This window comes from Croceifilum oryzae, from assembly GCF_030814315.1.
Taxonomy (GTDB): domain Bacteria; phylum Bacillota; class Bacilli; order Thermoactinomycetales; family Thermoactinomycetaceae; genus Baia; species Baia oryzae.
This window is the reverse complement of the sequence record NZ_JAUSUV010000002.1, coordinates 1-230,686: the sequence shown is the minus strand read 5'-3', so window position 1 is coordinate 230,686 and position 230,686 is coordinate 1. Positions and strand designations below refer to the sequence as shown.

The window sequence follows — 230,686 nt, the reverse complement described above, 5'->3', positions numbered from 1 at the left end:
CGTAACAACGCCTGGAAATCTTCTGGTGGTTCAGCTTCAAATCTCATAAACTCACCTGTTCTCGGATGTTCAAATCCAAGCACTTGCGCATGCAGGACTTGACCCCCTTCAAAGCGTATTGGGCTTTTGGAAGGTCCGTATACAGGATCACCTACAAGAGGAAAGTTGATATATTTCATGTGAACCCGAATTTGATGAGTACGCCCTGTTTCTAATCTACACTCAATAAGAGAAGTATCTTTCAAATGTTCTTTGACTCGAAAATGGGTAACAGCATTTTTCCCATTGTTGTGATTGATCGCCATGCGTTGGCGATGGATTGGATCACGACCGATTGGGGCATCCACTGTTCCGTGCTCATGAGGAATTAATCCATGAACAATCGCTGCATAAACCCGTTCTACCGTTTTCGCTTTTAATTGATCCACCAACGAATGATGAGCATGATCATTTTTGGCTAGCATCAATAATCCAGAGGTATCTTTATCAATACGGTGTACAACGCCCGGTCTAGCGACTCCGCCAATTCCAGATAAGCTGTCTTTGCAATGGTATAACAATGCATTTACTAGCGTTCCTGTATTATTACCAGCTCCAGGATGCACAACCATGCCTCGCGGTTTATTCACGACAATAACATCCTCATCCTCATACACGATATCAAGTGGGATGTTTTCCGCTTCTACTTGTAACTCTTCCACTGGTGGAACGGAAATTTCCACCGTTTCACCTGTACGAACTTTATAGTTGGACTTTTTCGGCTTACCATCTACCGTGATAAGACCCCCACTAATCCACTCTTGCACCCGCACACGAGACCAATCTGGATCATAGGTACTCACCCATTTATCCAATCGTTCTCCAGAACGGTCTTCCTCCACTTGCAACGTAACTACTTCCATTTGTTCGCTCATTTTTTATGCTTCCTTCGTATGATTGGACTCTAATTTTTCTGGAACAGGTTTTCCTGGTTCTAATAATATACCAAGAAATAAGATTGCTACTCCTACACAAACTGCACTATCTGCTACATTGAAAATCGCAAAGTCATAGGAACCAAATTGAAAATGTAGAAAATCTACAACTTCACCCATTCGAACACGATCAATATAGTTCCCGAGTGCTCCACCTAATACACTCGCATATCCCCACTTCATGAGTGGGTGCTCTTTCCGGCTTGCCCATAGAAAATAAATTAAAGCACAAATTACAATAGACGTAACCGTAATAAAAAACCATTTTTGATTTTGTAAAATGCCAAAAGCCGCTCCACGATTTCGGTGGGAAGTAAGATGAAAGAATCCATCGATTACCGTAATCGAATCCCCCAGTGCCATCTTAGAGGCAACTAGCCATTTTGTCCACTGATCTATCACAATGATAGTCAATGCTGTGAGCCAATATCTCAAGTGGGTACCTCCCTATATTAGCACTATAAGCGAGCATACATCGCTGTATACTCGCTCTCTTACCAAATTGATCGTAATGCTCACTATTCTGCTTCTACTTCAAAGTCAGGATACTCTTTTTCAACAATACTTGCACAACGCTCACATAGCTCTTGATGCTTACTATATGAATGCGTTCCGACAGTAGGAGAGATGGTCCAACAACGGTTACATTTATCACCTTCCGCTACATGGACGATTACTTCCACCATTTGCTCTGCTGGAACTTCAGAGGAAGCCGGAAGAACCTCTACTCCTGAGACGATAAAGAGCTGGTGCAGGTTATCTAAATTTGCTAGCAACTGTGCACTCTCTAGGTTAGGTACGATTTCAATTGTAGCTCCCAACGAGTTTCCAATCAACTTCTCTGCACGTGCTTGTTCGAGTGCCTTTAACACAACGCTTCGAATATCGAGGAATCGATCCCATTTATCCTCTAGTGCTTGATCACACAAAGTACCATCCATCACGGGGAAATCAGCCAGTTGAACGCTTTGCTCACTCACACCCGGGATATACTTCCATACTTCCTCTGCTGTATGAGGGATAATCGGGCTAATCATCACATCTAAGGCCCTCAAGATCTCATACATAACCGTTTGAGCAGACCGACGTTGTAGAGAGTCTGTCTCTTCTACATAAAGAATATCTTTTAAGACATCTAGGTAGAATTGGCTTAAGAACACCGTACAAAACGTATGGATACTGCCGTATACCTGGTGGAAATCATACGTATCATACCCCTGGGTAACTGTTTTAATTAGGCCTTGTAGCTTAGATAGTACATAACGATCTAGCTCAGTTAACTGATCATAGCGTACATGGTTTTCTGCTGGATCAAAGTCCGCCAAGTTTCCTAAAAGGAAACGGAATGTGTTACGCAGCTTCCGATATACCTCAGCTACTTGCTTGATCAGAGGATCCGAGATTCGTACATCCGATTGATAATCAACAGAGGAAACCCATAGACGTAGGATATCAGCACCATATTGATTGGCAACTTTATTCGGATCTACTACGTTCCCAATCGACTTCGACATCTTACGACCTTCACCATCTAGAACATAGCCATGGGAAACGACTTGTTTGTAAGGCGCTTTTCCAGTCGTGGCAACAGAAGTGGAAAGAGAAGAGTTAAACCAACCACGATACTGGTCAGATCCCTCGATGTATAAGTCTGCTGGGAAGCTTAGATCATCTCGTTGTGCAAGTACAGCAAAGTGACTGCTTCCGGAATCAAACCATACGTCCATAATATCAGTCTCTTTACGGAAGCTGGTACATCCGCATTTGCTACATTTCTGATCAGCTGGCATTAAATCACTTACATCTTTTGCATACCAAGAGGTAGATCCTTCTTTTGCAAACAGATTCGCGATAAAATCAATCGTCTCATCATTGATGTGAGGCTCTGTGCAATCTTGACAGTAGAAAATAGGAATCGGTACGCCCCATGTACGTTGACGGGAGATACACCAGTCTCCGCGATCGGCAATCATATTGCCTAAGCGAACTTCTCCCCATGTTGGCACCCACTCTACATCTTTGATCTCTTCCAACATCTGCCCACGGAATCCATCAATCGAAGCAAACCATTGTTCTGTCGCACGATAGATGATCGGTTTCTTGGTTCTCCAGTCATGTGGGTACTGATGTTTGATAAAGCTCAGCTTGAGCAACAAGCCCCGTTCTTGTAGCAACTCGGAAACTCTTTTATTCCCATCTTCATAGAACATACCCTCAAAGCCAGGAGCTTGTGCTGTAAATACTCCACGTCCATCAACAGGACAAAGTACCTCTAAACCATATCTTTGTCCAACCGCAAAGTCTTCCTCACCATGTCCAGGAGCGGTATGAACACAACCCGTACCAGCTTCGAGCGTCACGTGCTCTCCAAATACCAATGGAGATGGACGATCATAAAATGGATGTCGGCATACAACTCCATTTAACTCACGACCTGCCCAAGTAGAAACGACTTCATACTCCTCCACTTCAGCTGTCGTCATAACCGCCTCTACCAATTCAGTGGCCATGATATATTTCTCATTCCCTACTTGAACAGCACTGTATTCAAACTCAGGGTTTAACGAAATAGCCAAGTTAGCAGGGATGGTCCATGGAGTGGTGGTCCAGATAACGACAAAGGTATTTTCCTCATCCAAGATCCCATTTCCATTTTGCACTGGAAACTTCACATATACCGATGCTGAACGTTTCTCTTGATACTCGATCTCTGCCTCTGCCAGCGCAGATTCCGAAGTTGGAGACCAATAAACCGTACGCATTCCACGGTAGATATGTCCCTTGCGAGCCATATCACCAAACAGACGAATCTGGGCTGACTCATACTCTGGTTGTAAGGTGATATATGGATTTTCAAAATCACCACGAATCGCCATGCGTTTAAATTGATCAGCTTGTTTCTCTACAAAAGATAGAGCATATTCGGTACATAGATTACGGAAATCGACCACACTCACTGATCTGCGATCCACTTTCTTTTTCGTCACAACAGCGTGTTCAATCGGCAAACCATGTGTATCCCATCCGGGCACATAAGGCGCGTCAAACCCATTTAAACTTTTATAGCGAACGACAAAATCTTTCAGCGATTTATTTAATACATGACCAACATGGATATCTCCATTCGCATAAGGAGGTCCATCATGCAAAATGAACTGCGGCGATCCTTTGCGTTTCTCTTGAACCAAACGATAAATATCGATCTCATCCCACCATTTTTGCATCTCTGGCTCTCGATTAGGGAGATTTCCCTTCATCGGGAAATCCGTCACAGGCAAATGAATCGTACTACGATAATCAGCCATCTACTACACATCCTTCATCTTTAGAATCATCATATACAAATACAACACAAAAAACCTTCATCATCCTCTAGGGACGAGAAGGTTTCCCGCGGTACCACCCTAATGGCTCTGATCATCTGAACACAGAAACGATCAAATCCGCTCTAACATTCGTAACGTGAATGACACGGTCCATCCTACTCTCTGACGATTTCGGACGACAGTTCACGGGTGATCTTCGAACGATGACTTGACTGAGCTCGCACCAACCCTCAGTTCGCTTAACAAAATCGTATCGCCCTACTTGTCCCGATCAAAACCATTGTGGTTATGAGAATATGTTATTCATCATTATACACAGATGTTAGGTATTTGTTAACATCTGCAAGACTATTTCTTCTAAAACATTGCTTTTTTACGCATCTTACGAGTTCTACGAAGGTTTGGCTCTTGGTCGTCTTCCATGTATGTAGAAGCTACCTCTCCGAGCATATGGTTTTCACCCATTTGTTGGAATTCGTTTGCTAATTCGTTAGGGAACTCATTTGGAAACTCATCGTATTCATTTCCAAAACTGTTTGCTCCCTCAATCAAGTACTCTTGTTGATTCTGTGGTTGTTCTAGAGAAGGTACCACAGGTTGCTCAGCAAATGCATCCAACTGCTTACCTGTCTCTTCTAGATTTTCCTCTAATTCTTCCAAAGATTCCCAAGAAGAGTTATCCAAAACATCTAAGTGAGATTGTACCAAGGTACGGAAACGTGCACGGTAGATCGTTGATTTTTGTTTCAAATCGAGTAGTTCGCTGTGAACTGCACGGGCTTTTTGTAGAGCTTCATTGATAATTCGATCGGCATTCTTCTCTGCCTCTTGAACGATCAATTCTGCTTCTTTCTTCGCATTCAAACGAACTTCTTCTGCCACTTCTTGTGCGACACGAATAGATTTATGAATGCTCTGTTCCATAGAAGCAAGTGCATTGGTATTCGGTTGCATAGCTTGCAACTGATTCTGCATCTGTTGTTGCATTTGTTGCATTTGTTGTTGCATCTGCATTTGGTTCTGTGGTGTTGGATATTGATTTTGTGGTTGTTGCTGTTGCTGTTGCTGTTGCGTCATCATCGGTTGAACCGGATCTACTTGATATTGTGGTTGGGGCCTTGTCTGACTAAATGCTTCTCCGTCCATAATACGCTCTAGTTCAGCTTGTAAATCTTCAACCTGTTGTTCCATCTCTAATTTTTCACGGGTCAACAACTCAAAATCTTTGATAATCTGATCTAAAAAGTCATTTACCTCGTCAACATCATATCCACGGAATGATCGTTTGAACTCCTTATTATGAATATCATAAGGTGTTAATTTCATTACCGCACCTCCTGAGTCTATTTGCTTGCCTTTTCTATTCGACAATATTATCAGATATCCTTCTGTTTGACCACCCAATAACCAAAATTAGGTGGATTCCTTCAAGAAAAGGATAAAATCCGCACGACATTTCTTCCTTTTTTTGTCATTCTTTCGACACTAATCACGCGAATCCTCCCTGATCCTCGCACAGAGATCGTGTCACCCGGTTCTACCAATTTATCACTTTGATCGACAAGCTGCCAATTTATTTTACATTTCTTCCCTTTAATCATCAACTGTGATTTGGAACGAGATATACGAAATGCCTCTGAGACAATTGCATCTAGTCGAAGCGATGCTACAATGATATTTCTCGGGACCTGATCTGGTTCGGAATAAAAAAATTGGTTTCGCGCGATCGTCTGTACGGTGACCTTTTTACGGCCTACGGAAGACAGATGGAGGAGGAGAAAATCACTCATCTCACGCGCGACAACCAAATCACAACCATGATTATGAGGCTGTATATCACCGAGCATCTCTCGCTTGATTCCAAGACCTAGCACCGCCCCTAGTACATCAGGATGTTCAAGTGGCCTGTGATCAGATGTCTCAATCCGTAAAAAAGCAACATCAGACCAAGTTTCGTCTATGGAAAAATAGTCAGGTGCCATGATCACCCTTTTTCGCTCGGCAACAGGATAGCCACCGTCTAACAGACAAGCTACATCTGTTTCCCGATTAGAAATTGTCTGGTAGATAAACTGTTCTCTGGGGTCCAGAAAGGGAGTTGTAACGACCATACTTCGTTCACTGGATGATTGGATCCAATCAAAGCAGCGCTCCACAAAAGGGCGTTCTTCAGGACGAAAATGCATAAAGACCTTAGAATTGTTCATTGTTTATGCCTCAACTAATTAAACTAAAAATGAAACTTATTACTACATATAATCCACGGTGTACGAACTGTAGCACAAAAAGTGCAACAATCGGCGATATATCAATCATTCCGATCGGTGGAATTAGCCGACGAAAAACTGCCAGATATGGTTCACAAATACGCGCCATAAAAACACCGAGCGGAGATTGACGCACCTGCGGAAGCCAAGACATCACAATGTAGATCATAAGGGCAATTGAATACCCATAAAACACATAATATAAGATTTCACCGATAGACACGTGACAAAGGTCACCTCACTTGCAACTTAGAGTGCATCATCTTGTAGAATTTCAGTAATCGTTCCCTGCACATCTACATTAGAGGGTGTGCAGATAAAAATATGAGCGCCTACTCGTTGGATACTCCCCCCTAGAGCATAGACGGTTCCACTTAAAAAATCAATCACGCGAGTCGCCTGATCTCGGCGAACCCGATGAAGATTTACGACAACAGGGCGGTGGCTTTTTAAGTTATCAGCAATTTCTTGGGTTTCTTCAAAAACCCTTGGTTCAATCAACATGAGACGGACATTTTTTTGGGAATGTAACGACACGATGTTACTCTTTCCTTTAGTAGGGGATGGATGAGCTTCGCCGGATTCATTTTCCTCAACCAACTGTTCCTCATCCTCATTAACACCAAAAAAATTCATGACCCGATTCATAATGGTCAAGTTCATTCTCCTCCTTCTAACATTCCCCTTATTCCCCTACCAGAATCGAACCTAGACGAATCCATGTTGCTCCTTCTTCAATGGCTATTTCAAAGTCTTGCGACATACCCATTGACAACTCTGTCATGGAAACATGAGGAATTTGCTTCTTTTGTAATCGGTGTTGGCATTCTTTTAGCTCTCGAAAAACTGAGCGGATTTCCTCCCGATTTTCGATATGGGGCGCCATCGTCATTAAGCCAACAACTTCGATACTAGAGAAATTCGCCATCTCTATCGTAAAATCTTCTAATTCTTTCCGAGAAATTCCAAATTTCGTCTCTTCACCCGAAATATTCACTTGAATAAAGCATTTCATTTTCACTTGAATAGACTGCGCACGCCGGTCGATTTCTTTCGCTAGCGTCAAACTTTCTAGGGAATGAAGATAGGAAAATCGACCAACTACTTCTTTCGCCTTATTTCGTTGAAGATGGCCAATCATATGCCAAGTACCACGTTGATGTAACTCGTTCCATTTAGGAATCGCATCTTGTACCCGACTCTCACCTATATGAAGACAACCCGCATCTAGAGCTTGCCTCGTCTTATTAAGATCTACATATTTCGTTACAGCTACTACATTCACTCCAGCTGGATCTCGACCTACTCGCTGACAAGCTTGTCCAATCCTTTGCTGAACTTCACTTAAACGTCTTTGTAACTCTTGCACGGAGAAGTTAACTCCTTCCTCGCTTACCGATAAAAGACATCATACGACCTGTATCGCCTTTATCTCTTCGATAAGAATGGAAATAATCATTTGAACAGCTTGTACAGTATTTAGATTTCACAATTTGATCATCTCGCAAACCAATCTGCTTGAATAACTGTGCGTTTGCTTCTTTCAAGTCTAGCATTGCTTTGTGATCCGAAGTTGGAAGAGCAACAGTTGTAGATAACTCCTGGCATTCTAGTGCATCCATCATCGGATGTAATACGTGTTCGTCCACTTCATAACAACACGCACCAATCGAAGGACCGATGGCAACCCGAATTTTCGAGATATCTGCTCCTTTGGAAACCATCTCGGTCACCATTTTCGGACCGATTTTCTGGACTGTTCCTTTCCAGCCAGCATGGGCCACTCCAATCGCATCGATATCAGGAGCATAAAAAAAGAGTGGCACACAATCAGCATAAAAGGAAGCGAGGAGAATATCTTCTTCACTCGAAAAAAGTCCATCCGTATTGGAAAATGCAGACTCTCGATCTCGATTGCCTCGCCCTCGATCCTCACCGGTTACATAGGCGATATCTATTCCATGAACTTGTTCACCACAGGTAAAAGAATCAAGGGAGAAAGAGAGATCTCGCACCAAACTCTTCCTGTTTTCAATTACGCGTGATGGTTGATCTTCCACATGTAAGGCATAATTATGACACATAGAGGAAGAATCCTCTTCTCTAGCAGAAAACCCCACTGTCAGATGGGGGTACTCTTCCTGCCAAAGCACGAGAGCAAAATAGGGAACACTTGATTTCTTTTGCATTTGAAATGGTTCCATGTAGTCCCCTCCCTGTATTATCTTACCATAGTTTGAGGGATTGACATAGAATTAGTGAGGGGATTCATTTTGATTCGACCATGGAAGTTGACCATATGGTGACACAATTTCTTGAAAGCGATGATCAAGACGAACCAAGATCACATCCGAACCAATCTTCACAATTTGTTTCCAAGGTATAATCCACTCTTGCCCCCCTGCAAACCACCCAAAAAACTTTGTCTCACCTGGCACAATGATAGCTCTAACCACACCTGCGCGTAAATCCAGATCCAAGTCGTGAATTTGCCCTAATTTTCGTCCATCCGCTATGTTTACTACTTCTTTACTTTGAAGATCAGAGATTTTGATCATCAAGGTGATCCCCCTGTCATCCATCTATCGTCGTAAATGTAATTTATGTATATGTGTGGAGTATATAAATCTGTACCATCGATTGAAAAAGATTAGCAAAATAAAAAGAATCTCAAATATGATCTGCTCCCCATAAAGTAACCCTATGGGGAGCAGATCATATTTGAGATCCAGCCCTATTCTACACTATTTTAGTCACTTTTTTCACTACCTCTTGACTCGACTTGCATTCCAATTTACGCATGATACTAGAAACATGTTTTTTTACCGTCCCAACCGATATAAAAAGTTCCTCTGCTATTTCTTTTTGTGAACATTCCTTTATCATTAGCTTTAAAATATTGATCTCAGTTGGGGTTAGCAGGGATTGTATTTTATCCATTTCAAGCTGGCTTTTCTCAAATCGAACGAGTCTGCGAAACTCCTTCAGAATCTTATTAGCAAATCGAGGCTGTGGATTATGATAATGGGTAGAGCGAATCATATTTGGGATCTCCTCGAAGTTGGATTTCACCATATAATTCACAGCCCCTGCCCCATAAGAATCCAAAATAAAGTGATCATCCTCTAGCGAGGTAAGCATAATTACTTTTGCTTGATGAAACTGACAAATCTCTAAAGTTGCCTCAATCCCGCTGGCTGATCCCGCTAAACAAATATCCATCAAGATAATATCTACTTTTTCCATTCCGCTAGCAAATTGAATGGCTTCTTCTTTCGTCGCACAGTTCCCCACTACACATAAATCCGTATGTCTCATCAAGTATTCGGTAAGTCCTCGTTGCCACCGCGGATCGTCTTCGACCAACAGGATGCGAATTGGTTCCAAATTGATCCCTCCTTTGTCAGTGGAAAGGTCATCAGCACAGTTGTTCCCTCTCCTAATTGACTATGAAATTCCAATGAACCACCATGCTTATCGAGGACACTGTAGCAGTATGTAAGACCGAGACCCATATTGTGTTCTGTATTTTGTTTTGTTGAAAAAAACGGCTCTACAATACGGTGTAAATGTTTGTTAGGGATTCCTTTTCCTGTATCTTTTATTACGACTCTTGCTTGCTTAGAAGTATAGTAGACTCGAATAAACAGTTCCCCACCACTCGGCATCGCATCGATTCCATTCATTATGATATTATTAATCGCTTCTTCAATTTGAAGTTGGTCACACATCCATCTAAATTCTGCCTCAGGAAGTGAACGATGAACCTCCACCCCACTCTTCTCCAATAAAGGTCTCAACCTCTGTAGGCTATTTTCTACCATCTCAGTTAAACTGTTTGAAGTAAGCTGTAATTCTCTTTCATTTGTTTGATATTGAATTTTATCTAGAAGAAACTGAATTCGTTCATAGGAATCAATAATGATGTTCACATCTGTCTGTAACTCTTTATCTCCACTCTGACTAGCCATATGCTCTACTTTGTAACCCAATAATTTAATAATACCTAAATCATTTTTTAAAGAATGATGAAGAAAAGCGGTACCGATATGAACTGCCTTGAGTGATTGGTTCATTTGATGTCTTTGAATCAATAATCGAACTCCCGCAAATCCATCTCTAAAAACTGCATATAGAAAAACGACTGTTGCATACAGCACAATCCACAAATTTAATCTCCATATATTTTCGAACCCCAATCCTCGAACCAAATTATTCGTAATGACCACAAATAGGATAGTTGGGATATAAGCAACATTGGTCCAGAACCTCTCCCGCTTCGCAAACGGGTTTTCTTCCTTCATGTACGAATAAATTAACAAAAATGACGCTACTAGCACGTAAGGTCCAATCCAAACAAGCCCCACTAAGTAAGGCACCATAAAACGAGGATAAAATGGGTTTAATACAAACGTGAGAATAATCGGAATAAAAAGCAAGGCAGTGCATGCCCACAGATTCTTTTTCGCAGGAGAAAATGATTTTACAATCGCAAACATAAGAAAAGAGTAAGGTACGCCATATTGAGTGAGAAACGAAGTCAAATTGTTACCAAACATAGCAAGTCCGGATAAAAAGGAGTCACCTAAAATAGGGATGATATCATCTTCTATGACTGCCGACAAACCACCCGATGCTCCACAAAAAATGGTCGCACTCGCCCAACGTACACTGATACTTTTCGGTTCCGTCACAATTAATACAATTCCCATTGCCGTCAAAAACATAAAAACCAGTAGCATCGGAGATATCCACCCTCAAATAGAATCATAATGTTTTATCTTAATCGATGTTGAATAAACTGGGCGACATCTTGAGCAATTCTTTTTCGATATAGAGCAATTCCAGCATGTCCACACTTATAAAGAATGTGTTTCGGTTCCCCCCACGCATCCCAGAGTTGTTTCGAATCTGCTAGTTCAACATATTGATCATACACCCCACTCAAAAGTAAGATGTTTTCTTTTGAAACTCTAGGCACGAAACGGCTGGGTTCTAAAATCCTCCAATACTCTACTAATGTATGATAATTCACACCATGGTTTTCTAAATCTTGTTTGATATCATTTCCTACTGGTGTATTCCATACCGTATGGGATATGTTATTGGCATACATGACTGAAACGAGGAGATCCACATCCTCTTCTACTACACTTAGCAAATTGGCAATCAGTCCACCTAAGCTTATCCCGATTACTACAATCTTACCGCCACGATGTTTCTTTAGCCAATAAATGAGCATGCGAATTTCCGTTATTGCTTGTTGAAAAGCTTGAATCGTCCGTTCTATATGAGCGCTGATCATATATTCACCGCTATAATCGGATCTTGGATCCTTTCGATCCATATGATGTGGGAGCATAACAAAAAAGAGATTATAGCCCGAAGTAGAAAAAGAATCGAGGAACAACCTTTTCCCACGATCCAAACCATCACTCTTCCAACCATGTATCACGATCACATGAACTTGTTGGTCCTTATTTTTTTGAAGATAATACTCTCCTTGTGCGAGTTGCTGGCATAAGTCTAACTCGATCCCACTTGCATAGGAATATGTGCCCATCTCATACTCTGTAAAAATTCCAGTTGGATTGAGTTGAATATCGTCTAAAGCCGGCTTAGGAAATGCTAGACCAAGCCCTTTTTCAGTAGGTTCATAGCTACTCCTACCAACTGGTTGAAACTGAGTTTGTCTACTTTTCTTTCGACAGAAGTTAGTCAACACAACCGAATCTACTAACACAGAAAGATATTTATTCATAGTCATTCCTTTCGGAACTACGCTTTGTTCACGCATGATATCATATCCAAACTTATGAACACTATATTATAAAAATATAATATCGTCAATTATAAATATAATAATTTGCTTATATTAAAAAATGAGATGATTATGTACAAAAGCATAGCTTTAATAAACAAAAAAACGCCCAATTTCAGCGTTTGCAACCTTTTCATTTTCTTTTATCTTATCGTATGGTAACAGGACCTTTTGATCCGTATTTTCGAGAAAAACACCTAAACTCAGCACGATCATAAGCTTTATAAGGAAATGAACTTGCTTCATATTTCTACCTCATTTCTTTGCTGATTGATCTGAATCTACTAAACACTCTCCTTCATCGTTTTACCTGTTAATTCGATAAATACATCTTCTAGTGTCCCGCTTTCAATCCGTATCTTCTCCCACTCTACCGGTCCGAATAAATTGCTACTAATGAGGGAGTCCAATAGACGATGTGTAACAGGCGTAGCAGTGATACAAACCTCTTTTTTGCCTCCTGTGGTCTCCGAAATCCGTAGCTCATTCACTCCTAGCTCGTAAAACTGTTCTTCTGTCGGAGCAGATTCTACTTCGAAGATTAATTGTTGCTTTGGGAAATACCGATAAATAAGTTCCTGCGGTGTCCCTTGGGCAATGATCTTACCGTGATCTAATATGGCAATTTGGTCACATAAAGACTCTGCTTCCTCCATCGAATGTGTAGTGAGAAGAACACTACGTCCTCTTCTCTTCATGTCCTTGATGACTTCCCAGATGTATCGGCGTGCATGCGGGTCTAGAGAGCTAGTCGGTTCATCTAAAAACAAGACTTCTGGATCGGAAACGAGTGACACAGCGATTAACAACCGCCGCTTCTGCCCATCCGTCAGTTTTTTCACCATCACATTATGTTTATCAGCCAATCCCACTACTTCGAGAACCTCGAAAACAGGTCTTGATTTTTCATATAACGAAGCAAATAACTCTAGCATTTCTCGAACTCTTAAGTTTGGATATAAGTTTGCTTCTTGTGGCTGAAGCGCAATTTTTCCTAATAGTTTCGATCGACTTGTTGCCGAGTTCTTATTTACCATATGGATCTCTCCGGATGTTGGGGAGCGTAGACCTATAATCGATTCCAAAATCGTCGTTTTTCCTGCCCCATTAGGTCCGAGCAGCCCGAACACTTCATTTTGGGCAACTGAGAAGGAGACGTGATCGACCACAACTTTATCATCATACTTCTTAACAAATTCTTCGACGACAATCGAATTTTTCATAACAAGATATCCTTTCATAAACCTGATTCTCAGGCGTACATGTATCCGTATCATTTTTCTATTTTTGATTTTATATCGATAAATAAAAGTTAGAAAGTACCATGTTTTTTACTCTGTTCAATTCAATATAAATGTTATATAATTAAATATTTTCATTTCATCTGAGACAAAACAAAGGAAGTCATCCCTTTTTCAATAAAAGCATTCTGATCGGAACGACTTCCTCTATTGTTTTTTATACATCACTCGCATTACACGTTAACCAAGGTTCCGTTCACGAAATCCATTACAATCTCATCAAAGTATTCAACACTTGGGATACAGGATGAACCAATGTCATAAAGATCAGGACGATACGCACGATTGCAGTAGTACTTTGCTACCTTGATCATGCGCGTCTCACCTTGCTTCCATCCATATTCTGCTTGTTGCATGAGCAAAATAGTACACGTCAGCTGCGTTACGGATGTTAGAAAGTGAAGTGCGTGTGCTTGTTGTGTAAGTAGATCAGCCTGGGCTAAATAATCAAACTGATTGCTCACCTTTTGTAGCTCCTGCCAAGCGATCTCTCGTTCCTCTGTATGTGCAGGTAGTGAAATCTCATTTAGTATGCTAGACAAGAAGTGCAAGAGGATATTCTGGTTAGAATCAGGCTGATTCCGATTCATATTCTTCCAAAATTCCAATGCCATAATATTGGTTGCGCCTTCCCACACTGTGTTCACTTGAGCATCACGAAGAAGTCTAGGTGTCACGTATTCTTCAATGTACCCATTTCCACCATGCATCTCCAATACTTCCTTTGCATGGAGAACTGATTGCTCGCTACACTTCACTTTTGCCATTGCTAGCAAGCACCGTAATAAGGTAATCGCAGCAGGAGAGTCTTCTTCTGTAGTATGAACGCGGTCAAAATGTAAGAGCATCTGCGCCACTAAGGTCCAACTAGCTTCTATATCCACCATCATATTAAGTAATGACTCTCGAATCATCGGATAGGAGATCAGGGAATTCCCAAAAGTCTGGCGTTCTGTTACATAGGTAAGCACTTCTGAAAATGCTCGCTGCGAGATGGCTAGGGAACCCGTTGATGTACACATCCGCGAAACATTTAGCGCTTCTGCCATCAACTTAAATCCTTCCTGTTCCTCGCCGATCAGATAGCCAACCGCATCTTGTAGTACAAGTTCTCCACTCGCCACCGCTCGAACGCCTAACTTATCTTTTAATCGCCTGATCGAAATACGATTCTTAGAACCATCCTGCAACTTATTGGGCAAATAAAACAGACTTAATCCCTTTGTTCCTGGGGTTTCTCCTATACGTGCTAAAATGAGCGCTCCATCAGCGTCACAATTACTTGCAAACCACTTCTCTCCTGTTAAAAGATAATGCTCTCCATGTTTAACCGCTTTCGTCGTAACACTACCTACATCCGATCCACCTTGAATTTCAGTTAAGAAAGTAGCTCCTTGGTGTAAAGTCTCTCGGTTCATACTTGCTAAGTGTGGTAAAAGTTCTTTTCTCTGTTCCTCTGTTGCATATTTTTCAATCACAAATGCGACTGACATCGTTAAGGTAACGGGACATGTAAAGCCAACCTCAGCCTTAGACATCAACATAAAAATCAACTGTGTATAAAAAAAAGGAATCTTACAAGGCACGTCTTCCCGATATCTCCAGCCCACCACACCCCATTCATAACAATCACCTACGGTTTGCAGGTAGCCTTCGTTATACCAAATTTCATTAATCTCCTCACCTTGACGGTTATAACGGATTAGCTTAGGGGCTCCATCACGGTCTGTATATCTAGCTCGCTCTTCCATAGGACCTGCACAGTACTCACCTATTTGATATAACCTTTCTTCTCCCCAATCTGTTAGATGAGATACATGTTGCCGAAAATACCTTTGCATGATTGGGTCGTTTTGATACCAATTGGGCTTCTTGTTATCCATATCAGTAGCTCCTCCGTAAAATAGCATTTCTATTCTTATTTCGACAATATTCAAATAAAAACCTATTTACATATCCAAATTAGAGCGATCCATTTCATATAAATAATTGGAAGTTAGGTGTTCACAAATTCGGGAAGTAAGAAGGAGTGGAAGTTCGATAAGAGGAAATGAGGATTATTACATATGAAACAGAAAATCATGGACCAACTGAAACATTTTGAGCTGGAGCATGAGGTTACCATTTGTTATGCTGCCGAATCGGGGAGTAGAGCTTGGGGGTTTGCCTCTGTTAACAGCGACTACGATGTACGATTTATCTATAAGAGAAATGTATCGGCATATCTCACATTAGATCCTCCAAGGGATGTAATTGAAATCCCCATTCACCAAGATTTAGATTTCCATGGATGGGATCTCTTTAAAGCACTTCGTTTGTTTCAAAGCTCCAATGCTACTTTGTTAGAATGGCTTTCTTCTCCAACTATATATAGAGAGGAAGGAGATATTGCCGAACAATTAAGAAAGTTAGCGAGCGACCATTTCTCCATTAGACGTACGAGCTTTCATTATTTACATCTAGCAAAAGGGCATGATCTGAGACAGGTAAATCAAAAAGAGCAGGTGAAGATCAAAGCCTATTTGTATTTATTGCGATCCCTATTTTGTCTCAATTGGATTGAGCAAAATCAATCTCCACCTCCTACGCTAGTTTGGAGCCTGTTAGATGGAATGGATGTAGACCCTTGGATCAAAGATCGGTTTCATCAACTAGTAGACTTGAAAAAAGAGTCAGATGAGTTAGGGCTGATTGGGGCAGATAGAGAGCTAAATACTCTCATTCACCGAGAGTTATCTCGTTATGAAGAGAAAATCCCGTCTTTACCAGATCGTAAGTTAGAAAGTACTTTGCTAAATCGGTTGATTTGGGAAGAGCTAGCTTAATGTTGGAGCAAGCCCGGGGCATGTATCAGCCCACAGCTCAAATAGTGAGCCTACGAGATGTGGAAAAGCAAGTTGGCTTCGGGCAAGTGGCAAAACTCGCAAAAAACGCGGGGACATTGCCACAAAACGCCCTAGCTACAAAAGACTACGCTAAGTAGGCTCCCTAACCTTGCAGTAGGTAGATACATTGCCCCTAGTCTGTTCTTACTATGGGTAAATACGCATTCTAGGGTGGATCTAATGCCTAAGTTCTGCTCTCTCGTAGAATCTTCATAAATTCTCCCAAACCCCGATTCGGCTCTACGAGAAAAGTCATACAACCTGCCCGCTCCCCTGCTTGAATATCTGTATCTCTGTCACCCACCATCCACGATTTAGCTAAGTTGATATGATGCTTCTTAGCTAAATCTAAAATCATCTTCGGACTTGGTTTTCGGCAATCACACATCGTCTTTCTCGGATGGTGAGGGCACATCACAATCTCATCCACTTCGATTAGCGTCTGTAAGTGATCATGAATGGCATTCACTTGTTGCAGTGAATGAACACCCCAGTCAATGCCTCCTTGGTTAGTCACGACAAAAATTTTGAATCCCATTTGCCTAAGCTCTTGAATATCCTCTACTATACCCTGACAAAGGAATAGGTTCTTTGGAGATGTAACGAAGGTAACTCGATCACTCTGGCATTCGTTTATGACACCGTCCCTATCTAAGAAGATCGCTTTATTCATCGCACTACCTCCCTGTGTGATCTAATATCCCATATCCCGTAATATTTTTGCCAATGTTCTCAGTCGTTCACTGATCATCTCATCGTCTTCACTCAACGTTTGACTAAACAGCTTAATATCCTCGTTAATCTTCTCATTATCCGTGCAAATCGCTACTGTCATGGCATCTCCTTGCAAACCAATTCGATCAATGACCGGCTTTTGTGGGTCATACAAGTTCTCGTATCTGTATGCTTCACGAAAATGAGCCAACGAGCGGCAAATCAAGATAGATAGATCCAAAACACGATGGAGCGGTAGTTCCTCAGATTGTCTTGACCATTTTTCTCCCGTATATCTCCATACTTTAGCCGAGATATCCACTTTTCCTCGATCATTCCATTGCGCCAATCCCAAAGAAAGTCCTTTTGCATCTGTATGTTGGGAAAGCCTTCCGTCCACCTGTTCGTAATTCTCTGAGACCACAACAGGCTTATGTTTTAACGTAGTTGGCAGTTTCATTTTTATTCCTCATTTCATATTTACTAAATTAGTAAATTAGTAAATTACTAAAATCATCATATTCTACATTTCCACTTTCGTCAATCGAAAACCATATTTTTTTGCTTTGGACAAGCAGAAGACCCTACTCAGTCAGAAGACGAATAGGGTCTTGGGATAAGCTTAGCCTATGTTACATACTTATACATCTGATGGATCGCTGCTTTCTCTAAACGGGATACTTGTGCTTGTGAAATCCCAATTTCTTCAGCAACTTCCATCTGGGTCTTTCCTTCGAAGAAACGCATAGATAAGATCATTTTTTCCCGATCATTTAATCGATTTAATGCTTCTTTTAACGCAATCTCTTCTACCCACTGCAAATCCTTCGTTCGTTCATCACTTAATTGATCCATTACATAGATCGGATCACCGCCATCTTGATAGACGGGTTCAAAAAGCGATACAGGATCCTGAATCGCATCCAGAGCAAAAACGACATCTTCTTTGGGAACATTAAGTATCTGAGAGATCTCATGAATGGTAGGTTCTCGAGAATGTTTATTTGTTAACGCATCGCGTACTTGCAATGCTTTATATGCAATATCGCGCAACGAACGCGACACACGTATCGGGTTATTATCACGAAGGTATCTCCTGATCTCTCCGATAATCATTGGCACTGCATAAGTAGAAAATTTGACATTCTGACCTAAGTCAAAGTTGTCGATTGCTTTCATAAGTCCGATACAACCTACTTGAAAGAGGTCGTCTACATTTTCCCCACGGTTGTTAAAACGCTGGATAACGCTTAGAACAAGACGTAAATTGCCATTTACCAGCTTTTCTCTAGCTGAGCGATCACCATCTTGATATTCGCGAAACAGCACCCGCATTTCCTGGTTCTTTAATACAGGTAGCTTTGATGTATCAACTCCGCATATTTCTACTTTGTTCCGCGCCATAAAAGTACCTCCTCAGATGCAACTATTGGTAAGTATCTCCTGAGGAGGGAAATTTATAATCAAACCCAAAGAAATTAAATTTATACCATTTTAAACAAAAAATTCCCTCTTTACCGAACAGATGTTCTTGTTTATAATGAACTAAGACACGATCAAACCATCTTGTTAAATTCTTTTCGTAATCTCTTAATAATCCTTTTTTCCAAACGAGAAATATAAGATTGAGAGATTCCAAGTAAGTCCGCTACATCTTTTTGAGTCTTTTCTTCGCCACCATCTAATCCAAAACGAAGAACCATAATCTTTCTTTCACGATCTGATAGATTTGATAGAGCAGAACGCAAAATTTTTCGATCTACTTGATCTTCTAAATCACGGTAGATAATATCATTTTCCGTTCCCATCACATCGGATAACAGTAATTCATTTCCGTCCCAATCTATGTTTAAGGGTTCATCGAAAGATACTTCGGACCGAATCTTATTATTACGACGTAGGAACATCAAAATTTCATTTTCAATACAACGAGAAGCATAAGTAGCCAGCTTAATTTTCTTAGAAGGATCAAATGTATTCACTGCTTTAATCAAGCCAATTGTGCCTATGGAGACTAGGTCCTCGATATTAATCCCTGTATTTTCAAACTTACGGGCAATATAGACAACCAGACGAAGATTTCTTTCGATCAACATCGCTCGAACAGCAGTATCTCCACTTGGAAGGCGTAGAAGAAGATGTTCTTCTTCCTCTCTTGTCAGCGGTGGCGGCAGTGCTTCACTCCCACCAATATAATAGAGTTCTTCGCCTTTTAGCCCCATGTAGATGAGCATGCGATACCAAAAAAGTTGGCATAAGAGCTTCCACTTTATAACCATGGATCTACCCCTTTCATCGGTCTACATAGTGACTTAACTTACTACAGAGTAACAAGAAGGATGAATAATAGCTTGATAGGTTCCATCAGATGAGATTCGTCCGACATCTATTCCTATGAGAACTTTTCCCACATTATTCCACTCATCTTCTTTCCAAATTTCTACAGAATCTGGCTTAAAGGCAATCATCATTTCATGATCGCTACCTGCAACACGATACGGAATAATGCGAATTTTAATCATCCACTCTGGTGGAATTTCCGTCCAACCCTTCTCCCAATCCTTCGCTCGGACCATGGTGAATACTTCTTGCGGGAGGAAGTCTTGTAACTGTTCCATCTCAACCATCATGACCGGCGAGCGTGTAATGGGATCTCTTAGCTGATTCCCTGTGTCAACTAGCCCTGTACAATCCACTTTTATGCCATCTAACGTAATTCGTACAGGTACCAGAAACTGATGAACTTCAGATCGCTCTTGAATCGAGCCAAATGAAATCTTGGTGTAGCCCCAGACAAGCGGAAATCCAATCATGAGGAATACCCATGAGACAGGAGAACCCCATCCGTTTGGAGACTCTGTAAACAAGATCCCTCCACCGATATCAGATGTCCCTGTAATGAAGTAATGCAGGGCCATCATGGCTCCACCTGTGACAAAACAAACCAGATAGAATACTCCGAGATTTCGTAGATAAGCGTACGGATGATGGTAGCCAAATGCACACCAAATCATCAGCACCGACACTAATAACTTAGCAGGTAACGAGTATGCTGGAATAAAGTCAGGCCACAATTGGAGAGTTGCATAGATACCACCCATAATCGCAGCACACCATAGTCTCCACCAAGTGAATCGCTGCTTCCGAATTCCCGAAGTAAGCCATAGGAGTAATAAATCTATACAGCCATTGAGAAGGAATACGACATCTGCATAAACCGTCACAGAATCTATCCCTCCTCTGTCTTTTGAATGAATTTAGTATATCGTAATCTATATTTCAAAGTCTGTTGAAACTTGCCCAAAAAATCTTATTTCTTTCGTCGAAAAAAAGAAAAAAAAAGCGAAAATCGATATCGATATCGATTCACGCTTCAAAATAGAGGAGACTTTCTTTATTTTTTTAATTGGTTACGTAAAAAAGTTGGGATATCATATGTTTCATCTAATACTCTGCCATCCCTACTATTTTTAGGTTGCTTTTGATCTTGTATAGGAGCATAGCGATATGAAGCTGTTTCATAGGATGTTTGGTTTGACTGTGCGTCTTCCATACGGAAGCCATCGTTTGGAAACAGCGGTTTATAAGGATCTGATGAATTACGCATCCCATTGGACGAGTTCATCTGTGGCTTTCTTCCTACACGTGGATCATTTTTAGCAGAATCAAATCCTGTAGCGATCACGGTAACACGAATCTCGTCTTTTAAATCTTCGTTAATAACAGCACCAAAGATCATATTGACATCCGCATGGGAGGCACGCATCACGATATCTGCCGCCTCATTCACCTCATAAAGACTTAGATTATTTCCACCCGTAATATTCATTAGAACTCCACGAGCTCCATCAATGGAAGTTTCTAACAATGGACTACAGATTGCCTTACGAGCTGCTTCTGCGGCACGATTTTCACCAGAAGCAGAACCGATACCCATCAGAGCAGATCCTCTCTCTGTCATAATGGTTTTCACGTCTGCGAAGTCTAAGTTAATCAAACCAGGAACCGCAATCAAATCAGAGATCCCTTGTACACCTTGGCGTAAGACATTATCGGCTTCTCGGAATGCTTCTAGCATAGGAGTATTTTTATCTACAATCTCTAACAGGCGATCATTTGGAATAACAATTAAGGTATCTACATTTTCTTTCAGTGCCGTGACACCTGACTCCGCCTGAAGGGATCGCTTCTTTCCTTCAAAGGCAAATGGTTTCGTCACCACTCCTACAGTTAGTGCACCGATCTCTCTGGCAATCAATGCAATTTCTGGAGCGGCTCCTGTTCCAGTACCGCCACCCATACCTGCTGTCACAAACACCATATCCGCACCACGAAGAGCGTTTTCGATCTGCTCTCGACTCTCTTCTGCTGCCTTTTTTCCTACTTCTGGCTTCGCGCCTGCACCAAGTCCACGCGTTAGCTTTTCGCCAATTTGTAGTTTAATAGGCGCTTTCGAGCGATGGAGTGCTTGCGCATCTGTATTGACTGCGATAAATTCTACACCTTGCACTCCCGCATCAATCATACGATTGACCGCGTTACTGCCACCACCACCCACTCCGATGACCTTAATCTGTGCAATCATCTCGTGTTCTAGATCCATACCAAATTCAAAACCCATGACCAGGTTCCCTCCCATGCGAAAATATAATGACATAACTTCGTTTTTTAGTGAATTATATAAAATCACTAAACCAATTTTTCATCTTCGAAAAAGCAGATTCTCCATGTTGTTTCTTGGAACGAGCTACATCGTTAGGAATGGTTTCAGGTACTTGGATCATCCCACGTTGACCCAAATAGTGAACCATACTCACCCCACCCATATAACTAGGCTCATTTACTCCTATGTTTTCTGGCTGGGCCACGCGGACAGGTTGTCCTAAATATTTTTGTGCTGTGGCAAGAATATTCCGCGTAGACATAACGCCACCCGTTAATACGAAGCCACCTGATGGGCGATCGTTCACTCCCATATACTGCAATTGTTGTCGCACTAGGTAGAACATCTCAGAAAGTCTTGACTCGATAATCTCTGCTAGGTTGTCTTGATGATAAACAACTTCCTTCTGATCATTGAGGGTCTGAACCGAAAAACTTTCATTTTTATTTGCTAGATCCGCTAACGCACAACCATATTTACATTTGATTTCCTCTGCAACATCACTATGAGTTCGAAGCACGATGGCAATATCACTCGTTAGATACTCACCACCCATGGGGATGACTGCAGTTCCAGTTAAATTGCCTTGATGATAAGCCGAAATCGTGATAGTACCACCACCGAAATCTAATAGTACGACACCGATCTGCTTCTCATCCAAAGTGAGACAAGCTTCTCCCAATGCATGGGGAAGATAAATCACACCCGCAATTTCTAACTGTGCTTTTTCTAAGCAACGCTCCATATTTTGTATGACAGTCTTAGTAGCAGTGAGCACCATTGCCTCTACCTCTAGTCGAACGCCAAACATACCGCGAGGATCTCGAATCTCGCTAACCCCATCCACGATATATTGAGTAGGTACCACATCAAAAATGGTACGTTCTTGAGGTAGATTAATCACACGACACGCCTGCAAGACTCGATCCAAATCCTGGTTCTCGATGACCCGAGACTCACTCGAAACAGCAACGAGACCATGACTATGCTGAACGGCAACATGGTTCCCCGAAATTCCTACATAGACTTTGGAAATCTCTATCCCAACCATTCGCTCCGCTTGTTGAATTGCTTGGCGAACGGAGAATACTGCTTGGTCCAGATCAACGATGGCACCTTTTTTCATCCCCAGTGATTTGGCCGTGCCTACACCGACGATTTGTAAATTACCATCAGCATGCATTTCTGCAATAAACGCTTTTATTTGCGTAGTCCCAATATCCAACGTCACAATGAACTGATCGTTCAAACTGGGCACCTCCTCGCCCGATTTGGCAACTCTTTTTTGGGAGGAAAAAGCATTACCCTCTGACTAATTCAACAGATCAAGAAAGATCACCTTTTTTTACAAAACGAAAAACAGTAAATAAATTACATCAATACCCATTACTGGGTTTCATGTGCTGTGTCGGGTGTAAACCATACACTTTCCAATAAATACAAAGTGCCCGCAGGTTGATTGTGAAAAGAAGAATAAAGTTTCATCTTCTCAGGTAAATCTTCGATACGAACATAAATTTTATGTCCCATCTTACTTTGTAGGAGCATTTGATCCGGATACCCTTCTACTGGGTGAATATACGTTATCTCTTTCAAATCCGACAAGGAACAACGGGAGAACATCTCTACTGCTTGATGAAACACCTCACTAGTAAGATCCCATTTTTCAAATATAGGTACTTGTTGCAACATGGAAACCGTATTCCTCTGAGTCATGATCTTCCCATTTTCCAAAAGAGGAAGAACTGCCCCATCCGCTGTTCTTACAAACGCAACCATTCGTTGTTCTTGTAATGTAACCGTGATCTTACTTGGAAACGATCTATGTACTTCTACCCGCTTTACTTCTGGAATGGAAGCAATTGCTTTTTGAGCATCTTGCGGGCGAAATGCAAAAAAAGAGCCACCTACTTTGGTTCCTAGTTTGCTGGAAATTTCGTTTTGTGGAACCAATTGATTTCCTTCGATTACAATTTGTTCGATTTTTCCGAGTGGAGAACGTAAGAGAAGAACAAACATAAAGCCCATAAAAAACAAAAAGATCAGAAGCAGAGCCCAGACCGAGGGAGACTTTTTGCGAACAGCCTTTACTCGTAATGGGGGAACGCGATCATTCAACCCAATCGTCCTCTCCTTAAATCTGCCTGTCGAATCTATGGAGTACCCTCACAATAATCTTCCATATATATTACCACAAATAGTGAGAGGGGAAAGATAATAATAATCCTTTTTGATAATATAGACAAAAATTAAAACAGCCAACTTACTCAAAAGTCAGCTGTTCATTTACTCCATTTAGGCCTCTCCGATCACCTGTACCTCAGGCTCTAGTTCAACATGATACTTTTCACGAATCGTTTTTTGAACATGTGCGATCAAATCCAGTACATTTTGCGCTGTTGCTTGATCTATATTTACAATGAAGTTACAGTGCATGGTTGAAACTTCTGCACCACCGATCCGATACCCTCGAAGACCTGCTTCCTCGATCAGGCGTCCCGAAAAATCGCCAACTGGATTACGGAATACACTGCCTGCACACGGGAGTTGCAGAGGCTGTGTCTGTCGACGACGATCTTTGAACCGGGTTAATGCATCCGTTATAACTTCAGCATCCCCTTCCTCAAGCTGAAACGTCGCTTCTGTTACAATTCCACGCATGTCCTTCTGTAACACCGATGTACGATAGGAAAATGCCAACTGTTCATTAGACAATGTAATCCACTCACCTGATTCTAGCAACACTTCTGCTGAAACAAGGACCTCTGAAACATCCGAACCATGGGCTCCACCGTTCATATAGACAGCCCCACCGATGTTACCCGGTATCCCTCCAGCAAATTCGAAACCCGTAAGCCCTTGACGTGCTGTCTTCGTAGCAAGCATAACAGTAGAAGTTCCGCCTCCTGCTATCACCTTAGTCCCTTGAAATTCGAAGTACTCAAACCCTTTATCTAGTTTAATGACAACCCCACGAATCCCACCATCTCGCACCAAGAGGTTTGAACCCCGACCGATGACTCTCCATGGAAGCTTGTGTTTGTTAATTACTTTCATTACATTTTCTAGCTCATTTTTTGTCTTTACGTTAATCAAAAAGTCAGCTGGTCCGCCCACTTTCCACGTGGTGTGACGGGACAATGGTTCGTTCTCTTTTATGTCTTGAACCCCTACACGTATCAAGTCTTCTACAAATGGTTTTCTCATTTTGTCCCCTCCTACTAGATGCTAGACCATGTGAGTGGGTCCTGAGATTCATTCACATCTATGTTTATATGTGTTCCTTATCTATTTGTATTGCGTGATAAATTCAAGAGAATTCCTACTGCTACCAGTGTTAAAGTAAGAGATGATCCACCATAACTTAGAAAAGGTAAGGTGATCCCCGTAACAGGAAAGGTTCCTGAAACAACTCCAATATTAATGACAACTTGGATCATTAGCATGGAGGTGATCCCTGTGGCGACCAAGCAACTAAATAAATCTTGCGCACGAATCGCCGTACGGAAGCCTCTCCAAATTAACACTCCAAATAACGTTATCACAATGGTAATTCCCAGAAAACCTAGTTCTTCCGACAGAATCGAAAAAATAAAGTCAGTATGCGGCTCTGGTAAGTATAAATGTTTTTGTCTACTCATGCCAAATCCTAAACCAAGGAGCCGACCTGGACCGATCGCATAGAGAGACTGGATCAATTGGTATCCCGTTCCCTGCGGATCCGACCACGGGTCAAAAAAAGAGGTAATTCGCTTAATCCGATACGTAGCTTCTAAAACCAAGCCCGTAAAGCCTGCGGCACCGAGCAAAGCAAAGCCGCCTAGATGCTTCATCTTGGCACCTGCTACAAAGATTAACAAGATCCCCGTCCCAACTAACACCGTGCCCGTTCCCAAATCAGGTTGGCACATAATGAGCCCAAATGCTCCGCCCAAAATCCCCATAGCGGGTAAGAATCCTTTGCGGAATCGCTGAATTTGAAAAGTGGGCTGGGAAAACAGCTTCGCTAAGAAAAAGATCATCGCCAGTTTCGTAAATTCAGATGGTTGAATACTAAAGGCTCCGATTCCGAGCCAACTACGAGCACCGTTCCGCCAGATCCCTATACCGGGTATCAGAACAATTACTAATAAGATAAAGCATATGATCACAGCAGGCTTTGCCATATCATATAGCTTCTTCCGATCCACATTGGTTACGAGAAACATAAAAAACACGCCCAATGCCGCAAACAAGAGCTGACGCTTTGCGAAATAAAAGCTATCACCATATTTGTGAAACGCCATCGAAGCACTAGCGCTATATACCATCATGACCCCAATGGTAAGTAATAATAAAATAGCGACTACGATCACAAAATCAGGACTCTTTTTCGTTTTTTGCATAGACGTGCTCACCTCATTTAAGCTTCCGAAGCATTCTCTTTATACAAGCCTATGCACAGCTTGTTTAAAAATGCTTCCTCTTTGCTCAAATGAGGTATATAAATCCCAACTTGCACATGCTGGGGAGAGAACGACTACATCTCCCGAACGAGAAATCTCGTGAGCGGAATAAACGGCTTCTTCGATATCCTCTACTTGAATAATCGATTCTATACCCGCCTCTCTCGCTCGCAACGCTAAAATCGGAGACGACTCTCCATAAGCAATCACGGCTTGTACATGCTCAGACAAAACCGGAGTTAGCTCCTGAAAGTCGACTCCTCGATCCAGTCCACCCGCTATCCAAACGATAGGCTCCTCAAAAGAAGTAAGCGCCGTTAAAGCTGCCTGCGCATTGGTTGCTTTTGAATCGTTATAATAACGAACTCCTTTGATCGTCTCTACATACTCCAACCGATGTTCCACACCATGAAACGTTCGAATCGTTTCTGCGATTCTCTCGACATTCGCTCCAGCGACGATCGAGATAGCAGTAGCAGCTAGTATATTCTCTAAATTAAAGGATCCAGGTAGGGCAACCTCTTCCACAGGGAGGATCGCTATCTCCTTCCCATCCAGAGTAGAGATGATCCAACCATCTTTTATACATATACCCTGGTTAGTCATTTCGTCTTTTGAAAACCAGATTATACGACTCTTTAGACTCCCGCTCTCTGCTAACTCTCTACAGATAGCAGAATCAGCGTTTAGAATGGCAACATCATCTGGAGTTTGATTTTGAAATAGGCTCCATTTTGATGTTACATAGTCCTCCATCGTCTGATGATAATCCATGTGTGCAGGAGTCACATTTAATAGGGCACCTATTTTAGGCCGGAACGTTACGGTTCCCTTTAGCTGAAAGCTACTTAATTCTGCTACGAGCCAATCGCTTTCCGAGAGGTGAGGGGTTACTTCCGATAGTGCTTGACCAATATTACCTGCTACCACTGATGGAACCTCACTATTTTGTAGCATCTTACCAACTAAAGTGGTGGTGGTGGTTTTACCATTGGAACCTGTGATACCAATAATAGGAGCCTTGCTAAATTGGCTTGCAATCTCTACTTCCGTTACCACCGGAATCCCTAGTGTAAGCGCCTGCTCAATCGGTTTAATATGATAAGGAATTCCAGGATTCTTTACCACTAGGTCAACCCGATGACTGATTAAATCATCAGGATGCCCACCACAAATTACAGAGACACCCATTTGCTCTAACGGATCCGCCTCATTAGCACAATCGATCCGTTCTCTCGCATCATTCACGATCACCTTAGCACCTTGCTCAACAAGCAACCTTGCTACTGCAAAACCGCTTCTCGCTAATCCTAGAACGACTACATGCTTATCTTGAAACAAGCCCGTCATCTTATTTGCCTCCTCCTGGATGGAGCAAGGCAATCTCGAAGAATACTCCAAGAGCTCCACAAATCAAACCAACCAAACTAAATACGGCTACGATCTTCCACTCAGACCAACCAATCAATTCAAAGTGATGATGCAACGGACTCATCTTGAAGATCCTCTTTTTACGGAACTTGAAGGAGAGAACCTGAAGAATAACGGACAGCGTCTCTACCACAAATACAATTCCGATGAGAGGGAGTAAAAACTCTGTCTTCGTAATAATGGCAAGTGCAGCCAACCCGCCACCGAGCGCCAGCGAGCCCGTATCCCCCATAAACACTTTAGCTGGATGTGCATTAAAGACGAGGAATCCAAGCAAAGCGCCAATTACCGAAAAAGCAAAGAGATAGACCGTCTGATTACCTTGCCAAATTCCGATTACGGCGTAAGCACCGTATGCCATCACCGCTGTACTTGATAACAGACCATCCAGACCATCTGTCAAGTTTAATGCATTTGAAAAGCCTACCAAAAGTAAAACCAAGAAAGGAAGGTAGAGCCAGTTAATAAAATAAGTTCCAATTCCAGGGACATTCACACTAAAAATCGCCTTTGAGGCACCTGCTAAATCTTGCGTATTTAGATATCGAACATTCAGCAGGACAGCAAATACAACAACTGCAATAAACAATTGACCCAACAACTTTTGACTCGCGGTCAAACCTAAGCTTCGTTTCATAACCACTTTGATATAATCATCCAAAAACCCAATAATACCGTATCCTGCTGTGGCAAACAAAAGGATGAATAAGTCTGCGTTGACGAACTTTTCTGAACCACTATCCCTATACAAGAAGTAACTACTAAAAGGAAGTGCTGTCAACACGAGAGCGATTAAGATGATCACCCCACCCATCGTAGGCGTCCCCGCTTTTTTCAAATGGGCTTGCGGTCCCTCTTCACGGATACTCTGTCCAAATTTAAGGCGTCGTAACGTCGGGATCACCATAGGGCCTAGTATCACAGCTAGGCCAAATGCAACCATGATCGGGATTAAATACTCTCGAATATCTATGTTTGTCATGATAGCTTCATTACGCTCCTTCTACTAAAGATCGAATGGCTTGATCTAGTTTCATCGCTCGCGAAGCCTTCACTAAAATCAACGCTTGTGGATGACCGATCTTATCGATGTATTTGCTTGCTTCCTCTACACTAGAGAAATGAATGATTTCGCAAGACGGATCATTCCCTACTTCCTGTGCTCCTTCAGCTATCCACTTTCCTCGGTCGCCTACTGTAAAAAGTTTGTGAATTCCTTTTTCTATCACATATGCACCGAGTTCCCGATGATAGGACTCTTCCCATTCTTCACCTAACTCACGGATATCGCCAAGTAGTGCCCATTTCTCTTTCATAGGCTCTATTTCCTGTAATAAGCGAATCGCCGCTTTCATCGAAGTAGGACTTGCGTTATAGCAATCATTTATGATGGGCGCTCCATTTTTAGCAGTGAGCATCTCCAAACGCATGCCTGTTAAACTAACATGCAAGAGTCCCTGCGCGATCTGTTCCTCGCTCATTTGAAAAAAGCGCCCTACAGCTATCGCAAAGCAAGCATTCACCATATTATGACGTCCAAGTAACGGTAGACGATAGCGATGACGAGTTTTTCTGGACTGGAACGTAAAACCTTCCGTACCCAACACTTCTACGTCCACAGGCATCTCATCATTCATCTCTCCCCAGCCAACTCGAACCTGTGTCTGCGGAATCTGTCTCACTTTTTCAGTAAGAAGTGGCTCATCTCCGTCATAGATAAGGGTTCCGTCTTGTTGTAAGCCATCTAAAATCTCCAATTTTGCCTCTGCAATTCCTTCTCTACTTCCCAAATGGGCAATATGAGACTCTCCTATATTGGTCACAATCGCAACTTTAGGAGTTGCAAGCTGGGATAGCAAGGAGATCTCTCCTACATGATTCATCCCCATCTCCACAATTGCAATCTCTGTCTCCTCTGGGATGCTAAGTAACGTGAGAGGAACGCCAATATGATTATTTAAATTTCCTGCCGTTTTATGAACCCGAAAAGCTTGACCTAAAACAGCTGCCACAAGATCCTTCGTTGTCGTCTTACCATTTGAACCCGTGATTCCGACAATGGGAATCGCCAGTTCTTCTCGATATTTTTTGGCCATCTGTTGCAACGCTGTCAATGTATCTGGTACCACGACCAAAGGAATGGAACAACCTTTGGGGATGGGTTCCAACTCACTCCACAGAGCAACAACTGCACCCGCTTCCATCGCTTGAGATAAAAATTGATGACCATTAAAACGTTCTCCTACGAGCGGCACAAATAATGCCCCTTGCTGGAGACTGCGAGTATCCGTGCTGACAGAGGAAATCATCCTATCTTTATCTTCCACAAAGACTGCCTGTCCACCTGTCGCTTCTTGAATCCAACTTATACTCCGCTTCATTTCAACTCCTCCAACATGAACTGCCTTGCGATCACTCGATCGTCAAAATCATTTTTTACACCGTTGATCTCTTGATAGGTCTCGTGACCTTTTCCTGCAATCAGAATCACATCTCCTGGTTGGACATGCTGAATCGCATATTGAATCGCTTCTGCTCGATCTACGATAGTATGTATTTTTTCCGCCCTCACACTTTGCACACCTGATAGCATATCTTCTAGAATCGCTTCTGGCTGTTCTGTTCTCGGATTATCTGATGTATAGATAGCCAGATCACTATAATCTGCTGCAATTTTCGCCATCAACGGACGCTTGGTACGATCTCGGTCTCCACCACACCCTACTAGTGTAATCACTCGTTTCTGAGCAAATTCTCGTACGGTTTTTAATGCATTTTCCAAGCTGTCTGGCGTATGCGCATAATCAACCACAACCGTAAAATCTTGACCTGCATGAACCGGCTCAAAACGTCCGTCTACACCAGGGATCTGTTCGAGAGAGTTTATCATTTGTTCTAAAGATAAACCTTCAATGAGACCAACACTAATCGCAGCCAGCATGTTTAAGACATTAAATTTCCCCATCAGCTTTATATTCACTGAACTATTTCCGCGAAATGTATGCAAATCAAAACTTGTTCCTTGGGGTGTAATCCGAATATTGCTTGCCCTTACATCTGCGGGATGGTCGATTCCATATGTAACAACTTGAGCGGGTGTGATGCGAGCATAATAAGAAGAAGCAGGATCATCTGCATTTAACACTGCATAACACTGCTCATCCAAAGAATCCAGATACTGGTTTCCCAGTTGGTTAAATAATAAGCCTTTTGCTTCACGATACTGTTCCATCGTCACATGATAATCCAAATGATCCTGTGTTAGATTGGTAAATACACCGATATGAAACTTGCAACCCCGAGTTCTTCCTTGATCAAGCGCATGCGAGGATACTTCAATGAAGGAATACTCACATCCCTCATTACGCATCACGCGAAAGCTCTTTTGTAACTCGAGAATTTCAGGCGTCGTATTTGAAGTAGGAAGTTCTCGATCTCCAATTTTCATGCCAATCGTTCCAATTAATCCTGATTTTTTTTCATGATCAAGGAAAAGACGCTGAAGTAGGGTAGAGGTGGTTGTCTTCCCATTCGTTCCTGTGATCCCAATCAATTTCAGCTCATTTGTAGGGTGTCCGTAGTAAATATCTGCCACAATAGCCATGGCTCGGCGAGTATCAGGCACTTGTACAACCGTCACATGAGGCGGAACTTCCACCATCTCTTCTACGAGTATGGCAACAGCACCTCTTTGTATCGCTTGTGAAATATAGTGATGTCCATCAACCGTAAAACCACGAATCGCTATAAAGAGACTACCTGGCTTTACTTGACGTGAGTCCATCTCTACGCCACTAATTTCTACTGCCACATCACCAGACACCCGCTTTAATAAAAGCGACTGGATCACATTTTGAAGAATCATATCTTTCCTCCTCAATCCGAAAAAAGCAAGGTATGTATAAATAATAAATAAATGCCAGGTTTTACCCTGGCGTTTATTATACCATTTCTATTTTAATCTCCTGCCTCGGTTTTGTCACCCAAATACAATTGGATTGATGAACCCTTTTTGACTCTTTCCCCAGGAGCAGGAATCTGGTCAATCACCACATTTCCTTTTCCAACTGGTTTTAGAGGAAAATCAAACAAACTGTTACGAATTTTATCTAACTCTTGACCCATTAAATCGGGTGTCTCCACGATCGGAGTAGTAAGTGGTGTATCTTCAGGTGGAATCTGGTTCTTCCGCTTAGGGACTTCCATATGACGCAAGCTATCGCCAATGATATTGCCTACGATAGGCGCTGCTACCACACCACCGAACTGAATTCCTTGTGGATTATCCACCGCAACATACACGACAATTTTAGGATCATCCGCTGGAGCAAAGCCAATAAACGAAACAATGTGGTTATTCGGCAGATAGCCCCCATTTGGACCTACTTTTTGAGCTGTGCCCGTCTTTCCACCTACCCGATAGCCGTCTACAAAAGCTTTTCGTCCCGTACCTTTCGCAACCACACTCTCCAACGATTCCCGTACGATTTTAGAAGTGGCTTCCGAGATGACCGTACTCTCTACTTTCGGCTGGTACGACTCTAGTACCTTCCCACTCTCGGGATCCGTCCATTCCTTCATCACATGAGGAACAACCATCTTCCCACCGTTTACAGCAGCTGATACCGCTCGTACCTGCTGAATAGGCGTCACCGAAACCCCTTGGCCAAATGCAGTCGTTGCTTGCTCTACAGGTCCCATTCGCTCTGGTTTAAACAGAATTCCTTTTGCCTCTCCGTTTAAATCAATGCCCGTTTTTTTACCAAAACCAAATCGATTCACATAATCTAACAACTTCGTTTTACCTAATCGATTTCCTAGTTCCACAAACCCAGGGTTACAGGAGTTTTCCACGACTTCCAAGAATGACTCATGACCGTGACCCCCTTTTTTCCAACAACGGAGACGAGCACCGCTTACCATTACATATCCAGGATCATGAAAAGACTCGGTCAAATTCACCTTTTTTTCCTCAAGCGCCGCAGCCAAAGTAATAATTTTAAAAGTAGAACCCGGTTCATACGTTTTCCAAATCGGTAAATTCCGATTATAAATTAAGGGATCTGTAGTCTGGTACTCATCTGGACGAAAAGAAGGCTTACTACTCATGCCCAGGATTTCACCGTTGTTTGGATCCATTGCAATCGCAAGAACACTTTCTGGCTTATACTGAGCCATCGCTTGATCTAACTCCCGCTCGATAATCGATTGCACATCTAAATCGAGCGTCAGCCTCAGATCTTTTCCAGGCTTCGGCGAGATAAACTCTTCCTTGGAATCGGGCATTCTTTCTCCTTTTGCATTAGAAGCAAAGGAAATATAACCCTTTTGTCCACTTAATTGCTTATCATATATTAACTCTAATCCAGCTAAACCTTGGTTATCTCCCCCTGTAAAGCCAAGCATATGTGCCGCCATCGTCCCATAAGGATAATACCGCTTACTATCTTCCGTTATGAGAACACCCGGTAATTGCATCTCTTGAAGAATTTTAGCCTTACTTTCAGGGATCTTCTGACCTATATCCTTTAGCCATACTTTTGATTCTTTTTTTGAAACGAATTCAAGTATCTTTTTCTCATCCCCTGCAAGCACTTCAGCTAATTTCTTCGCCGTTCCAGCCTTGTCCTTAATCATGGCAGGAAAGAGTAATACGGATGGAGTGCTTATATTATAAGCAATTTTCTTTCCATCCCGATCCAGAATCATACCCCGTTTAGCTAAAAAGTCGGCATCTCTACTCCCTAGCTCCTCTGCTTTTTGCGCCCACCATTCGCCTTGTGCCAATTGTACATACGATAGTCTACCGATCAATGTAATCATTACTAGGACTGCTATGATCAGTACGACAAACAATCTTTTTTTTACGACGGCTTGTATCGCACGCATAAGAGTCCCCTCCTTGTCCCACTTGTTCTCATATACCTATTCACCCAGATTCTGATACATGACAAAAACCCTTCTGACATATTTGCCAGAAGGGTTTAGAAAGATTAATGCGATTGAGGTGATTGATACATAGGACTCGAAGGAGAAGGAGTCTGATTAATCGGTATCACCTTACTAGTCTGTGGCGGGGCTTGTGGCTGCCTAGGAACTTGCGGCTGATTTGTGGCTTGACCAAACGAATTTTGCATCTGTACCATATCTTGTTCAGCCAATTGTGGTACTTGATAAAAATGATTCTTATTTTGATACAAGAAAATTTCATACGCCATCTCAATACAGTTTGGAATGCTATCAGCCAACACCCGTCTCACAACTGGATTTGTTGCTTCTGTGGCAGCCACGGTCCGAATTCCTGCCAATGTTTTAAGCATAATCAACATATGGCCAGAAATGCCTTCATCCTTCACTTCCAGCATAGAATGAATCGGTTTCTTAGGCTGAGAAGGTTTCATTCCATAGACGATGGTATCATTATGTTGCGTCATTTGATAACGTTGCGTTCCGTGTGCAGGATCCTCTCCTGTGGAAAACGCCTGTACCAACATATTGTACTCATCTGTCAAGAACTGGTATTGACGATCCAGAATGGTTAATAGCTCTGGACTCTTGACATATTGGCGGGACATCGTATATTGATCTAACGTGCTCATCGTCACAGATAAAACCTCGTGTATATCAAACATTTCGTGACCACTGTGGTTTCGTTTTACCGTACCGACATGCATGTTTGGAGCGTTATTCATCAGAATCCCTCCCCTAGATCATATGATGTGCCCGATCTTATACTGTCCCAAAAAGCAAGCACGCATGTAGGTAAGAATTGGTGCCACCATAGAAAAAAGGAAACGCATATGTACGTTTCCCACCATTACTTAATTTCCGGTTCCGTTTCCATCGAAGGTACACGTAAAACTTGCATCGTCTGTTGGATGATATCTTTTGCAACAGGGGCAGCCGTTGAACCACCTGAGGCTTCAGCACCTTTTGGCTCATCAAGTGCCACATACACAACCACTTTAGGATTATCTGCTGGAGCAAAGCCAATAAAGGAAGTGATGTATGTATTAGGTAAATATTTTCCAGTCTTTGAGTCTGGTTTTTGAGCGGTACCTGTTTTTCCTGCTACTCGATAACCAGGAACATCCGCTTTTTGTCCAGTTCCTTTTTTAATTACATCACGCAGGATCTGTTTCACCTGAGTTGCTGTTTCGGGACGAATAATCTGTTTCTTGTCTATCTCTGGCTGTTCGACCATCTTTTTCGTTTTTGGATCAATCACTTCTTTTAGCAAATGAGGCTTGATCAAGTTTCCACCATTGGCAATACTACTAACTGCTTGGACTTGTTGAATCGGGGTTACCGCAATCCCTTGACCAAAAGCAGTTGTTGCTAACTCAGATGGAACGAGCTCTCGACCAAAAAAATAACCACTTTCCTCGCCCGGAAGATCGATACCTGTTTTACGACCTTTTCGATCTGTTACCAGACCAAATCCAAATCGATCAATGTACTCATATAATTTCTCAGATCCAAGACGCTCGCCTAGTTTTACAAAGCCAACATTGCTGGATTGGATAACTCCTTCACGAAAAGAGATATCACCCCAACCGCCTCTCTTCCAGTCACAAATCGGATTGTTTAGTCCCGATACTTGAATACATCCGGAAGTATATGTACTCTCTGCTTCAAATTTACCTTCCTCGATAGCCGCCGCAAGTGTCACAATCTTAAATGTAGATCCTGGCTCAAACTGACTTTGTACCGCCATGTTACGACCATTACTTTCTCCATCATAAGTAGTAGATGCTTTTCTGAGATCAAAAGTAGGTCGGCTTACCATCGCCAGAATCTCCCCACTCGCTGGGTCAGCCACAATAGCTGTTGCACCTTTGGCTTCATACTGTTTCATAGCCTGGTCCAATACTTTTTCTACATGGTCTTGGATACTCGCATCGATAGTCAAAACTAAATCTTTTCCATCGATCGGAGGTTTATACGACTCAGGTCCATCGGTTATCATCATTCCATTGGCTGCTTTTTTGTATTTGACATAGCCATCTTGACCACGAAGCAAGTTTTGATAAGTGCTTTCAATTCCACCGACAGGCTTTTCTTCACTGTTTAGGAAGCCCAGTAAGTGAGCTGATCCTGCTTCGGTATATTGACGCTGGGTTGTTTTATACGCGTAAATCCCTTTTAACTCTTTCTTTTGCTTTAATCGAAGATAATTCGCATACACTTCTTTTGAAAAATAAATTTTGCCTGCTTCTCGATCTCTTAATTCTGCATATTTTCCTTTTTTACGCAACAAGCCCACTAGATTTTCTTTCGAAATCTCTAGAAGGGTAGATAGTTGCGTTGCCGTTTTGTCTATATCTTTCTCTTTCAATTGGCTTGGATCAGCAGTAAAAAAATAGGCTGGTTCTTCCCAAGCCATCACATAGTTTTTACTGCGATCATAAATAGTACCACGTTTCGCTTTTAACACCGGATTGTTGTTATTCCAAATTTTCTCTGCTTCCTTCGTATATTCAGACGAGTTAACCGTTTGAATCCACAGCAAGCGAAATGTAACACCCATTAGTAATGACATCAGACCCAATCCGATGATAAGAGAGCGAAATTTACTTCGTTTTCCAGTCTGCTTTTCTGTCGTTTGCATAAAATAGTTCCCTTCGGCAAAGAAATTATCTAAGATTCTTAATTATTCTATTACCATCTATGGTGTGTTCTTTTCTTTTCCTGCCGAAGGAATTTTCTTGCTCTCAATGATTTGCAAACCATTTTGTTCTGCATATTGACGAATTCGTGCATCGCTCTTAAGCTTGTTTTTCTCCGCCTCTAATTGAAGGTTGGCTTCTTTGACTTGTTGGATCTCTTTGTCCGCCTTTTGAATGGAAAGGTTTAATTCTGCGGTTTTAGCATATCGAGATACAACTAAAACGGTCAGGGCTACGCAGATAATGACGCTTCCGATATAGAGTAGTTTTTCTGGTACAGTAAGTCCTTTGATTAGGGGTTGTTTTTTTGCTTTGACCTGCGTGCTTGTATTTGTAGGGGTAAGCGGTCTTGCCACCGCAACATTACCACGTTCTTGTCTCATCCAAATAGCCTCCTTACGCTACCTATACATTTCTTTTTTCGTAACTCTCTTTTCTTGACCTATACCCTGTTTGTAAGACCTTGTCACATAAAACAAGGTCTTACTATCTATATTTTTTCAGCAACACGTAATTTTGCAGAACGCGCACGAGCGTTTTGTTCCAATTCTTCCGCGCTTGGCGCAGTCGGCTTACGCGTGATGATCTTTAGCTTTGGTTTTTGGTGACAAGTACATATTGGGAAATTTGGAGGGCAGACACATCCTTTTGCCTGTTCCAAATAAAATTGTTTACAGATGCGATCTTCTAGTGAATGGAACGTGATAACACTGACTCTACCTCCGGGAGCTAGAATCTCCATCACTTGCTCCAATGCTTCTTCAAATACAGTTAATTCTTCATTCACTGCGATTCGAATGGCCTGAAACGAACGTCGTGCTGGATGAGGTCCACTACGTCTTGTGGCAGCTGGAATCGACTCTTTGATGATCTCAGCTAACTCCGTTGTCGTTTCAATCGGTTTATTTGCACGATATTCTACGATCCGCCGAGCAATGCGACGACTAAACTTCTCTTCTCCGTATATGTACAGAATCCGAGCAATCTCTGCCTCGTCGTATTGGTTCACTACCTCAAATGCTGTGCGCTCCTGTTCACGATCCATCCGCATATCCAGCGGTGCTTCATAGTGATAGCTAAACCCTCGTTCACTCTCATCTAACTGCGGAGAGGAAACGCCTAAATCAAACAAAATTCCATCCACTTTGGTAAATCCTAAATCCCTTACAACTTGCGCGATATGACGAAAATTTGTTTTTACCAAATGAACCTGACATATCACGCCTTCTAGCCGTTCTTTCGCGGCTGATAAAGCCTTGGTATCTTGATCCAAACCAATTAACACACCGTCTTGACTCAATTGACTCGCTATCAACCCACTATGACCTGCTCCACCTAACGTGCAATCTACATAGATTCCATCTGGTTTGATCTTTAGTCCGTCTACAGCTTCATCTCTTAGTACCGTTACATGATTAAACAATGGTGCTCATCCTTATCCTTAGAAATCCAGATCCACTAAGCTTTCAGCGATCTCGTTAAATGACTCTTCTGAAGCAGAATAATAAGAATCCCATTGTTCCTTGCACCAAATCTCAACACGAGTGGAGACGCCGATCACAACACATTCTTTCTGCAACTTAGCAAATTCTCGCAAATGTGGGGGAATATGAATACGCCCTTGTTTGTCTAACTCAGCTTCACTCGCTCCCGAAAAGAGGAATCGTGTGAACTTCCGGGCATCTGCTTTGGTAAATGGGAGTGTTTTACATTTCTGCTCTAATTGTGTCCATTCTGACCGAGGGTATGCAAATAAGCACTGATCCAAGCCACGGGTTACAACAAAAGACTGACCAAGTCCTTCGCGGAATTTAGCCGGCATGATCAGTCGACCTTTATCGTCAACCGAATGCCTGTATTCCCCCATAAACATCTTGGATCCCTCCCCTCGTCACCACTTCCCTCCACTTTCCTCCACATTGGTAAGTATACCACACGCAAAATAAAAAATCCTGCACGCATATGCAGGATTAGTAACATTTATACAATTTTTGGGATTATCAATCCAATTGCCAGCTAGCAAGATATTTTTCTTGTTCTTCTGAAAGCGAATCAATTTTGATCCCAAGAGATTCAAGGAAATAACGAGAAACTTGTTCGTCAATCTCATACGGAACTTCCATCACACGCTTGCCAATACGTTGATAATTTTCATGAACAAAGAGTAATGATAGAGTTTGCAAAGCAAATGTCATATCCATAATTTCAGCTGGATGACCATCTCCGGCTGCCAAGTTCACCAAACGACCTTCTGCAAGTAGATAGATCTTACGACCGTCTTCTAACACATACTCTTCGATGTCCTTACGAACCGTTTGTTTGCTTACTGCCATAGTAGCCAAGCCTTCTGTATCAATCTCAACATTGAAATGGCCCGCATTGGACAAAATGGCACCATTCTTCATTGATTTCATGTGCTCAGCCGTAATAACTCCTTTATTACCTGTCACCGTAACGAAATAGTCTCCGTGCTTCGCCGCTTCTGCAATCGGCAACACAGTGTAACCATCCATATGCGCTTCTGTCGCTTTAACAGCATCGATCTCTGTTACAATTACTTTCGCTCCGAGGCCTTTCGCACGCATAGCAACCCCACGACCACACCAGCCATAACCAACTACGACCACGGTTTTGCCAGCAACTACTAGGTTCGTAGTACGATTAATCCCATCCCAAACGGATTGACCGGTTCCATAACGATTGTCAAACAAATATTTAGAAAGTGCATCATTTACAGCAATCATCGGGAATTTTAACTCGCCTGTTTTTTCTAACGCTTGGAGGCGCAAGATTCCAGTCGTCGTCTCTTCACATCCGCCTCGAACTTGCTCAGCCAAATCAGGACGCTCTGAGTGAAGAACGGTCACCAGATCTCCACCATCATCAATGATTAAATCTGGTTTGGTTTCAAGTGTTTTAATAAGATGGTCTTTATACTCTTCTGGTGATGGATTGTATTTAGCAAATACCGTTACACCATCTGCCGCTAGTGCCGCACACACGTCATCTTGGGTCGAAAGCGGATTACTACCTGTAATGACAACCTCTGCACCCGCATCACGAATCACTTCTGCTAGGTTCGCTGTTTTTGCTTCTAAGTGTAGAGAGATCGCTACACGCAACCCTGCTAATGGACGATCTACCTTTAGTTGTTCACGCAAACGATTCATGACTGGCATATGATCCGCTGCCCAATTAATCTTTAATCTTCCGTCATGTGCTAATGCTGGATTTGCAATAATACTACGTTCTAATGAGTTCATAAAAGCACTCTCCTCTAAGTTTAATCAACCTTTAACTTGCTTCGATTGTGAACGAAAACATAGGTCTCGCTCTTATGGATAGTATGTAATGAAAAGGACATGTATGCATTATAACATACTTAACCACTCGGAATAGCATGAATTACAAACTAGATACATTTTTATTATATCGGAACCGCTTACCAGAAAGACACGAATCTTTAAAAATGAACCATAAAATGATGGGTTGGTTGCTTGTCACGTAGCAACTGCAAAGTTCGGTCAATCCAATCGAGCCCACAGGCATTCCAATAATAGATGAGGTTATAAACTCTCTCTTGAGGTTGCTCATTCGGAGCGATTCCCCGCAACAATTCATCCCACTGACGTAAGGTAGTCTGATGGATTTCACTCATCGTACGCTCAACAAACCGTTGATAAAATTGGATTTGCTCCGTAATTTTATCGATGTTTTTTTGTCCCATCTCTCCCGTTTGTCTTCCAATCTGAGAATGGATCTGTTGAATCATAGGTTGATATAAGTCTGCGACCTGCTTCTTCATCGCATCAAACAAAGGATCGATTTCGAGGGTAAACTGGGCTTTTAACCACTCTTCTCGGATCGAAGTCCCCTTTGTAAGATATGTCTCCCATGAATGTCCAAATTCCCTTTTCCGAATATCTAAATGGCGTTCTACTAAGGTCATTTGGAAGCGCGGATACACGATCGGCATAGACAAATCCGCGCTAGTAAAGGCTTCTTTTAGAACTCCCCAGTAAGCCACTTCACCCGGACCTGCTACAAAGGCTAAAACAGGGAAGAGATATTCTTGCATCAACGGACGTGTGGCGACGTTATTGCTAAGCCGTTCCGGTGTCTCTTGTGCAATCTGGCACAGTTCAGAAGTTGTAAAGGCTTGTTTCCCTTCTCTCGTTCTCCACTGATCACCCTCACGATCTAAGAGAACACGCCCATTATCCGTAATCAAAAACAAATTCGCTTGATTGGGTTGAGTATGGATTGGATCCGCGTAACCAGCTTCTTGGAATTGTTGAACACTCTTTTCGATGGATGTCTGTATTTGTTCGCTTTGGTGAATCAAACGAAGAAAGAAATCTTGTTCTATTTGCCGAACCTGAGGATCAGCAGAGTCAATCAACACCAAGCCATGCTTACCAAATAAGGAATGAAGAAGACGCGCGAAAAAGCGCCCCCAAGACGGTCTGTCATGGGACAACTGTTGACAAGCCTCTAGCCATTCCGTTTTGTATGGAGTATCTACATAATGCTCGCTTATTTCTTGTAACCATTTTTGTAGATCTTCTGGATCGATTAGAAGATGGGAGACAGCTTGTCTATTCTCTTTTTCTACTTCCACTCGATAACGTTTTTTTAATACGCTTTCTTTCCTTTGTACAAATATATGATTTACTTCGTCTAGGTCATGATCTTCTCCAGCAATCCAAAAGACGGGGATAACAGGCTTACCTAATTCTTGTTCTTGCTTTCGAGCTAATTCAATAATGGTAAACACTTTATGTATGGTATACAGAGGACCCGTTAATAGACCCGCTTGTTGACCTCCGATCACGACCAATGAATCTTCTTGTCGCAAACGCTCTAAGTTAGCTTCTATTTCGGGGTGAATTAATTCAGGTTGATGATAACGGTATAAAACCTCTACCAATTTTTGGCGATCCACTCGCTGAGAATGACTAGAATAGACTTCCTGCGCACGCAACGAATAAGAGGAACTCTGTAATGGATGATATGAGAAAAAAGAATGAACTGGATGATCTGGTCTCAGATAATCGTTCATTAGTTGGTTTTGCCAAGGATTCTTTATACACTCAATCTTCATATGTGATTCCTTCTTTTCTTATTTCAATTTAAAAAGGTAAGTTACTAAATAAATAATATCATAAAATGGGATGTGCATACAAAGAAGTTCGATCGGTGAATCGCCGGTAAACTCTACAAAACACTAGTATTTCTCTTATTCTGCGCTTCCTTTGCTTTTACTAGTGTGTATAGCATCTCATGATAATAAACAGGGATATTGTGCTCCTTAGCATATCGAAGGATCGCACCGTTAATCGCCTCAATCTCTGTCTGTTTTCTGCCTTGAACATCTTGAAGCATCGAAGAAAGATTTTGTGATGTTAAGCGGCATACTTCTTTTATCTTCTTGATTGTCCGAGAGTGATCTAGTTCGACTCCCACCCGCCTAGCCACCTGACATGTTTCCGCAGTGATCTTTTCAATCATGTTCTCGAATTCTCCATGTAACAACTCGCCATTGGGTACTTCCAATATAGTCGTCAGCGGGTTAATAACTGCATTTACGGCTAGCTTTTCCCACATACGCTTCAAAATCATATTCTCTTCTCTAATAGGAGAAACGATGATCGGTTGTAATGTTTGGATAAAGTCGTGGAGGAGCGGCTTCCACTGCTCTTGATGAGGGAAGGTACCGATCCATGTTTCTCCTTGGCCCGTATGAACAACGTGGGTACCGCTTTTTCGATAAGCACCTTCTGTAGTTAGAGCAACATATGTATCGGGACGATGATGTAGTTCTCCGATGGCTTCTTCGTGCCCTAAACCATTTTGCCAAAAAAGAATTTGGGTAAACGGATGGGAATAGCGTTGAACCAATTCCATGACATTCGGAAGCTGATATTGTTTTACCGTAATAAAAATAATATCAAACGAGGAGAGCTCACTCGTATCTCCAATCGGACAGCTTTTGACGCTTGTATGGTTCATTTGTCCGTCTAGTTCCACACAGGAAATGCCTGCTTGTACAATCTGCTGATGTTGCTCGATCGTGTGTGTTAGGACCGTGATCTCATAGGGTAATCGGGACAATCGAGACGACCATAGTAGTCCGATTGAACCCGCTCCGATTACAGCAATCCTCATGGTATTCCCCCTCAGCATACAGAAAAAAGGAGCCGGTTTGAAAGACTCCTCTTTGTTTCTCATATCACTTTATTATACCGGGTACACGGGATGTTTGCGTTCACTAAATATCATTTCTTTGCTTTCGTATAACTCCAAGCGCTCTTTGAGCTCGTCTCGCAAGCGTTCGGGAGCAATGATGCCGTCAATAATAAGTTCACTGGCTAAACGATATAAGTTGATATCTTCTTGATATTCTTCTCGTTTTTGCTGAATAAATTCGTTGCGTTCCGATTCTTCCAGCTGAGCGATTTTATTGCTATAAACAGCATTTACGGCGGCTTCAGGTCCCATAACGGCTATCTTGGCTGTTGGAAGGGCTAGACAACAATCGGGTTCAAAAGCGGGACCTGCCATAGCATAAAGCCCAGCACCATATGCTTTACGGACGATAATCGAGATCTTCGGTACGGTTGCTTCTGACATCGCTGCGATCATCTTGGCTCCATGCCTGATAATCCCCGAACGTTCTACCTGTGTGCCAATCATGAAACCAGGGATATCGGATAGGAAAATCAACGGGATATTAAAAGCATCGCATAATGTAATAAATCGAGCCGATTTATCAGCCGAGTCGACGAATAGGCTACCTGTCTTCATTTTCGACTGATTCGCGATGATCCCAACCGCTCGCCCGTCTATCCGCGCAAACCCAGTAATAATTTCTTTCGCAAATAATTCTTTCATCTCAAAGAATGAATTATCGTCAATAATAGCACGAATCATTTCTTTCATATCAAAAGCTACGTTTTGATTATCAGGAACAATCTCTTCTATACTCCTGATACCCTCTTGAATCGACTTCGCTTCTATTTTGGATGTCTTATGCTTGTAATTAGCAGGGAAATAGCTGAGATAGCGACGAGCAATCTCAATCGCTTCTTCTTCATTTTTCGCTAATACATCTCCACAACCACTTACCGAACAATGCATCCTAGCTCCGCCCATCTCCTCCAATGTTACTTTTTGGCCAATCACCATCTCAGCCATCCGCGGAGATGCGAGATACATGCTCGCGTTTTTGTCCACCATGATCACAATATCGCAAAATGCAGGAATGTAAGCGCCACCTGCCGCAGAGGGACCAAACAAAATACATACTTGTGGCACCATTCCAGACATTTTCACCTGATTATAAAAGATTCTCCCTGCACCACGGCGATTCGGGAACATCTCCAATTGGTCCGTTATTCGTGCTCCTGCTGAATCAACCAAATAAAGCATCGGAACCTTTAACTTTTGTGCGGTTTCCTGAATGCGAATGATTTTTTCCACTGTACGAGAACCCCAAGATCCTGCTTTCACGGTAGAATCATTTGCCATGACACATACTGTCTGGCCATTCATCTTCCCCGTTACCGTTACCACACCATCCGCTGGAAGCCCTTCTTCCATACAGTTTGCAAACAGTCCGTCTTCTACTCGAATCGTTCCTGGATCTAATAATAATTCCAAGCGATCTCGAACAAATAACTTGTTCTGCTCTGCATTTTTTTCATGATATTTGGTTGCTCCACCAGCTTGAATCTTTTGAACTCTATCTTGTAATTCTTTTGCCCACTGATCATTCATCTAGATAACCTCCTATTTTCCTTGATAGTTCGGTTTTCGCTTCTCAGCAAATGCACGCAAACCTTCTAAGCGGTCTTCACTCGGCAATAGCGTTTCATACGCCTTGGCTTCCACCCATATTCCGGTTCGCACATCCGTTTCAAGCCCCCGATCAATCGCAAACTTAGCTTGCGCAAGAGCAAGCGGTGCGTTGGCACACATCTGCGTAGCGAGCTCCATTGCTTTTTTCATTCCTGCACCACTTGGCTCCACATAGTTGACGATTCCCCAATCAAGCGCTTCTGTGGATGTCAAACGCCTCGCTGTAAAAATCAATTCTTTTGCTTTACTACTCCCGATTAAACGGGCTAAACGCTGGGTTCCCCCTGCTCCAGGAATAATGCCTAAAGAGGTTTCCGTCAATCCAAGTTGAACATGGCTCTCTACAATCCGCATATCACATGATAAAGCTAGCTCCAAGCCACCGCCAAATGCATACCCATTCATCACACCGATGACAGGTTGGGGTAATTCTGCTATTTCCGTAAACGTATCGCGAATCATCATTAAAAACTGCCGGACCTGCTGTTCAGACATCGTTTTCCGCTCTTTTAAGTCGGCTCCCGCACAAAAAAATTTCTCACCTGCTCCTGCTAACACAACCACTCGAATATCCCTGCGACAAGATATCTCTCTTACCACTTCACGAAGCTTACAGAGCGTCGGAAAGTTAAGTGCATTTCCGACATCAGCCCGATTTAATGTGAGAGTAGCAATCCCTTTCTCTAGCTCAAATAGTACCTCTGACATATCACCTAACCCCCATTATGCAAAATGAGCACGCAATACTTTCGAAGGTAATTTCGTTCCCAATTGCCCTTCCAGCCATTGACTCGTACGGCATAGTTGATCAAGATCTACTCCTGTGTCCACTCCCGATCCTTGAAGCAGATAAACCAAGTCTTCCGTGGCTAAGTTTCCAGAAGCGCCTGGTGCATACGGACAGCCTCCAAGCCCCCCAATCGAGCTATCAAATGTTTGGATTCCCATTTCGAAGGCTTGATAGGCATTTGCAGCTCCCATTCCTTTCGTATCATGGAAATGCACCGCTAACTTCTCTGCTGGAAATTGGCTCAAAAGCGATCCTAAAATCCGTTTTACGCTTGCTGGAGTCGCCACTCCAATGGTATCCCCTAGCGATATTTCGTAAACACCCAAGTCGAACAAGCGCTCACTCATCTCATGGACCTGATCAAGTAAGATTTCTCCTTCATATGGGCAACCAAATACAGTAGAAAGATACGCCCGCACTCGTAGTCCTTGCTCCAGCGCCACAGGGACGAATGTTGCAAAATCAGCCATACTTTCTTCTCTTTTTCGGTTCACATTTTTTTGATTATGTGTTTCGCTGGCTGAACAAAAAATCGCAATCTCTTTTAAAATAGAGTGGTTGACTCGTTCCAATCCCTTGGCATTCGGGACAAGTACACGGTAGTTCACATCTGAATACGTAGGCAACCTTGCTACTAATTCATCAGCATCTGCGAGTTGTGGAATCCATTTAGGATGAACAAAAGAAGTAGCCTCGATCTCCTTTAATCCAGAGGCGATTAACTTCTGGATGAGTGCTTTTTTCGCATGAGTAGATAGGAATTGTTTCTCGTTTTGCAATCCATCACGCGGTCCCACTTCAACAATTCGAACGTTCACCTTATATCCCTTCTAACTCAAGTAAGACATCACCTTCAGCAACAAAATCCCCTTCATTTGTCATGATTTTGGATACTTTTCCATCCATTTCTGCGGAAAGGGGAATCTCCATCTTCATTGACTCTAAAATAATGACATCTTGACCACTCTCAACCACGTCACCTTCACTCACCAACACTTTCCATACCGTACCCGCCATACTCGCTTCTACTTTATTCATCTCTTCATCACTTTCCCTTCCGATTTGCCAGAATCGTTGTATCATATTTGCCGGATACGAAATCTGGGTGATCCAGCAGTTCTACTAGTAGTGGGAGATTACATTTAATCCCCTCTATCTTCATTTGAGTGAAAGCCTCTCTGCTTTTGGTGAGCACTTCTTCCCGACTCGAACCCGAGATAATGCATTTCGCAATCATCGGATCATAAAAAGGAGTAATCGTATTTCCTGCTTCTACACCTGCATCGAAGCGGATTCCATCCCCTTCTGGTAATGAAAATACTTCGATTTTCCCAGGCGAAGGAAAGAAGGTAACCGGATCCTCTGCATATAGGCGATATTCAATCGCATGACCTTGTGGTTGTAAGTCTGTTTGCTTCCATGGAAGCGCTTTCTCTTCTGCGATTGCCAACTGCCATAATACAAGATCAAGACCCGTAATCGCTTCGGTAACCGGATGCTCCACTTGTAAGCGAGTGTTCATCTCAATAAAATAACAATTCTCTAGTTGGTCCACGAGAAATTCAACCGTTCCTGCCCCGTAGTAACCAACCGCATGGACCGCTTGGAGTGCCGCTTCATATAATTTCTCCCGTGCTTCCTGACTAATAGAAGGAGATAAACTCTCTTCAATAATTTTCTGGTTACGACGTTGAACCGAACACTCTCTTTCAAATAGATGGAGTGCATTTCCATGCTGATCGGCCAATACTTGTACTTCAATATGCCGAGAACGCTCTAAAAATTTCTCCAAGAAGACAGCGGAACTTCCGAAGTACATCTCCGCTCGTTTCTGTGTAGTAGCAAAATGTTGCTCTAGGTCGTAATCAGAATGACAAAGCGCCATTCCAACACCGCCGCCCCCTGCGCTGGCTTTCAAAAGAACTGGATAGCCAATTTGATTTGCAATCTGCACGGCTTCTTCCCATGTTGTTATCTCGTCCGATCCAGGCACCACTGGAACATTAGCCTTGATCATCACCTGTCTAGCCATTACCTTGTCTCCCATCTGGGCGATTACACTGGGTTTCGGTCCAACCCAGACCAAGCCAGCATCTAACACCTTTTGGGCAAAGGTAGCATTCTCAGAGAGGAGTCCATAACCAGGATGAACAGCATCTACACAAGCTTTCTTAGCAACTTCTATAATCGTATCCATTTGTAGATAGCTTTTGGACACAGGCGGATCCCCGATTAGATAGGCCTCATCCGCCATTTTGACAAAAGGCATCTCCAGGTCTGCTTGTGAGTAAACAGCCACTGTTTGAATTCCCTGTTGCCTACAAGTTCGAATAATTCGAGAGGCAATCTCACCACGGTTCGCAATCAACAATTTTTGAATCAAAACACAATCACCTCTTCCTCGCAATAAATTTATTTAAGTTAGTAAGATTCCAATTTAAAATTCTCGGTATAGACATTCAATTCCTGCTAGCAAATAAAATTCGTGTATAATAAAAGGAGTGAAAGACGATTCATGATGAGGAGGGACTCCTTTTGGCGTACAAAGTAGAACGTCTGCAAATTAATTACAAAACCTTGGAAGAATTCCAGAAATTTCGCGAGTTTGGTCTCCCAGAACTTTCTATGTTAGAAGACTTACAAGATAATCTGGTGGAGAATGACAACTACTCTTCTCCTTTCTATGGTATCTACCTACAAGAGCAATTAGTTGCCCGTATGAGTTTATACGAAGTCGATGCAAAGTATGACCGCTACTTCTCACCCCCTCAAACCTTTTATGAACTATGGAAACTGGAAGTATTGCCCGAATATCGAGGCCAAGGACTAGGGAAAGCACTCGTACTGTTCGCTCTCAGTCTAGGTCATCCCATCAAAACCAATGCTAGACGTCGCTCCGATCCGTTCTGGGATCAAATCGGTTTTGTTCCCTGCAAATATAATCCTGTTCGAGATCGCGGAGAAAGCCCGTATGTCTGGCTACCCGAAGGAACGACTCTACAAGAATGAAAATAGGAAGCCCACTTTTCAGTAGGGCTTCCATTATTATTTGTCGACTCTCTCTAAATTTCCATTTGCCTCCATGCGAAAGCGAGACTTAGCCTCTTCCTCTTCTTCCGACAAAATGGATAACTTACGAGCGCGATCCATAATTTGAACTAACATACGATAGTCGTCATTTACCATGCGATAATCTTTTTCTACATGATTCAACTGGCTCTTCATCTCTTGATTTTCATGTTGAAGACGAGCTAAGTATTCCTCTCGATCCATCAACTCTTTTTCCAACTGCTTTTGCTGGCGTTTTAGCTCTGTCATCTCATTTTTATGTTGACGCAGATAGCGAATAATATGATCCAAAGAGTATACAGGATCAGATCCATCTTGATACTCTTCAAAATCTATTTTCGGCATAGGCTGACTCATATTTACACTGGTATGGGATAGAGATGGGCTACTCGAAATTCGGACACGCTCTTGACTTCTTTTTTGTCGTTGGCTTTTCGCAATTTGAATCGCAGCATCATACTGCTTACGCACTGCACTATTCCACCGAAAGCCACACGCTGCGGGAGTACGCCCCAATCTCTCTGCCACTTCTTCAAATGCAGATAGCTGAGTTCCACCCTCTCGAATATGACGCAAGGTTATCTCTGCTAGAATTAGGTCATCTTCTGTAGTCCAAGCATCTTGACGTTTGACAGCCATAGACTTCCTCCTACCTTTTTAGATCCATAGACATACTAGTCTTCGCTCTATCTGTATGCAAAACATAAGAATTGTAGTATCTACTCTACTCTTTTTTTTATTGCCGAAAGATAGTGCTTGTATACATCTAGCAGATCCGAATCGGAGAAGAATGGTTCATTTTCCACGACGAATCAAAAAAGAATCAACTGCCAGGCGATGCTCTTCCGTCTCCCAAAGTACCCCACACTTCTTCGCTTCTAGTTCAAATAAATCAGTACTAGACGCTCCCTCTTCTACTTGTGTTGCTAACTGTTTGTAATGCCGGATTAGATCACGAGAAAGCTTCCTATATGGATGTAGCCAATGTTGAAATGGCTCCTCAAACGATTCATCCTCTTCACCTAGTAGAAAATCTACCATCCCCAGCTCCATTCCTTCTCTGGCAGAATACCTTTTTCCACTTAATAAAATTTTCATCGCAGAGGAGGAGCCTACTTTTTTCATCAATCGTGTTGCCCCGCCCCAGCCTGTTGTAATGCCTAAACGCACTTGAATCATACCGAGCGTCGCCTGAGTACTTGCCACGACCCAATCACAGCTCATTGCGATTTCACATCCTCCTCCAACAGCAGGACCCTCAATCCGAGCAATCGTGAGAGCTGGTAATTGATAAATACGTTCTAAGATCACTCCCATTCGCTTCATAATCGGTTCTATCTCTGCACAAGTATGTAGCTGATGAAACTCTTCTAAATCTCCACCTGAGACAAAAGCATTTGCATCTCCTTGAAATACAACGATTTTTATCTGAGAATCCTGTTCCAATTCGGACAGCAACTGCTCTAGCTCGCTCATCATTTGTTGATTCACAGCATTTCGAACTTTTGGGCGGTGGAATTGGACTGTGATCACATCATTCTGTCTATGAGTTATGATTGTTTCCATTTCTAAGCATCCTTTCTGTTTTGCTTGCGACTCATGGTCGCAGTTAGTATAATGAATTTGGTTATACTAGCTAAATCAAGATCATTACCAACAGCAAACCCATACATAGGAAGGAGTGGGGCTTGTGGATCGCATGTTTAAAGTATTAGGATTCTGGGCGCTTATCATTGCTATCATGTTCTTAGCAGGTGGCCATCATTTTCAAATTCCCGCAATCCTATTCTTCGTGCAAGCACTGCTATTTTATATCTTCGGTGCTATGAAACTTACCGAAAAAACCTACATGTACTTATTCGGCGGTTATATGTTTATCTCTTTCATCGGCATGGTTTGGTATGCAAACTTTATGATGAAAATGCCAGCTTAACAAGTACAAAGTGGCCAACTGGGAAATCCTTAGTTGGCTTTTTTATGTGCTCTCAGTGTACTTCGTTTGTACGAGCACTTGAAACGCTGCCCCCATCCATTGCGGATGAACTAACTGCTTAATCGCTCGTCTCTTTTTTTCAGCTGAGGAAAATGGGTCGTGAGTTGCAGGTGGCATCAACTCTAGAATCCCCTGTTCGATTAGAAATTCTGACTGTGACTGATGCAATGCCGTTTCCAAACGATACTTCTCTCCCCATTGTTTGAGTAAATCAAAATTTACATGTGCGGTTAGATCTACTTCCCCTACATTGTCTGGGAGATGAGAAACAATCTGGTGCTGACAATAGCCCCGAATCGTCCCTTGATAGCGAAAATCGGCGTAAAGCTCGTCCATTGAAACTCCATAATCAATCGTAAAAATCGCTCCTGCATTCATCCACGTGGAGAGCGTTTGTAGCCACTTCTTAGCAAAAAGATTCATTTCGACTCGTTGCCCTACTTTAGAGGGAACCGGAAGCTCCTGCATAGCATATAGCAACTCTTCCGATGAACAACTCCCTAACTCCTCTGTCCATCGCCCAGCATCCTCCCTAACGTAGACTTCTAGCCACTGAGTTCCATCCCACTCCAGCACATGAACAGGAAATGCATCCACTAACTCATTGCTATACAGAATCGTGTATGCTCTCGGTTCAATCTCTTCTATTTTTTCACACCACTTGATTGAATACGGACTGATTGGTTGCAAACGCTCTCGTTGAATCCGTCTATGCTCGCTACTTGTCTCAACTAGGTAAATCTCCACCTCACTAGAAGAGACCCCAAACTCAACCAATGCTCGAATCACCTGTTCCATGAGACGACCGTCTCCTGATCCCATCTCAACTAATTGCCAGACAGAACCTTTTGACACTTCACTCGATCGCCATTTGCTCACTTCGTTTAGAAATGCCTTTGCCAGTACAGTACCATACACATCACCCACATGTGCATTGGTATAAAAATCACCTTTCTTCCCTAGCTTTACACGATTTTGAGAATAATAACCCGACTTAGGATGATAAAGGGCTGTATTCATAAATTGTTGATAGGAAATATGTTGATTCGGATGTTCTCGGATCAATGCTACCATCTCTTCTTGTAAACACTCCACTATGTTCACTTGCTCTCCCCTCTCCAACCAAGTAGAAAAGAGTGAACTATTTGCCCACTCTTTATCACACTGAATCCTACTTAATCGATAATTCCACTACTCAACAGGACCCGCCCACTCTAGCATACCGCCTTTTAGATTATACAGATGGGTATATCCGTGATCTGCTAATACTTCTGCGGCGTAGACACTACGTACACCACTCCGACAAACCAGAAGGATATTTTGATCCTTAAAGCCCGCTAATTCCTCTTGACGTTGCTCTAATTGATCTAGTGGGATATGGAGAGAATCAGGGATATGTCCTTCTTCATATTCTTCGATCGTCCGAACATCCACCCAGACATAGCGATCTTTCTCTTCTTGATACCGATTACTTACTTCACTTGCTTCTATATGCTGATAACTCATAAGTCCCTCCTACTACTTTTTGGGCAAAATTTCATTTATATACGCTTCTAATTGTGCCAAATTTAATTCACCCATGTTTTGTCTAGCAACGATTCCTTTTTCATCGATAAAAAAGGTACTTGGAATCGGTCCAACACGGTACAGACGAGTAACATCTTTATCTGGATCTAACCAGATGGGGAAACCAAGATCATACGACTTCATAAAGGAGTGAACCGCTACATCGCTTTCTCCCACATTTACGGCTACAATTTCAAAGCCCTTTTCCTGATACTTTTTATACACTTGCTCCATTGCCGGCATCTCTGCTTTACACGGTTCACACCACGTACCCCAGAAATTTAACATAACTCCTTTTCCTTTTAGGTCACTCAGCGACATTTTTTTACCATCCAGTGTCGTCAAAGTAAAGTTTGGAGCTACATCCCCTCTATCTGGCTGCTTCCCGCCGCTACTCATCTGATAAATTGTATAACCTACCATCACAATTAAGACTACAAATATAAGCCGGCGTACCCAGTATCTTGTTTGCTTGTTCATCTCACTCACCTGTTAGTTAGAATCCTTGGAAGCCCGTCCACTTAATAAGATATTGAGTAATCCAAGTCAATTTATCAAAGTAAAGCAACAATCCGAAGACCATCATCACATATCCGCCGATTTTCATGATTCGCTCTGAATACTTGAGAATCCAGCGAGTTTTCCCTACGAAGAAGGCCATAATAAAAAATGGAATCGCAAAGCCGATCGTATATAAAGTCGTGTAAAACAGCGCTCGCTCTGGTTCACTCGAAGCAAGACCCAAAACCCCACCTAATATAGGTCCTAGACAAGGGGTCCAACCTGCCGAATATCCAAATCCAATCAAAAACGAACTGAGATAGCTGACTCGTTTTGTGGAGATAGTCAACTTCTTCTCTTTCATCAAAAATTTGGGTTGAAAAATTCCCGCCATAAAAAGTCCCATAACCACCATTAAGATCGCACTTAGCATCCGAATCGTCTCTTTATAAGATACAAATACTTCGCCGATCCAACTCACCGTAAACCCTAATGCATAAAAGATCAACGAAAACCCCAACAAAAAGAAGAAAGTGTGGGTCATCGTCAAGCGAATCATCTCTTTACTGCGCTCTTCTCCACGAATCTGCGTTACCGAGATTCCTGTTATATACGACAGATAGGATGGATAAAGGGGTAGACAACACGGTGAGATAAATGATAAAAAACCTGCTGCAAAAGCCAGCCAAGCTGTTACATTTACGGCTACATCCACTTCTCTCTCCCCCATCTCATAAATTCTTAATTAAGATACTGCTTCTTCAAACGTGCGAATTTTTTTTCGTCAATGGGGCCTGGTTGATAATAAAGAATTTTCCCTTTCTCATCGACCAACACTTGCGTTGGGATCCCGCTAACCTGATATTGTTCAGCAATCCCTTTCGTTTTCGGCTTCGGTTGATCTAAATAGATAGGCATCGTAAGCTTGTAATCCAGCACAAAGCCCTGTATATCCTCTATATCATCACCCGAAGTTACATTTAATAGGACAAAATTAACATCATCTTTATGCTTTAGATACATTTTTTGAATTTCTGGTGCCTCATTTTTACAAGGACCGCACCAAGAAGCCCAAAAATTGATGTAAGTAGGCTTTCCATTGGTTTCATACAACTCTTTTTTCTCGCCTGTCAGCGATTGAGTGATGAAATTAGGAGCACAGTCCCCAGGTTTAATCCCAACAGTGCCTTCACATAATGCTTTTTTGTGTGTAGTGGGTGAGCTTGGTTCCTTAGACACGGCAAAGTTATACACCAACGTCCCGACAATCGCTAGAGCAATCAGAACCAAAATAAAGCGATTTCGTTTTTCCATCTTTACCACCTTTTTCTACCATTATTCCATGATAAAAGGGTTACTGCTTCGTTCCCTACCAATCGTCGTCTTAGGTCCATGCCCACTATATACAACCGTTTTATCAGGCAGTACCATCAACTTCTTTTTGATCGAATCCATCAACGTCCGATGACTTCCTCTATAGAGGTCGGTTCGACCAATCGAATCACGAAATAGAGCATCTCCACTAAATACATGGACTCCATCGTAAAAGCTGATACTACCTGGCGAATGACCCGGTGTATATAACACCTCAAACTGAAAGCCAGCAATCTGTAAGGTTTCATCGCCAAATAATATATGTTCTGCTGGACGAGCTGTTAGTTTGGGCATCATGGGCCATTTTCCTGATCCATTCTTCATTGGATCTTCTAGCCAGTCCTCTTCTTCCTGATGTATGTATACAGGCGCACCTGTATGAGTACGAACTTCTTCCACACCGCCCATATGATCAAAATGTGCATGGGTGAGCAAGATAGCCTCAATGGTTAACTGTAATTTCTCAATCCGTTTTAGTAAACGACCTGGATTCATCCCTGGATCAAAAACAATCCCTTTTTTCGTTTGGAAATCGTATACGAGATACGCGTTTGTCATGACAGGACCAAGTTCAAACATTTCTACATTCATAATAGGATCCAACTCCCTCCTCTGACATTGTACTAAAACCATTCTATTCAGCAAAGAGGACAAGACATACTTCTTTTTAATTTGGGCAATCTAATGAACAAAGTTTGTTCGAAAGGATGATCATTTGTGAAAAGAAAAACGTTTCAACTTATTAGCAGTTTCACCATTACAGCTTTATTTATAACGGTTGCAACTGGATGTAATCAAGATAATAAGCCGCCTTCCAATAATGCCAGTCCGAAAGCCCAGAATATAAGCTATCAGCAAACAGCACCTGACACATCCCTACCTGCTAAGCGCAGCAAAGTGAAAAATGATTCTGATCACCTCGTCCAATTGGCAAAACAAGTGCCTCAAGTAAAAGAGGCCAGCGCCATTTTACTGGGAAAATATGCAGTTGTCGCCATTGATGTAAATCCAGATTTAGACAGCGCTCGGGTTGGCACGGTCAAATACGCAGTTGCACAGGCACTTCGAGACGATCCGAAAGGAAAATCAGCACTGGTAACAGCTGATGTTGATTTATTGCATCGTATTAAGAAGATGAATGAAGAAATCAGCCAAGGTCGCCCCATTGCTGGTATCATGAGTGAATTAGGTTCTATTGTTGCCCGAATCGCTCCCCAACCTTCAAACGAGGTTAAGAAACGTGAACGTGATGAAACAAAGCAAGATCGGAAAGATACCCATTGATCTCCTACATGGTGAGAAGACTGTAAAAGAGTATCTATTTGTTTGATAGCTCATTTGCGGTATAATAGAGGTATCTTGATATGTAAGGAAGTACTCACTATGAAAATCATTTGTATCCTATGTGAACAACGATTCGAGCCAGATCGGCGTCAAAAACATAAATTGCGTAAGCATCCTCATATGATTCAAATTTGCCCTGACTGTCACAGTCGCATTTCCGAACAGGTAGAGGAACGTGAAAAATTACTACCTTCTCCTGAGCGAGCGAATACCCGTGTTTTTTCGGGTAAGCGAAATCGTTCGAGATGGAAGAGTGCAAGTAAAGTTCTAGACAGCGATTTGTCAGCCAAACGGGCAGATAGTATGTAGCAAACAAAGAAGCCTTCTCTAGGAGATTTGATCCAACAGAGAAGGCTTCTTTGTTTGTGTTTATTCACTTGTATTGTATCGTGGCTCTGCTTGGATCTGTTGAATAAGTAGCTCTGCTTGGTCGAAACGGTATGACTTCGTTTGGGTGGTACCATCTTGCTCATATGTAACTTGATAGTAGTCCTTCGTTTTTTCAAATGAAAGGTTTTCTACTCCGTGGTCTTCTTTTAGCATGTCTGTAAAAAATTGGACGGTATCTTTGGCGGAGCGGTCACTGGAACGGTTCTTGGCTACGATGCTGATTTGGAGCCAGTTGTCTAGGGCATCTTCTAGGTGCACAGTAGATTCCTCCTTGCTGTATTTTTCTAAAGAATGTAGATTTTGTTGAGGGATTTTTTTGGCTGTTGATAATCGAATGTATCGGGACATGTATCTGACCACAGCTCAAATAGTGAGCCTGCGAGGATGTGAAAAACAAGTCCGCTCCGTCCTTCTACACTTCGGGCAAGTGGCAAAACTCCAAAGAACGCTCAAACATTGCCACAAAACGCCCTTGCTTCGAAGAACTACGCTAAGCAGGCTCACTAACATCACTGTGGTCAGATACATTGCCCCTTATACATTTTCGGTTACCGATTTATTAACAGGCCTGTTTTATGTAGATTTTGAAGAGAAGTAGGACTGTTTATTCTAAATTTCTCTATTATAGAGCTTTATATCAAACTTGAGGAGATAAGAAAGCTATCCACTCCACCGCTCTCTACAAAGCAGGCTTGTTGATGTGGATAAGAGGAAAGGGGAGTCTGTTCGATTACGACGATGTTAGCGATCCTACTTAGCGTAGTCCTCCGTAGTGTATGGCGCTTTTGGTGCAACATGTTTGAGCGTACTTTGCGAGTTTTGCACCTGCCTGAACGGAGGAGGACGAAGCGGACGCACCTACTTCTCTGCTGGATCGGTATTTGAGCAGTAAGCGAACAGACTCTCCGGACCTCGATCACCCAATAGCTTGTTTTTTCCCTAACTCTTTGTTTACCTAACTCTTTACTGCCTAACTCTTCGACTCATTCTTCTTACTAATCGTCAAACGAACCTTCGTCACCACAATCAACACAACTGTAATCAATAACGCTTGTACCATCGGAAATCGTAATACTTGCATCACGGTAATTACATAACAGCCGATAGCCAGAAAAAGATATACCAATAGATTTTTGCCAAGTGACAGTCTAGTCGCAAACGTAGACTGATAAATAATAGCAGTCAAGATGAAGATAATCACATAGAGGGCCGGAAAATGTAGCGTATTAATCCATTCAAACACAGGTCTTCCTCCTAACCAAGTAATTCATTTCGAACATAAATCATCTCATCAGCATATTCATTTTCATCGTCAGCAGGAGTTTCGAGCACAATCGGTAGATGATCAAAAGCACCTGTACGTAGAAAAGCTCCCAACGCCTCTGCCCCGATTTCGCCTTTTCCAATTTTTTCATGACGATCTTTTCTGCTGTTGTAAGGCGCTTTACTATCATTAAAATGGATGGCAACGAGAGCGTCAAGATAACCAGTCTCTTTCATCTCTTCTACTAACGCATCCACAGTCTCTTTTTCCCATGTACCTGCCGCAAATGCATGACAAGTATCAAAGCAAAAACCAATTTTTTCAGGTGCATCTGTGGCATTGCGAATCGCTACTAAATCACGAATCTCAAGACCTAGCTCACTGCCTTGGCCAGCTGTATTTTCTAACAATAGTTTAACAGGACCATGATACTCTTTAAGGATTTCGTTTAAAGTCTCAACCATTCGCTGAGTCCCGTACTCAATTCCTTCACCGACATGCTTCCCGCAGTGAACGACTGCTCCAAGTGCTCCGAACGCCTCAGCAATCTTGAGATCTTCTCGAATCGAACGAATCGTAACTTCGTGTAGGTCTTCCTTGGGTGTAGACAAATTCGTTATATAAGGGGTGTGAGCGATTACGGCAATTCCTTGCTCCGCACAGTATTCACGACCCTTTTGCGCATCCACTTCATCTAATTTCTTCGGGCGTAATCCACGTGGATTCTTCGTAAAAACTTGAAAAGATTGTGCCCCGAGCACATGTGCTTTTTGAGCCGCTTTTTCAAATCCCTTTGCAACACTTATATGGCAACCAATTTTCATGACTTGTCCTCCTCGTTACAAAAAAAAGCGCCAATAATGAGGCGCTTTAACCTTTGAACATCATACCATTTTCACTACTTTTCTCGCAAGGCGGCTTGAACTTGCTCTCTTACACCTTGAGCCGCAGACGGATCATTGGTAATAAGGGCATCAATTCCCCATTCAAAAAGGATCTTCTGGTAAATGGGGTCATCGACCGTAAAAGGGCGAATCGCAATTCCTGCTTCATGACTGCGTCTGACAATCTCCTCATCTAAAGTAGGGAAAAATGGGTGAATGGAAGAAGCACCTAATTGAATCGCATAATCCCAAGGATCTATTAGGTTACATTCATACAAGACTCCCAAAGGGAAGTGGGGACGTACGGAATGCAAATGATGTAAGCTAAAGTGATTAAAGGAGGAAAGAATGACTCGTTTTTGGAAACCAAAGCGATCTACTTCCTTCAACACCTTCTCTTCTAATCTCGGATATCGAATAATATTGTTTTTTAGCTCAATATTTAGCCACAACGATGTGGATTCTAATAATTCTAGTACTTCTGCTAAAGTAGGCACACGCTCTTGAACAAATTTGGAACCAAACCAAGAGCCGGCACTATGCTCGCAGATCTCCCCTAGTGTAAGATCCTTAATCCAACCTGTACCATCTGTCGTACGGTCGATAGTCTCATCGTGCATGACCACGATCTCACCATCTCTTGTTAGATGAACGTCCAACTCAATCCCATCAGCACCAGCCTGAATCGCTTCTTGGAAAGCGGCCATTGTATTTTCGGGAGCAATCTTCGAAAAACCCCGATGAGCATATATCTCAGTCTTCTTCACAACGTCCCCTCCAATCGATTCTCTACAATCCCATTTGCAATGCTAGATGGATCAGTGTTCTCGTCCCTGCCCCTGTAGCTCCCTTTCGATAGATTCCAGAGTCTTTTTGGGAGAAGGCAGGGCCAGCAATATCAAGATGAACCCAAGGAGTATCCTCTACAAAATGCTGTAAAAATACCCCTCCCTGAATGGCACCGGCAGCACGACCTCCCTCATTTTTGACATCTGCAATATCACTATGCAAGTAGTAGTCGTATTCTTCCTCTAAAGGAAATTTCCAGACCGGTTCGCCAGCAAGTCCCGCTGCTACGGACACATCTTGTAGCAATGTATCATCATTTCCCAACATGAGTGTTTTTTCACGACCCAAACAAACCACTGCCGCTCCTGTCAATGTGGCAATATCTACCAACTTAGTCGCGCCAAGTTTCCTTGCATAAGCTAGTCCATCTGCTAGGATTACTCTGCCTTCCGCATCTGTATGAATCACTTCGATTGTCTTTCCACTCATCGTTTGGAGCACATCGCCTGGGCGGTACGCATGTGAACCTGTCATATTTTCACACGATACAATGACTGCGACCACATTGCAATGAGGCTTTAACGTACCAATTGCATCCATAGCGGCTAATACCGCAGCCGCTCCACTCATATCTGACTTCATCTTCTCCATACCCTCATGCGGCTTGATTTGAAGACCACCGCTGTCAAACGTAACACCTTTTCCGACAAGTCCCAGTACCTCCTCGTCATCTGGTGCTCCTTGATAACGTAACATAATCAGCTTAGGAGGCTCAGCACTTCCTTTGGCCACCGCAAGAAAGGCATGTGCGTTCAACGCTTCCAAACGATCTTTATCCACTATATCAATCTCTAAGCCACAACGCTTGGCTACTTCGTCCGCATAGTTAGCCAATACCGTTGGTGTCAGATGGTTCGAAGGCTCATGACACCAAGTACTTGCCTTCTTACTGGCTTCTGCAAATACTCTCCCTCGTTCCATCCCTACTTCAATCGATGTCTTGCTAAGCGTTTGCTCTGAGAATACTACTTTCTGAATCCGTGTATTACGGCTTATTTGTTTGTAGTTAGGCAATTCATAGCAACCTAACTCTACACCTTCTACTACCGCTTGCACTAAATCTGCGGAACCGAAACGTTTCTCTAAAAACTCTGGCACGCTAACAGCAAGCTCCTTTACCCCGCTTTGCTGTGCCTTTCGCGCACCAATTGCTACACATTGCCGAAATCTTTGAGGACTCCACTTCTTCTCATTTCCCATCCCCACTAAAACGACCTTCTGTGCTGCAATCTCGCCCCGTGTATGTAGCAACATACATTCTTCGAAACGACCTGTAATCTCCTCAGAATCCATCAGTTGAGAAAGGTAGTGATTTAATCGTAAATCAATCAACTTCCCTTCCTTTGATAAATGAAGAGTGTCGGTGACGAATAAGATAACCGCATCTACTGCTACTTGACTTAGGGCCTTCGAAGTACGATTCCATTCCATACACATCCCTACTCTCTCCATAAAAATAACGTGCACCTATACAGGCTACACGTTATTTTTCGACATCGACTTCCTGAAACCTTTTATTGAAATATTCAATAAGATGACTCATCTATAAGGCTTCTAACATAATCATCTCGCGGCGTAATTCTACTAAGCGTTTTTTACTCTCTTGCATCTTCTGCCAGCAGTTTTCCATCATGGCTTCATGGAGAAGAGCCAATTCATAGTCGAGTTCTAGGCGTAAAACAGGTATGCGCTCCTCTGGCCCTTGGCACTTAAACGCTTTTAATACCTCTTCCATCATTACCTGCACCCCTTTTTATAGGTGATTTATTATTCGTTTCACCAGTTGTTGGAAAAGTTGAGCTTGATTTCAGGATGCCCGCATATCCACGAGAATAAACATTTTCACAGTGCGATTCAATTTTAGGTGATTCTCTACATTAGTAGCATAGTTTACGTATTTTATGTGAAAAGGACACGGTAAATGCAATAGAAAACTCATTACATACCGCTAATTTTTTCACAATTACAAGTAATAGAACTTTCATGCTTCTAGACATGCTCCTGTAAAATCATTGGTATGATCTCCGATTCAGGTTACAATAAAAGAAAATCAAGTAGATTAAGGTGATTTCATGAAAACCAAAATGCAAATACCCGTATTTACCGAAACAGACTTCTCTGTATTTCATATCCCTGGATTAGAAAATCGCATGGAAGCATTACAAAAAACAATTCGCCCCAAGTTTGAGGCGTTTGGCCAAATCATTGCACAGAATCTCACAGCTCAGCTAGGAGATGAGGTATTTGTCCACATAGCAAAACACGCTCGTAGAACGGTGAATCCTCCTGATGAAACGTGGGTTGCGTGGGCTACTAATAAGCGTGGTTATAAAGCCCATCCTCATTTCCAATTAGGCTTGTGTGGATCGCATCTATTTGCATGGTTCGCGTTAATTTATGAATGTGATAAAAAACAACCTTTTGCTCGTAAGTTACAGGACCGGTTACAACTCTGGAAGCAGATTCCTAAGAGTTTCTATGTTAGTGAGGATCATACGAAGCAAGATGTCATTCCAGTGCAAGAGATTTCGGAAACTCGGATTGTGGAGATCTTGGATCGTCTGTCCAAGGTGAAAAAGGCAGAGTTTTTATGTGGGTTAGTGATTCCTGCGGAGGAAGTAGCTACCTTATCGGGTGAGCAACTTTTAGGGAGATTAGAGGAAACGTTTGAGAAGTTAGTTCCGTTGTATCGATTTGCTTGTCAGGCGTAGAGAGAAATTAGTGGCTTGGGTCTGTCGGTGTGCGATGGCTCGGGGCATGTATCTGACCACAGCTCAAATAGTGAGCTTGCGAGGATGTGGAAAAGCAAGTCCGCTCCGGCATTCTTCGCTTCGGGCAAGTGGCAAAACTCGCAAAGAACGCGGGGACATTGCCACAAAACGCCCTTGCTACGAAGGACTACGCTAAGCAAGCTCACAAACATCGCAGTGATCAGACACATTGTCCCTACTCCATTGTCATTTGCTATTGTTAGTTTGTGGTTTTACTATGATAAAAGCTTTATCTACCTCTGTTGTTTGGATAGCAAAAGTAGATAAAGCTCTCTTCATGTGTATATTTCTGTAGAAATCAGTATCTTATAAGCCCGTACAAAATCGGAAATAGAATAATCAGAGGATACTCTATATATGTGCCATATTTGGTTGTAAGTAGTCTATCTTCCATTTTCCACTTTTTTGCATCGATAATGTGGTATGTAACGAAAATACTTGCGATGATGTACATCGCGATCATCCAATCTAGATAGGCACATATCAGTATTGAGCTAATTGATAAGAAAGTTAAGGAAATATGTGCAATCAATCGTATGTATTCCTCTTGAAATGTTTCTCGAAGCTCAGCGATCATGGTGATACACCCCTCTAGTAGTAATCATCAATCTCTTGTATACTGATTCCTTAAGCAAATTGCATTTAAACATAAATATGAATTTTCATAAAAAGGAAATAAAAATCAGTAAGTTCCTCTCATGTAAACTGCCCTATCCCTCTCATCATCAAAATACTTCCCTTCTATTACGAAACCGTTTTTGTTATACTAAATCGTCACACAAATTATGATAGGAAAGTAGGTGGCGTATACGATGAATCAGCAGCGTACTCCTTTGTTTACACATTTGAAAGCGCATGCAGAGCGGAATCCGGTCCAATTTCATATTCCTGGTCATAAAAAAGGACAGGGCATGGATCCGGAGTTTCGGGAGTTTATAGGCGATAATGCTCTGTCGATTGACCTTATTAACATTGCTCCCCTTGATGATCTGCATCATCCCAAAGGTGTGATTAAGGAAGCTCAGGCTTTGGCTGCAGAAGCATTTGGCGCGGATTATACATTTTTCTCTGTGCAAGGGACCAGTGGAGCGATTATGACGATGGTCATGTCAGCTTGTCATCCTGGTGATAAGATAATCGTCCCGAGAAATGTACATAAATCTGTTCTCTCCGCTATTATTTTTGCTGGAGCGCATCCTATTTTTGTTTATCCCGAGATGGACAAAAATATCGGGATCGCCCATGGCATTACCATCGAACAGGTTGAAAAAACGATCGAAAAGCATCCAGATGCCAAAGCGGTATTAGTAATCAATCCAACTTATTTTGGATTTGCCAGCAATCTAAAAGAATTAGTTAAGCGTGTACATGCCCATGGAATTCCAGTATTGGTGGATGAGGCGCATGGCGTTTTAACCAATTTCCATGAACGTCTACCGATTTCCGCTATGGAAGCAGGAGCCGATCTAGCCGCTACCTCTGTCCATAAATTAGGTGGTTCCTTAACCCAAAGCTCCATTTTAAACCTAAAGAGTAATCTCATTTCTCCGGAGCGTGTTCAATCTATTATCAGTATGCTAACCACCACTTCCACTTCTTATATCTTGCTAGCATCACTTGACACAGCACGTCGTTATCTGGCTACAAATGGACATACAATCGTGGAAAACACACTTCGACTCGCTGACACAGCACGAAAGCGAATTAACGAAATTCCAGGCCTCACTTGCTTGACTCGTGATAGTTTAGTTTCTGGAAATGATGCCTTGTTCGACATGGACGAAACAAAGTTGGTTATTCATCTAGAAAATGTAACCATTAATGGTCATGATGCAGAAGTTTGGCTACGAGAACATTATAATATCGAAGTAGAACTGAGCGATCTCTATAATCTACTATGTCTCGTTACTCCTGGAGATAGCGACGATACGATTCACATCTTAATCCAAGCACTTGCGGACTTATCCAAACATTTCTATTCCGACGGTATGTGCACGAAAAAAGAGATCCATCTTCCCGAAATTCCTGATCTCGTTCTCTCGCCACGGAACGCTTTTTATTGTGAAACCATCACCGTTCCCTTTACTGAATCGGCTGGTCAGATCATGGCAGAATTTCTCATGGTATACCCACCCGGCATCCCGATCTTAATGCCCGGAGAGCGAATCACTGAACAAAACATCGCCTATATTCGCGAACATATCGAAGCTGGTCTCCCTGTTCAAGGAACCGAAGACTCCACCATTGAGCTGGTAAGAGTGATAAAAAAACTAGAAGAAGATTAGCGTTAATAAAGACATACGAAAGAAGAGGTTGACCCATTATCGGTCAACCTCTTTTCGTTATCATCCTATTACCATATTTCTACTAAATCTAGCACTCTCTATTACGCGACCATTTATGATTGATCAACCCTACTATATCACCTTCGCTTGAATCGCAATCATCGGGACATGCCCCGTATAAAACACCTGATTTCTCACCCTCCACAAACGCAATAACCCGATCACAACGCTGACAAACAATCATCTCCATCTCGCTGTCCCCCCACCTATTTATCATTCTAAACGTATTTAATGTGTACTTATACTATATTATGACATACTAATTACGTCAATAAAGGAAATATAATTCCGCTATTCCAACATGAATGTAAGAAAAAGACCATAAAAAATGCCCCATACGGGACAAATGAGAGCTATTTAAATAGGTTATACTAAATCATCATCATCAAAAAAATCGGGTTCCTCTATATCAGGCTGATAATACGCGACCATTCTATTTTCAAATGAGGAACAAATCTCCGTAAATAAAGTGATGTCCTCATCATGAATTTGACTTAATGGGTTTGATTCGACGACAAAGATACCATATACGTTCTGACCCAGATAGAGAGGGATACAGATTAGGATGCGATTCAAATTTCGCTCTCTATATAACCCTCCTCGAACCGCGGTAATACTTAGCGGACCCTCTCCGAACTTTTGAACGCGAGGTAAACCAATAGACCCCGATTCATGACGACGGATGAACTCTGGATATTCGGTTAGATAAACAGCAACTCCCTGATAATCCTCGACTCTTCTTTGAATGTGACTACATACTTTTTGAAACATAAGAGGAAGATCCTTACGATGCTTATCAATCAAATCTCCTACTTCTAATCGTATCTCATCTAATAAATCTGCCTTATCCACGTATGATCCCCCTTCATTTCTCTTCTTATATTCTATACGAATCATTTGGAAAATTCGAATTCAACATGCTACTATGAAGTAGATACACCCTGGCAAAACGTGAGAGGAGCAGAATTCGTGAAAAAAAGTACTTATATACGTTTAGTAAATGGATCTACTCAACCTGATATTTCTCTCGACGAGGTGCAATCCCTGCTTGACCTGTATGTGGCTCGAATGAAAAAGACAGGCGAACAGCTGGATTGGGATTATGCTTCTGCTGCTTTTCCCTATGAGCCTATCGTTCGAGAAGAAAATGGAATCTCTTATCTAACCCTTACTCCCACTGATCCAGAGTTATACCACGGATTTTGGCTAGGAGTGGGAAAAGAGGATGATAGCACTCCTTTTATTCAAATCGTCCTTCCTAAGTCAGCTACCCATGGGGATGTAGGGAAGGCCAATGAATATGCTAAGTTTCTAGCAAAAGAATTAAAGGGTCAACTATCTTTATTCAATCAGAGTGTACTTCATAACGAATTTAAAAAATAATCCCGTAAACGAAGGAATCTCCTAGCCGTCAGAGGCAGGAGATTCCTTCGTTCAAAAAGGTAGTGTCTCGACAAATGCATACGCCGTCAAGCTACCGATCACAGAGCCTATTAAGACATCCGTGGGATAGTGAAGAGCTAGATAAATCCTTGAATATCCTACCATGATTGCAATGGGAATAAATAAATAGGTCAGCGTAGCATCATATAAGCAAAATGTCATTGCAACAGAAAAAGCAGCGGTAGTGTGCCCAGATGGAAACGAATAGTCGGTAAGTGAATTCGGAAACGAATGCAAGTGCTCATGCTTCAGATGCGGACGTATGCGGGGAAGTAGCCATTTTAGGATTTGAACGATTAGGTGACTTACGCCGAGTGCTAGCAAACCCGTAAGTGCCCACATTTCCGTATCTTCCTCTGAACAAATATACCATGCTACTAAAAATCCAATTGTAGCGGTCGCACCTCCGAGATGCGTAAAACGTGGTAATAATAAGTCCAGCACTCTGCATTTCCAATGACGATTTACATAAGCAATCAGTGCTTCATCTGATCTTGCTACCCATGTTGCAAGACGGCTCATATTCCCCACTTCCATATAGATCCCCCCTACTCCTATCATAGAAAGCCATTTTTAACCAAAGATAAACGGGGTGTTAATGTTTTATCATTAACACCCCGTTTATCTCATTTAACGATATTGTCCAAACATCCGAAATAAGATTTTATACTTTTCTTCTAGGGTTGGGTACTGTTTCCAAAACCATTCTCCATATAAGAAAAGATCCAAATGAAGGTGAATTCCTTCGTTATTTCCTTTAGCACCATCGCTGGTCCCCGAATTCCCTACATTCCCGATATAGTCTCCTGCCTTGATCTTATCCCCCACACGGAGCTTAGGTTCGGTTTGAGACAGATGGATATAGCGAGCCAGTAAGCCATTCGAGTGCTGAATCCATACTGTTCTACCACGTACACGATCCAATAGATCCTGAGGAGTTTGTCCATTATTTGTCGTGGCCTCTGCTAATATTTTTTCACGCTCTGGGGTACTCATCTCTTTGTAATCGTGATCAACACGAACAATGACACCTTCTGCAAGTGAATGTACTGGTGTATTCTTCGTAACCGGTACCCCAATTGTAGGCGTATAGAAGTCGACTCCTTCATGAATCCCATTGCGATATGTTCGAGGTGCTCCTGGGAGTGATGAATCACTTTTTTTCATCTTAGATCCTTTGATCGGAGTCTGAACAAATGAAAGATACTCAGCCATCTGATCCGCATTCATCTTTAAGATCTTCTCTTTATTTTGAGCATACGAGTTTGCATCACTTGAATCAGATGAAGGTTGGAATACTCCCTCTAAAAAAGATTCTGAGAGCCAGAAATCTTTTGCCTCCCACCGCATATCCCCACCAGTAAGCGGATGATAGATTCCGTTACGCATATAGACAGGGACATTCCGAACCAATTGATAAAAATCTTGGTTCACTGTCAATTCAACTACTCCGTCTACTTCTTTACTTTTTGCTTGAACCAACTTCGATTGAACAAGGTTGGTTAATGGATAATACATGATTCCACTGATCTTTTTTGATGGTAGACTTTTCATCTGTTGTACGGCAGGAATCGATGTTCCCTCGTTTTTCTTTGACGAATCCCCTGACTCCGTAGACTTGGTAGTAGATGAGTTAGACCCTAAATCAAACTTACCTAACCAAGCATAGTTGCTCGTAGGGAGTAGTACGAGGATAATCGTCAATAAAACCGCTGCTACATAAATAGATGGCCTTTTCATCAATATCTCCTTTATTACTTGACACAAGATTTAATCACTATCATAGCATAGAGCATTTGCCTACTCTAGTGTCGAACGTGTAACATATTTGCGATCAAAAAACGTCATTCCACTGTTGGACAAACCCTTCTAAGGCCGCTTCTGCTTGTTGATAATGATCTAGGTCTACATTTTCCAAAAGCATCGATTGGAGTTCTTCGTAGTATTCAACACTTTGCTTACTCGCGATCGATTGTAGACGGTGAAACTCTCCTTGCCAAACTCGCTGAAAATGAGACCCACACTTCTCTTCCATCACTGTCATCTCTGGAGTGACGATTTCCTCTAATCGCTGTTTCATCGATTCCCTCATTTGAACTCGCTCTTTCTTCTCAAAGAAGGACTTGGCATTTCGATAAAGAGCCATCTGCTTCCGAAAATCCGATACACCCACCTTCTCCATAACCCCTGCCATTTCAGGCATTGTAAAAGAGGATGTAACCTCTGCACTCCACTGGAATCCGGCAGGATAAGCCAAAATTTTCTCGCCTATATCACGAATATGTTGCTCCAGACGAATACTCATCCATTTCTCAATGCGTAGCGTGGTAGCACGATATTCTTGTAGCAAGTCATGTTGCAAGAATTGAATTAATTCCAACAGACATGCTTGCAGTTGCCCCTTGATATCTCCTAAGTCTTCACGCAAAGAGCCTGGGTGAAAAATCGCCGGGAATTCGTCCTGAAAACGCAAGAACCAACGTTGCTGCACATAGTAAAAGAGTTCATGAATCTCTTGCTGTAATGCTTGTTGATCGGTTCCTGTCTCGTAGTCAGCGATCAACTGCTGAACCTGTATCAATTCTTTCGCCAATTCGATCTGGTGATTTTGCTTTTCTTCGATCCCTATTTGAGTCGTTTGGATGATTTGTTTGGTCATTTGGAGCGCTCTTCTTACATCCTGATGAATGCTGTATAAAGACAGATTCATCAAATCATGATGAACAAACTGTGCAAATGCTTGTTCAAACGGGGCAAATCCAGAGTCCCTTAGAAACGCATGTGCTGGTAACTCACCTTGCCTACTCGACTTCTCCATCAATCCCCATAAACTAGAAACGGCAAACATTCGCGGCTCACGAATCCCAAATTTTAATAGCTGATGTTGCAAATACGTTTGGACTTCTGTCAGTTCATCCTCCGACCTTGCCAAATCAGCGGCATTGGTGATAAAAAACATCTTATCCATAGCAAAGGAGTCTTTTACCCGTCCTAGTTGAATCAAAAACTCCTGATCCGCTTTGGAAAAGGCATGATTATAGTACGTAACAAATAAAATCACATCGGCATTCCGGATATAATCAAACGCAACTCCTGTATGACGTGAATGAACCGAATCTGCCCCAGGTGTATCGACCAATGTAATCCCTTGTCTCGTAAGTGGACAGTCATAATAGAGGTTCGCATACTCGATAAAACAAGATTTCTTTTCATTTGCCACATACTCTTCCATCTGCTCTAACGAGATTTGAATCTCACTCCCTTGATGGAGTGTAAACCATTCGATTCCCTCTTGCAGCGCTTGTAAAAATGGAAGCACCGTCTTTTGTCCAGGAGTCATATTCTTCATCTCTAGTAGCGAAGGAATCTTTTGGATCGCTTGCTCGAGATGCGATGCCTCTTTGTGAAACAAACGATAGATTGCCGTCAGTTCCTCTAGTAGAGTTTCAGCCGACTTTACTTTAAGTAGAACCTGACCATGCGCATTTCGATCATCAGGAGGACAGATTTGATTAATTGTTGCCGTCATGGGCCTGGGGGAGACAGGAAGAATTTCAGCTCCAATCAAAGCATTAGCAAAAGAAGATTTGCCCGCACTAAAAGCACCAAATAAAGCAACAGTAAACTGTTTCTTTGTAGCACGTTTCCGCTTATTCTGGATTTCAGCTACAACTGTTTGTACTCCACGAATCTCTTGCAAAGACGCTTCTATTTCGTTTACATGTTGCAAAAACAACCGATTTCGTTCACTGCTATTTGGAAACGAAATCGGATTGGGAGTGATGAGTACTTCTTCGCACACCTCATTTTGTACAGGCTTTGCTTCTTTAACAATGGAAGGTACGTCTTCTTTCATTAGCTTTTGCCATAACGGGTCAGTAGAAGAAGGTACATGTGACGTTCCTTGTTTTCGATCCTCTTCTATCCATGAAAGATCAAGGGACTCCTCCAAGTTAGGCTCTAGCCATCGTTTTGTAAGTAGCTCTCTCTCTCCAGTAAGTTCTAGGTCGATTTGCTCGAGAGTCTCATTCGCCTTCACTACTCGTTGCAAGAAGCTCGCTTCTTCGTTTATTTGATCCTGCTCTGCACGAATCTGTTGCTTCAATCTGGGGCTAATCAATTCATTCTGCCAACGAAGAGCCTGATTTCGAATCAAACGTTTTATGTAATTGGCTACATCTTCTGTATAAACCAAAACCGCATTACCTGTTAGCCCAGTTCCAGCCTTATAAGCATCTTCTAACAGCGACTGCTTTAACTCAAGCTTCTCTGACATCACTTGCTGGCCCATCTGCTCATCAAACAAACCATGTTGCTTACAAAACTGAATGATGTAGTTACGTATATGTAATTCTAACTGTGTATGCACAGTCTCCTGCAATTTCGTCAAAAATATCTCCATGCGGCGTTGTTTCTCTAGATGAGTCTTCCCAGCTGAAAATAAGAAACCGACCTTAAAATTAGGTTGTAGCGACTCGAGATAGTCTCTACCTAATTCTCGCACTTCGGAAGGCATAAGATATGCATTTTTACAGATCTCATCTACACCTTTGATAAAAGATAATTCTACTTCTTCCAACCGGTAGGACAACTCGGATTGCCTATCACAATTCAGTTGAACCTGCACTTCTACTTCGTCATCCGAAATTCCACTATCTTCGATGATCTGTCTCCACGAGCTACGTTCTTCCTGCTTCTCATCCGCTAGATGGCCTAGATACTGCTCTATCAAGTAGTTTGCTTCTGCCTCTACTACCTGTATGCCCAGCTCTGCACGATGCTCAATCCATTTATGTAAATCCATTTTTAATGAATCTAACTCATTATGTTCATGCCCGAGATCACGTAAGGAGGTATAATAGATGCCCTCTACTTGCAGGTCCCAGTTGTCAAACGTTTGTTTTACATTCTGTTGATAGTTTGTAAAAGATAGCTCTTGATCACGATGTTTATCAATCTGATTAATCACGATATAGATCTTCTTATTTCGTTCCGCCAACCCTTTTAAAAACTGCAAGTTTCCTTCAGATTGCACGTGATTATAATCCATCATAAACAAAATCAAATCTGCCATATGTAAAGTTGATTCCGTCGCGATTCGGTGGGCATCATCCGTAGAATCCACTCCCGGTGTATCCAGAAGAGAGACTCCTTTTGGCAACGAGATTGATTCCTTCGAAACCTCTACCGCCACGATATCTTCCCCGTTTTTACATAGCTCTCGTAAGTCTTCATCCATATACGAACCAGCAAACGTGTACCTTTCACCACTCGTTAATACGAGAGTGACTTGATTCTCCCCGTGCCGAATCTCCACCACATTGGCACTCGTCGGAATCGGGCTTGTGGGTAAAATCTGCTCTCCAAATAATTCATTCATCATGGAAGACTTTCCCGCAGAAAAATGACCGCAAAAAGCGATGCTAAATTCTTGATGAAACACTTTACGCATCAAATCTTGTAGCTTATTTGCATAATCCATTTGATTCTTTTCTTTCATCCGTCGAGATACATATTCTAATTGGTGTAATAAGATCTCATGTTGTTTTTTTATCATCAATCCCCAGGCTCCTAGCAAGCAATTCTTTTTTTCTCTATCTTAAAACAACTCACGTTTTAGTCCAATAAAAAAAGAGGGACAGTCCCCTCATTCAAGTATGTATAATTCCAAGAGATTGCATACGTACCATAACCTATGACGTTTTTTCTCGTTGTATCAGAAATAAAATCATATCTAATTTCTCTTCCATTTCACGTAACCGTGTATAAATTGATTTTTGAGACTGTGTTTCTAACTGGATATCGTGGTTGGCAATTGCTAGAGGAATATCTTCTATTAATATGCTTCGAATCTCGACATAGCGTATCTCTTCTACTACTTCTACCAATGCATCTGTAATTAGATGAAAATATCGATTTTTTAACCATTCTGCCGCAAAGGCACTCGATGTTTCTAACACAAAGGTGTTCCCTTCGACAGTGGGATGAATGCTACAAAACCATGCTTGATAGCTGGGTTGACTCACTTTTTCTTTAATGATCGTGAGAGCTTCCGCCCATATTACTCGAGCATCTAGCGAGGTTTGTAAATCTGTCATAGATACAACTGTCTGCTTCATCATCATCCACCTTTCACATTCCCCAATAGCAGTTTACCACTTTTGGTAAATAATTGAACAGCAGTAATTTGGTATAATGTGAAAAAATTTGCCGAAAGGAAAAAATACATAGGAGAAACCCTTGTAATTACTGGATTTACTTTGACAAATTTCTTTAAATAAAATGTTACACTTCAGTATCACCCCTATTTTTTCAGAATACACAGACCACCTATAAATATTATATTTTTCCTAAAATTTTCCTTCATCTATCTTCCACAAGTTTCCGGTTTCATCGCCATCTCCTCAGGGAAAAGCCGAGATAACTACTTTCCTATACATAGATGAGTAGGTTCAAGCTCTATCAATTGTCCTTAGGGGGAACCAATCATGCATGAACGACATGTAGATCAAGAAGCGATCCATTATGTACAAAATCTCGTAACAAACAATAAATTGGACCATGAATTGCCGATCATTGGAGAAGGTCTAAGCGGAAAAGTATACGGACTTGAAGATTATGCAATCAAGGTATACAAAGACGACTACAGCGAAAAAGATGACGCATACATGTTGCATCACCTTCAAGATCACTCTTCATTCCCAACACTCCACTATCACGAAAACAAATTTATGATCGTGGATCGTGTGGAAGGGAGCACCCTTGCGGAAAGTATGAAAGCTGGTGAGAAGTTATCACGTCACCAATTTGCGCAAATGGAAGAAATCGTAACGGATCTATATGATCACGGGATCGTTGCCCAAGACCTACATCTTAACAACATGATGATTGACAAAGACGGCAAGATTAAAGTAATCGATGTGGGTCGATTCTTCCACACTGATTATCCTGAGCTATATCAAGATATTTTGGAAGATCACTTGAACCTTACTCAATACCATATGGGCTTTTTCTCTTCCATTAAAGACAAATTAAAAAAGAAGAAGTACTACGGCTCTTCTTCCCATCGTCGCTATCGGAAACATTCTTCCTCTGACTACCGACATCATCGTCACTATAGTTCATCCTCTTCACATCGTAAACGTCACTATTATGGGTCCTCTTCTTCCCATCGTCGCAGACATCATAAACGGAAAAGCTTCTTTAGCTCGTAACATGAATTAGCCTCCCAGAATCGAAAACGAATCTGGGAGGCTTTCTTATAAATGATATTTTTTTATCTTATTGAGTAAGGCTGTATGGCTCATCCGCAATTGTCTAGCAGCTTGACGAATGCTCTTATGCTGTTCCAATGTACTTTTAATGATTCTTCTCTCCGTCTGCTCTAAATGAGGCTTTAATCCGACCATCTCGATCATCTCACTTCTCCCCAACCCATTTCGGCTAGGCGAGATCAAAACTTGGTGAATTTCGGTCTCGTGATCCGGGCACAAGTAGACACTACGTTCCATTACATTTTGTAGCTCTCTCACATTCCCTGGCCAGTCGTGAAGATACAGCTGTTGGCGAGCATACTCTGACAGATGCAATACAGGTCGTCGCACCAATTCGCATGTTTTTTGCAAAAAATGATTCGCAAGTAGGGAAATTTCATATTCTCTCTCCCGCAACGGAGGGATCTCAATCGGAATCACATGCAACCGGTAATACAAATCCTCACGAAACTTCCCCTGCTTCACCCATTCGCCTAATTTTCGATTAGTTGCCGTGATCAAGCGAAATTGTAATGGGATGACTTTATTACTCCCAATTCTTCGAATCGATTTTTCTTCTAAAACGCGCAGTAGTTTCGATTGCAAGTGAAGAGGAATCTCGCCCACCTCATCTAAAAACAAAGTACCGTTACAAGCCGTTTCAAACAGCCCTGCTTTTCCTTCTTTAGATGCACCTGTAAAAGAGCCTGCTTCATATCCAAATAACTCACTTTCGAGCAATTGCTCCGGAATAGCGGCACAGTTAATCGGGACAAAGGGACCATTTGCCCGTAGACTTTCATAATGAATGGCCCGGGCAAACAGCTCTTTTCCCGTTCCACTCTCTCCAGATAAAAAGATCGTCACATCGCTTTTCGCTATACATCTTGCCGTCTGAATACAGTTCTTCATTCCTTCACTCTCATGGATAATCTCTTCGAAATGCGTCATTCCCGAACGCTGTACAGATTGGATCCATTCATTTACTTGTTGCAGATCCCGAAATACCACTACCCATCCTTGTGAATCATCATATTTTTCCGACATACAAATCGGGTAAAAGTCCGAAACGACGCGAATCACTTCTGTTTCGTTGATATATAGGGTCAGAGGAGATGTTTCTTTTTGCATCAATCGCTCGCAGTCTTCCTTCTTCATCCCCCATAAAGTCGGTAATTCCATTCCTTTGTACCTTTTTTCATCTGTTTGTAATAGAGTCTCCGCTGCTCGATTCATCGTGTTCACTCGCAGATTCGAATCGACGAGGATAACCCCATTACTAATCGTCGCCAATGTTGTTTTCAATTCATTGGCATGTAATTCGGAAGGGAGAAAAGGGATCAGATTTACCCTTCTCACTCCTGAAGTTTGCGCAATATGGTAACACAATTGATCTTGCACCTCAGATGGAAGCAAATGAGTCTTCAGATAGATAAAATGAGGCCTCACTTCCATCTTGACGATATCCAGTTGAAACGATAAAAATGACTCCATGACATCATGGGTAATCCCCACACGATCTTCGGTCTCAATCTGAAAAGTCAGCATCATCTGCATAGGAGATCATCCTTTGAGTCGAATTTATCACCATTGTAACAAAATTTGACTCTATTTCGCATGACCATCTATCTTTCCATCGCTTGACGAAGATCTTCCATAATATCTTCTACCTCTTCTATTCCTACCGAGAGCCGAACCAGTCCATCGCTAATCCCCATCTTCCATCTTTCTTCTTGAGGTACACCCGAGTGAGTCATCGATGCCGGATGTTGAATCAACGTATCTACATCACCCAAGCTAACCGCAAGCCTGCACAGATTCAATTGGTTTAGCATCTGAACAGCCGCCTCATATCCACCTGTTAATTCAAAAGCGATTACGCCGCCAAAGCCTTTCATCTGCTTCTTAGCCAGTTCATGCTGCGGAAAGCTTCGTAGACCAGGATAATAGACTCGATTGACTGAAGGGTGAGATTCTAAAAACTGTGCGACCAACTGAGCACTACGATTATGTTGCTCCATTCGAAGCGCTAGCGTTTTTAGTCCTCGGAGCAATAAGAAAGCATCCATAGGAGCGAGAATTCCTCCTAGATCTTTTTGAGTTGTCATCTGGATTTGTTGCATAATGCCATATGATCCTGCGATCACACCTGCCACCACATCCCCATGACCGCCAATATATTTCGTTGCACTATGGATAACAATATCGCATCCATATTCAATGGGACGCTGTAGATACGGAGACAAAAATGTATTATCCACTGCTGTATAGATCCCATTTTCCTTGGCAACTTTTGATACCATTGCTAAATCGATTAATTCCATAGTCGGGTTGGCTGGAGTCTCTAGGTAGATCAACGTTGTATTCGGACGGATTGCGAGGCGAACCGCTTCCTCATCCCTCATCTCGATCAGTGAGACCTCAACTTGATAGCGTTCTTCCATCAGCTTTAATAAGCCAAATGTACAGCCATACAGACTACGAGAGCAGAGAATGTGGTCTCCAGATTTCACCATCCCCAGCAAAACAGCCGAAATCGCCGCCATTCCAGAACCAAATGCTAATGCCGCATCCGCCCCTTCTAATAAAGCAATCTTCTGTTCTAGTAACTGTACAGTTGGATTTCCTAAACGAGTATAAACAAATCCTTCTTCCAAGCCAGCAAAGCGCTTTGCCCCCTGCTCCACATCTTCAAAAACAAACGTTGAAGTTTGATAAATCGGAGGTACTAAGGAGCCCATCCCACCTGCTACTTTCATCCCGTCACCATGAATCGCTTGTGTAGCAAATCCCCATTCTTTTGGCATTTCTTTCGTTACCATTTCACCCATTGTTATTCCCCTTCCATCGTTGAACTTTTTCTACATAGAATGATGCAAGATTCGTGCCAAAGGGAAAAACGTAGATAACCACGAATAATGTAAGTACAAGTGGTTTTATTCATTTCCAATGGTAAGAAAAGATGCCAGTTTCACATTCTCTCATGTTAATGAACAAAATCAACACATCAAAAAATTGAACATAAGATGGTGAATAGACATGACACAGCTTTTGTTAAGTTTAGGCTCTTTTATTGCCGTGATATATCTCATTGCGATTTGGTTTCAACACGAGAAAATCCACCAAATGTTAAAAGCGGTACCTATTCTTTGTTGGAGCCTTGTAGTCGGAATGACGTTAGCTGACGGAGGGCCTTTTGGGTACTACCTATTAGCAGGACTCCTACTTTCTGCTTTGGGCGATCTATTTTTACTTAACCATGACAAGCATTTTCTAAAAGGATTAGCTAGCTTTTTTATTGCTCATATCGTATATGTAGTTGGATTTCTCTCCATTTCAACGGATCAAACATCCCTTCTTTGTCTTGGGATCTTACTATTAGTCGCACTTCTTTATATGGCTTTTCTTCGTCGTATTATGATGGTGGAGCATTCATCGGTTGCATTTGTGCTGGCTGTTTGTGCTTATATCCTCATGATTACGGCGATGGTTTATACGGCTTGGCTTACATCTCAGTATTGGCTCATAGCAGGTTCTCTGCTCTTCTATTTATCTGATTTTACATTGAGTTGGAATAAGTTTGTCCGTCCGTTTAAGAGGGCAGATGTCGTGATTATGGTTACTTATTATGGCGCGCAGGTTTGTTTAGTTATTGGATATCTCTGTTATATTCAAAGGTAATGGTTCTTAGCAAAAATTACCATCGATTAATACTCAAAAAGATTCTCCTTCTACTCTTTTAATCTCATTTCTAGTAGCCAACAGCTCTGCTTCTAATAGATTAGGAGGTAAATGTATGATCCAACCACATGGTGGTACATTGGTATCGCGAGAATTATCTAATGCTGATATAGAACATTGGCTCAAAAAGAGAGAACGATACCCTGTCGTCACAATCTCAGATCGTACTTTCTCAGACCTCTATTGCATTGCCACAGGTGTCTTTTCCCCACTAACTGGATTTCTTACGGAAGCTGACTATCATAGCGTTCTTACAGATATGCGTTTATGTAATGGGCTTGTATGGTCGATTCCGATTACGTTATCTATCGAGCCTGAGCAAAGGGATGCCATCGCCTCATCGGATTACGTTTTTCTACAACGGAAAGATCAGTCAATCTTAGGGGTTGTGGAGGTAGAAAGTATCTATCAAGCGGATCAACAGAAGGAAGCACAGTCGATCTATCGCACAACTGATCCGAACCATCCTGGGGTTCGTAGTTTATTGCAACAAAGCTCTCTTTACTTAGGCGGCTCGATATGGCTATGGAGGCGCCCTCAACTAGATCCTTTTACAAACTATCATCTCACTCCTTCCTATACACGAAACTATTTTCAAGAGCAACAGTGGAACACAATCGTGGGATTTCAAACTCGTAATCCTGTTCATCGTGCCCATGAATATATTCAAAAAGTGGCCCTTGAAACAGTTGATGCTCTATTCCTTCATCCACTCGTTGGGGAAACAAAAGCAGACGACATCCCAGCAGAGGTACGAATGAAAAGTTACGAGACCATTCTCGAACACTACTATCCTACAGAACGTGTGCTTCTCGGTGTCTTCCCAGCCGCTATGCGCTATGCGGGTCCACGAGAAGCGATCTTCCATGCGATAGCGAGGAAAAACTATGGCTGTACTCATTTTATCGTTGGGCGGGACCACGCTGGGGTGGGAAACTATTATGGAACCTATGATTCACAACATATCTTTAAAGAGATATCATCTGACGATCTAGGAATAAAGCCCCTATTTTTTGAACATAGTTTCTACTGTCGACGTTGTATGGGGATGGCTTCTTATAAGACATGTCCCCACTCAGATGAAGATCATGTGATCTTATCAGGTACCAAAGTACGGCAGATGTTAACTGCAGGAGAAGTCCCTCCTCCAGAGTTTTCCCGACCTGAAGTCATTCGTGTTTTAATCGATGGGTTAGCAAAAGGATAACCATGAAAAATAGTTAAATTTGTCTGTCTCGGAGCATGTATCTGACCCTACTCCACGACAAAAAAGAACAACCCTGACTACTCCTCTGGGCTGTTCTTTTATCGTATTTTCTTGTAGATTGCAAATAGACTCACTGCTTCATCCTTGGATCAAATATATCACGTAAACCGTCACCTAATAAGTTAAAGCCAAGTACCGTCAATGCTACCGCTACTCCCGGGAAGATCATGGTCCATGGTGCCAGCTGTATATATTGCCGAGCATCTGCTAGCATCGTCCCCCACTCAGGTTCTGGAGGTTGAGCTCCTAATCCGAGGAAACCAAGAGCCGCTGCTTCGATCACGGCCGTAGCAAAGCCAAGTGTTCCTTGAACCATAATCGGTGTCCAACAGTTCGGAAGAATATGGTGAAATAAAATACGATGATTCTTCATTCCCATTGCCCTCGCGGCTAGAATATAATCCTCTGATTTTACACTTAACACTCTCGAGCGCATCAGACGACCAAATGTCGGAATATTGATAATCGCAATCGCTAAGAGGGCGTTACTTAAGCTCCGTCCTAACATCGCGACAATGGCAATTGCTAATAGAATACTCGGAAAGGCAAGGAGAATATCAAAAAAACGGGAGATAATCGTATCTCTCCACCCTCCATAAAATCCAGCAATCAAGCCGAGGAAACTTCCCACAACAATCGATCCCGAGATAGCAAAAAGTCCCACCCATAGCGAGATTCGGGTTCCATAAATCACACGAGTAAATAAATCTCGACCCATTTCATCCGTTCCAAACCAATGATCCACAGACGGAGCTTGCAGGAGTGCTTGGCTCCGGGCTGTATATTCGTAAGAAGTAATCAACGGAGCGAAAAGGGCAATCAGCAAAAACGATAGCACAATGACACTTCCAATCACCGCAGAGCGATGTTTTAGAAAAGCTCGTAAAAAGTCTCGAAAGGGTGATTCTACTACTTCTTTTTCTGGAGCAATCGGTGGCTCCGGCTTCGTAAATGGTACTGGCTGAGTATGTGCGCTCATCTTCTAATCCCCCTTCCCGTATTGGATCCGTGGGTCGACCCATGCATATAACAGATCTACAATTAAATTAATTACGACGAAAATAGTAGCCAAAATTAAAATTCCAGACTGAATAACGGGATAGTTCCGTGCATTAATCGCATCAAAAATATAACGACCTACTCCGGGCCAACTAAAAATAGTCTCTGTAAGTACTGCCCCACCTAGCAAAAGCCCTAATTGCAAACCGACAACGGTTAACACCGGAATAAAAGCATTCTTCAATGTATGCTTATACACGACCCAAAACTCTCCCAGCCCTTTTGCACGAGCGGTTCGGATATAATCAGAGCGCATTACTTCGAGCATGCTAGAACGGGTCATCCGTGCAATAATCGCCATTGGAATCGTCCCTAATGCTACAGCAGGCAAAATCAAATGTAGGATAGCGTCCTGAAAAGCGTACCAATTTCCCTGAATAATGGCATCAATACTATAAAAGTTAGTAATCGCATCAAATTCCATCCGTGGATCAAGTCGCCCATTAGAGGGTAATAAGTCAAGCTCTTGGGCAAAAAACCACTGCTCCATTAAGCCCAGCCAAAAAATCGGCATCGATACACCTATCAAAGCAATTAACATAGCCGTATAATCAAACCACGAATTTTGTTTCCAAGCAGAGAGGATCCCGAGGTTCACTCCGAAGAAAACAGCAATCAGCATCGCAACCACTGCTAACTCCGTTGTCGCAGCTAAAAATGGTTTTATCTCTTTAGCAATCTCTTGCTTCGTTATGAGGGATGTTCCCAAATCCCCCCGTAAGATATCTTTTACATAAGTAAAATATTGAATATATGCCGGCTTATCAAGCCCTAAGTTTTCACGAATCTCTTGTATCTGAGCTGGTGTCGCTTTATCACCTACGATCGTTCGTGCAGGATCACCCGGAATTGCATGAACCACTGAAAATGTGATAATCGACATGCCAATCAACACGGGGATAAGCATAATAAGTCGTCGGATTATGTATGAAATCATGAGCGGTTCCCCTCTCTTTTCTGTATAAAAAGTGACATTGCATATCATCGCAATGCCACTTTGTTATACTCACTATTTTCCCATGGATACGTTTAACAGTTTGTCAGATCCAGTTGGATGCGGAATCCATCCCGAAATTTCTGCACGGGCAGCTTCTGGAACAGTGGCATGAACCAATGGTACCCAAGGAGCATCTTTCTTAATGATTTCTTGTGCTTTTTGATATAAATCGGTCCGAGCTTTTTGATCTGTTGATTGTTGAGCCTTAATGAGGGTGTCATGCAAGGTATCATTTTTATAGAAAGCAACATTTCCTGCATCAGGAGTACGTGTATTATCTTTGTCTAGCAAGACATAAAGGAAGTTATCTGGATCTCCATTATCTCCCGTCCAACCATAGAGAGCCATTTGATGCTCCCCTTTTCCAACACGGTCTTTATAAGTTTGCCAGTCATACGTAACGATCTTAGCGGTAATACCGATTTTCTTTAAATCTTCTTGCATAAACTCCGCCACTTTTTTCCCGTTTGGCATATACGGGCGTGGTTCCGTCATTGCATAGAATTCCACTTCAAAGCCGTTTGGATAGCCTGCTTTCTCAAGGAGTGCCTTCGCTTTTTCTAAGTTGTACTCATAATCCTGAACCTCTTTGTTAAAGCCCCACACTACATCTGGCATTGGGTTCACAGCTGGCTTCGCATATCCTGCAAAGAAGCTCTCAATAATGCCCTTTTTATTTGTAGCAAGGTTGATCGCTTGACGTACCTCTGGTTTATCAAATGGCTTCTTCGTCGTATTAAGTGCCAAGTAGCCTACGTTCATCCCCGGACGCAACTTCAACTGCAATTTCTTATCCGCCTCTACTAGCTTCGCATCGTCTGGGTTCAAACCATCCATCATATCGATATCGCCCGATTTCAAAGCAGTAAAACGTGCAGCATTATCAGGAATTGATTTAAAGATGACTTTATCCATCTTAGGTAGGCCTTTTTCGTAATAGTCGGGATTTCGTGTAAGCGTAATGCTATCATTTTTCTTCCACTCAACAAACTTAAACGGCCCTGTCCCTACTGGTGACTGATTAAATTTGACACCCTCTGGGTCTTTTTTGATGGCTTCTGGGGAACCGATTCCAAAACTACTCATCGCTAAGTTATTGAGAAATGGACCCTGTGGCACAGCCAGTTCAAACTTGACTGTTTTCTCATCTACTGCCGTAACCGCTTTCATAACATGACCTTTATCTCCTTTGAAGCCACCAAACATATAACCGTAGTAAGGGAAATCTCCCTTATGGTATGGATTCTTTTTATCCATCCAACGCTCAAAGTTGAACACAACCGCTTCTGCATTAAACGGAGTTCCATCGTGGAACTTAACTCCCTGCTTCAAGGTAAATGTCCATGTCAATCCATCCGGTGTTTTTTCCCACTTCTCAGCAAGTCCTGGGACTACTTCCGTACTATCATCTTTGTAATCAACCAAGGTATCCAAAACCTGCTTCGTAACCTTTAACGATTCTCCATCCGTTTGTTGGCTCGGATCTAGACCAACCGAATCAGCGCCACGCCCATAAATCAGCGTTTTGGACTTACCACTTCCCGCATTCGGATCTTTCCCACCGCATGCTACCAAGAAAGAAGTAGCAAGCATTGTTACCGCAATAGAAAGAATGAGACCACGTTTTTTCATTCATAAACCTCCTTAGGATAGTGAAGATAGAGCATCATTCCAAATCTAGGACCGTCACCTCCTTGATGAAATGCAAACTCCTATGTATCTATAAATGGCATGCTGAAAAATGCCCTCCACCCTGATCAGTGAACTCCGGGCGAACTTCCCGACAAATATCCATCACATGTGGACAACGTGGATGAAAAGCACACCCTTTAGGTGGATTCGCCGGGCTTGGTACATCTCCAGATAAAATAATTCTTTGTTTCTGGGCATCCGGATCTGGTACAGGAACTGCAGAAAGCAGTGCTTGCGTATACGGATGAAGCGGCTTCTCATATAGTTCGTCCCGATCTGCCAACTCCACCAAGCGACCTAGATACATAACGCCTACCCGATCACTAATATGCTTTACCACACTCAAATCGTGGGCGATAAATAAGTATGTCAGTTCAAATTTTTCTTGCAAATCAGCCATTAAATTTAGCACTTGCGATTGAATCGACACATCTAGAGCAGATACAGGCTCATCCGCAACAATCAGCTTCGGCTTTGTGGACAATGCTCGCGCAATCCCGATTCTCTGCCGTTGTCCTCCGCTAAATTGGTGCGGATAGCGCATCGCATGAGATTGATTCAATCCCACTAGATGTAGAAGCTCATGAACTTGCTCCTTCCGCTCCTTGCTATTTCCCATCCCATGAACAATGAGTGGCTCTTCTAGGATATCGATTACCTTTTGTCGTGGATTTAAAGAAGCAAATGGATCTTGGAACACCATCTGCAAATCACGGCGTGCCTTCCGCATTTCTTCCTCATTCAAAGCGAGCAATGATTTTCCCTCAAACTCAATCTGTCCCGAGGTTGGCTCATGAAGGCGTAAAATCGCTCGTCCTGTTGTCGACTTTCCGCAACCACTCTCTCCAACCAAACCTAGCGTCTCACCTTTTTTGACATAAAAACTAACATCATCAACTGCCGTAATCTCACCCGTTTGTTTACCCAATAATCCTCCCCGAATGGGAAACGTCTTTCGCAGATTATGTACTTGTAGTAGCAACTTCCTTCACCTCCTGATGCAAAAAGCAACGACTTAGATGACCTTCTTCCACAGCAAGTAGCTCAGGAGAGCTCACACGGCAAATATCCATCACATACTCACAACGCGGAGCAAATCGACATCCACTCGGCATCTGATGTGGATTGGGTACCTGACCTGGAATGGAGTAGAGACGCTCCCTCTTATCCTCTAACTTCGGAATCGAATTCATCAAACCCTGTGTATATGGATGTTTGGGATTACGAAACAATCGAAAACGATCTGTCTGTTCCACGATTTGCCCCGCATACATCACTACAATTCGATCGCACATCTCTGCGACCACTCCTAAATCATGTGTGATGAACAGAATAGACGTACCAAACTCTTTGTTTAAGTTCTTCATCAAATCAAGGATTTGCGCTTGAATGGTAACATCTAAAGCAGTCGTCGGCTCATCCGCAATCAGTAGCTTCGGATTTAACATCATCGCCATCGCAATCATCACCCGCTGGCGCATTCCTCCAGATAGTTGATGGGGATAGTCATCCAAAATTCCTTCCCGACTAATCCCTACTTGTCGCAACATCTCTAGAGCCTGCTTGCGCGCTTCTGACTTATTCACTTTTCGATGGATGCGTACTACTTCTATTAACTGATTTCCAATTGTAAAGAGTGGATTTAAAGAAGTCATTGGTTCCTGAAAAATCATCGCTACCTGATCTCCACGGATCTTACGAAGCTCTTTCTGAGAAATCTTGGTGAGATCCACTCCCTCAAACTGGATCGATCCGGCCACAACTTTCCCTGGTGGCTGAGGAATCAAGCCCATGATTGCCAAGGATGTAACACTTTTCCCACATCCAGACTCTCCAACCAATCCGACTACTTCTCCTCTCCCTACTTCAAGGCTTACACCGTCAACCGCTTTTACGACCCCTTTGTCGGTAAAAAAATGTAATTGTAGTTCGGCAATCTCTAATACTGTCTGGGTCACTGGATCACCTCGTTTTATTCATAAAAACACCAAGCCAAAAAAAGTAAATATAGAGATAATAGATAAAAATATGTATATGACCAATATTAAAACCATATCTATTGTTCTATATATTATCACAATAACATTCTTATTTTCGACAATTTTTTTTTGAATTTCGGTTGATTTTGTATATAGGTAACCATAATAAACACAAGAGCTGTCTACATATTCCAGTTCTGACACTCTAGAGAGGCGATAGCCATTTGAAGTTACGTGTGATGACTTTTAATATCCATCATGGGAAAGGAACCGATCGCAGAGTTGATTTACAACGAATCGTCGAAATCATCGCGGCTCATCAGTGCGATGTAGTTGGTTTAAATGAGGTAGATTGCTATTTTTCAAAAAGAAGTCATTATGTGGATCAAATAGGATGGCTGGCAGAGGCACTCGGCATGAACCATGCTTTTGGACATGCTATTTCCTCACCAGCCAAAAAAAGAGTAGAGCGTAAACGATATGGAAATGCGATCTTATCACGTTATCCCATCACTTTCGAGCGAAATCATGTATTCCAATTTCCCTCTATCCTGATGGAAGATCGGTCCCTACTAGAATCTCATATCCAGCTTCCCACCCAAACGTTACATGTGTACAACTCTCATCTTAGCCTAAATCCATGGATTCATCGCAAGCAAGTTAACTACATTCTCCATCATTGTTCGGACCACTCATCGCCCACTATCATGATGGGAGATTGGAACATGAGACCGAAGTCAAAACCATGGAAAAAGATTGCATATCACTTTACAGATGTCTGTCAAGCAAACGATCCGACTATGCGATATGCAACCTTTCCTTCATCACGCCCTAGAACCCAATTAGATTACATCTTTGTCAGTCGTGATCTCTCTGTTCAAAGTGCAGAAGTGGTCCAAAGCAATACCTTTGCTTCAGACCATCTTCCTTTACTCACAACACTATTCCTACAGAGTCACTAGTTACATGTAGGAGCAACTGCGCTCGTAGATCCTGTCCATACATAGGCATCGCTAACCCACTGTCCGTTGCCTATTCGATCCCATATATTCGTGGTCTTCGATCTCCCTGTATAAGTTGTACCTGTGGCTGTGCATGCGATGGTGACAATCTCTCCATCATTCTTCGTTCCCACTATCGGATAGTTACTACCCGGTCCAGATCTCACATTCAACGTACCACTCCCCATGACATCCACAATCCCTTGATTGGGGGCAAGTGCTCCGTAGTTATACAATCCTTGACCTGGGTAACGAACTGTACTTCCATGCATCGCATACCCTTCATAGGCATTGCTACCCGCCCAGAATACCCAGCCACCCATCTCTCTACCATTGATCGATACATACGCATTATTGTAGCGGAGTGCAAAGTGTACATGTCTTCCTGAAGCATATCCCCCACACGATACATCAGTGCCCGTATACCCGAGGAATGTACCCGCATCCACCCAAGCCCCATTCGGCTGGATATTGCTCCACAAATGATAGTAATCAGTAGCAAAACCGTTCGCATGAATAATTCGAATCCAACCAAGTCCATTCCCACACATGGCATAGGCATTACCTGAACCAGCTGCTAAAACTTGTTGATTCCCCCCAGCTAAATCAAGGGAGCTATAAGGTGTATTTTGTCCACTATACCCATGCGGTCCACCCGTTAACGTCCAAGTAGCTCCAACAGCAAAAGGCAACCTCAATTGATCTTGATCTGCCATAACCTTTACATCGCTACTACGATTCGCAAACACCTTCTTCTCATTGCTGTTCACGATCGTACTAGGGGCATCCTGCATCCAATTTTGGAATGATTCACTCCCCTCTAGAGCTACCTGCCATTCCTCCCCTTCCATCTTCGCAACATAGAGCCAGCCTTCTGGATACGCATCTTTTTCCTTTGGTGCCTGAATCACTGCTGTACCAAAAACCCACTTCTTATCTGGATCCTTTCTCTGCACATTTACCTGCATACGACTCTTCACATCCGCGACCGAGACAGAAGCCTTTTTTTGCTGAGTCATCTCTTTCGTAACCGCCTCTGTCAATTTCGAGAGATCGTCCTCACTTATTTTAGACGTCGTGACATTCTCCCAAACAGGAACGCCCACAGTCGGCATTAAAACTAACAATAACGCAAGCCCTATGAACCAACACATCCACTTCTTCCTCATAATACCTTCCCCCTAACTAATTAATCTTATTAATTTTAAAATTCATTATATTGCTTATATTAGTAAATGTTGTTGTTTTTGACTCGTCCATTTTTATTTACTTTAAACCCGCATGTAAATAAATGGATAAGAACATACTACAAATACCATTTAAAGGGAGGCAACATATATTGGATATACAAAGAGCAAAGGAAATTATCGCATCTTCTGAGACCATACATGTGAACTACAATGGCAATTCGATCTGGATTGATCAGGTAAATGAGGATGGCGTTACCGCTACCGTTCATTTACAAGGAGAACATCAACACAAACAACAAGTTAAACTTTCTGATCTAAACGAACGTAATCATTAGATTGATTCTATTAGAAAGGGAGCTGTCCATAACAGGGCGTTCCCTCCTCTGTTCTAAAAACCTAAATAAAAAACTGATTTTATAATTATAATTAATTTCTATATATTTAATGAAGTTAGATAAGTAAACCCCAGATGAAAAAATCGATCCATAAACTAATATTTATTCACAATATAGTATATCAATCATCGATAATATAAATATAAAATGTTTTCTCGCATGTTCTCAAATAAAAACATTGAATATACATGTAAAGTTTAATATGATTATTTAGTGCAACTCGCCCATAATTAAATAAATTTCCATAGGATGTACTCTTTTCTTTACTAAATAACTATTGAGGTGATAAATATGAAAAAATTTGGCCTAGCTTGGCAAATTTTATTTGGGCTGGTTGTAGGTATAGCAGTAGGTGCCATTTTCTATGGGAACCCTGCGATCGAGACCTATCTAAAGCCGCTTGGTGACGTCTTTATTCGATTGATTAAAATGATCGTAATTCCAATTGTCATTTCAAGTATCGTAGTAGGTGTCGCTGGTGTTGGCGATACGAAAAAGCTTGGAAAACTAGGTGGTAAAACCATTCTCTATTTTGAGATCATCACCACTATCGCTCTCGTACTTGGGTTGTTGTTTGCAAATATCTTCCAACCTGGTGCAGGCATTAAAATGGACGTTCTCCAAAAAACAGATATTCAAAAATATGTAGATACAACCCATCAAGTAGGAAGTCACGGGTTTGCAGATACATTTGTTAATATCGTTCCAAGTAACCTGTTCGAATCCTTAGCAAAAGGTGATATGCTCGCTATTATCTTCTTCTCTGTTATGTTTGGACTTGGTGTTGCCGCGATTGGAGAGAAAGGAAAGCCAGTTCTAACCTTCTTCCACGGTGTCTCGGAAGCTATGTTCTCCATGACTAATCAGATTATGAAGTTTGCTCCGCTGGGTGTATTTGCACTGATTGGTGTAACCGTTTCTAAATTTGGGATTCAGTCCCTCATTCCACTTAGTAAGCTCATTATCTTGGTATATGTCGCAATGATCTTCTTCATTGTCATTGTACTTGGAATCATGGCACGTATCGTAGGAATTAACATTTTCCATCTCTTCCGTGTCTTAAAAGACGAAATCTTACTTGCTTATTCTACGGCAAGTTCTGAAACCGTTTTACCAAAGCTAATTGAGAAGATGCAGAAGCTAGGATGCTCAAAGGCAATTACATCCTTTGTCATTCCAACCGGTTACTCATTCAACCTAGATGGCTCTACTCTTTATCAAGCCATCGCGGCACTATTTATCGCTCAATTGTACGGAATTCATATGCCGATTAGTGCTCAAATTACACTTCTTCTCACACTCATGGTAACTTCGAAAGGAATCGCTGGAGTACCAGGTGTATCCTTCGTTGTATTGCTAGCTACTCTGGGTGCAGTCGGAATCCCAGCTGAAGGACTAGCTTTCATCGCAGGGGTAGACAGAATCATGGATATGGCCAGAACGGTTGTAAACGTATTCGGTAACTCCCTAGCCGCCATTGTGATGTCGAAGTGGGAAAAAGAATATGATAAAGATAAAGAAACAGCGTACTTAAAAGAATTAAATATTATTCCTTCGAAGTAATTGATATTTTCTTCTCTACAAAATAAGACGCCGTTTACCCAGTCGGGTAAACGGCGTCTTTGTTGATTTATATTAATGAGCAATACACCTATCACTCATCCATCGTAATAATCACTTTTCCTTGAGCATGTCCTTCTTCCAAATATGCAATCGCTTCTGGAAGCCTGCTTAGCGGATAGCTCCGATCGATCACAGGTACAACTTCTCCTGCCTCCAAATAATAGCTCATTTCCATCAAGTCTTTTTTATTAGGCTTCACTAGCAAATTTCCCATCTGCTTCCCAGACATTGATATAAATGGACCTGCTAACATAGCCTGAAACATCTGGACCTCCGTTCCTCCGATCATAACGTATACGCCATGTGGATTGAGAACTCTCTTATAAGCTGAAATCGGATGATACCCATTTACAGCCAGAATCAAATCGTAACATTGTCCCATTTTTGTAAAGTCATCGCATGTATAATCAATTACATGGTCTGCACCCAAAGAGCTCACCAATTCTACATTTCGAGTACTACATACAGCCGTTACCTCTGCTCCAAACCGTTTCGCGATTTGCACAGCAAACGTTCCCACACCTCCAGAAGCACCATTAATTAAAACCTTCTGTCCAGCTTTAATCTTTCCTTTATCACGGAGACCCTGTAGAGCTGTAACCCCCGCCGTAGGAACCGCTGCCGCTTCTTCAAACGATATACTAGCTGGTTTTATTGCAAGTTTACTCTCAGGAACACACACATACTCCGCAAACGCTCCAAAACCACAGCGTGATAAATCTCCAAATACCTCATCACCAAGCTTTAAACCCTTTACCTGACTCCCCACACTCTCAACCGTTCCTGCAATATCCATCCCCAGTATCTTATATTTGGGCTTTATTAGTCCAATCCCCAAGCGGATGATAAAAGGCTTCGCCCTTAAAAGATGCCAATCCCCCGCATTTACAGAAGCTGCACGAACCTTTACTAGTACCTCGTTCTCCTTCGGTGTTGGCTTGTCTACTTCTTCTAGTTGAAGAACATCCGGTGGACCGTACTTTGTACATATCATGGCTTTCATATGAGTTCCTCCTGTCATGCTAGAGAGAGTTATATAACAATATGATTATTCCTAGTGGGTTTTAGATAGAATACAGACTTAAAAAACAGTATTAAACTTGCATTTCTCTTGAGCGAAAAGTACAATGTAAAAATTTTCCCTCTATTAAAATTTGTAATAATAGAATAAAATTAGAAAAAGATGAAGACAGCATTTATTACATAAAAATTAAAAAACCTAAAATGAGGTGTTTATCATCACAAAGGAATTAACTCAATACTGGAAAGGAAATATTGACGAAAGTGGGTTTCTAGATCTTGAGGAAAAATATATTAAATCACTCGCCCAAATTACTCGTAATGAAATGATAAAGGGAAAAATCAATGATCCCTCTGTTCACAAAAAAATTACTGAGAATGCGGATGCAAAAGATGTGTTCATCTGCCCAGCTCTATATACAACCAAGAGTCGCAAATCAAACGAAAAGCCAAAATATCATATTTGGCTAATCATACCAGCCGAGATTACTTATGATGGATTTATACGAGCTAAAGATAAACCTCCTTTTATCCCCCGCAAATATCTGCGTCCATCACAACAAAAATGTACAATCAGCGATATGGATATAGTGAATCAATACTGGTCAGATCATCCTTTTCAAAATGAACAGTCGAAATCCTGGGAAAGTGCTTTTAAAGAAAGTGAACATTTTTTCGAACATGTTCTCGATAGCCCCATTTCTTCTTTCCACTTGCTCCAATATAAAAAAGAGGAGGAGAAGGTCTTAATCTTAGATGGCACCAACTTGACAAATAGTGGCTCCCTCTATAATATCAAAACATTCTATGAAAAAATGCTAGATAAATCGTTTTATAAAAATGCATTGAAACCACTTGCTCAGCAATATATCCAAATAAATGAGTCTACAGAAAACAAGCGGTTAACAGATTCCATCACATACTCAGTAAAACATTTGGGACAAATGAGTACAGAACATGGCCTAACGGTTTCTCAGAGAGAAGCATTACACCATTTTCTGGCCTTGCAAAATGGAGAACTCTTATCCATTGAAGGCCCTCCCGGCACAGGAAAAACTACATTATTACAGAGTGTAATTGCTTCATTGTGGGTTAATTCCGCCTATCAAAAGCAAGCTATTCCAAGTACCATTCTAGCGTCTGGATCTACTAATCTATCCATTACAAACATCTTAGACATGTTTCAAAGAATATCAATCCCATCAGATCTGCCCTCTCATCCATTATTCGACCAAATGGAACAATTAACAGAACGATGGATTCCGAATGTGAGCAGCTTAGGTACCTTCTGTGCTGCAGAATCAAAGCGTGATTATAACTATCAATTACTCTTACGGAATAAGATGCAATTCGAATTTGTCAACGGGCCTAATTTGATTCATTTAAATCAAAGTGAAATTGACAAATGGGAGCAACATTTCTTAACTCGTACATCCCTGTATTTCAATCGAAAAATCACCTACATAGACAGCGCAAAAGCAACACTTCATGACTCCCTTAGGCAAGTAGTGAAAGTTATCGAAGAAAATTTGCAAGAGAAAATTGATTATCAACTCCTACTCACTCAGCGAGATAAGCTCTTTGCAGAGTATCATGTGACTTCGTTTGATGAAGCAATCCAACCGCTTAGCCAACATGTAAATAGCTACAAACAACAAGTGCAGACAGTTGAAACTGCTAGGCGGGAACTCTATCATCGAATTAGTAACCGTAACCCTCTCGTTGTATGGTGCTCCAAACTTCCTATTCTCGGGAAATATATAACAAAGGGATGGATTGAAGAAAATCAGTACCTTCTCCAAAAACAACTGCCTGATATAACTTTTCATTCTTTTGAGGAGGCTCGCTTAAAAGCGGAGCTAGAAAGGCTGGAGCAAGACTATCAATCACAACTACGATTATCAGACGAAAAACTAGCAAGCGTTCAAACTCTTCAACAACAGTGGGATCAAAATGAAACAACTCGTACAAACAACCGTAAACGATGGGCAGACCTTTCCATTCCAGATGAACTTGCAGACGCAGAAGAGTTTTTTGATAAAACCTATCGTGTACTTGCTTTCCTATTAGCTACACACTACTGGGAATCCCGTTTTATTGAAACAGCAAAACAACGAGTTCAAAGCAAGCAATCATTTGGAACTTTACGTCAATTTTATACAGAAGTTGCTATGCTGACACCATGTCTTATCTCAACTCTGCATTCAGCACCTAAATTCTTCAACGATAAATACCAATATTTACACGAATTTGCTGATTTACTTATTATCGATGAAGCGAGTCAAGTACTACCTGAGCTTGCTTTCCCAGTGTTTGCATTAGCTAAAAAGGCTTTAGTTGTTGGCGACACCAATCAATTGCCTCCTATATCTAATGTAACCGCTGACCAAGATAACATCAGTTTACAAGAGTCAGGCCTTTTAAAGATCACCCCTCATGTGGACCATCTACATGTCTGCTCCAAATCAAATGTAATGAAATTAGCAAACCGATTGACTCGTTATCTAAATGATCAAGAAAAGCCCTTTATGCTACAAGAACATTTTCGTTGCCATCCTAAAATTGCTCAATCTTTCAACCATGTCTATTACAATAACAAACTACATGTTAAGACTCGTGAAAAAGACGAATATCGTTTATTGCCTATGGCTTTTCTACATGTAGAAGGGCATGAAGAACCTTCTGGTTCCAGCCGCATCAATCACATAGAAGCCGCCACGATCGCTTTATGGGTTGACCATTTTTTCAAGCAGCACAAGCTCAGCACTTCTACAAAACAACAGACACTTGCTATACTAACCCCTTTCAGCGCACAAGCAAATTTGATCACTTCTTACCTAAAAGAACTTACGTTTAATGTAAACTGCATTAAGGTTGGAACTGTTCATTCATTACAAGGTGCAGAGTACGAAGTCGTCCTATTTTCACCAACTTACTCCACATCTAATTCTGAGCATTTTTTTGACCGCCAACAGTATGTTTTAAATGTCGCAATTTCTAGAGCAAAGCAATCCTTTCTCATCTTCGGTAACAAAAACCACTTTGGTATTCACTCTGAAACACCATCAAGTAAACTCCTTCCGTTTTTTGAAGATGGAACAGAAAAAATTTGGTGCCCTGATGACATTGAAGTAATGATGCTAACCGAACAAAGGTCTCAAAAATTGAAACAGTACATTCGAGAAGGAAAAGTCGAATACACAAAGATCGAAATAACTGGAAATGTCAGTGGATCAATCGTAGGCGGGACAGTCAAAGACAGCATCATCCACAATAAATAGGGGGAATGTTTCATGGCAAATTTTCGTATTAACGGCAATGTTACAGGCAGTATCGTAAGTAATCAAGTGAACAATGTACAACTCACAAATAACAGTCCAGGAACAGAAAATCAAATGTTTGAGAAGTACATTGAAGAGATTAAAGCCAACTTTGAACAATACCTTATCAAGATCGCTACCACCGAGATGAATCAAGAAGAAAAAAATAGCATCATTATGGCTTTACAAGACATCAAAGAACAAATTAGTCAACCTCAGCTCGATCGAGAGAAGATCAAGCAATCGGGGACAATATTAGAAAAATCGAGTTACGCAGCTTCCATCTGTGGTGCCGTCTTCTCATTTTTACAGCTGTTTAAGTAAGATATTCTTTATCCGTAAAAAAACCTTAATTTCTCAAGGGTTTACGTGGTGGGCAGTACTAGGATCGAACTAGCAACTCTTCCGTGTCAGCTTTCTGCCCCACATTTCCTCTGATATCTTCTGATTATCTACAATACCTTTAATCCTTGAAATATAAGGGATTGGAGGTATTTTTCTTTTTATAGTACCTTCTAGTCATCTATCGTTATCAAACGCTTGTGACCAGCCCGTGACCACTATTTGCTATTGTCAGAGAGGGGAGAGTGAATACCATGAATCACTCCCGTTAAATCTTGATTCATCAAATAAATTTTTTCTTTATATACACTTCAGCCTAAGGGACCTATCTACTCTATTCCCTTTTTAAGGGTTACTGATGGATTGCATTTGTTCTGCGACGCTCTTAATGTATTCATTTCTCTTCATTAGGAATTTTTTCATATAATTTTCCAAGAACAATCGATCTGCCAAGATACCTAGATATCCGAGTGGTGAAGTATAATCGAAGTAATCCAACATGAGTGTGCCATTTTCTTGCTTCATAAAGCGATGCTCATGTCTAAACCGTTTAAATACACCACTCACCATTTCATCTACAAAGTAGGTAGGTGCATCAAGCTCAGTAATTTTGGCAGTGAGACTCTGTTTTATGCCAAAATGCACAGCTACCCAAGTAACAGTTTGATTGAGTTCAATCAAGCCACTTGTAACACCTGCAATCGCACGTTCGTGAGTATGAGCGGTTGATTCCATGTGCACATCGATGGAGCGTGCTAAGTCAAAGCAAACTTGGATAGGAGCATTGATATGGAGCTCTGTTTTGATGATGGGCATGTTTTACACTCACTTTTATTGATGTATGGTAAAAATATAACATGGATTTTTTTTCACTCAACAGACGGGGGATAAAGCGCTATTTCCATTCAATCAGATATTGGATATCCAGTACATAGAGTCTATCTCTGGCTAGAAGCAAATCTTATATCATTGTAGCAGAAGAGGACAGCACTCTCTTCAACATAGGTCTATTGATGATCCGAGGAATGATTCATTTTTATTGCTTTGTATCAATAATTCCTTTTTCTATCAAGATTTCACTTTCCTTCACAGAAATTACTTCCACTTTATCACAGTAAAGTTGAATATCACCCTCTACATCGTCTAGTTCATATCTCTGTTCCCAACCTTCTTCCCCGCGATCAATCAAGTCAAGTGTAGGTGAATTTCCATGCCAAAATCCATTGATATAAAAACCTCCTACTCCGATAAAACGAATATGAGCCTCATATTTTCTATTCTCTTCTAAGAATAAGCCCTTCAGATCAACGATCGGGGTTGTTTCTGGATCGTGAAGTCCTTGATAAGGCATGTCAATATGAAAGTGAATATCAAATATATAATCGAGACTACGGATTAAGCCCTTCATTTCTAAATAATCCATTGCTATCTCCTTCTTCAATGTTGTAGTTATAATAGAACCCATTTACAAGCTGGAGCCGAATACGTGATGATTCTATTGCCAAAGCGAGGAAGCTCTGTTGAAACATTTTTATTTTTTAGGAGGCAACTTCCTAAAAAGTGCCCCATCCTCTTACTACATCAACACTCCTTGTCCTAACCGCTTCATTTTTAAATCGACTAAATCAGTAAAATCGCCCTCTCGATAATACTTCCCGACTCCAGCACTTAAAGTTCGATAGTACTCTCGCTCCTCATAGCCTTCTGATGATAACTTATGGTAATCAGAAACAAGGCTTTCTTTCTTAGACTTCATTAGCTGAACTCCAATAGTGGTCTTACTCGTCTTCGGGTTAACGATAGATGTGTTCACCACAATGATTTTGTCGATGGTTGATAGAGCCATGAGATCATAATCCTCTTGCGTAGTATCCCAGTAGATTGAATGTTTATCTGCATATGCATTTTTTAACATCGTTCGATTGTTCTTCGTACTGTAGGCAGACAAATCAATCTTGGCTACTTTCCCATCATCGAAGCCGATGATTAGATGCCCTTTGTAGTCGTTGGTGACTGTCACATAAAGAATCTCTTCGTCCTGTAATCCTAACAGAGTAGGCAAAAACTCTCCAAGAGCTGACGGTTTGTGGTCATCTAACTCATATGTTTTATACTTGTAGCAATTTTGCTTATTGGTAAAGATGAGGATATCTGAATGATTGGTGGAATCTATCTCTCTGACCACATAATCACCATCCTTTACTTTTAGTTGGTTGCTACTACGCAATGAAACCAATGGAATCTTCTTTAGATATCCTTCCTTTGTAACAAACACTCGCACATTGTAGTTGTCGATAGAGATTTGCTCTTCTTTAATCATTGGCAAATCATTCGCCTGAACAATCAGGGAGCATCGTTCTTTACCATACTGTTTCTTCACTCTATTTAATTGTTCGACAATCACCAGGGATCTTTTGGATGCATCACTGCTTAGCTCATTAAGCTCTTGAATTTCCTTTTCTAGCTTCTCAATTTCGGCAATTCGTGAGAGTAGATATTCCTCGTTTAAAAAGCGCAACTTAATCTCTGCTACATATTCGGCTTGAGCTTCATCAATTTGGAAAGCTTCCATTAAATTGCTTACAACTTGTTTATTTAACTTTGTGCCCCGGACAATGACAATCGCTCGATCGATATCAAGCAAAACTTCTCGAAAAGCTTTTAATAAATGCTTCTTTTTTTTCTTTTTATCTAGTTCATATAAAGCTCCACGTTGGATACAATTGGATCGAAAGACAAGCCACTCATGTACAATCTGCTTCACACCTAGCGTTTGAGGTCGTCCATTTACAATCAGATTGAAGTTGCAAGTAAAGGAATCCTCTAAAGGGGTCAGCTTATACAGTCTAGCTATCAATCGCTCTTTATCCGTGCTGCTTTTGACTTGAATCTCAATTCCCTTTGAATCAATTCCATAGATATCATCAATATCCACAATATCTTTGATCTTGCCTTCTTTTACAAGATCCGTAATCTTATCGATGACCGCCTCGAATGTCGTTGTGTATGGTATTTGTTCAAAGATGATGGAGTTGCCTTGAATCTTGTATGTAGCTCTAATCTTAAACGAACCTTTTCCTGTTTCATAGATTTGCTTAAAATCCTTAGCGTTATAAATAATTTGACCACCCGTAGAGAAATCAGGAGCTAAGATATAATCTCCAACTACTACTTCCTTGCTCTGAATATAGGCAATGGTAAAGTCAATCACTTCGTTCAAATTAAACGGAGCCATACTGCTTGCCATCCCAACGGCTGTTCCAGAAGAGGTATTGATGAGAACAGATGGATAGTTAACAGGGAACAATCGTGGTTCCTTCAAGGTTCCATCGTAATTATCGATCATATCTACGGTATCTTGATCAATATCATGAAAAAGCTCATTCGCTATATCCGCAAGCTTAACCTCTGTATATCTAGCAGAGGCATATTTCATATCTCTTGAATATTGCTTGCCAAAGTTACCTTTTGAATCAATGTACGGATGTAGTAAAGACTCATTATCCTTTGCCATGCGAACGAGAGTCTCATAGATCGGCATATCTCCATGCGGATGCAGAAACATCGTCTGACCTACAACCCCTTGAGATTTTTTGCGATTTCCCTTTAGCAATCCCATCTTAAACATGGTGTATAGGATTCGGCGTTGGCTTGGTTTCAACCCGTCTATTTCTGGAAGTGCCCTGCTCATGATGACATGAGCTGTGTACGGCATATAGTTGTCTCGAAGACTCGTAACAATGCTCTGTTGTGTCATGTGCGCTCTCCTTTTACGTCAACCCATTCTCAATGTAATCATGCAGATTTTCTTCAATATATTGTTTTCGGCTTTGTATATCATCACCTAAAAACATCTCGAAATACTGCTGAGTCAGTCCCACATCATCTTTCATCACCTGAACCAAATTCCTCGTCTTTGGGTTCATTGTCGTTTCCCACATCATTTCAGCCGTGTTTTCTCCCAAACCTTTCGATCGCTGGATCAAGACATTTCCTTTTAATTTTAATGTAGCAACAATCTCCTCTTTTTCTCGATCGGAATAGGCAAAGTAGGATTTATTCTGGTTGGTAATCTCATACAGAGGAGACTCAGCAATAAAGATTCGCCCTTCCTCTAACAAGGTTGGCATTAGTCGATAGATCGTGGTTAGCAACAAAGTTCGGATATGAAAACCATCCACATCTGCATCTGTGCAGATAATGAGTTTAGACCAACGGAGATTATTGAGATCAAAGGTGTTTAGATTTTTAGCATGCTTACTTTTTACCTCAATCCCACAGCCCAAAATTTTCAGCAGATCTACAATGATCTCATTCCGAAAAATCTTGTCATAGTCCGCTTTCAGACAGTTGAGGATCTTCCCTCGGAGTGCATAGATCGCTTGAAACTCTGCATCTCTCCCTTGTTTCGTCGATCCAAGAGCTGACTTTCCTTCTACTATATAAAGCTCCGTTTTAGTAGCATCCTTTGATTTACAATTGATAAATCCATCGATTCGAGCTGTCAGGTTATTGACCGTACCTGCTAATTTTTTTCTTACATCAAGACGTGTTTTCTCTGCTTTTTCACGACTCCGTTTATTGACAAGTACTTGTGTTAAGATGAGTTTCACTTCTTGGGGATTCTCAACCAAATAAACTTCTAACTGTTCGCGTAGCCATGCGGTAATTGCTCTCTTCATAAAATCAGAACCGATTTTCTTTTTAGTTTGATCTGTAAAAAGGGAGATGGTGGAGTAAGTGCTTGTTACAATTAGCAAACTATCTTCCACATCATCAAAGGAGATCTTCTTCTCTCCTTTGGCATACAAGTTTTGGTCTTTTAGGAACTTATCGATGACAAAGGTAAAAGAGTTTTTGACGAAATCTTCTGGAGTGCCTCCATTTTCAAGCCAAGAAGAATTGTGGTAATAACGGCTAAATGAGGTCTCACGATTGAAACTGAAGTAGATATCAGCCTTAATTTTATAATCCTTATCCTTGTCGTTGTCTTTCCCTTTTTGCTCAGTTGTCCATGCAACTACATCAGTAAGCGAATGTTCCTCTGAGGAAATTGATTTAATATAGTCCTTAACGCCATCTTGAAAATAGAAGACTTGCTCCTCCCCTAATCGTTCATTCTGGAAGAGAAACTTTAAACCACCATTCACGATCGCTTGATCTTGAAGAGTGGTAATAATGAATTCATCGTCAATCTCACTCTTCCCACGAAACACTTCTGAACTTGGTCTCCAAGTAATCATTGTGCCAACTGCTATTTTGTCCGCATTTTTTCGAATCTGTATGCCATCCGATGTTTCTACGCCTTTTTCATATTCAACCTGATATACTTTCGCAGTTGAGGCATACACTGACACTTGAAAGAAGTCGGAAGTATAGTTAGTCCCTGTGGCTCCAACACCATTGGTTCCCAAGCTATACTGATAACTCCCTCCATCTTCTTCATTGTTTTTATATTTTCCGCCTGCCCACAATTCATCGAAGACTTTCTTATATGACCAATCACCTGCTTTATTTTGATCCATGGGAACTCCACGTCCAAAATCACGTACGGTTACAGAGCCATCTATATGCTTTGTAACGATAATCTCTTTCCCCCATCCCGCTCGATGCTCATCAATGGAGTTTCCTAAGATCTCTAAGAAGGTATGGTTATGGGATTCTAATCCAATAGAAGCTGGTTTTGCCCGAACTCCGCCAAGTATCCCTAGCGATTGAATTGAATCTGAAGTATATGTATGGTTCAAAAGAGGTAACCTCCTACATTCATTTGCGCTTTCAAACTACTGCTTGCCCGAACATCTAAAGGAACATACTATGACAAACGGGAGGTATGGTCAATGTGATTTGCTTTTCAAGCTAAGGAATAGTTGAACCATATTCTCCATCCGTTCCGAATTTGATGAGTTGGCAATCATCTAAAGTATCAATCTTTATTGTATCCTTCATTTTGCCGATGACAACTCTTTTATCCACCACAATCCCGTTTACTTTTACAGATATCTTTCTGTGACCAAATTATAGTCAAGCGTTTGCATTTCCGTTTGCAAACAACAAAAAAACCTTGATTTCTCAAGGGTTTACGTGGTGGGCAGTACTAGGATCGAACTAGCGACCTCTTCCGTGTCAGGGAAGCGCTCTCCCACTGAGCTAACTGCCCTAGTCCATATAGGGATTTTGGTGGGCCCAACAGGATTTGAACCTGTAACCAACCGGTTATGAGCCAGGTGCTCTGCCGTTGAGCTATAGGCCCCTATGTATGATATGAAAAATGGCGGAGCTGACGGGATTCGAACCCGCGATCTCCTGCGTGACAGGCAGGCATGTTAGGCCTCTACACCACAGCTCCACGTTGGTTGCGGGGACAGGACTCGAACCTGCGACCTTCGGGTTATGAGCCCGACGAGCTACCACTGCTCCACCCCGCGACATTATGATTGTTTCAAGTTTTTTCTAACTTGTTTCAGCCACAAGTAATACTATACAACAGAATGTAAAATCACACAAGTACTTTTTTAAAATTTCTCAGTGTCTCCAGATATACTTCACACCAAAACGCCCTTTTCTCGAGCGAAACACTTCCACAGTATCAGGGCTTTCATATCCATATAACCACCAATCTTCTTGCATTCGTGTCGCTAATACTTTCGCTTGAAAACGGGATTCATATAACTTTGCACAATAAATCCATTGATCCATCTATATCTCCTCCTATCTGTAGTGTAACTCAGATAGTGGAAAATCATTCCTAATAACAAAGACAAAGCTGTCTTCATTTCATTAATAATCTAGACTAATGCACATTTTACGTAAGCGTCCAAACGGGCTTATAGAGATTGACATAGTATATACAGAACAAGCAAGTCGCTTGTTCCACCAAATTCCCTCCTCAAATGGCAGCCGAGTACAGGGCAGTACTCGGTTTTTTTTATTTGCTATGATCCTGAAGTACGATCACGATGATTACATCCTTCTCCCAAACAAGTACTCCCACCGTAGAAGGCAGGAGTGTTCGAGCTTATTTAATATTCGCCTATGGTTGAGTCGACTTCTTCGTCTTCATCACGAATTCGATGGGCCAATCTCCCTGCAGCTGCCGCAGCAATCGCACAGACAATATCATCTAAAAACGTATGACAATGTTCTTGTCCGCTCTGATTGTCCAAACTTTTGATAATGCCTATCTTTTGTTTATCTAAATACCCAAAGGTAGTAAGCGCAATACTCCCATATCCAAATACAGATCCTAGTGCTAATGTCTCATCACAACCAAATAACCCTTCGTCTGCTTTGACAATACTTAGTAGCGGTTCAGAAAGTACGTTTTTCTCTGCCAAGGTATCTAGTTCGACCCCAACCAGAATCGCATGCTGTAATTCCCTTTTTTCTAAAACAGCCAATACACTTTCCAGACAAACTTCTTTCCGAAGGTCCGCTTTATAAGGAACTTGCATCTCATAAACAATATCTGCAATGGCTTCTAAAGGAACTCCTCGCTCCGTTAACTTACTCATTACCGCTTGATAAACCTCACTACTATGAACTCTTCTACTCATTTCTTATTCTCCTTCCAATATATAAAATCACTATTATTCAAATGAACTCGATAGTTTCCTTTTTCTTTCAAAATTCCTTCCCAATTATTTCAAAGAAAAGGGGTAAAATACCTAGATGGGAGTGATATTCATGCATATGAGTGTAAAAAAAGTTGAATCTGACCACGAATTAAATCAAGCTTTTGAAATTCGGCAAAAAGTATTTGTACACGAACAGGGAGTGCCTGAGGATGAGGAAATTGATGAAAAAGAAGGTAGTTCGGTTCATTTCTTAGCAAAATTAGACGATAAAGCAATTGGAACTTGTCGTATGCGATGGTACAAGCCTCATGTAGCCAAAGCTGAACGTGTAGCCGTCATCCCCGAGGGACGTGGGACAGGAGCTGGACGTGAACTGATGCTGGCATTAGAAGAACATGCAAGACAAGAAGGGGCTACGAAAATCGTACTCTCTGCCCAAACACACGCCCTTCCCTTTTATGAGAAATTAGGGTATATAGCAGAAGGTGATGTCTATCTAGATGCTGGCATCGACCATAAGGATATGCAAAAAAAGCTTTCCTTATGAGAAGGACATGCTTTTTTGTATATAACGAAAGCAAAAGAAACAGCCTCTAACAAATGAGTAGGCTGTTTCTTTATTTTTGACCTAATACATGGGCGTTTGGTAACTCTTCTTCCAACAATGTCATAGGAAACACGTTTTCAATATGAGTAAAAATACAATGATGTTCACTCATGTGAATCGTTCCTCGAATCCAAAAACGCTCATCTGACCAAATCGCAGGGAAAGCACGAAGCTGTACAGGCACCCATCGCTCACCAATCAACAACATAGGACCTGTTGCAGAAATCGCAAGCATAAACATATTTTGTATCATGGTTCCTGTATGTTCTGTTTCTTCTGTTTCAATCGCATGTTCCGCTAACCAAGTACGTGCCTCAATCGTTGTAGGTAATTTATGAATTAAAATCGAGTAAACTTTTTTGAAATGAAGATATATATTGGAAATGCCTTGGTTATAGAGCCATTGAAACAGGTTTTTCAAGGTATTTAAGAAGATTTTAGAAGCCATTGGGGTAGCTTTCCCACTATCTAAATACCAAATGCTAAAAAAGTGAATGAAAGCTTCCTCATTTAGCATAGACCATTGAAAAGATTGTCCAAATCGTTTGGAGAGATAGTCAAATAGTATCTCTAACGATTTACTGTAGAATTGTTGGGTTCTCTTTTGTAATGGATTCACCTGTGAAACATAAAACTGCTCCAACTGTTGCATGATTTTAATCGGTAATCCTGGTTGTTCAGACGTATACTCGACATTTGGCCAGAACAGAGTTTCACGGATACTGTCCACCATCTCGGGTGTTGATGCCGGTGCTAACTTCTCCACCTTCTCAAGCTCCTGAGCGCGTTTCATGGACCATCCAAGCACTTGCCATCCTTGTTCACGAGTTGCATATTTTTGTTGTTCTTGGTCTAGATGGTTAAATTTCTCTAGTTGCACGAGTATCTCCCCTCTCATCTCATGCACAAAAGATGTATAAGGGCCAAACAGCTCATATCGATTTCCTAAACGTATTAAACGAGTGAAAACAATCCGTTCACGAGGTACCTCTTCTCCTCTAATCACTTCATATTCTACTCCATCTAATAGAGATCGAAACAGCATGCTTTCTTCCCTTATGTCAATCATTTCATAACATGTGAGTTTACTATCCAAATAGCTTGTCAGTACTCTTTCCTTCTCTGGTGTTCGGCGGACTGTTGATGCCCACAGCTCAACCGGTCGCTTATTTTGGACACAGGGGGCGTCAAGTAACAACCAATAATGAAAGGAAAAGGAAAAAGATTGCGGGACTGGTTCCTGTAGAGGTAAGTGCAATAACTCTTTAAAACGATGTCCCCACTTACTTTGCTTTTCCATTTTCCAATACGGATGAAACCACTGATTTAGGTCTGCGAGTAATTTTTTTGATAGATCTCGGTCGCGTCCTTCTCGCAATCCCTCGGCATGACGAATCGTAACGACACGTTCACAGCACTTTTTGTACTTTTTCCCACTTCCACAAGGGCAGGGTTCATTTCGACCTACCATTCATACACCTCGGATGTAATATTCCTTTCCTAAGTATATCGAAAAAATAGGGAAATTCAAAGACGAATTTGATAAAACTTTCCATTTTGTCTTTTTCAAAAAGAAAGAACCTGCACTTTTTTGCAGGTTAAATCAAATTGAATTCCACTATGTACGATTAATCTAAGATGTACACCTTTTTATTTTTACGTCCCCACTTTTGACATTCCGCTTCGGAATTAAAGTATACGTCGATGATATTTCCTTTTACCGCACCACCTGTATCTGCTGCGACCGCCATCCCATAATCTTCAATAAACAGCCTCGTTCCAAGTGGGATTACTCTTGGATCAACAGCCACCAATCCAACTCTAGCCACTTTCCCTGAAGCCGTTTTGGCACCTGGTTTGGAAGTGTAAGCGGTGGTTTCTGCAGTCATCATTTTCTTATACGATGTTCCATTTGGTAATGATCCTCCACCGGCAGATGCAGGTCTCGAATCGCTCTCTTCCGCTTCTTCTTTCGTTCCAATCTTCACTACTGCTTTTATAGGATCAATTTTTTCGATCAACTTAGAATCAGAAGCTGGCTTCCCGTCCTTCATCATAGGTTGACCATTTTTATAGTAGATAGTAACTTGATAAATCTCTTTTCCCAGCTTTCCAGCAGTAACTTCTTTCTTTTCCCCTTTTGCTAGGGTCTTATCTTTTTGTTCTTCTGTATCAAACTTGATCTCTTTCTCTTCTTTTTTGACTACTTGCTCAATTCTGTCAATTGATATCTGCATCCCATCTTGGATTTTTGCATCTAGTGCTGTGCTTATTTCATCCCATTCACCTAAGGCAATTTTTTGCTCCTCTAAAAACTCACGAACTGTTCCTTTCGCGGTCTCTTTCTCACCTTCGGCTTTACCACCTATAGTTAGGCTGATTTTACAGCGGCAATTCAAACTAACATTGGTAAGATCTTGGGTTAATTTTTGATCCCAAGGAATGCTAGGCAGGTATTTTTGTTTCATCTCTGCCATCTTGAAACCTTCATCCTCCAAAGCTTCAGCAACTGTATCATGAAAGCCTCTTGAGACGACTTTCTTACCATCGCTAAAGGTGATGACTACTTCTTTCCCCATCGCATTTACCACAAGTGTCCCCGTTAAACTGAGGGCCACCGTAGCTACTCCAGCTAGAAGAAATTTTTTATTCATCGAATCGCTCCTTTAGTGAGTTTAACGTGTCCCATTATAACAGACTATTTTTGATATTTCTATTCAAATAGGTGAAATAGGAAGTATTTTCTAATTTTCTTTCCATATCGGCAAAAAGCCGTCACATATTGGGCGACGGCTAAGTTAGGATTCATCCTGTTGTGATAATGGGGGTGAATCAGGTATTGCATTTGGTTGATGTCGAATTACATTCGGCCCATAAATAGATATATTCAAAATCCCTCCAGTTATGCGGGAAGATATTAAAATGGGCTCATTGAACTGGTTACGAAACTTAAAATCATACCCTCCCCATGACACGGTAGCATCCCGATCTTTAGGGACATACGCTACATGCTTGCTGTGACTATAGCGTTGAACAATTTGTAATCCAGCTTGGTCGACACTGTTAAATAGAGTGGAAGAAGTTTGGCAAATTCCGCCCCCCACTCCCTCACTATATTCTCCTTTTACAATGATACGAGCAGGTCGATAACCACGCTCGGTCGTTCGAATGCCTACGACATCGTTAAATGAAAAAGTTTGTCCTGGTAAGACGATCATGTGGTCGATCGCATGAGTAGATAGAAAAATATTGTGCGATCGGTTCTCATTATCAGGATTGAAATAGGTTTGATATGAGGCTAATCGTTTCTGCTTCAAGGTCAAAGCTTTTTGTTTCGTAATCTGTGGTTGAAGACTTTGCAATGGCAATTCCTGAGGCTGATTAAGAACTTGATGGACATTTTGAAGGATCTCTTCAATCGCTGCATAGTCAATTTTATAACCATATTTTTCAGGTATCAGCTTTCTATTTTTAAAAAAAGCAGACACGGGTTCTTTTTCAACTTGGGGTGCAACTTCAGTCCGAAGCCAGCTATGAACGAGTTCATGATCTAAGGAAGTAGGGTCAACTCCGTCAAACCCTATATCCCCCAGTTCTAATGACCAAACTTGATCCTCATGCTGAAATATCATCTTTGCAGGTTGTGAAGGTGTTATTTTTTTCTCTTGGGGAACTGTCTGCTTTTGACTCGCTTGCATGGGAGTACAAGACAGAATGAACAAACACAGAGTCGATATAAACGTCACAAGAATTGGTTTCTTCATCTGATTATCCTCCTTCCTTCTGTAGTCTACCCAGAGATACGACGAATAATGATCACAATCCCGTCACATATCCTCATCTATGTGATATTATTCACATATTATAATGATCATGGATCCATTTATTGTTTCGAATCACTTTTTTCTTATGTGAAATATTGAACATAAAAGTGCTGTTTAACTAAAAGGAGGCATATCAATGGACGCCGTTTTTTGGTCTCGAATTCTCACAGCAGAAACCCTTTCTTTCCACATTATCTTCGCCACGATTGGAGTAGGTGTTCCTTTATTTATCTCATTAGCTGAAGCATGGGGGATTTGGAAAAAAGACAATCACTATATCATGCTAGCGAAAAGATGGACCCGCGGCTTTGTGATTACTGTAGCAGTTGGTGTAGTAACGGGAACCTGTATTGGACTTATGCTTTCTCTATTATGGCCCCAATTTATGCAATTGGCTGGCAATGTAATTAGTCTACCGTTATTTATGGAAACATTCGCCTTTTTCGTAGAAGCTATCTTTCTTGGTATTTATCTGTATACATGGGATCGTTTTAAAAATCCTTGGATTCATTGGGCTAGTTCCATCCCCATCGTGATCGGATCGTCTATGTCGGCTCTATTTATCACAATCGTAAACGCATTTATGAATACTCCAGCTGGTTTTCGACTGGAAAATGGAAAAGCGGTCGATATCGATCCGATTGCCGCTATGCTCAATCCTGCTACACCCAGCAAAGTAGCTCATGTCTTATCCTCAGCTTATCTAACATGCGGCTTCTTACTTGCCTCTATCGCCGCCTATCACATCCTCAAAGGTAGAAATCATGTTTATTATAAAAAGGCGCTTCGCCTAACGATGATCACTGGATTTATCCTCGCTATTGCTACTTTTGCGGCTGGTGATATATCTGGAAAATTCTTAGCGAAGCATCAACCCACTAAATTAGCCGCTGCCGAATGGCACTTTGAAACAACCAAGCAAGCTCCTTTGGTTTTCGGTGGTGTTTTAAACAAGGAAACACAAGAAGTGAAATATGGGATCAAAATACCGTTTGCTCTTAGTATCTTAGCTGGTAATTCACCTAATCATGAAGTGAAAGGTCTAAATGATATTCCTCAGGATTTATGGCCTCCACTCTATATTCACTACCTGTTTGATGGGATGGTTGCAATCGGATTTTATCTCCTACTCGTCTCAGCCATTTTCGCGATTGAATGGTACCGAAAAAAAGGGAATCAGTGGAGTCCATGGCTCTTGAGAGGCATTGTCTTAGGGGCGCCTTTAGCCTTTATTGCCATTCAATTGGGATGGATCTTCGCAGAAGTAGGTCGACAACCATGGATTATTACTGGAGTTTTAAAGGTAGACAAAGCTGCCACTACGGCTGATCACGTTTCCTCTACCACCTGGGCATTTAGCGCCTTATTCCTCGCTCTGGGAATACTCACATGTATCGTGTTATATCGCCTGTTCCGACATAACCGCGCAGAGGACGAATTAGCGAAACGCTACGGATTATAGGGAGGGGGATAAATCATGTCACTCGAGATGATTGGTATTACGGTACTCTGGACATTTTTGTATGGATATCTGATCATAGCCTCCATTGATTTTGGTGCTGGTTTCTTCTCTTATTACAGCATGAAAACGAAAAAGGATCACATTGTGAATACGGTGATCGAAAGATACCTCTCACCTGTTTGGGAGGTAACCAATGTATTTCTGATCTTTTTTATTGTAGGGGTTATCGGTTTCTTCCCTGACACAGCCTACTACTACGGAACAGCTCTTCTCATTCCAGGAAGTGTCTTCCTGATACTCCTTACGATTCGGGGTTCCTTTTATGCCTTTGCCCATTATGGCGTTCGAAGCAATCGCGTTTATATGTTTTTGTATGGTGCTACTGGGTTACTCATTCCAGCGAGTCTGTCCACCATCTTAACCATGTCAGAGGGAGGATTTATTAAGGAAACGGATTCTGGAATTACGCTATCGATCGCTCAGTTATTCACAAATTCTTATTCATGGGCAGTTACGTTCTTAGCCATCGTAAGCGTTTTATATATTAGTTCTTCTTTCCTTACCTTTTATGCAAATCGAGCAAATGACACACCTGCACGCGAATTACTACGCAAATACGCATTAGCTTGGAGTGGGCCTACTATCCTAGCCAGCTTGTTAGTTTTCTGGGCTCTCTCTCGTCACAATCCAGATCACTTTCAGCGAGCACTTGAGATTGGTTGGTGCTTTGGACTATCCTTACTTTGTTTTATAGGGGCTGTATTTCTAATCTGGAAGCGAAAATGTTTTGGACTTGCCTTTGTACTCGTCATGCTCCAGTTTGGCTTTGCTTTCTTTGGATACGGCGCTTCCCATCTCCCGTATTTGTTAGATCCCTATATCACGATTCAAGGTGCCGTTACGAGTCCCGTCCTTGGTAAGGCGTTGGTCATCACTTTTATCGCTGGGTTGTTGGTATTAATTCCATCGCTTGGGCTCCTACTTTGGCTTTTTTTATTCAATGCAAAATATGTACGGGGTGAACATGAGCAAGAGCATCTATAACAATATTATGAATGAGTGAGGACCCATGCACTTGTCCGCTACAATATGAATGAGCTATAACAGGTATATGGGTCCGATAGATATTATGAACAAGCACACTTCTCTACAAAATAGCGAAATAGTTTTAAGGAATGTTCATCATGAGTCATTGCCTCGGGATGCCACTGAACCGCCAAGGCAAATTGATCGCCTTGGTATTCAAAAGCCTCCACGACTCCATCAGGGGCATAGGCGGTTGCTAGACATGTCCCCGGTAAGTCTTTTACAGATTGGTGATGGAAGCTGTTGACATCAATTTGACACTCATCTAAAATTTCTGCTAATTTTGATTGCGGGTCAATTTGGATCGCATGAGTAGCAACATGCCGATCTGCTTCTTGGGAATGAGGTAAATCGGTAGTCACTTGCGATGGCACATCTTGAATCAGCGTTCCACCTAGTACAACATTAAGTACTTGAGCTCCTCGACAAATAGCTAGAATAGGCTTTTTGCAATTCATAAATGCTTTCGCGAGTTGGAATTCATATTGATCCCGAATATCACAAACCAAATCAAGTGTTGGATGAGGTTCTTCATGGTAATGGATTGGATTAATATCTCCTCCACCCGATAGGAGTAAACCGTCCAATCGATCTGCTAATTCCTCTGCCAATCTTTCATCCACAATTGGAGACAATAAAACAGGGACTCCACCGGCAGTAGCAACTGAATTTGCATAAGACCTCCTTATTTTAGTAAATTCATCTGATTCGATAAATGTGGTAATCCCAATCATTGCAGACATCAGCTACATCTCCTTATGACGTAATGAATAATATACTGTATTTATAAAATTGTATGTTCCTTTGGCATAATAGGCAACAAAAAAACTCCAGACTGGATATCTGGAGTTTTTTATATTTAATGGTGATCGTTATCGGCGGTTACTCGATCGTCAAATAGGAATCGAATGGAGTAAATTCCTGCAAGACCTACTATGGAGTAGATGATTCGGCTAAACATAGAGGTTGCGGGAGTCGGGTCACCACCAAAGATGGCAGCTACAATATCCCATCCAAATACTCCTATTAAGAGCCAGTTGAGCGCGCCAATAATGACTAATAGAAGGGCAACTTTTTTCATACTAATCATGTTCCTCCTTTTTGAGTCACTGTTAGTATGAGAATGCAAGAAGATATTATACAGAAAGGTTTTATTTCTATACTTGAACGTTTGAAGCTGCTTCTGCTTCTTGCTTACGCTCTTCTGCTAGCTTATCAATTTCTTTTTTCAGTTCTGCAACCATTTCCTTCTCAGGAATCTTACGGATAATTTCTCCATGTCTAAACAGGAGACCTTCACCACGTGCACCAGCAATGCCGATATCCGCTTCCTTCGCTTCCCCAGGGCCGTTCACTGCACAACCGAGCACAGAAACTTTAATCGGTGCTTTAATATTCGAGATGTATTCTTCCACCTCATTCGCAATACTAATTAAGTCAATTTCAATTCGACCACAAGTTGGACAAGAAATTAACGTAGCTGCATTTGCTGCTAAGCCAAATGTTTTTAATAGCTCACGGGCTACTTTTACTTCTTCTACTGGGTCAGCGCTGAGTGAAATCCGCATGGTAGAACCGATTCCTTGAGAAAGAATCGCACCTAGACCTGCTGAACTTTTTACCGTTCCAGAGAATAAGGTTCCTGATTCTGTAATTCCTAAATGCAGAGGATAACGGAACGCGGCAGCAGCCTTTTGGTAAGCCTCGATCGCCAAGCGCACATCGGATGCCTTTAGGGAAACAATGATATCTTGGAAGTCTAGATCTTCTAAGATTCCAATATGGTATAAAGCACTTTCAACCATACCTTCAGCGGTTGGGTAACCATATTTATCTAAGATCCGTTTCTCCAAAGACCCCGCATTTACTCCGATTCGAATCGGAATTCCACGTTCTTTAGCTGCTTTAACAACTGCTTCTACTTTTTCGCGGCGACCAATATTCCCTGGATTAATGCGAATTTTATCAATTCCACCCTCGATGGCTTTTAAGGCAAGTTTGTAATCAAAATGAATATCCGCTACGAGAGGGACGGAGATTTCTTTTTTAATCTCTTTAATAGCGTCAGCTGCACGATGATCGGGTACAGCCACACGAACAATTTCACATCCAGCTTCGGCAAGTCGGTTAATTTCAGCTACTACTTTTGGGACATCATGCGTTTTACTAGTGGTCATACTTTGTATAACAACTTGATCATTTCCACCAATTTGTATATTCCCGACCTTTACGGGTCTTGTTTCTGAACGATGATACATGATGTATTCCCTCCTTTATTTTCCAAAAATTAAATTTTTTAAAATAAATATATCACGATGATTTATTATCGTCAATAATATTTCTCTAAATTATATTTTGTATAATTTATTTTATAAAGCTTTCCTAGAGAAGTATATCATAGATGTCAAACAAAAAAGGAGCTAAACAGCTCCCGATAAATGGATAACTTTTTACAATTTATGATGTCTCGGACCCCTCAGTTGGCTTTTGGGATCGATGACGTCGTTCTAACTGCTTCTCGACAAAGAGCTTGGTTCCAATCGGGACGATCCCAAACCATTTTTCTAACCAAGGTTCTTTTCGTTCTAATCGCTGTGCTTTTCGTTCGGTTCGCGGAGTTTCCATAAACCACAACATCTGCTTCATCATATAGGTAATCCAATCTCTAAATGACAAACTTCATCACCTCACCCCTAGCATGACCTCCTAATGGATCATTTAAACAGGGAGCTGATGCCAATGGGAGAGGATTTCGGCTATGATCACTTCGGGTGAACGAGCATCTGTCTGAATCTGATAGTCAGCAATTGATTCATAAAGGCTCTTTCTTTCACTCCATATACGGCGAATTTTTTCTACTTTATTCCCCTGTAATAGAGGTCTGTTTCCATCTAGCTCCAACCGCTGAATGAGTGTATCCACATCGGCTGTTAGATGAAACACGACCCCATTTTCCTTTATCCACTTCCTATTCTCGGACCGAAGTACAATACCTCCACCTGTAATAAGGATGTGTTGCTGAGATTGTTCCAAAAAATGTTTGAAAGCTTGCGATTCCAATTCGCGAAAATAAGACTCACCAAACTCCTCAAAGATACTTGGAATGGATTGATTTTGTTTCTCCTCAATCCAGTGATCAAGGTCAATCGCTGGATACGGAAGATACTGGGCAAGATGGCGACCAATGGTGCTTTTCCCTGTACCCATCATCCCCATTAAGATTAGATGCTTTTTATGTGCACTCATGCTGTTCTCTTCTTTCTCTGTGAGATTACTTTTCATCTGCTACTTCTTTGATTTTCTTGCCCGTTTCCAGATTAATCTGGACAGATATCGTTTGTCGAACTCCTAATTTTCCTGTTGCTCTCGCTTGTAAGATTCCCGATTGACCCTGCTCTGAATCTGACTCTGAGTTGGGCAATAATGTTATCTGAATCGCTTGTTCCACACTTGGCTCTTGCCAACTCCATTTGGAGTCCTCAACTGAGCGCTCCTTCCAATTTGCCAGCACTTTATCAATCGCTCCAGCCGCTGCATACCTTGCCTTCACTCTCTCTGAATCCAAAAAGTCCGCTTGCTGAATCGCTACTGTTTGCGAGATGTATGCATGGACAAATTGAAACACAAGCCAAATGACCATCATCACAATCGGAATCATAAAACCTTGTTCAGAGTCTCTCTTATTTCTTAGCATATAGTAACATCTCCATAAATCGAGACTGTTTTTTTGAATTCGAAGCAAAATGAACCAACATACGAACTCCCTTTCCTTCACGTACCCAGTTGCATTTTTCAATTTGAGAAGCAATGATCATAGTGCCTTGAAAGGTGGGTTCACTCTGTTTTTTGATACCACGAATAAGTCGATTATTTTGACAACGCAGCTGAATCTCATCTCCATTTACCTGTTTAGCTATCAAGTCATTTTTACTTACTTGTAAAGAGGAAACCCCTCGTAATTCCTGATCAATATATTGATGGATAGCCTGCCGCTCTCTCATCAAGAGCTGGTCTTGTTGTTGGCTTTCTCCTTTTGTCTCAGCAAAATGGATCATGATAAAAAGTACGGGAAGAATGATCGCAATGATGATTAATGTAAAGATGGTTTCCACATAAGTAAAGCCCGATTCAGAGGCTATCAGCCTTCTATCAATCGATATGTATGGAGAGTGTAATCGTATTTTTTGGAGTTTGTTGGAGATGGTGTCCACTCAACCTTCACCTCCAACGCGAAAAGATGATCTGACTCTTGTTTTACCCATGTATGGAGACTAAATTCCTGCTTCTTCTGATTGGGACTCTGAACCTGCTCTACTTGGTACCCAGGCTTTAGTTTGGAAGCAGGCCTAGCCAATACATTTTCCATCTGGTTTTGTGCTATCTCCCTCGCATCTTCATGAAATTTCACTTTTGTCTCATGAATCGCTTCGCTTCGAAAGATCGGAACAACGAACCCGATTACGGTACACAATATGGTACACGCGATAATCGTTTCAACAAAGGAGAATCCTGATTCCTTCATCTGCGTTCCTCCATAATGACTCGACCTGATCCTACTTGCACCTTCCAGGTAGCATGATATCCGCTCTCACAGTCCAAAGTAAGTGTCCCCCCTACAGCTTGTCCCGTCTGTCTAAAGATCACTTCATTTTTGAGAGGATGATCGGTGAATTTACACTGTTTTGGGATTGCAAGTTCCTTCCTTAATGAATTCGACTCGGGCTGTTGTAATTGAATCTGATTGGGTAGCACCAGAACCCGCCAACTTTTCTCTTGGCTAACAGCCAAAGAACGAGCTAGGCTAAAGATTTCTCGTACTTCCACGCCAAATTGTTGCTCCACCTTATTTCGACTCGTAGTAGAAAACGACGGAAGGGCTAAAGTACAAAATAACGATAGTAGAAATAACACAAACACTGTTTCCAACAAGGTAAAACCCGATTCGTTCCCTACCTGCTCTCTCATCATTTTTGACAAAACACCCGTTTCTCAGGTGATGGATGAGGTTGAATGGTATAGACTCCCTTTCCATCGGGACAAGTAGGTGCCGCTTGAAGGTACCCATCTTTCACTAAGACTTGTACGTCCTTCGGGTAAGTGCCATGCTCTAAGTAATACTGTTCCGCTTGAGTCAAAATCATTCTTCGATTCGCCTGATCTGCCTTTTTCTTCGCTGACTCGGCAGCAGCCCTTAAATTTGGAATCGCGATCGCTAGTATAATCCCGATCACAAACAACACTACTAGCATCTCAACCAGTGTAAATCCAGATTCTCTTGACTTTGATTTCATATCCCCCAGCCACCCCTTTCTTCTATAAGCTTTGCACCATCTGTAGCATAGGAAGAAATAGTGCTAATACAGCCAGCGCTAATAAAAAACCGAGACACGAGATTAAGATTGGTTCAAGTAATTTGGTAAACCGTTCGATCTGTTGCTTCATCGTTGCTTCCACCATGATAGCCAAAGATTGAAGTGTCTCATCTAATTTCCCTGTCCGCTCCGCAATTGCGATATATTGAGCAAATGTCGAAATCGTATACTCATTTAGATATTTTTGGCATGCCTGTTCAAGCGTCTTCCCTTCTAACAAAGCATCTCTTACAAAGCCGATTCGCACAGCGATAATCCTCCATGGGGCACGGAGATGCAAGCATTCGATTGCTTGAAGTAACGGGACACCAGAGTGCAGGAGGGAACCCAATTGGAGCGCCAAATAATGTGTCACGTGAAACTTCATCCAAGACCGAAGGCCGATCACTCGAAAACTCAAGCGCTCACCATAAGATCTCATCTGTTTGGGACTTCGAATCCCTAGATATACAAGGAGACCGATCAATACCATTAGCACAATTCCCATTATTGGAAGGACTACTCCTGCTATGTTGGTAAAAGTAAATAACACCTTCGTTAACCAAGGCAAATCAAGACCCATCGTCATATACATTTCCTCAAAACGTGGAAGTACAGTACTAAGTAAAAAAATGAATGAAGCGATTACTAAGACCAACACAATCGCTGGATAGGTACACGCTTGTCTGATCTCTTGCGTAATCTTCGCCTGTGTCTGATAAAACTGTTCACACTGCTTAAGACCTCGTTCATAATCCCCATATTGCTCTGCCGCCGCTACTAGTGAAACCATAAAAGGAGGCAATGTGCTTTTTTGTAGCGCTTTTGAAAAAGTGGCACCTTGTTCTAAATGGTTCATGACGGATCTACCTACACTAGGAGAAAGTACTTTTTGCTGAATCAATAATTCGATGCTCGTTACAAGCGGAACACCGCATTTTAACAAATGCCGTAGTTGACCGCTAAATTGAGCTAGTTGATTGAAGGTCCAGTTGGATCTCTGCCACATCATTCATCACCCGCAACATTTCTTCATAAGTGGTAATTCCGCTTGATACTTTTCGACGAAACCCTTCTGGCAAGAAACGAATTCCTTTTTGACGAAAATGATTCCGATATCGTTGAATCGTACGACTCTCAATAATCAGCCGACGAAAATCATCATCTACTTCCAGCACTTCAAATACACCTGTACGCCCGTAGTAACCTGTATGATGACACTCCTGACAACCACTAGCTTGACAATACAGGCAACCTTTGCGAATCAAGCGCTGCGCAACCACACCCGATAATGCATTGGCAACTCGATACGGCTCGATGCCCATATCCATCAAACGTACCACCGCTCCAATCGCATCAGCTGTATGGAGAGTTGTCAACACGAGGTGCCCTGTCAACGCTGCCCGAATCGCAATTTCGGCCGTTTCTAAATCACGAATCTCACCAATCATTATGACATCTGGATCCTGACGAAGGATCGCTCGTAACCCCACACTAAAATTCATTCCTGCTTTCGGATGGACTTGTACTTGATTGATTCCAGGTATCTGTACTTCCACAGGATCTTCTAAGGTGATCACATTTCTGGCGGAGTCGTTTAAACATTGCAACATGGCATATAAAGAAGTACTTTTTCCCGATCCAGTGGGGCCTGTCACGACAACTAGACCCGTATAGCGCTGTAAAACCTGCTCTAACCGCCCTAATTCTTCTGGATCCATTCCTAAGTTATGAAGTTGAATCAATTCCTTTTTTGTTTGTAAGAGACGTAAGACGGCTTTCTCTCCGTATAAAGTGGGAAGCAATGAAACACGCACCTCTGCTGCCATCTGATCTAAATGAATCGTCATAGCCCCATCTTGTGGCAAACGACGCTCTCCTAGGTCTAGTTGGCTCATCACCTTGATCCTCGATAACAGAGCAGGTGCATGTTCAACCGGAACACGATGCGTCTCAAGCAAGAAACCATCTATCCTCTGTCTGACACACATATAGTCTGGAAATGGCTCTAAATGAATATCACTTGATCTACGTACTACGGCATCTCCCAATAGCTCAGTTAAAAACTGGACAACATCCATGTTAAGTCCCTCTTCACTCTTAATATTTTCAGTAATTTTTGATTTTTTTCGACCTTATACCCCTAAATTCCTCCTTTTTTGGGTAGACAAGTTAAAAATAAGAATCCCCATTCAGGATTGATTGCCGTTTCCTGAATGGGGATTCTTATTACACCGTTCTTCTATTATGATCTTCTATATACTTTTTCCACAAAACGCCGACTAAAACAACGATGACAGCCAATGCGATCGGAATAAGGAGTTTTAGACCCTCTAACCCCTGCAACAAGTATTTAGCAATTAATTTGTCTCCTACAATGAGACCACCCGCCGTATACCCTAAAATAGCCGATCCCACATAAGTAAGCCATGGCAACTGGTTCATGATCTTGGCAATCAATCGACTACCCCACATAATAATCGGAATACTGAGAGCTAGTCCAAATAGAACCAAATAAATATTTCCATGAGCAACGCCCGCAACCGCTAGAACATTATCTAAACTCATCACTACATCTGCAATCACAATCGTCTTAATCGCGCTTCGCAGATCTTGATGACTCTCCACATGCGTTCCTTCGCCATTATCCTCTACAAGTAACTTTACCGCGATCCAGAGTAGCAACAATCCACCAATCGACATAAGGAATGGGACATTTAACACATACGCAGCAATTGCCGTTAACGTGGCACGAAGAACAATAGCAGTACCTGCTCCAAATAGGATTGCTTTCTTCTGCTTATCTTCAGGCAAGTTTTTCGCAACCATCCCGATCACAACAGCATTATCACCACTTAAAATAAGGTCCAAAACGATAATATTAAAAAATGAAAGCCAAAACTGCGTGTCCATCATTCAACCCCTTTCTAGATTGTTTCCCTCTCCACTTTACCACGAAATAATTTACTTAATGAAATAAATATATACCACATCCTAGAAAAAAGATGCCTCTTCCTCTTTTTGCGGAGAAAAATCAATCACCTCAACATCATCTACTGCCTCTTGGACAAGTTGTTCCACATTCAATTTTTCCTCTAGACGTTCACACACTTCTATATCCGGTCTTGTTTTAGGTGCTTTCGGAGTGAAAATGGTACAACAATCTTCATATGGTAAAATAGATGTCTCATAGGTATCGATTTTTTTAGAGATATCAATGATTTCGGTTTTGTCCCATCCAATCACAGGACGTAAAATGGGCATATTGGTTACAGCATTAATAGCAGTCATACTTTCTAGCGTTTGACTAGCCACTTGTCCTAAACTTTCACCCGTGACTAATGCAAGCGCGCTATTCTTCTTCGCTACTGCTTCTGCAATCCGTAACATAAAACGCCTCATAATGGTAATCGTATATGATTCATAACAGTGCTTATTAATTTCGGTTTGAATCTCCGTAAACGGAACGACATGAAGACGGATTTTCCCACCAAACCGGGTAAGCTGCTGCGCCAAGTCCATTACTTTTTGCTTCGCTCGCTCGCTTGTAAAGGGGTAGCTATGGAAATGAAGCGCATGAAGTTCCACGCCACGTTTTAAAGCCAGATATCCAGCAACAGGGCTATCAATCCCTCCCGAAAGCAAGAGAAGAACTCGTCCACTCGTTCCAACAGGCAAGCCACCCAACCCTGCAATATCATTACCATATATATATGTATCTTGCATCGAACGTATCTCAACATGTACAAAAAAATCTGGATTCCGAACATCTACTTTATAATGGGAGTCAGAATGAGCCAGCAGGTGCCCCCCCACTATCTGATTCATCTCTTGAGACCCGATCGGGAAACGCTTATCCGCCCTCTTACACCCTACTTTAAACGTTTTCACTTCATTTCCTTGACTCTGTAACAGGTGTAGCGCCGCTTCCTTAATCACTTCAAGATCTGTCTCTACGCGCATCGCCGGACTAAATCCAACCAGCCCAAATACATCTTTACATTCTTCTATAATGGGTTCAGCTGGATTATCACCCAGTTCGATAAAGAGCCTGCCAAAATGTTTACTTACCTTAATTCCAGCAAAACGCTCTAACTTCTGGCGAATATTACGCACTAAGCGTTCTTCGAAGTCTTTCTTATTTTTCCCTTTTAAGGATAGCTCTCCATAACGGAGCAGGATACAATTCACATTCATTTTCTTCGCACCTTCATCACTTGTTGTAAATTTGGAACCACACGTTCCAAAGCTTTCACGCAATCCATTATATCTTGTTCCTCTGTTTGATAGCCCATGCTAATTCGAATCGAACTTGTCGCAACTTCATCAGAAAGTCCCATCGCACTAAGTACCCGACTCGCTCTTTCATTCTTAGAGGAACAAGCTGATTTACTAGAAACCAGTACATGTTCTGTTTCCAAGGCATGAACCAATACTTCTGACTTCATCCCAGAAAAAGATAGGTTGATAATGTAAGGAGCTCCCCCTGCCTGGGTTTGATCTCCGTTCACGATAACATGATCCAGCTTGTCCATTATGGTTTCAATAAATCGTTCTTTCCATAGTTGAAATTGATTCATTCGTCTCTCTTGTTCTTTTTTTGCTAAGATCGTCGCCTTTGCTAGCCCAGCAATCCCTGGTACATTATGCGTACCACTCCGCATGCCATTTTCTTGCCCCCCGCCTATCAATAACGGCTTGATCACAACGTGTTTTCGCAGATACAAAGCACCCGTACCTTTAGGACCATGCAGTTTATGAGCAGACAGCGAAAGGGCATCTACCTTTGCCTTACGAACAGATAACGGAATCTTCCCATACGACTGAACCGCATCTACATGGAAAAGTGTCTTTGGATACCGTTCCAAAATAGCACCGATCTCTTCAATCGGTTGCACTGTGCCCACTTCGTTGTTTACATGCATAATCGAAACTAAGATCGTTTCATCCGTCATCGCCTCTTCTAACTCATGCAGACGAATACGACCTACCTCATCTACAGGTAAGTAGGTAACACGAAAACCCTGTTTCTCTAGATAAGTGAACACTTCAAACACAGAAGGATGCTCCACCATCGTGGTGATAATATGTTTACCCCGGCTTTGGTATTGCTCCACTATGCCGCGAATCGCCATATTATTGGCTTCCGTACCACCTGATGTAAAAAGAATCTCTTGCGGCGTTGCTTCTAGTGCCTCAGCAACCACTTTTCTAGCTTGTTCAACTAATCGTTCTGCTTTCACGCCCATGTTATGCAAAGAGGAAGGGTTTCCGTAACATTGCTCTATGACATCTGTCAACATCGTCAACACTTCTGGATGAACTGGAGTGGTTGCACTGTTATCTAGGTAAATCACGCGAGCACTCCCTTTACTTAAAAATAGCTTCAAACATCATACCACAGTCATGTTCATTCGATAAGGTTCGTTTCTCTTAAAAGAGTATCCCACATTTTGAGTTTCATCACTCAATAAAAAAGACAGGCAGATGCCTATCTATGAGATCTTCTTGCCAATCATCAGCCAAATGGCAATCCGCTATTACGAATCTCGTTTTTCTTAGTAATGGGTTCTGGTATCTTAGGCGACTGGTTTCCACTTCCTTTTTGGTATCCATGTCGCCAAGCAAATAACAAATGTTTTGCTAAATTACTAAAGTTATCGGTCTTTTGATGGATATACATGTAAAGCTCTTTTTCGAGTGGATCCGCTATATCAAATGTAACTGTCAACATCTTTTGTGACGAGCCAGAAGGAGCTGATTGACGGCCATTCATAATGTAATCAGCGCCCTTCCTACTTCATAGTACCCACGAACATTAGCTGTTTGTGGATCACTCATGGCAAAGGCATAACGAAAATGCGACTGTAGATATGGCTCCAGATGAAAAGCCACACCACCAATTAATAAAACCACATCGTCAGAACTCCAACTTTTGGAGACATGAGCCGCGATCATATCTGCCATCTCTCTTGCATTGGATTCTCGAACCGTTTCCCAACCAACGGGTATGGTTCCAGATTCTCGATCAATAAAAACCTTATCTTTAAACGTTACATAGTTTGTTGTTTTCGCGCCTACATCTACAATTCTCACCAAACCTGCACGAGGAGCGGAAAAAAATGCCCCCCCACCCTCGATGGTGGTATATACCCTCTGTACATAAAAGCGCTTCGTCTGTCCGTTCACCGTTACCTCATGATGACCTTCTAATAGCTTACGAACCGATTCCCGCTCTTTTTCCGTATAGTTGCTGATAGGTAATCCCGTTACTAAATCAACCGTTCCCTGAGCTCCAGACAGATGAATTCCTGTCAAGGCAAGAAGAAGCGTTTCTTCTACAGCTTTGGTTTCTTGCATCGCTTGACGAGTAAACTCCCCTTCTCGTTCAGCCAGATTTCCAACAAACCAATTCTTACCTTGATACTGAAGTTCTATATCACCTTCAAGCTCTTGGCGATAGTTACGCTTTCGCCAACCACTCACTTTACTAGGAAACATAAACGTGCGATTTTCGGTTCGTACTTTTACAAAGCTTCTACCGCAATCAATTGCTACTAACATCGCTATCCCCCTCCGTTTTCATGTATATGAAACGGGGGCAAGCAATATGAAAATCTCTTTGCATGATGTCTACTCTTTTAGAGATGGCAGGAGCCCAGTCCTCTTTTTTCTAGATATCGTTGATGATATTCCTCCGCACGATAAAAAGGCGAAGCTGGGGTGATTTCCGTTACAATCGGATTTTGCCATTTGCCAGATGCATCTAACTCCACTTTCGAAGCTTCAGCCCATTCTTTTTGTTGCTCGGAATGGTAGAAGATTGCAGACCGATACTGGGATCCTACATCTGGTCCCTGGCGATTTAGTGTCGTCGGATTATGATTCTCCCAAAACACTTGTAAAAGAGTCTCATATGACACCACACTTGGGTCAAATGAGATTTCTAGCACTTCAGCATGCCCTGTTTGATCTGCGCATACTTCTTGATAAGTTGGCGAAGTGGTTGATCCACCCATATAGCCTACTGCTGTATGCTTTACTCCCGGAATCACACGAAACGCTTCCTCTACACCCCAAAAACATCCCGCTCCAAATGTTGCTTTTTCTAATTGTGACATTGACAAAAACCTCCTACTCGTACCCTCTTATGACTTCGTCTAGTTTCCCTGTGTTTGGATCGATTACCAACCCATGAACAGGTATATTGCTAGGAAAAAGCGGATGATTACGGATCATGCTTACACTTTGCATGACTCCTTCCTCCACTTTACTACAACCACATAGCCACTTCTCCACATCAACACCTTGATCGTAAACCGAATCGAGATCTTCTTGCATGACCCCCATTTGCTTAACCCGATCTAATACCATACCTGATTCTAAACCAATCATGCCACAATCATAGTGACCGATCACAAATACTTCTTCTACAGATAGTAGGCTCACTCCGACCAAAATGCTTCTCATCACCGATCCATATGAATTACTGATTAGAGCACCAGCGGTTTTCACTACCTTCGCATCGCCATTTTGAAGATTCATCGCTTTAGGTAATAATTCTAACAGTCGAGTATCCATGCACGTAACAACTAAAATCTTGTCCCCTGGATATTTCCCCGTTTGATAAGGAATATATTCTTTTCTACGTACAAACTTATCATTGTAGGCTAAAATCCCCTCTAACTTCCTCAACCATATCACCTCTGATTAGACTGAACACTCACCTAAGAAAAAATACTTGTCTCCATTATAACAAACTAGCTCTTCTACAGCTCGCCTAAGTAACAAGTAATTATGGGTATGCCTAGTATATTCCAATATTTAGCTATTAAAATAGATACAATTATGTTTAGCTCGTTGGTCTCAGGGAATGAATAGAGAAGCATTATTCGTCAAATAGACAAAAAGAAAAGCTTGTCCCCGTTAAATTTTTTTAGATATACTAAAAACACACAATAGTAACGATCTAAAAAGGAAAGGAGCTGATTAACTCTTTATGACAGCACGAAAAAAACTATGGCTAAACATCTTAGGATACTTCTTTTTAGTATTAGGAGTTATCGGTTGTGTCCTTCCTTTTTTACAAGGAATTCTCTTTATTCTAGTAGGTCTGAGCATATTATCTCAAACCTCGCCTTGGGCGGCACGCCTCTTAGATCGATTCCGAACGAAGTACCCGAAAATAGCAGAGAAGACCGATGCCTTTCTTCTCAAATTATTTCCTAAAAAAAAAGGGACATCCAAAAACTAAAGAAGAAAAAAGACAAATCCTCCAACTAAACGTGAACCAAATAATGAGAGGGTTTGTTTTTTATTATGCTTTCACCCTCGCTACTCCAAGTCCATCGCCAATAGGGAATAAAATGGCTTCCAAGCGTGGATCAGACGATAAGATTTCATTTACCTTTCTCACTGCCGCAGGAGCAGGGTTCAGAGCATCTTTTTCATCAAAAATCCGTCCATTAAAAAATAGGTTATCACAACAGAGAATCGCCCCGGAATCAGCTAGTTGCAGGACTTTCTCAATATAGAAAGGATAATTAATTTTATCGGCATCAATCACAATAAAGTCAAATTTCTCATTTTTACCGATTAGCTGATCTAGTGATAGAAGTGCATCTCCCACATAGATAGAGACCTGTTCCAACAAGCCGGCACGTGATAAATTTTGACGGGCAAAGTTGGCATGTTCTTCTTTTAGCTCTAAACTTATTACCTCCCCATCAGTCCCCATTCCTCTCGCTAACCAAATCGTACTATATCCGCCTAGTAGTCCAATCTCCAAGGCCCGTTTCGCTCCTGAAATCTTAGCCAATAGGTAAATAGCCTTGCCTACTTCTGGTGGTACTGAAATAAGTGGTAGTCCATTTTCCACTAAGCCAGTAGTGACGGATTTTAATAAGTCATCTTCCTGTACATACAATTCTTGAATATAAGCTTGCTCTATTTTCTTTTGATCCATGTTTCACTGATCTCCCTTGCTGCAACAAAATACAAAATCCCACTGCACCAAGACTAGCACAATGGGACGACTCTTAGCTATATATCATCATAGGTAAAATAAGAGTAGTTAGTATCAAAACCACTGCACCAATGCCAATTCCATACCATCCCAAGCGATCGTCATATCGAAGAGCCAGCACTCCTAATACAATCCCAATCGGCGCTAAAATAAAAGGGATGATAAAAAAGGAAAGGATTGAAATCAAGATAGAAGCCATACCCAATTTAGCAAGTGTCGGGATACGTGATCCTTTTGTTTCCTTAAACTCATCCGAGACTCCTTCATGTCGAGTACGTTCCGTACGCATTGAATAGCCTGGTGGTGAAATTCCTACCTCTTGTGCAATCTCAACGTCATCATGTACCGAAAGGTTGGGCTTATTTTCTTGCCCAGATGATTCATCTGATCGTGGTTGATTATCATTTTCAAAATGATCCATTCGCACATTCCTCCCTTTCGGTATTGTGTCCACATCCAAAAGGAACTATACGATGGCAAAGGCTCATTTTTGTATTATTCCATCTTTAACGCAGGACTCTTTTTTCAAGCCTATCGATCCGCGCTAACATCTCTCTAATAATCTCATCATATTCGGATAAGTCAGGGGCAGCAGCCTGCTCTCTTCTCGAAGAGGTGCTTCCTCCACCCTTGGAAAGCTCTCTTTTTAACTGTTCATTTTCATGTAGAACTTCCTCATAATCACGTACAATGATATCCAAGAATTCATCTACTGCTTTTGCATCATAGCCACGAAGAACTGTTTTAAAATCTTTATTAATAATATCCGTAGGCGTGATCCGTTTCATCGTCTCCACTTCCCTCGTAAATTTGTATAGTACTTATTATAACGAAAACAAACAAATCAACAATGTCGATATAAGAACAAATTAGAAATAAAAAAGACTAGGTCATTGGTCCTAGTCTTCGTTCATTTCACTCAGGAGAGAGAGAAAATTGCTGTACAACATTTTTTAATTGTTGATTGAAGTCATTCATTGGCTTGTTGTCGCGGGCCTGTTCTGTTATATCTGTTATCGTTCTCATAAAGTCTGGTTGAACCGACAGGTACACGCTCCGGATTTCGGATCTGGCTTGCTTCACTATATCCGTTATTTTCTTTCGCATCATCGGCGTCATCGTAAAATGAGTAAAATCTTTCTCCATACTTAACCCTACGTAAGCCGTTTCTTCCGTAATAAGTACCTTAGCATCTTTCACCTTAGGAAGGGCTTTGATTTGTGTTTCGATCCCCTCATCCTGTTGAAATGCTGAATTCATCCCTTGATTCGTGTTCTCAGGGGCTGATATTTTAATGGGATTGTAATTTGGGTCGTTCAAGTGATTTGATTCTTTCCGGGAATAAACCGCGCATCCAATCGAACTCGATACCAAAACACTTATCACCAATACTTTACCAACACGATTCAGTTCCATCTTTATTCCTCCATCTCATGATTCCTTGCGCTTAGTATGAACAGGATGGAGACACATCATGAGCAAATCAGGTGACAAACTTTGTGTTTGACTAGAAGATTTTGGTATAATCGTTTCTATATAGTTTTTTCATTAAAGGAGTCGTGAGTATGAAGCGAGGAAAGCCAGATTTTTGGCTGATATTGGTAATATTTCTGTTGGTAGGCTTTGGACTCATCATGGTTTTTAGCACAAGTTATTATAAAGGATTAGTTGACTATCAGAATTCATATTATTTCTTTCAGAAACAATTAATGTTTACAGGAGTTGGCTTTCTCGCCTTCTTTATCGCCATCAATATCCCTTACACTTTTTATCGAAAACACATTGGGAAATTTCTACTACTTACCGTGCCCTTACTTATTTCCGTCTTCTTTCTCGCTAAAGAGATTAACGGATCACAACGGTGGCTAGTACTCGGACCGATTTCCGTCCAACCCTCTGAAATTGCGAAAATCGTGATGATTATCTACACGGCATCCATTATGGTAAAAAAACAGAGTGTTATCAATCAATTTTCGAAAGCATTATTTCCTCCTCTTGTCGTAATCGGCTTCATTTGTGGCTTATTACTAGCTCAACCACACTACAGTGGAATGATGATTATTCTAACGACTTGTTTGGCCATTATTTTTTGTTCAGGAGCTAGAGTGCGACATCTTTTCGGGATGTTTGCTACGATTATCCCTGTAGCACTAGCTGTTCTATTCATAAAGGACTATCGTATCGACCGGATTATGGCGATTGCGGATCCATTCAAATATGCCTTGAGTGAAGGAATGCAAACGGTATATTCGTTATACGCAATTGGTCCTGGGGGTCTAACAGGGGCTGGGCTGGGAAATAGCATTCAAAAGCTGGATTATCTACCTGAGGCACATACAGACTTTATCTTCTCGATCATTGCAGAAGAACTTGGTTTCATTGGTGGGCTATTTATGATCCTCTTGTTCCTTACTTTAATCATTCGAGGTATTTTAATTGCAGCGAGAGCACCTGATCAATTTGGTACATTACTGGGTGTAGGTATCGTCACGTTAATTGGAATTGAAGCTGTTTTTAATCTAGGTGTGGTCACAGCTCTATTGCCAGCAACCGGAATCCCTCTTCCCTTTATCAGCTATGGAGGCTCGGCACTCATTATTAAGTTGTTTGCAATGGGAATGCTACTAAACATTTCGCGTTATTCCCAATCCAAAAAGGCAAATACCAACACAGTCAAAAAAACACCAATAAACGCATAAAAAAACTCTCCCGTTCGGAGAGTTTTTTTAACGTGGTTCGATTACTGCTTCTACATCACCATATACAAAGCATTGACACGCTAAGCGATTCCCTTCAGCTAGACCCTCATCACCAATATGATGATATTCACGTTCAGTCGGCTCACTCAAGTGGTCGCTCCCAGAGGTGATTTTTACATAACATTTCGCACAATTGCCTTTGGTACATTTAAACGGAATGGGAATAGACTCCGAAATCGCTTCTAATAAAAAGTTACTTCCCTCTGTCGCTTCATATTGAAACAATGTACCCTCGGACATAACCTGCACTTTTGGCATGATTGTTCCCCCAATGAAAAGCCCTATCACCCGTTGTGACAGAGCTTTTATCTACTATTTTGTATGTATTGATTTTCGTTGGTTTACACGGTACAGATACCAAATTAGCCAAATGATGGCAATCGGAATGACAATAAAAAGCGCCTCCTGGCTATATTTATGGAGGTAGTTAAAAGCCACTTCCCAGTTATTCCCTAATATATGTCCCATGCCGATAAAAGTAGCGCACCAGACAATGGCACCTGAGTAAGCAAATAAGGCAAATCGAGTAAAGCGCATTCCAGAAATCCCAGCAAGGTACGCAGTTACATGTCTGACCCCAGGAATGAAATATCCTACAAAGAGTAGCCAATTTCCGTATTTACGAAACATAAGTTGAGCAAAAATTAATCGTCTTCTGGTAATAAAAATACGAGGTCCATATTTTTTTAAGAATGGATAGCCAAACCTTGAACCCAGTATATAACTAATGGTTATCCCAGAAGCTGACCCCGCTAAAGCGCTAAAAAAGGTAAGGTACAAGTTTAGCTTTCCAGTCGTTGTGAGATATCCTAGAAATGTCATCATAATTTCGTCAGGCAGCGGAAGCCCCACGATTCCAAGTACCAAAAACAAAAAAATACCTATGTATCCATAGTGTTGTAGTAGATCAACCAGTTGCTGTTCCATGAAAGCACTCCAATTTCCTATAACATACAAGATAACTTACAGATAACATAACACAAACTCATTTCGCATTCCACTAAGGGTGCGAAAGAAACACCTTATACCTCTTTCTTTTCCGACAGATTTGTGACTAAAGTTATACCATTTGCTTTCATGTGGTAGAGGAAGACTATGTCGAAGAAGTCAGCATCATGGGCAAATGAACCTATTTCATTGGCTACATCGATCGAAAGATCGTACGTTTTCACGTGGGAAATAGGCACTATTACCTCTACATTGGCATTTCGTTCATTAGCGAGCAACCGAATACCCATTGCATTTTGATAAATACAAAGATCCGTGCAATCGCCTACGATCACAAATGTACTTTTGGGATTTCGATCGAAGATAGCAGCCAATGCTTCATGAAAAGGCAAACCATCCTGATTCACTCCAAATAATCCATTTGTGGCATTTTTGGAGAAGGTTTGGGTTCCTTCTTGATCTTGATAGGTTCGAAGTTCGTCTACGATTTCTGCTTCTATGGTTCCACGTACACAGTGAGGGGCAAACGAATCAAATTCCACTGCCTGCTCTGGATGTGCGTCATGGAGAAAGATGAAGTTGGAGGCTAAGAGGCCTCTTTCTAATAAGGAGTCAGTTAGTTGTTTAACAGGCTGAACCATTTCTCGAACTCGTGAGCTAGATAAAAGACCTGTGTCGCAAAAGCCTTTCACAATGTCTACATATACCAAGTACAGATGCTCTACTCCACCTGCTTTCGCAATAAGTTCATCGATTGTCCATGTGGGTGATTGTTTTACGTTGTTTTCAATATGAGTTAGGAATTCATAATGTTGATTTGTATTTGTCAAAGAAAATGGCCCCTTTCTTCGTTACAGTTATGAATACATACTTCATCATAACGTTACCACTTTCTGAGATTGAATAAACATAGACAAACAGTGACTTAAGACTACCTACAATGAGATAGCTCAAGTCACCGTTTATTCGCTAGAGATAGTCGGTTAAGTTTTTTACTTGCTCCGTGTCTAAACGCTTTGTGACGGCAACAAGTAGACGAATTAGGTCTTGTACGTCTTGTTTGCTCACCATAGACGTGTGGCTATGTATGTAGCGAGACGCGACTCCTATGGACAGCGAGGGCAAACCGCGTTTATAGAGATGGAATCTTCCTGCATCGGTTCCTCCACCTAACATCGTGTCTACTTGATAAGCGATCCCTTCTTTTTCAGCTGTTTCGATCACAAGGTCTCGGAGTCGGATATTGGGGATCATAGTAGCATCTAAGAAGGTAATGACAGGACCTTTACCCATTTTCGCTTTCGTTAAGCTCTCCATACCAGGACCATCTTGGGCGATCCCTACATCAATGGCGAATGCCACATCTGGCTCCAAGGCAAAAGGAGCTGTGGTAGCACCACGCAATCCGACTTCTTCCTGAACAGTAGCGCCTGCTAATACTGTGTTAGGATGAGACTCTTGCTCAATTTGTCGCAATACTTCCAAAGCAACATAGCATCCCATCCGATTATCCAATGCTTTCGCCAAAATGGTATCGTCGTCGGGAAGGATTTCAAACGGACAGATTGGAATGATGGGATCTCCCACCTTAATTCCCCATTCTTTTAGTTGCTCGTCACTATGAGCCCCAACATCGATAAACATCTCTCGCATAGGATATACTTTATTTCGTTCTTCTGGCGTTAGTACATGAGGTGCTTTCGATCCAATGACACCCGTAAAAGTTCGTTTTTCTGTGACGATCTGCACACGTTGTGCCAGTAGAACTTGACTCCACCAACCACCTAGCGGAACAAATCGCAAGTAACCACTACTGGTAATCTCAGACACCATAAACCCTACTTCGTCTAGATGGCCAGCTAATAAAATCCGTGGTCCACCAGAAACCCCTTGTTTTTCACCAAATATACTTCCTGTATTGTCAGTCTTTAGCTCAACCTTCGATTTCATCTGACGAAGCTCTCGCTCCATAATGCGCCGAACTTCCTGCTCGTAACCAGACACACCTCGTGCTTCAGTCAATTCTTTTAATAAATCCATCATCTGTACATTCTCCTTTGGTTCCAACGTCACTAATAGTAGATTGTGTTCAACTAGTGTGAGATATACAGATAAGAAATGCATAACGCGAAAAACGGCTCAGGGAGAATCCCTAAACCGTTTTCCATAACCGTCCCATTATCAATGGGGTTCAATTATAAAGTTTACAAGCTCATATTGGAAAGCAAACAATAAGCCGAGTTCTGTTCTCCTAGTGGTAATCGATGGCTTGTAACATCTCCCACTGTTGGAGTGACAATCATCTGTCTAGGCCTACCATCGCTAGTAGGCTCAAGCGACCTACCCGAAATCACTGCGGGCAACAGCTACACGTAATGTGTTGATCTCCTATCAGGTCTTGCTCCAGATGGGGTTTACCTAGCCAACATGTCTCCATGTTGCTGGTGCGCTCTTACCGCACCGTTGCATCCTTACCTGTGAGGATATACCTCCATCGGCGGTCTAACATTTCTGTGGCACTAGCCTTAGGGTTGCCCCCACCAGCCGTTAACTGGCATCTTGCCCTACGGAGCTCGGACTTTCCTCCCGTGGGACCTTGCGGTACTCCACCAGCGATTGTCCTGTTTACTTTCCAGAGAACAATAGTTAATTATATATCCATTTCTTTCAATTATGCAAGAGGTCTTTCCAGTCCTCTACCGGAAAGAAAATGGGTTCGTATCGATTTGTGAAAGTTGGATCGCGATCTGGCTCCCAAATGCCCCATACAAGCAATCCACGACTCGTTGCATCGTGACATATTCGATATGATGCCCTGGATCAACCAATGTAATCCCTTCAGTAAGCGCATCTTGTGCAGTATGAAAATCGATATCACCTGTTAGATATACATCTGCTCCTTGCGAAACAGCATCTCTCATATAACGAGAACCTGCTCCACCTAACAAAGCTACTTTTTTGATCTTGCGATTGGGGTCGCCTACAAATCGCAAATGAGGAACGTGGTAAGCGCTTTTTACCAAATCAATAAATGCTTGTAGTGTCATTTGTTCAGGCAAGCTCCCTATCTTCCCCATCCCAATGGGATTCCCCGGTGAATCAAGGGTATATAAATCGTAAGCCACTTCTTCATACGGATGCGCCTGATGCATTTCAGACAGAATTGTGCGTTGTTTACTCTCTGGGAAAATGGTTTCTAAACGAACTTCAGCCACTCGTTCCAAAACGCCTTGTTCTCCGATGTATGGCTTAGCACCACTCTGTGGAAGAAACGTGCCTGTTCCTGTTGTTTGAAACGAACAGTGACTATAATTCCCAACACAGCCTGCTCCCGCTTCGCCTAAAGCGTGTTCCACTTCACCTACATGTGACTCAGGGACAAATACGACTAATTTCTTAAGCCGGTCTTGTTTATGGTGGACGAAAGTACGACATCCTTGTAATCCGAGCTTTTCTGCCAGAACCGTATTCACGCCTTCTTCCGCAGCATCTAAGTTTGTGTGTGCGATATATACTTGGATATCATGCTTCAGACATTTTTGTAGTAAGCGCCCTGCTGGAGAGTCTGTGCGAATCTGTTTTACTGGTTGATAGATAATAGCATGGTGACCCACAATCCAATTGGCACCTTGCTTGATTGCCTCATCGACTACCTCTTCCGTAACATCAAGCGTAACTAAGACACCTTCTACCTCAGCGTTAATCGATCCTACTTGTAAGCCAATACGATCATTTTCTACTGCTAACGTAGGACTCGCAAACGTCTCCATCCAACTAATTAATTCTGCTCCTCGGATAGCCAATTCATCACCTGCTCCCATATTTCCATCTCTTTTTCTAGCTCCTCGCGACGCAAGGTTGCTTGCTTAGACTGTCCTTTTGACAATTGCCCGTAAACCTTTTTCATCTGCGTTAACTCTTCTTGCATCTTTGCTAGCAAAAGGGGATCACGATTTTGCCATAAAAGTGGTCCAATTCGTTCTAGGATCAGCCTTGGAATCGGTGGATTTCCGTATATATCTTCGCTTCCTCGCTCTGCCACGATCATCTCATAGTAAATCTCCGCATCGTATATGATCTCTTCATGAACCAATTTCCACTGATTGGCCACTAGCCACTGCCTGACCCGATGTCCTCCTATATTCGGTTGTAAAACAAGTCTCTTTACAGATGTCAGCTTTGATTTTCCCGCATCTAAGATCGAGGTAATCAAAGCTCCTCCCATCCCTGCAATCACAACTTGATCCACTTCCCCGTCTCGTAATACAGACAATCCATCGCCTAATCGAACATCGATTTGTTGACCCAATCCATATGCTTGAATCCGCCCTGCTGCATTTTCAAATGGGCCTCTGTTCACTTCTCCTATAATTCCTTGTCCCAGAAGACCTTTCTGCGCAACCGCTAGCAAGAGCCAACCATGGTCTCCACCTATATCCGCCACTCTACTCTGCGGAAGGATCCATGAAGCAATTTGCGCCAGTCGTTCGGAAAGGTGAACTGGTTTACTCGTATGTAAATTTCCTGCTTCCACGTTACCAAGTCACTCCTATTACACTTCGTCTGTTTCTTTTATGAATGGATCTATTATAACGCAAGTTATCAGATCGATGTACCTTTTCTAGGCGTTGTTCATATGAATACGTAAACAGGATTTTGAAAGGAGACGTTCCATATGCCAACGTGTAATAATCTGTTCAATGTAAGGATTGTTGCGGTTAGTAGTACGGGCACAGTAAACCTCGGCAATTCGGTTCAAGTCAACCCTTGCAATAACTCCGTCAGTCTCGGGGGAGCTGATCCAGTAGGTGATTTCTCTGTCAATGCGAATAACGAACGGAGTGTATATATAGATCCCGACTTCGCTAGTCAATTAGGCCGTACATTTCTGTAGTCGCCAAAAAATCTGCTTCATCACGAAGCAGACTTTTTGTTTTTTGAGTCATTTGCTTTAAAGTACAACCACTGATCAAAGAAAGATGTTAAATTCTTTCCTGATACCTCATTAGCAACTTGAATGAAATCCTTGGTTGTAGCAGTTCGATATTGGAATTTCTGGTAGTACGTGCTCATAATCTTCATCACTTTGTCTTCACCAATCTGCCCAACAAGATCAAACATCATCGCGGTTGGACGAAGATAGACCATCAATCCATAGACTTCATCAGGGTAATCATAAAGCTTCTGTGCACTATGAACGTGTAGGGAATCGTGAATCTGATTCGTACGTGTCACCACTTTTTTCAACCATTCGTCTCCATTTTCGCCTTTCTGCTTTTTCATATAGAGGAATTCAGAGAAGCTAGTTAACCCCTCATCTAACCACGGTTCTTTGGCCTGATTATTTCCCACCACGCCGTACCACCACTGATGTGCTAGCTCATGTGCCACCACATTTACAGCAGGCACTTCTCCTTTTAGACTCGGAGCTTTGGGCACAGAGGTTACCAATCCCGGATACTCCATCCCCGCGATCCCGTAACCCGTTTCACCGAGAACCACATCGATTTCCTCATATGGATACGAACCAAATCGCTCGCCAAAAAACTTCATTCCATCGACTGCTGCTTTATGTAGCTCTTCTTTGACATCGTCCATACCTGCTAGATACCACAAATTCACTTGAATATTCCCTGATTTCCCTTGAACCACTTGGTAATCCTTTGTAATAACAGCGGCAAAATCGCGAACTTGATGTTGCGTCAGCTTTATTTCGCCGCCCTTCTTTGTGATCGGATCCTTGGCAGTAGAGATTACTTGATATCCCTCTGGAACATGGAACGTAACGTCAAAGTCGGACATGTTCGTATAAAAAGGGTCGCCAACTGTTGTATAAGGTTCATTATGCCATCCTTCTTTGTCTTTCACAGACAGCATCGGGTACCATTGCGCTAGGAAGGCTGTATGTTTAAAGGTATTAAGCCTCGTTCCCCCTTTTGGTAGTTGCAAGGTGTAATCCATCTCAATCCGTGCAGACTTCCCTTTCCCCAACTCCTGAGGCAAGGAGACTTTCATGATCTCATTTCGCACCTCTTGCTTGACCGCATTTCCATCTACTTTTACATTTTGTATCTTAATGAAACCAGGTTTTTGTGGTTTCGATTCTTTGTTGTACTTCCAATTTTGAAAGACATTTGGATATAGGTGAAAATAAACTTCTTTCTGAGGCTCCGTTCGCGACTCTGGTAGATCAACCTTCATTTTCCCTTTCACTACTTGATTTTGGTCATCATAGGTAGCCTCTATTTGGTAATGTGGGCGATCAACTACGGCTTCATTTGCTTTTGACTCTGTTGTGCTTGGATGGAACTTTAGAAACGTACTACTCATCGCAAAAACAACCAGAATCGCAGAAATACTAACAGAAAAAGTCTTCTGATTGGTAAACTTCATAAAGATGGGTCACCTCAAACTTTGGCATATTTCTGCTTAGAGTGACCCATCTTTATAAAGTTTATACATAAAAAAACAGACCCCACTACTGAGAGTCTGTTTTCCAGACATAGTCCTATAAATTTCCACGACGCTCTTGCTCACGTTCAATCGCTTCAAACAATGCTTTAAAGTTCCCTTCCCCAAAACCACGGGCACCTTTCCGTTGAATAATCTCGAAAAATAAGGTTGGACGGTCAACTAGAGGCTTCGTAAAGATTTGCAATAGATAACCCTCGTCATCACGGTCTACCAAGATACTAAGACGGCGTAATTCATCAAGTGGCTCATCAATTTCTCCTACCCGCTCCGTTAATTCATCATAGTAGGAACCTGGGGTATCGAGAAACTCCACTCCATTTTTGCGCAATGCTTCCACCGTATGCACGATATCATTCGTAATGAGCGCAACATGCTGCACGCCTGCACCCCGATAAAAATCTAAATATTCCTGAATTTGAGACTTGCGTTTTCCGTTCGCTGGTTCATTGATCGGAAATTTAATGCGACCTGTTCCACTTGTCATCACTTTCGACATAAGTGCAGAGTATTCAGTGCTGATATCGTCATCATCAAAGTGAATCATTTGCTTAAAACCAAGCACTTGCTCGTAGTAAGAAACCCATTCTTCCATACTTTCTACGTTTCCAACTACGTGGTCGAGAGCTACTAAGTCAGCCGGATTGCTTGGGATCTGCATCGGTGCTTCTACAAAGCCTGGTGCAAAGACTCCTTTATACTGTTTCCGTTCAACTAGTGAATGAACCGCATCGCCATATGTTCCAATAATGGCACGTTTCACAACCCCGAAGTCATCTTCTTCAATCGTTGGTGACTGAATAGCAAGCGCTCCACGTTTGACAGCTTCTTCAAAGGCAAGTTCAGCGTCTTCTACACTAAATGCAATATCTTTAACTCCATCACCATGAAGGTTCACAAACTTCGTAATCTCATGCTCAGGAAGGTATGCTCCACTTATCAGTAGGCGGATATTTCCTTGCTCTAATAGGTACGATACTTTATCACGGCTTCCTGTCTCAAGTCCTCTATACGCAACAAAACGGAAACCAAAAGTCTGACAGAAAAAGTAGGCAGTTTGCTTTGCGTTTCCAGCGTAAATCTCCAAATAATCAACATCGATAATAGGCAGATGGTCTTTATGTACATTAGATGTCATCTGAATCTCTCCTTTAATCGGAAATTTACAACTACTCCTTCAGTTTACAATGTAGAAATCTATTTATGCAAGCGTTTACATTGACGCTCAATCGCTTTTGCGCAATGAAAGCTTGCGAAAATCATCAGCTATCATACTGTATATACACTGATTTGTGAGGTTCCCCTGCATATTCATACTAGCATCCCGTAAAACGCCCTCTAACTGATAGTTAAGTCTCTCCGCCACTTTTCGACTTTTCATATTGCGCTCTTCACAACGAATCTCAATTCGATTAGCATGAAAAACTTGAAAAGCAAATACGGTTAAACCTCTTACCGATTCTGTTATGTACCCTTTTCCCATAAAGCTTTTTCTACACCAGTATCCAATTTCAAATTTGGGAATCTGCCAATTCACCTGATGTAATCCACTACTCCCCACAAAAATCTTTGTATCCTTTTCATATAGGTGAAAGCGAAAATCCGTTCTTTCTAGAAACTCACAGTGCGCTTTTCTCACACTTGCTTCCACTGCGTCTTCTGTTGGTTTTTTCTGTGCCCAAGGCATCCAAAGTTGAAGGATATCCAATGTCTCCATCATGGCTTCACAGATCTCATAACCGTCACCAGGCAACGGAGCACGGATAATTAATCGCTCCGTCTCAAATGAATGAGGAAAATCTTTTAGGATGGGGGTTTTACTCAAGTTAGCTACTCCTCTTTTCATAAAATCAAATAAAAAATGATATCGTCTCCCATTTATTATACAGGAAGCGATATCACAAGGATTATAACAGATTATTTTTTATCCAGACTGATGGAAATAGAACTGATCGAACGATCGCTCGATAAATATAAACAAGAAAGTATACTCCACGTCTAACAACCGATCTCCCTAGAAATAATATTACGCTGTATTTCAGACGTTCCTTCTCCGATCTCAGCTAATTTGCAGTCTCGGAACATTCTCTCTACTTTATAATCGTGCATATAACCCCAGCCTCCGTGAATCTGAACAGCTTGAGAGCAGACTCGCATCGCCATCTCTGATGCGTATAGCTTACATATAGAAGCCTCTGTCGTATACTTCCTATTTTGATCCTTCAGCCATGCTGCCTTATACACATATGTCCTTGCTAACTCGATCTCCATCGCCATATCTGCCAACTTGTGTTGAATCACTTGAAACTTTGAAAGCGATCTGCCAAACTGCATACGCTCTTTTGCATATTTGAGCGCCAGTTCATAGGCACCTTGAGCAATGCCAACTGCCATAGCACCAATGCCGATCCTGCCTCCATCCAAAGTTACCAAGAATTGTTTAAAGCCTTCTCCTATTTTTCCAAGCACAGCACCCTCCGCTATCTCTACATGATCTAAAACCAATTCGGTTGTATTGGAACTATGCAATCCCATCTTATGATAGTTGCTTATCACTTCAAATCCAGGTGCATCCGTCGGTACAATAAACGCAGTAATCTCTTTCGAAGAACCTGTTGTCTCTGTCTTAGCAGTAAGAGCTACAAACTTCGCATAACTTGCATTGGTAATAAAGCATTTTGAACCTGTGATGCTCCAACCACTATCGAGGCGAATTCCTTTTGTCATCGTTCCCCCTGCATCGGAACCTGCACCCGGCTCTGTTAATCCAAATGCTCCTAAGGACTTCCCTTCACAAATCGGTACGAGGAATTCCTTTTTTTGTTCCTTAGTCCCAAATAGCGACAACGGAGCACCGCCTAGAGAGATGTGGGCCGAATAAGTAATGCCTGTAGAAGCACATACCCGACTTAATTCCTCCACTGCGATAGCAAACGAAATCGTATCTGCACCTGCACCTCCGTACTCTTCTTCAAATGGGAGTCCCATCATCCCTAGCTTTCCTAGCTTCTTCATAATCTCGAGCGGGAACTCCTTATTTCGATCTCGCTCATCTGCTTCTGGTGCTACCTCGCCATCCGCAAAGTCACGCATCATATTGCGGATCATAAGTTGTTCTGCTGTTAAATCATAGTTCATGTTGTCCCCTCCAGCAACGAATTGTATGCGCTTTCAAATCCATTATAGCCAGATAAGTTTGTTTACTTCAATAATTTTCAATATTATTGGCATATCTTCTTATTTTGGGCTGGATTCCGATTTGCATTGGGGAATGAAAAAAGATAAAATTAGATCAATCCAAATAAAAAGCACCCCGAAGGGCGCTATTTACCTGAAATTCACAAAAAGAGACGGAATCTTTATTCTAGGAAATCCTTCAAACGCTTGCTTCTGCTTGGGTGGCGAAGCTTGCGTAATGCCTTTGCTTCAATCTGACGAATTCGTTCACGAGTAACACCAAAAACCTTACCAACCTCTTCTAGTGTGCGAGTTCTTCCATCATCAAGACCAAACCGAAGTCGAAGTACATTCTCTTCTCTCTCAGAAAGAGTATCTAGTACATCTTTTAATTGTTCTTTTAGCAACTCATAGGCTGCCGCCTCTGCAGGTGCTTGTGCATCATCATCAGGGATAAAGTCGCCTAAGTGCGAGTCGTCTTCTTCCCCAATCGGTGTTTCCAGCGATACTGGCTCTTGAGCAATTTTTTGAATCTCACGGACTTTCTCTGGAGTAAGTCCCATCTCGTTTGCAATCTCTTCTGGAGAAGGCTCGCGACCTAATTCTTGAAGCAACTGGCGATTGACACGTATCAATTTATTAATGGTCTCCACCATATGCACAGGAATCCGAATGGTACGTGCTTGGTCCGCAATAGCACGTGTAATCGCTTGACGGATCCACCATGTTGCGTAAGTACTAAATTTGAACCCCTTCCGGTAGTCAAATTTCTCAACAGCTTTTATCAATCCCATGTTTCCTTCTTGGATTAAATCAAGAAAGAGCATCCCGCGTCCAACATATCTTTTCGCAATACTCACAACTAAGCGTAAGTTCGCTTCTGCAAGACGGCGTTTTGCCTCTTCATCGCCCTCTTCTATACGAGTGGCAAGCTTGACTTCCTCTTCAGCGGATAAGAGAGGGACACGACCAATCTCTTTTAAGTACATGCGAACAGGATCATTGATCTTAACCCCTGGTGGGACACTCAGATCATCGACATATGGATCCTCCGTATTATTTGAAGCATTAAATTTAAAGGGATCTTCATCATCTTGACCTTCGTTAATTACATCAATCCCTTGCTCATTTAGTGTTTCAAAGAACTCATCTACCTGTTGCGAATCTTGTTCGTAACTAGATAATTTCTCCATAATGGTCTTATAGCTTAAAAAACCCTGTTTTTTCCCTAACTCTGTAAGTTGGCTTTTTAATTGTTCAAGAGTAAATTCTAATTCTGTATCGACATTTTGTTCTTTCGCCAAAGTAGGTTTCCTCCTTCCTGGATCGCATGATTACCGCATTTTTTTCTTTTGTCTCAGCTGTTCAATTAACTCCAGTCCCAGCTGGGCGGCTTTCATAGGCTCTCCAGCACGTTCGATTTGCTTCACGAGCTTTTGGTTTTTATTCCATTCACGTTCCAATGGAACTTGCTTTACTTGATTTATATAATCTTTCAGAGCTTCTTCTGATACTTCTTCGGGGACATCCATCATCGCAATTTCCGTCGCTTTATGAATAAAGGAAGGTTCCTTAAGACTGTGCAAAAACTGCCCTAGTTCTGCTGGATGACCTTCTGCATAATACGAATACAAGTGCGCTACTAATGCCGTATGGACCTCAGTCTGAAAATCCGCTCCTAAATGATCCTGTACCCAATCACAAACAGAGCGATCCCGCATCATATGTGCGAGTAAGTGCATCTCTGCGCGTTCGATTGGATGATAGGAACGCAACTTTCTGGATACCATTCTTGAATCTTCTTTGTACCCATTATTCCACTTCCCTGCCTCTTTATCCCCCCAGGCTTGCTTTTTCTTTCGAAATCTGATATGCCTTTGTTCCTCTTTTAAAGCTTCCATTGAGATCTGAAATTCTTCAGCTAGTTTTCTCAAATAGTGATCTTGTTCAATTGCGATGGGCAAATCAGAAATCATTTCAACTGCTTTTCGAATATACGTAAGGCGTTCTACCTCATCTTGAAGCCTGAAATCCTTTTTCGCCCGTTCTAATTGAAAGGAAATAGAGGAAACAGCACCTGCGATCATTTCCTTCTGAAAAGAATTTCCCCCAAATCGACGAATGTAATCATCTGGATCAAAGCCGATTGGAAGTGGCGCTACTTTCACCATCAATTCATGGGGTCTCATCAACTCTAGCGCTTTCAAAGCGGCATTTTGGCCCGCATTGTCAGAATCATAGCAAATTATAACACTCTTCGTATGTTGCTTGATCACGTTTACTTGATCTTCGCTGAGCGCCGTCCCTAGTGTTGCAACCCCTGTATGAACACCTTCTTGCCACATCATGATGACATCCATATAACCTTCGGCAAGAACGATATTTTGTTCTTTACGGATAGAAGACTTTGCACGATAAAGATTATAAAGTTGCTTTCGCTTATGAAACAATCCAGTCTCCGGACTATTTAAGTATTTGGCTTGCTCACTCTCTTCAAAACTTCTCGCACCAAATGCGATCACACGCCCCTTGGAATCGTGAATCGGAAACATTAATCGTCCATAAAAGCGATCCCGATAAGTTCCTTGAGAATCGTTCTTTTTAATGAGACCCGCCTTTTCAATTAAGGAAGTTGCATAACCACGTTTAGTAAGAAAGGATAATAAAAAGTCATAAGACCTAGGTGCAAATCCTAATTGAAATGCTTGTGCAGTCTCTGGATTAACTCTCCTTCGCGCTAGATAAGCCTTTCCATCATTTCCTTGAGGGGTGTTCATCAATACATGATGATACAGCTTGGCGGATAGATCAAGAATTTTGTATAACGTAGCCCGTTCCATTTCTTCAGGTGTAAGTTCTCTTACTTCATTAGGCAGAGAAATCCCTGCTTCTTCAGCGAGTCGTTCTACAACTTCCAAAAAAGTTAAGTGCTCTACGTCCATGACAAACTTAATCGAATCCCCACCCGCACCACAGCCAAAACAATGATAAATTTGTTTATCAGCAGCTACCGAGAAAGAAGGGGTCTTCTCCGAGTGAAAAGGACATAATCCAAAATAATTACGCCCACTTTTTTTTAACTGAACATATTTCCCCACTACATCTACGATGTCGAAGTGTCTGCGGACTTGATTGATAACTTCATCTGGAATTCTACGCCCCATCCCCACCACTGCTTTCTACTGGCAGACTTTTGTAGTGAAATATGTCCTCTATACACATCTGGTACTTATTCGCCATTCAGCAAAAAAGTCCTTCATCATAATGTGTCTATTTCACATGGTAATATTTTCTTCAAGAAGAATTTCGTCATACCTACGTGACAAAGGAGACATATCACCTTAATTCTACAAAAAATAAGCCTTCTCCTTCCCACATATGAGATCTCTACATTCTTCCAATTATATATAAAATGACATAAAAAGAAAATGCTCCAATCCTCAATATTAGAAAAAGCTTTACACTATATCTTAGAACCATTGTAATAAAAAAATACCCGAGGTCAACCGGGTATTCATGCCGAATTTTTTTATGAGCTGTTTTTCACTTATTTTCTTGCTTAATTACTGCTTGTGCCGCACTTAATCGAGCTAACGGTACACGAAACGGAGAACAACTTACATAATCTAGCCCTATTTTGTGACAAAATTCGATTGACCTCTTTTCACCACCATGCTCTCCACAGATTCCTGTTTTTAAATCGGCTTTCTTCTCTCTACCTAGGGTAACACCCATCTCAATTAATTTACCGACACCATCTAGATCAATCGAAACAAATGGATTTTCAGGAAGAATTTTATTATCTACATATGCGTGTAGGAATTTCCCTTCTGCATCATCCCTGCTGAATCCGAATGTGGTTTGAGTTAAATCATTCGTTCCAAAAGAGAAAAAGTCCGCTTCTTCCGCTATCTGATCCGCCGTGAGTGCTGCACGAGGCACTTCAATCATCGTTCCCACTGTATACGGAATCTTCAATCCAGAAGATTTTTCAATCTCCGAGCCGATTTGTTCAACAAGACGTCTCATCTCGGTTAACTCCTTAACATGACCTACTAGTGGAATCATAATTTCAATTTCCACTGGGACGTTTCTCTGTAAACAATCTATGGCAGCCTCGAAAATAGCTTGTGTTTGCATCGCATAGATCTCAGGATAAATTAGCCCGAGACGACAACCGCGATGCCCCAACATCGGATTAAACTCTTGCAGAGCTCGTACTTTGCGAATCAACGCTTCTTTGCGAATCATCTCTAACCGATCTGCATCTGGTGTCATTTGTAACTTGGTTAACTCTACGAGTAACTCTTCTAAATTAGGCAGAAATTCGTGTAGAGGTGGGTCCAGTAAACGGATATTGACTGGCAAGCCATCCATCGCTTCCAAAATACCCACAAAATCCTCTCTTTGCATGGGGAGCAACTCAGCTAACGCTTCATTCCGTTCATCCCCAGTCTCTGCCAAGATCATTTTCTGTACAATCGGGATTCGGTTTAACTCCATAAACATATGCTCCGTACGGCATAAGCCGATTCCTTCTGCACCAAACTCCCTCGCTTTACGAGAGTCTTCTGGGTTGTCTGCATTTGTTCGTACTTTCATCTTCCGAATCTCGTCCGCCCAGCTAAGCAGTTCTGTAAACTCTGGAGATAAAACAGGATCAATGAGCGGGACTTTTCCCTGGATGACACGGCCCGTACTTCCATCAATCGTGATCAAGTCACCTTCATGGAAAACGTATCCTCCTACTTTTACCTCTTTCGAACGCAAATCAATCTTCAACTGCTCACAACCACAGATACATGCTTTCCCCATACCACGTGCGACTACGGCTGCATGAGAAGTCATCCCACCTCGACTGGTCAAAATTCCTTTCGCTGCTAAGATTCCATGGATATCTTCTGGTGTCGTTTCAGGACGTACCAAAATAACCGCTTTGCCTTTACCTGCTAATTTTTCTGCATCATCCGCATGAAAGACGATTTCACCCGAGGCAGCCCCCGGGGAGGCAGGTAGACCCTTTGTAACCACTTCTAACTTTGCATCTGGATCTAATCGTGGGTGAAGAAGCTGATCCAATTGATCTGGGTCAATGCGTAATATCGCCTCTTCTTTATTAATGAAAGATTCTCCTACCATATCTACCGCAATTTTCACTGCTGCTTCTGCTGTACGCTTCCCGTTTCGGGTCTGAAGGATATATAATGTTCCCCGTTCTACCGTAAATTCAATATCCTGCATATCTAGATAATGAAGTTCTAACTTCTGCGCAATTTGCTGGAACTGCTCAAAAATATCTGGCATTTTCTCTGCTAACTGGGCAATCGGTTCAGGTGTACGTACTCCCGCAACCACATCTTCCCCCTGTGCATTAAGCAAAAATTCACCGTATAAGTAATTTTCTCCTGTAGAAGGGTTTCGAGTAAAAGCTACCCCCGTCCCACAATCATCACCCATATTTCCAAATACCATTAGTTGCACATTTACTGCTGTTCCTAGATGATCCGGAATCTTATGGATATTACGATAAATTTTAGCCCGATGATTATGCCACGAACGAAATACTGCCGTAACCGCTTGAAGCAATTGCTCTATAGGAGACTCTGAAAACGCCGTTTGGGTCTGCTGAAAGATAACTGCTTTAAACTTCGTAATCACATCCTGCCAATCTTCAGCAGTTAACTCAGGATCACTTTTCACACCACGTTGTGCTTTCTTTGCTTGGATGATCTTTTCAAAATGGTAATGTTCCACGCCCATCACTACATCACCAAACATCTGGATAAAGCGACGGTATGAATCATAGGCAAATCTTGGATTATTTGTTAACCTTGCCAATCCTGATACTGTTTCGTCATTAAGGCCTAGATTCAGCACAGTATCCATCATCCCCGGCATAGAAAATACTGCCCCCGAGCGAACCGAAACCAAGAGCGGGTTGTCAGGATTGCCAAACTGCTTCCCTGTTTTCTCTTCTAATACGTTTAAGGACTTCTTCATCTGCTCGATAATCTCATCGCTAATTACTCTTCCATCCTGATAATACTGGTTGCATGCCTCTGTGGTAATGGTAAAACCAGGAGGAACGGGGAGCCCCGCGTTCGTCATTTCTGCTAGGTTCGCTCCCTTTCCACCAAGTAAAGATTTCTGTTTAGCTGATCCCTCATGAAATAAATACACCCATTTTCGACTCATCTGGTGTAGCCTCCCTTTTTCATATCTAGAATAATATTCGCAGTCTCTTCTACTGCTTTATTCGTCACGTCAATACGTGGACAACCTACTCTACGAATAATTCTTTCCGCATATTCGAGCTCTTCTAGAATACGGGTCTCACTCGCATAATTCGCTCCTGATGTAAGACCTAAGGCTTTTAGACGTTCTTTACGTATATTATTTAATTGACTTGGATCAATAATCAGTCCCACACAGCGCTCCGATGGAATTAGATATAATTCGTCTGGTGGCTCCACTTCAGGAACAAGTGGTACATTTGCCACTTTGAGTCGTTTGTGAGCCAAATACATCGATAATGGGGTTTTAGAAGTACGAGATACACCGATTAATACGACATCTGCTCGCAGTAAACCCCTAGGGTCCCGACCATCATCATATTTTACAGCAAACTCGATCGCTTCTACTTTACGGAAGTATTCCTCATCTAATTTGTGAATGAGTCCTGGTTTTCGTTTCGGCTCACTCTGAATCAACTTGGAGAGTCCATCCATCATCGGTCCCATAATATCTACATAAGGAACTTCCGCTTTGATCGCTTCTTCTGTAAGGAAATGTTGCATTTCGGGTAAAACTAACGTAAAAGCAATTAATGCTTTCTCTTCTTTAGCAGCCTGCACAGTCTCCAGTATCGTTTCTCGATCCATCACATAGGGAACACGACGGATCTCTAGATGTGTGTATTCAAACTGGCTGACCGCAGCTCTCACTACAAACTCGGCTGTCTCACCAACAGAGTCTGAAATTACATAAACCACGGCATGATTAGATAGTAGTATGATGGTTCCTCCTCTATACAGAAATGTGTTGCCCGAGTTCGACAAATGCCTTCGCTAAAGTCGTTTTACTAATACGTCCGATCACCTCAAAGTGCCTAGTGTCTCCTTGAAAAGGACGGACAACAGGAAGCGAATCAACTTGGTGTCTCATCATTTGTTGTGCGGCATAGTGAAGTGTATCGTCTGGTGTACAAGTGATCAGATTCGGCATTCTTGACATCACAACTCCTACAGGAATCGAACTTAGATCTTGTTTACCCATAGCGGTTTGTAATAAATCCTTACGCGATACAACACCAATGAGATAACCTTCTTTTTTAATCACAAAGATCGTACCTACATCCTCTAAAAACATTGTGCAAATCGCATCATACACAGAGGTTGCCTCTGTTATAACAACAGGCATAGACTTGTAATCTTTAACATGTAAATTACGAATATGTTCCCCCATTAGTTGGTTGGCAGTCTTGCCAGAATAAAAATAACCAACTCGTGGTCTCGCATCTAAAAAGCCAGACATGGTCAAAATAGCTAAATCCGGGCGTAGTGTGGCACGAGTCAGATGTAGTTGGTCCGCAATTTGTTCACCTGTAATGGGACCTTCACTTTTTACGATTTCCAGTATTTTCTCCTGGCGCTTCGTCAGCTCGATGTTTGTGCACCTCCAGCGGGTAAGGACTTGTGAAATGTGTTATACTTTTATAGTAATTACCTTATAAAGTATATACTATATATTTTCATTTTCCAATAAGAGTTCCCAAATAGAAACTCTTAAATAAAAACCGAAAACTTATATTTTGTATGTATCCTAGCCAACCCGCAACGATTTTTATACAATGTGAAGGTGAGTTCACGATACTTGGAGGCAGACAACATGTTATTATCAAATTCTCTTGCAATCAATACTGAATTAGATTTATCTGGCTTGCGCCGTAGTATACAATTTGGCTTTGAGCAAATGATGCTACAACTTCCCAATGAGATATGTACCACTCAGGAATTCCAAAGCCTGTTGCAACTGGCTCGAATTAAGCCAATTGCTTATCGTGCTCCTAAAAGCCTAACTTTAGGAGACACAGAATTCTCTCTATCAGAATGGTTAGAGTGGTTTCACATTATACATGCTACTACCTCTTCTCCTACGTTTTTAATCGTTCATGGAACCAAAGTAGCCCTAGGTACCATCTTTGAGTATTTAGATGCCCGTCCAACTGATTTCTATGCGCTACAAGATTATAAGACGGAGTATGTACAACGTATTATCGATCAATTAACAGAGTTAAAGAAACATGCAGACCAACATCAAATTGAACTCCTTCTAGAAAATGCACCGATGGGTGATGAGGGGTATTTTGAACCAGGACATTCTGAGCTTTATCCAGCACTTCGTACACCGAACCATCTCCTGAAAATAGTAGAAAAAACAGGAGTAAAGTTATGCTTTGATACAGCTAATGCCCGAATCACCTCTCATTTACTAACATACATGCATCGTTCAAGAAGTATGTTTGCTGGAGCTACAGAGAAAGAAATCCTGTATGCTTCCCCAAACTGGCTTGAATTTTATGAGAAAATCCAACCACATGTGGCCTTCATCCAACTTTCTTATGCAATGAGTTGGGGCGATACAAGAGAAACAACACACATCTCCTTCCCAACTTCTTCTTACGGAGAGTTATTAACCTTTGCCGAAACTGTAAATCCAGAAACGCCGATCTCTATTGCGATACCCCAATCTGAACCACATCTACGAAATATGATGGATGCACTACATGCATTAAAAAGCGGGTAAGGAAAAAATAAGCCCCTTGCTTCACACCAGTGATACTGGAGAAGCAAGGGGCTTATTGTAGTGTAAGTCATACGCTACCTCTTACATTATAAAAGCATAAGAGGTAGATACACTTTTTAATAAGTAGCCTTTAAAGCATAGGCAGTGGAACTGTTTTTTCCTTCATAGCCGACTACTTTCACGTAGTAAGTCCCTCTAGCCGCACCTCGATAAGAGATCGACTCACTTGTTTTCCCACCCTCTTCAGAGGATTTGAGTAGCGTTCCAGAAGAGTCATAGAGATAGAGGTCATAATCCTCTGGTAGGTTCGTCAAACTTACCGAAATCGTTCCAGAGCTTGATTTTGTAAGCTGGAACCAATCCTCATCGGTTTTAGAGCTAATTTTTCCATTGTAGGTAGTACCAGAGCTGATTTTATATGCTGTCGCACGAGTATCGTTTGATTCATATGGATCACTACCTGGACCTGGATTCGTGCTGCTACCACCCACACCAACGTTACTCCATGCATTGGTCACAGCGGTTACTTCCTTCGAATCTTCTCCAAATAAATCGGTTGCCGCTTGAATGGTCGCATTACGCGCATCGATAAACTTGGAATTAGAAGTTAGATATTGTGAAAGAGCACGGTACCATACTTTTGCTGCATTATCACGAGTCACACCAGAAGTCGTTACGAAATTATAAAATGCTTTGTTCGGAATTCCAGAGTTCGTATGTACACCGCCATGATCTTCAGTCGTGTCCACATAATCTCTCATATGATCAGGATCTCCGTACTTATTTGGATCCGACATGGAGCGCAATGCATCCCCCGGTATGTTAGGTGTAATGATATCCTCACCACATAGCCATTCTGGATCTGATTTATTTTCAATAAGATTTCCAAATACATCTGACCATGATTCGTTCAAAGCACCTGACTGTCCTTCGTATACTAGGTCTGCCGTTCGTTCTGTAACACCGTGCGTTATTTCATGGCCCACTACATCTAAAGCTCCTGAGAGGTATGCATATTTATCACTACCATCCCCATCTCCATACACCATCTGTGTTCCTGTCCAACCAGCGTTACCGTAATTTTCTCTATAGTGAACGGTAGATTTCAATGTCCCACCCTCATCGTCAAAAGAGTTACGACCTAGCTTTGTGTAGTAGTAGTCATATACCTTTCCAGCATACACATGGGCATCAACTGCAGCTGGGTCTACCCATGTATTATCTGAATCCGTGAGAAGTGTGCCTGGTGACACCATTTTATTTTTTGCTGTATATGTCTCGATCGCTCCACCATTTTGTGAGTACATAGGCTTCGTGATATCACGTAAGTAGTACCCACCTGAGTATGAGTCTGTGTTTATGGATTTGTTATCATTTAGGACACCCTTGCCCTTCCCTACAGCCGCCGCATGGTGAACTTTATCAATCTGATCCACAATCGCACCTGTCTGAGCATCGACAAATATATCCGAATAGAAAAGTTCGCTCTTTTCTATTGTAGATAAGGTGACACGATAAACGAGTGTATGTTTTCCTGCACTGGTCCCATAGATATATAGATTTGCTTTCTGGATATCAAATGTTTCGACTTCAGTTAAACCATTGGCCGCCTTTGCCTTCTCAATCGCTTTTGCTTCGGTCAACTTCGCTTGGGTATCAATCTCTTTTGAGAATACTTGTGCATCAAATGTACCACTTACGGAATTGCTTATTTGTTTCTGATCCCCATGGACCACTAATTGATGCCCGAATACAGGAATCCCTTTATATACTTGCTGAAATTTATAAAAGCTACCAAACTGATCTGAACCCTGCTTGTCCAATGTTAGATCAGACGATGCTTGTTTGATTTGATATAGTGCCTTATTCTCTTCTAAAACAGCTAAGGCATCCTCTTTTGATTTTAACTTTTTATTCGAAATTTTACCTCTAACAAAGGAAGGAGCTTTGGTTTCTGAATCCCAAGCTACAGAAAATTGGGAGCCTGTATCTTTCGATATTTTTTGTAATGCCTCTTGTTGATCAAGACTTTTAACTGGAGCATTATTTGTTGCCCATACACTTGCGCTTGCTACACTTAAAGTCAGCATAGAAGCAGTAGCGATCGACACACCTTTTTTCACGGACATGTCTAGTCCTCCTCTTTTGCTATAAAGTTAGAAAAATAAAATTAGATTTAATACAGTTAATACATTCAATGAATTTAATAACCGAATATCCTGAATATATTAAATGTATTTTAAACTGAGAATAGTAGAAAGACTATTTAGCTTTAGTAAAGAATAATACAATCCATACAAAAAAACAATACAGTATTTATAATTATTTATTTGTTTTGATTACTGATTTTTTAAGTCATAATAAAGAACGATTCTTTTTTATATCATCATTTTACAACGTTTATTTGTTGATTCGTCTTATATTTTTGAATATTGGTCATTAAAAACATCATATTTTACTCAGAATCATATCGACTTAACCGTCTATTAATAATTCAATTTCGCTAAAAGTAATTTTATTTAGAATATTTTTAAATATTTACATGAAATGACATGCTATAAAGAAATAAATATACATTGTTAAGACATAAAAATCAAAAACCCTCCAAGTGATGTGCATTGGCGTCACTTGGAGGGTTTTTGATTTTACTTTCTAAGAGGGAAACACGATTTGTTCAAATGCTGCAAATGTACGAGTTGTATTGGTAATTTCTCTAAGCAGTGCTAGACGATTTTTTCGAATCTGCTCCTCTTCAACCATGACCATTACATGATCGAAGAAATGATGGATCTCGGGCGTTAAACCTGCGATGGCATCATACATGCCCAAAGCATTTTCAGATTCATAGGCAGAACGATAGGCTTCGTTGGCAAGTTCAAGTGATTTTGCTAGTTGTTTTTCCGACGTTTCAACTAACAAATCTGGTTGAACAGGTGTATCATCTGCTTTCGCCGCTAAATTAGCTACTCGAGTAAAGCCTTCTACTTCTAGCTTAAATTCCTCCCGATCCAGCTTCGCTTGTAAGACGTGTGCTCTCTCTACAGCAAGAGCAGGACGAGAAAATCCAGATTCGGCGATTGATTCTACCACATCATAGCGTAAATCCACATCTTGTAAGATGTTTCGGAAACGAAGGATCAAAAATGGGTAGAGTTCCTGGGAGAATTGTTCTGGCGACAGCTTCATCAGATCATGAAGCCGCAGTGTTTGTTCCACGATCTGGATGACTTCAACCATCTCCACTCCACGTAAATGCTCACTTAAAAAGAGTTGAATTAATCCCGTTGCGCGACGACGCAAACCATACGGATCTTGAGAACCAGTTGGTTGAATACCGATCCCAAACGTTGCACATAAGGTGTCCATTTTATCGGCTACAGAGAGAATGGTACCGAGAAGAGTCTCAGGCATCTCGTCTCCAGCAAAACGCGGCTTGTGGTGGTCATCAATTACGGCGGCGACCTCTTGCGACTCTCCTGCCGCTTGTGCATAAACTTTTCCCATAAAGCCTTCTAATTCAGGTAGCTCTCCAATCATTTGTGTGGCTAGATCGAATTTACAAAGAGATGCGGCGCGATCTAAATCTTGTAGCATTTTCTCATCTAACTGTAATAATCGACCGATCTGCTGAGCAATACCTTGGATCCGGCGCACTCGATCTGCCATAGTGCCAAGTCCTTCAAAGAAAACAATCTGCTCTAGTTTCGCTTGAAATGCGGATAGGTCTGTTTTTAAATCTTCTTCATAGAAGAACCGAGCATCTGCTAGGCGTGCTGATAACACTTTCTCGTTACCTTTTGCTACTAGTGCAAGATGCTGATGATCACCATTTCGAATCGTAATGAAGATTGGAAGGAGCTTTCCTTCTAGGTCTTGCACAGGGAAATAACGCTGATGCTCTCGCATCGTAATGATCAGCACAGGATCAGGTACTTGTAAAAATGCCTCATCAAACGTTCCAGATAACGCTGTTGGATACTCCACTAAATTCGTGACTTCTTCCAATAATCCCTCATGAATCGGAATCGTCCAGTTATTTTCTTCTTCCAGATAACGTATTTGTTGAATGATCGCTTGTTTGCGTTCCTCCGCATTCACGATCACATATTCACCACGTAGAACATCTTCATACGAAGCAGGCTCCGAAATCGCCACTTCTTCTCCCAAAAATCGATGTCCACGGGTCAGATTCCCCGCTGTTACACCCGACCAAGAGATGGGAGCCATTCGTGTACCTAGTAATGCCACGAGCCAACGCACCGGGCGAACAAAGCGATATTGATCCCAGCGCATCGTCTTAGGCGGTTGAAACGCTTGTAATGCTTCATGGAAAGCAGAGGATATAATCTCAAAGGTTTCATTGCCCGGTTGATGAACATTGGCGAATAAATAGCTTTCACCCTTTAATTCCCGAAGTTCCAACTGATCTATGGAGACTCCATTTTTACGTGCAAATCCTTCTGCCGCTTTACTCCACTCACCCTCTGGCGTTTTCGCAATGCGAGCCGGTGGACCTTTTACTTCTTCATGAAGATCTGCTTGTCGATCCGCTACTCCACTGACCAGAACAGCAAGACGTCGCGGAGTAGAAAAAGGAGTCACTTGCTCAAATGAAATTCGATGTTTCTCAAACCATTTCTGCGTATTTTGTTCTAATTGGCTAATCAACTCAGAAACATAGCGGGCTGGCATTTCTTCGACACCCACTTCGAGTAAGAAATCCTGTTTACTCATCTTGCTCACCTCCAGAAGTTTTTAATAACGGGAATTCAAGCTTCTCACGCTCTTCGATGAAGGCTTTCGCACAACGACGAGCCATATTTCTCACCCGACCAATATAACCCGCTCGCTCTGTGACACTAATCACACCGCGAGCATCTAACAAGTTAAATGTGTGAGAGCACTTTAAGATGTAATCATAGGCAGGGAAAACGAGATTTTCTTCTAAGATGCGAAGGGCCTCTTTTTCATAGCTATCGAACAAACGGAACAGCAGGTCTGCGTCCGATATCTCAAATGTGTATTTGGAGTGTTCATATTCTGGATGCTTAAAGATGTCTCCGTACAAGACTCCATTCGTATACTCAAGCTCATATACGTTTTCTTTCTCTTGGATATAAAGAGCAAGACGCTCCAATCCATAGGTTAGTTCTACCGAAATAGGATTCGTTTCAATACCACCTACTTGTTGAAAATACGTGAATTGCGTGATCTCCATACCGTCCAGCCATACTTCCCAACCAAGTCCTGCGGCACCAAATGTAGGGTTTTCCCAGTTGTCCTCAACAAATCGGATGTCATGTTGCCGTGGATCAATTCCGAGGGCTTGTAAGCTTTCGAGGTAGATCTCCTGAATATCGTTTGGTGCTGGTTTCATGATGACTTGAAATTGATGATGTTGGTATAGACGATTCGGATTCTTCCCGTAACGACCATCATTGGGACGACGGGAAGGCTCTACATACGCCACATTCCACGGCTCAGGCCCTAGTGTGCGTAAAAAGGTCATCGGATTCAGTGTTCCTGCGCCTTTCTCCACGTCATACGAATTGCTTAAAATGCATCCCTTCGCAGACCAGAAGTCTTGTAGTGTCTTAACGATTTCTTGAAAATTCATCTATCGTGGTCACCTCCGTAAGATTCGCGGACAAGCAAAAAAGCCTCTCATCCCTATAACCAAGATCACCATGGATCTTCGTCATAGGGACGAGAGGCTTACTCCCGCGGTTCCACCCTAATTGATAGCAACGATGTTGTTACTATCCGCCTTCATTCCGTTCCGTGCTCCAGACTGCCCTTCGCTAGGTTGGTTGTTCAGGCTTTCACTACCCCTGATTCGCTTTGGCAACTCTTCCTAGGTACTCTTTTCCTTCGTAGCACGGTCATTCGATTATAACTTTAAATGTAGTAGAAATACTCTGGGGTGTCAAGTCAAGGATACTGAGAAAAGTTTTCTTAATCAGCATCGTTAATATTGATAGTTAGCTCCAGACTATTAAAAAGTAGAATCATCCGAAGCTGTCCAGACTTTACGCATCTGTTCAAGAATATCCCACGATTTAAGCCTTACATCCACATGCTCAGTCAGAAACGATCGTATGACTCTTTCCAGCTGCTGCTTCGTTTCTTCTTTGATCGTAATTTCCCCGAGTCGGTCAATCGGAAGATTCACCAGAACAGGAAGAATGCGAATTGTTGCATCAGATAAAGGAATCGAGCGGGAATCAGTATGTTTACATGCTTCACATAGAAAACCGCCCTGATAAATGCTAAAGGTAACAGGACGGCGTTCTTCGGACCCGCATTGAGCACACGCGTGTAAGATAGGTCGATAGCCACCAGCAGCCATCATTTTACATTCAACCATGCGTGTGAGTATATCGGGGTCCTTTTCTTGTTCTAACCAATTGAAAGCTGTTTTTAGAAAGCGATATAAACCCGGGTTCGGTTCCCGCTCCTCAAAGAGATGGTCTACTAAGTCTAACCAGTATGCTCCATATGAAGTTCGTAGTAAATCTTGCCTAATGGCTTGATGGGAATGGACGAGATCTGCTTGGTTTAATGTTGGCAGACCGTTTCCACTTGAAAAACAGACAAAGTTGGCAATCGTAAAAGGTTGTGTCAACGCACTAAACCGACTTCTTGTTTTCTTAGCACCTCGCGCTACAAAGGAAAGCTTTCCAAGATGCTCTGAGTAAACTTGAACCACTTGATTGCTCTCACCAAATGAACGCGCCCTGATGACAATTCCCTCAATCTTTACTAACATTGGCTAGCCCTTTCTACCCTTCTTCTTCCTCATCTTCAATCAGTCTCTGGTCACATCCACCAGCCAACGCCTCACACTCTTTATAAAGTAAATAGGCTTCGATATCGCCAGTCGTAGAGAAGCAATGCCACGAAAAATTACGCATCTAGCATCGTCCTTTCTGCTGATGTACCTGTACATTTCTTAAGATGACCGAAGAAGGGGATTCATATGAGATGGAAAAATTGGCAAGTTTTATTATGAATAATCTTCATCCCGATAACCAAATTGCCGTATATAGAAATCTGCATTTCTCCAGTCTTTTTTTACTTTCACCCATAAATCAAGAAAGACTTTATATCCCAGTAACGGTTCAATTTCGGCACGTGCCCGTTTTCCTACTTCTTTTAACAACGCACCTTGTTTACCGATCAAAATCCCTTTTTGAGAGGTACGTTCCGTATAGATCTCAGCTCGAATATAGATCGTCTGCTGATTTTCACGAATACTCATTTCTTCTACGACAACCGCAACAGAATGAGGAATTTCTTCTTTCGTCAGCTCTAATACTTTTTCACGGACCAGTTCCCCGACAATGAATCTCTCCGGATGGTCTGTTACTTGATCCGATGGATAGTAGGCTGGTCCCTCTTGTAGATGCTCGAAGATCACATTTGTTAGTGTATTCGTATTATTCCCTTTCAAGGCTGAAATCGGGACAATCTCTGTGAAATCATGGATCTTTCGATATTCATCGATAATAGGAAAGAGCTTATCTGGATGTACTTGGTCTATCTTATTCACCACTAGGAATACTGGTGTCCGTACTCCTTTTAGGTTCTCCATGATATAACGATCGCCAGCACCTATTCCTTCACCTGCATCCACCAAAAACAGAACCAAATCTACTTCAGCTAGTGTATTTTGTGCCGTTTTCACCAACCACTCACCTAAACGAGATTGTGGTTTATGGATCCCTGGCGTATCCAAAAATACAATCTGACCTTCTTCATTGGTTAAAACTCCACGTATTTGGTTACGAGTTGTCTGTGGCTTATCCGACATAATCGCAACTTTTTGACCAATCAAGTAATTCATCAAGGTAGATTTGCCTACATTGGGGCGTCCAATTAAGGCAACAAAACCAGATTTATGTATTTTTTTACTCAACGTGCAAATCCCCCTTAACAAAAGCACCCGGTAGCAGTTCCCCGACCGTTGTCTCTTGTACTTTCCCATGCAAATTCGTTAGCCATACTTTCATCTCAGGGGCACAGTGCTCGGATAATACTTGGCGACAAGCTCCACACGGTGAAACAGGTCCTTCTGTATCTGCTACAATCGCAATGCCTTCAAAGCCATGCGCTCCTTCCGAAACCGCTTTAAAGATCGCAGTTCGTTCTGCACAATTTGTTAAGCCAAAGGAAGCATTTTCAACATTACATCCTTTAAATACGGTACCATCCGAAGCTAAAAGAGCTGCTCCAACTGGAAATTTTGAATAGGGTACATATGCATTTTTCCTTGCTTCAATCGCTAATTCTATTAACTTTTTCATCTCGTTACCTTCCTTACATTTACTTATAAAAGTTGTACACCCATGAGTGCCACGACAAGACCTAGGACCGCTCCAAAGAAAATCGGTGTAGGTTTTTGCACACGTGCTCGAGTTCCTAAGAATAGGAGAATCAAACACAAAACCAAAAGCGTAATCGTTAAGTTCCCGATCACCGCCACAATTAACGTTGCTACACACACAGACAATGAAGTACTCATGCTAGGCTCTAAATCTGGCTTTCGCATACGATGAACCCATGCCTTCACCATCAGAGTCAAAAAGAAATCAAATGCAATGAGTGCTGCCAAGCCGATGTTCGCAGGATAAAGAACCTTTTGAGTGCTATACACTTGATGAAATAACATATTGAGGTAAGGATAAAATACACTAATTCCTACGATTACAGCAAGACCTGCTGTCAATAAAACAGCTCCTGCGGCTACATCTTTTGCTATTTTGGCTAGTGGATGGTATTCTTCGGTCACCATATCCACAATCACTTCGATCACCGTATTTAATAGCTCAGCAAATAATACTAGCACAATCGAGACGAACAGTACCAGCACTTCAAATTTACTTAACGGAAGATAAAGGCTAACGACTAATACTGCGAGCGCCACTACAAAATGAATTCGCATATTGCGCTGTGTGACCGCAGTATACCGAAGCCCCTCTAATGCGTAACGAAAGCTATTTAATACCTTGGTCACCCATTTCATAAGATGGAAGGTTACCTCCTCAAACCAATTTGGTCTAAGATGAGCTCTTGGCTACGAAACATTTCCTTCTCTTGCTCGGGTGTTTCATGGTCATATCCTAGTAAGTGTAGAAAACCATGCACAGCTAGAAATCCCATTTCTCTAGATAAGGAGTGCCCATAATCAGTTGCCTGTTCAATGGCACGATCGAGTGAAATCACGATATCTCCTATAGCGGCTGCTTCCTCCCCTTCTTCGAGCATCCACTCTTCATCCGCTTCATAAAGTGGGAAAGACAAAACGTCTGTAGGACGATCCATTCCTCTATGCTCTGCATTAATCTCTTGAATTTCTTGGTTATTGGTAATCGTAACGGCTACTTGGACATCCGGTATTTCTTCTACTTTGGCTGCTTGTTGCAGACAAGAATCGATGATATCAATCGCTTCTTGCTGTTCTTTTGTTACTTCGATTTCAACGGTAAGATCGATGACTACACTCAATGTTGCTTCGCTCCTTTTCCAGTTAGGGTTGGTCCTTCTGGATATTCGATTCGATTATGAAAGATTCCCTGCAAAGTGGCACACATCGCCTGAGTAATGAGGTCTAATTCCTTAATCGTCAAGTCACATTCATCAAACTGGCCATCTTCCAATCTTTGTTGAATAATTTTTTTGATGACCCCTTCAATCCGCGAAGGCGTTGGTTTCGCGACTGACCGAACGGCTGCTTCCACACAGTCTGCAATCCCCACAATCGCTGCCTCTTTAAATTGAGGCTTAGGACCCGGATAACGATAATCTTCCTCGATCACATTCATACCGTCCGTTGCTTCTAGCGCTTTGAAATAAAAATACTTGATGAGGGTCGTACCATGATGCTGAGCGGCAATATCTTGAATGGGTTCAGGGATTCGATATTGCTTTAGCATTTCCACTCCATCACGTGTATGGGAGATAATGATAGTCTTACTCAAGTTTGGTGATATTTTATCATGAGGGTTTTCTTTCCCAATTTGATTTTCAATAAAAAATTGAGGGCGTTTGGTTTTCCCTAAGTCATGATAATACGCTCCTACCCGGGCTAGAAGCCCATTGGCCCCAATCGCCTCTGCTCCAGACTCTGCTAAATTCCCTACAATCACACTATGGTGATAGGTACCGGGAGCATCATAGAGTAATTTCTTTAGCAATGGATGGTTTGGATTACTAAGCTCTAATAAACGGAGAGGAGACAAAATTCCGAAGAGAGATTCAAAACCAGGTAAAAATCCAATGGTTAAAATAGAGCAGAAAATGCTTCCTACCAGACCTAGCGTAAGAGATCTCCAAATGGTACTCCATCCCTCTGCTGGGAAGATGAAAAATAAAGCCATAATCGTAACTACAGAGGCAATCGATCCAAAAATCCCTGCATATAGCACAGAGCTCCGACGTTTGACTCCTGAGAGAGAAAAAGCACTTACCACCCCACCCATTAGTGCAACTAAACCAAAGCGAAAATCAAATAATTGGTGACCTTCACCACTAAAAAACATACTGGTTACAATACTGAGGTAAACAATACATAAAAAACCTAGTTCCACATTTAACAGAAGTGTTACCAGCATTCCGCCCAGTGCCGCAGGACTTAAGTAACCTAAGATGCTCCATTCATCCAAATTTTGTCCAATTGCAATTAGTTTCATGCCCGTCATACAAATCGTTAACACCAGAAATAACATGATGATTTTAAAATTATCATGTGCCACAGAAGGATGAAAACGTCCGATAAACAGATAGAAAAAGATAAGCACCACGACTAGTAAGAGGGCTAGTCCTATATAAGAACCCCAGAGATTAGTAGAACTGAGAATCTTGAACTTCTTCAGTTTCTCATATTGATCAGCAGTGATTTTCTCACCTTTGGTAACAATATTTTGTCCCTGCTCAATTTTAACCAGATCTGCATTATTCATCGCCGCTTCTTGTAACGCTTTCGTTTTAGGAGCATCAGGGAATTCATTTGGAATGATATAAAATTTAGCTAGCTTTTGCACCAAATCACGAGAATGTGGAGAAAGGGTAGCAAATTTTTGCTCCACAATCCGCGTCTTCTCTGCTAATTCGGCCTCTTTTACACCATCACCCATAATTTCCGCGACGATTTCCCGTGTACCCACTCGAATCTCTGTTAAATCATCAACAGGGGTGCGAACTAATTTTCCAAAGAACTCTTCACTAAGTTTTTCTTCCTTCCCTCCCACGATTTCTTTCATTCTATTTTTTTTCTCAGTTTCATTTAACGATTTCTCAGACAAGATAGATCGTACTTCACTAAAAAAATGATCGATTTGACCGATTTGATCATTTGTAACCTTATCATCTTTGGTAAATACAGGAGGAACCCCTTGTGCGGCTCGTTCTTTGGCCTTTTGCGTAGCCGCTTCATCGATAATCGTGGCAGGGGCAGTGATCGTGTTTGGACTAATGCTTCCTTCTTTTAATTCATATTGCATTGGAAGTACATTTCCAATAAGCAATAAATAGAACGCGACCCCAAAGATCGCGTATAAAAAAAATGTTACTTTTTTACTTGTCTTCCAAAACTCTGTCTCTCGTAAGCGGTCGAGCCACAAAGATGGTTCTATTTCTTTACCTTTCATCCTAGATCGGCTCCTTGTCAAGTCATTGAACACTAGATATCCATCTCGTCTTGCTCATACGCTTCGATTACCTTCTGAACCAATGAATGGCGGACGACATCCTCTTGACCAAGGTAGACAAACTTTAGGTCTGGTATCTTCTTCAAGATGCGTTCTGCTTCCCGTAATCCAGATTTTTTTCCTTTTGGTAAATCCACTTGTGTGGCATCCCCTGTCACGACCATCTTGGAGCCAAATCCGAGACGAGTCAAAAACATCTTCATTTGTTCGGGTGTCGTATTTTGTGCCTCATCTAAGATAACAAACGAATCTTCTAACGTTCGCCCACGCATGTAAGCAAGCGGTGCCACTTCAATCAATCCACGTTCCATCAGCTTCGTTACTTGCTCATTTCCTAACATAAAATACAATGCATCATACAACGGACGTAGGTACGGATCCACCTTCTCTTGTAGATCACCTGGCAAAAAACCAAGGCTCTCCCCTGCCTCAACGGCGGGTCTAGTTAAGACGATCTTCTTCACATGATGGTTCTTTAATGCTGTAACAGCCATGACGACTGCCAGAAACGTTTTACCTGTTCCAGCAGGACCAATACCAAAAACGATATCATGCTTCTTCATCGCACTTACATAGTGGCGCTGCCCTAATGTCTTTACACGTACCTTCTGATTTTTATGAGAGACGCCAATCTCTTCTCCATATAGCTCCAATAATTCATCTGCTGTGCCTTGCTGTGCCAAACGGGTTGCATACACGATATCTCGCTCCGTCAATTGGAATCCTTGACGAATTAACGTTAACAGGACATGAAATAAATGACCTAATACCTCTAAATCCTCGTGTGACCCGGTAATCGTAATGGCAGAACTACGAGTATGAATTTTGGCTTCTGTGCTTGCTTCGATTTGCTTTAGATAATTGTCTTGAGGTCCGAATAAGCTTAATGCTTCTTCTGGACTTGAAAGTTGAATTTTTTTAGTATGTTCTTCGAGATTCAATGTTTTATTCTCCTTGAAGAAGCGGCTTCGAAACCGCAATGTTTTCCACTACATCAAAGTTAATTTTTAAATAAACTCTACCATTCTTTATAGACTGTTGCAAAATTTTTTGGCTGATAATCCTACCATCTTTTCCTACAACATTTAGGATTTCGGCTTTGGCCTTGTCCATTCCTTCCTCAACCGCTTGGGCAGGAGTTAAGACCCTCTTTTCAACCTCAGTCTCCATATACTCTTCCTTGGTCCAACCAATTGGAAAACGCCACTTTCCGATCTGTAGAAAACTCTCTTTGGGAACAATTTCAAATGTTTGATATGGATGATCCTTACTAAATGGATTACGAATCTGCCACGTTCCAATCATGGGAATCGTTTTCGATACCCGATTTCCAGTAAATTTCTTATACTCCATTTGTAACGGGACTACGATATTAGACTCGTACCAAACTTCACCTAAAACGATTCCTTTGGCTCCGACGATTTGTCCCCCTTCTTGAATGGTAGGATCTCCATATTTACCAGAGACTAATACCTGACCCTTCTGAACGGTATCGTTTACTTTCACCAATGGATTCCCTTTTTCCACTGCTAAATCCACAATAAAAGCGTCTTTCTTTGCAACCAAATTGACAGGACCCACTTTTTTCGGTTCCGTCGCTTGATCAATTCCCTTTTTTTCTACAACGGTGACCACTACGCGGGTTCCTTGTGTTTGAATCCCAATCCATGTGGCCTGAGGAAGTTGGTTTAAAAGATGTTGTTTTAGCTCCTCTTGAGAAGGGATTTTCCCCTTCCATTGTCCCGGATAAACCCCTTCTTTTTGCAATAAATTTTGAACAAGTTGTGTCGGTATCTTCTCATTGCCTAGTATATCTATTTTCCAGACTAATGAGCTTAACATGTAAAGAAAAGAAATAAATAAAATAGCACCTATTGCAAAAAATTTTCTCCGCATAGCTCTTGCAACAAGAAAAGGTAAGCCTGATTTTTTTACAATTTTCATCTTACACTGATATTGACGCAGGAGAGCAATCACCTGTTTAAAATCTGGCACAAGAATCGTAATTTGAACGAGCTCTTGCCCTTTCCACTCAATCTGCCTTAGGACAATTCCTGCTTGTACAACATCATTTAAAAAAGGGGTCAGGTTCGCCCCACGACATTCAATGGTTACTTCTCCTTCAACCGTATTTGGCATTTTGACTCCTAGCAACGCTCTCGCCCCTTATTTCTTACTTCTATACCGGACATCTTCAATTTCACCCTCAACGATCACTACTTCTGGGTCAATTACTTTTACGACAATGCGAGAACCCAGTATCTCGAGTGATCCCAATTTGGTGGAAAGAGAGATTGATTTCTCTGTTAATTCCTCAATTTTCTTATAATTTTCTACACGTAATCGGTAATTGCCGATCCATTCGATTCGAGGGACTTCACTTGCCACGTCTGGTGGTAGGTCTAGCCATTTTGAAGCCCAATCTCGCATGTGACTATTCCATTTTTTCTTCATGGGGTCCCTCCATCTCCTTGTTGTACCATATGACTAAAGATGCCTATTTATGAACAAAGTAAAACAGCTATCTACCTCTGACCGTAAATAGCTGTCTAATTTCCTTCTGTAATTAGTTCATTTGTTGCTGAGATTGGGCAATCAAGCGTTTTGTGATTTCTCCACCTACGGATCCATTAGAACGTGCTGTTGTCTCTGATCCTAATGTTACACCTAACTCAGCTGCGATTTCTTCTTTGAATTGATTTAGTACAGACGATGCTCCGGGAACTAACAAACGGTTGGAGCTACGAGAAAAATGGTCCATTACTATCACCTCCTTATCGATAGTATGGAGCTTTTGTTGAATCGTAGTATGCACATATGTTACCAAGCAAAATAAGCATAAAAAAACTGCCTAGGAAAACCTAAGCAGTTAACGAGGATAACGTCTCGATCTATATGGATTTAGGGCTCTTGGAGCTCCTAATATTTCCCTATGAACAAACGCCTTTTGTACTTCACTAGGCGAAAATATGCGCTTGGGTTTAACAGTGATTTTTGCTTGTTGTACTCCCTGACTCAAGCGACTGGGGTTAGGGCGAAATTGCTCGGAAGCTCTTGGAAATACTGGTTCTGAGTGCATTGGCTTCATTTCTTGGATTTCAATAGGCTTAGATGATGCCTCATGGCGCTTTTTCTTTTTAGGGCTGTCTTCATCATCATCGTCATCTATAAAGTCCATAAAATCCTCAAGTCGATTAATCGCAGGCGTAAAAACAGGTTTCTTATTATTTGCCCTAAGGATGTAATCAAATAATTTAAAGAGACCTGCGAAAACCGCAATAATAATAGCGATACTACCCATTACTGTCTCCTCCTGTTCTGTAGTGGAGGTTACTCATTCTCTGTTTCGGAACCACTAATGTTCTTCCGCATCTTGGTATCCGCTTCGATGTTTTGCATTTGCAAGTAGTCCATGTAGCCGATCTTTCCATTGCGAAGGGCATCTGCCAATGCTAACGGCACCTCAGCTTCTGCTTGAACCACATTTGCACGCATCTCTTCCACACGCGCACGGTTTTCTTGTTCTGTCGCAACAGCCATCGCACGACGCTCTTCTGCCTTAGCTTGAGCAATTCGCTTATCTGCTTCAGCTTGATCCGTTTGAAGCTGTGCACCAATGTTCTTCCCGATATCAATTTCAGCGATGTCAATCGATAGAATTTCAAAAGCTGTCCCTGCGTCTAGCCCTTTTCTAAGAACGGTTTCAGAAATCATATCAGGATGCTTTAAAATCTCTTTATGACTCTCGGCACCACCGTTTGTTGTAACGATCCCCTCACCTACACGTGCAAGAATCGTTTCTTCACCAGCACCCCCTACAAGGCGGTCAATGTTGGCACGAACGGTTACCCGAGCCAATACCTTTACTTCAATCCCGTCTTTTGCTACTGCGGATACAATCGGAGTCGTAATCACCTTTGGGTTTACACTCATTTGCACGGCTTCTAATACATCTCGACCAGCAAGGTCAATCGCAACAGCTTTCACAAATTCGAGGTTAATATTGGCACGTTCTGCGGCAATTAAAGCATCCACGACTCGATCCACATTCCCTCCCGCAAGCAAATGGGTTTCAAGTTGATCGATCGTTACATCTAAGCCCGCTTTTCTAGCTTTAATGTAGGGGTTTACAACTCGGCTTGGTGTGATTCGACGTAAACGCATTGCCACCAATTTAACCAACCCGATATAAGCTCCAGATGCCCATGCGCTAATCCATAACATTACAGGGACCATATTAAAGAATAATAAAATACCAATTACAATCAAAACTCCTACAATGACAGGCATAATTTGTGCCATATCCATAACACACTCTCCTTTGATTTCTCTTACTGTTCCAATTTGTCATCCTCTCGGACTCTAGAGACCACTACACGATTCCCTTCAACCAAGGTTACTTCCACCACAGTGCTGTTAGGAATCATCTCTCCATCACTTACTACATCTTCGCGACCGTGTTCAAACAGAACCCAACCCGACGTCCTCAGTGGTGTAACGGTAACTCCACGTTGCCCGATCAAATGACTACGATCTTTGCTAGCGTTAAAGCCGGTTTTCCTATCTTGCGTACTTGTTAGAACTAGATTTCCCCATTTGGATCGTAATCCAAAGAACCGATAAAGAATCCATAAAGCGGTAAACGTAATGATCAATCCTAAGCCTAATGCAACCATTCCCTCGACCATGGACGGAGCTGCCATAATAATAGCATAAAAAATCCCAACAACTCCCAAGGCACCAAATAGACCAAATCCAGGTATGAAAATTTCAATAAATAATAAGACAAATCCAACAACAAAAGCTCCCACGATAAGCCAATTTGTTTCATTCTGACCAAATCGTAGCCAAAAATAGATAGCAAATGAAAAAACACTTACCAAACCTGAGACAAGGTGACCTGGCATCATCGCTTCCAACACCAGCCCCAGTAGCCCTATGCTCACTAACATCCATAGAAGCCATGGAGTGCTCCCAATCGCCGTTCCACTGTCTGTACTACCAGCTGCCCAGACTTGACTCGGAATCATGGCAACCAAAAAAAGTAGGCTCGCCTTCACCATCCATGAGCATCGATGCAAACGGAACCCTCCTTTCATTTCCTTACCTTTGTTCCCTGCTTAACAGACTGTTAAAACCTGAATTTGATCGCACAAAAAGAAAAGCAGTATGATCCTCGTAAAAAGATCATACTGCTTTTACTTAGCTTAAAGCTTCTTGGACAAGTTTACTCACTAGTTTGCCGTCAGCTTTCCCTTTCACCTTTGGCAAAATAGCACCCATTGCTTTCCCCATGTCAGCTTTACTAGAAGCACCCACCGCTTGGATCGTTTCAAGTACGATTGCCCGTACTTCTTCTTCGCTTAGCTGTTCAGGAAGATAGGCTTGCAAAACTCCCAATTCAAAGCGTTCTTTATCAGCCAGATCTTGACGATCTGCCTTTTCATATTCGCTTATCGAGTCTTGGCGTTGTTTTACTTCGCGCAAGACTACTTGTAACGTTCCTTCATCGTTCAATGGACCACGATTATCTATTTCAGACTTCTTAATCGAAGCTAGAACCATCCGAATAACAGACAAGCGCTCTTTATCTCCCGATTTAAGGGCGGTTTTCATATCTTGTGTTAGCTGCTGTGCAAGACTCACTTGGAGTCACCTCGCTATTTATTTACGCTTATTTCTACGCGCAGCCTCAGCTTTTTTCTTGCGCTTAATACTTGGTTTGTCATAGCGCTCACGTTTACGTACTTCAGAGAGCACACCGTCCTTCGCGCAGGAACGTTTAAACCGGCGAAGAGCTGTATCCAAGGATTCGTTTTTACGAACTTTAGTTTCGACCATGATTTTCCCTCCCTCCACGGGTCTGCTGCTCGGGTAAGAGGACCCACAAATACACGCAAGTAGCGGACCGATCCCATAGAAGGATGGCAACATCCACGACACCTGCATAAGATAAATAGCCAACGTTGGGATGAGTCAGATGCTTAAAATGATATTCCCTAGCCACTCTTGACTCCGTTGGGACAGATATAGTCAAACTCCATTATACCGTATATAGCAACGAGATGTCAAAGGACTTCCCTTAACCTGGAGGCCATGTCAAATGACGACCGCCTAAGACGTGAAAATGAACATGGTATACGGTTTGACCACCATACTCCCCCATATTATTAACCACACGGAAGCCATCTTCGTCAAGTCCTAATTTTTTAGCTACCTGCAAAGCACCCTGCAAAATTCTTCCCATTTGCTCGGTATCTTCCTCCGAAAAATCCATGAGAGTGGAAACATGCTTTTTGGGAATGACAAGTACATGACTTGGCGCAACAGGATATAAATCATGAAATGCAATGACATGTTCGTCTTCATACACTTTCTGACACGGTATATCGCCTGCTACAATTTTACAAAAAATACATTCTGAACTGGTTGGCATTTCTCAGCCCTCCTTTCCATAAAACATACACCATTCGCTTCATTTGGCATATACTGCTATCACGATTTTCTTCAAAGGTGGGATAATACATGAAAAAAAATGCATTAAATGAATCTCAACTTCGTAGACTGATTCGCAAAATTGTTCAAGAAGAGATAGTACAATTTGAAAGCAGCAAACAAAATATGACCTCTCCAACTCCAAAGTCTTCTAAGCAAAAGATGGATCATAATCATGACCATAACTTCAGTGGTTTTGGTGAGTTCGGTAGTTTTGCCGAGTTTGGTGGTTTCAATGGATTTGATGAATTCCATCCTTCCTACGGTAGACAGTCAGATGAGCCAGCACCAGCCAAAAAATCTCGCTTAGCTGAGCCTGATTTCGATTCATTGGATGAACCCTGTGCCATCTTCGGTGCACCAGAACCGGCATCCAAAAAACGCCGCACTAAGGAAGAACGTCCGAGAGCACTCCCCGGTTGGTCAGAGCCATATCGCACCACTTATAGCGAATTAGATTCACCAAGCTCCTCCCCTTCACGTAAAAGAAGAAGATAATATGTATCATCTTTCGCTTCCAACATGGAGGCTATTTTTTTGGTTACATTCATTATAACGGCAAAGATTTGTCCATTTCAGGGACGCTTTGTGAAATCTTGTTCATCTCACCATTCTGTCATCGAATTTCACTCTTGTCCATATACATGGTTGAAGAGGTGAACAGGTATGTGGCACGAAATCATTTTCCCACTATGTCTAGGGCTTGCCATATTCTTATACGGAATGCGTCTCATGCGCGGCGGCTTAGAGCGTCTTGCCGAAAATCGATTACAGGATTGGATTCTACGCTTCACGAAGACTCCTTGGCGAGGTTTTTTGACAGGGACGCTTACAACAGCTCTACTACAAAGTAGTACAGCGGTAACGGTTTTAACAATTGGATTTGTAAATGCGGGAATCTTGTCTTTTACTCACTCGATTGGGATTATCTTAGGAACCAACATTGGTACAACCGTAACGACGCAGATCCTAGCATTAAAAATAGAGGATTTCTTTGTACCCTTGTTAATGGTTGGGGTCATTATGATTTTACTTCCTTGGTATACCGGAAAGCAACTGGGTTGGGTGGCGACAGGATTTGCAGGGATCTTTTGGGGAGTCGAGATGATGCAAGAGATTGCAATGCCCTTAAAAGAACTGGGTTACTTGGACCAATTGATGGCGTTAGGTGGAAATCCGATCTTAACGGGAGTCGTGGTTGGGGCGATTATAACTGCGCTCATCCACAGTAGTAGTGCTACAACAGCTTTTGCTATGGGCTTCTATGCGACAGGAGCAATTGATCTTTCTTTTGCTATGGCGATTGTACTCGGGAGCAATGTTGGAACGTGTGTAACGGGCCTGATTGCGGCGATTCAAACGAATACATATGCACGGCGAGTTGCTTTTGCACACCTGATTTTAAATATCGGGGGTGTGGTAGCTTTTGCTCCGTTGATTCCTTGGATGGAACAGTGGGTTCCCTCTTTATCGAATAACCTTGCGACTCAGGTGGCTCATGTGCAGACGATCTTTAATGTGTTGTGTTCGGTGGTGGTGTTGCCGTTTGCAGGTCAGTTTGCTCGGTTGGTGGAGTGGTTGATTCCGGAGAAGCGGGTTTTGGCTTGGAGAAGTTGGGGGCGGTAACTTTGGAGCAGGCTCGGGGCAATGCATCTGTCCACCAGCTCAATAGTGAGCCACAGGATGTGAGAGGTTGATTGGAGCTGGCTCGGGGCAATGTATCTGACCACAGCTCAATGGTGAGCCTCGAAGATGAGGGTGTGACCGCTTCGTCCTTCTTCGCTTCGGGCAAGTGGCAAAACTCGCAAAGTACGCTCAAACATTGCCACAAAACGCCCTTGCTACGAATAACTACGCTGGGTAGGCTCACAAACATCGCAGTGATCAGATACGTTGCCCCTATTCCGTCTTCATTTACTGGTTTGTTGGTAAACTTGTTCAGGTAGTAGTCAAGAAGCAAAGATAGAGCCAATCGCAAGAAAATAAATGCTTAGTACCTTACCTAGGCTGTCTGTACCATAGAGCTTCTGCTTATACACGTACAAAATACAAAAAGAGCGCTTAGGTTTCCTACACGCCCGTAGTTTGAGTTAGTATGCTGAAATAAGGATCATTACTGTCTGAAGATAATGAGACAGTAATGATCCTTATTTCTAGCCAAAAACCTGCTTCGTTTATTTAGTATGCTCCGGTGCCTGTGCCGCCGGTGACGATGGCGATGCTGGCACTGGCTCCGATGCGGTTGGCACCAGCTTCGATGATGGCTTCGGCGCCGGCGAGGTCGCGAACGCCGCCGGATGCTTTTACGCCTAGTTCAGGACCGACGGTTTGACGCATGAGGCGAACAGCTTCGACGGTGGCACCGCCATGGCCAAAGCCCGTTGAAGTTTTTACAAAGTGAGCTCCAGCCGCTTTGGAAGCTTTGGAAGCTTGTACGATTTCTTCATCGTTGAGTAGACCTGTTTCTAGGATGACTTTTACGAGAACGCCGTTTGCTGCTTCTACGACGGCATGGATGTCTTGTTCTACGGTTTCGAGATCTCCGGATTTTAGTGCTCCGATATTCATAACCATATCGATCTCTTCTGCACCTTTTGCGATGGCATCTTTGGTTTCAAATGCTTTTGCTTCACTGGTAGAAGCACCTAACGGGAATCCGACTACGGTACATACTTTTACTTCGGATCCAGTGAGCTCTTTTGCGGCTAAGCTAATCCAATATGGATTGATGCAAACGGAAGCAAATACATGTTCTCTCGCTTCTTTACAGAGCTGGAGAATTTGATCTTTGGTTGCATCTGGCTTTAATAGAGTGTGATCGATCATGCGTGCGATGTTTTTTTGTGCCATTTCGTTAAACCCCTTTGTTCAGTTGTAAAGCATCATACGCTTTATCAAAGATAATATGGTTGTTGGGATAGCCTTTTTCTTTTTGGGTCAAGTAGGCCTCTTCTACAGAATACCACCCCACATGCTGAATTTCTTCAAGCTGTGGCTTGATTTCGCCCTCGATTGCTTCGATTAAGTAATAGTGTACGGTTTTCTCAATTTCTCCATGTAATGGGTGTTGATAGGTATAGTGAATCGTATGTAATTTTTGGGTTATTTGCCCTTTGACGTTAGTTTCTTCCAATACTTCTCGCAGAGCGTTCTCTTCCTCTGTTTCCAGGCCTTCTCTTTTCCCTTTAGGGAGAGTCATTTTCCCGTAGCGATCGTGAATCAGGAGGATTTGGTAACCCTCCTGATTCACTCGATACACTACGCCACCAGCAGATATTTCTTGCATGGTTTTGCCTCGCTTCCAGAATACGAAGATATGGGGTAATCCCCTTAATTCGATAAAACGGCTGGGCGTGGGACTTCGTCGATGATGCGGACGAAAGAGCCAAAGACGTAATCAGCTTCTGCTTGGTCAATTTTCACTTTGCAAACTTTGCCTATCATCTCCTCGGTTGCAGGGAAAGCGACTTGGAGATAGTTGTCTGCGTAACCCATGTACAAGCCACTGGTTGGATCTTCTTTATACGGGCGCTCAGGGATTACTTCGAGTACATCTCCGACAAATTGCTTAGAGTATTGTAGTTGGAGACGTTTGGAAAGCTCGATGAATTTGCGCACGCGTTCGTTTTTAATATTCTCAGGCACTTGATCGGTCATACGCGCGGCTGGTGTACCGGTTCGTTTCGAATATGGGAAAACGTGAAGTTGATACATCCCCAATTCTTCTACAAAACGGAGTCCATTTTCAAATTGTTCATCGGTTTCACCAGGGAAGCCAACGATCACATCTGTAGTAATCGCTAGGTTTGGCATTGCCTCGTGTAATTGGCGAATCGTTTCTCGATATTCTTCTACGGTATATTTACGGCGCATACGCTTTAAAACTTCGTTGTCACCAGCTTGCAGAGGGATATGCAAATGGCGACACATTTTCTCGGATGCATTTAGGACTTCAATCACTTTTTCGTTTACTTGGCTCGCTTCGATCGAGCTGATCCGAATTCGTTTGAGTCCTTCAACGCGGTCCAAGTCCCATAGGAGGTCGGCTAGTTTATAATCCTCAAAGTCATCGCCATAACCACCAGTATGAATACCGGTTAACACGATCTCTTTATAATCCGCCTCCACTAGCTGGTGTGCTTGAGCAAGTACATTTTCGGGCTTTCGGCTACGTGAAAGACCCTTGGCCCACGGAATAATACAGAAGGTACAGAAGTTGTTACATCCTTCTTGAATCTTCAAGGAAGCACGCGTACGATCGGAAAACGTTGGAACCTCTAACTCCTCGTATTCACGTTGCTTCATAATATTTCCTACCGCGTTAATCGGCAGTCGTTCTTGACGGAACTGATCAACATAACCTACCAGTTGATCCCGCCCTTGCGTTCCTACGACGATGTCGACACCCGGGATAGCCGCTACTTCTGCGGGAGAAGTTTGTGCATAACAACCGGTTACAGCAATGACAGCATCTGGATTCTGACGAACGGCACGCCGAATAATCTGCCGACTCTTTTTATCACCTGTGTTCGTAACGGTACAGGTATTAATCAAGTAAACATCTGCCTCTTGTTCAAAATCTACTTTTTGATATCCGGCTTGTTGAAACAATTGCCACATAGCCTCTGTTTCATAGGAATTAACCTTACATCCTAACGTATGAAAGGCAACACGACTCATTTGTTTCACCTCCTAAAGTTCATGACGAGCAAAAAAGATACAGGAAAGCACCATTAGAGAAGCCGTCTCCGTACGCAAAATACGATTTCCTAGAGATAGAGGAATCGCCCCTGCGTGCTTCGCTTCCTTTACTTCCTTCTCCGAAAATCCACCTTCCGGACCAATTACGACCATAATCTGATCCTTATTCGTCTCAGAAATCGCTTGCATTAAGGGTTTACCACCCTTTTCATAGGCAATCCAAACAGTCCCCGAAAAGGACTCAATTTGTTGCAATAGCTGTTTCCATGAGATAGGCGTCTCCACGGTGGGAACTTGTCCACGATGTGCTTGTTCCGCTGCTTCTTTGGAGATTTTTTGCCAACGGTCCCATTTTTTCGCTACCTTCTTCGGCTCGATCTTTACTACCGTTCGTTCCGAGTGAAAGGGAAGAAAGCGACTCGCTCCAAGTTCCGTACCTTTTTGCAGAATCAACTCAAACTTATCCCCTTTGGGCATCGATTGAGCAATGGTTACACGAGTATGTGATTCTCCACGTGCACTTCTCATTTCTATCACACGACAACATACACGATCTTGATCGTATTCCTCTATTTCCGTGATATATTCGGCTCCTGTTCCATCTGCTACGAGGATCGTAGTTCCTGGTTTAAAGCGCATCACGGTTTTTATGTGATGAACGTCATCACCTGTAATCACAATGGTCTGATTCATGATTTGCTCTGGATCGATAAAGTATCTCTGCATACAAAACTCCTACCAGTTTACCATTTTTTCGCCGCAATCGCTACCCAACCATCTTGGTAAACCGTTTCCAAGATCTGAAGACCATTGGTTTTAAGCGACTGGATAACGAGGTCCGCTTTTTCTTCAATAATACCAGATCCAATAAAAATACCACCTGGTACTAGTACACGGGGCAAGTCATGCGTAAACAATACGATGATTTCAGCTAAGATATTTGCTACCACAACATCCGTACGCTCTCCCATCCCCTTCAGTAAATCTGCTTCTTTCACTTGTACGATCTCTTCAACACCATTTAACACCACATTCTCACTGGCACTTTTAACTGCAATTGGATCGAGATCTAGCGCTAGAGCTTGCTTGGCTCCTAATTTAACTGCCGCAATACTTAAAATCCCACTTCCACATCCTACATCGACTACCGTACAGTTTGGATGTAAATACTTCTCCATTAACTTCATCGATAATGTTGTCGTTGGATGTGTTCCTGTCCCAAACGCCATACCCGGATCTAGCTCGATTACTTGTTCCGCTTCACTGGTTGGGGTATATTCTTCCCAAAATGGCTTGATCGTAAGTTTCTCCGTTACTCGGATCGGCTTATAATACTGCTTCCATTCATTTGCCCAATCTTCCTCGTCCACTTCCCGACCCGTAACCTTAGCTAGTCCTACATCCAAACCAGACTCTTTTATATTTTGTAATCCGGCCTTTACTTGGCTGATAAACTCATCACCTGATACCATCTCTGGCAAATACGTCTTAATTCGTACACCTTCTGCCGGATAATCATCTGGATTCAGATCGATAATCTCTCCATATTGATTCGTCCAATTCCGTGTTAACACCTCAGAATCTTCGATCGATACGCCATCTGCACCTAACTCGATTAATAAATTGCTAACTGCTTCTACCGCTTCATTAGTCGTATGTACACACACTTCCGTCCATTTCAAGCTAGGTCCCCCTAGATAAAGAAAAACGGGCACCATCGCCCGCTTCTCCTTTAGTCGTTTTTAAATGCTTTTTTCATTTTATCAAAAAAGTTGTCATTTTGCTCGTGGATATACTCACCACAGAGGCGGTTAAATTCACGTAATGCCGCTTTTTGATCATCTGTTAATTTCGTTGGCGTAACAAGCTTTACCATCACACGAAGATCGCCTTGAACTCCAGTATGATGCGGAACCCCTTTTCCACGCATCCGGAATTCAGTGCCCGTTTGCGTTCCAGCAGGAATCTTCAATTTAGCACGACCATCTAAGGTTGGAACTACGATTTCATCTCCCAATGCCGCTTGTGCAAAGCTAATCGGTACTTCACAGGTGAGGTCAAATCCTTCACGTGTAAAGAAATCGTGTTTCTTCACAAAGATTGTTACGTACAGATCACCAGAAGGACCACCGTTAATACCTGGTTCTCCTTCGCCTACTGCACGTAATTGATCGCCATCATTCACTCCTGCAGGAATGTTCACAGGGATTTTTCGCTTCTTCTTAACGCGACCCGCACCCGCACATGGTTCACATTTCTCGCGAATGATTTTACCTGTTCCATGACAGTTTTGACAAACTCGACGGTTTACAACACGACCAAACGGGGTGTTTTGAACCACTTCTTGTTGTCCACTACCGTGACAAGCTGTACAAACTTCTGGCTCACTACCCTCTTTTGCACCCGTTCCATGACAAGCATCACAATTGTCCGGAACCGTAATGAGCACATCGACACTTTTTCCAAATACAGCATCTTTAAACTCAATTTGGATTCGTACTTCTTGATCTGCTCCTTGGCGGGGGGCGTTCGGGTTTGCCCGTCTTCCCCCACCAAAAAACATATCGAAGATATCACCAAATCCAAAGTCTTGATTGAAGCCTGCTCCTCCACCAGCAAAACCACCTGGTTCTGCTGTACCAAATTGATCGTAGTTAGAACGTTTCTGAGCATCTCCCAGAACTTCATACGCATCTTTTACTTCTTTAAACTTTCCTTCAGCGTCTGGTTCTTTGTTTACGTCAGGATGGTACTTACGAGCAAGTTTCCGATAAGCTTTACGAATATCATCATCTGAAGCACCTTTTTCTACCCCAAGTACTTCATAGAAGTTGCGATTGCTCACCAAGTCACCTCTCCCAGTTTGAATTCAAGCCCTAGATTTCTTCGTACTCAGCGTCTACAACGTTTTTCTTTGGCTCTTCTTTTTTACCATCTTCTTGCTCTGCTTGCGCAGCTTGTGCCTCTTGAGCTTGTTGCTCGTAAAGCTTGATCGAAAGAGCTTGCACTTTTTCTTCTAATACATTCGTTGCGGCTTCAACCTTCTCCATATCTTGATCTTCACTGCTCAAGACTGCTTTTAATTCCTCTTTCGCTTTCTCTACTTCTTCCACAAGAGAGGCTTCTACTTTGTCACCGATTTCTTTCACGGTTTTCTCAGCTGTGAAGATCAACTGATCTGCTTTGTTGAGAATTTCAACTTGCTCTTTCCGCTTTTTATCTTCATCGGCATGAAGTTCTGCATCCTGCACCATACGCTCGATCTCATCATCGGACAATCCAGATGAGGATTGGATTGTGATATTTTGCGATTTACCAGTTGCTTTATCACTCGCGCCAACATTTACAATCCCGTTCGCATCGATTTTAAAGGTTACTTCAATTTGTGGAAGACCACGTGGTGCTGGTGGAATACCAGTCAATTGGAAGCGACCGAGTGTTTTGTTGTCACCCGCCATTTGACGCTCACCTTGTAAGACATGGATGTCTACAGAAGTTTGATTGTCAGCAGCAGTAGAGAATACTTGGGACTTCTCGGTTGGAATCGTCGTGTTACGATCAATCAGCTTTGTAAATACGCCACCTAAGGTTTCAATCCCGAGTGAAAGAGGTGTTACATCGAGAAGAACGACGCCTGTTACGTCTTCGGACAATACGCCACCTTGAATCGCCGCACCCATTGCAACTACTTCATCTGGGTTTACGCCTTTAGATGGGTCTTTGCTGATTAGTTTTTTAATCGCTTCTTGTACAGCTGGGATCCGGGTAGAACCACCAACAAGGATTACTTTATCGATATCGTTTGCAGTTAGGTTCGCATCTTGTAGCGCACGACGAGTTGGCACCATAGTACGTTCTACCAATGCAGAGCTAAGCTCCTCAAACTTCGCACGAGTAAGCGTAACTTCTAAGTGAAGTGGAGCTCCGTTTGCATCCATGGTCAAGAATGGAAGGGAAACCGTAGTTGTTAAAACACCAGAAAGTGCTTTCTTCGCTTTTTCGGCTTCATCTTTCAAACGTTGCATCGCCATACTGTTGTGGGAAAGATCGATACCATTGTCTTTTTTGAATTGCTCTTTTAGGTAATCGATTACTACTTGGTCAAAGTCGTCTCCACCTAGTTTGTTATCTCCGCTAGTGGAAAGAACTTCGAACACACCATCACCTAAGGATAGGATTGATACGTCAAAGGTACCGCCACCTAGGTCAAATACGAGAATGGTTTGGTCTTCGTTTTTCTCAAAGCCGTATGCTAAAGCAGCAGCGGTAGGCTCGTTGATAATACGAAGTACTTCAAGTCCAGCAATTTTACCAGCATCTTTGGTCGCTTGACGTTGGCTATCATTAAAATATGCAGGTACAGTGATAACTGCTTGTGTCACAGCTTCGCCTAGATACGCTTCTGCATCTGCTTTTAATTTTTGTAGAATCATAGCTGAAATTTCTTGAGGGGTGTAATCTTTGCCGTCTACAGTGGTTTTATGATCCGTTCCAATATAACGCTTAATGGACATGATGGTGTTATCTGGATTGGTGATAGCTTGACGCTTCGCAGCATCTCCTACCAAACGCTCTCCTGTTTTCGAAAAGCCAACGATCGAAGGAGTAGTACGACCTCCCTCTTCGTTTGGAATAACAACAGGTTCATTCCCATCCATAAATGATACACAAGAGTTAGTTGTTCCTAAGTCAATACCAATAATTTTAGCCATGTAGTTAACCTCCTATTTTACATTCATCCTTCTTTATTGGGAAATTTTCACCATGGAAGGACGGATGATCCGATCTGAAAATTTATAACCTGGTTGAAGCTCTTCTACAATCGTCCCAGGCTCTACTTCATTCATCTCTACTTGCATCACAGCATTGTGCTCATGTGGATTGAATGGTTTGCCCACAGCTTCGATCAGAGTAAGTCCTGACTTGGAAAGGGCCTGTAGGAATTGACGATACACCATTTCAATTCCTTCTTGTAACACTTTTACATCTTGATTTCCATCTGCCGCGTCTAATGCTCGCTCGAAGTTATCAAGCACAGGAAGAAGTGACTCAACTAAAGGAACACTTGCATATTTGAGTACGTCTTCTTTCTCCTTACGAGCACGGCGACGATAGTTTTCTAAATCAGCAAGAGCCCGAAGGTAGTTTTGCTGATGTTCCTCAGCTTTTTGGTGTAACTCCTTCATTTGAACCTGAGCTTGCTCTATTTGGTCTAGAAGCAACTCTTCAGGTGTCAGCACTTGCTCCCTCACAGATTCCTCTGTTACATCCTCTTGGGTTACATCTTCATGAGTTGTGTTTTCTACTTGTGAAGGGTCTAGTTGTTCTTTTGACATAATCCCCCTCCTCTTCTAGTAATTCTTCATCCGAACAATGGAATGAATTCGCAATATGGCTGTGGCAACTTCACCAGCCGCTCCTAATGCATGGAACTTAATTAATAATGGGTCTACTACTCCCATCTCGACCATGTCTACCACGACACCACGATCGCAGTCAATGCCTAGAGAATCCGATTCTCTTTTGAGTTGCAATGCCTTTACCATCTCAATTTTTTCTAATGGATTAAATCCAGCATTAGCAACTACTTGTGTCATCGGTCTTAGCAATGCCTCTGAGACAACACCCACACCAAACCGTTCCATTCCCTGTACCGTTTCGCGGAACTTTTCTACGTCTCTTGCCAATGAGAGTTCAAGCGCTCCACCACCAGGTAGATAGCCTCCTCGAACAGCGGCTTGCACAGCGGAAGCGGCATCTTTGGTAATTCGCTCCCGTTCTTCTACTACTTCATCGGTAGCAGCGCTAACCAAGATGGTGGCAAATGGCTTTCCTTTACCGCCACTCACCCGAACTCTCTCTAATACTTCGTTATCTTCTACTTCTTCGGCAAAACCGAGATAAGACTTGATTTCTTCTATTGGTTTATAGAGGCCATTGCGCTTTAATATCTTCGCGTTTGTATGTTCTGCTACTTTTTGAAGCTCATCTGGTGCTACTCTTTGAATAACCATTATTCCAGAATCAGTCAAAATATCCTCAGCTAGCGAATCTAACCCTCGTGAGGTAACAATTAACTTTACACCCAGCCCCATCAAGGATTCAAGAGCAGCAAGAAATTGCTTGCGAAGATGCTCTTGTTTGTTAAAGCCAGCTTCGGTGCTTAATGACTCATCATCTACCCATTCTGATTCAAGTGAATCAGCGAGCACAAGAACTTGAGCATTTTCTAGATACCTGGGCATCTGGAGATTTGCTCTCGTTTTGTTAAGGAGAATTCCTGAGAAGACAGCACTTGTTGCCCTAGGGTGAGCTACCACAGCTTGCGAAAGCCTGAAATTGTTTTCCAGTAGCTTATCACGTCCTACTAGGTGAACAGCTTCCATAACAGCCACTGTAATATCTTCATTTTCACGGCTCGCTGTAAATGCGATACGCTGTAACCAATCATCCTCAAGCTCCCTGATAGGACGAGCTTTTTCTTTCATTTTATGTAAGGCGTATCGAACCCCACGCTGGATGCCTGCAATCACTTTGACTACCGGTACACCACGAGCGACCTGTTTCACGCCTTCGTCTACAATGGCTGTAGCTAGGAGAGTAGCCGTTGTGGTACCGTCTCCTACCTCAGCCTGTTGTGCTTTGGCTACATTGACAATCATCTTCGCCGCTGGGTGGCTCACTTCCATACGATCTAAAATCGTAACTCCATCATTGGTTATGATCACTTCTCCAGCTTCATTGACTAGCATCGTATCCAAACCTTTAGGACCAATTGTAGACTCAACTGCCGAAGCCACTGCCTTTACAGCCGTTGCGTTTGATTGTAGTGCTTGTAATTGGCGATTCTCACCAGACTCGATTCTTACATGCTCTTTGTTGTCAGGCACGTTGGCTTACTTCCTTCCCTGTTCATGAACACCTTTGATTATACGAAAAAAAGGATTATTTTTCATAGAGTTCTGTGAGACGTTTGGAAATATCTTTTGAGATGACATCCATCAGGCCAATGACTTTGGCATATTCCATACGAGTGGGCCCTAAAACTCCAATCGCACCAATGGACTCTGAATCAAGAGTAAAGGAAGCGATAATCAAACTAATATGATTAGCGCCTTCAATCGAAATTTCGTTTCCTATTTTCACTTGTACACCGTTTGACGGTGAGGAAGAATTTAGTAACTGAATAATCGATTGATTTTTCCCGTCTAGCAAGTCTAACAACGATTTCATTTTGTGTAAATCTCGAAATTCAGGTTGATCTAACATCTTGGTAGTACCACTCGTATAGATACGATTTTCTTGTTGCGGGGCTAACATCTGATCAAGTAGGAACATCATGCTACCATACTCAGCTACATAACGAGTTAGCTCATCTGCGAGATCCCGCTCTACAACGAGACGTAACTTAGACACAGAGATTCCCTGTAATCGTTTGTTTAGTAAGTTTACTAAGCGCTCCATCACAGAAATCGACATACCTTCTGGGAGTAGGACACGTTGCTGGTTCACATGACCTAAATCCGTCACGATGATAAATACGGCACTGTGTTCTGTAAGAGGGATCATCTGCAGGTGCCGGAGCCGATGCTCTTGAAGATTAGGTCCAATGACAACAGATGTATAGTTGGTTAGTTGAGACAACAGTTCAGAAGTATGTTCAATTGCTTGCTCAATATGTGTAGTATCCTTAGGAAAGAGATTATGGATCGCATGGATCTCCTCATCTCCCCATATTCGAGGAGTAAGAAGATGATCGACGTAGAATCGGTATCCCTGTTGTGAAGGAATCCGACCGGCAGATGTATGCGGTTGCTCTAAAAAACCCATCTCTTCTAAATCAGCCATTTCATTCCGAACTGTTGCTGCGCTAAAACCTACGTCATTCTTCTTTGACACAGAACGAGAACCAACAGGTTCCGCTGACTCGATGTAATCTTCACAAATCGCCCAGAGAATACGTTTTTGCCGCTCTGTTAACATCTGCCTCCCCCCTCGTTAGCACTCTAGTTAGTTGAGTGCTAAAATACTACATTTAACTTACCAAAATGTCTAAATAAATGTCAACGAACAAACCTAATCAATTCGAGCATTTTCTAAAAATGACGCAAAAACATCGTTGCCAAACATCAATCCCTGTTCAGTTAAGACAAGTCGATCTCCCTGCCAATGTAACAAACCTTTCTCAATCCACGGCACAATCACATGACCAAATACTGTTTCCATCTCGATGCTATAGCGCTCCCGAAATGTATCTTTGCTTACCCCTTCCATGAGGCGTAGGCCTAGAATCATGAAATTCTCGATATCTTCATTTCGATCCACTTGATACGATTCTGCAACGGGGCGCTCCCCTTTTTGCAACCGAGCATTGTATTCCTTTACTCCCTTGATATTGGCAAATCGAACTCCATCCATATAACCATGGGCACCAGTCCCTAACCCATAATACTCCTGGTTATACCAATATGTTTTGTTATGCCGACTCGTTCGTCCCGGTTTGGCAAAATTACTTACTTCGTATTGATCATAACCATGCTCGGCTAGATACTGCCGGGTCAGAAGATACATTTGCGCTTCATCATCTTCACTCGGTAGAGGCAATTTTTTTCGTTCATATAGATGGTGAAAGAGTGTTCCTTCCTCTACCTTTAAACTATATGCAGAAAAGTGCTCAGGTTGAAGCCCAACTGCTCGTTCTAATGTATCTTTCACATCCTGCACAGTCTGCTTAGGTAATCCAAACATCAAATCCAGAGAGAGATTATCGAATCCAGCTTCCCTAGCCTGCCGCACACTTCGCTCTATATCAGACACCCCGTGAATGCGCCCAATATCTTTTAATAGATCTTCGCGAAAGGTTTGAGCACCGAAGCTAATCCGATTAATCCCACCCTCTCTCATCACATCAAGAAGTTCTGGGGTTGTCGTGCCCGGATTGGCTTCTATCGTATACTCAATATGTGGAGACCAATTAGGGAAATATTGACGAATACTTGTTAAAAATCGTTTCATCTGCGACGGATTTAGCACAGTTGGTGTTCCACCGCCGATAAAGATCGCTTCGATCTCTCCAGGAGGGACTTGACTTACGGTAACCTCCATCTCACGATCGATCGCAGTCAGATACTCTTCTACAGGCTGTCCTTCCACCACATAGGCAGTAAAATCACAGTAGAAACATTTATGGGTACAGAATGGGATGTGCAGGTAAATTGCTTTTGGAGCCATTTTGATTCCTCCATAGAAAAAACCGTGTGTGGATCGAAAATTCCACATCACGGTATGTTTATCTATTTATCGTCATCTACTTGAAGGACAGCCATGAACGCTTCTTGTGGAACCTCTACGGAACCAACTGATTTCATCCGCTTTTTTCCTTCTTTTTGCTTATCTAGCAATTTCCGCTTCCGACTGATATCTCCACCGTAACATTTGGCCAATACGTTTTTACGAATGGCACTAATCGTCTCACGCGCAACTACTTTTTGTCCAATTGTCGCTTGGATTGGCACTTCAAACATTTGACGCGGGATGAGCTTGCGCAACTTCTCTACTAAAATCCGCCCGCGATGATACGCGCGATCACGGTGAACGATAAAGGACAAGGCATCCACCGATTCTCCGTTTAGCAAAATATCCATCTTCACTAAGTTAGATTCTTTGTAGCCAATCATCTCATAATCAAACGAAGCATAGCCCTTTGTGCTTGACTTCAATTGATCAAAGAAGTCATACACAATCTCAGCAAGTGGTAATTCATAGACAATCTGTACCCGGTTCGTATCCAGATAGCTCATGTCCACGTAGCTACCACGCTTATTCTGACAAAGTTCCATGACGGTTCCTACATAGTCATTCGGAACCAGTACCGTTGCTTTCACATAAGGTTCCTCTACACGATCTAGCTTTTGTTGTGGTGGGAACAGAGACGGGTTTTCAATGTCAATTGTCGTTCCATCTGTATGATGAATTCGATACACAACACTTGGCGCTGTTGTAATCAAATTAATATTAAACTCACGCTCGATGCGTTCTTGAATAATCTCCATATGAAGAAGTCCCAAGAATCCGCAACGGAAGCCGAAACCAAGTGCATTGGAGGTCTCAGGCTCATAAGCAAGTGACGCATCATTTAATTCTAATTTCTCCAATGCTTCACGGAGATCCTCATATTCATTGGATTCAACTGGGTACAATCCGCAGAATACCATCGGATTTGTCTTCCGATAACCTGGTAATGGCTGAGCAGCTGGACGAATTGCATCTGTAATGGTATCCCCGACTCGGGTATCTTTTACATTTTTAATGTTGGCTACAATAAATCCAACATCCCCCACCGAAAGCTCATCCAATGCTACCGGATGAGGAGTATACGCTCCTACCTCGGTCACTTCAAATACAGCCTCTGTCGCCATCATTTTAATTTTCATGCCTTTACGTACCGAGCCATTCACGACACGCATATAGACGATAACACCTTTATATGCATCATAAAAAGAATCAAAAATGAGTGCTTGTAGAGGAGCATCTGGGTCGCCTTCTGGTGGTGGCACTTTTTCTACGATCTGTTCTAAGATCTCTTCGATCCCGATGCCAGCTTTCGCGGATGCTAAAACGGCATCACTCGCATCCAGACCAATCACATCTTCTACCTCTTGTTTCACACGCTCTGGGTCGGCGGCGGGTAAATCAATCTTATTAATAACCGGCACGATCTCTAGCTCGTTCTCCAAGGCTAAGTATACGTTAGCGAGAGTTTGTGCTTCTACACCTTGGGCCGCATCAACCACAAGTAAAGCTCCCTCACATGCCTGCAAACTACGCGATACTTCATAGGAGAAGTCTACGTGTCCAGGTGTATCAATTAGGTTCAAGATATATTCGTTTCCGTCTTTTGCTTTATAGGGAAGCCGAACTGATTGTAATTTAATCGTAATTCCACGTTCACGTTCCAAATCCATTTTATCTAGGAATTGATTTTGTTTTTCCCGTTCACTCAAAGCTCCCGTAAAGTCGAGAATGCGATCTGCTAAGGTCGACTTTCCGTGGTCAATATGAGCAATAATGGAAAAGTTACGGGTGTGTTGCTGACGTTCTTTTCTATCCATCCCGTTACCTCCTGCTTACTTAGGCGCACGAATTGCATTTTCTTATTATAACAGAGGGGGATTGGCTTTTGCTAGGAGTAAAGAAAACATAAAAAATACAACCCCCCTCACGGAGGAGTTGTACCTGAGTCTGAGCCTTGTATATGTGGTTCAGATTGGTTCGCCCCGTCATTACTTGTCCAACCAAACATGAAGTCTAACACCTTACGAGTCGTCGTCTTTAATCCCCCGCCCAGTTCATTACCAAACTGAGCTAAGCTACTGCCACTACCCGCAGCGGCATCTGCTTTAGGCTGTGGTGAGGAAGGAGCCTGCGCTTTCGGCTTCCCTGATTCTGGAGCTGGGGTCGGGGTAGAAGGGGATGGAGATGGATCTTCAAACAAAGAATCATTTTTATTCAGAACCACATCTTTCCCAAGTACCTGAATTTCTACTTTCCCATCTGTAGGAGTAACTTGAACCGCCCGAGGGGCACCTTCTGTTCCCTGTATCTTCTGCATATTCTTCTCTGCAGAATCAATCCCAAGGAAAATGCCTAAGATTAACATTACCAGTAAGCTGACTGATTGAATCATCCAGCGCATAGAAGACACCTCATTTCTTCTCCTTGGCGGAGGGGACGGTTCCTTTTGCAGGAGTTGCGTCCACAATCCTCTCACCTAACACTTTTGCCAAAACATCAACCGCTCGATACGTTTCTTCAAAATTATTATCAATTCCACCAACTTCGACAAGCATCGAATTAGGAGAGAGAGATTGGTTGTACTCACCATTCGTCCCGCTTGTCTTCGGTTTTTGGAACACACCTCTTGATAACCCTGGATAGAGACGATTAATCTCTTTATGCAAATACTCCGCTAGCTTTAAGTTCTCCGCATAGTTTTTACTCGCTTTCCCTACTACAAAGGCAAATCTAGCATAATCTTTTCCATTGAAATTCTTGGTAGTGTGGTCCCTTCTCTGCGAATCTCTGTGAATGTCGATAAAATACTCCAACTCTTTTTCTTGTTTCATCGCAGCTACTACCGTCTGCCTAGACATCGCATAAGCGGTCGTGTAGGGATACGGTTTATTGGATGCAATCGAACCGATGTTCATATTAGCTAGATCTTGCTGGAGTCTCTTTCCAACCATCGTGATATTTTTGCTCATATGACTCGCCGAATTCGGATTGGTACTCCCTAACTCTGGTAAAAACGACTCTGAGAAATGAGAGTGATAGATAAATACTTTTTTAATATTAGGACCCGCTCCCACTAAACGTTTCGAATCATCTGGTAAATCTCCGCTCTGAACCGCCTTTTCAATCGCTTTCGCAATCTGGTCCTCAATCTTCGCATCAGGAGGCGTATCGATCGGGATCGAATCAAACGTGACATCCTCACTTGCTAGATAAATCTCCGTATCAAATAGCGCAAAGCTTGGCAATTCATGACCGAGAAAGGTTCGTGGGTCTTTTATATCGATACTCATCATTAATTCGAGAGCGAGCCTAGAGACCAAACTATCTTTACTAGGCGTTTTGACACTCTCATTTAAATAAGGAATCGTTCCTCCTAGTAGAGAGACAAGAGTCTGATTTGATACATGGGAGGTAAAAGGGTTCCCATCTGTTGTATGAGTTGTAACCTTCGCTTGTATCACCGCAAAGCCACCTGCGATCGCAAAGATGACCGCTGTACACAACATGAGAATGACAAAGTTTCGACGGACTCGTTGTCCAGACATATTGACCGAAGTGAAACTAGCAAAATTCCATTTTTTCAACTCGATTCCTCCCACAGTTGTGGTTTCCTTAACACAATATGAGAGAGTAGAGATTGATAGAACTAGATTATGAGACTCGATTGTTTTTTTAACTAGAAATGGGGGAGGTAAGATGGAAGTTGTTCTCATCATATAGAAGTCGATTCGGAGCCGTTTACAGCGATGGGAGAGAAGTGGAAAAAGAGCCCGATTGTGTAAGTGGTCTAATTGGCGAGGGAGAATGCTACCTATTCCCTGCTCATTCTGCGCATAAGTTTGCCGTTTCTTATTTGCAATCGTTGTTGGTTGCAAATAATTAGTTGCATATAAAAATGAGCGATCTTCTATTTAAGAAAGTCGCTCATTTTATATAACTCGTATTGGAAGAATGTATTGGAGAAGAAATTTGAAAGAAAGACAATCACTGCTCTTCCTTTTTTCCAAAAGCTCTGTTGATTGATAGTAAAGGGGAATGAACTAGGGGCAATGTATCTGACCACAGCGATGTTAGTAAGCCCACTTAGCGTAGTCCTTCACTTCTACCCCAAACGCTATCACTCATCTCATTCCTAATGCATATGCATCGAAGCATTCTCATTATTAACAGCTGGATGCAAAGCACAGTTAACCCCGAGAGCAACTAGCTTCGCCATATCTCCGATAAACTCGTCCACTTCTTTGGGCGTTACAATCAAGTTTTGCCCTAGTGGCTGTAACACCTCTTTAATCAACCCTCGCTTATCCTCAGGACTTAACTTCCCAATCATGCCCATCATCCGATTCCGTGTCTCTAACGGAACCTCATGCGACTGTAGATCGCGAATGGTTGGGCGATTGTAAGGGTCGAGTGGATTATTTTTGACACCTTGCATCTCACGACTCACATGGGATAATACATAATCAATCGTATCATGAGCGATCGTAACAGCGTCGACAACAGTAGGAATTCCTATTGCTATAACAGGAATTCCTAGGGTTTCTTTGTTTAATGCTTTGCGATTATTTCCTACGCCTGATCCAGGATGAATTCCCGTATCGGCAACTTGAATCGTTGTATTTACTCGATTCAAAGCACGTGCCGCTAGGGAGTCAAACACAATAATGAAGTCGGGTTTAGCATGTTGTACAATTCCATTGATAATTTCGCTAGTCTCCATTCCTGTGGTTCCGAGTACACCCGGGGCTATCCCTCCTACAGAGCGGTACCCTTCCGCCACTTGATCAGGGGCTAATAAGAACATGTGTCTGGTGATCATAGAATGTTCGACGACTAAAGGACCTAGTGCATCCGCAGTTACATTGCGATTCCCTAGACCTACTAATAAACAAGAAGCATCAGGACCAATTCCAACTTCTTGAAGAAAGCGTGAAAATTCCTTAGCAAAATGTTGGGCTACTCTCTGTTGGAGAACGGAATCTTTGCCACGTAGTGCAGGAACTTCAAGCGTAAGATAGGTTCCGGGCATTTTCCCCAATTCTTGTGCACCAGCTTCATTGTCAACCCAAATCCAGCTAGTCGTTATTCCTTGATCTTCTGTCTCTTCGATTCGAACGCCGGAGATCTGACTTTGTCCCTTTTCTTGGCTCTTTTGAACCGCCATTTCATGCGCCTCACGAGCAAGATCCGTCCGAATCGAAAAAGGGGGTAGCTGAATTTGATGCTCTTGGTTCATAATGTACATACCTACTTTCATTCTTTTCTTCCTATGGGTATTTTGACCCAGGATGGATCTTCTAATTCTCTGTATTTGATTGCTTTTTACTAATCCACATGTTAAAATGTTGCATGTTGCACGTAATGAGATGCGTAACGTTTTCTCTGGAGGTGAATTCATTGGCTAACATTAAATCTGCTATTAAACGCGCTAAAACCAACGAGGTACGTCGCGAACGCAATGCGGCTCAAAAATCCGCTGTTCGTACTTCTGTGAAAAAGTATATCACCGCAGTTGATGCTTCTAACAAAGACCTAGCTGTTCAAGCTTTACAAGAGGCTAGCCGTTCTTTGGATAAAGCAGTAACCAAAGGTCTATTGCACAAAAACGCAGCGGCTCGTAAGAAGTCCCGTCTAGCGAAAAAGCTTCAAGCGCTTCAAGCGTAGTGAAAGCAACCAGCCGACCCCTTGAACTGTGGGAAGGCTTTTTTATTACATAGAAACAGCCCCATGTCTTCAAACGTGAGGCTGTTTCTATGTGCTACATTACAGACGAACTAAACCAAGAGCATCTTTTATTTTCTTTAACGTCTCACTAGCTACTGCATCCGCATGCTCGGCTCCGTGGCGCAGGATATTCGTTAATTCCTCTGATTGACGAATTTCTTGGTAGCGTTGCTGGATTGGAGTTAGATGATCCACTGTAATTTCAATGAGATTTTTCTTTAACGCACCATATCCCAAACCTTCGTAAGATTGAACAATGCTGTCCATGGTCTCACCTGTAAGCACACTTTGAATCGAAAGCAGATTGCTTACCCCTGGTTTGTTCTCTTCATCAAAATAAATCGCATTTTCGGAGTCTGTTACCGCACGCTTGATTTTCTTCTCGATCTCTTTAGGCGTATCCATCAACGTGATGTAGTTAGCATCGCTATCATCACTCTTAGACATCTTTTTCTCTGGATTTTGTAGCCCCATGATACGAGCGCCTACTTCTGCGATCAGTGGTTCCGGCATAACAAATATTTCTCCATAATCACGATTAAAGCGCTCAGCTAAGTCGCGAGTTAACTCAAGATGTTGTTTTTGGTCTTCTCCTACAGGTACGTGGGTCGTCTGATATAGTAAAACATCCGCAGCCATTAGCACTGGATAAGTAAATAAGCCAACTCCTGCGCTATCAGATCCTCGTCCTTTATCTTTAAACTGGGTCATACGATTCAGCTCACCCATTCGGGACAAGCATGTTAGCATCCATGAAGCTTCAGCGTGAGCTGGCACATGCGATTGGACGAAAAGGGTTGCTTTGCGAGGATCTAATCCTACCGCCAGATAGACGGCGGCAATATTTAATGTGTTCTCATACATCTCTTTCGGATCTTGTGCAACTGTAAGCGCATGAAGATCCACCACAGAATAGAAATTCTTCTCCGCTTGGTCTTGAACATCCACAAATCGCTTAATCGCACCTAAATAGTTACCTAATGTGATAATCCCTGTAGGTTTCACGCCACTAAATACACATTTCAACTTCATCATCCCCTTTTCTAAATCAACACAAAAAGCCCATCCTCAAAGGGACGAGCTTGTGTCGCGGTACCACCCTAGTTCACAATGAATGCCTAAACAAACATCGTGCTCTCAATGAATCATAACGGATTCCACCGGTTGTCTGCTAATGAGGTTACCTGTTCACAGTACTGCTCAGAAGCCCATTCACCAAGGGAATTGGTTGATTTGCACCGACCATCAACTCTCTAGACAATCCTTTCTTGGGTACTATTCTTCTTCATCGCATTTTATTATTTATATGTAAAATAGGTTTACGTTGTTAAATTAACACTTACAATATAGGTATAGCCATTATGATTTAACTATATGCTATAGTCAAGCGGTTTACTTTCAAAAATTTTTGTGTTAGCGTTTTCCTGTAACGAAGGAGGGCTTCAGTCATGGAACAGTTCATTCCTTTTAATGTACATATCATCACAACCATTGTTCTGATTGTAATGGCGTGTACCGTGATGATCATTAGAATTCGTGCCACTAAAAAACCTACATCAGCAAAGAAAATCCTTATCCCTCCTCTTGGGATGAGTACTGGATTTGCTATGTTTTTATTTCCATTTACCAGGATTCCATGGAGTTGGGCACTAATTGCTTTTGTATGTGGTTTCATCTTTCTAGCGATTCCACTCATCCTCACGTCCAACTTTCAGATTCAAAACAATGAAATCTACTTGAAGCGGTCGAAGGCCTTTTTAATCATTATTGTTACCTTATTAGTGATCCGACTTTCACTGCACAATTACATTGAACAGCATATCAGTATCCCTCAAACTGCTGGCGTTTTCTTCATCCTCGCATTTGGGATGTTGCTACCTTGGCGGATTGCCATGTATCGAAAGTATAAGAAGGTGGAAAAAGATCTTACAGACTCTTCTTCCATCACGGTTCCATCCCTCAGCCTAGAGTAAGTTATCTAGGCTGTTTTTTCTTTTCACTAACCTGTTCGACGACTCGCTTTAACTCCTCCAGATATCGATGTCCGTATTTCTTATCTGGTTCGAGATAAGTACCCTCAGCCCATTCATTCCACGCGTTTACAAACACAAAAGGACTCCCGATTTGTTTCGCTCTCTCTAATTGCTCGGCCATATGGTTCCCAAACTTTTCGGGTGTACTATCTGAAATCGTAAATGCGGAAGCACGCTCTCCCACCCTCGCAGAATTATCCCAATCCACAAATGCACCTAAAATCGTTTTTTTCTCTCCTCTGTCTGGGTTGCGTTTTAGAATCCGTTCCCACATCCCATCATAATCGTACAAACGGAAGGATTTTTTCGGATTTTGATAGGATGGAACTTGACTAATGATCTCACTCCGATTCGAGCGATCCCATGCCAATGTGTATGTGGGCTCAAATTCAAAGGTAGCATCAAAGCCATCCAACTCCTTAAACGGTGGTCTGCCCGAAACCGTTTCTACGAAGTACATTCCCTCAAATCCGTGTTGCTTCGCCAAATCAGTCCAATAGGACAACATCTCACGATAGCGCGGAATATCGCCGGCTCGATAGATCGTGAAGAGAGGTTTATGATCTATACAGATGTATCTTGGGTCTTTAAAAGCTTGTACTACATAATCAAAATGCTCTTTCCAGTCTTCTTCATCCCCATACTCCTGAGCCATTAATATATCTTGATCCGCTCCATTCCACCTACGACTCCACGTCTCATTTGCCCATGAAAGACAGAAAGGAAAATCCGGTTCTCCTAAACGTAGCACTTCATTTAATGGAGTCTCTAGTAACATTTTTCCTTTAAACCAATAGTGATAATAGCAAAAGCCAAATACTCCATGTTCTTTTGCTATATCTGCTTGCCATTTTCTAGCATTTGCATCCGTTAAATCGTAGTAAAAGTCATTTAGTGGTTCTCGCGGTTGATAGTGCCCGGGAAATAATGGAACCGCTTTGCGAGTATTCGTCCACTCGGTAAAACCGTCCCCCCACCACATATCATTTTCGACAACACGATGAAATTGAGGTAGATAGAGGGCGATTACTTTCGGTTCCTCCGTAGAAGACAGATTCATCCCAATCATCCTTTCTGTTAAATAGAGCAGTTTCTATAGTATAAATAAGCTAATTCTAGTGCGGAATATCAAGATCCATCTTAACATAAACCCACTACATTCGTGCTTGGTCAAAATGTGGGGATTTGGGTCAATGTTATTCAACCTTTTCTATTGTTGGAAAAAATCATGACCACCCATTGAACGGGTGGTCATGATTTTTTTAGGAAATTATCGTTTCTCTTGCACCTTCATACTGCCATTCATTGTTACATCCATTCTAATGTGCGACAAGTACACGCAGTTCTTTTAAAATCTCTCTTAACAAGATGGCATTTTTCTCTACATTAGGGTGACTCATCATTTCAAAGTGAGTACCATATCCTTGATTTATACGATAATGTTCCGTAGCCGTTGACCAAGATGTAAAATCATGCATCGTGTCAGTAGGATCTACGTGAGCTAAGATTTGATGAATTTCTCCATGAATATTTCCATCATTTACGAGTGATAGAAAGTAGGATACATAAGCTCTATACTTTTGACTAAGCATAGACAGATCCGTTGTTTCTCCGATTACTCTCGTTATGTCTTCCATATTCTCCTCTTCAAGTCTCTTACCTTCCAAATGAGATTCTTTTCTTATCGAATCTAAAAGAATCATTTGAGAGACTTCTCGACCTCTTTTTTCTAACGCTTTCGCTACTTCAAAGGCCAAGTTCCCTCCAGCTGAATAACCCATTAAGGTAATCGGTCCTGCTGGCTGAATCTCCGTAATGCTTTCTACATAACGTTCAATCCGATCATCTGACTCAATAAAATCCGCTACATAAAGACTCATTTCTCCATCCATTTGTTCTGCTAAGGGCTTATAAACGATTCCATAACCAAATATGGGTGGAAAGCCAAATACATTTTTTTGACCCTTCGCATTTAGCAAGTTCATGACCGATGGTTGCGAAACGAGACTGAGCATTTCACTTAATTGGTGACAGATGCTACGAATCGTTTGATTCTCATAAAAGAAACTGAGCGGGATACTTAAGTGCATGGATTGGTAAAGCTCGTTTACCCTGTATCCGACTTCTAAGATTTTGAGTGAGTTCCCTCCCATTTCAAAGAAACGATCATCAATTCCCACTTGTTCGACACCAAGAACCTCCGACCAAATCGTAACTAATTTCCGCTCAAGCTCATTTCTAGGAGCCATATACTCCATTGCTGTCTTTTGCAGTCCTTCAGGTGCAGGTAGCGTTTTTCTATCTACTTTCCCATTTGGTGTGAGCGGCATGTTTTCTAATTGTACAAGGTAGGATGGAACCATATAGTGAGGCAACACTTGAGATAGCTCCGCTCTTAAATCAGACACTGAGCACTCTTGTTCAGCAACAAAATACGCACAAAGCTCTAATTGACCTTGGAGATTGGGTCGAGTAATCACTACTGCTTCTCTCACTATTGAGATCTGTAATAATTGAGACTCTATCTCGCCTAGCTCAATTCGGAAACCACGTACTTTTACTTGATGGTCTGTCCGTCCGATATACTCCATATTTCCATCTGGTAGATAGCGAGCCAAATCCCCTGTTTTATACATTTTCTCACCACTAGAGAATGGATTTGCTACAAACTTTTCATCGGTTAACTCCTGTTTACCGTGATACCCTCTAGCAATCCCAATCCCTCCAATGCACAATTCTCCTATCACTCCTACAGGCTGGGGTTGATGATGTTCATTCACAATATATAGTTTGGCATTATGAATCGGAACGCCAATTGGGATCATGGTTTGTTCATCATCCGGATAGCAATCATAGACGGTAACATTAACCGTTGCTTCCGTTGGACCATACATATTGATTAGCTTCGCCTGCTCAAACTGGAACGTTTGATAGAACGATTTCACTTGTTCAGCACTTAATACCTCGCCACATGTAAAGATTCTCTTCACGGAGGATAGATCTACTTTACGTGACTGGCGATCGATATGATGCAGGATGATAGATAACATGGATGGGACAAAGTACATGGAGGTAACTCGATACTTTTCAATCGCTTGTACGACCATTTCAGGATCTTTTTCCATCTTCGTAGGCAGTAAACAAAGACTAGATCCTCCCATAAACCACGAAAATATCTCCCAAACGGATAGATCAAACGAAAACAAGGTTTTTTGTAACACAACATCCGATTCGGTTAATGGATACTCTGTTTGCATCCAATGTAGACGGGAGACAACCGATTGATGTTCAATCATTACACCTTTAGGCATTCCTGTGGAACCTGAAGTATAAATTACATAAGCTAATTGCTTCGGATCTACATGTATGTCTAAATTCTCTGAGCCATACCCATCCTGGTAACTATCCTCTTCATCTATACAAAGGACATGAGGCATATCAACAAGATCTACGAGCTTTCTTTGAGTAAGTAGGATATCCGAACCACTATCCTGTAACATGTATTGAATACGATCTTCCGGATAATCAGGATCAATTGGAACATAAGCTCCACCTGATTTTAAAATGGCTAAGATCCCGATCATCATTTCCGGTGATCGCTCAACCATCATGGCAACGAGACTTTCAGACCGAACACCCAGACTTTGTAATTTCTTAGCTAACTTATTTGCCCGCACATTCACATCTCGATACGTCAAAGTCTGTTCTTTATAGATAAGTGCCACATTGTCCGGTGTCCGCATCACTTGTTCTTCAAATAATTGATGAACCGTCTTATCTTCTGGGTAATCTTGACTCGTATCATTAAACTCAACCAATAACTGATGCGCTTCTGGCTCTGTAACCATACGAAACTCAGCTATAGGCTGGTCAGGAGACTCCACGATCTGGTGTAACAGGTGTTTCCAGTGTTCAGACATCCGAATGATCGTCTCAGGTTTAAACAAGGCTGTACTGTACTCCCAATGGAATTTGATTTCTTCTCCTTGTTCCATTACCTCTAACATGAGATCTAGCTTGGCAATTTGGGATTCCAAGTCATACGGATGAATCTGTAGATTAGGTAATTCTAACTCCGTCCAATCCATATTTTGAAACAGAAACATGGTATCAAACAAAGGATGACGGCTTAAATCTCGTGTCATATCTAACCCTTCTACTAGTTTTTCAAACGGATAATCTTGATTATCAAAAGCACCTAAAGAGCTTTCTCGCACTTCATTTAAAAACGTTCGAAACGACTTATGACCCTCTGGATGGTTTCGCATAGCAAGGGTATTTACAAACATGCCGACAACAGACTGTACATCAGGATGTGATCTACCTGCGATCGGGGAGCCCACAACGATATCCGATTCACCCGTGTATTTGTGCAAAAGAACATTATATGCTGCTAGTAACAACATATATAAAGAGGTTCCTGTTTCTTTGCTGAGTTGATTTAGCCTACAGCTGAGTTCTGGATCCAATATAAAGCTATGATGGTCTCCAGCAAATGATGGTACTGCAGGACGGGAGGAATCTGTTGGGAGTTGCAACGCCTCCGGCATAGTCTGGAATATTTCTTTCCAGTACGTTTCTTGAGCTTTAAACGCTTCACTCTGTTGGAACGTGTTTTGCCATACCGCATAGTCTTTATACTGAATTCCTACCTCGTCCAATGTCTGAGAAGAGTAAGAACTTATTAACTCTCTTACCAGAATATCCACAGAAGTCCCATCTGAAATAATATGGTGCATATCCATCATCAAAACATGTTTGTTTTCCGAAACCTTGATTAGACCTACTCTTAATAGCGGTGCCTTACTCAGGTCGAATGGACGTATAAATTGATCAATGGTTGCCTGAATTTCCGCTTCACTTTCAATCTGGTATCTTTCGACTTCGAATGAAATCGTATCATCGATGAGTTGAACGATTTCCCCTTTGTGCAAACCAAACGAAGTCCGTAGTGCTTCATGTCGATTGACCACAGTTTTCCACGCTTCCAACATCTTCTCTGTGTCTAATACTCCCTCTAGCAAGTAAGCCCACGGCATATTGTAATTTAATGCCTCTTTCTCGAGTTCTCGTAACAAATACATTCTTTTTTGAGCAGACGAGACTGGGTAATACTCCATTTTCGGTACACTCGAAATAGATGTATATGTGCCTTTTTCCATTTCCTCTAGTATCTTTGCTAATGCATCAATAGTAGGAGCTTGGAAAATATGATGTATGGGAATATTTACGTTTAACTTTTTATAGATGAGGGCTACCAACTGAGTAGCCTTTAGGGAATGGCCTCCTAATTCAAAAAAATCGTCCTCCACACCCACTCGATCTACTTTTAATACCTCTTGCCAAATATCTACGAGCATCTCCTCCAATAAATTTCGAGGTGCCACGTAATCATATCCAGACTTCATTTCCCCTGTCGGAGCAGGTAAAGCCTTGCGGTCCACTTTCCCATTTGGTGTTAGGGGGAGATAATCCATTTGCACAAAATAACTAGGGATCATATAGCTAGGTAATGATTTTGCTAATTCAAACCTTAGTTGTGCTGTTGTTAACTCTTCATTGGCTACGATATAGGCACAGAGCTCTTTATGATGACTATTTTCCATCTCCGTGGCTATCGCAATCGCATCTTTCACAATTGGAATTTGAATTAATTGTTCTTGTATTTCTCCTAACTCAATCCGATATCCACGAATTTTGACTTGATGATCCAATCTTTCCAGATATTCAATATTCCCATCAGGTAAAAGACGGACCAAATCTCCTGTTCGATACATTTTTCCTTCTGAGAATGGATTTTCGATAAAACTCGCTGCTGTGAGTTCCGGGCGATTCAGATAGCCACTAGCAACCCCATCTCCTGCGATACATAACTCACCTGGAACCCCTATAGGTTGGACACCATGATTCTGGTCCAAAACGTATACCTGAGTATTATTCAATGGTTTTCCAATCGGAACCATTCCTGTTTCAAGCACAGATTGATCGATAACATAGTAGGTGGCAAAAACAGTCGTCTCAGTAGGTCCATACACATGGATCAATCGACCATCACCTAAAACCTCGAGTGCCTTTTGCACATGTTTGACAGAAACCTTTTCACCACCAAAAAGAATCTTTCTAACACCTAAGAGGCATACCGAGTTCAGATCTACAAGTGTGTTAAATAAAGCAGTCGTCATAAAGGAGACCGTAATCTTCTCATCTTGGATAAAAGACGCTAGTGCATCCGGATTGGTAGCTACCTCTTTCGAAGCCAATACTAAGCCAGCCCCATGTAACAACGCGCCGTAGATATCAAATGTCGACCCATCAAAAGCATAGTTGGACAACTGTAAGATGCGATCACTTTCATGGATGTCAATATAACCATTATTTAAAATGGTTTTCACAATATTTCGATGCGTGGTTAAAATGCCTTTTGGTTTTCCTGTTGATCCCGATGTATAAACGATATAGGCTACATTTTCAGCTAGACTGATTGGTTCAAGATTTGAACTCTCTTCATCTATCTGATCCATTTCGGCTAATACCAGAACTTCCCCTACATACCCATCTGGGATCATAGAAACGTCTTGAACCATGAGAATGGAGGCTTTGCTGTCTTCTAAAATATACTGCTTTCGATCTTCCGGATAGCTAGGATCAATCGGAACATAGCTACCTCCAGCTTTCAGAATAGAAAGAAGTCCGATGATCATTTCAGAAGAACGATCCGTGATGAAACCTACTCGACTCTCTCTTGTTACACCTTGTTTCCGTAATACTCGTGCCCATCGATTAGCCGTCTCATTTAGCTCTAGATAGCTAATTTTTTGATTGCCAAACTGGATTGCGATACGGTTCGGTGTTTTCTCTACCTGTTCTTCAAAAAGCTGCTGAATCGTTTTCTCATATGGGTACTCGCTTTTCGTATCATTCCATTCAACTAGGATCCTGTGCTTCTCAGCCTCTGACAAACACTCCACATCACCAATTTCTTGATCTACATTTTCGACGAATTGATGTAGCACTTTTATCCAGTGTGTCGCCATACGTTCGATCGTTTCGCGTTTAAATAGAGAAGTGCTATACTCCCAATCACAGACAATCTCATTCTCATTCTCTGCAATCTCAAGAGTGAGATCAAACTTGGCAATTTCAAATGGGAAATCCAAAGGCGTACAGTGAAGAGACGGTAAATCCAATTTTTTACTTCCCGTATTTTGTAAGACCATTAGGGTATCAAACAATGGGTGACGGCTTAGTTCCCGTTGGATCTCTAATTGTTCCACTAGTTGTTCAAACGGATAGTCTTGATTTTCATAGGCTTTGAGGGCATTGTGCTTCACTTCTTCCAAAAAGAGACGGAGTGTTTTTTGTCCCTCTGGATAGTTCCTCATCGCCAACATATTAACAAACATTCCAATCATCGACTCAACTTCCGCATGTGGTCTACCTGCAGTAGGCGTTCCTACGACGATGTCTTCTTGCCCTGTATATTTGTGAAGCAACACTTGATACGAGGCAAGCAAAACCATGTATAATGTCGTTCCTGTTTCTCTAGCGAGACGGTATAATTTTTCAGTCAGTCCAGAATCTAATGTGAGATGGAAGCGATCGCCACCAAAGCTTTGTACGGCTGACCGGGTATAATCAGTCGGCAGTGATAATACCGGCGGGATGGTTTGGAATTGGTTCAACCAAAATTCCTGTCTAGCTTGATACTCTTCACTATTGAAAGATGAATTTTGCCAAGCCGCAAAATCTTTATATTGAATACGTTGTTCTGGTAGAGTACCTTCCGTATAAAAGATCATCCATTCTTCTAGCAGAATTTCAAGTGAAACGCCATCTGCAATAATATGATGCATATCGCATAACATGACGTAGCCATTGCTTCCCAAGTTAACGAGACCCACTCGTATAAGCGGAGCTTGTCCAAGATCGAATGGACGTATAAAAGAACGCATACACGAATCGATCTCGGCTCCGTTTAATTCCGATTCCTCGACTTCAAAGGGCATTTCATCGTGAATGCGTTGTACAATCTCCCCTTTTTCCATCGCAAAAGAGGTTCGGAGCATTTCATGACGTTCGATCACAGCTTTCCAAGCCTTTTTAAATCGATCTTTTTGCAAAGGACCTTCGATCTTAATAGCCCATGGCATATTGTAGCTGGTATTCGTATCTTGCAAATGTTGTACGAGATAAATCCTTTTTTGGGCTGAAGATACCGGATAATGATCACTTTGCTCTACAGGTGAAATAGCTGTAAATGCCTTCTCCTCCAGTCGTTCCAACTCACATGCCATTGCGGCAATGGTTGGGTACGTAAATACATAGCGGAGTGGGATCATTTGATTTAAAACCTGATGAATTTTAGCTACCAGCGTGGTGGCTTTTAAAGAATGCCCGCCAAGCTCAAAAAAATCAGCATAAACACTAATCTTCCTAACACCTAATACATCTTGCCAAATTTGAACAAGATTGCCTTCAAGTTCAGTTCTTGGAGCAACAAATTCTACTCCTGTCTCATTGAAAACATCATGTTGTGGCAATGCCTTTTTATCCACTTTCCCATTTGCTGTTAATGGGATATTCTTGATCTTGATAAAATAGTTCGGAATCATATAGTTCGGTAACGTTTTCGCTAATGATGCTTTTAGTTCAGACGTAACCAACTCCTGCTCCGTTACAATATAAGCACAAAGTGCCTTGTGACCATCATCCATGGTACTCGCGATCACGACAGCCTCTTTTATAAAGGAAATCTGTAATAACTGTGATTCGACCTCACCAAGTTCGATTCGATATCCGCGGATTTTTACTTGATTGTCCATTCTTCCCAAGTATTCAATGGTTCCATCCGGCAACCAACGAGCTAAATCCCCTGTTTTATAGATACGTTCATCTGGAAAAAATGGATTGGCAACAAACTTCTCAGAAGTCAGCTCTGGCAAATTTTGATAGCCTGCTGAGATCCCTTCCCCTCCAATACACAACTGACCTGCTACACCAATTGGAAGAAGACCATTATCTTCATTCATAATAAACACTTGTGTATTGGCAATCGGTCGACCTATATTTGGAAGCGCTTGCATATTTGGAATCTGATTATGAGCGAGCATGGACGAAATACAACCAATCGTTGTTTCTGTGGGACCATACTCATCCATAATATGAACAGACGGATTTTGCTTAAAATAGGAAATGACATCCGAATATTTAATTTCCTCTCCACCTAATATAATTTGCCGAATGCTTTCACACGGATTGTTTTTAGCAAACGAAACACTTCCAACCATCATACTGAACAAAGATGGAGTTAACTTGATTAATGTGATTTTTGACTGTCGTATATATTCCAAAAGAATTTCTGGTTCCGCATATTCTTCTCTTGAAACAAGATATAATTGACTACCAGAAAGCAACGTTAGAAAAATAGGAGTATAGCCCAAATCAAAAGCATATGAAGACAAAAGCATGCTTTTATCAGCGGATGAAACAGATGTTTGAGTCGCCACAGATGCTATATAATTCATCACATTGCGGTGAGTCACTTGTACTCCCTTCGGCAAACCTGTCGTGCCCGAAGTATAAATCACATAGGCAAGATCACTTGATTCTCCTATTTTTAATGCGCATGCATGATCATTAGAAGATTGTTCCAACCAAAGTTTGTTTAGGTCGATCTTTTCAACCGTATCAGGGATCCGATTATAAAAATCAGCGATTGTTAAAATTTGTTTGACAGCGCTATTCTGAACCATATACTCTATGCGATCCATCGGAGTATCCGGATCAATAGGTAAAAATGCCGCCCCAGATTTTAAAATCCCTACCAAGCCAATCATCATTTCGATCGAAGGAGGTACCAATAAACCAATAATCTGATTCGCTCCAACTCCTCTTTCAGCTAGGAGATAAGCGACTTTTTCTGCTTGTTGATTCAACTCATAAAAAGTCAAATTTTGATCTTTACAAACCACTGCGACCTGATCAGGCATTTGCACTACTTGCTCTTCAAACAATTGTGGAATCGTTTTATCCTTTGGAAATAAGCTTTTTGTCGCATTAAAATCGACCAGTAGTTGCTTTTTGTCAGCTTCTGTTAAGAAGTCAAGTTGCGATATGGGTTGGTCAGGATTTTGTAAAACAGCATGGATGAGGGCTTGCAGATGCTTTTTTACTTGTTCAATCATGAGCGGATCATACTTGTTTTCATTAAACTTAAAGTGAATACGCAATTGCGAACCAGGTAACACGATCAGATTTAAATGATAGTTGGTTTCTTCAAATGCAACCACATCCTTGATCGTAAGACTATTCGCAGTCGCCTTATCTCCTAACTCCATCGGGTAATTTTCAAACACCCACAAATGCTGAATTAACTCTTGTTTTAATTCACTTTGCGTTTGAATATTTGCAAGTGAACAGTATTCATAGCCTTGGGACTGAATGGCATGCTTTTGTAATGACTGGAGAAAATTGAGAACGTTTTGCTCTTTCTCCCATTGAACACGTAAGGGAATCGTATTAATAAATAGACCGACTATATTTTCGACTCCAGGGATTTCGGAAGGTCTCCCAGAAACGACATTGCCAAAAACCACATCTTGCGATTGATTGTATTTACCTAATAAAATCCCCCAAATCCCTTGCAATGCTGTATTTAGCGTCACTTGTTGAGATTTAGATAACATATCTAGTTGCTTGGTGGTAGCTTCATCTAAAACCAAAGTGATTTCTTTAAATGAGGATTGACTCGCTTCCTCCCAACTCGATCGCTGAGGTAAATCGACTTGTTCGTTATATCCGGCTAAGGAGTTTTTCCAAAACGCGAGAGATTCTTCTTGATCCTGTTGTTCCAACCACTCAATGTATAATTGATACGGAACGGTTGAAGATAGATTCGCACTCCGATTCTCTCTTAGTGCATCATAGATCTCGATCCATTCTTTCAGCAAGATTGGAGTACACCATCCATCGATTAAGAGATGATGACAACTCCAAATCACTCTATATTGATCTGGGGTTGTTTGAAAAATCATGAGACGTGTCAAACATTCCTCTGAGAGCTTAAATCCTTTCTTTCGATCTTCATATATCCATTGATTAAGAAATTCATTTTGCTCATCTTCACTTAACTCTGTTATGTCTTTGATTTCTGCTGGCGCATGTAATCCCTGTAGCACAACCTGAACAGGTTCCTCCGTTCCTTCTTGAATAAAAATCGTTCGTAAAATATCGTGGCGATCCACTAATTGTTGAAAGCTATCAGCGAAGCATTTGGCATCGAACTCACCCGTGATGGTAAAGATTGTTTGTTCAAAATAGGCAGTTGACTCTGGATCTAGCAAGGCATGAAAATACATGCCTTGCTGCATTGGTGATAACGGATACATACTCTGAATATCTACCATATATATCTCCTCCACTTGACTAACGACTATTTTAGTTTCAATTGGATCTTTTGACGTAATTGACGAAAACGATCTACACTCATCCCTGTATATCCATAATCGGATGGAGTTTTTTCTGTCTCTTCTACAGAAGTACAGTATTGAACGATTTGTTTCAAATGCTGAACAAACTGATTCGCGATTTCTTGTATCGTCTCTACTGCAAACTCCTCTGGATGAAACGACCAATAAAAATTCATCTGGTTTCCTACGCGAATACCATTGATACTTAAAGGGAACAGTTCATGGTTCCTTGGTCCAATGTCTCGATTCTCAGAAGAAAATGATGACATTTCCCATTCTCCCATCTGTTTATCAAATTCCCCAAGGTAATTGAAGATCACTTCAGGTTGTTTGGTAAATGGCAACTCTGCTACCTCTGGTGCTAAATATTTCAAAATACCAAATCCAATTCCTTTAAGTGGAACGTTACGGAGCGTCTCCTTGACATTGATTATGGTCTCACCCAATTTATTTGAACCTGGTACATGTAATAAAACAGGATATGTCGTCGTAAACCACCCTACTGTACGAGAAATGTCCAAATCTTTTACAACTGGCTCTCGACCATGCCCTTCTAACTCAATGAGTACTTTGGATTGGCCTGTCCATGATTGGAGCGTTAATGCCAATGCTGTCAGTAACAAATCATTCAATTCTGTCTGGTGAGCTTGATGCGCTTTTTTCACAAGGTGTAATGTATCTTCTTCCTGAAGAGTAACCATGATATGATTCAGATCCTGAACCATCCTATTAGGAACTTTCCGGTCCCTTGGCAACTCTAAGGATTCCTCTTTTTGTATTTTTTCCCAATATAAAGATTCTTTCTTTACCCGTTCACTTCGAGCGTATTTTTGTAAACCTCTTGCCCACATTTGATAGGAGCTTGTTTTTGGTTGTAGCTCGATCTTTTTTCCGTCTGCCAACTGCGTATAGCCGGTAGCGAAATCTTCTAAGAGGATGCGCCAAGAAACACCATCCACAACCAGATGATGAATGATCATGTACAAATGATCACCCTCTATTGTTCGGAATAAAGCTAAGTGAACTAAGGGGCCTTCTTCTAAATTGAAACCCGCTTGCAAATCATTTACTTCATGATCCATCTTCATTTTTGGATTTTGTTCATTCGTTAGGTCAAAAACTGTCATGTTGAATAATGGTGTTGTTTTTGTTTCCAGCCCTTCTTGAATAAAGCCCACTATGCCCTCTGCTTCTTTGCGAAACGTGGAACGTAAGACATCGTGATGTTCAACAAGAGCCGTCCAGACTTGACTCGTTTTTTGTTCATCAAAACCATCCGGACTGTACAACATCATGGACTGATTCCAATGACTGGACTCCACAAACGATTGGCTAAAAAACCAATTTTGAATTGGCGCTAAGGGTATAATTCCTTCTACCTTCGATTGTGAATTCTGTTTTTCTGTTCTGACCATTCGTAATGCTGCCTCCGCTAATTGTGGGGCACCTAGCAAATATTTCATTTCTAACTTTAGTTTAACTGCATGAAGACGTGCTGAAACTTGAATCGCCTTTATGGAATCTCCACCCAAGTCAAAAAAGTTATCCAACCTTCCTACTTTTTCCACACCCAGAATTTCTTTCCAAATGGCAGCTAAGATTTTCTCCATTTCGGTCTCTGGAGCTTCAAATGGCATATTTTTTGATATTCCCTTAGGCGCAGGAAGATTTTTACGATCCACTTTTCCATTTGGAGTTAGTGGGATTTGATCCAATTGGACGAAATGTGTTGGGATCATGAAAGATGGCAACAGACTAGATAACTGGTCCTGTAGAGAATCTTTGGACCAACTTTCTTCCGATACAATATAGGCACATAACTCACTTTGATTACCTGAAACTTCCCGAGCCATGACAACTGCTTCTTTTATCGTTGGAATTTGGACCAATCCAGATTCAACCTCACCTAGCTCGATTCGATATCCACGAATTTTCACTTGATGATCCATTCTTCCTAAAAATTCCACTGTCCCATCAGGTAACCAGCGAGCTAAGTCCCCTGTTCGATATATGCGCTCACCAGGAATAAAAGGATTATCGATAAACTTCTCAGCTGTTAACTCCCGTCGGTTGTAATACCCTCTAGCAACACTATTTCCACCTATACATAATTCCCCATCAACACCGATCGGTTGTAATTGCAACTGCTGGTTCACAATATACATTTGCATATTAGGCAACGGCTTTCCGATCGGAACATGTCCTGCATCTGGTAGCAAATCTCTGGACGCTTCAAAATAACTGGTATCAATACTCGCTTCTGTTACTCCATAGCAGTTGACAATTCGGAATTGGTTTCCAAAACGGGATAAAAGCTTTTTATACTCCTCTACAGAACAACTATCCGAACCCAATATAAATAACTCCAAGTCAGGTAAACTAAATTGATTTTCATAGATATACTCCATAAAAGGAGCAGCCATCGCAGGTGTTAAATCCAAAATGGTGATCCGATTTTCTCTACAAAGTTGATAGAGTTTCGTTGGATCAAAGCGAATTTCTTCAGGGCATAAGATCAACTCGCCACCATTTAACAATGCTTTAGCAACATCTCCTGCAAAAACATCAAATGAAAAGCTCGCCATTTGCAATAAACGAACGGGAATTCGATCCAGCGCAAATTCTTTTCGCCATCCTAATGCCACGTTGACATACTGTCGATGCTCTACCATAACCCCTTTTGGATTTCCAGTTGAGCCTGAAGTATAGATTACATAAGCAAGAGAATGGGCATCAACACCAGAGAGAAGCGGTGTAACATTTTCTTGTGCAATCTCATCATTGTCTCGATCCAGACAAACGGATTCAATGTTTCTAAATAACCCCTTTTTTTCCTGTAGACTTTCTTGAGTTACGAGCAACTGAATTCCAGCATCGTCTACTATGTATTGAAGTCGTTGCTCTGGATAAGTAGGATCGAGCGGAACATATGCCCCTCCTGCTTTCAAAATCCCTAAAAGACCGATGATCATTTCAAGCGAACGATCCACACAGATTCCGACTAATGTCTCAGGTTTGACACCTTTTTTATGTAGGTAGTGAGCCAGCTGGTTCGCTTTCTCGTTCAGCTCCCGATAAGTAAGTTGTTGATCTTGATAAACTACTGCGATCGCTTCAGGGTCAAGCGCCACCTGCTGTTCAAAAAATTCGTGAATGGTTTTATCCGATGGGAAATCTGCTTGTGTATGATTAAATCCGACTAAGATCTTCTCCTTTTCCTTTTCTGAGAGAATCTCTATCTCCCTAACCTTCCGACTTGGACTTTCTACTGTGTTTTGCAGTAGATTCAGCATCGATGTAAAGAAGCGATCCATTTCTTCTTTTGTAAATAATTCATTCCGATAATCTAAATGCACACGTAGAATTCCTGAAGTCGTTAGGTTTTCTAAATGGATAGCAAAATCATTTGGTTCTTCATTAGGAGAGATCCAAGTAATATCACCATTACTCATTTCTCTATAATCGATCGAGATACCACACAAACGTTTGCTGCCACCGTTCTTTTGACTAATATGCTCTGATAATAAATTGAACGGATATTTCTGATGTCGTAATATCTTTTGTTGCTTTCTTGATACGCGCTTAATGAATGTAAGCACTTCCTCATTAGGGTCCATACTTATCCTTAAAGGGACTGTGCTAACCATCATCCCCATAAGCTCCTTCTCTTGCTTATTGGTACGGTTCCCATAGGACATTTCTAAAACAATATCAGGCGATGACATCCACTGATACACCGAAAGCGAAAGAGCCGAAACAAAAATCGTAAAGATACTAAAACCATGTTCTTTCGAAAATTCATCAATCTTTTTCGATAAGCTTTCCGGTATTGTAAACGTCTCTCGTGATGCTTTCGTACTTACTTGGTAGGGGTTATACTCTTTTAATCCTGTTACGGACGGAATCGTTTCGAATTCCTCTAGCCAGAATTGCTTATCCTTTTCAAATCGGTTGCCTTTTAAGTAAGCCTGTTCACTCTCTAAAAATTGGAGATAGGAGCATTTTGAATTCATTATAAAATCATCATTATTAAGAAAAGAATGGTAGCAGCGAGAAATTTGATTTAAACATTTCTCAATCGATATACCATCTATCATGATGTGATGGGCTTCACCGTAAACAATACATTCATTCTCACTTGCTTTGATGATTGAGAAATCGTATAGATCGGAATCAAATAACGCAAACTTTTCGTGTCTCTTTTGATCAAGCCACTGATCTAGTCGAGTCGAATCCTCTTCAGCACTGAAGTCAAAAAAGTCGAATTTCCTTTCTTGATGTTTGACAAAATATTGCTCCGGCTCCTGATGCTTATTTTCTTTGAGTCGGATACCAAAACTATCATTTTCGCTAATCATTCGGTTTATAGCCCGATTCAATAGCAAATAGTTCATTTCGCTGGATATCCTAACCAAGAACCTTAGATTGCATATTCCCTGATCTGCATAAATCGCTTCTGTATACCATATCCGCTTCTGTGGATGACTTAAAGGATAATATATCTCATTCATATAAAAATTCTCCTTATTTAACTTGAAATATTTTTTATTCCCATTAAGTAGATGGAAGTAATTTCAAAGAAAATAAATTTATTTTCATCATCCCTCCAAATTGACTCTATAAGTCAACAAGTAATTTTCATACATTATATAAATTTATTTAATAAAAATTATACAGATTCTATTTTCATTTTCAAGACTATTTTACAATTTTATGTGAACAAAAAATAAGATTATATATTCTTATTTGTAAATTTGTTATTTAAAATTAAATTTCATTCATAAATTAGTAAATATTGTTAATTGTTTTGTTAAAATTCGTTGCAACTGATTGCTACTATGAAAAAGAACCGTACCAAAGAATAGCCGGTGTGAGAAAACTGAAATATAGTATCCTAGTTGGAAATAACACATATTCTAAAATAAAGAGAAATTTTCGAACATACCATGAACACTACCTCATTGACTCACAAATTGTTACAATAGAAGATGATGAAAATGAATTTTGTATATATCTTCAAATGAAAACAAAAAGTGTAATCGCTTTTAATAGAGGAGAGTGTTTGTTGTGCCGGAGAAAGTAATAGTAGTTGGAGGAGGTCTAGCTGGCCTTTCCGCAGCTGCGCGACTCGCACATCACGGATATCAAGTTACCTTACTCGAAAAAGCACCTAAGCTCGGCGGTCGTGCCATCACGATTCCCATGAAAGGGTTTAACTTTAACTTTGGAGCCCATGCTATCTATGCAAGGGATCGATCCACCTTACGAAAATTTGAAAGCGAAATTAACCTCCAAGTGGATTGGAAAGACTTTACACCTTCCAAAGCTTATTATGATTTAGGCTCTTTTACTACGCCTATGCCAGCCACATTGGAAGGCTTGTATAAAACCAAAATATTAGATGCTAACAACAAAGTTCGTTTTGCCTATGAAATTACAAAAACTCTCTCTTCCATTGAGCGAGGAGAAGATGGCGTTCTGATCGGGGAATACTTAGAGAACCAACCCGCTCAGATCCGAGATTTGCTACTCACGGTAGCATCATCTAATTTCTTTACCAACGAATCAGAAAAAATTCCATCACCACTCTTTTTCCAGTATTATAAACGTTTGTTCTCTACCAACCGTGCCGTTGCCTATATCGGCGGTGGCTGGCAGTCAATCGTAGAAGGATTTGCAAACATCATTGAATCCAATGGTGGACAGATTATCACCAAAGAAAAGGTTTCAAAGATAGAGATGGAAGGCAATCGAGTCACGAAGCTAATAGGTAAAGAAGGTACCGAGTATATCGCGGACCAGATTATTTTCTGTATTCCACCTAGGGACCTCACTGCATTGTTTGCAGAAACTAAATTTGCATCCTTATTTGACGAGTATAATCAGTACAAACCGACACAAGTAGTTGTATATGACCTCGGCTTAAGCAAGCGGATTCCAAGCCCGTACACCTACATCTATCACAAGCAGGAACGTGTCTTTATCACCGATATTTCTCATTATGATCACACCTGCGTTCCAGAAGGCGGACAGCTTTTACAAGCAATTGCCTATCTAAACGAAGACGAGATTGCTGAAGGCAAGGCCGATGAAAAAGTTGCCGCCATCGAAACCGTATACGATAAGCATTACGCTGGCTGGCGGGATCTCTTAGTCGCCAAACGTCTATCTAAAAAAGCTACCGTACAAGAAATCAAATGCATCAACGATCAACGCCTCATGCCAGTAAAATTCTATAGTCTACCAAATGCATCCTTTGCCGGCGACTGGTGCCAAGGAGAAGGTCAACTCTCCGAACTATCCTTCACCTCCGCTTACGAAGTAACAAGTCGCATTTTAAAACATAGCAAAGCACATCCAAAAGAAAATCTTGCAGAAGCGAAGTAAGCATAAAAAGCCCTGATCCATTGTAGCGGATCAGGGCTTTTTATATAAACCTAGAATGGACCAATATGCGACCAAGACTTCTCTAATATCTTATAAGCTACAAATACCACAACTGTTATCACAAGCGCCACAACTGAAAAAATAGAAGTAAACAACACACGATCACCCGTATGAATCTTCAACTGCTCATAATCCGATCGGTCAATTCTCCGAGCTTGGCTTCTAACATTTAAATTTCCTAACATCAACAAAACAGCCGGAACCACCAGAAAATACCATAGCGGTAAACCGTTCACAAATGGATGAGCGGGACGAATAATAGCTTGAATCATAAAAAAAAGTGAGACCGCCACTTGCAAATATACATTTGATAATTGATAACGTAACCATTGATCTCCTAGCTTCTCTTTCTCATAACGAAGGAGTTCATTCATTCCCGGGAACATGAGATAGAGTATATTCGACTTACGAACCAACACCATACTTAGCGGTGATATCGCAAAAATGATTGCTAATACCACATACACGATAGGGGTAGAGGCTCGACTAAAAATAAGTCCAAATACGATTACAGCATAAACGACAAAAAGAATGTTTGTATAAAGCAATTCTTTTTGTCGCAGGGAACGAAGTTGTGTATCTTCCATAGTCATTTGTCCCTTCTATTAATCTGACATGTTCATCATATCACAATATCAAGAGGATGCGTTCCACAGCAAATTCTTTATCAATCACTCGATTTGATTTAATGGCTTGATCTGTTTCAATTGCCTGTTCTAGTAGTGTCTGAAGTTGCTCTTCCGAATACGAATTTCCCCGTTGGAGAGCAAGTTTCACTGGATAAGGATGAAGTTTTAATAGACTTGCGATCTCTTTTTCATTTTTCCCCGTTTGTGCTAGTAGTTTACCTTGTAACATGATGCGAAATTGTCTTGTAATCAAAGCCAAGATTTTAATCGGATCTTCTTTTTGAAAGACAAGATCACGGTAGATTTGGATCGCATTTTCTTTATTATGTTTCCCCATCTGATCTGTTAGACGAAATACATCCTGCTCTAACGTACGTACCACTTGTTGGTCCACTTGCTCCAGTGTGATTACACCTTGTTTTCCTGCAAATAGAGCTACCTTTTGGCATTCCTGAGCAAGGAGGCGTAGCTGATTTCCAACTAACTCAATTAACCGATTGATCACTTCCGTATCAGCTTGTACTTGCAATAATTGAAACCTCTTTGCGACAAATCTCTGTAACTCTGGCCCCTCTAAATGCTCAAACTTCAAGATTTTAGCTACCTTTTCTATCTGTTTAACCACTTTCTTTCGTTTATCCAGAGAAGATCCTGACATAGTCAAAATCAATATATTATCTGGGTGAAGATCCTTTATATATTCGAGGAACTCATCCGTATCGTGCTCCACTTTACTTTTATGATTACCAAAAAATGAGGCATTCCTCGCTATAATCCATCTACGATCCCCAAAGAAAGAAGGAGTCTCCAGTTCTTGCAGCACAGATTGAATCGGTGTCTCATCAAGATCAAACACAACCTCATTCCATTCCCGATCCCCTGTACTACGCTCACACAATTGTTGCCTGATCCAGTCTAGCGTTTCTTCTAGTAAAAACTCCTCTTCTCCATACAAAAAATAAACAGGATGAATTTGGTTTTTCTTGATGTCTTGTAGTATTTTGCGATCCATTCCATTCACCCCTTCATCCCTTTAGTTTATCGTTTATTAGCACTCGTTTCTACTGGAAACTCAAATGTAACAAGCCCGCCTACTGAATCGGTAAACTTTACGATGAGTCGATCGTTATTCAGCCACTCGATCTTTGGATCTTTCGCGCTTACCATACTTTGTTTGGGAATCGCTTCATTACCCTTTTTATCATAAACTTGTACTTGATTTTTTTCGTCCCATAGTGCTACCAAGTCTTTATCAGGTGAGAGAATACCCCCCTTTTTTACACTCTCGGTATAGAGACGGGGATTCGCTAGGATTTTCATAGGCCACGATGTCGTTCCAATCGGTACAAAAGCGATCACCGCTGTCAACAATAGGACCACAATGCCAATCCCAATACTTGCTATCTTCCATCTCTTTAAAACGCGTGCCCGTTGCTGTTGTCGCTCTTCCTCTTCCATCTGTTCAAACACCATTTCCGTCAATGGAAGCACCGGGGTTACCTTGCATAAGTTAGATAATTCGAAAACTAACTGTTGGAAGCGACTTGCCATGGCTGCATCTTCAGGAGAATTAGCAAGATAAACATCTAAATATTGTTGATCTGTATTTGTCAGATCTTGATCTAAATCCTTTTGTATTAGATCTACGATTTGTGGATTTGCCATTGGAAGAGTCCCCCCTCTTGATAGTCACTAAGCCATTCTTGTAGCTGTTTACGAGCACGATATAGTTGCTTTTTCACTGACTCTACCGAAATTCCTAAGACTTCTGCGATCTCATGAATCGTTAGATTTTGAATGTAACGTAAGACTAATATGAACCGAGGACGCTCGGGAAGTTCATATACAGCTCTCTTCAAACTGGCAACGAAACTCACATTTCCGGGGAGCTTTTTCACTAGATTATCTCTTGTAAGATGAGGCAACATCGAAACGACTTTGGAGCGTTCTTTGGATAAATCGAAACATGCTTGTACAATTAACTTTTGTTCCCACACCTGTTGTTTCGCTTCTAGATCACTCACTTGAATATCCTTCACATGTCCATATACATAAACCAAGGCTTTCTGTGTAGCATCCATCGCATCTTGTTGCCTCTCAGTTACATAGTAGGCAGTTTGGTAGAAAGTCTCTTCTAAATGATGACAGAAATCTTTTAACGAATCTCGACAACCACCTTGTGCCTTTTGAAACAGCTCTATCAAATCACTCACTCCCTTTTCCTTGCAACATGGATGAGAATTGAATCCCTTCTTGATTAATGCGAATCGTTACCGCTCCCATCTGATCTGTCCGATAGATTTGCGTACCTGCTTGTTGTAAGCGTCCGATCACTTCAGAAGATGGATGACCATATAGATTCTTCTCCCCAACCGAAACCAGCGCATATCGCGGCCGAATCTGATGAATAAATGCCTCTGTACTGGAAGTTTTGCTGCCATGATGGGCGACTTTATGTATATCGATCTTTGGTAGATTCCATGATTGGAGAAGCTTTTCCTCAGCATGTTGTTCAATATCGCCTGTAAATAAAATATGTTTCTGATCAATCGTAAACAGGAGTACCAGTCCTGCATTATTGGACGTTCCCTCATATAACGACTCATCTCGTAAATCGGGATACAGAAAGGTAATCGAGACACCTGACTCTATCTCCCAAACTTGTCCCATAGGAGCAATCTGAATAGGGATATCACGCCCTCTCACTTCCCTGACCCACTCTTTCTCCAGTTTCGAGATGGTCGGTAATGGATTCCGGATTATCGTTTCTACTGGAAAACGCCTGACCACGGCACCTAAACCCTCAAGATGGTCGGCATCACCGTGTGTGGAGACAAGTAGATCAATCTGATTCACACCTTGATATGTGAGAAACGGAACCACGACATCCTCACCCACATCAAACGGATTTCTCCTTTTTTGCCACTCTTTTTGAGGGTAGGGTAGCCTTCCTCCACCATCAATTAAAATGGTCTTTCCAGATTTAGTTCGGATAAAAAAAGCATCCCCTTGCCCTACATCAATCATCGTAATCTCATGATGGGAAGCTGGCCAAAAGGCTCCCCAGACTCCGAATCCGATCCAGCAAATCCATACGCCGCTTATCACCCAGGGAATCTTAGAATAGATGTAGCGAACACTTACCCAAGTCCACCAACTTCCTACCATCAATAGGAGATATACCAGCAACCAGATCCCATTCGGATGTGCAAATGAAAACAGATGCCCACCTACCTGCTGTACCCATTCAATCCCGTTTTGACTTAGCTGAATCACCCAAGTCAAGCCTTGCGCACACCAAGCTCCGACCGAAAAAATAAAGAAGGATACAAGTAAACTTCCATATCCAATTGGCAAAACCACTACGCTAAAAAAAGGAGCAAACAACACATTAGCCGTCAGCGAAAAAAGCGAACTTTCGTGAAAATAATAAACCAACAAAGGAAACGAAGCCGCTTGTGCCACACAAGCCCCTGCGAGTGTATACCGGAACCACTTATACCCATATGGAAAGCGCTCCGCAAGTGGGGTTGTTCCCACGATTAAAGCAGCAGTTACTGCATAACTAAGTTGAAAACCAGGATTAGAAATCAAGAGCGGTTCTAAACAAAGCTGGATCATAGCAGCCAGACATAGGAAGGAAAGAATATCCCTCTCCTTTCGCCAAGCGATGGCGAGACACATCATCCCCGATACAAGACCCGCTCTTACAATAGGCGGTTCCGCCCCTGTCAGAAGTACATAGAAAGGGAGAAAAAGAAGAATCATCCATGCAGACTTCTCACGAGTCACTCCTACGTATTGAAGCAGTAAGAAAAGCGCTCCCACCAGCAAGCTCACATGGAATCCTGAAATGGAGAGGATATGGACAAGACCAAGCGTTTGATATTGTTCCTCCCACTCCATGGGTACATCATAACGATCTCCGAGGAGAAGTCCCTTCATAAATCCCTGAACTTCGGTATCTGTGTAGATCTGTGATATCTGGTCTGCAAACAATTGATGTGTCTGATCGATCCATGTCATCAGAGAGCTTTCTGTCCCAAGCTGTTTGAGAATATGTAATCCTGTACCTTTTCCAATCCAGAAAATCGATTGTTGTTGTAAATAGTCTCTATAGTGAAACGCTCCAGGATTTCTAGGTAGCACAGGACGCTCCATATGCAAACGAGATTGGATCACCCACCCTCTTTGTACTTGCTGAGACTGCTTCCATTGCTCAAATGATTCCATCTTGATGACGACTCTTATGCGCTCCTTTGTATGAAACCACTTGCTTTGATGCTGGATTTGGGATAGTTGTAAATCAAAGCGTAATTGGTCACCATCCCGAATTGGTTTTGACTCAATGGTACCTGTTACATGGACATCTTCACCTTGATTAATAGGAAGCTCGGACACATTTTGTAACATGGTAATGGAATAAATAAAGCCACTCACCATCCAGGTCAAGGCGATAAGCAAATAAGAACCCCGAACTTCACTCGATATAAAAGTAACTCCCGAAACCAGAACCACGATAAACCCACATGTGTACCAAAGCCATTGACTACCTGTTAGCTCCACACACAGGACACCCATCAACCAACCCATTACCACTTTGACAAGAGGGCGATTCATCTACTTCGCCACTTTCTGTATCAGCTCTACTCTATTCCTCTTCTTCTATTACCTAAATTTTTCCTTCTTTTGACATTCTTTTTATGCAATTTTCACCACAAATAGACAGCAAAATCCTTAACTTTATGCACACCTATGAGTGAACATACATTTGATTGATCTTAGCAAGTAAGTTCCATACAATATAGGGGAATAGTAAGTTTTGAACAGGGGGTTCGTTATGTCGAAGAATAAAGATCTAATCAACTTAACTGAAAAATATGGTGCACGAAATTATCATCCACTGCCGATTGTTCTCACCCACGGAGAAGGAGTTTGGGTAGAAGATGCGGATGGAAATCGATATATGGACATGTTGTCCGCTTATTCTGCATTAAACCATGGCCACCGCCATCCTCGTTTGATCCAAGCTTTAAAAGATCAGGCTGATCAAATCACATTAACTTCTCGTGCCTTCCACAATGCTCAATTAGGCACATTTTATGAAAAACTATCCGAGTTAACAGGCAAGGAAATGATTCTGCCAATGAATACAGGTGCAGAAGCTGTTGAAACCGCTATCAAAACCGTTCGTCGCTGGGCTTATGATGTAAAAAAAGTGCCAGATAATCAAGCAGAAATCATCGTATGTGAAGATAACTTCCACGGGCGTACTGTGACAACCGTCTCTCTCTCTTCAAATCCTGAGTACACACGCGGATTTGGCCCCCTCACTCCTGGCTTTAAAATTGTACCGTACGGAGATTTAGAAGCTTTGAAGGCCGCTATTACTCCCAATACGGCTGCTTTTATCTTGGAACCAATTCAAGGGGAAGCAGGTGTAATCGTTCCTCCGGCTGGCTATCTAAAATCTGCTCTCGAAATCTGTAAAGAAAACAACGTATTATTTGTAGCAGACGAAATCCAAACTGGATTCGGTCGTACTGGACAAGCATTTGCATGTGATTGGGAAGAAGTACATCCTGATATGTATATCATGGGAAAAGCGCTTGGTGGTGGTGTAATGCCAATCTCTGCCGTAGCCGCAAACAACGATATCCTGGGTGTATTTGAACCAGGCTCTCATGGTTCTACTTTTGGTGGTAACCCACTTGCTTGTGCTGTGGCCATCGCCGCTCTAGACGTATTAGCTGAGGATGAACTTCCAAAGCGTTCTCGTGAACTAGGCGAGTACTTTAAGCAAGAACTTGAAAAGATTCAAAATCCCGTTGTAAAAGAAGTACGCGGAAAAGGCTTGTTTATCGGAATGGAACTACATGAAAAAGCGCGTCCATACTGCGAAGCATTAATGGCAGAAGGACTTCTTTGTAAAGAAACGCATGATAACACGATCCGATTTGCACCACCGCTTACGATCACGAAGGAAGAGCTAGATCTCGCATTAGAAAAAGTACGTAAAATCATGGCTTAACCACCTATCAAAGAAGCTCACGCCAAACAAATTGGCGTGAGCTTTTTTCTTATGGAACTGTAATTTTATCTTTAAAACGTGCTAATAGCTTCTCTCCAATCCCTGGCACCTTCGCAATATCTGCTGCTCGTTTAAAAGGTCCGTTTTTCTCTCGATATTGAATGATTGCCTCCGCTTTTGCCGCTCCAACCCCAGGTAGCTCTTCTAATTCCTTACTACTCGCCGAATTAATTGCAACCTTGCCATTTTTACTACTTGCATCAGATTGTCCCACTAACGGCTGACTCTCTTCACCCTTCCGCGGGATATAGAGTACCGAACCATCTGAGATCTCTTGAGCCAAGTTTAATTTTTTTAAATCTGCATCATCTGTACTTCCACCTGCAGTTTCAATCACTTCATATAGTCTAGTTGCTTTTTTAAATTGATAAATCCCTGGCTTTTTAACTGCACCCTTTACATCTACAACCAATATCTGTACACTTTCCCGTTTTGGAGGTACTAATGATGTTTTTTCATTTTGATCCATCCAATTCTGAGGTTTCTCTGCATTTTTTACCTGAGTTCCTCCTGTACTAAGCCATCCCTCCCCTCTAAACAGAAGAACTGCCAACAAGCACAAAACCGCTACACTTAACGCCACAACTAGTTTTTTTTCTCGATCCGTCCATCTGGATAACATGCCGCCCACCCTCCTATATCCATATATTTCCTCAAACAAAAAGACAAACCCTGCAAAGGCTTGTCCCAGCTTTTATTATTCAACTGATTCGCTATACGTGTTTTCTGTTTTTCGAAACCACCTAAATGGGGCAAATTCCCGTTCTCTAGCCTTAAAGACCCCTACCCGATCTACATCCAGAAATACGCCTTTGCAACTAGATAGAGCCAGATCATATGTGCTTAAGAATGTTTCAATCCTCTTCTTACTACGGTACACCACCCGCTTCTGGTTATCTAAGTTAAGGATGATAAGCCGTTCAATCGACTCGTCATACCAAAACTTTATCTCGGACATATTTACCCACTCTTTCGCAAAAATGTGATATATGAACGTACAGATAAAGGGACTCGACAACTTCTTTCCTTATACTACCAAAAAACCGTTTTTATTTCAATTTTTAAAAAATAAAAAATCCCAGTAGCGCGCGTCCACTGGAATCGTTCTATCCCTTTATGGGAACATAAATCATAAAACAAGTCCCTCTACCCTTCTCACTAGCTACCGTGATCTTGCCACCGTGTGCTTCTACAAACTCTTTCGCAATCGCAAGACCCAGGCCTGTCCCACCCTCTTGCCTAGATCGATTCGTATCCGCTCGATAAAAGCGATCAAATAAATGAGGAAGATGTTCCGCATCTATACCCGAACCCGTATCCATCACCCTTATGAGAAACCCTCCTGCTAACGCTTTCAACGTAACGAGGATTTCCCCCTCTTCTGGGGTATAGGCAAACGCGTTCGACAATAGATTAACAATCACTTGTGTAATCCGATTTGGATCAACCTGCACAGATGTGGATTCATTTTCCAGCTCTGTTTCAAATCGTAATTGAATCTTCCGCTCTTCGGCTTCAAACTGATACATACTCGTAATCTGCTCCAGTAATTGGCGCAACGATACCGTCTTTTTCTCCAATGGTAACTTTCCTACTTCTGCCAACGATAACTGATGCAAATCTTGAACCAGTCGAGTTAGACGAGCCACTTCATCTTGAATCGGTAACAACGTAGAAGGCTCAGCTGGCTTAATTCCTTGTTGAATCAACTCAAGCTGCCCTTGAATAATCGTTAGAGGAGTCCGAAGTTCATGAGCCACATCCGCAACGAGATGAGTCCTTGCCTGCTCTGTTTTATATAGCTTTTGGGTCATCAGATCAAATGAATTAGCTACCTCTCCAAATTCATCTCGCGTGTCCAGCTTTAATTGCGTTTGTAGGTCTCCTCCTTTCACCCTTTGAATCCCTTGTAAAATCGTTCCAAGAGGTCTCGTGAAAATTTTGGTGAGCCAAGCTCCTAGCAACAAAGCGATAATCGAAGTACAGACGATTCCGGTCAGCGTCCCAAATGAGATCGTCCGAAAGACCTGTTGTTCCGCCATTATAAGTCCGATTGGTGTCGTCCCTGTAATTTCTACAGTTCCAACTTGCGTTCCCTCATAAAGAATGGGATATTGATCTGTTTGTACTTTCCCTTCCACTAAATTATTTTTCACAGTGGCAGATACCAATACATGATCATGGACATCATAAATTTTAATATCGCGAACCCATTCAGACGAATTTTTTTGCTTCTCACCTAAGAGCTTTTTATTGATGTAATTTTCAATACCCACCCAAGACTCATTCTTTTTGTAGTAGTTGGCAAGTTGCTTTGCATAATCCTTTTGACTCTCTTGCACATATTGGGAGAATAAATTTTTAGAATATAAATAGGAGATCCCATAATAAACGGTTCCCATAAAAACGATGAGAGCTAATAACGAAACCAGTAACTTTGTCCTTACTCTCATCGGTCGTCTCGGAAACGATAGCCTAAACCATGAACCGTCTGAATATAGCGGACACCGCTCTCCCCATCACCAATTTTTTTACGCAAGTGGCTGACGTGACTATCAATACTTCGCTCGTAGTTGATATAGGCATCTCCCGTCGTTGCTTGAAGTAATTGAAGTCGACTATAAACCACTCCTGGACGTTTAGCCAGTGTATATAGGATTTGAAATTCCCCAGCCGTTAAGAAAACCTCTTCTTCATTCTTCCACACACGCACTTTTTCCACATCAATAAACAAATCTCCGCGTTGTAAAATCTCTTCATCTGTTTTTTTGCTGCTTACCCGCCGAAGAACAGAGCGAATCCGTGCAGAAAGCTCCCGGAGACTAAAGGGCTTCGTCATATAATCATCGGCACCCATCTCTAAGCCTAATACCCGGTCCATCTCCTCGGTCTTTGCTGTCAGCATAATCACAGCAATTCCAGAAATCCCGCGAATCTCTCGACAAATATCAAGCCCGCTCTTCTCTGGTAGCATCCAATCTAGCACTACTAAATCAGGTTTGATCTCCTCTACTTTTCGAATCGCCTCGTTCCCAGTCGTAGCAGAAGAAACGCGAAATCCTTCTTGTTCTAAGTATGGACAGATGATATCAAGTACCTTTTGTTCATCATCAACAACTAAGATAGAATGTTGCATGAGAAACACATCCTTTATTGTTCTTAATCCCATTGTACAAAGTAAATTTGGTGGATTTATGGTAATCCTTTTATCAAGAGTTTGTCATTCGCTCATGCTTATAAAATAGACCTAGAAGAAGTCCCTCTAGGTCTATTGTTGTTAATTGGCTACAATGTTAATCAATTTTCCAGGTACAACGATCACTTTTCGTACTGTTGTTTCTTCCAACCACATTTGAATCGTTGGATGAGCTACCGCTTGTTGCTCAATCTCCGCTCGATCCACCCCAGCTGGAACCACAATCTTGCCACGCATTTTGCCATTGATCTGAACGACAATCTCGACCTCATCTTGAACGAGTGCCGATTCATCTGCTTTCGGCCATGTAGCTAGATGCACACTATCACTATGTCCCATCAATCGCCATAACTCTTCCGTGATATGTGGGACAAACGGTGCCAGCAAGACCACCAGTGCATCTAAGGACTCCTTCAATACAGCACGATCTGCATCAGCTGGATATGCATTGATGCCATTCACAAGCTCCATAATCGAACTAACTGCTGTATTAAAATGGCTCCGTTCTCCAATCTCATGCGTTACCTTTTTAATCGTCGCATGCAGCAAACGACGAAGCTCTTTTGCCGAACTGCTTAGCTCAGGAGAAGTCGCTAACTCTCGCTTAAACAAATCAAGGTGCTGGACAACCAAGCGCCACACACGGTTCAAGAAACGATAACTACCTTCTACCCCGCTATCACTCCATTCCAAATCACGCTCAGGTGGTGCAGCAAACAGGATAAAGAGACGAGCTGTATCAGCACCATACTTATCGATGATTTCCAATGGGCTAACTCCGTTCCCCTTGGATTTCGACATCTTGAAGCCGCCTTTTAAAACCATCCCCTGTGTCAACAAGCTGTGGAACGGCTCATCCTGATCAACCATCCCCGCATCAAATAATACTTTGGTAAAGAAGCGAGAATACAGCAAGTGGAGTACCGCATGTTCAATACCGCCAATATACTCGTCAACACCCATCCATTCGTTTGCCTTTTTCGAGTCAAAAGGAAGCATTTCATTAGCCGAGTCAGTAAATCGCAAATAGTACCATGATGAATCCATAAACGTATCCATCGTATCCGTTTCACGTCGTGCCTTCTCATGTCCACACTTCGGACAAGTCGTATGGGCAAACGTCTCTGACGTAGTGAGTGGATTGCGTTTTCCATCAAATACAACATCCTCTGGTAATACAACAGGCAGTTGATCCTTGGGAACCGGCACTGCTCCACAATCATCACAGTATACAATCGGGATCGGTGTACCCCAGTAACGTTGACGGGAGATCAACCAATCACGCAAACGATAGTTTACGGTCGATCCGCCTAGTGACTTTTCTTCCAAGTGACCGGCAATCGCCTTGATCGCATCACGATTTGCCATTCCATTAAACCGATCCGAGTTGACTAGCAAACCATCCTCTGTAAATGCTTCTTGCAGAGGAAGCTCCAATTGGCCTTCTGCTGGCTCAATCACGACTTGAATCGGCAGATCATACTTCTTCGCAAACGAAAAATCGCGTTCATCATGTGCTGGTACACCCATGACCGCCCCTGTTCCATAATCCATCAATACATAGTTGGCCACCCAAATCGGCACTTGTTGGCCCGTTAGCGGATGAATCGCGTATGATCCTGTGAAATAACCAACCTTCTCTGCATCTGTAGAAGTACGTTCAATGTCTGTTGCCTTTTTCATCTGCTGGGCAAAGTCTTGGATTTCTGCTTCTTGTGGCTTTCCAGCTACCAATCTCTCTACTAACGGATGTTCTGGAGCGAGCACGATATACGAAACGCCATATAAGGTATCAGATCGCGTTGTAAATACTGTAACTGGTTCTTCTTTCAGTTCAGGTATGGTAAACGTAGCGTGCGTTCCTTCACTCTTCCCAATCCAATTTCGTTGCATCGTTCGTACTCGGTCCGGCCACTTTGGTAAACGATCTAAACCTTCTATCAGACGATCGGAGTAGTCTGTGATGCGCAAGAACCATTGCTCCAAGTCCTTCTTCGTCACTTCTGAATCACAACGCCAACAACAACCATCCTCAACCTGCTCATTTGCGAGTACAGTCGCACATTTAGGGCACCAGTTGACAGAAGCTTTTTTGCGATAAGCCAAGCCTCGCTCATAAAACAACAAGAACAACCATTGTGTAAACTGATAATAGTCAGGCAGACAAGAACCTAGATAACGATCCCAATCGTATGAAACGCCTACTAATTCCTGCTCACGTCTGATTTTCTCCATATTGCGGATTGTTAGTTCTCTTGGATTTACTCCCCGCTCAATCGCCGCGTTTTCTGCTGGCAAACCAAATGCATCTGCTCCCATAGGATGTAGCACACGGTATCCATTCATGCGACGGAAACGAGCCACTACATCGCCAATGGAATAAACCCGCATATGCCCCATATGAAGGCCCTCACCCGATGGATACGGAAATTGCTCTAAAGCATAGTACTTCGGCTTCGATAGGTCCTCATCCGTTTTATATAACTGCGCCTCTTTCCATCTTTCTTGCCACTTCGGTTCAATCTCTTTTGCTGTGTACTCCATGTTTTCAAGTCCTCCTCATGAATTCTTTCTGCACCAAAAAACCTCTCGTCCTTAGCTTGAACACAAGCTAGGGACGAGAGGTTTGATCTCTTCTCGCGGTACCACCCTAGTTAGGATTACAAAATAATCCTCACTCCATTAATCCGTAACGCGGACAAAACGCCATAAGCTACTTACATTCACTTACAGAGCGATAAAGCGAGTTCATAAGAGTTTGCATATTGGCTTGCACCAACCGCCAATTCTCTAAAACGCAAACGGTCCTACTACTACTCTTTATCATAGCCTTCGTCTATAAATAGTTATTTGCCATTATAGGCAACCTTACTCGGATTGTCAATCTACTTCGCCCACAAGATTATTGAGCTAGATCGATTTTTGGCGCATCTCCCCAGAGGCGTTCGAGATCGTAGAAATCCCTTTCGTCTCGGTGAAACACATGAACCACTACGTCACCAAGGTCAACAAGCACCCAGCGTGCATCTTGGAATCCCTCGACTCCACGGATTTGAATTCCTTCTTCATTCATTTTTTCTTTTATGCCCGTTACAATTGCTTGAACTTGAGTTTGAGAGTTACCGTGGCAGACCACAAAGTAGTCAGCAAACACAGAAAGACCGCGAATATCCAATATGGTAACACCATGCGCTTTTTTTTCCTCAGCAACTGTGGCTGCTAGTTGTGCTAGATGCAACAAATTCAAACAGATTCCTCCCTTAGTCTCTTTCCAGACAACATTCGTTTCAACTCATCACGAGCGGCAATCGCCAGTGGATAGATCGGTTGTTTTTGTGATTGTAAAAATAGTATCGTATTTTCCATTGCTTGTAACACAGCTACATCTAAATCGATCTCGGCCAATCTACGCACTTCATCTACCCCCGGAAATTTTCTTCCCGGCTCGATGTAATCAGCCAAATACACCACTTTTTCTAGTATTGACATACTAGGCCTTCCAACCGTGTGTGATCGAATCGATTGCAAAATATCTTCATCCACTATACCAAATTCTTCTCGGGCCACTTCTGCACCAACAGGAGCATGCCAAATCTCCTTATGATATTGAAGGAGGTCCGGTGGTAACTGGCACCGCTTGATCCATTCCGTTAGCTGTTCACGAGACCAAAACTTACAATAGTCGTGGAGAATGGAGGCAACCTCTGCTTTAAATGGATCTGCACCAAACCGCTTGGCCAATTCGACTGCGGTATCCACTACACGCAAAGTATGCTCATAGCGTTCTGGTTTTAACTGCTTTTTAGTAGCTTGCAATAAAACATCAAGATCCATACAAGCCTTGCTCCTTTATATACTGGTCCACCAAATCAGGTACCATGTAACGAATTGATTTTCCCAAACGCACTTGTTTTTGAACAAAAGTAGAAGATAATCTAATTTCAACCGCATCCTCTATCCAACAAACATGTTTATCTACATAGTTTGGTATATCGTCTGCCTTCGTGCCTGGTCGATGTAGTCCAATAATCTGCACATATTGTAGTATTTCCTCTATTTTATACCACTCCGGTAAATTTTTCACCATATCCTCACCCATTATCAGAAAAAATTGGGCATCCGGATATTGTTTCGTAAGCTCCTGAATGGTCAATAGAGTGTAAGATGGACCTGACCTCTTGATTTCGATGTCTTTCACTTGAAAACATGGATGGTCTTCGGTTGCTAACTGTACCATATGTAGGCGATGCTTTGCGGGAGTAATGGTTTTATGCCTCTTGTGAGGTGGATCACCCGCAGGGATAAACCATACTTGGTCTAAGTTCATTCCTTCTCTCGCTTGTTCAGCGATTAAAAGATGTCCATGATGTATCGGATCAAAGGTTCCGCCCATGATACCCATTCGCATCGATGCCACCTCGTTTGTTCTTGTGTCGGGTTTGTTAATCCAACAACTTGTTTTTATGTATTTTGCACAATCAGTGATTCTTCCAATGCACTTCTCATCACATCAACGGGGGCTTTTTGACCTGTCCATAGCTCGAGTGCGTATGCCGCTTGATGGACAAGCATCCCTAGCCCATAGTGAACTTCACAACCCTTTTGACGTGCCTTTTGGATTAAGAGGGTTTCTTTGGGATTGTATATTAGATCACTTACTAACAGATGCGGAGAAATCCATTCTTCTGGAATGGGTAGTTGATCCACATTTGGATACATCCCGATTGACGTGGTATTAATTAGCAAGGTAGCTTGACTGATGGCTTTTTTTCCATCTTCCAATGAACACGCTTTTGCTGTAGTCCATCGTCCTAGACGACTAGCCAGCTCCTCCGCTCGAGAATGAGTACGATTCAAGATCTGGATCTGGGAAACACCCTCTTTAGCCAAGATCGTCGCCACAGCTCGTGCCGCTCCACCTGCCCCTAATATCACAACAGATTGGCCATCTACGGATATCCCCGTCTCTTGTTCCAATGAACGAAGATATCCCACTCCATCTGTATTATATCCAATTCGCTTCCGATCTCGCACAACCACCGTATTCACCGCACCAATCGTCCGCGCAGACTCATCTAAATCATCCACTAAATCCATGATCCCGATTTTATGAGGAATCGTCACATTAAAACCATCCCAATCCCCAACTGGATCTTGACCAAGATCCAGATATAATGCCTCTTTCGATACCGTTATCGCTTCATAACTAGCATCCAAACCCATATGAGCAAATGCCGCACGCATCATCTGCGGCGAACGAGAATGACCCACCGGATCCCCAATCAGCCCCAATCTCAACCTCTTCACCCCTCTGTTAAATCAAAGTTTTTAAACAAGTTTCCTGATCATGAACAAATAAATGAACATGGGATAGGAGGCAATGTATCTGATCACTGCGAGGTTAGTGAGCTGTGGTCAGATACATTGCCCCGAGCCACCTTCAAACATCTGTTTATTAACAACTTTGTTAAGTAGTGATCAAACAGAAACTCTCCTATCACCCACGACTTAGATAATCGCCGGTCGAATCCCCACCTGTACACCTTCCGGAGCCCAGACATCAATCACAGCCCGATCTTGTCCACAAGCAATCCAACCCAATCCCGCAATCACGATATCCTGCTTTTCCTTCCCATTTAGCTGAATTCGATGCTTCCGCCATTTAGGAAGTTGAGCCGGATCTTCCGGAGGAGTAAGAATACTCCCGCGATGCTTGGTTTGAATTTCATCTGCCTTTTCCAATTTTGTCCGGTGAATATACAGTCGATTCGAAAGGTACGTCACAAATGATTGTTTCTCTCCTTCCAAGAAATCAAATCGTACTAACCCACCAAAGAACAACGTTTGTTGCTCATTTAGTTGGAATACCTTCGGCTTAATTCCCGATTGAGGCATCACGATCTGTAGCTCTTTCGGTGTCACCCACTCACTCATTCGATCTTTCCGCACGATTCCGGGAGTATCGATAATCGCTTTTCCATCTTCTAATGGAATATAGATCGAGTCTAGCGTCGTACCTGGGTACGGAGAAGTCGTAATATACTCCTCTTCTTCGCCAAATTCTTTCAACAACCGATTCACAAAAGTAGATTTCCCTACATTCGTCACACCGATAATGTAGACATCTCTTCCTTTTCGATGATGTTCAATCGCTTCCACCGTTTGACGGAAATATTCTCCCTTAGCAGCCGAAGTTAGCGCAATTTCAATTGGGTCTACACCCAGCTCTTTCGCAGTTGCACGCACCCAATCTTTTAATCGCCCCCACTTAACAGACTTGGGAAATAGATCAATTTTATTCGCTAATAATAGGAGCGGATTATTCCCAATATGGCGATGAATCCCTTGAATCCAACTACCCGCTAAGTCAAAGATATCCACTACCAGTACCACTAAACTGTCCGTGTGTGCGATCTCCTGTAACTTTTGTAAATAGACATCTGGATCCTGATCAACTGGCGCAATATCGTTATAATGACGAATTCGATAGCAACGCTTACACACAATATGTTCTCTTTTTAACGCAGAAGAAGGCGCATAACCAGGACGGCTTTCATCTTCCGTCTGGATGCGCACCCCACAACCTTCACAATGATGCTGTTCTGTCTCGATCAACGAAGTTCCTCCTAACCTAGATAACCACGTTTCCTCATCCAGCGAAATGCGCCTCGTTCAATTAAGCGATTCACTTTAGTGAAGAAACCTTCACGCTTTGACACAGGGACGACTAAAATGGTCTTCAATCCCATTCGATTTCCACCTAACACATCCGTTAGCAATTGATCCCCTACAACGACCGTTTCATGCCGCTTTGTATTGAGCAACGATAACGCCTTTACAAATGCCCTAGAAAAAGGTTTTCGTGCAGCATAAATAAACGGAATAGCTAGCGGCTCAGCAAACTTTCGCACTCGTACATGATTATTGTTAGACACAATGATCACTTGAATGCCTTGTTCTGTTATTTCTTTTAACCAAACTAATAATTCCGGAGTAGCATCTGGACGATCTGACTCAACTAGCGTATTATCCAGATCAAAAATCATCCCTTTTACGCCATGCCCTCTTAATTCCTCCACATTAATATGGTAAATCGAAGGAACATAAGAATACGGTACTAATTGACGAAACATACTTCACATCCCGTCCAATCTGTAGCAAACAAGTAGGATCAACAATGCCCCTACAAGTCTTTTTGGCATAACTATAACACACCTGTAAAAGATGACGCAAAGACTTACCCGGTAGGTTGACAAAACACTTATTTTTCAAAAATATACATATTTGCTACCTCTCGATAACCTAAGGAAACATAGAGAGGATAACCTGTCAAACTAGCCGCTAAAACACTCGTCTGAGCCCCAAAGTCTTTGGCATCCATCAACATCGTCTTACATAGTGCCTTGGCGAGCCCCTTTCCTCGGTACTCCTCCAGTGTAATCACATGATCCAGACACGCCGTATCGCCAATTAAGGAAAAACGTCCATGTGTAACCGGGCGATTTTTTTCTACATAATAAGTAAACAATTGCTTATCCTCAATTCTCTCAGGATCCACAATCTCTTTTTGGAAACTATCATTCACCAATAAGACTTCACGAGGCTCTCGGATGAGGCTGACTAAATCCGATTTTGGTTCATTCATAGAAGATAGATCTAAAGTCATTAAGTACTCTTTATATTTAATGGTGTAACCATATTGTTTTGTAAATGCTTCGAAATCAAACCCCTCTCCTTGTTCAAAAACAGTCAGTCGATGTGGATCATAGAAATGGCTCGAATGAAGCATTTCTATCCCTTCTACTAAATTGGAATGTGTGACAAAAAATTCATTCGTTCGATTACAAACAGGAGACCCGAATACAATATGGTTCATCGGTCCCAACTTATCTAAGCGAGACTCGGATACAAATCGACAATAGGACCAGCCTTTGACAAAATCGTCTACCAATGCTTCATAAGATATCTCTGTATGTTTCATATTCTCTCTCCTTCATCTTTACCCATCCTTTTACAATTCGCCAACCGAGAGGCTAAATCCCTGTTTATTCGGACAATTTACAAATAAAAATATGTGCTTATATTCATCTGTGATACGAGACAATATAAGCACATTTATCTTCGTTTTCTTACTTCTCTACGATCAATAATTCTTTTGGAAAGCCTGTTAAAACGACAGGACCATCCGCTCCAACTACTATATCATCCTCGATCCGCACACCACCTACATTAGGTAGGTAGATTCCAGGTTCAATCGTAAACACGAAGCCTTCTACTAATAAGTCTTCATTGGTTTCGGTAATCGAAGGGAATTCATGAACGCTCATTCCGAGTCCATGGCCAATGCGATGTGGGAAGTAGTCACCGTATCCTGCTTCGCGAATGACATCACGTGCAGCACGATCGATTTCACCTAATGGAACGCCAGCTTTTACTCGATTAATAGCAGTCAATTCTGCCTCCAAAACAGTTTGATAGATTCGCTCTTGTTCGGGGGTGATAGAACCGAATGCGATGGTACGGGTAATGTCAGAGCAATACCCCTGCCGCACGACTCCTAGATCAAACAAAACCAGGTCTCCTTCTTTCAGTTTCCGGTCTCCGGGTGTTCCGTGTGGCAAGGCGGATTTCTCCCCAAATAGAACCATCGTATCGAAAGACATGCCCTGAATTCCTTGTTTCTTTAGCTCATACTCGATTTTGGCAACGACTTCTGTTTCGGTGATTCCTACTTGAAGCGCCTTCACTCCTATTTCAACACCTAGATCAGCCAACTTAGCCGCTTCTTTCAAAATTTGTAGCTCTTGATCGTCTTTCACTTGGCGCATCAAGTTCATTTGTTTCTCAATATCCGTAAACGATATCTCTCCTCCGAGAGATTGCACTCGCAGAGCACGTGAGTATGAGATTGAATCCACCTCGATCGCCACTTTCATAGCCGGCTGAGTAAAGGATTTCTCTGACAAAGAATCTTGAAGAATGAGCCAAGGATCCTGCGTATCATCATAGCTAATGATTTCTCCACTCCAACCTGATTGCTGAGCGGCAGCTTGATCTAGCTTTGGACAAATTAAGATCGGATCATGAAGTGCTGGAATTACGAGTCCTAATAGTCTCTCGTGGGGCTCTGAGTCAAAGCCAGTTAGATAGTAGATATTTCGCGAATGATTAATAAAAGCAAAATCAATACGTTGTTCTTGTAACCAGTTTTGAAGTTTACCTATTCGAAGATTCATCTGCTTTCATTCCTTCACGTTAAAATGCTTACCCTTTCATTAGAGCAAATCAATTCCATTTTGACAATTTTTTATTTCAATACAAGCCTTAACGCCGCTTCTCCTATTTCCATGATCCACCTGTTTACTATGTATATACTAGGGTATATAATGATATATATCATCTTACCTGTCCGGCTATCCATCCTGTTTGAAAAACATTTTTGATTTACAAAATATCTATTGGGAAAGAGAGGAATTCATGATGAAAAATTATATGTACTTGTGCGAACAATGTGGGCACTCAACGGCGAAATACGAAGCCCGCACGTATATGAACGGTTCGAATCAATTAGTTTGTCAGAAGTGTTTACACGAGCTAAAAGATCAATCACATAAAAAGAATGCAAATTAAAAGCTACTGGATCATCCCTGGGATCCAGTAGCTTTCTTTACCATAAACTACGCTCTGACTTTCTATCATCCATGACGTACTCAGACCACTTCTCTTTAAACTCTTCCAACGAAATCTTTCCAGACTGAATCTCCAGCAAATCCTGTATAGCCATACACTGAGATACATCTAACACGTAACCCAAGTCAAAAGACCCCCTCAAACCCTTTTCACAACTACACACCTACCTACAACCATTGAAATCCGAACCTACGCTCTAAAACGCGACCTTCCCACGCAAAAGAAAGGGCAACTGTTTTAGCATGCTCAATCGCTTGATACAAGCTGATATACGCTTCTTCCTCATCCGCAACATTCCAAATGGTAATCGCTTCATATTTTGTGAAGCCTACTAGTTGCAAAAAACGCCATAACGCATTATCCATTTTAGATTCCATGTACGGTTCTTGAAATGGATCAATGTAATAACGATCTCCAGTTGTAATATGGACAACTTCTCGCCTAGAAAAGTAGTTTTGAATTTGTTGTTCGTCCTGAAAAAAGCCGTGAATAGCCGAGCCAAGCTTAATCAAACTCGCTTGGAGATCGACATGATTTTCATCTGTCACAAAAAGATAGCGATCTGCTTCTAAAAACGAATGAATCCATTCATCTGATTTTTGATCAAGTAAGTGAACAGGTTGATCTGTGGTGTGCGGAATTGACTGAAGGAGAACATGCGAGTGTACTACAGAAGAAGTGGAAGGACCCCAAATAAATCGATCTTCAGGGCATGCAAGCTGATATGTCTCCAAAAATTTGTGAAGCACCTTTTCAACAGACTCCGATCGTTCAAAGGAAGAAAGTGCATGAAAAATAAAAACCGTACCCATATATCCTCCCCTTATAAGAGGATCAGTAGTACGAGGAATTTGAGAAAACTTGTTCGTATAGGAGTAAATGATAGAATAACAACCTTTATCCTATTCTACATTTACTCTCCAGTTCCTCTTCGATCCACAAATTTTTATATAGTCCATCTATATCAACTGTATCTGGATTTTAGAACTTCGGCAGAAGCAATCTAAAACCACTATCTTCGCTTCTTTTCACGTACATAATAGGAAAGAATGGACCAAACTCCTGCCGCCATCACTCCGAGTAGTAATCCAACCTCAATCCATGCAATCCAATAATTCCCCATCACTTGAAAAGCCAATGTGTTTCTCACAATATCCCATCCATCAGCTAGCGTTGAAATCATAATATAGAAAAAGCTAAAAATAAGGACCATTTGCTCTAACTTTAACCTTCGTTTACTCTCTTCCATCTCTAACATCGTTGTCATCGCATCCAGTTCCAAATGAAGCTCATCCATTAGTTCTTCTATTCGATAACTGCGACGAACCATCTCATACAGCCGGGCTATATGTGTAATGCGGCTTATCTGTTTAAAGGAACATCTCAGCGTAAAGAAAACCATTCTTTTCTTTAGTTCCCGTACCTCTACAAAAGCCTGCTTCTCCTGTCCATCCAACTGATGGGGTAAATGAGAAGCGAGAATCGAAAAATATTGCAACGAGTAAAATTGGTGTAACGTTAAAACATACATATAAAAGTAATTACTATTTAAATTTTGTTGATTTTCTCCTAATAGAAACTCATTTGAATCCTTATTATTTGTTAAGTGACATACATGAGCAATCCCCTCTACTGATACACGCCAGTAGCTATTTTGAAAAATCCTCATCGTCTCTTCATCTTCATGTAACTCGATTCGTGGAGGGTTATGTACCTCGTGATAGGTCCTACTCAGCAAATATAAGCTCTTCATAAACTCGCGGTGATCTGAAGGTTGATCCATTTCTTCTAATGTAATCGCGTTATACACCAGAACATTTTTCGTAGATCCATATCTCGATTCAAATAAGGTTGTTATCTGTACTTGCTTAAAAATCTGATGCATACATCTACCCAGATTACATTGTACTGGATATTGATTATTTTTCCGTAGCTTCCGGACAAGCCGTTCAGAGCTTTGAAGAAATTGCTTTACATAATAATTATGTTGAATGAGGTCAGATAAATCTTGGCCCTTGGGATATGCGATTGAAAACGTTACAAACCCAATCTGTGTCTCAAACAAAATTAAACTTACTTCACGTATATATAGTTCGTATTCATAATCCTTATGTCCAAAAGAAATGATCTGATTTTTATTAGGAAGATCATATTCAGTGCAGCCGTTTTGTGTTAATACAAAACGAGATCCAATCGATTGATTACCGCTCGGATCTGACTGAATCAGTCGATCAATGTGATGAAACAAACGCTTACCCGAGATATTTTTTACTCTCCATACCTTCCCATCCGTCTCCCTACCAACTTCTTCCTCCAAATCTTTTGTTAATTCTCGATAAGGAGCGTTGTAGGCAAATGGTATCATCATCTTCGTAATCTGTCGTTCCACTTTTGCCTTCATATACATTCTCCGTTAATAGATGGAATTATAATAAATACCTAAAGAATCATACTACCATAAAATCACAAGGCAAATAAAATCATCTTATCAAAATGGTTTCATCATTCTTTGTCGAATAATAACTATGGTAAGGAAATTATCACTTGAATTTCCTATTAAAACTAAAAAATCATATAAAATAGAAAATTTTATATAAATATACAATTCATTATGTTACAATTTACATGTATTAAATTAAGTTCACACATTTAGAGGAGGAAGTCTTTTGAGAAAAACAGGAACCATTGTGCTAAGTACCCTGCTTGCCGTCTCTGTTTCTAGCCTAGGATGGCTCTCTCCCAACGCACAGGCAGCTACATCAACAAAGTTGCCTAAGCAAATGGAAGAAAAGATTGCCAAATTGGCAAAGAACAAAGTGTCGAAATATATCGACACAAAATCCAGCAAGCCTGTTGATGTAATCGTTCAGATGAATCAACAACCAGTTGGCGAAGTGGTGAAAAATAGCAAGCAGTTGAAATCTTCTCCAGCCAAAGACTACCAAGCACAGATGAAAGAAGCCCTCAATCAAGCTGAAAAGAAGCTCACAAAGGTAAATTCAAAGGTAAAAGTGAAGCAGAGATTTGATACCGTCTTTTCTGGTTTTGCTGTTTCCATACCCGCAAATCAAATCCATAAATTAGCCTCAATGCCTGAGGTAAAAGCAGTCTATCCTGCGTTAAAGTATAAGGCTTTAAGCACCGGTGGCTCTACAGTAGGCGCACCCGAAGTTTGGAAACTGAAAGATGCACAAGGTCTTCCTGTTGACGGTAGAGGAATCAAAGTAGCCGTAATTGACACAGGAATTGATTCCAAACATCCCGATTTAAAGAACAACTACATCGGAGGATATGATGTAGTGGATCGGGATAATGATCCGCAGGACGAGCAAGGTCATGGTACCCATGTAGCAGGAATTATTGCCGCAAACGGTGATATCAAAGGAGTCGCACCCGAAGCTTCTATCCTAGCTTACCGCGTATTAGGAAAACAAGGTGGAACAACAAGCGACATCTTAACAGGGATTGAAATGGCAGTCAGAGACGGCGCAGATGTGATGAACCTCTCACTCGGTGCCAATGCTAACTATCCTGATGACCCTCTCGTTTCCGCGCTAAATCATGCAGCTAAGATCGGTGTTTCTGTCACAGTTGCAAACGGAAACTCTGGTGGGGATGCATGGACGGTTGGCGTTCCTGCAACTGCTGATAAGGTAATCTCCGTAGGTGCTTCTACTCTAGAAAAAGAATTTCCAAAATTCGAAGTAGTAGGGACGGGGACCTCCTTTGATGGGGCTCAACTCACCAAGATGAAATTCCCTAGCAACTCTCAGTTTGAAATAGTCGATGTTGGATTTGGCTCCCCACTTGATTACAAGAAAGTGAATGTAAAAGGGAAGTATGTACTTGTACAACAAGGAGCAGCCAAGCAAGACATCTATGTATCAAATGCTCATAAAGCCGGAGCCACTGGGGTTCTTTTATATGTGAAAGGACAGGAGCAAGAAGCACTACAAAATATCGAGGCTAGCTTAGATAATAAAATTCCTGCCGTACAATTAGCAGCCAAGGATGCAATCGATCTAAAAGCATCACTAAAAGCTGGGAAAGCAATTGCATCCTTGAAAGAATATAAGCCTTACGAGTTTATGGCCGAGTTTAGTTCACGTGGACCTGTTCATGAAACATGGGCAGTAAAGCCAGACGTGGTAGCTCCTGGTGTGGGTATTAAAAGTACTGTACCTGGTGAAGAAAAGTATGCAGAATACGATGGGACAAGCATGGCTGCTCCACAAGTAGCTGGAGCAGCAGCTTTACTCCGTCAAATGCATCCTGATTGGACGCCTGAAGATGTAAAAGCATCTCTTTCCAATACAGCCAAGACATTAACAGACATAACCGGAAAGAGCTATGATGTGATGACACAAGGAGCAGGTCGAATTGATATCCCGAAAGCAATTCAAGCAACTACACTCGTCACACCGAATAACTTCACATTTGGTCTCGTAAAACCAAACAGTGGAGAAGCAAAGCTTGAGAAGAAGCTCACCATTAAGAATACAAGTGGAACGAGCAAAACCTATACGAGCCGTGTTGAAATGGCTACAAACACGGGTATCCAAGTTCAAGCTCCAAATCAAGTAGAAGTTAGTGCGAATGGTCAGGAAGATCTTACCGTCAAAATCACGGTAGATAGCTCCTTGCCTCGTGACGTCTACTCCGGTTATCTCTACTTAACAGATGGGAAAGAAGAGCAAAAAGTTCCTTTTACATTTAGCATCGATCCTGCCAGCTACAACCGTGTGAACTACCTAGGTGTAAGTGACCTTATCTTCTCACCAAATGGAGATGGGAAAGAAGAGTCTACTACCCTTTCCTACTATGTTCCTACCGTTGCCAAACATCTAAACTTCTACCTACGCAATCTAGATGATGAGAGTAAAGTAAGTCTGATCCATCAAGAAGAAAACGTTGGATCCGGATGGCATGGTATGAAATGGACAGGAAACGCAGTAGATAAAAAGGCAGTTCCAGAAGGAATTTATGAAATGCAAGCGGTAGCATCCGATGATGAGGTAGAAAGCGCTACTGCTGCTCTTGTATTAGTGGACAAGACTGCCCCTGTCATCACAGCAAATCTCAATGAAGAAGCCTCCAAAATTGATCTGAAGATCGAAGATTTCTTAATGCAATACAATTACTTTTTCAAGATGTTTGGCTTAGCCCAAGATGATCTTGTAAAAGTAGAGTACATCCTTGAAGGAACGAACGATCGAGTACGTGTTCCTCTTAATGAAGAGAAAATGGAGATCGAGATCAAACCAGAATGGCTTGAATCAGGTAAGACAAGCATGACCATCCTTGCCACAGATGACGCTGGAAACCAAATGAAAACAAAAGTAAACCTTAAAAAATAAGGTAGTTTCACGTTACGTGAAAGAAACCACTGATCTGTGCTATGATCAGTGGTTTCTTTCGTTCCTTTATTTCTCAGCTAGCCCCGTTTTCTTCACTTTTAAGCGTTTTTCTCCAAACGAACCTGTAATCCTACCTTTTCAATTTCCTCAAAAAAAGTAGGACATGTTTTAGAGATACAACCCGGATCTAGGATCCTCACTCCTGCAACCTTCGCACCAATTAAAGCTAGGGACATAGCCACACGATGATCATCGTATGAATTACATTCAACTGCTAGCGGCTTACCAGGGTAAATGGTTAGCCCATCCTCACGTTCTTCTACTTGTATCCCCATTTTGGTTAGACACTCTGAAATCACACCAATCCGATCTGATTCATGTTTCCGGATATGAGCTACTTCATGAATGGATATAGGACCATCCGCAAAAGGAGCAATGGCCGCCAGGGTCAATGTCTGATCAGACATCTCTCTCATGGAGATTTCAAAGTTGCCTTTTAGTTGGGCCGTACCTTGTAATTCAAGGAATCCATCCCCTTTTATCGCAGTACACCCCATTCGTTCCAACACATCAACAAATTGAATATCGGGTTGCAATGTATCATAAGATAGGTTGTCCACTCGAACTGTTCCATTTGTGAGCGCCGCTAGGGCAAAAAAGTAGTTCACAGTTGACGCATCGGCTTCTAACTGGATATCTTGACCCTTATAAGCTTTGGGATACACCTTAATTGTACTGAGTGAGTCATCATATTCAACACGAGCACCAAACTGCTCCATCAGATCCAATGTGATTTTCACATAGGCATGTTGGACAATATGATCTACGACACGGATCGTCACTGGCACATCTGCATAACTACTCGCGATTAATAGGCCACTGATAAACTGACTCGACGTTTTTCCAGAGATGTTCACTACACCCCCACGAATACCCTTTCCTTCTAACTGAATCGGTAGAAAACCGTCCTCTTCCGAGTATTTGATTTGTGCACCCAACTCCTGAAGGGCGGTAATAAGGGTTGCCATCGGGCGCTTATTCATACTAGTACTTCCCTCCATCGTCCACCGACCGCCCTTAGATGCCGCCAAAAGACCGGGAAGAAATCGAGCTGTCGTTCCAGCCGAACCAATGTAGAGTGTCCCGTCCTTCTTAAGCCAATCTCCATTAACTCCTTCAATGATCACTTCATCTTCATTGATTTCAATCTGAACCCCAAGCTGTCGTAAAGTATGTATACACCAATATGTATCATCACTTTTGAGCACTCCAGATAGCCTAGATGTACCCTCCGCCATCGCCGCGATAATCAAAGCCCGATTCGTCCAACTCTTACTACCCGGAACGCGAATTCGGCCATTAATCGGTTGGCTAGCTGGTGATACCTCAGCTACTTCTACATCATGTAACGTCGCCCATTCCGATCTTGCATGTAAATCTGGCTTAAAATCCTCCATATGAGTACCCCCAGCGTTTATAAGAATCTTATTCTTATATCATATATAATTCATAGTAACATAGGGAAACAAAAGTGGATCAAACCGAAATCGCTTTTCCTTAAAAAGGAGAGTTCACTATCAAAACAGATAGATCACCTTATCTCGTAACGCAGAGCATCTTATTAAACGTTTGGTCTGAACAATCTAGCACCAAATTCACTCCAAAAAATCCAGCGCTCGCAACAATATCATATTTAGGGCAAGCCATAAAGTCGAGCATGGTAGCACCATGACCTATCTTTTTGTTAGAATAGTCCTCTATCTATGTCTAGCAAAGCGAGGTAGTTTATGAAATTGCAATCTAACAACCTTTATCTACGTCCTTTGGAAATATCGGATGCAGAACCTCTGTGCCAATTACTACTTAGAAATCGAAGTTTTTTTCAACCGTATGAACCCATTCGTCCAGAGTCTTACTATTGTTTGGATACACAGACTCAGCAGATCTCAGCCGCTATCCAGTCATTTGCAAACGACAGTGGTTATACATTCGGGATTTTTCGAGAGAGCGATCATACACTAATTGGTCGGGTAACCCTTTCGGCCGTTTCACGTGGACCCTTTCAAAATGCTTACTTAGGCTATTATCTAGACCAACAAGCAAATGGAAATGGATACATGACAGAAGCGATTAAACTGATACTTCACTACTGCTTCCAAGAAATTTCCTTACACCGTATTCAAGCGGGAGTAATGTCTAAAAATACGGCATCCATTCGAGTTCTAGAAAAAAATGGATTTCGTCGTGAAGGTCTTGCTCAAAGGTACTTACAGATTAATGGGCAATGGGAAGATCATCTTTTATATGCGATTACAGAAGAAGATATTGTATTGTAAAAGCAAAGGGAAGGGTTTGATAGTATGAACATCAACTACCAAACCCTTCCCCTTTGCCATAAGCTATTCATTTTCATCTCACATTTATAAACGGGTCTTAATCCCATCCAAGATCGAGTTAAGTTGCTTAATCACTTGCTCTCTCTGCTCCTGAATGAAAAAATGACCTCCGTTGTATGCATACCATTCACAACCACCAGTCGTATACAAGCTCCATTCCTTCACTAGATCCGTTGATACGTATGAGTCCTCTGTACCATAAAATACAATAAAAGGACAATCCATTTGTTCACGTTCAGCAGGTGGCTCATAAAGCTCAATCGCTTGAAAATCCGATCTGATGATAGGGAGAAAAATACTCGCTAGTTCTTTGTTAGTTAACATCTCAGCGGGTATGCCGCCGTAACCAAAGATCTTTGCTAAAAACTCTTCATCATCCAACTCATGAATATGGTTCCGTAATGAAACATGCGGAGGATTCTTACCAGAAAAAATACAACACATAGGCATAGGTTGATTTTCTACTTTTAGCCTTCTCATTACTTCAAATACAATCAATGACCCCATACTGTGACCAAAAAAGAAATACGGACCACTGTTAATCTCATTTTTGATACTCTGATAGATATCCTCAACTAACTCATTAAAATCTGAACGTAATGGCTCTCCAAAACGCTTCCCTCTTCCAGGTAATTCAACTGGTATTAGCTCAATATCCGCATGCAAGTCTCTCTTCCAATCTAAAAATACCTGTGCCGACCCTCCAGCATACGGAAGGCATAATAATTTAATTTTACTCATAAACGAAACCTCTTCTTATGTGAAATAAAATACACGATAACATATGCATTTAAAATGTGCAATTATAAATGGTAGCAATTTATAGAATTTTAATCATTGTTACGACTTATGTCGCTACTATTATTATAATAATCGATGAGGATGAATATAAGAAGTGAGGTCTTATCTATGCGTTTAGAACAAATCCTACTAGTAGATGATGAAGTTGGTATTACATGCCGATCCTCGTCAAACATGGAATAAATGATGCCTTCTGCTGTGACCCATTCCCCTAGAATATTCCTTCGATAGAACACCCCTGAAAATTGCCGTTTAAGCCTGTTAAAGACGGTATCATCTAAGCTTAAATTGTCCTTTAGTCGGAAGTGAAGCCTAACAAACTTCCTTTCTTGGTACTTGTCTATAAAGTCTGTTTTGAACCAATGCCGCGGACCTTTGGGTTGCAGTTAAAAAAGAGCTTTGCCCCATATACAGAGCAACGCCCCACACATTGATCAACAAAACTTCTCGGCATCAAAGCCACATCATCGAGATACATCCCCGCCGCTGTCAGCCCCTGCACCTTTACTCAGCGAATGTGCCATTTACTTCGCCTTGTAGAGCATCTAGATAAATTTGCACGTTCGGTGAATCAGGTGCTTTGTTCTTCTGCTCCAACTCTTGGCGTTTAAGTTCAATCTCTCTATATGTTCACGCTTTTTTTGTCTCCGTAGTCCTTCGAATTCGTCCGATGAACCCTTTACTAATTTGTGTACCGTACTAGTGGAAACTTGATACTTTTTAGCCGTGTCAGTTAGATTTCCACAACCTGCATAGTGAGCGAGAATCCCTTCTCGTGTCTCTTCTGATAACTTCTTTCCTCTACGTGCCACATGTTCACCACCTTACAACATGAAAAAGCCCCACCCTATACAGGAATGGGACTCATTTGTCATGTCTTTTGCTCTAACAAGAGCCGTGTCTATTCGTCTTCGACCTTCTCATACTACCATCTTAACACGGTAAACTTGTTCTTTGTTCCCAGATTTAACCCAATCTAAAGGGATTTCTTTTTCTCTCAAGCCTTGCGACACTAGTCCATTAGCCAATTTTCATTATTCGTAACGTAGCCGCCGGAGTGGATGGACCTGGTACAACTAGACTAAAAGTTCCTGCACCCGCCGACAAAGTCGAATTTGCTAATGAAAGTACAGTAGCTGGCACACTGATGATAGCTCCTGCAGATAGCTGGAATATTTCTGTTGTAGAAAGAGATGGGACTGACATCCTGTTAAATCCAAATAAATTGCCGGCTTCACGCAGTCCCAACTGAGGTACTTGCGTAGTTGTCCCAGTGATACCTAGTATATTTACAGTGTACTCGACAAAATAAGTTCCGGCAGCTAGATTTATTTGACCTGTAGCTGTTGGATATGATATATCTGTTCCAATACTTGCATATGGTGGTGCATCAAACAATACAGGATTAGTCCCGCCTCCTACTAATGTCTGTCCTGTCATTCGGGCCAAAAATAGGGCTGAATTCAAAAAACTTCCCGTATCGCCTTTGGGACCTGTAGGTCCCGTGGCACCTGTGACTCCATCGGTTCCGGTTGCTCCCGTAGCACCTGTGACTCCATCGGTTCCGGTTGCTCCCGTAGCACCTGTGACTCCATCGGTTCCGGTTGCTCCCGTGGCACCTGTGACTCCATCGGTTCCGGTTGCTCCCGTGGCACCTGTGACTCCATCGGTTCCGGTTGCTCCCGTAGCACCTGTGACTCCATCGGTTCCGGTTGCTCCCGTGGCACCTGTGACTCCATCGGTTCC

The 230,686-nt window shown here is 41.9% G+C and carries 219 protein-coding genes, 4 tRNA genes, 1 other RNA gene, 1 pseudogene and 3 other annotated features (1 of these 228 cut by a window edge); of the genes and pseudogenes, 35 read left to right on the top strand and 190 right to left on the bottom strand.

From position 1 onward, the window contains the following. The 16 genes from J2Z48_RS02875 to J2Z48_RS02800 form a co-directional block, all read right to left on the bottom strand. Positions 1-902: the 5' portion of an RluA family pseudouridine synthase gene (locus tag J2Z48_RS02875; RefSeq protein ID WP_307250982.1), read on the bottom strand. It extends 22 nt beyond the left edge of the window; 902 of the gene's 924 nt are visible here — the first part of the coding sequence; its start codon is at positions 900-902; the stop codon falls past the left edge of the window. A gap of 15 nt (positions 903-917) precedes the next feature. Next, entirely contained in the window at positions 918-1,409 is a 492-nt protein-coding gene (gene lspA / locus J2Z48_RS02870; protein WP_307250834.1) for a signal peptidase II, read from the bottom strand. An 83-nt stretch (positions 1,410-1,492) separates the two neighbouring features. Further along, positions 1,493-4,279, bottom strand: coding sequence for an isoleucine--tRNA ligase (ileS, locus tag J2Z48_RS02865; RefSeq protein ID WP_307250832.1), 2,787 nt, complete (start codon positions 4,277-4,279; stop codon positions 1,493-1,495). Positions 4,280-4,345: 66 nt separating this feature from the next. Further along, positions 4,346-4,584 (bottom strand) — a binding site (T-box leader). Positions 4,585-4,657: 73 nt separating this feature from the next. Beyond that, a complete protein-coding gene (locus J2Z48_RS02860; protein ID WP_307250831.1) occupies positions 4,658-5,626 on the bottom strand; it encodes a DivIVA domain-containing protein in 969 nt (322 codons plus the stop codon). Between the two features lie 101 nt (positions 5,627-5,727). Beyond that, the gene (locus J2Z48_RS02855) at positions 5,728-6,507 is read right to left on the bottom strand and encodes a YlmH family RNA-binding protein (protein ID WP_307250829.1); all 780 of its coding nucleotides are present in this window, start codon (positions 6,505-6,507) and stop codon (positions 5,728-5,730) included. A 10-nt stretch (positions 6,508-6,517) separates the two neighbouring features. After that, positions 6,518-6,790 (bottom strand): YggT family protein, encoded by a 273-nt coding sequence (locus J2Z48_RS02850; RefSeq protein WP_307250827.1) that lies wholly within the window; start codon positions 6,788-6,790, stop codon positions 6,518-6,520. A 26-nt stretch (positions 6,791-6,816) separates the two neighbouring features. Further along, complete coding sequence (locus J2Z48_RS02845) at positions 6,817-7,224, bottom strand: cell division protein SepF (protein WP_307250980.1); 408 nt, start codon at positions 7,222-7,224, stop codon at positions 6,817-6,819. 28 nt (positions 7,225-7,252) lie between these two features. Continuing rightward, positions 7,253-7,936, bottom strand: coding sequence for a YggS family pyridoxal phosphate-dependent enzyme (locus J2Z48_RS02840; protein ID WP_307250826.1), 684 nt, complete (start codon positions 7,934-7,936; stop codon positions 7,253-7,255). A 7-nt stretch (positions 7,937-7,943) separates the two neighbouring features. After that, positions 7,944-8,771, bottom strand: coding sequence for a peptidoglycan editing factor PgeF (gene pgeF, locus J2Z48_RS02835; RefSeq protein WP_307250824.1), 828 nt, complete (start codon positions 8,769-8,771; stop codon positions 7,944-7,946). A gap of 51 nt (positions 8,772-8,822) precedes the next feature. After that, positions 8,823-9,125 carry a YlmC/YmxH family sporulation protein gene (locus tag J2Z48_RS02830; protein WP_307250822.1) on the bottom strand — a complete coding sequence of 101 codons (303 nt, stop codon included), beginning with the start codon at positions 9,123-9,125 and terminating at the stop codon, positions 8,823-8,825. 181 nt (positions 9,126-9,306) lie between these two features. Further along, on the bottom strand, positions 9,307-9,954 hold the full coding sequence (locus J2Z48_RS02825) for a response regulator (protein ID WP_307250820.1): 648 nt from the start codon (positions 9,952-9,954) through the stop codon (positions 9,307-9,309). Then, complete coding sequence (locus J2Z48_RS02820) at positions 9,885-11,309, bottom strand: sensor histidine kinase (RefSeq protein WP_307250819.1); 1,425 nt, start codon at positions 11,307-11,309, stop codon at positions 9,885-9,887. Before J2Z48_RS02820 ends, J2Z48_RS02825 begins: the two co-directional genes overlap by 70 nt. Before the next feature lie 35 nt (positions 11,310-11,344). Next, positions 11,345-12,364, bottom strand: a complete 1,020-nt coding sequence (locus J2Z48_RS02815) for an alpha/beta hydrolase (protein WP_307250817.1) — start codon at positions 12,362-12,364, stop codon at positions 11,345-11,347. A 114-nt stretch (positions 12,365-12,478) separates the two neighbouring features. After that, complete coding sequence (locus J2Z48_RS02810) at positions 12,479-12,634, bottom strand: hypothetical protein (protein WP_307250815.1); 156 nt, start codon at positions 12,632-12,634, stop codon at positions 12,479-12,481. Positions 12,635-12,672: 38 nt separating this feature from the next. Beyond that, positions 12,673-13,611 carry an ABC transporter ATP-binding protein gene (locus J2Z48_RS02805; RefSeq protein WP_307250813.1) on the bottom strand — a complete coding sequence of 313 codons (939 nt, stop codon included), beginning with the start codon at positions 13,609-13,611 and terminating at the stop codon, positions 12,673-12,675. Between the two features lie 251 nt (positions 13,612-13,862). Continuing rightward, positions 13,863-15,572 carry an acyl-CoA dehydrogenase family protein gene (locus tag J2Z48_RS02800; protein WP_307250811.1) on the bottom strand — a complete coding sequence of 570 codons (1,710 nt, stop codon included), beginning with the start codon at positions 15,570-15,572 and terminating at the stop codon, positions 13,863-13,865. A gap of 183 nt (positions 15,573-15,755) precedes the next feature. Here J2Z48_RS02800 and J2Z48_RS02795 point away from each other — a divergent pair, with 183 nt between their 5' ends. Beyond that, positions 15,756-16,514, top strand: a complete 759-nt coding sequence (locus J2Z48_RS02795) for a nucleotidyltransferase domain-containing protein (RefSeq protein WP_307250809.1) — start codon at positions 15,756-15,758, stop codon at positions 16,512-16,514. Then, entirely contained in the window at positions 16,514-16,672 is a 159-nt protein-coding gene (locus tag J2Z48_RS02790; RefSeq protein WP_307250807.1) for a hypothetical protein, read from the top strand. The genes J2Z48_RS02795 and J2Z48_RS02790 overlap by 1 nt, the downstream gene beginning before the upstream one ends. An 86-nt stretch (positions 16,673-16,758) precedes the next feature. Here J2Z48_RS02790 and J2Z48_RS02785 read toward each other — a convergent pair whose 3' ends face one another. The 28 genes from J2Z48_RS02785 to J2Z48_RS02650 form a co-directional block, all read right to left on the bottom strand. After that, positions 16,759-17,247 carry a D-glycero-alpha-D-manno-heptose-1,7-bisphosphate 7-phosphatase gene (locus J2Z48_RS02785; RefSeq protein ID WP_307250805.1) on the bottom strand — a complete coding sequence of 163 codons (489 nt, stop codon included), beginning with the start codon at positions 17,245-17,247 and terminating at the stop codon, positions 16,759-16,761. Positions 17,248-17,268: 21 nt separating this feature from the next. Next, a complete protein-coding gene (locus J2Z48_RS02780) occupies positions 17,269-17,748 on the bottom strand; it encodes a DUF6530 family protein (protein WP_072331701.1) in 480 nt (159 codons plus the stop codon). A gap of 167 nt (positions 17,749-17,915) precedes the next feature. Next, positions 17,916-18,692, bottom strand: coding sequence for an RNA polymerase sporulation sigma factor SigG (gene sigG / locus J2Z48_RS02775; protein ID WP_307250803.1), 777 nt, complete (start codon positions 18,690-18,692; stop codon positions 17,916-17,918). Between the two features lie 152 nt (positions 18,693-18,844). Next, the gene (gene sigE, locus J2Z48_RS02770) at positions 18,845-19,567 is read right to left on the bottom strand and encodes an RNA polymerase sporulation sigma factor SigE (protein ID WP_072331706.1); all 723 of its coding nucleotides are present in this window, start codon (positions 19,565-19,567) and stop codon (positions 18,845-18,847) included. 33 nt (positions 19,568-19,600) lie between these two features. After that, positions 19,601-20,512: a sigma-E processing peptidase SpoIIGA gene (gene spoIIGA / locus J2Z48_RS02765; RefSeq protein WP_307250798.1), complete on the bottom strand. Its 912-nt coding sequence runs from the start codon at positions 20,510-20,512 to the stop codon at positions 19,601-19,603. Between the two features lie 170 nt (positions 20,513-20,682). Further along, the gene (gene ftsZ, locus J2Z48_RS02760; protein ID WP_307250796.1) at positions 20,683-21,909 is read right to left on the bottom strand and encodes a cell division protein FtsZ; all 1,227 of its coding nucleotides are present in this window, start codon (positions 21,907-21,909) and stop codon (positions 20,683-20,685) included. A gap of 55 nt (positions 21,910-21,964) precedes the next feature. Further along, positions 21,965-23,200: a cell division protein FtsA gene (gene ftsA / locus J2Z48_RS02755; RefSeq protein WP_307250794.1), complete on the bottom strand. Its 1,236-nt coding sequence runs from the start codon at positions 23,198-23,200 to the stop codon at positions 21,965-21,967. 137 nt (positions 23,201-23,337) lie between these two features. Beyond that, positions 23,338-24,069, bottom strand: coding sequence for a cell division protein FtsQ/DivIB (locus J2Z48_RS02750; RefSeq protein WP_307250792.1), 732 nt, complete (start codon positions 24,067-24,069; stop codon positions 23,338-23,340). 177 nt (positions 24,070-24,246) lie between these two features. Continuing rightward, the gene (gene murB / locus J2Z48_RS02745) at positions 24,247-25,158 is read right to left on the bottom strand and encodes a UDP-N-acetylmuramate dehydrogenase (protein WP_307250790.1); all 912 of its coding nucleotides are present in this window, start codon (positions 25,156-25,158) and stop codon (positions 24,247-24,249) included. Between the two features lie 77 nt (positions 25,159-25,235). Next, positions 25,236-26,336, bottom strand: coding sequence for a stage V sporulation protein E (gene spoVE, locus J2Z48_RS02740; protein ID WP_307250788.1), 1,101 nt, complete (start codon positions 26,334-26,336; stop codon positions 25,236-25,238). A 39-nt stretch (positions 26,337-26,375) separates the two neighbouring features. Further along, the gene (gene murD / locus J2Z48_RS02735; protein ID WP_307250787.1) at positions 26,376-27,746 is read right to left on the bottom strand and encodes a UDP-N-acetylmuramoyl-L-alanine--D-glutamate ligase; all 1,371 of its coding nucleotides are present in this window, start codon (positions 27,744-27,746) and stop codon (positions 26,376-26,378) included. Between the two features lies 1 nt (position 27,747). Next, positions 27,748-28,809, bottom strand: coding sequence for a phospho-N-acetylmuramoyl-pentapeptide-transferase (gene mraY, locus J2Z48_RS02730; protein WP_307250785.1), 1,062 nt, complete (start codon positions 28,807-28,809; stop codon positions 27,748-27,750). Between the two features lie 10 nt (positions 28,810-28,819). Then, a complete protein-coding gene (locus J2Z48_RS02725) occupies positions 28,820-30,208 on the bottom strand; it encodes a UDP-N-acetylmuramoyl-tripeptide--D-alanyl-D-alanine ligase (RefSeq protein WP_307250783.1) in 1,389 nt (462 codons plus the stop codon). Then, entirely contained in the window at positions 30,205-31,692 is a 1,488-nt protein-coding gene (locus J2Z48_RS02720; RefSeq protein WP_307250781.1) for a UDP-N-acetylmuramoyl-L-alanyl-D-glutamate--2,6-diaminopimelate ligase, read from the bottom strand. Before J2Z48_RS02720 ends, J2Z48_RS02725 begins: the two co-directional genes overlap by 4 nt. 92 nt (positions 31,693-31,784) lie before the next feature. Beyond that, positions 31,785-33,716 carry a stage V sporulation protein D gene (locus tag J2Z48_RS02715; protein ID WP_307250779.1) on the bottom strand — a complete coding sequence of 644 codons (1,932 nt, stop codon included), beginning with the start codon at positions 33,714-33,716 and terminating at the stop codon, positions 31,785-31,787. Positions 33,717-33,820: 104 nt separating this feature from the next. Continuing rightward, the gene (locus tag J2Z48_RS02710) at positions 33,821-34,519 is read right to left on the bottom strand and encodes a spore coat protein (protein ID WP_307250778.1); all 699 of its coding nucleotides are present in this window, start codon (positions 34,517-34,519) and stop codon (positions 33,821-33,823) included. A 125-nt stretch (positions 34,520-34,644) separates the two neighbouring features. Further along, positions 34,645-36,438 (bottom strand): peptidoglycan D,D-transpeptidase FtsI family protein, encoded by a 1,794-nt coding sequence (locus J2Z48_RS02705; protein WP_307250776.1) that lies wholly within the window; start codon positions 36,436-36,438, stop codon positions 34,645-34,647. A 57-nt stretch (positions 36,439-36,495) separates the two neighbouring features. Then, on the bottom strand, positions 36,496-36,879 hold the full coding sequence (ftsL, locus tag J2Z48_RS02700) for a cell division protein FtsL (RefSeq protein WP_307250774.1): 384 nt from the start codon (positions 36,877-36,879) through the stop codon (positions 36,496-36,498). A 107-nt stretch (positions 36,880-36,986) separates the two neighbouring features. Beyond that, on the bottom strand, positions 36,987-37,919 hold the full coding sequence (rsmH, locus tag J2Z48_RS02695; protein WP_307250772.1) for a 16S rRNA (cytosine(1402)-N(4))-methyltransferase RsmH: 933 nt from the start codon (positions 37,917-37,919) through the stop codon (positions 36,987-36,989). 18 nt (positions 37,920-37,937) lie between these two features. Then, complete coding sequence (gene mraZ / locus J2Z48_RS02690) at positions 37,938-38,369, bottom strand: division/cell wall cluster transcriptional repressor MraZ (protein ID WP_307250770.1); 432 nt, start codon at positions 38,367-38,369, stop codon at positions 37,938-37,940. Between the two features lie 127 nt (positions 38,370-38,496). Beyond that, positions 38,497-39,759: an adenosylhomocysteinase gene (locus tag J2Z48_RS02685; protein WP_307250768.1), complete on the bottom strand. Its 1,263-nt coding sequence runs from the start codon at positions 39,757-39,759 to the stop codon at positions 38,497-38,499. Between the two features lie 200 nt (positions 39,760-39,959). After that, positions 39,960-41,600, bottom strand: coding sequence for a bacillithiol biosynthesis cysteine-adding enzyme BshC (bshC, locus tag J2Z48_RS02680; RefSeq protein ID WP_307250766.1), 1,641 nt, complete (start codon positions 41,598-41,600; stop codon positions 39,960-39,962). Between the two features lie 113 nt (positions 41,601-41,713). Further along, the gene (locus J2Z48_RS02675) at positions 41,714-42,664 is read right to left on the bottom strand and encodes a ketopantoate reductase family protein (RefSeq protein ID WP_307250764.1); all 951 of its coding nucleotides are present in this window, start codon (positions 42,662-42,664) and stop codon (positions 41,714-41,716) included. 72 nt (positions 42,665-42,736) lie between these two features. Next, positions 42,737-44,275 carry an acyl-CoA carboxylase subunit beta gene (locus tag J2Z48_RS02670; protein WP_307250762.1) on the bottom strand — a complete coding sequence of 513 codons (1,539 nt, stop codon included), beginning with the start codon at positions 44,273-44,275 and terminating at the stop codon, positions 42,737-42,739. A 12-nt stretch (positions 44,276-44,287) separates the two neighbouring features. Then, entirely contained in the window at positions 44,288-45,064 is a 777-nt protein-coding gene (locus J2Z48_RS02665) for an enoyl-CoA hydratase-related protein (protein ID WP_307250760.1), read from the bottom strand. Positions 45,065-45,079: 15 nt separating this feature from the next. Next, entirely contained in the window at positions 45,080-45,964 is an 885-nt protein-coding gene (locus J2Z48_RS02660) for a hydroxymethylglutaryl-CoA lyase (protein WP_307250758.1), read from the bottom strand. Position 45,965: 1 nt separating this feature from the next. Then, a complete protein-coding gene (locus J2Z48_RS02655) occupies positions 45,966-46,184 on the bottom strand; it encodes an acetyl-CoA carboxylase biotin carboxyl carrier protein subunit (protein ID WP_307250756.1) in 219 nt (72 codons plus the stop codon). Between the two features lie 7 nt (positions 46,185-46,191). Continuing rightward, a complete protein-coding gene (locus J2Z48_RS02650; RefSeq protein WP_307250978.1) occupies positions 46,192-47,526 on the bottom strand; it encodes an acetyl-CoA carboxylase biotin carboxylase subunit in 1,335 nt (444 codons plus the stop codon). 155 nt (positions 47,527-47,681) lie between these two features. Here J2Z48_RS02650 and J2Z48_RS02645 point away from each other — a divergent pair, with 155 nt between their 5' ends. Next, positions 47,682-48,155, top strand: coding sequence for an N-acetyltransferase (locus tag J2Z48_RS02645; protein WP_307250754.1), 474 nt, complete (start codon positions 47,682-47,684; stop codon positions 48,153-48,155). A 36-nt stretch (positions 48,156-48,191) separates the two neighbouring features. Here the strand turns inward: J2Z48_RS02645 and J2Z48_RS02640 are convergent, their stop codons facing one another. Further along, positions 48,192-48,854 (bottom strand): RsfA family transcriptional regulator, encoded by a 663-nt coding sequence (locus J2Z48_RS02640; RefSeq protein WP_307250752.1) that lies wholly within the window; start codon positions 48,852-48,854, stop codon positions 48,192-48,194. Between the two features lie 156 nt (positions 48,855-49,010). Further along, positions 49,011-49,781 carry an enoyl-CoA hydratase/isomerase family protein gene (locus tag J2Z48_RS02635; RefSeq protein ID WP_307250750.1) on the bottom strand — a complete coding sequence of 257 codons (771 nt, stop codon included), beginning with the start codon at positions 49,779-49,781 and terminating at the stop codon, positions 49,011-49,013. 133 nt (positions 49,782-49,914) lie between these two features. Here J2Z48_RS02635 and J2Z48_RS02630 point away from each other — a divergent pair, with 133 nt between their 5' ends. After that, entirely contained in the window at positions 49,915-50,148 is a 234-nt protein-coding gene (locus J2Z48_RS02630; RefSeq protein WP_307250975.1) for a DUF2626 family protein, read from the top strand. A 42-nt stretch (positions 50,149-50,190) separates the two neighbouring features. Here the strand turns inward: J2Z48_RS02630 and J2Z48_RS02625 are convergent, their stop codons facing one another. The 6 genes from J2Z48_RS02625 to J2Z48_RS02600 form a co-directional block, all read right to left on the bottom strand. After that, positions 50,191-51,312: a class I SAM-dependent methyltransferase gene (locus J2Z48_RS02625; protein WP_307250748.1), complete on the bottom strand. Its 1,122-nt coding sequence runs from the start codon at positions 51,310-51,312 to the stop codon at positions 50,191-50,193. 87 nt (positions 51,313-51,399) lie between these two features. Next, positions 51,400-51,714 (bottom strand): rhodanese-like domain-containing protein, encoded by a 315-nt coding sequence (locus tag J2Z48_RS02620; protein ID WP_307250746.1) that lies wholly within the window; start codon positions 51,712-51,714, stop codon positions 51,400-51,402. A 12-nt stretch (positions 51,715-51,726) separates the two neighbouring features. Further along, a complete protein-coding gene (resA, locus tag J2Z48_RS02615; protein ID WP_307250745.1) occupies positions 51,727-52,254 on the bottom strand; it encodes a thiol-disulfide oxidoreductase ResA in 528 nt (175 codons plus the stop codon). Positions 52,255-52,270: 16 nt separating this feature from the next. Further along, positions 52,271-52,990, bottom strand: a complete 720-nt coding sequence (locus J2Z48_RS02610) for a cytochrome c biogenesis CcdA family protein (RefSeq protein WP_307250743.1) — start codon at positions 52,988-52,990, stop codon at positions 52,271-52,273. Positions 52,991-53,016: 26 nt separating this feature from the next. Next, positions 53,017-53,589: a TlpA family protein disulfide reductase gene (locus J2Z48_RS02605; RefSeq protein ID WP_307250741.1), complete on the bottom strand. Its 573-nt coding sequence runs from the start codon at positions 53,587-53,589 to the stop codon at positions 53,017-53,019. Between the two features lie 21 nt (positions 53,590-53,610). Further along, positions 53,611-54,240 (bottom strand): MBL fold metallo-hydrolase, encoded by a 630-nt coding sequence (locus J2Z48_RS02600; protein ID WP_307250739.1) that lies wholly within the window; start codon positions 54,238-54,240, stop codon positions 53,611-53,613. Positions 54,241-54,366: 126 nt separating this feature from the next. Between J2Z48_RS02600 and J2Z48_RS02595 the strand changes: the two genes are divergently transcribed. Both J2Z48_RS02595 and J2Z48_RS02590 read left to right on the top strand, forming a co-directional pair. After that, positions 54,367-54,933, top strand: coding sequence for a YhcN/YlaJ family sporulation lipoprotein (locus J2Z48_RS02595; protein WP_307250737.1), 567 nt, complete (start codon positions 54,367-54,369; stop codon positions 54,931-54,933). 99 nt (positions 54,934-55,032) lie between these two features. After that, a complete protein-coding gene (locus tag J2Z48_RS02590) occupies positions 55,033-55,302 on the top strand; it encodes a DUF2197 domain-containing protein (protein ID WP_307250735.1) in 270 nt (89 codons plus the stop codon). Between the two features lie 60 nt (positions 55,303-55,362). On the opposite strand, the gene J2Z48_RS02585 is transcribed toward J2Z48_RS02590, so the two are convergent. The 6 genes from J2Z48_RS02585 to J2Z48_RS02560 all read right to left on the bottom strand — a co-directional run bounded on the left by J2Z48_RS02585 (position 55,363) and on the right by J2Z48_RS02560 (position 60,118). After that, a complete protein-coding gene (locus J2Z48_RS02585; protein WP_307250734.1) occupies positions 55,363-55,641 on the bottom strand; it encodes a hypothetical protein in 279 nt (92 codons plus the stop codon). A 712-nt stretch (positions 55,642-56,353) separates the two neighbouring features. Further along, a complete protein-coding gene (locus tag J2Z48_RS02580) occupies positions 56,354-56,626 on the bottom strand; it encodes a YlaH-like family protein (RefSeq protein ID WP_307250731.1) in 273 nt (90 codons plus the stop codon). Positions 56,627-56,637: 11 nt separating this feature from the next. Continuing rightward, a complete protein-coding gene (locus J2Z48_RS02575) occupies positions 56,638-57,471 on the bottom strand; it encodes a deoxyribonuclease IV (protein WP_307250729.1) in 834 nt (277 codons plus the stop codon). 74 nt (positions 57,472-57,545) lie between these two features. Next, positions 57,546-58,298, bottom strand: coding sequence for a glycerophosphodiester phosphodiesterase (locus J2Z48_RS02570; protein ID WP_307250727.1), 753 nt, complete (start codon positions 58,296-58,298; stop codon positions 57,546-57,548). Between the two features lie 22 nt (positions 58,299-58,320). Continuing rightward, positions 58,321-59,811, bottom strand: a complete 1,491-nt coding sequence (locus J2Z48_RS02565) for a leucyl aminopeptidase (protein WP_307250726.1) — start codon at positions 59,809-59,811, stop codon at positions 58,321-58,323. Between the two features lie 112 nt (positions 59,812-59,923). Continuing rightward, positions 59,924-60,118, bottom strand: a complete 195-nt coding sequence (locus J2Z48_RS02560) for a YkzI domain-containing protein (RefSeq protein WP_307250724.1) — start codon at positions 60,116-60,118, stop codon at positions 59,924-59,926. Between the two features lie 334 nt (positions 60,119-60,452). On the opposite strand from J2Z48_RS02560, the gene J2Z48_RS02555 reads away from it, so the two are divergent. Both J2Z48_RS02555 and J2Z48_RS02550 read left to right on the top strand, forming a co-directional pair. Continuing rightward, positions 60,453-61,091, top strand: coding sequence for a YktB family protein (locus J2Z48_RS02555; protein WP_307250722.1), 639 nt, complete (start codon positions 60,453-60,455; stop codon positions 61,089-61,091). Between the two features lie 86 nt (positions 61,092-61,177). Beyond that, positions 61,178-61,354 (top strand): hypothetical protein, encoded by a 177-nt coding sequence (locus tag J2Z48_RS02550; protein WP_307250720.1) that lies wholly within the window; start codon positions 61,178-61,180, stop codon positions 61,352-61,354. A 95-nt stretch (positions 61,355-61,449) separates the two neighbouring features. On the opposite strand, the gene J2Z48_RS02545 is transcribed toward J2Z48_RS02550, so the two are convergent. After that, entirely contained in the window at positions 61,450-61,728 is a 279-nt protein-coding gene (locus J2Z48_RS02545) for a hypothetical protein (protein WP_307250718.1), read from the bottom strand. A 235-nt stretch (positions 61,729-61,963) separates the two neighbouring features. Here J2Z48_RS02545 and J2Z48_RS02540 point away from each other — a divergent pair, with 235 nt between their 5' ends. Beyond that, positions 61,964-63,436 (top strand): aminotransferase class I/II-fold pyridoxal phosphate-dependent enzyme, encoded by a 1,473-nt coding sequence (locus J2Z48_RS02540; RefSeq protein ID WP_307250716.1) that lies wholly within the window; start codon positions 61,964-61,966, stop codon positions 63,434-63,436. Between the two features lie 88 nt (positions 63,437-63,524). Here the strand turns inward: J2Z48_RS02540 and J2Z48_RS15700 are convergent, their stop codons facing one another. Then, a complete protein-coding gene (locus tag J2Z48_RS15700; RefSeq protein ID WP_370872848.1) occupies positions 63,525-63,686 on the bottom strand; it encodes a GapA-binding peptide SR1P in 162 nt (53 codons plus the stop codon). 176 nt (positions 63,687-63,862) lie between these two features. Then, a complete protein-coding gene (locus J2Z48_RS02530) occupies positions 63,863-64,348 on the bottom strand; it encodes a hypothetical protein (RefSeq protein WP_307250714.1) in 486 nt (161 codons plus the stop codon). A 117-nt stretch (positions 64,349-64,465) separates the two neighbouring features. Here J2Z48_RS02530 and J2Z48_RS02525 point away from each other — a divergent pair, with 117 nt between their 5' ends. Continuing rightward, a complete protein-coding gene (locus J2Z48_RS02525) occupies positions 64,466-64,879 on the top strand; it encodes a DUF1885 family protein (RefSeq protein ID WP_307250711.1) in 414 nt (137 codons plus the stop codon). Positions 64,880-64,930: 51 nt separating this feature from the next. On the opposite strand, the gene J2Z48_RS02520 is transcribed toward J2Z48_RS02525, so the two are convergent. The 4 genes from J2Z48_RS02520 to J2Z48_RS02505 all read right to left on the bottom strand — a co-directional run bounded on the left by J2Z48_RS02520 (position 64,931) and on the right by J2Z48_RS02505 (position 71,064). Beyond that, a complete protein-coding gene (locus tag J2Z48_RS02520) occupies positions 64,931-65,476 on the bottom strand; it encodes a phosphatase PAP2 family protein (RefSeq protein ID WP_307250709.1) in 546 nt (181 codons plus the stop codon). Positions 65,477-65,569: 93 nt separating this feature from the next. Beyond that, positions 65,570-66,679: a M23 family metallopeptidase gene (locus J2Z48_RS02515; RefSeq protein WP_307250708.1), complete on the bottom strand. Its 1,110-nt coding sequence runs from the start codon at positions 66,677-66,679 to the stop codon at positions 65,570-65,572. A 94-nt stretch (positions 66,680-66,773) separates the two neighbouring features. Further along, positions 66,774-70,496: a dynamin family protein gene (locus tag J2Z48_RS02510; protein WP_307250706.1), complete on the bottom strand. Its 3,723-nt coding sequence runs from the start codon at positions 70,494-70,496 to the stop codon at positions 66,774-66,776. Between the two features lie 136 nt (positions 70,497-70,632). Beyond that, on the bottom strand, positions 70,633-71,064 hold the full coding sequence (locus tag J2Z48_RS02505) for a DnaA N-terminal domain-containing protein (protein WP_307250704.1): 432 nt from the start codon (positions 71,062-71,064) through the stop codon (positions 70,633-70,635). 876 nt (positions 71,065-71,940) lie between these two features. Here J2Z48_RS02505 and J2Z48_RS02500 point away from each other — a divergent pair. Next, positions 71,941-72,153: a hypothetical protein gene (locus J2Z48_RS02500; protein WP_370872858.1), complete on the top strand. Its 213-nt coding sequence runs from the start codon at positions 71,941-71,943 to the stop codon at positions 72,151-72,153. A gap of 45 nt (positions 72,154-72,198) precedes the next feature. Here J2Z48_RS02500 and J2Z48_RS02495 read toward each other — a convergent pair whose 3' ends face one another. Both J2Z48_RS02495 and megL read right to left on the bottom strand, forming a co-directional pair. Further along, positions 72,199-73,749: a sigma 54-interacting transcriptional regulator gene (locus tag J2Z48_RS02495; RefSeq protein ID WP_307250702.1), complete on the bottom strand. Its 1,551-nt coding sequence runs from the start codon at positions 73,747-73,749 to the stop codon at positions 72,199-72,201. Positions 73,750-73,817: 68 nt separating this feature from the next. Then, positions 73,818-75,014 (bottom strand): methionine gamma-lyase, encoded by a 1,197-nt coding sequence (gene megL, locus J2Z48_RS02490; RefSeq protein ID WP_370872857.1) that lies wholly within the window; start codon positions 75,012-75,014, stop codon positions 73,818-73,820. Between the two features lie 217 nt (positions 75,015-75,231). Between megL and J2Z48_RS02485 the strand changes: the two genes are divergently transcribed. Next, complete coding sequence (locus J2Z48_RS02485; RefSeq protein WP_307250698.1) at positions 75,232-75,873, top strand: lysoplasmalogenase; 642 nt, start codon at positions 75,232-75,234, stop codon at positions 75,871-75,873. Positions 75,874-75,988: 115 nt separating this feature from the next. After that, positions 75,989-77,140 (top strand): sulfate adenylyltransferase, encoded by a 1,152-nt coding sequence (gene sat / locus J2Z48_RS02480; RefSeq protein ID WP_307250697.1) that lies wholly within the window; start codon positions 75,989-75,991, stop codon positions 77,138-77,140. A 130-nt stretch (positions 77,141-77,270) separates the two neighbouring features. Here the strand turns inward: sat and J2Z48_RS02475 are convergent, their stop codons facing one another. The 5 genes from J2Z48_RS02475 to J2Z48_RS02455 form a co-directional block, all read right to left on the bottom strand. After that, the gene (locus J2Z48_RS02475) at positions 77,271-78,179 is read right to left on the bottom strand and encodes an ABC transporter permease (protein WP_307250695.1); all 909 of its coding nucleotides are present in this window, start codon (positions 78,177-78,179) and stop codon (positions 77,271-77,273) included. Between the two features lie 3 nt (positions 78,180-78,182). After that, on the bottom strand, positions 78,183-79,196 hold the full coding sequence (locus tag J2Z48_RS02470) for an ABC transporter permease (protein ID WP_307250694.1): 1,014 nt from the start codon (positions 79,194-79,196) through the stop codon (positions 78,183-78,185). Between the two features lie 72 nt (positions 79,197-79,268). Continuing rightward, complete coding sequence (locus tag J2Z48_RS02465; protein ID WP_307250692.1) at positions 79,269-80,888, bottom strand: ABC transporter substrate-binding protein; 1,620 nt, start codon at positions 80,886-80,888, stop codon at positions 79,269-79,271. Between the two features lie 88 nt (positions 80,889-80,976). Next, positions 80,977-81,930, bottom strand: a complete 954-nt coding sequence (locus tag J2Z48_RS02460) for an ABC transporter ATP-binding protein (protein ID WP_307250690.1) — start codon at positions 81,928-81,930, stop codon at positions 80,977-80,979. After that, positions 81,911-82,906 (bottom strand): ABC transporter ATP-binding protein, encoded by a 996-nt coding sequence (locus tag J2Z48_RS02455; RefSeq protein ID WP_307250688.1) that lies wholly within the window; start codon positions 82,904-82,906, stop codon positions 81,911-81,913. Before J2Z48_RS02455 ends, J2Z48_RS02460 begins: the two co-directional genes overlap by 20 nt. Positions 82,907-83,151: 245 nt before the next feature. Here J2Z48_RS02455 and J2Z48_RS02450 point away from each other — a divergent pair, with 245 nt between their 5' ends. Next, positions 83,152-83,889, top strand: a complete 738-nt coding sequence (locus tag J2Z48_RS02450; protein WP_307250686.1) for an endonuclease/exonuclease/phosphatase family protein — start codon at positions 83,152-83,154, stop codon at positions 83,887-83,889. Here J2Z48_RS02450 and J2Z48_RS02445 read toward each other — a convergent pair. Then, the gene (locus tag J2Z48_RS02445) at positions 83,886-85,097 is read right to left on the bottom strand and encodes a peptidoglycan DD-metalloendopeptidase family protein (RefSeq protein WP_307250684.1); all 1,212 of its coding nucleotides are present in this window, start codon (positions 85,095-85,097) and stop codon (positions 83,886-83,888) included. The two genes, J2Z48_RS02450 and J2Z48_RS02445, sit on opposite strands and share 4 nt — an antisense overlap. Positions 85,098-85,267: 170 nt before the next feature. Here J2Z48_RS02445 and J2Z48_RS02440 point away from each other — a divergent pair, with 170 nt between their 5' ends. Beyond that, entirely contained in the window at positions 85,268-85,453 is a 186-nt protein-coding gene (locus tag J2Z48_RS02440; protein ID WP_307250682.1) for an H-type small acid-soluble spore protein, read from the top strand. Positions 85,454-85,804: 351 nt separating this feature from the next. After that, the gene (locus tag J2Z48_RS02435; protein WP_307250680.1) at positions 85,805-87,076 is read left to right on the top strand and encodes a cation:dicarboxylate symporter family transporter; all 1,272 of its coding nucleotides are present in this window, start codon (positions 85,805-85,807) and stop codon (positions 87,074-87,076) included. A gap of 91 nt (positions 87,077-87,167) precedes the next feature. Here J2Z48_RS02435 and J2Z48_RS02430 read toward each other — a convergent pair whose 3' ends face one another. Then, a complete protein-coding gene (locus J2Z48_RS02430; RefSeq protein ID WP_307250678.1) occupies positions 87,168-88,139 on the bottom strand; it encodes an NAD(P)-dependent alcohol dehydrogenase in 972 nt (323 codons plus the stop codon). 412 nt (positions 88,140-88,551) lie between these two features. Here J2Z48_RS02430 and J2Z48_RS02425 point away from each other — a divergent pair, with 412 nt between their 5' ends. Together J2Z48_RS02425 and J2Z48_RS02420 are read left to right on the top strand one after the other, a co-directional pair. After that, a complete protein-coding gene (locus tag J2Z48_RS02425; protein WP_307250677.1) occupies positions 88,552-91,437 on the top strand; it encodes an AAA domain-containing protein in 2,886 nt (961 codons plus the stop codon). A gap of 12 nt (positions 91,438-91,449) precedes the next feature. Continuing rightward, entirely contained in the window at positions 91,450-91,800 is a 351-nt protein-coding gene (locus J2Z48_RS02420) for a hypothetical protein (protein WP_307250675.1), read from the top strand. A gap of 363 nt (positions 91,801-92,163) precedes the next feature. Here the strand turns inward: J2Z48_RS02420 and J2Z48_RS02415 are convergent, their stop codons facing one another. The 10 genes from J2Z48_RS02415 to J2Z48_RS02370 form a co-directional block, all read right to left on the bottom strand. Then, on the bottom strand, positions 92,164-92,634 hold the full coding sequence (locus tag J2Z48_RS02415) for an SRPBCC family protein (RefSeq protein ID WP_307250673.1): 471 nt from the start codon (positions 92,632-92,634) through the stop codon (positions 92,164-92,166). A gap of 220 nt (positions 92,635-92,854) precedes the next feature. Then, positions 92,855-93,241, bottom strand: coding sequence for a hypothetical protein (locus tag J2Z48_RS02410; RefSeq protein ID WP_307250671.1), 387 nt, complete (start codon positions 93,239-93,241; stop codon positions 92,855-92,857). Positions 93,242-93,394: 153 nt separating this feature from the next. Next, complete coding sequence (locus J2Z48_RS02405) at positions 93,395-95,575, bottom strand: DNA gyrase subunit A (RefSeq protein ID WP_307250669.1); 2,181 nt, start codon at positions 95,573-95,575, stop codon at positions 93,395-93,397. Positions 95,576-95,588: 13 nt separating this feature from the next. Beyond that, positions 95,589-97,565 carry a toprim domain-containing protein gene (locus J2Z48_RS02400; RefSeq protein WP_307250668.1) on the bottom strand — a complete coding sequence of 659 codons (1,977 nt, stop codon included), beginning with the start codon at positions 97,563-97,565 and terminating at the stop codon, positions 95,589-95,591. Between the two features lie 338 nt (positions 97,566-97,903). After that, a tRNA-Val gene (locus J2Z48_RS02395) sits at positions 97,904-97,978 on the bottom strand. An 18-nt stretch (positions 97,979-97,996) separates the two neighbouring features. Continuing rightward, positions 97,997-98,071, bottom strand: a tRNA-Ile gene (locus J2Z48_RS02390). 19 nt (positions 98,072-98,090) lie between these two features. After that, positions 98,091-98,167 (bottom strand) — tRNA-Asp (locus J2Z48_RS02385). A 4-nt stretch (positions 98,168-98,171) separates the two neighbouring features. Beyond that, a tRNA-Met gene (locus tag J2Z48_RS02380) sits at positions 98,172-98,246 on the bottom strand. A gap of 97 nt (positions 98,247-98,343) precedes the next feature. After that, complete coding sequence (locus J2Z48_RS02375) at positions 98,344-98,517, bottom strand: hypothetical protein (RefSeq protein ID WP_176786549.1); 174 nt, start codon at positions 98,515-98,517, stop codon at positions 98,344-98,346. A gap of 323 nt (positions 98,518-98,840) precedes the next feature. Beyond that, positions 98,841-99,374, bottom strand: coding sequence for a phosphatidylglycerophosphatase A family protein (locus J2Z48_RS02370; RefSeq protein WP_307250665.1), 534 nt, complete (start codon positions 99,372-99,374; stop codon positions 98,841-98,843). A 130-nt stretch (positions 99,375-99,504) separates the two neighbouring features. Between J2Z48_RS02370 and J2Z48_RS02365 the strand changes: the two genes are divergently transcribed. Beyond that, positions 99,505-99,942: a GNAT family N-acetyltransferase gene (locus tag J2Z48_RS02365; protein ID WP_307250664.1), complete on the top strand. Its 438-nt coding sequence runs from the start codon at positions 99,505-99,507 to the stop codon at positions 99,940-99,942. 70 nt (positions 99,943-100,012) lie between these two features. On the opposite strand, the gene J2Z48_RS02360 is transcribed toward J2Z48_RS02365, so the two are convergent. From J2Z48_RS02360 to J2Z48_RS02350, 3 genes are all read right to left on the bottom strand, one after another. Further along, entirely contained in the window at positions 100,013-101,473 is a 1,461-nt protein-coding gene (locus J2Z48_RS02360) for a YecA family protein (protein WP_307250661.1), read from the bottom strand. Positions 101,474-101,630: 157 nt separating this feature from the next. Then, a complete protein-coding gene (locus tag J2Z48_RS02355; RefSeq protein WP_307250659.1) occupies positions 101,631-102,656 on the bottom strand; it encodes a resuscitation-promoting factor in 1,026 nt (341 codons plus the stop codon). 144 nt (positions 102,657-102,800) lie between these two features. Further along, positions 102,801-103,766, bottom strand: coding sequence for a VanW family protein (locus tag J2Z48_RS02350; RefSeq protein WP_307250657.1), 966 nt, complete (start codon positions 103,764-103,766; stop codon positions 102,801-102,803). 196 nt (positions 103,767-103,962) lie between these two features. On the opposite strand from J2Z48_RS02350, the gene J2Z48_RS02345 reads away from it, so the two are divergent. Both J2Z48_RS02345 and J2Z48_RS02340 read left to right on the top strand, forming a co-directional pair. Next, positions 103,963-105,288: a cytochrome ubiquinol oxidase subunit I gene (locus tag J2Z48_RS02345; protein ID WP_307250655.1), complete on the top strand. Its 1,326-nt coding sequence runs from the start codon at positions 103,963-103,965 to the stop codon at positions 105,286-105,288. 15 nt (positions 105,289-105,303) lie between these two features. Beyond that, positions 105,304-106,332, top strand: a complete 1,029-nt coding sequence (locus J2Z48_RS02340; protein WP_307250654.1) for a cytochrome d ubiquinol oxidase subunit II — start codon at positions 105,304-105,306, stop codon at positions 106,330-106,332. An 83-nt stretch (positions 106,333-106,415) separates the two neighbouring features. Here J2Z48_RS02340 and J2Z48_RS02335 read toward each other — a convergent pair whose 3' ends face one another. The 19 genes from J2Z48_RS02335 to J2Z48_RS02245 all read right to left on the bottom strand — a co-directional run bounded on the left by J2Z48_RS02335 (position 106,416) and on the right by J2Z48_RS02245 (position 119,420). Further along, positions 106,416-107,117, bottom strand: a complete 702-nt coding sequence (locus tag J2Z48_RS02335) for a gamma-glutamyl-gamma-aminobutyrate hydrolase family protein (RefSeq protein ID WP_307250652.1) — start codon at positions 107,115-107,117, stop codon at positions 106,416-106,418. A gap of 116 nt (positions 107,118-107,233) precedes the next feature. Further along, positions 107,234-107,455, bottom strand: a complete 222-nt coding sequence (locus J2Z48_RS02330) for a DUF378 domain-containing protein (RefSeq protein WP_307250650.1) — start codon at positions 107,453-107,455, stop codon at positions 107,234-107,236. 76 nt (positions 107,456-107,531) lie between these two features. Continuing rightward, positions 107,532-108,632 (bottom strand): flavodoxin-dependent (E)-4-hydroxy-3-methylbut-2-enyl-diphosphate synthase, encoded by a 1,101-nt coding sequence (gene ispG / locus J2Z48_RS02325; protein WP_307250647.1) that lies wholly within the window; start codon positions 108,630-108,632, stop codon positions 107,532-107,534. Between the two features lie 199 nt (positions 108,633-108,831). After that, on the bottom strand, positions 108,832-109,050 hold the full coding sequence (locus J2Z48_RS02320; RefSeq protein ID WP_307250645.1) for a YqzE family protein: 219 nt from the start codon (positions 109,048-109,050) through the stop codon (positions 108,832-108,834). A gap of 42 nt (positions 109,051-109,092) precedes the next feature. Continuing rightward, positions 109,093-109,656, bottom strand: coding sequence for a shikimate kinase (locus J2Z48_RS02315; protein WP_307250643.1), 564 nt, complete (start codon positions 109,654-109,656; stop codon positions 109,093-109,095). Then, entirely contained in the window at positions 109,646-110,068 is a 423-nt protein-coding gene (locus tag J2Z48_RS02310; RefSeq protein WP_307250641.1) for a hypothetical protein, read from the bottom strand. The genes J2Z48_RS02315 and J2Z48_RS02310 overlap by 11 nt, the downstream gene beginning before the upstream one ends. Beyond that, positions 110,055-110,585, bottom strand: a complete 531-nt coding sequence (locus tag J2Z48_RS02305; RefSeq protein WP_307250639.1) for a hypothetical protein — start codon at positions 110,583-110,585, stop codon at positions 110,055-110,057. Before J2Z48_RS02305 ends, J2Z48_RS02310 begins: the two co-directional genes overlap by 14 nt. After that, positions 110,513-110,896, bottom strand: a complete 384-nt coding sequence (locus J2Z48_RS02300; RefSeq protein WP_307250637.1) for a hypothetical protein — start codon at positions 110,894-110,896, stop codon at positions 110,513-110,515. The genes J2Z48_RS02305 and J2Z48_RS02300 overlap by 73 nt, the downstream gene beginning before the upstream one ends. Beyond that, positions 110,893-111,342 carry a hypothetical protein gene (locus J2Z48_RS02295; protein WP_307250634.1) on the bottom strand — a complete coding sequence of 150 codons (450 nt, stop codon included), beginning with the start codon at positions 111,340-111,342 and terminating at the stop codon, positions 110,893-110,895. The genes J2Z48_RS02300 and J2Z48_RS02295 overlap by 4 nt, the downstream gene beginning before the upstream one ends. Continuing rightward, on the bottom strand, positions 111,339-111,665 hold the full coding sequence (gene comGC, locus J2Z48_RS02290) for a competence type IV pilus major pilin ComGC (protein ID WP_307250632.1): 327 nt from the start codon (positions 111,663-111,665) through the stop codon (positions 111,339-111,341). Before comGC ends, J2Z48_RS02295 begins: the two co-directional genes overlap by 4 nt. A gap of 22 nt (positions 111,666-111,687) precedes the next feature. Further along, positions 111,688-112,737 carry a type II secretion system F family protein gene (locus J2Z48_RS02285; protein WP_307250630.1) on the bottom strand — a complete coding sequence of 350 codons (1,050 nt, stop codon included), beginning with the start codon at positions 112,735-112,737 and terminating at the stop codon, positions 111,688-111,690. Continuing rightward, the gene (locus J2Z48_RS02280; protein ID WP_307250628.1) at positions 112,688-113,806 is read right to left on the bottom strand and encodes a GspE/PulE family protein; all 1,119 of its coding nucleotides are present in this window, start codon (positions 113,804-113,806) and stop codon (positions 112,688-112,690) included. The genes J2Z48_RS02285 and J2Z48_RS02280 overlap by 50 nt, the downstream gene beginning before the upstream one ends. A gap of 148 nt (positions 113,807-113,954) precedes the next feature. Then, positions 113,955-114,638 carry a TerC family protein gene (locus tag J2Z48_RS02275; RefSeq protein WP_307250626.1) on the bottom strand — a complete coding sequence of 228 codons (684 nt, stop codon included), beginning with the start codon at positions 114,636-114,638 and terminating at the stop codon, positions 113,955-113,957. A gap of 81 nt (positions 114,639-114,719) precedes the next feature. After that, positions 114,720-115,922 carry a tRNA uracil 4-sulfurtransferase ThiI gene (gene thiI / locus J2Z48_RS02270; RefSeq protein WP_307250625.1) on the bottom strand — a complete coding sequence of 401 codons (1,203 nt, stop codon included), beginning with the start codon at positions 115,920-115,922 and terminating at the stop codon, positions 114,720-114,722. Further along, positions 115,919-117,082 carry a cysteine desulfurase family protein gene (locus J2Z48_RS02265; protein WP_307250623.1) on the bottom strand — a complete coding sequence of 388 codons (1,164 nt, stop codon included), beginning with the start codon at positions 117,080-117,082 and terminating at the stop codon, positions 115,919-115,921. The genes thiI and J2Z48_RS02265 overlap by 4 nt, the downstream gene beginning before the upstream one ends. Before the next feature lie 161 nt (positions 117,083-117,243). Then, positions 117,244-117,501 (bottom strand): hypothetical protein, encoded by a 258-nt coding sequence (locus J2Z48_RS02260; RefSeq protein WP_307250621.1) that lies wholly within the window; start codon positions 117,499-117,501, stop codon positions 117,244-117,246. Further along, positions 117,498-118,289 (bottom strand): ParM/StbA family protein, encoded by a 792-nt coding sequence (locus J2Z48_RS02255; RefSeq protein WP_307250619.1) that lies wholly within the window; start codon positions 118,287-118,289, stop codon positions 117,498-117,500. The genes J2Z48_RS02260 and J2Z48_RS02255 overlap by 4 nt, the downstream gene beginning before the upstream one ends. A 77-nt stretch (positions 118,290-118,366) precedes the next feature. Continuing rightward, on the bottom strand, positions 118,367-118,846 hold the full coding sequence (msrA, locus tag J2Z48_RS02250) for a peptide-methionine (S)-S-oxide reductase MsrA (protein ID WP_307250617.1): 480 nt from the start codon (positions 118,844-118,846) through the stop codon (positions 118,367-118,369). 13 nt (positions 118,847-118,859) lie between these two features. Beyond that, complete coding sequence (locus J2Z48_RS02245) at positions 118,860-119,420, bottom strand: beta-class carbonic anhydrase (protein ID WP_307250615.1); 561 nt, start codon at positions 119,418-119,420, stop codon at positions 118,860-118,862. A gap of 304 nt (positions 119,421-119,724) precedes the next feature. On the opposite strand from J2Z48_RS02245, the gene J2Z48_RS02240 reads away from it, so the two are divergent. Continuing rightward, a complete protein-coding gene (locus J2Z48_RS02240) occupies positions 119,725-119,979 on the top strand; it encodes a PGPGW domain-containing protein (RefSeq protein WP_307250613.1) in 255 nt (84 codons plus the stop codon). A gap of 63 nt (positions 119,980-120,042) precedes the next feature. On the opposite strand, the gene J2Z48_RS02235 is transcribed toward J2Z48_RS02240, so the two are convergent. The 4 genes from J2Z48_RS02235 to J2Z48_RS02220 all read right to left on the bottom strand — a co-directional run bounded on the left by J2Z48_RS02235 (position 120,043) and on the right by J2Z48_RS02220 (position 122,166). After that, positions 120,043-120,690, bottom strand: a complete 648-nt coding sequence (locus J2Z48_RS02235; protein ID WP_307250611.1) for an O-methyltransferase — start codon at positions 120,688-120,690, stop codon at positions 120,043-120,045. A 73-nt stretch (positions 120,691-120,763) separates the two neighbouring features. Beyond that, positions 120,764-121,171 carry a DUF4190 domain-containing protein gene (locus tag J2Z48_RS02230; protein ID WP_307250609.1) on the bottom strand — a complete coding sequence of 136 codons (408 nt, stop codon included), beginning with the start codon at positions 121,169-121,171 and terminating at the stop codon, positions 120,764-120,766. Between the two features lie 85 nt (positions 121,172-121,256). Continuing rightward, positions 121,257-121,538, bottom strand: coding sequence for a DivIVA domain-containing protein (locus tag J2Z48_RS02225; RefSeq protein WP_307250607.1), 282 nt, complete (start codon positions 121,536-121,538; stop codon positions 121,257-121,259). A gap of 127 nt (positions 121,539-121,665) precedes the next feature. Beyond that, complete coding sequence (locus J2Z48_RS02220; RefSeq protein WP_307250605.1) at positions 121,666-122,166, bottom strand: YhcN/YlaJ family sporulation lipoprotein; 501 nt, start codon at positions 122,164-122,166, stop codon at positions 121,666-121,668. A gap of 149 nt (positions 122,167-122,315) precedes the next feature. Between J2Z48_RS02220 and ftsW the strand changes: the two genes are divergently transcribed. Then, positions 122,316-123,449: a putative lipid II flippase FtsW gene (gene ftsW / locus J2Z48_RS02215; RefSeq protein WP_307250603.1), complete on the top strand. Its 1,134-nt coding sequence runs from the start codon at positions 122,316-122,318 to the stop codon at positions 123,447-123,449. 27 nt (positions 123,450-123,476) lie between these two features. Here ftsW and J2Z48_RS02210 read toward each other — a convergent pair whose 3' ends face one another. The 7 genes from J2Z48_RS02210 to J2Z48_RS02180 all read right to left on the bottom strand — a co-directional run bounded on the left by J2Z48_RS02210 (position 123,477) and on the right by J2Z48_RS02180 (position 128,991). Next, positions 123,477-123,767, bottom strand: coding sequence for a 2Fe-2S iron-sulfur cluster-binding protein (locus J2Z48_RS02210; RefSeq protein ID WP_307250601.1), 291 nt, complete (start codon positions 123,765-123,767; stop codon positions 123,477-123,479). A 54-nt stretch (positions 123,768-123,821) separates the two neighbouring features. Continuing rightward, positions 123,822-124,436 (bottom strand): DedA family protein, encoded by a 615-nt coding sequence (locus J2Z48_RS02205; protein ID WP_307250599.1) that lies wholly within the window; start codon positions 124,434-124,436, stop codon positions 123,822-123,824. 95 nt (positions 124,437-124,531) lie between these two features. Continuing rightward, complete coding sequence (locus tag J2Z48_RS02200; RefSeq protein WP_307250597.1) at positions 124,532-125,287, bottom strand: cysteine hydrolase family protein; 756 nt, start codon at positions 125,285-125,287, stop codon at positions 124,532-124,534. A 139-nt stretch (positions 125,288-125,426) separates the two neighbouring features. Next, positions 125,427-126,497: a M42 family metallopeptidase gene (locus J2Z48_RS02195; protein WP_307250971.1), complete on the bottom strand. Its 1,071-nt coding sequence runs from the start codon at positions 126,495-126,497 to the stop codon at positions 125,427-125,429. A 177-nt stretch (positions 126,498-126,674) separates the two neighbouring features. Then, positions 126,675-127,089, bottom strand: an RNA gene (gene rnpB, locus J2Z48_RS02190) — RNase P RNA component class A. Positions 127,090-127,153: 64 nt separating this feature from the next. Beyond that, on the bottom strand, positions 127,154-128,278 hold the full coding sequence (locus tag J2Z48_RS02185) for a Nif3-like dinuclear metal center hexameric protein (RefSeq protein WP_307250596.1): 1,125 nt from the start codon (positions 128,276-128,278) through the stop codon (positions 127,154-127,156). Beyond that, positions 128,236-128,991 (bottom strand): tRNA (adenine(22)-N(1))-methyltransferase, encoded by a 756-nt coding sequence (locus J2Z48_RS02180; protein ID WP_307250594.1) that lies wholly within the window; start codon positions 128,989-128,991, stop codon positions 128,236-128,238. The genes J2Z48_RS02185 and J2Z48_RS02180 overlap by 43 nt, the downstream gene beginning before the upstream one ends. A gap of 141 nt (positions 128,992-129,132) precedes the next feature. Between J2Z48_RS02180 and J2Z48_RS02175 the strand changes: the two genes are divergently transcribed. Further along, on the top strand, positions 129,133-129,351 hold the full coding sequence (locus J2Z48_RS02175; protein WP_307250592.1) for a spore germination protein: 219 nt from the start codon (positions 129,133-129,135) through the stop codon (positions 129,349-129,351). Positions 129,352-129,371: 20 nt separating this feature from the next. On the opposite strand, the gene J2Z48_RS02170 is transcribed toward J2Z48_RS02175, so the two are convergent. The 9 genes from J2Z48_RS02170 to ccpN form a co-directional block, all read right to left on the bottom strand. Further along, positions 129,372-130,850 carry a M1 family metallopeptidase gene (locus tag J2Z48_RS02170; protein WP_307250590.1) on the bottom strand — a complete coding sequence of 493 codons (1,479 nt, stop codon included), beginning with the start codon at positions 130,848-130,850 and terminating at the stop codon, positions 129,372-129,374. A 115-nt stretch (positions 130,851-130,965) separates the two neighbouring features. Continuing rightward, positions 130,966-132,066 carry a 4-hydroxyphenylpyruvate dioxygenase gene (hppD, locus tag J2Z48_RS02165; RefSeq protein ID WP_307250589.1) on the bottom strand — a complete coding sequence of 367 codons (1,101 nt, stop codon included), beginning with the start codon at positions 132,064-132,066 and terminating at the stop codon, positions 130,966-130,968. Between the two features lie 87 nt (positions 132,067-132,153). Continuing rightward, positions 132,154-132,753, bottom strand: a complete 600-nt coding sequence (locus tag J2Z48_RS02160) for a GNAT family N-acetyltransferase (RefSeq protein WP_307250587.1) — start codon at positions 132,751-132,753, stop codon at positions 132,154-132,156. Between the two features lie 173 nt (positions 132,754-132,926). Beyond that, a complete protein-coding gene (locus J2Z48_RS02155) occupies positions 132,927-134,066 on the bottom strand; it encodes an acyl-CoA dehydrogenase family protein (protein ID WP_307250585.1) in 1,140 nt (379 codons plus the stop codon). Positions 134,067-134,287: 221 nt separating this feature from the next. Further along, positions 134,288-135,409, bottom strand: coding sequence for an RNA polymerase sigma factor RpoD (gene rpoD / locus J2Z48_RS02150; RefSeq protein WP_072335636.1), 1,122 nt, complete (start codon positions 135,407-135,409; stop codon positions 134,288-134,290). A 30-nt stretch (positions 135,410-135,439) separates the two neighbouring features. Next, positions 135,440-137,269, bottom strand: coding sequence for a DNA primase (gene dnaG, locus J2Z48_RS02145; protein ID WP_307250580.1), 1,830 nt, complete (start codon positions 137,267-137,269; stop codon positions 135,440-135,442). A 379-nt stretch (positions 137,270-137,648) separates the two neighbouring features. Beyond that, a complete protein-coding gene (gene ppdK, locus J2Z48_RS02140; RefSeq protein WP_307250578.1) occupies positions 137,649-140,300 on the bottom strand; it encodes a pyruvate, phosphate dikinase in 2,652 nt (883 codons plus the stop codon). After that, complete coding sequence (locus J2Z48_RS02135) at positions 140,297-141,121, bottom strand: pyruvate, water dikinase regulatory protein (RefSeq protein WP_307250969.1); 825 nt, start codon at positions 141,119-141,121, stop codon at positions 140,297-140,299. Before J2Z48_RS02135 ends, ppdK begins: the two co-directional genes overlap by 4 nt. Before the next feature lie 10 nt (positions 141,122-141,131). Continuing rightward, entirely contained in the window at positions 141,132-141,764 is a 633-nt protein-coding gene (gene ccpN / locus J2Z48_RS02130) for a transcriptional regulator CcpN (RefSeq protein ID WP_307250967.1), read from the bottom strand. A gap of 228 nt (positions 141,765-141,992) precedes the next feature. Between ccpN and J2Z48_RS02125 the strand changes: the two genes are divergently transcribed. Next, a complete protein-coding gene (locus tag J2Z48_RS02125) occupies positions 141,993-142,910 on the top strand; it encodes an apurinic/apyrimidinic endonuclease family protein (RefSeq protein WP_307250575.1) in 918 nt (305 codons plus the stop codon). 116 nt (positions 142,911-143,026) lie between these two features. On the opposite strand, the gene J2Z48_RS02120 is transcribed toward J2Z48_RS02125, so the two are convergent. The 20 genes from J2Z48_RS02120 to J2Z48_RS02025 all read right to left on the bottom strand — a co-directional run bounded on the left by J2Z48_RS02120 (position 143,027) and on the right by J2Z48_RS02025 (position 161,054). Further along, complete coding sequence (locus J2Z48_RS02120) at positions 143,027-145,039, bottom strand: M4 family metallopeptidase (RefSeq protein ID WP_307250573.1); 2,013 nt, start codon at positions 145,037-145,039, stop codon at positions 143,027-143,029. 523 nt (positions 145,040-145,562) lie between these two features. Further along, entirely contained in the window at positions 145,563-147,644 is a 2,082-nt protein-coding gene (gene glyS / locus J2Z48_RS02115; RefSeq protein WP_307250571.1) for a glycine--tRNA ligase subunit beta, read from the bottom strand. Beyond that, a complete protein-coding gene (glyQ, locus tag J2Z48_RS02110) occupies positions 147,637-148,527 on the bottom strand; it encodes a glycine--tRNA ligase subunit alpha (protein ID WP_307250568.1) in 891 nt (296 codons plus the stop codon). The genes glyS and glyQ overlap by 8 nt, the downstream gene beginning before the upstream one ends. A 378-nt stretch (positions 148,528-148,905) precedes the next feature. Next, complete coding sequence (gene recO / locus J2Z48_RS02105; protein WP_307250567.1) at positions 148,906-149,679, bottom strand: DNA repair protein RecO; 774 nt, start codon at positions 149,677-149,679, stop codon at positions 148,906-148,908. Positions 149,680-149,692: 13 nt separating this feature from the next. Continuing rightward, the gene (locus J2Z48_RS02100) at positions 149,693-149,824 is read right to left on the bottom strand and encodes a YqzL family protein (protein WP_093291498.1); all 132 of its coding nucleotides are present in this window, start codon (positions 149,822-149,824) and stop codon (positions 149,693-149,695) included. Between the two features lie 92 nt (positions 149,825-149,916). Beyond that, a complete protein-coding gene (gene era / locus J2Z48_RS02095) occupies positions 149,917-150,828 on the bottom strand; it encodes a GTPase Era (protein ID WP_307250564.1) in 912 nt (303 codons plus the stop codon). Beyond that, positions 150,821-151,243 carry a cytidine deaminase gene (locus J2Z48_RS02090; RefSeq protein WP_307250965.1) on the bottom strand — a complete coding sequence of 141 codons (423 nt, stop codon included), beginning with the start codon at positions 151,241-151,243 and terminating at the stop codon, positions 150,821-150,823. The genes era and J2Z48_RS02090 overlap by 8 nt, the downstream gene beginning before the upstream one ends. Further along, the gene (locus tag J2Z48_RS02085) at positions 151,240-151,935 is read right to left on the bottom strand and encodes a diacylglycerol kinase (protein WP_307250562.1); all 696 of its coding nucleotides are present in this window, start codon (positions 151,933-151,935) and stop codon (positions 151,240-151,242) included. Before J2Z48_RS02085 ends, J2Z48_RS02090 begins: the two co-directional genes overlap by 4 nt. A gap of 11 nt (positions 151,936-151,946) precedes the next feature. Beyond that, the gene (gene ybeY / locus J2Z48_RS02080; RefSeq protein WP_307250560.1) at positions 151,947-152,417 is read right to left on the bottom strand and encodes an rRNA maturation RNase YbeY; all 471 of its coding nucleotides are present in this window, start codon (positions 152,415-152,417) and stop codon (positions 151,947-151,949) included. Then, entirely contained in the window at positions 152,414-154,558 is a 2,145-nt protein-coding gene (locus tag J2Z48_RS02075; protein ID WP_307250554.1) for an HD family phosphohydrolase, read from the bottom strand. The genes ybeY and J2Z48_RS02075 overlap by 4 nt, the downstream gene beginning before the upstream one ends. A gap of 32 nt (positions 154,559-154,590) precedes the next feature. After that, a complete protein-coding gene (locus J2Z48_RS02070) occupies positions 154,591-155,559 on the bottom strand; it encodes a PhoH family protein (RefSeq protein WP_307250553.1) in 969 nt (322 codons plus the stop codon). A gap of 4 nt (positions 155,560-155,563) precedes the next feature. Beyond that, positions 155,564-156,772 carry a sporulation protein YqfD gene (gene yqfD / locus J2Z48_RS02065; RefSeq protein ID WP_307250551.1) on the bottom strand — a complete coding sequence of 403 codons (1,209 nt, stop codon included), beginning with the start codon at positions 156,770-156,772 and terminating at the stop codon, positions 155,564-155,566. Positions 156,773-156,784: 12 nt separating this feature from the next. Then, positions 156,785-157,072: a YabP/YqfC family sporulation protein gene (locus tag J2Z48_RS02060; RefSeq protein ID WP_307250549.1), complete on the bottom strand. Its 288-nt coding sequence runs from the start codon at positions 157,070-157,072 to the stop codon at positions 156,785-156,787. A 112-nt stretch (positions 157,073-157,184) separates the two neighbouring features. Continuing rightward, positions 157,185-157,379: an alpha/beta-type small acid-soluble spore protein gene (locus J2Z48_RS02055; protein ID WP_307250547.1), complete on the bottom strand. Its 195-nt coding sequence runs from the start codon at positions 157,377-157,379 to the stop codon at positions 157,185-157,187. Between the two features lie 108 nt (positions 157,380-157,487). Beyond that, positions 157,488-157,919, bottom strand: coding sequence for a hypothetical protein (locus J2Z48_RS02050; RefSeq protein WP_307250545.1), 432 nt, complete (start codon positions 157,917-157,919; stop codon positions 157,488-157,490). 29 nt (positions 157,920-157,948) lie between these two features. Further along, positions 157,949-158,920, bottom strand: coding sequence for a flotillin-like protein FloA (gene floA, locus J2Z48_RS02045; protein WP_370872856.1), 972 nt, complete (start codon positions 158,918-158,920; stop codon positions 157,949-157,951). Positions 158,921-158,949: 29 nt separating this feature from the next. Further along, positions 158,950-159,699 carry an NfeD family protein gene (locus J2Z48_RS02040; protein ID WP_307250541.1) on the bottom strand — a complete coding sequence of 250 codons (750 nt, stop codon included), beginning with the start codon at positions 159,697-159,699 and terminating at the stop codon, positions 158,950-158,952. 121 nt (positions 159,700-159,820) lie between these two features. Then, a complete protein-coding gene (locus J2Z48_RS02035; protein ID WP_307250539.1) occupies positions 159,821-160,264 on the bottom strand; it encodes a GatB/YqeY domain-containing protein in 444 nt (147 codons plus the stop codon). An 18-nt stretch (positions 160,265-160,282) separates the two neighbouring features. Continuing rightward, the gene (rpsU, locus tag J2Z48_RS02030) at positions 160,283-160,459 is read right to left on the bottom strand and encodes a 30S ribosomal protein S21 (RefSeq protein ID WP_072335574.1); all 177 of its coding nucleotides are present in this window, start codon (positions 160,457-160,459) and stop codon (positions 160,283-160,285) included. A gap of 241 nt (positions 160,460-160,700) precedes the next feature. Then, positions 160,701-161,054 carry a histidine triad nucleotide-binding protein gene (locus tag J2Z48_RS02025; RefSeq protein WP_307250534.1) on the bottom strand — a complete coding sequence of 118 codons (354 nt, stop codon included), beginning with the start codon at positions 161,052-161,054 and terminating at the stop codon, positions 160,701-160,703. Between the two features lie 89 nt (positions 161,055-161,143). Between J2Z48_RS02025 and J2Z48_RS02020 the strand changes: the two genes are divergently transcribed. Then, on the top strand, positions 161,144-161,611 hold the full coding sequence (locus J2Z48_RS02020; RefSeq protein WP_307250532.1) for a hypothetical protein: 468 nt from the start codon (positions 161,144-161,146) through the stop codon (positions 161,609-161,611). Positions 161,612-161,779: 168 nt separating this feature from the next. Beyond that, positions 161,780-162,739 carry a Na/Pi cotransporter family protein gene (locus J2Z48_RS02015; protein ID WP_307250530.1) on the top strand — a complete coding sequence of 320 codons (960 nt, stop codon included), beginning with the start codon at positions 161,780-161,782 and terminating at the stop codon, positions 162,737-162,739. A gap of 552 nt (positions 162,740-163,291) precedes the next feature. Here J2Z48_RS02015 and deoC read toward each other — a convergent pair. The 14 genes from deoC to spoIIP all read right to left on the bottom strand — a co-directional run bounded on the left by deoC (position 163,292) and on the right by spoIIP (position 178,692). Further along, the gene (gene deoC, locus J2Z48_RS02010) at positions 163,292-163,963 is read right to left on the bottom strand and encodes a deoxyribose-phosphate aldolase (RefSeq protein ID WP_307250528.1); all 672 of its coding nucleotides are present in this window, start codon (positions 163,961-163,963) and stop codon (positions 163,292-163,294) included. Between the two features lie 4 nt (positions 163,964-163,967). Beyond that, on the bottom strand, positions 163,968-164,399 hold the full coding sequence (locus tag J2Z48_RS02005) for an NUDIX hydrolase (protein WP_307250525.1): 432 nt from the start codon (positions 164,397-164,399) through the stop codon (positions 163,968-163,970). Positions 164,400-164,443: 44 nt separating this feature from the next. Next, entirely contained in the window at positions 164,444-165,793 is a 1,350-nt protein-coding gene (gene mtaB / locus J2Z48_RS02000) for a tRNA (N(6)-L-threonylcarbamoyladenosine(37)-C(2))-methylthiotransferase MtaB (RefSeq protein WP_307250523.1), read from the bottom strand. Positions 165,794-165,805: 12 nt separating this feature from the next. Further along, positions 165,806-166,540, bottom strand: a complete 735-nt coding sequence (locus J2Z48_RS01995) for a 16S rRNA (uracil(1498)-N(3))-methyltransferase (RefSeq protein WP_307250522.1) — start codon at positions 166,538-166,540, stop codon at positions 165,806-165,808. A gap of 17 nt (positions 166,541-166,557) precedes the next feature. Continuing rightward, complete coding sequence (gene prmA / locus J2Z48_RS01990) at positions 166,558-167,496, bottom strand: 50S ribosomal protein L11 methyltransferase (protein WP_307250963.1); 939 nt, start codon at positions 167,494-167,496, stop codon at positions 166,558-166,560. A 50-nt stretch (positions 167,497-167,546) separates the two neighbouring features. Further along, complete coding sequence (dnaJ, locus tag J2Z48_RS01985; protein ID WP_307250519.1) at positions 167,547-168,662, bottom strand: molecular chaperone DnaJ; 1,116 nt, start codon at positions 168,660-168,662, stop codon at positions 167,547-167,549. Between the two features lie 28 nt (positions 168,663-168,690). Further along, complete coding sequence (gene dnaK / locus J2Z48_RS01980; protein ID WP_307250517.1) at positions 168,691-170,526, bottom strand: molecular chaperone DnaK; 1,836 nt, start codon at positions 170,524-170,526, stop codon at positions 168,691-168,693. Between the two features lie 33 nt (positions 170,527-170,559). Next, the gene (gene grpE, locus J2Z48_RS01975) at positions 170,560-171,150 is read right to left on the bottom strand and encodes a nucleotide exchange factor GrpE (RefSeq protein WP_307250515.1); all 591 of its coding nucleotides are present in this window, start codon (positions 171,148-171,150) and stop codon (positions 170,560-170,562) included. A gap of 15 nt (positions 171,151-171,165) precedes the next feature. After that, positions 171,166-172,704, bottom strand: a complete 1,539-nt coding sequence (locus tag J2Z48_RS01970) for a TCP-1/cpn60 chaperonin family protein (protein ID WP_307250513.1) — start codon at positions 172,702-172,704, stop codon at positions 171,166-171,168. A 55-nt stretch (positions 172,705-172,759) separates the two neighbouring features. Then, entirely contained in the window at positions 172,760-173,797 is a 1,038-nt protein-coding gene (gene hrcA / locus J2Z48_RS01965; protein WP_307250511.1) for a heat-inducible transcriptional repressor HrcA, read from the bottom strand. A 93-nt stretch (positions 173,798-173,890) separates the two neighbouring features. After that, complete coding sequence (gene hemW / locus J2Z48_RS01960) at positions 173,891-175,045, bottom strand: radical SAM family heme chaperone HemW (RefSeq protein WP_307250509.1); 1,155 nt, start codon at positions 175,043-175,045, stop codon at positions 173,891-173,893. A gap of 62 nt (positions 175,046-175,107) precedes the next feature. Further along, positions 175,108-176,925, bottom strand: a complete 1,818-nt coding sequence (lepA, locus tag J2Z48_RS01955; protein WP_307250507.1) for a translation elongation factor 4 — start codon at positions 176,923-176,925, stop codon at positions 175,108-175,110. A gap of 107 nt (positions 176,926-177,032) precedes the next feature. After that, positions 177,033-177,509 (bottom strand): DUF3679 domain-containing protein, encoded by a 477-nt coding sequence (locus tag J2Z48_RS01950; RefSeq protein ID WP_307250961.1) that lies wholly within the window; start codon positions 177,507-177,509, stop codon positions 177,033-177,035. A 10-nt stretch (positions 177,510-177,519) separates the two neighbouring features. Continuing rightward, positions 177,520-178,692, bottom strand: coding sequence for a stage II sporulation protein P (gene spoIIP, locus J2Z48_RS01945; RefSeq protein WP_307250505.1), 1,173 nt, complete (start codon positions 178,690-178,692; stop codon positions 177,520-177,522). 119 nt (positions 178,693-178,811) lie between these two features. On the opposite strand from spoIIP, the gene J2Z48_RS01940 reads away from it, so the two are divergent. Continuing rightward, a complete protein-coding gene (locus J2Z48_RS01940; RefSeq protein WP_307250503.1) occupies positions 178,812-178,991 on the top strand; it encodes a hypothetical protein in 180 nt (59 codons plus the stop codon). Between the two features lie 249 nt (positions 178,992-179,240). Here J2Z48_RS01940 and gpr read toward each other — a convergent pair whose 3' ends face one another. Then, positions 179,241-180,365: a GPR endopeptidase gene (gpr, locus tag J2Z48_RS01935; RefSeq protein ID WP_370872845.1), complete on the bottom strand. Its 1,125-nt coding sequence runs from the start codon at positions 180,363-180,365 to the stop codon at positions 179,241-179,243. Positions 180,366-180,505: 140 nt separating this feature from the next. Here gpr and rpsT point away from each other — a divergent pair, with 140 nt between their 5' ends. Next, entirely contained in the window at positions 180,506-180,772 is a 267-nt protein-coding gene (rpsT, locus tag J2Z48_RS01930) for a 30S ribosomal protein S20 (protein WP_307250501.1), read from the top strand. 99 nt (positions 180,773-180,871) lie between these two features. Here rpsT and trpS read toward each other — a convergent pair whose 3' ends face one another. Further along, the gene (trpS, locus tag J2Z48_RS01925) at positions 180,872-181,858 is read right to left on the bottom strand and encodes a tryptophan--tRNA ligase (RefSeq protein ID WP_307250499.1); all 987 of its coding nucleotides are present in this window, start codon (positions 181,856-181,858) and stop codon (positions 180,872-180,874) included. 43 nt (positions 181,859-181,901) lie between these two features. Further along, positions 181,902-182,130: a binding site (T-box leader), on the bottom strand. Positions 182,131-182,280: 150 nt separating this feature from the next. Here trpS and J2Z48_RS01920 point away from each other — a divergent pair. Next, entirely contained in the window at positions 182,281-182,805 is a 525-nt protein-coding gene (locus J2Z48_RS01920) for a CcdC family protein (RefSeq protein WP_307250498.1), read from the top strand. Position 182,806: 1 nt separating this feature from the next. Here J2Z48_RS01920 and J2Z48_RS01915 read toward each other — a convergent pair whose 3' ends face one another. The 3 genes from J2Z48_RS01915 to J2Z48_RS01905 all read right to left on the bottom strand — a co-directional run bounded on the left by J2Z48_RS01915 (position 182,807) and on the right by J2Z48_RS01905 (position 198,844). Next, the gene (locus J2Z48_RS01915) at positions 182,807-183,925 is read right to left on the bottom strand and encodes a glycosyltransferase WbsX family protein (RefSeq protein WP_307250496.1); all 1,119 of its coding nucleotides are present in this window, start codon (positions 183,923-183,925) and stop codon (positions 182,807-182,809) included. 259 nt (positions 183,926-184,184) lie between these two features. Then, the gene (locus J2Z48_RS01910; protein ID WP_307250494.1) at positions 184,185-194,270 is read right to left on the bottom strand and encodes a non-ribosomal peptide synthetase; all 10,086 of its coding nucleotides are present in this window, start codon (positions 194,268-194,270) and stop codon (positions 184,185-184,187) included. Positions 194,271-194,296: 26 nt separating this feature from the next. After that, a complete protein-coding gene (locus J2Z48_RS01905) occupies positions 194,297-198,844 on the bottom strand; it encodes a non-ribosomal peptide synthetase (RefSeq protein ID WP_307250491.1) in 4,548 nt (1,515 codons plus the stop codon). A gap of 556 nt (positions 198,845-199,400) precedes the next feature. Between J2Z48_RS01905 and J2Z48_RS01900 the strand changes: the two genes are divergently transcribed. Next, positions 199,401-200,720 carry a phytoene desaturase family protein gene (locus J2Z48_RS01900; protein ID WP_307250489.1) on the top strand — a complete coding sequence of 440 codons (1,320 nt, stop codon included), beginning with the start codon at positions 199,401-199,403 and terminating at the stop codon, positions 200,718-200,720. 50 nt (positions 200,721-200,770) lie between these two features. Here the strand turns inward: J2Z48_RS01900 and J2Z48_RS01895 are convergent, their stop codons facing one another. From J2Z48_RS01895 to J2Z48_RS01875, 5 genes are read right to left on the bottom strand one after another with little or no spacing between them, the layout of a single operon-like run. Next, positions 200,771-201,367 carry a hypothetical protein gene (locus J2Z48_RS01895; protein ID WP_307250487.1) on the bottom strand — a complete coding sequence of 199 codons (597 nt, stop codon included), beginning with the start codon at positions 201,365-201,367 and terminating at the stop codon, positions 200,771-200,773. Between the two features lie 40 nt (positions 201,368-201,407). Next, on the bottom strand, positions 201,408-202,421 hold the full coding sequence (holA, locus tag J2Z48_RS01890) for a DNA polymerase III subunit delta (protein WP_307250485.1): 1,014 nt from the start codon (positions 202,419-202,421) through the stop codon (positions 201,408-201,410). A 26-nt stretch (positions 202,422-202,447) separates the two neighbouring features. Beyond that, entirely contained in the window at positions 202,448-203,074 is a 627-nt protein-coding gene (locus J2Z48_RS01885) for a hypothetical protein (protein ID WP_307250484.1), read from the bottom strand. Next, positions 203,053-203,613: an RNA polymerase sigma factor gene (locus J2Z48_RS01880; RefSeq protein ID WP_307250482.1), complete on the bottom strand. Its 561-nt coding sequence runs from the start codon at positions 203,611-203,613 to the stop codon at positions 203,053-203,055. Before J2Z48_RS01880 ends, J2Z48_RS01885 begins: the two co-directional genes overlap by 22 nt. 1 nt (position 203,614) lies before the next feature. Continuing rightward, the gene (locus tag J2Z48_RS01875; protein ID WP_307250480.1) at positions 203,615-206,029 is read right to left on the bottom strand and encodes a DNA internalization-related competence protein ComEC/Rec2; all 2,415 of its coding nucleotides are present in this window, start codon (positions 206,027-206,029) and stop codon (positions 203,615-203,617) included. A gap of 220 nt (positions 206,030-206,249) precedes the next feature. Between J2Z48_RS01875 and J2Z48_RS01870 the strand changes: the two genes are divergently transcribed. Next, the gene (locus tag J2Z48_RS01870; protein ID WP_307250478.1) at positions 206,250-207,440 is read left to right on the top strand and encodes an ornithine--oxo-acid transaminase; all 1,191 of its coding nucleotides are present in this window, start codon (positions 206,250-206,252) and stop codon (positions 207,438-207,440) included. Between the two features lie 49 nt (positions 207,441-207,489). Here J2Z48_RS01870 and J2Z48_RS01865 read toward each other — a convergent pair whose 3' ends face one another. The 13 genes from J2Z48_RS01865 to J2Z48_RS01805 all read right to left on the bottom strand — a co-directional run bounded on the left by J2Z48_RS01865 (position 207,490) and on the right by J2Z48_RS01805 (position 219,932). Further along, positions 207,490-208,122 carry a helix-hairpin-helix domain-containing protein gene (locus J2Z48_RS01865; RefSeq protein ID WP_307250476.1) on the bottom strand — a complete coding sequence of 211 codons (633 nt, stop codon included), beginning with the start codon at positions 208,120-208,122 and terminating at the stop codon, positions 207,490-207,492. A 75-nt stretch (positions 208,123-208,197) separates the two neighbouring features. Continuing rightward, entirely contained in the window at positions 208,198-208,458 is a 261-nt protein-coding gene (locus tag J2Z48_RS01860; protein WP_307250474.1) for a hypothetical protein, read from the bottom strand. A 148-nt stretch (positions 208,459-208,606) separates the two neighbouring features. Continuing rightward, positions 208,607-209,953 carry a sensor histidine kinase gene (locus tag J2Z48_RS01855; RefSeq protein WP_307250472.1) on the bottom strand — a complete coding sequence of 449 codons (1,347 nt, stop codon included), beginning with the start codon at positions 209,951-209,953 and terminating at the stop codon, positions 208,607-208,609. Beyond that, on the bottom strand, positions 209,950-210,636 hold the full coding sequence (locus tag J2Z48_RS01850) for a response regulator transcription factor (protein ID WP_307250470.1): 687 nt from the start codon (positions 210,634-210,636) through the stop codon (positions 209,950-209,952). Before J2Z48_RS01850 ends, J2Z48_RS01855 begins: the two co-directional genes overlap by 4 nt. A 141-nt stretch (positions 210,637-210,777) precedes the next feature. Continuing rightward, a complete protein-coding gene (gene leuS, locus J2Z48_RS01845) occupies positions 210,778-213,240 on the bottom strand; it encodes a leucine--tRNA ligase (RefSeq protein WP_307250468.1) in 2,463 nt (820 codons plus the stop codon). A 66-nt stretch (positions 213,241-213,306) separates the two neighbouring features. Further along, positions 213,307-213,532, bottom strand: a binding site (T-box leader). Positions 213,533-213,598: 66 nt separating this feature from the next. Further along, positions 213,599-213,943: a ribosome silencing factor gene (gene rsfS, locus J2Z48_RS01840; RefSeq protein ID WP_307250467.1), complete on the bottom strand. Its 345-nt coding sequence runs from the start codon at positions 213,941-213,943 to the stop codon at positions 213,599-213,601. After that, on the bottom strand, positions 213,940-214,530 hold the full coding sequence (gene yqeK / locus J2Z48_RS01835) for a bis(5'-nucleosyl)-tetraphosphatase (symmetrical) YqeK (protein ID WP_307250464.1): 591 nt from the start codon (positions 214,528-214,530) through the stop codon (positions 213,940-213,942). The genes rsfS and yqeK overlap by 4 nt, the downstream gene beginning before the upstream one ends. After that, positions 214,520-215,104, bottom strand: a complete 585-nt coding sequence (locus J2Z48_RS01830; protein WP_307250462.1) for a nicotinate-nucleotide adenylyltransferase — start codon at positions 215,102-215,104, stop codon at positions 214,520-214,522. The genes yqeK and J2Z48_RS01830 overlap by 11 nt, the downstream gene beginning before the upstream one ends. A 53-nt stretch (positions 215,105-215,157) precedes the next feature. Beyond that, on the bottom strand, positions 215,158-216,003 hold the full coding sequence (aroE, locus tag J2Z48_RS01825; RefSeq protein WP_307250459.1) for a shikimate dehydrogenase: 846 nt from the start codon (positions 216,001-216,003) through the stop codon (positions 215,158-215,160). 201 nt (positions 216,004-216,204) lie between these two features. Continuing rightward, positions 216,205-217,308, bottom strand: coding sequence for a ribosome biogenesis GTPase YqeH (yqeH, locus tag J2Z48_RS01820; RefSeq protein WP_307250957.1), 1,104 nt, complete (start codon positions 217,306-217,308; stop codon positions 216,205-216,207). Positions 217,309-217,322: 14 nt separating this feature from the next. After that, positions 217,323-217,829 (bottom strand): YqeG family HAD IIIA-type phosphatase, encoded by a 507-nt coding sequence (locus tag J2Z48_RS01815; protein WP_307250456.1) that lies wholly within the window; start codon positions 217,827-217,829, stop codon positions 217,323-217,325. Positions 217,830-217,957: 128 nt separating this feature from the next. Further along, entirely contained in the window at positions 217,958-218,677 is a 720-nt protein-coding gene (locus J2Z48_RS01810; protein ID WP_307250454.1) for a GNAT family N-acetyltransferase, read from the bottom strand. Between the two features lie 148 nt (positions 218,678-218,825). After that, a complete protein-coding gene (locus J2Z48_RS01805) occupies positions 218,826-219,932 on the bottom strand; it encodes a M24 family metallopeptidase (RefSeq protein ID WP_307250452.1) in 1,107 nt (368 codons plus the stop codon). 241 nt (positions 219,933-220,173) lie between these two features. Between J2Z48_RS01805 and J2Z48_RS01800 the strand changes: the two genes are divergently transcribed. After that, complete coding sequence (locus J2Z48_RS01800; protein WP_307250451.1) at positions 220,174-220,326, top strand: hypothetical protein; 153 nt, start codon at positions 220,174-220,176, stop codon at positions 220,324-220,326. 37 nt (positions 220,327-220,363) lie between these two features. Here J2Z48_RS01800 and J2Z48_RS01795 read toward each other — a convergent pair whose 3' ends face one another. The 3 genes from J2Z48_RS01795 to J2Z48_RS01785 form a co-directional block, all read right to left on the bottom strand. Next, positions 220,364-220,510: a hypothetical protein gene (locus J2Z48_RS01795; protein ID WP_307250449.1), complete on the bottom strand. Its 147-nt coding sequence runs from the start codon at positions 220,508-220,510 to the stop codon at positions 220,364-220,366. 43 nt (positions 220,511-220,553) lie between these two features. Further along, the gene (locus tag J2Z48_RS01790) at positions 220,554-221,198 is read right to left on the bottom strand and encodes a hypothetical protein (RefSeq protein WP_307250446.1); all 645 of its coding nucleotides are present in this window, start codon (positions 221,196-221,198) and stop codon (positions 220,554-220,556) included. Positions 221,199-221,398: 200 nt separating this feature from the next. Next, the gene (locus tag J2Z48_RS01785) at positions 221,399-222,787 is read right to left on the bottom strand and encodes a hypothetical protein (protein ID WP_307250444.1); all 1,389 of its coding nucleotides are present in this window, start codon (positions 222,785-222,787) and stop codon (positions 221,399-221,401) included. Positions 222,788-223,052: 265 nt separating this feature from the next. On the opposite strand from J2Z48_RS01785, the gene J2Z48_RS01780 reads away from it, so the two are divergent. Next, complete coding sequence (locus J2Z48_RS01780; protein ID WP_307250442.1) at positions 223,053-225,743, top strand: S8 family serine peptidase; 2,691 nt, start codon at positions 223,053-223,055, stop codon at positions 225,741-225,743. 98 nt (positions 225,744-225,841) lie between these two features. Here J2Z48_RS01780 and aroA read toward each other — a convergent pair whose 3' ends face one another. Continuing rightward, a complete protein-coding gene (aroA, locus tag J2Z48_RS01775; protein ID WP_307250440.1) occupies positions 225,842-227,200 on the bottom strand; it encodes a 3-phosphoshikimate 1-carboxyvinyltransferase in 1,359 nt (452 codons plus the stop codon). 330 nt (positions 227,201-227,530) lie between these two features. Here aroA and J2Z48_RS01770 point away from each other — a divergent pair, with 330 nt between their 5' ends. After that, a complete protein-coding gene (locus tag J2Z48_RS01770) occupies positions 227,531-228,079 on the top strand; it encodes a GNAT family N-acetyltransferase (RefSeq protein WP_307250438.1) in 549 nt (182 codons plus the stop codon). A gap of 84 nt (positions 228,080-228,163) precedes the next feature. Here the strand turns inward: J2Z48_RS01770 and J2Z48_RS01765 are convergent, their stop codons facing one another. The 3 genes and pseudogenes from J2Z48_RS01765 to J2Z48_RS01755 form a co-directional block, all read right to left on the bottom strand. Next, positions 228,164-228,880: a thioesterase II family protein gene (locus tag J2Z48_RS01765; RefSeq protein WP_307250436.1), complete on the bottom strand. Its 717-nt coding sequence runs from the start codon at positions 228,878-228,880 to the stop codon at positions 228,164-228,166. A 605-nt stretch (positions 228,881-229,485) separates the two neighbouring features. Continuing rightward, positions 229,486-229,752 carry a hypothetical protein gene (locus tag J2Z48_RS01760; protein WP_307250435.1) on the bottom strand — a complete coding sequence of 89 codons (267 nt, stop codon included), beginning with the start codon at positions 229,750-229,752 and terminating at the stop codon, positions 229,486-229,488. 208 nt (positions 229,753-229,960) lie between these two features. Continuing rightward, positions 229,961-230,686, bottom strand: a pseudogene (locus J2Z48_RS01755) (hypothetical protein); the annotation flags it as partial.

Excerpts from the sequence above, each read along its gene's own strand:
- ileS (WP_307250832.1), bottom strand. The coding sequence starts at position 4,279 with ATGGCTGATTATCGTAGTACGATTCATTTGCCTGTGACGGATTTCCCG.
- J2Z48_RS02860 (WP_307250831.1), bottom strand. The coding sequence starts at position 5,626 with ATGAAATTAACACCTTATGATATTCATAATAAGGAGTTCAAACGATCA.
- J2Z48_RS02855 (WP_307250829.1), bottom strand. The coding sequence starts at position 6,507 with ATGAACAATTCTAAGGTCTTTATGCATTTTCGTCCTGAAGAACGCCCT.
- pgeF (WP_307250824.1), bottom strand. The coding sequence starts at position 8,771 with ATGGAACCATTTCAAATGCAAAAGAAATCAAGTGTTCCCTATTTTGCT.
- J2Z48_RS02830 (WP_307250822.1), bottom strand. The coding sequence starts at position 9,125 with ATGATCAAAATCTCTGATCTTCAAAGTAAAGAAGTAGTAAACATAGCG.
- J2Z48_RS02820 (WP_307250819.1), bottom strand. The coding sequence starts at position 11,309 with ATGCTACTGGTTTTTATGTTTTTGACGGCAATGGGAATTGTATTAATT.
- J2Z48_RS02815 (WP_307250817.1), bottom strand. The coding sequence starts at position 12,364 with ATGCGTGAACAAAGCGTAGTTCCGAAAGGAATGACTATGAATAAATAT.
- J2Z48_RS02810 (WP_307250815.1), bottom strand. The coding sequence starts at position 12,634 with ATGAAGCAAGTTCATTTCCTTATAAAGCTTATGATCGTGCTGAGTTTA.
- J2Z48_RS02805 (WP_307250813.1), bottom strand. The coding sequence starts at position 13,611 with ATGAAAAATTCGATTGTCGTCGAAGAATTTGTTAAGAAGTATGATGAT.
- J2Z48_RS02800 (WP_307250811.1), bottom strand. The coding sequence starts at position 15,572 with ATGGATAACAAGAAGCCCAATTGGTATCAAAACGACCCAATCATGCAA.
- J2Z48_RS02795 (WP_307250809.1), top strand. The coding sequence starts at position 15,756 with ATGAAACAGAAAATCATGGACCAACTGAAACATTTTGAGCTGGAGCAT.
- J2Z48_RS02790 (WP_307250807.1), top strand. The coding sequence starts at position 16,514 with ATGTTGGAGCAAGCCCGGGGCATGTATCAGCCCACAGCTCAAATAGTG.
- J2Z48_RS02785 (WP_307250805.1), bottom strand. The coding sequence starts at position 17,247 with ATGAATAAAGCGATCTTCTTAGATAGGGACGGTGTCATAAACGAATGC.
- J2Z48_RS02780 (WP_072331701.1), bottom strand. The coding sequence starts at position 17,748 with ATGAAACTGCCAACTACGTTAAAACATAAGCCTGTTGTGGTCTCAGAG.
- sigG (WP_307250803.1), bottom strand. The coding sequence starts at position 18,692 with ATGGCGCGGAACAAAGTAGAAATATGCGGAGTTGATACATCAAAGCTA.
- sigE (WP_072331706.1), bottom strand. The coding sequence starts at position 19,567 with ATGGTTATAAAGTGGAAGCTCTTATGCCAACTTTTTTGGTATCGCATG.
- ftsZ (WP_307250796.1), bottom strand. The coding sequence starts at position 21,909 with ATGGGTTTTGAATTTGGTATGGATCTAGAACACGAGATGATTGCACAG.
- murB (WP_307250790.1), bottom strand. The coding sequence starts at position 25,158 with ATGAGAAAACCATTTGTAGAAGACTTGATACGTGTAGGGGTTCAAGAC.
- spoVE (WP_307250788.1), bottom strand. The coding sequence starts at position 26,336 with ATGCAAAAAACGAAAAAGAGTCCTGATTTTGTGATCGTAGTCGCTATT.
- murD (WP_307250787.1), bottom strand. The coding sequence starts at position 27,746 with ATGACGGGCTTGTTTCAAGATAAGCATGTAGTCGTTCTAGGATTAGCG.
- mraY (WP_307250785.1), bottom strand. The coding sequence starts at position 28,809 with ATGACAAACATAGATATTCGAGAGTATTTAATCCCGATCATGGTTGCA.
- J2Z48_RS02725 (WP_307250783.1), bottom strand. The coding sequence starts at position 30,208 with ATGAAGCGGAGTATAAGTTGGATTCAAGAAGCGACAGGTGGACAGGCA.
- J2Z48_RS02720 (WP_307250781.1), bottom strand. The coding sequence starts at position 31,692 with ATGATTCTTCAAAATGTGATCCAGTCGCTTTTATTAAAGCGGGTGTCT.
- J2Z48_RS02715 (WP_307250779.1), bottom strand. The coding sequence starts at position 33,716 with ATGCGTGCGATACAAGCCGTCGTAAAAAAAAGATTGTTTGTCGTACTG.
- J2Z48_RS02710 (WP_307250778.1), bottom strand. The coding sequence starts at position 34,519 with ATGAATAACGCTCCAAACATGCATGTCGGTACGGTAAAACGAAACCAC.
- J2Z48_RS02705 (WP_307250776.1), bottom strand. The coding sequence starts at position 36,438 with ATGCAAACGACAGAAAAGCAGACTGGAAAACGAAGTAAATTTCGCTCT.
- ftsL (WP_307250774.1), bottom strand. The coding sequence starts at position 36,879 with ATGAGACAAGAACGTGGTAATGTTGCGGTGGCAAGACCGCTTACCCCT.
- mraZ (WP_307250770.1), bottom strand. The coding sequence starts at position 38,369 with ATGTTTATGGGGGAATACAGGCATTCGGTTGACGATAAAGGTCGACTG.
- J2Z48_RS02685 (WP_307250768.1), bottom strand. The coding sequence starts at position 39,759 with ATGAACTCATTAGAACGTAGTATTATTGCAAATCCAGCATTAGCACAT.
- bshC (WP_307250766.1), bottom strand. The coding sequence starts at position 41,600 with ATGAAGATTGAGTGTATAAAGAATCCTTGGCAAAACCAACTAATGAAC.
- J2Z48_RS02675 (WP_307250764.1), bottom strand. The coding sequence starts at position 42,664 with ATGAGGATTGCTGTAATCGGAGCGGGTTCAATCGGACTACTATGGTCG.
- J2Z48_RS02670 (WP_307250762.1), bottom strand. The coding sequence starts at position 44,275 with ATGAATGATCAGTGGGCAAAAGAATTACAAGATAGAGTTCAAAAGATT.
- J2Z48_RS02665 (WP_307250760.1), bottom strand. The coding sequence starts at position 45,064 with ATGTCAGAGGTACTATTTGAGCTAGAGAAAGGGATTGCTACTCTCACA.
- J2Z48_RS02655 (WP_307250756.1), bottom strand. The coding sequence starts at position 46,184 with ATGAATAAAGTAGAAGCGAGTATGGCGGGTACGGTATGGAAAGTGTTG.
- J2Z48_RS02640 (WP_307250752.1), bottom strand. The coding sequence starts at position 48,854 with ATGGCTGTCAAACGTCAAGATGCTTGGACTACAGAAGATGACCTAATT.
- J2Z48_RS02635 (WP_307250750.1), bottom strand. The coding sequence starts at position 49,781 with ATGGAAACAATCATAACTCATAGACAGAATGATGTGATCACAGTCCAA.
- J2Z48_RS02630 (WP_307250975.1), top strand. The coding sequence starts at position 49,915 with ATGTTTAAAGTATTAGGATTCTGGGCGCTTATCATTGCTATCATGTTC.
- J2Z48_RS02620 (WP_307250746.1), bottom strand. The coding sequence starts at position 51,714 with ATGAGTTATCAGCATATAGAAGCAAGTGAAGTAAGTAATCGGTATCAA.
- resA (WP_307250745.1), bottom strand. The coding sequence starts at position 52,254 with ATGAACAAGCAAACAAGATACTGGGTACGCCGGCTTATATTTGTAGTC.
- J2Z48_RS02605 (WP_307250741.1), bottom strand. The coding sequence starts at position 53,589 with ATGGAAAAACGAAATCGCTTTATTTTGGTTCTGATTGCTCTAGCGATT.
- J2Z48_RS02600 (WP_307250739.1), bottom strand. The coding sequence starts at position 54,240 with ATGAATGTAGAAATGTTTGAACTTGGTCCTGTCATGACAAACGCGTAT.
- J2Z48_RS02590 (WP_307250735.1), top strand. The coding sequence starts at position 55,033 with ATGAAAATCATTTGTATCCTATGTGAACAACGATTCGAGCCAGATCGG.
- J2Z48_RS02575 (WP_307250729.1), bottom strand. The coding sequence starts at position 57,471 with ATGAAAATTGGTTGCCATATAAGTGTTGCAAAGGGATTTGAAAAAGCG.
- J2Z48_RS02565 (WP_307250726.1), bottom strand. The coding sequence starts at position 59,811 with ATGGAATGGAATCGTACTTCGAAGGCCCTAAGTCAAGTAGCAGTAGAT.
- J2Z48_RS02560 (WP_307250724.1), bottom strand. The coding sequence starts at position 60,118 with ATGATGGAAGAGGTATTAAAAGCGTTTAAGTGCCAAGGGCCAGAGGAG.
- J2Z48_RS02555 (WP_307250722.1), top strand. The coding sequence starts at position 60,453 with ATGAAAACCAAAATGCAAATACCCGTATTTACCGAAACAGACTTCTCT.
- J2Z48_RS02545 (WP_307250718.1), bottom strand. The coding sequence starts at position 61,728 with ATGATCGCTGAGCTTCGAGAAACATTTCAAGAGGAATACATACGATTG.
- J2Z48_RS02540 (WP_307250716.1), top strand. The coding sequence starts at position 61,964 with ATGAATCAGCAGCGTACTCCTTTGTTTACACATTTGAAAGCGCATGCA.
- J2Z48_RS15700 (WP_370872848.1), bottom strand. The coding sequence starts at position 63,686 with ATGGAGATGATTGTTTGTCAGCGTTGTGATCGGGTTATTGCGTTTGTG.
- J2Z48_RS02520 (WP_307250709.1), bottom strand. The coding sequence starts at position 65,476 with ATGGAAGTGGGGAATATGAGCCGTCTTGCAACATGGGTAGCAAGATCA.
- J2Z48_RS02515 (WP_307250708.1), bottom strand. The coding sequence starts at position 66,679 with ATGAAAAGGCCATCTATTTATGTAGCAGCGGTTTTATTGACGATTATC.
- J2Z48_RS02510 (WP_307250706.1), bottom strand. The coding sequence starts at position 70,496 with ATGATAAAAAAACAACATGAGATCTTATTACACCAATTAGAATATGTA.
- J2Z48_RS02505 (WP_307250704.1), bottom strand. The coding sequence starts at position 71,064 with ATGATGATGAAGCAGACAGTTGTATCTATGACAGATTTACAAACCTCG.
- J2Z48_RS02500 (WP_370872858.1), top strand. The coding sequence starts at position 71,941 with ATGGGCTTTTTCTCTTCCATTAAAGACAAATTAAAAAAGAAGAAGTAC.
- J2Z48_RS02495 (WP_307250702.1), bottom strand. The coding sequence starts at position 73,749 with ATGCAGATGATGCTGACTTTTCAGATTGAGACCGAAGATCGTGTGGGG.
- megL (WP_370872857.1), bottom strand. The coding sequence starts at position 75,014 with ATGGTAACGAAAGAAATGCCAAAAGAATGGGGATTTGCTACACAAGCG.
- J2Z48_RS02485 (WP_307250698.1), top strand. The coding sequence starts at position 75,232 with ATGACACAGCTTTTGTTAAGTTTAGGCTCTTTTATTGCCGTGATATAT.
- sat (WP_307250697.1), top strand. The coding sequence starts at position 75,989 with ATGATCCAACCACATGGTGGTACATTGGTATCGCGAGAATTATCTAAT.
- J2Z48_RS02475 (WP_307250695.1), bottom strand. The coding sequence starts at position 78,179 with ATGAGCGCACATACTCAGCCAGTACCATTTACGAAGCCGGAGCCACCG.
- J2Z48_RS02470 (WP_307250694.1), bottom strand. The coding sequence starts at position 79,196 with ATGATTTCATACATAATCCGACGACTTATTATGCTTATCCCCGTGTTG.
- J2Z48_RS02465 (WP_307250692.1), bottom strand. The coding sequence starts at position 80,888 with ATGAAAAAACGTGGTCTCATTCTTTCTATTGCGGTAACAATGCTTGCT.
- J2Z48_RS02445 (WP_307250684.1), bottom strand. The coding sequence starts at position 85,097 with ATGAGGAAGAAGTGGATGTGTTGGTTCATAGGGCTTGCGTTATTGTTA.
- J2Z48_RS02435 (WP_307250680.1), top strand. The coding sequence starts at position 85,805 with ATGAAAAAATTTGGCCTAGCTTGGCAAATTTTATTTGGGCTGGTTGTA.
- J2Z48_RS02430 (WP_307250678.1), bottom strand. The coding sequence starts at position 88,139 with ATGAAAGCCATGATATGTACAAAGTACGGTCCACCGGATGTTCTTCAA.
- J2Z48_RS02420 (WP_307250675.1), top strand. The coding sequence starts at position 91,450 with ATGGCAAATTTTCGTATTAACGGCAATGTTACAGGCAGTATCGTAAGT.
- J2Z48_RS02415 (WP_307250673.1), bottom strand. The coding sequence starts at position 92,634 with ATGCCCATCATCAAAACAGAGCTCCATATCAATGCTCCTATCCAAGTT.
- J2Z48_RS02410 (WP_307250671.1), bottom strand. The coding sequence starts at position 93,241 with ATGGATTATTTAGAAATGAAGGGCTTAATCCGTAGTCTCGATTATATA.
- J2Z48_RS02405 (WP_307250669.1), bottom strand. The coding sequence starts at position 95,575 with ATGACACAACAGAGCATTGTTACGAGTCTTCGAGACAACTATATGCCG.
- J2Z48_RS02375 (WP_176786549.1), bottom strand. The coding sequence starts at position 98,517 with ATGGATCAATGGATTTATTGTGCAAAGTTATATGAATCCCGTTTTCAA.
- J2Z48_RS02370 (WP_307250665.1), bottom strand. The coding sequence starts at position 99,374 with ATGAGTAGAAGAGTTCATAGTAGTGAGGTTTATCAAGCGGTAATGAGT.
- J2Z48_RS02365 (WP_307250664.1), top strand. The coding sequence starts at position 99,505 with ATGCATATGAGTGTAAAAAAAGTTGAATCTGACCACGAATTAAATCAA.
- J2Z48_RS02360 (WP_307250661.1), bottom strand. The coding sequence starts at position 101,473 with ATGGTAGGTCGAAATGAACCCTGCCCTTGTGGAAGTGGGAAAAAGTAC.
- J2Z48_RS02355 (WP_307250659.1), bottom strand. The coding sequence starts at position 102,656 with ATGAATAAAAAATTTCTTCTAGCTGGAGTAGCTACGGTGGCCCTCAGT.
- J2Z48_RS02350 (WP_307250657.1), bottom strand. The coding sequence starts at position 103,766 with ATGAAGAAACCAATTCTTGTGACGTTTATATCGACTCTGTGTTTGTTC.
- J2Z48_RS02345 (WP_307250655.1), top strand. The coding sequence starts at position 103,963 with ATGGACGCCGTTTTTTGGTCTCGAATTCTCACAGCAGAAACCCTTTCT.
- J2Z48_RS02340 (WP_307250654.1), top strand. The coding sequence starts at position 105,304 with ATGTCACTCGAGATGATTGGTATTACGGTACTCTGGACATTTTTGTAT.
- J2Z48_RS02335 (WP_307250652.1), bottom strand. The coding sequence starts at position 107,117 with ATGTCTGCAATGATTGGGATTACCACATTTATCGAATCAGATGAATTT.
- J2Z48_RS02330 (WP_307250650.1), bottom strand. The coding sequence starts at position 107,455 with ATGAAAAAAGTTGCCCTTCTATTAGTCATTATTGGCGCGCTCAACTGG.
- ispG (WP_307250647.1), bottom strand. The coding sequence starts at position 108,632 with ATGTATCATCGTTCAGAAACAAGACCCGTAAAGGTCGGGAATATACAA.
- J2Z48_RS02315 (WP_307250643.1), bottom strand. The coding sequence starts at position 109,656 with ATGAAAAGTAATCTCACAGAGAAAGAAGAGAACAGCATGAGTGCACAT.
- J2Z48_RS02310 (WP_307250641.1), bottom strand. The coding sequence starts at position 110,068 with ATGCTAAGAAATAAGAGAGACTCTGAACAAGGTTTTATGATTCCGATT.
- J2Z48_RS02300 (WP_307250637.1), bottom strand. The coding sequence starts at position 110,896 with ATGAAGGAATCAGGATTCTCCTTTGTTGAAACGATTATCGCGTGTACC.
- J2Z48_RS02295 (WP_307250634.1), bottom strand. The coding sequence starts at position 111,342 with ATGATGAGAGAGCAGGTAGGGAACGAATCGGGTTTTACCTTGTTGGAA.
- comGC (WP_307250632.1), bottom strand. The coding sequence starts at position 111,665 with ATGAAATCAAAGTCAAGAGAATCTGGATTTACACTGGTTGAGATGCTA.
- J2Z48_RS02285 (WP_307250630.1), bottom strand. The coding sequence starts at position 112,737 with ATGATGTGGCAGAGATCCAACTGGACCTTCAATCAACTAGCTCAATTT.
- J2Z48_RS02280 (WP_307250628.1), bottom strand. The coding sequence starts at position 113,806 with ATGGATGTTGTCCAGTTTTTAACTGAGCTATTGGGAGATGCCGTAGTA.
- J2Z48_RS02275 (WP_307250626.1), bottom strand. The coding sequence starts at position 114,638 with ATGGACACGCAGTTTTGGCTTTCATTTTTTAATATTATCGTTTTGGAC.
- thiI (WP_307250625.1), bottom strand. The coding sequence starts at position 115,922 with ATGAATGTGAATTGTATCCTGCTCCGTTATGGAGAGCTATCCTTAAAA.
- J2Z48_RS02260 (WP_307250621.1), bottom strand. The coding sequence starts at position 117,501 with ATGAATGGCCGTCAATCAGCTCCTTCTGGCTCGTCACAAAAGATGTTG.
- J2Z48_RS02255 (WP_307250619.1), bottom strand. The coding sequence starts at position 118,289 with ATGTTAGTAGCAATTGATTGCGGTAGAAGCTTTGTAAAAGTACGAACC.
- msrA (WP_307250617.1), bottom strand. The coding sequence starts at position 118,846 with ATGTCACAATTAGAAAAAGCAACATTTGGAGCGGGATGTTTTTGGGGT.
- J2Z48_RS02240 (WP_307250613.1), top strand. The coding sequence starts at position 119,725 with ATGACAGCACGAAAAAAACTATGGCTAAACATCTTAGGATACTTCTTT.
- J2Z48_RS02235 (WP_307250611.1), bottom strand. The coding sequence starts at position 120,690 with ATGGATCAAAAGAAAATAGAGCAAGCTTATATTCAAGAATTGTATGTA.
- J2Z48_RS02230 (WP_307250609.1), bottom strand. The coding sequence starts at position 121,171 with ATGGATCATTTTGAAAATGATAATCAACCACGATCAGATGAATCATCT.
- J2Z48_RS02225 (WP_307250607.1), bottom strand. The coding sequence starts at position 121,538 with ATGAAACGGATCACGCCTACGGATATTATTAATAAAGATTTTAAAACA.
- J2Z48_RS02220 (WP_307250605.1), bottom strand. The coding sequence starts at position 122,166 with ATGGAACTGAATCGTGTTGGTAAAGTATTGGTGATAAGTGTTTTGGTA.
- ftsW (WP_307250603.1), top strand. The coding sequence starts at position 122,316 with ATGAAGCGAGGAAAGCCAGATTTTTGGCTGATATTGGTAATATTTCTG.
- J2Z48_RS02210 (WP_307250601.1), bottom strand. The coding sequence starts at position 123,767 with ATGCCAAAAGTGCAGGTTATGTCCGAGGGTACATTGTTTCAATATGAA.
- J2Z48_RS02205 (WP_307250599.1), bottom strand. The coding sequence starts at position 124,436 with ATGGAACAGCAACTGGTTGATCTACTACAACACTATGGATACATAGGT.
- J2Z48_RS02195 (WP_307250971.1), bottom strand. The coding sequence starts at position 126,497 with ATGGATTTATTAAAAGAATTGACTGAAGCACGAGGTGTGTCTGGTTAC.
- J2Z48_RS02185 (WP_307250596.1), bottom strand. The coding sequence starts at position 128,278 with ATGGGAGCAGGTGATGAATTGGCTATCCGAGGAGCAGAATTAATTAGT.
- J2Z48_RS02175 (WP_307250592.1), top strand. The coding sequence starts at position 129,133 with ATGCCAACGTGTAATAATCTGTTCAATGTAAGGATTGTTGCGGTTAGT.
- J2Z48_RS02170 (WP_307250590.1), bottom strand. The coding sequence starts at position 130,850 with ATGAAGTTTACCAATCAGAAGACTTTTTCTGTTAGTATTTCTGCGATT.
- hppD (WP_307250589.1), bottom strand. The coding sequence starts at position 132,066 with ATGACATCTAATGTACATAAAGACCATCTGCCTATTATCGATGTTGAT.
- J2Z48_RS02155 (WP_307250585.1), bottom strand. The coding sequence starts at position 134,066 with ATGAACTATGATTTAACAGCAGAACAACTTATGATCCGCAATATGATG.
- dnaG (WP_307250580.1), bottom strand. The coding sequence starts at position 137,269 with ATGGGGCGTAGAATTCCAGATGAAGTTATCAATCAAGTCCGCAGACAC.
- ppdK (WP_307250578.1), bottom strand. The coding sequence starts at position 140,300 with ATGAGTCGAAAATGGGTGTATTTATTTCATGAGGGATCAGCTAAACAG.
- J2Z48_RS02125 (WP_307250575.1), top strand. The coding sequence starts at position 141,993 with ATGTTATTATCAAATTCTCTTGCAATCAATACTGAATTAGATTTATCT.
- J2Z48_RS02120 (WP_307250573.1), bottom strand. The coding sequence starts at position 145,039 with ATGTCCGTGAAAAAAGGTGTGTCGATCGCTACTGCTTCTATGCTGACT.
- glyS (WP_307250571.1), bottom strand. The coding sequence starts at position 147,644 with ATGAGTAAACAGGATTTCTTACTCGAAGTGGGTGTCGAAGAAATGCCA.
- glyQ (WP_307250568.1), bottom strand. The coding sequence starts at position 148,527 with ATGAATTTTCAAGAAATCGTTAAGACACTACAAGACTTCTGGTCTGCG.
- recO (WP_307250567.1), bottom strand. The coding sequence starts at position 149,679 with ATGTTAGTAAAGATTGAGGGAATTGTCATCAGGGCGCGTTCATTTGGT.
- J2Z48_RS02100 (WP_093291498.1), bottom strand. The coding sequence starts at position 149,824 with ATGCGTAATTTTTCGTGGCATTGCTTCTCTACGACTGGCGATATCGAA.
- J2Z48_RS02085 (WP_307250562.1), bottom strand. The coding sequence starts at position 151,935 with ATGAAATGGGTGACCAAGGTATTAAATAGCTTTCGTTACGCATTAGAG.
- J2Z48_RS02075 (WP_307250554.1), bottom strand. The coding sequence starts at position 154,558 with ATGAAAGGTAAAGAAATAGAACCATCTTTGTGGCTCGACCGCTTACGA.
- J2Z48_RS02060 (WP_307250549.1), bottom strand. The coding sequence starts at position 157,072 with ATGAAGAAAAAATGGAATAGTCACATGCGAGATTGGGCTTCAAAATGG.
- J2Z48_RS02055 (WP_307250547.1), bottom strand. The coding sequence starts at position 157,379 with ATGGACCATTTTTCTCGTAGCTCCAACCGTTTGTTAGTTCCCGGAGCA.
- J2Z48_RS02050 (WP_307250545.1), bottom strand. The coding sequence starts at position 157,919 with ATGGGTAGTATCGCTATTATTATTGCGGTTTTCGCAGGTCTCTTTAAA.
- floA (WP_370872856.1), bottom strand. The coding sequence starts at position 158,920 with ATGGCACAAATTATGCCTGTCATTGTAGGAGTTTTGATTGTAATTGGT.
- rpsU (WP_072335574.1), bottom strand. The coding sequence starts at position 160,459 with ATGGTCGAAACTAAAGTTCGTAAAAACGAATCCTTGGATACAGCTCTT.
- J2Z48_RS02025 (WP_307250534.1), bottom strand. The coding sequence starts at position 161,054 with ATGCCAACCAGTTCAGAATGTATTTTTTGTAAAATTGTAGCAGGCGAT.
- J2Z48_RS02020 (WP_307250532.1), top strand. The coding sequence starts at position 161,144 with ATGAAAAAAAATGCATTAAATGAATCTCAACTTCGTAGACTGATTCGC.
- J2Z48_RS02015 (WP_307250530.1), top strand. The coding sequence starts at position 161,780 with ATGTGGCACGAAATCATTTTCCCACTATGTCTAGGGCTTGCCATATTC.
- deoC (WP_307250528.1), bottom strand. The coding sequence starts at position 163,963 with ATGGCACAAAAAAACATCGCACGCATGATCGATCACACTCTATTAAAG.
- J2Z48_RS02005 (WP_307250525.1), bottom strand. The coding sequence starts at position 164,399 with ATGCAAGAAATATCTGCTGGTGGCGTAGTGTATCGAGTGAATCAGGAG.
- mtaB (WP_307250523.1), bottom strand. The coding sequence starts at position 165,793 with ATGAGTCGTGTTGCCTTTCATACGTTAGGATGTAAGGTTAATTCCTAT.
- J2Z48_RS01995 (WP_307250522.1), bottom strand. The coding sequence starts at position 166,540 with ATGCAGAGATACTTTATCGATCCAGAGCAAATCATGAATCAGACCATT.
- dnaK (WP_307250517.1), bottom strand. The coding sequence starts at position 170,526 with ATGGCTAAAATTATTGGTATTGACTTAGGAACAACTAACTCTTGTGTA.
- grpE (WP_307250515.1), bottom strand. The coding sequence starts at position 171,150 with ATGTCAAAAGAACAACTAGACCCTTCACAAGTAGAAAACACAACTCAT.
- hrcA (WP_307250511.1), bottom strand. The coding sequence starts at position 173,797 with ATGTTAACAGAGCGGCAAAAACGTATTCTCTGGGCGATTTGTGAAGAT.
- hemW (WP_307250509.1), bottom strand. The coding sequence starts at position 175,045 with ATGGCTCCAAAAGCAATTTACCTGCACATCCCATTCTGTACCCATAAA.
- lepA (WP_307250507.1), bottom strand. The coding sequence starts at position 176,925 with ATGGATAGAAAAGAACGTCAGCAACACACCCGTAACTTTTCCATTATT.
- J2Z48_RS01950 (WP_307250961.1), bottom strand. The coding sequence starts at position 177,509 with ATGCGCTGGATGATTCAATCAGTCAGCTTACTGGTAATGTTAATCTTA.
- gpr (WP_370872845.1), bottom strand. The coding sequence starts at position 180,365 with ATGAAAGTAGGTATGTACATTATGAACCAAGAGCATCAAATTCAGCTA.
- J2Z48_RS01920 (WP_307250498.1), top strand. The coding sequence starts at position 182,281 with ATGGAACAGTTCATTCCTTTTAATGTACATATCATCACAACCATTGTT.
- J2Z48_RS01915 (WP_307250496.1), bottom strand. The coding sequence starts at position 183,925 with ATGAATCTGTCTTCTACGGAGGAACCGAAAGTAATCGCCCTCTATCTA.
- J2Z48_RS01910 (WP_307250494.1), bottom strand. The coding sequence starts at position 194,270 with ATGGTAGATATTCAGAGTATGTATCCGTTATCACCAATGCAGCAAGGC.
- J2Z48_RS01905 (WP_307250491.1), bottom strand. The coding sequence starts at position 198,844 with ATGAATGAGATATATTATCCTTTAAGTCATCCACAGAAGCGGATATGG.
- J2Z48_RS01895 (WP_307250487.1), bottom strand. The coding sequence starts at position 201,367 with ATGGAAGATACACAACTTCGTTCCCTGCGACAAAAAGAATTGCTTTAT.
- holA (WP_307250485.1), bottom strand. The coding sequence starts at position 202,421 with ATGGATCGCAAAATACTACAAGACATCAAGAAAAACCAAATTCATCCT.
- J2Z48_RS01885 (WP_307250484.1), bottom strand. The coding sequence starts at position 203,074 with ATGGCAAATCCACAAATCGTAGATCTAATACAAAAGGATTTAGATCAA.
- J2Z48_RS01875 (WP_307250480.1), bottom strand. The coding sequence starts at position 206,029 with ATGAATCGCCCTCTTGTCAAAGTGGTAATGGGTTGGTTGATGGGTGTC.
- J2Z48_RS01870 (WP_307250478.1), top strand. The coding sequence starts at position 206,250 with ATGTCGAAGAATAAAGATCTAATCAACTTAACTGAAAAATATGGTGCA.
- J2Z48_RS01865 (WP_307250476.1), bottom strand. The coding sequence starts at position 208,122 with ATGTTATCCAGATGGACGGATCGAGAAAAAAAACTAGTTGTGGCGTTA.
- J2Z48_RS01860 (WP_307250474.1), bottom strand. The coding sequence starts at position 208,458 with ATGTCCGAGATAAAGTTTTGGTATGACGAGTCGATTGAACGGCTTATC.
- J2Z48_RS01855 (WP_307250472.1), bottom strand. The coding sequence starts at position 209,953 with ATGAGAGTAAGGACAAAGTTACTGGTTTCGTTATTAGCTCTCATCGTT.
- J2Z48_RS01850 (WP_307250470.1), bottom strand. The coding sequence starts at position 210,636 with ATGCAACATTCTATCTTAGTTGTTGATGATGAACAAAAGGTACTTGAT.
- leuS (WP_307250468.1), bottom strand. The coding sequence starts at position 213,240 with ATGGAGTACACAGCAAAAGAGATTGAACCGAAGTGGCAAGAAAGATGG.
- yqeK (WP_307250464.1), bottom strand. The coding sequence starts at position 214,530 with ATGGATCTTGATGTTTTATTGCAAGCTACTAAAAAGCAGTTAAAACCA.
- J2Z48_RS01830 (WP_307250462.1), bottom strand. The coding sequence starts at position 215,104 with ATGCGAATGGGTATCATGGGCGGAACCTTTGATCCGATACATCATGGA.
- J2Z48_RS01815 (WP_307250456.1), bottom strand. The coding sequence starts at position 217,829 with ATGTTTCGTCAATTAGTACCGTATTCTTATGTTCCTTCGATTTACCAT.
- J2Z48_RS01810 (WP_307250454.1), bottom strand. The coding sequence starts at position 218,677 with ATGAAACATACAGAGATATCTTATGAAGCATTGGTAGACGATTTTGTC.
- J2Z48_RS01805 (WP_307250452.1), bottom strand. The coding sequence starts at position 219,932 with ATGAATCTTCGAATAGGTAAACTTCAAAACTGGTTACAAGAACAACGT.
- J2Z48_RS01800 (WP_307250451.1), top strand. The coding sequence starts at position 220,174 with ATGATGAAAAATTATATGTACTTGTGCGAACAATGTGGGCACTCAACG.
- J2Z48_RS01790 (WP_307250446.1), bottom strand. The coding sequence starts at position 221,198 with ATGGGTACGGTTTTTATTTTTCATGCACTTTCTTCCTTTGAACGATCG.
- J2Z48_RS01785 (WP_307250444.1), bottom strand. The coding sequence starts at position 222,787 with ATGAAGGCAAAAGTGGAACGACAGATTACGAAGATGATGATACCATTT.
- aroA (WP_307250440.1), bottom strand. The coding sequence starts at position 227,200 with ATGGAGGATTTTAAGCCAGATTTACATGCAAGATCGGAATGGGCGACG.
- J2Z48_RS01770 (WP_307250438.1), top strand. The coding sequence starts at position 227,531 with ATGAAATTGCAATCTAACAACCTTTATCTACGTCCTTTGGAAATATCG.
- J2Z48_RS01765 (WP_307250436.1), bottom strand. The coding sequence starts at position 228,880 with ATGAGTAAAATTAAATTATTATGCCTTCCGTATGCTGGAGGGTCGGCA.